The sequence below is a fragment of the Amycolatopsis sp. NPDC043885 genome (assembly GCF_056435685.1).
Map to the genome: position 1 here is coordinate 150574 of NZ_JBWKEA010000005.1, position 230686 is coordinate 381259.

209 protein-coding genes, 19 tRNA genes and 1 pseudogene (1 of these 229 cut by a window edge) are annotated in these 230686 nt (G+C 66.2%); 100 read left to right on the forward strand and 129 right to left on the reverse strand.

Annotated elements, in window-relative coordinates:
* Positions 1-235, reverse strand: partial view of a GIY-YIG nuclease family protein gene (locus tag AC069I_RS18100; protein WP_478265894.1) — the start only. The gene continues 392 nt to the left of window position 1, outside the view; only the first 235 of its 627 coding nucleotides appear in the window; the start codon lies at positions 233-235; its stop codon lies beyond the left edge, outside the window.
* Between the two features lie 166 nt (positions 236-401).
* Here AC069I_RS18100 and AC069I_RS18105 point away from each other — a divergent pair, with 166 nt between their 5' ends.
* The gene (locus AC069I_RS18105) at positions 402-725 is read left to right on the forward strand and encodes a hypothetical protein (RefSeq protein WP_478266126.1); all 324 of its coding nucleotides are present in this window, start codon (positions 402-404) and stop codon (positions 723-725) included.
* Entirely contained in the window at positions 722-994 is a 273-nt protein-coding gene (gene ligD, locus AC069I_RS18110; protein ID WP_478265895.1) for a non-homologous end-joining DNA ligase LigD, read from the forward strand. The genes AC069I_RS18105 and ligD overlap by 4 nt, the downstream gene beginning before the upstream one ends.
* Before the next feature lie 230 nt (positions 995-1224).
* Here ligD and AC069I_RS18115 read toward each other — a convergent pair whose 3' ends face one another.
* Positions 1225-4494, reverse strand: coding sequence for an AfsR/SARP family transcriptional regulator (locus tag AC069I_RS18115; protein WP_478265896.1), 3270 nt, complete (start codon positions 4492-4494; stop codon positions 1225-1227).
* Between the two features lie 529 nt (positions 4495-5023).
* Here AC069I_RS18115 and AC069I_RS18120 point away from each other — a divergent pair.
* A complete protein-coding gene (locus AC069I_RS18120; protein ID WP_478265897.1) occupies positions 5024-6085 on the forward strand; it encodes a ThiF family adenylyltransferase in 1062 nt (353 codons plus the stop codon).
* Here AC069I_RS18120 and AC069I_RS18125 read toward each other — a convergent pair.
* Positions 6053-8080, reverse strand: coding sequence for a tetratricopeptide repeat protein (locus AC069I_RS18125; protein WP_478265898.1), 2028 nt, complete (start codon positions 8078-8080; stop codon positions 6053-6055). The two genes, AC069I_RS18120 and AC069I_RS18125, sit on opposite strands and share 33 nt — an antisense overlap.
* Before the next feature lie 474 nt (positions 8081-8554).
* On the opposite strand from AC069I_RS18125, the gene AC069I_RS18130 reads away from it, so the two are divergent.
* From AC069I_RS18130 to AC069I_RS18160, 7 genes are all read left to right on the forward strand, one after another.
* On the forward strand, positions 8555-9100 hold the full coding sequence (locus tag AC069I_RS18130) for a hypothetical protein (protein ID WP_478265899.1): 546 nt from the start codon (positions 8555-8557) through the stop codon (positions 9098-9100).
* 101 nt (positions 9101-9201) lie between these two features.
* Entirely contained in the window at positions 9202-10428 is a 1227-nt protein-coding gene (locus AC069I_RS18135; RefSeq protein WP_478265900.1) for a recombinase family protein, read from the forward strand.
* Between the two features lie 98 nt (positions 10429-10526).
* Entirely contained in the window at positions 10527-10805 is a 279-nt protein-coding gene (locus AC069I_RS18140) for a hypothetical protein (protein ID WP_478265901.1), read from the forward strand.
* A 231-nt stretch (positions 10806-11036) separates the two neighbouring features.
* A complete protein-coding gene (locus AC069I_RS18145) occupies positions 11037-11387 on the forward strand; it encodes a hypothetical protein (RefSeq protein ID WP_478265902.1) in 351 nt (116 codons plus the stop codon).
* 68 nt (positions 11388-11455) lie between these two features.
* The gene (locus tag AC069I_RS18150) at positions 11456-12382 is read left to right on the forward strand and encodes an NUDIX hydrolase (RefSeq protein WP_478265903.1); all 927 of its coding nucleotides are present in this window, start codon (positions 11456-11458) and stop codon (positions 12380-12382) included.
* Between the two features lie 138 nt (positions 12383-12520).
* On the forward strand, positions 12521-12910 hold the full coding sequence (locus tag AC069I_RS18155; protein WP_465498679.1) for a hypothetical protein: 390 nt from the start codon (positions 12521-12523) through the stop codon (positions 12908-12910).
* Positions 12910-13242 carry a hypothetical protein gene (locus AC069I_RS18160; RefSeq protein ID WP_478265904.1) on the forward strand — a complete coding sequence of 111 codons (333 nt, stop codon included), beginning with the start codon at positions 12910-12912 and terminating at the stop codon, positions 13240-13242. The genes AC069I_RS18155 and AC069I_RS18160 overlap by 1 nt, the downstream gene beginning before the upstream one ends.
* Before the next feature lie 345 nt (positions 13243-13587).
* Here the strand turns inward: AC069I_RS18160 and AC069I_RS18165 are convergent, their stop codons facing one another.
* From AC069I_RS18165 to AC069I_RS18180, 4 genes are all read right to left on the reverse strand, one after another.
* A complete protein-coding gene (locus AC069I_RS18165; RefSeq protein ID WP_478265905.1) occupies positions 13588-13923 on the reverse strand; it encodes a hypothetical protein in 336 nt (111 codons plus the stop codon).
* 75 nt (positions 13924-13998) lie between these two features.
* On the reverse strand, positions 13999-14262 hold the full coding sequence (locus AC069I_RS18170; RefSeq protein ID WP_478265906.1) for a hypothetical protein: 264 nt from the start codon (positions 14260-14262) through the stop codon (positions 13999-14001).
* Positions 14263-14314: 52 nt separating this feature from the next.
* The gene (locus tag AC069I_RS18175; protein ID WP_478265907.1) at positions 14315-14743 is read right to left on the reverse strand and encodes a hypothetical protein; all 429 of its coding nucleotides are present in this window, start codon (positions 14741-14743) and stop codon (positions 14315-14317) included.
* Between the two features lie 103 nt (positions 14744-14846).
* Entirely contained in the window at positions 14847-15368 is a 522-nt protein-coding gene (locus AC069I_RS18180) for a hypothetical protein (RefSeq protein ID WP_478265908.1), read from the reverse strand.
* Positions 15369-15648: 280 nt separating this feature from the next.
* On the opposite strand from AC069I_RS18180, the gene AC069I_RS18185 reads away from it, so the two are divergent.
* Both AC069I_RS18185 and AC069I_RS18190 read left to right on the forward strand, forming a co-directional pair.
* Complete coding sequence (locus AC069I_RS18185) at positions 15649-15930, forward strand: hypothetical protein (protein WP_478265909.1); 282 nt, start codon at positions 15649-15651, stop codon at positions 15928-15930.
* An 874-nt stretch (positions 15931-16804) separates the two neighbouring features.
* Positions 16805-17995, forward strand: coding sequence for a site-specific integrase (locus tag AC069I_RS18190; protein ID WP_478265910.1), 1191 nt, complete (start codon positions 16805-16807; stop codon positions 17993-17995).
* Here the strand turns inward: AC069I_RS18190 and AC069I_RS18195 are convergent.
* The gene (locus AC069I_RS18195; protein WP_478265911.1) at positions 17976-18449 is read right to left on the reverse strand and encodes a helix-turn-helix domain-containing protein; all 474 of its coding nucleotides are present in this window, start codon (positions 18447-18449) and stop codon (positions 17976-17978) included. The two genes, AC069I_RS18190 and AC069I_RS18195, sit on opposite strands and share 20 nt — an antisense overlap.
* 324 nt (positions 18450-18773) lie before the next feature.
* On the opposite strand from AC069I_RS18195, the gene AC069I_RS18200 reads away from it, so the two are divergent.
* From AC069I_RS18200 to AC069I_RS18270, 15 genes are all read left to right on the forward strand, one after another.
* Entirely contained in the window at positions 18774-19160 is a 387-nt protein-coding gene (locus tag AC069I_RS18200) for a hypothetical protein (protein ID WP_478265912.1), read from the forward strand.
* A 129-nt stretch (positions 19161-19289) separates the two neighbouring features.
* Positions 19290-20597 (forward strand): hypothetical protein, encoded by a 1308-nt coding sequence (locus tag AC069I_RS18205; protein WP_478265913.1) that lies wholly within the window; start codon positions 19290-19292, stop codon positions 20595-20597.
* A gap of 51 nt (positions 20598-20648) precedes the next feature.
* Positions 20649-22670 carry a phage tail tip lysozyme gene (locus tag AC069I_RS18210; RefSeq protein WP_478265914.1) on the forward strand — a complete coding sequence of 674 codons (2022 nt, stop codon included), beginning with the start codon at positions 20649-20651 and terminating at the stop codon, positions 22668-22670.
* A gap of 25 nt (positions 22671-22695) precedes the next feature.
* A complete protein-coding gene (locus AC069I_RS18215) occupies positions 22696-23706 on the forward strand; it encodes a hypothetical protein (protein ID WP_478265915.1) in 1011 nt (336 codons plus the stop codon).
* A gap of 98 nt (positions 23707-23804) precedes the next feature.
* Positions 23805-24434 (forward strand): hypothetical protein, encoded by a 630-nt coding sequence (locus AC069I_RS18220; protein WP_478265916.1) that lies wholly within the window; start codon positions 23805-23807, stop codon positions 24432-24434.
* A 700-nt stretch (positions 24435-25134) separates the two neighbouring features.
* On the forward strand, positions 25135-26250 hold the full coding sequence (locus AC069I_RS18225) for a hypothetical protein (RefSeq protein WP_478265917.1): 1116 nt from the start codon (positions 25135-25137) through the stop codon (positions 26248-26250).
* Positions 26251-26298: 48 nt separating this feature from the next.
* Complete coding sequence (gene mobL, locus AC069I_RS18230; RefSeq protein ID WP_478265918.1) at positions 26299-28557, forward strand: relaxase MobL; 2259 nt, start codon at positions 26299-26301, stop codon at positions 28555-28557.
* Positions 28558-28678: 121 nt separating this feature from the next.
* The gene (locus AC069I_RS18235) at positions 28679-29242 is read left to right on the forward strand and encodes a hypothetical protein (RefSeq protein WP_478265919.1); all 564 of its coding nucleotides are present in this window, start codon (positions 28679-28681) and stop codon (positions 29240-29242) included.
* Between the two features lie 211 nt (positions 29243-29453).
* Positions 29454-30233, forward strand: coding sequence for a YczE/YyaS/YitT family protein (locus AC069I_RS18240; RefSeq protein WP_478265920.1), 780 nt, complete (start codon positions 29454-29456; stop codon positions 30231-30233).
* 51 nt (positions 30234-30284) lie between these two features.
* Positions 30285-33047: an AAA family ATPase gene (locus AC069I_RS18245; RefSeq protein WP_478265921.1), complete on the forward strand. Its 2763-nt coding sequence runs from the start codon at positions 30285-30287 to the stop codon at positions 33045-33047.
* Between the two features lie 220 nt (positions 33048-33267).
* Complete coding sequence (locus tag AC069I_RS18250) at positions 33268-35181, forward strand: hypothetical protein (RefSeq protein WP_478265922.1); 1914 nt, start codon at positions 33268-33270, stop codon at positions 35179-35181.
* Between the two features lie 117 nt (positions 35182-35298).
* Positions 35299-39327, forward strand: coding sequence for a type IV secretory system conjugative DNA transfer family protein (locus AC069I_RS18255; protein WP_478265923.1), 4029 nt, complete (start codon positions 35299-35301; stop codon positions 39325-39327).
* 174 nt (positions 39328-39501) lie between these two features.
* On the forward strand, positions 39502-45039 hold the full coding sequence (locus AC069I_RS18260; RefSeq protein WP_478265924.1) for a hypothetical protein: 5538 nt from the start codon (positions 39502-39504) through the stop codon (positions 45037-45039).
* Position 45040: 1 nt separating this feature from the next.
* Positions 45041-46837, forward strand: a complete 1797-nt coding sequence (locus tag AC069I_RS18265; RefSeq protein ID WP_478265925.1) for a hypothetical protein — start codon at positions 45041-45043, stop codon at positions 46835-46837.
* A 33-nt stretch (positions 46838-46870) separates the two neighbouring features.
* Positions 46871-47239 carry a hypothetical protein gene (locus AC069I_RS18270; RefSeq protein WP_478265926.1) on the forward strand — a complete coding sequence of 123 codons (369 nt, stop codon included), beginning with the start codon at positions 46871-46873 and terminating at the stop codon, positions 47237-47239.
* Between the two features lie 281 nt (positions 47240-47520).
* On the opposite strand, the gene AC069I_RS18275 is transcribed toward AC069I_RS18270, so the two are convergent.
* The 52 genes from AC069I_RS18275 to AC069I_RS18530 form a co-directional block, all read right to left on the reverse strand.
* The gene (locus AC069I_RS18275) at positions 47521-48036 is read right to left on the reverse strand and encodes a hypothetical protein (protein ID WP_478265927.1); all 516 of its coding nucleotides are present in this window, start codon (positions 48034-48036) and stop codon (positions 47521-47523) included.
* Positions 48029-48418: a hypothetical protein gene (locus AC069I_RS18280; RefSeq protein ID WP_478265928.1), complete on the reverse strand. Its 390-nt coding sequence runs from the start codon at positions 48416-48418 to the stop codon at positions 48029-48031. The genes AC069I_RS18275 and AC069I_RS18280 overlap by 8 nt, the downstream gene beginning before the upstream one ends.
* Before the next feature lie 1085 nt (positions 48419-49503).
* Positions 49504-50157 carry an N-6 DNA methylase gene (locus AC069I_RS18285; RefSeq protein WP_478265929.1) on the reverse strand — a complete coding sequence of 218 codons (654 nt, stop codon included), beginning with the start codon at positions 50155-50157 and terminating at the stop codon, positions 49504-49506.
* Positions 50158-50174: 17 nt separating this feature from the next.
* Entirely contained in the window at positions 50175-51101 is a 927-nt protein-coding gene (locus AC069I_RS18290) for a hypothetical protein (RefSeq protein ID WP_478265930.1), read from the reverse strand.
* A gap of 208 nt (positions 51102-51309) precedes the next feature.
* A complete protein-coding gene (locus AC069I_RS18295) occupies positions 51310-51711 on the reverse strand; it encodes an HNH endonuclease (RefSeq protein WP_478265931.1) in 402 nt (133 codons plus the stop codon).
* A gap of 815 nt (positions 51712-52526) precedes the next feature.
* On the reverse strand, positions 52527-54710 hold the full coding sequence (locus AC069I_RS18300; protein WP_478265932.1) for a hypothetical protein: 2184 nt from the start codon (positions 54708-54710) through the stop codon (positions 52527-52529).
* 439 nt (positions 54711-55149) lie between these two features.
* Positions 55150-55226, reverse strand: a tRNA-His gene (locus AC069I_RS18305).
* Between the two features lie 2 nt (positions 55227-55228).
* A tRNA-Val gene (locus AC069I_RS18310) sits at positions 55229-55300 on the reverse strand.
* Between the two features lie 156 nt (positions 55301-55456).
* Positions 55457-55529 (reverse strand) — tRNA-Asn (locus tag AC069I_RS18315).
* An 87-nt stretch (positions 55530-55616) separates the two neighbouring features.
* A tRNA-Lys gene (locus AC069I_RS18320) sits at positions 55617-55690 on the reverse strand.
* Positions 55691-55717: 27 nt separating this feature from the next.
* A tRNA-Ser gene (locus tag AC069I_RS18325) sits at positions 55718-55810 on the reverse strand.
* Positions 55811-55818: 8 nt separating this feature from the next.
* Positions 55819-55905: transfer RNA gene (locus tag AC069I_RS18330), tRNA-Leu, on the reverse strand.
* Positions 55906-55909: 4 nt separating this feature from the next.
* Positions 55910-55982, reverse strand: a tRNA-Gln gene (locus AC069I_RS18335).
* A 15-nt stretch (positions 55983-55997) separates the two neighbouring features.
* Positions 55998-56069: transfer RNA gene (locus AC069I_RS18340), tRNA-Gln, on the reverse strand.
* A 7-nt stretch (positions 56070-56076) separates the two neighbouring features.
* A tRNA-Leu gene (locus tag AC069I_RS18345) sits at positions 56077-56150 on the reverse strand.
* Positions 56151-56184: 34 nt separating this feature from the next.
* Positions 56185-56260, reverse strand: a tRNA-Thr gene (locus AC069I_RS18350).
* A 13-nt stretch (positions 56261-56273) separates the two neighbouring features.
* Positions 56274-56347 (reverse strand) — tRNA-Leu (locus AC069I_RS18355).
* Positions 56348-56389: 42 nt separating this feature from the next.
* A tRNA-Phe gene (locus AC069I_RS18360) sits at positions 56390-56465 on the reverse strand.
* 103 nt (positions 56466-56568) lie between these two features.
* A tRNA-Glu gene (locus tag AC069I_RS18365) sits at positions 56569-56641 on the reverse strand.
* Positions 56642-56716: 75 nt separating this feature from the next.
* Positions 56717-56790 (reverse strand) — tRNA-Pro (locus tag AC069I_RS18370).
* Between the two features lie 31 nt (positions 56791-56821).
* Positions 56822-56894 (reverse strand) — tRNA-Asp (locus tag AC069I_RS18375).
* Positions 56895-56926: 32 nt separating this feature from the next.
* Positions 56927-57000, reverse strand: a tRNA-Arg gene (locus tag AC069I_RS18380).
* Positions 57001-57119: 119 nt separating this feature from the next.
* A tRNA-Gly gene (locus AC069I_RS18385) sits at positions 57120-57192 on the reverse strand.
* A 34-nt stretch (positions 57193-57226) separates the two neighbouring features.
* A tRNA-Arg gene (locus tag AC069I_RS18390) sits at positions 57227-57302 on the reverse strand.
* 6 nt (positions 57303-57308) lie between these two features.
* Positions 57309-57392 (reverse strand) — tRNA-Tyr (locus AC069I_RS18395).
* Positions 57393-57702: 310 nt separating this feature from the next.
* A complete protein-coding gene (locus tag AC069I_RS18400; RefSeq protein WP_478265933.1) occupies positions 57703-57846 on the reverse strand; it encodes a hypothetical protein in 144 nt (47 codons plus the stop codon).
* 459 nt (positions 57847-58305) lie between these two features.
* The gene (locus AC069I_RS18405) at positions 58306-59085 is read right to left on the reverse strand and encodes a hypothetical protein (RefSeq protein WP_478265934.1); all 780 of its coding nucleotides are present in this window, start codon (positions 59083-59085) and stop codon (positions 58306-58308) included.
* 1065 nt (positions 59086-60150) lie between these two features.
* Positions 60151-60783, reverse strand: coding sequence for a hypothetical protein (locus AC069I_RS18410; RefSeq protein ID WP_478265935.1), 633 nt, complete (start codon positions 60781-60783; stop codon positions 60151-60153).
* Positions 60758-61174 (reverse strand): hypothetical protein, encoded by a 417-nt coding sequence (locus AC069I_RS18415; protein WP_478265936.1) that lies wholly within the window; start codon positions 61172-61174, stop codon positions 60758-60760. Before AC069I_RS18415 ends, AC069I_RS18410 begins: the two co-directional genes overlap by 26 nt.
* A gap of 136 nt (positions 61175-61310) precedes the next feature.
* Positions 61311-61838: a hypothetical protein gene (locus AC069I_RS18420; protein ID WP_478265937.1), complete on the reverse strand. Its 528-nt coding sequence runs from the start codon at positions 61836-61838 to the stop codon at positions 61311-61313.
* Between the two features lie 222 nt (positions 61839-62060).
* On the reverse strand, positions 62061-62417 hold the full coding sequence (locus tag AC069I_RS18425; RefSeq protein ID WP_478265938.1) for a hypothetical protein: 357 nt from the start codon (positions 62415-62417) through the stop codon (positions 62061-62063).
* Positions 62418-62475: 58 nt separating this feature from the next.
* On the reverse strand, positions 62476-62889 hold the full coding sequence (locus tag AC069I_RS18430; protein ID WP_478265939.1) for a hypothetical protein: 414 nt from the start codon (positions 62887-62889) through the stop codon (positions 62476-62478).
* Positions 62890-63155: 266 nt separating this feature from the next.
* The gene (locus AC069I_RS18435; protein WP_478265940.1) at positions 63156-66131 is read right to left on the reverse strand and encodes a UvrD-helicase domain-containing protein; all 2976 of its coding nucleotides are present in this window, start codon (positions 66129-66131) and stop codon (positions 63156-63158) included.
* Positions 66132-66229: 98 nt separating this feature from the next.
* Complete coding sequence (locus tag AC069I_RS18440) at positions 66230-66457, reverse strand: hypothetical protein (protein ID WP_478265941.1); 228 nt, start codon at positions 66455-66457, stop codon at positions 66230-66232.
* The gene (locus AC069I_RS18445) at positions 66454-68631 is read right to left on the reverse strand and encodes an AAA family ATPase (RefSeq protein ID WP_478265942.1); all 2178 of its coding nucleotides are present in this window, start codon (positions 68629-68631) and stop codon (positions 66454-66456) included. The genes AC069I_RS18440 and AC069I_RS18445 overlap by 4 nt, the downstream gene beginning before the upstream one ends.
* The gene (locus AC069I_RS18450) at positions 68520-70205 is read right to left on the reverse strand and encodes a vWA domain-containing protein (protein ID WP_478265943.1); all 1686 of its coding nucleotides are present in this window, start codon (positions 70203-70205) and stop codon (positions 68520-68522) included. Before AC069I_RS18450 ends, AC069I_RS18445 begins: the two co-directional genes overlap by 112 nt.
* Before the next feature lie 102 nt (positions 70206-70307).
* The gene (locus AC069I_RS18455) at positions 70308-71546 is read right to left on the reverse strand and encodes an AAA family ATPase (RefSeq protein ID WP_478265944.1); all 1239 of its coding nucleotides are present in this window, start codon (positions 71544-71546) and stop codon (positions 70308-70310) included.
* Between the two features lie 214 nt (positions 71547-71760).
* Positions 71761-72759 carry a hypothetical protein gene (locus tag AC069I_RS18460; protein WP_478265945.1) on the reverse strand — a complete coding sequence of 333 codons (999 nt, stop codon included), beginning with the start codon at positions 72757-72759 and terminating at the stop codon, positions 71761-71763.
* 140 nt (positions 72760-72899) lie between these two features.
* Complete coding sequence (locus tag AC069I_RS18465) at positions 72900-73805, reverse strand: hypothetical protein (RefSeq protein WP_219152268.1); 906 nt, start codon at positions 73803-73805, stop codon at positions 72900-72902.
* 660 nt (positions 73806-74465) lie between these two features.
* Positions 74466-75293, reverse strand: coding sequence for a hypothetical protein (locus tag AC069I_RS18470; protein WP_478265946.1), 828 nt, complete (start codon positions 75291-75293; stop codon positions 74466-74468).
* 134 nt (positions 75294-75427) lie between these two features.
* The gene (locus AC069I_RS18475; protein WP_478265947.1) at positions 75428-75730 is read right to left on the reverse strand and encodes a hypothetical protein; all 303 of its coding nucleotides are present in this window, start codon (positions 75728-75730) and stop codon (positions 75428-75430) included.
* A gap of 112 nt (positions 75731-75842) precedes the next feature.
* Positions 75843-76337 (reverse strand): WhiB family transcriptional regulator, encoded by a 495-nt coding sequence (locus tag AC069I_RS18480; RefSeq protein ID WP_478265948.1) that lies wholly within the window; start codon positions 76335-76337, stop codon positions 75843-75845.
* A 285-nt stretch (positions 76338-76622) separates the two neighbouring features.
* Positions 76623-77282: a hypothetical protein gene (locus tag AC069I_RS18485; RefSeq protein WP_478265949.1), complete on the reverse strand. Its 660-nt coding sequence runs from the start codon at positions 77280-77282 to the stop codon at positions 76623-76625.
* Between the two features lie 112 nt (positions 77283-77394).
* Entirely contained in the window at positions 77395-79278 is a 1884-nt protein-coding gene (locus AC069I_RS18490) for an SNF2-related protein (RefSeq protein ID WP_478265950.1), read from the reverse strand.
* Positions 79279-79320: 42 nt separating this feature from the next.
* The gene (locus AC069I_RS18495) at positions 79321-80064 is read right to left on the reverse strand and encodes a hypothetical protein (RefSeq protein ID WP_478265951.1); all 744 of its coding nucleotides are present in this window, start codon (positions 80062-80064) and stop codon (positions 79321-79323) included.
* 106 nt (positions 80065-80170) lie between these two features.
* Complete coding sequence (locus AC069I_RS18500) at positions 80171-80497, reverse strand: PDDEXK family nuclease (protein WP_478265952.1); 327 nt, start codon at positions 80495-80497, stop codon at positions 80171-80173.
* Positions 80498-80574: 77 nt separating this feature from the next.
* Complete coding sequence (locus AC069I_RS18505; protein WP_478265953.1) at positions 80575-81075, reverse strand: hypothetical protein; 501 nt, start codon at positions 81073-81075, stop codon at positions 80575-80577.
* 136 nt (positions 81076-81211) lie between these two features.
* On the reverse strand, positions 81212-84379 hold the full coding sequence (locus tag AC069I_RS18510) for a hypothetical protein (RefSeq protein ID WP_478265954.1): 3168 nt from the start codon (positions 84377-84379) through the stop codon (positions 81212-81214).
* 214 nt (positions 84380-84593) lie between these two features.
* Positions 84594-86453: a DNA primase family protein gene (locus AC069I_RS18515; RefSeq protein ID WP_478265955.1), complete on the reverse strand. Its 1860-nt coding sequence runs from the start codon at positions 86451-86453 to the stop codon at positions 84594-84596.
* 1199 nt (positions 86454-87652) lie between these two features.
* A complete protein-coding gene (locus AC069I_RS18520; RefSeq protein WP_478265956.1) occupies positions 87653-88042 on the reverse strand; it encodes a hypothetical protein in 390 nt (129 codons plus the stop codon).
* Between the two features lie 121 nt (positions 88043-88163).
* Positions 88164-88889 (reverse strand): lysostaphin resistance A-like protein, encoded by a 726-nt coding sequence (locus AC069I_RS18525; protein WP_478265957.1) that lies wholly within the window; start codon positions 88887-88889, stop codon positions 88164-88166.
* A 72-nt stretch (positions 88890-88961) separates the two neighbouring features.
* Positions 88962-90806, reverse strand: a complete 1845-nt coding sequence (locus tag AC069I_RS18530; RefSeq protein ID WP_478265958.1) for a DHH family phosphoesterase — start codon at positions 90804-90806, stop codon at positions 88962-88964.
* Between the two features lie 209 nt (positions 90807-91015).
* On the opposite strand from AC069I_RS18530, the gene AC069I_RS18535 reads away from it, so the two are divergent.
* Entirely contained in the window at positions 91016-91957 is a 942-nt protein-coding gene (locus AC069I_RS18535) for an Lsr2 dimerization domain-containing protein (RefSeq protein ID WP_478265959.1), read from the forward strand.
* Between the two features lie 107 nt (positions 91958-92064).
* Here the strand turns inward: AC069I_RS18535 and AC069I_RS18540 are convergent, their stop codons facing one another.
* From AC069I_RS18540 to AC069I_RS18550, 3 genes are all read right to left on the reverse strand, one after another.
* Entirely contained in the window at positions 92065-92826 is a 762-nt protein-coding gene (locus AC069I_RS18540) for a DUF4326 domain-containing protein (protein ID WP_478265960.1), read from the reverse strand.
* A gap of 191 nt (positions 92827-93017) precedes the next feature.
* Positions 93018-93338, reverse strand: a complete 321-nt coding sequence (locus tag AC069I_RS18545) for a hypothetical protein (RefSeq protein ID WP_478265961.1) — start codon at positions 93336-93338, stop codon at positions 93018-93020.
* Complete coding sequence (locus tag AC069I_RS18550; protein WP_478265962.1) at positions 93335-93583, reverse strand: hypothetical protein; 249 nt, start codon at positions 93581-93583, stop codon at positions 93335-93337. Before AC069I_RS18550 ends, AC069I_RS18545 begins: the two co-directional genes overlap by 4 nt.
* Positions 93584-95052: 1469 nt before the next feature.
* Between AC069I_RS18550 and AC069I_RS18555 the strand changes: the two genes are divergently transcribed.
* Positions 95053-96333, forward strand: coding sequence for a hypothetical protein (locus AC069I_RS18555; RefSeq protein WP_478265963.1), 1281 nt, complete (start codon positions 95053-95055; stop codon positions 96331-96333).
* Positions 96334-96508: 175 nt separating this feature from the next.
* Here the strand turns inward: AC069I_RS18555 and AC069I_RS18560 are convergent, their stop codons facing one another.
* From AC069I_RS18560 to AC069I_RS18665, 22 genes are all read right to left on the reverse strand, one after another.
* Positions 96509-98023 carry a hypothetical protein gene (locus tag AC069I_RS18560; RefSeq protein WP_478265964.1) on the reverse strand — a complete coding sequence of 505 codons (1515 nt, stop codon included), beginning with the start codon at positions 98021-98023 and terminating at the stop codon, positions 96509-96511.
* A gap of 244 nt (positions 98024-98267) precedes the next feature.
* Positions 98268-98756, reverse strand: a complete 489-nt coding sequence (locus AC069I_RS18565; protein WP_478265965.1) for a hypothetical protein — start codon at positions 98754-98756, stop codon at positions 98268-98270.
* A 75-nt stretch (positions 98757-98831) separates the two neighbouring features.
* Positions 98832-99008 (reverse strand): hypothetical protein, encoded by a 177-nt coding sequence (locus tag AC069I_RS18570; RefSeq protein ID WP_478265966.1) that lies wholly within the window; start codon positions 99006-99008, stop codon positions 98832-98834.
* Between the two features lie 343 nt (positions 99009-99351).
* Entirely contained in the window at positions 99352-99693 is a 342-nt protein-coding gene (locus AC069I_RS18575) for a hypothetical protein (protein WP_478265967.1), read from the reverse strand.
* A 72-nt stretch (positions 99694-99765) separates the two neighbouring features.
* The gene (locus AC069I_RS18580; RefSeq protein ID WP_478265968.1) at positions 99766-100488 is read right to left on the reverse strand and encodes a hypothetical protein; all 723 of its coding nucleotides are present in this window, start codon (positions 100486-100488) and stop codon (positions 99766-99768) included.
* Positions 100489-100630: 142 nt separating this feature from the next.
* On the reverse strand, positions 100631-100927 hold the full coding sequence (locus AC069I_RS18585) for a hypothetical protein (protein WP_478265969.1): 297 nt from the start codon (positions 100925-100927) through the stop codon (positions 100631-100633).
* A 32-nt stretch (positions 100928-100959) separates the two neighbouring features.
* Positions 100960-101400 carry a hypothetical protein gene (locus AC069I_RS18590; protein ID WP_478265970.1) on the reverse strand — a complete coding sequence of 147 codons (441 nt, stop codon included), beginning with the start codon at positions 101398-101400 and terminating at the stop codon, positions 100960-100962.
* A gap of 174 nt (positions 101401-101574) precedes the next feature.
* Positions 101575-101754, reverse strand: coding sequence for a hypothetical protein (locus AC069I_RS18595; protein ID WP_478265971.1), 180 nt, complete (start codon positions 101752-101754; stop codon positions 101575-101577).
* A 60-nt stretch (positions 101755-101814) separates the two neighbouring features.
* The gene (locus AC069I_RS18600; RefSeq protein WP_478265972.1) at positions 101815-102186 is read right to left on the reverse strand and encodes a hypothetical protein; all 372 of its coding nucleotides are present in this window, start codon (positions 102184-102186) and stop codon (positions 101815-101817) included.
* Between the two features lie 440 nt (positions 102187-102626).
* Positions 102627-103319: a hypothetical protein gene (locus AC069I_RS18605; RefSeq protein ID WP_478265973.1), complete on the reverse strand. Its 693-nt coding sequence runs from the start codon at positions 103317-103319 to the stop codon at positions 102627-102629.
* 692 nt (positions 103320-104011) lie between these two features.
* Positions 104012-104500, reverse strand: coding sequence for a hypothetical protein (locus AC069I_RS18610; protein ID WP_478265974.1), 489 nt, complete (start codon positions 104498-104500; stop codon positions 104012-104014).
* Positions 104501-104604: 104 nt separating this feature from the next.
* Positions 104605-104952 carry a hypothetical protein gene (locus AC069I_RS18615; protein ID WP_478265975.1) on the reverse strand — a complete coding sequence of 116 codons (348 nt, stop codon included), beginning with the start codon at positions 104950-104952 and terminating at the stop codon, positions 104605-104607.
* A 26-nt stretch (positions 104953-104978) separates the two neighbouring features.
* On the reverse strand, positions 104979-105248 hold the full coding sequence (locus tag AC069I_RS18620) for a hypothetical protein (RefSeq protein WP_478265976.1): 270 nt from the start codon (positions 105246-105248) through the stop codon (positions 104979-104981).
* Positions 105249-105377: 129 nt separating this feature from the next.
* Complete coding sequence (locus AC069I_RS18625; RefSeq protein ID WP_478265977.1) at positions 105378-106127, reverse strand: hypothetical protein; 750 nt, start codon at positions 106125-106127, stop codon at positions 105378-105380.
* A gap of 89 nt (positions 106128-106216) precedes the next feature.
* Positions 106217-106360, reverse strand: a complete 144-nt coding sequence (locus AC069I_RS18630; RefSeq protein ID WP_478265978.1) for a hypothetical protein — start codon at positions 106358-106360, stop codon at positions 106217-106219.
* 58 nt (positions 106361-106418) lie between these two features.
* Entirely contained in the window at positions 106419-107792 is a 1374-nt protein-coding gene (locus AC069I_RS18635; protein WP_478265979.1) for an IS701 family transposase, read from the reverse strand.
* A 46-nt stretch (positions 107793-107838) separates the two neighbouring features.
* The gene (locus AC069I_RS18640) at positions 107839-108402 is read right to left on the reverse strand and encodes a hypothetical protein (protein ID WP_478265980.1); all 564 of its coding nucleotides are present in this window, start codon (positions 108400-108402) and stop codon (positions 107839-107841) included.
* A 307-nt stretch (positions 108403-108709) separates the two neighbouring features.
* Positions 108710-109189, reverse strand: a complete 480-nt coding sequence (locus AC069I_RS18645) for a hypothetical protein (protein WP_478265981.1) — start codon at positions 109187-109189, stop codon at positions 108710-108712.
* Positions 109190-110207: 1018 nt separating this feature from the next.
* On the reverse strand, positions 110208-110705 hold the full coding sequence (locus AC069I_RS18650; RefSeq protein ID WP_219152305.1) for a single-stranded DNA-binding protein: 498 nt from the start codon (positions 110703-110705) through the stop codon (positions 110208-110210).
* 399 nt (positions 110706-111104) lie between these two features.
* The gene (locus AC069I_RS18655; protein WP_478265982.1) at positions 111105-111536 is read right to left on the reverse strand and encodes a hypothetical protein; all 432 of its coding nucleotides are present in this window, start codon (positions 111534-111536) and stop codon (positions 111105-111107) included.
* A gap of 127 nt (positions 111537-111663) precedes the next feature.
* Positions 111664-111975 carry a hypothetical protein gene (locus AC069I_RS18660; RefSeq protein ID WP_478265983.1) on the reverse strand — a complete coding sequence of 104 codons (312 nt, stop codon included), beginning with the start codon at positions 111973-111975 and terminating at the stop codon, positions 111664-111666.
* A gap of 287 nt (positions 111976-112262) precedes the next feature.
* Complete coding sequence (locus AC069I_RS18665; protein WP_478265984.1) at positions 112263-112529, reverse strand: hypothetical protein; 267 nt, start codon at positions 112527-112529, stop codon at positions 112263-112265.
* Between the two features lie 547 nt (positions 112530-113076).
* Here AC069I_RS18665 and AC069I_RS18670 point away from each other — a divergent pair.
* The 3 genes from AC069I_RS18670 to AC069I_RS18680 all read left to right on the forward strand — a co-directional run bounded on the left by AC069I_RS18670 (position 113077) and on the right by AC069I_RS18680 (position 115757).
* Positions 113077-113484, forward strand: coding sequence for a hypothetical protein (locus AC069I_RS18670; protein WP_478265985.1), 408 nt, complete (start codon positions 113077-113079; stop codon positions 113482-113484).
* 56 nt (positions 113485-113540) lie between these two features.
* Positions 113541-114602 (forward strand): hypothetical protein, encoded by a 1062-nt coding sequence (locus AC069I_RS18675; protein WP_478265986.1) that lies wholly within the window; start codon positions 113541-113543, stop codon positions 114600-114602.
* A gap of 588 nt (positions 114603-115190) precedes the next feature.
* Positions 115191-115757, forward strand: a complete 567-nt coding sequence (locus AC069I_RS18680; protein WP_478265987.1) for a DUF6283 family protein — start codon at positions 115191-115193, stop codon at positions 115755-115757.
* A 193-nt stretch (positions 115758-115950) separates the two neighbouring features.
* Here AC069I_RS18680 and AC069I_RS18685 read toward each other — a convergent pair whose 3' ends face one another.
* On the reverse strand, positions 115951-116637 hold the full coding sequence (locus AC069I_RS18685) for a GNAT family N-acetyltransferase (RefSeq protein WP_478265988.1): 687 nt from the start codon (positions 116635-116637) through the stop codon (positions 115951-115953).
* Between the two features lie 165 nt (positions 116638-116802).
* Here AC069I_RS18685 and AC069I_RS18690 point away from each other — a divergent pair, with 165 nt between their 5' ends.
* From AC069I_RS18690 to AC069I_RS18700, 3 genes are all read left to right on the forward strand, one after another.
* On the forward strand, positions 116803-117162 hold the full coding sequence (locus AC069I_RS18690; protein ID WP_478265989.1) for a hypothetical protein: 360 nt from the start codon (positions 116803-116805) through the stop codon (positions 117160-117162).
* Between the two features lie 143 nt (positions 117163-117305).
* Entirely contained in the window at positions 117306-117935 is a 630-nt protein-coding gene (locus tag AC069I_RS18695) for a hypothetical protein (RefSeq protein WP_478265990.1), read from the forward strand.
* Positions 117936-118104: 169 nt separating this feature from the next.
* Entirely contained in the window at positions 118105-118599 is a 495-nt protein-coding gene (locus AC069I_RS18700; protein ID WP_478265991.1) for a hypothetical protein, read from the forward strand.
* Positions 118600-119252: 653 nt separating this feature from the next.
* Here AC069I_RS18700 and AC069I_RS18705 read toward each other — a convergent pair.
* The 6 genes from AC069I_RS18705 to AC069I_RS18730 all read right to left on the reverse strand — a co-directional run bounded on the left by AC069I_RS18705 (position 119253) and on the right by AC069I_RS18730 (position 129303).
* The gene (locus AC069I_RS18705; RefSeq protein WP_478265992.1) at positions 119253-120647 is read right to left on the reverse strand and encodes a phospholipase D-like domain-containing protein; all 1395 of its coding nucleotides are present in this window, start codon (positions 120645-120647) and stop codon (positions 119253-119255) included.
* Positions 120644-124057: an AAA domain-containing protein gene (locus AC069I_RS18710; RefSeq protein ID WP_478265993.1), complete on the reverse strand. Its 3414-nt coding sequence runs from the start codon at positions 124055-124057 to the stop codon at positions 120644-120646. Before AC069I_RS18710 ends, AC069I_RS18705 begins: the two co-directional genes overlap by 4 nt.
* Positions 124058-124271: 214 nt before the next feature.
* A complete protein-coding gene (locus tag AC069I_RS18715) occupies positions 124272-124922 on the reverse strand; it encodes a hypothetical protein (RefSeq protein ID WP_478265994.1) in 651 nt (216 codons plus the stop codon).
* 73 nt (positions 124923-124995) lie between these two features.
* Positions 124996-125880 (reverse strand): hypothetical protein, encoded by an 885-nt coding sequence (locus AC069I_RS18720; protein ID WP_478265995.1) that lies wholly within the window; start codon positions 125878-125880, stop codon positions 124996-124998.
* A gap of 308 nt (positions 125881-126188) precedes the next feature.
* Positions 126189-127892, reverse strand: coding sequence for a hypothetical protein (locus AC069I_RS18725; protein WP_478265996.1), 1704 nt, complete (start codon positions 127890-127892; stop codon positions 126189-126191).
* Positions 127893-128670: 778 nt separating this feature from the next.
* Entirely contained in the window at positions 128671-129303 is a 633-nt protein-coding gene (locus AC069I_RS18730; RefSeq protein ID WP_478265997.1) for a hypothetical protein, read from the reverse strand.
* Positions 129304-130048: 745 nt separating this feature from the next.
* Here AC069I_RS18730 and AC069I_RS18735 point away from each other — a divergent pair.
* From AC069I_RS18735 to AC069I_RS18750, 4 genes are all read left to right on the forward strand, one after another.
* A complete protein-coding gene (locus tag AC069I_RS18735) occupies positions 130049-130582 on the forward strand; it encodes a hypothetical protein (RefSeq protein WP_478265998.1) in 534 nt (177 codons plus the stop codon).
* 193 nt (positions 130583-130775) lie between these two features.
* Complete coding sequence (locus tag AC069I_RS18740) at positions 130776-132095, forward strand: hypothetical protein (protein ID WP_478265999.1); 1320 nt, start codon at positions 130776-130778, stop codon at positions 132093-132095.
* A 130-nt stretch (positions 132096-132225) separates the two neighbouring features.
* Positions 132226-132759 carry a hypothetical protein gene (locus AC069I_RS18745; protein ID WP_478266000.1) on the forward strand — a complete coding sequence of 178 codons (534 nt, stop codon included), beginning with the start codon at positions 132226-132228 and terminating at the stop codon, positions 132757-132759.
* A gap of 19 nt (positions 132760-132778) precedes the next feature.
* A complete protein-coding gene (locus AC069I_RS18750; protein WP_478266001.1) occupies positions 132779-133699 on the forward strand; it encodes a hypothetical protein in 921 nt (306 codons plus the stop codon).
* A 19-nt stretch (positions 133700-133718) separates the two neighbouring features.
* Here the strand turns inward: AC069I_RS18750 and AC069I_RS18755 are convergent, their stop codons facing one another.
* A complete protein-coding gene (locus tag AC069I_RS18755; protein ID WP_478266002.1) occupies positions 133719-133880 on the reverse strand; it encodes a hypothetical protein in 162 nt (53 codons plus the stop codon).
* Positions 133881-133903: 23 nt separating this feature from the next.
* The gene (locus AC069I_RS18760) at positions 133904-134839 is read right to left on the reverse strand and encodes an ATP-dependent DNA ligase (protein WP_478266003.1); all 936 of its coding nucleotides are present in this window, start codon (positions 134837-134839) and stop codon (positions 133904-133906) included.
* A gap of 238 nt (positions 134840-135077) precedes the next feature.
* Between AC069I_RS18760 and AC069I_RS18765 the strand changes: the two genes are divergently transcribed.
* Positions 135078-135317, forward strand: a complete 240-nt coding sequence (locus tag AC069I_RS18765; RefSeq protein ID WP_478266004.1) for a hypothetical protein — start codon at positions 135078-135080, stop codon at positions 135315-135317.
* Between the two features lie 173 nt (positions 135318-135490).
* A complete protein-coding gene (locus AC069I_RS18770; protein ID WP_478266005.1) occupies positions 135491-135895 on the forward strand; it encodes a hypothetical protein in 405 nt (134 codons plus the stop codon).
* A gap of 248 nt (positions 135896-136143) precedes the next feature.
* Here AC069I_RS18770 and AC069I_RS18775 read toward each other — a convergent pair whose 3' ends face one another.
* Positions 136144-136557 carry a hypothetical protein gene (locus AC069I_RS18775; RefSeq protein ID WP_478266006.1) on the reverse strand — a complete coding sequence of 138 codons (414 nt, stop codon included), beginning with the start codon at positions 136555-136557 and terminating at the stop codon, positions 136144-136146.
* Positions 136558-136938: 381 nt separating this feature from the next.
* On the opposite strand from AC069I_RS18775, the gene AC069I_RS18780 reads away from it, so the two are divergent.
* Positions 136939-137655 (forward strand): hypothetical protein, encoded by a 717-nt coding sequence (locus tag AC069I_RS18780; RefSeq protein ID WP_478266007.1) that lies wholly within the window; start codon positions 136939-136941, stop codon positions 137653-137655.
* A 97-nt stretch (positions 137656-137752) separates the two neighbouring features.
* Here AC069I_RS18780 and AC069I_RS18785 read toward each other — a convergent pair whose 3' ends face one another.
* On the reverse strand, positions 137753-138625 hold the full coding sequence (locus AC069I_RS18785; RefSeq protein WP_478266008.1) for a sialidase family protein: 873 nt from the start codon (positions 138623-138625) through the stop codon (positions 137753-137755).
* A gap of 495 nt (positions 138626-139120) precedes the next feature.
* On the opposite strand from AC069I_RS18785, the gene AC069I_RS18790 reads away from it, so the two are divergent.
* Entirely contained in the window at positions 139121-139795 is a 675-nt protein-coding gene (locus AC069I_RS18790) for a class I SAM-dependent methyltransferase (protein ID WP_478266009.1), read from the forward strand.
* Positions 139788-140405 carry a DUF6624 domain-containing protein gene (locus AC069I_RS18795; RefSeq protein ID WP_478266010.1) on the forward strand — a complete coding sequence of 206 codons (618 nt, stop codon included), beginning with the start codon at positions 139788-139790 and terminating at the stop codon, positions 140403-140405. Before AC069I_RS18790 ends, AC069I_RS18795 begins: the two co-directional genes overlap by 8 nt.
* 20 nt (positions 140406-140425) lie before the next feature.
* Here AC069I_RS18795 and AC069I_RS18800 read toward each other — a convergent pair whose 3' ends face one another.
* From AC069I_RS18800 to AC069I_RS18810, 3 genes are all read right to left on the reverse strand, one after another.
* On the reverse strand, positions 140426-141250 hold the full coding sequence (locus AC069I_RS18800; RefSeq protein ID WP_478266011.1) for an SAM-dependent methyltransferase: 825 nt from the start codon (positions 141248-141250) through the stop codon (positions 140426-140428).
* Between the two features lie 382 nt (positions 141251-141632).
* A complete protein-coding gene (locus AC069I_RS18805; RefSeq protein WP_478266012.1) occupies positions 141633-141995 on the reverse strand; it encodes a histone-like nucleoid-structuring protein Lsr2 in 363 nt (120 codons plus the stop codon).
* A gap of 650 nt (positions 141996-142645) precedes the next feature.
* Positions 142646-143047, reverse strand: a complete 402-nt coding sequence (locus tag AC069I_RS18810; protein ID WP_478266013.1) for an NUDIX hydrolase — start codon at positions 143045-143047, stop codon at positions 142646-142648.
* A 266-nt stretch (positions 143048-143313) separates the two neighbouring features.
* Here AC069I_RS18810 and AC069I_RS18815 point away from each other — a divergent pair, with 266 nt between their 5' ends.
* Together AC069I_RS18815 and AC069I_RS18820 are read left to right on the forward strand one after the other, a co-directional pair.
* Positions 143314-144552, forward strand: coding sequence for a UDP-N-acetylglucosamine--N-acetylmuramyl-(pentapeptide) pyrophosphoryl-undecaprenol N-acetylglucosamine transferase (locus tag AC069I_RS18815; protein WP_478266014.1), 1239 nt, complete (start codon positions 143314-143316; stop codon positions 144550-144552).
* 103 nt (positions 144553-144655) lie between these two features.
* Positions 144656-144994 carry a putative quinol monooxygenase gene (locus AC069I_RS18820; RefSeq protein WP_478266015.1) on the forward strand — a complete coding sequence of 113 codons (339 nt, stop codon included), beginning with the start codon at positions 144656-144658 and terminating at the stop codon, positions 144992-144994.
* A gap of 169 nt (positions 144995-145163) precedes the next feature.
* Here AC069I_RS18820 and AC069I_RS18825 read toward each other — a convergent pair whose 3' ends face one another.
* The gene (locus AC069I_RS18825; protein ID WP_478266016.1) at positions 145164-146381 is read right to left on the reverse strand and encodes a M20 family metallopeptidase; all 1218 of its coding nucleotides are present in this window, start codon (positions 146379-146381) and stop codon (positions 145164-145166) included.
* Positions 146382-146404: 23 nt separating this feature from the next.
* The gene (locus tag AC069I_RS18830; RefSeq protein ID WP_478266017.1) at positions 146405-147223 is read right to left on the reverse strand and encodes a helix-turn-helix transcriptional regulator; all 819 of its coding nucleotides are present in this window, start codon (positions 147221-147223) and stop codon (positions 146405-146407) included.
* A gap of 338 nt (positions 147224-147561) precedes the next feature.
* Between AC069I_RS18830 and AC069I_RS18835 the strand changes: the two genes are divergently transcribed.
* The 11 genes from AC069I_RS18835 to AC069I_RS18885 all read left to right on the forward strand — a co-directional run bounded on the left by AC069I_RS18835 (position 147562) and on the right by AC069I_RS18885 (position 156136).
* Entirely contained in the window at positions 147562-148251 is a 690-nt protein-coding gene (locus tag AC069I_RS18835) for a 6-pyruvoyl trahydropterin synthase family protein (RefSeq protein WP_478266018.1), read from the forward strand.
* Positions 148245-148931 (forward strand): 7-carboxy-7-deazaguanine synthase QueE, encoded by a 687-nt coding sequence (locus tag AC069I_RS18840; RefSeq protein WP_478266019.1) that lies wholly within the window; start codon positions 148245-148247, stop codon positions 148929-148931. Before AC069I_RS18835 ends, AC069I_RS18840 begins: the two co-directional genes overlap by 7 nt.
* A gap of 5 nt (positions 148932-148936) precedes the next feature.
* Positions 148937-149443, forward strand: a complete 507-nt coding sequence (locus AC069I_RS18845; RefSeq protein ID WP_478266020.1) for a phosphoribosyltransferase — start codon at positions 148937-148939, stop codon at positions 149441-149443.
* Positions 149440-150561 carry a glycosyltransferase family 4 protein gene (locus tag AC069I_RS18850; RefSeq protein WP_478266021.1) on the forward strand — a complete coding sequence of 374 codons (1122 nt, stop codon included), beginning with the start codon at positions 149440-149442 and terminating at the stop codon, positions 150559-150561. The genes AC069I_RS18845 and AC069I_RS18850 overlap by 4 nt, the downstream gene beginning before the upstream one ends.
* 106 nt (positions 150562-150667) lie before the next feature.
* On the forward strand, positions 150668-151369 hold the full coding sequence (locus AC069I_RS18855) for a PIG-L deacetylase family protein (protein ID WP_478266022.1): 702 nt from the start codon (positions 150668-150670) through the stop codon (positions 151367-151369).
* Positions 151369-152088: a WbqC family protein gene (locus AC069I_RS18860; protein WP_478266023.1), complete on the forward strand. Its 720-nt coding sequence runs from the start codon at positions 151369-151371 to the stop codon at positions 152086-152088. The genes AC069I_RS18855 and AC069I_RS18860 overlap by 1 nt, the downstream gene beginning before the upstream one ends.
* On the forward strand, positions 152085-152690 hold the full coding sequence (gene folE, locus AC069I_RS18865; protein ID WP_478266024.1) for a GTP cyclohydrolase I: 606 nt from the start codon (positions 152085-152087) through the stop codon (positions 152688-152690). Before AC069I_RS18860 ends, folE begins: the two co-directional genes overlap by 4 nt.
* A complete protein-coding gene (locus AC069I_RS18870; RefSeq protein WP_478266025.1) occupies positions 152687-153352 on the forward strand; it encodes a hypothetical protein in 666 nt (221 codons plus the stop codon). The genes folE and AC069I_RS18870 overlap by 4 nt, the downstream gene beginning before the upstream one ends.
* Positions 153349-154395 carry a radical SAM protein gene (locus tag AC069I_RS18875; protein ID WP_478266026.1) on the forward strand — a complete coding sequence of 349 codons (1047 nt, stop codon included), beginning with the start codon at positions 153349-153351 and terminating at the stop codon, positions 154393-154395. Before AC069I_RS18870 ends, AC069I_RS18875 begins: the two co-directional genes overlap by 4 nt.
* Positions 154392-155471, forward strand: coding sequence for a DegT/DnrJ/EryC1/StrS family aminotransferase (locus tag AC069I_RS18880; protein ID WP_478266027.1), 1080 nt, complete (start codon positions 154392-154394; stop codon positions 155469-155471). Before AC069I_RS18875 ends, AC069I_RS18880 begins: the two co-directional genes overlap by 4 nt.
* On the forward strand, positions 155462-156136 hold the full coding sequence (locus AC069I_RS18885) for a 3'-5' exonuclease (RefSeq protein WP_478266028.1): 675 nt from the start codon (positions 155462-155464) through the stop codon (positions 156134-156136). The genes AC069I_RS18880 and AC069I_RS18885 overlap by 10 nt, the downstream gene beginning before the upstream one ends.
* A gap of 30 nt (positions 156137-156166) precedes the next feature.
* On the opposite strand, the gene AC069I_RS18890 is transcribed toward AC069I_RS18885, so the two are convergent.
* A complete protein-coding gene (locus AC069I_RS18890; RefSeq protein ID WP_478266029.1) occupies positions 156167-156649 on the reverse strand; it encodes an NUDIX domain-containing protein in 483 nt (160 codons plus the stop codon).
* Positions 156650-156783: 134 nt separating this feature from the next.
* On the opposite strand from AC069I_RS18890, the gene AC069I_RS18895 reads away from it, so the two are divergent.
* From AC069I_RS18895 to AC069I_RS18915, 5 genes are all read left to right on the forward strand, one after another.
* Positions 156784-157611: a hypothetical protein gene (locus tag AC069I_RS18895; protein ID WP_478266030.1), complete on the forward strand. Its 828-nt coding sequence runs from the start codon at positions 156784-156786 to the stop codon at positions 157609-157611.
* Positions 157608-159890 carry a PEP/pyruvate-binding domain-containing protein gene (locus tag AC069I_RS18900; RefSeq protein ID WP_478266031.1) on the forward strand — a complete coding sequence of 761 codons (2283 nt, stop codon included), beginning with the start codon at positions 157608-157610 and terminating at the stop codon, positions 159888-159890. Before AC069I_RS18895 ends, AC069I_RS18900 begins: the two co-directional genes overlap by 4 nt.
* Entirely contained in the window at positions 159887-160750 is an 864-nt protein-coding gene (locus tag AC069I_RS18905) for a methyltransferase domain-containing protein (RefSeq protein WP_478266032.1), read from the forward strand. Before AC069I_RS18900 ends, AC069I_RS18905 begins: the two co-directional genes overlap by 4 nt.
* Positions 160751-160810: 60 nt before the next feature.
* Positions 160811-161746, forward strand: a complete 936-nt coding sequence (locus AC069I_RS18910) for a phosphotransferase family protein (protein WP_478266033.1) — start codon at positions 160811-160813, stop codon at positions 161744-161746.
* A 239-nt stretch (positions 161747-161985) separates the two neighbouring features.
* Positions 161986-163758, forward strand: a complete 1773-nt coding sequence (locus AC069I_RS18915) for a hypothetical protein (RefSeq protein ID WP_478266034.1) — start codon at positions 161986-161988, stop codon at positions 163756-163758.
* 122 nt (positions 163759-163880) lie between these two features.
* Here the strand turns inward: AC069I_RS18915 and AC069I_RS18920 are convergent, their stop codons facing one another.
* The 9 genes from AC069I_RS18920 to AC069I_RS18960 form a co-directional block, all read right to left on the reverse strand.
* Positions 163881-164096, reverse strand: coding sequence for a hypothetical protein (locus tag AC069I_RS18920; protein WP_478266035.1), 216 nt, complete (start codon positions 164094-164096; stop codon positions 163881-163883).
* Between the two features lie 532 nt (positions 164097-164628).
* Positions 164629-164880, reverse strand: a complete 252-nt coding sequence (locus AC069I_RS18925; protein WP_478266036.1) for a CHC2 zinc finger domain-containing protein — start codon at positions 164878-164880, stop codon at positions 164629-164631.
* A 348-nt stretch (positions 164881-165228) separates the two neighbouring features.
* Positions 165229-165747, reverse strand: a complete 519-nt coding sequence (locus AC069I_RS18930; protein WP_478266037.1) for an NUDIX domain-containing protein — start codon at positions 165745-165747, stop codon at positions 165229-165231.
* 282 nt (positions 165748-166029) lie between these two features.
* A complete protein-coding gene (locus AC069I_RS18935; protein WP_478266038.1) occupies positions 166030-166980 on the reverse strand; it encodes a hypothetical protein in 951 nt (316 codons plus the stop codon).
* A gap of 126 nt (positions 166981-167106) precedes the next feature.
* Positions 167107-167634, reverse strand: coding sequence for a suppressor of fused domain protein (locus tag AC069I_RS18940; RefSeq protein WP_478266039.1), 528 nt, complete (start codon positions 167632-167634; stop codon positions 167107-167109).
* Complete coding sequence (locus tag AC069I_RS18945; RefSeq protein WP_478266040.1) at positions 167631-168038, reverse strand: ankyrin repeat domain-containing protein; 408 nt, start codon at positions 168036-168038, stop codon at positions 167631-167633. The genes AC069I_RS18940 and AC069I_RS18945 overlap by 4 nt, the downstream gene beginning before the upstream one ends.
* Before the next feature lie 49 nt (positions 168039-168087).
* A complete protein-coding gene (locus AC069I_RS18950; protein WP_478266041.1) occupies positions 168088-169395 on the reverse strand; it encodes a putative T7SS-secreted protein in 1308 nt (435 codons plus the stop codon).
* The gene (locus AC069I_RS18955) at positions 169392-169712 is read right to left on the reverse strand and encodes a hypothetical protein (RefSeq protein WP_233621531.1); all 321 of its coding nucleotides are present in this window, start codon (positions 169710-169712) and stop codon (positions 169392-169394) included. Before AC069I_RS18955 ends, AC069I_RS18950 begins: the two co-directional genes overlap by 4 nt.
* A gap of 74 nt (positions 169713-169786) precedes the next feature.
* Entirely contained in the window at positions 169787-170173 is a 387-nt protein-coding gene (locus AC069I_RS18960) for an SseB family protein (protein WP_478266042.1), read from the reverse strand.
* Positions 170174-171312: 1139 nt separating this feature from the next.
* On the opposite strand from AC069I_RS18960, the gene AC069I_RS18965 reads away from it, so the two are divergent.
* Positions 171313-171798 carry an NUDIX hydrolase gene (locus AC069I_RS18965; RefSeq protein WP_478266043.1) on the forward strand — a complete coding sequence of 162 codons (486 nt, stop codon included), beginning with the start codon at positions 171313-171315 and terminating at the stop codon, positions 171796-171798.
* A gap of 59 nt (positions 171799-171857) precedes the next feature.
* On the forward strand, positions 171858-172448 hold the full coding sequence (locus tag AC069I_RS18970; RefSeq protein WP_478266044.1) for an RICIN domain-containing protein: 591 nt from the start codon (positions 171858-171860) through the stop codon (positions 172446-172448).
* 795 nt (positions 172449-173243) lie between these two features.
* On the opposite strand, the gene AC069I_RS18975 is transcribed toward AC069I_RS18970, so the two are convergent.
* The 4 genes from AC069I_RS18975 to AC069I_RS18990 are packed head-to-tail and all read right to left on the reverse strand — an operon-like array spanning position 173244 to position 176200.
* Complete coding sequence (locus AC069I_RS18975) at positions 173244-173453, reverse strand: hypothetical protein (RefSeq protein ID WP_478266045.1); 210 nt, start codon at positions 173451-173453, stop codon at positions 173244-173246.
* A 48-nt stretch (positions 173454-173501) separates the two neighbouring features.
* Positions 173502-174050 (reverse strand): hypothetical protein, encoded by a 549-nt coding sequence (locus AC069I_RS18980; protein ID WP_478266046.1) that lies wholly within the window; start codon positions 174048-174050, stop codon positions 173502-173504.
* 13 nt (positions 174051-174063) lie between these two features.
* The gene (locus AC069I_RS18985; protein WP_478266047.1) at positions 174064-174945 is read right to left on the reverse strand and encodes a phosphotransferase; all 882 of its coding nucleotides are present in this window, start codon (positions 174943-174945) and stop codon (positions 174064-174066) included.
* A complete protein-coding gene (locus tag AC069I_RS18990; RefSeq protein ID WP_478266048.1) occupies positions 174938-176200 on the reverse strand; it encodes a hypothetical protein in 1263 nt (420 codons plus the stop codon). The genes AC069I_RS18985 and AC069I_RS18990 overlap by 8 nt, the downstream gene beginning before the upstream one ends.
* Before the next feature lie 277 nt (positions 176201-176477).
* Here AC069I_RS18990 and AC069I_RS18995 point away from each other — a divergent pair, with 277 nt between their 5' ends.
* The 5 genes from AC069I_RS18995 (at position 176478) to AC069I_RS19015 (ending at position 179391) form a co-directional block, all read left to right on the forward strand.
* Positions 176478-176942: a hypothetical protein gene (locus AC069I_RS18995; RefSeq protein WP_478266049.1), complete on the forward strand. Its 465-nt coding sequence runs from the start codon at positions 176478-176480 to the stop codon at positions 176940-176942.
* Positions 176943-177156: 214 nt separating this feature from the next.
* Complete coding sequence (locus AC069I_RS19000) at positions 177157-177357, forward strand: hypothetical protein (protein ID WP_478266050.1); 201 nt, start codon at positions 177157-177159, stop codon at positions 177355-177357.
* A gap of 124 nt (positions 177358-177481) precedes the next feature.
* On the forward strand, positions 177482-177985 hold the full coding sequence (locus tag AC069I_RS19005; RefSeq protein WP_478266051.1) for a hypothetical protein: 504 nt from the start codon (positions 177482-177484) through the stop codon (positions 177983-177985).
* 398 nt (positions 177986-178383) lie between these two features.
* On the forward strand, positions 178384-178698 hold the full coding sequence (locus AC069I_RS19010; protein WP_478266052.1) for a hypothetical protein: 315 nt from the start codon (positions 178384-178386) through the stop codon (positions 178696-178698).
* A gap of 246 nt (positions 178699-178944) precedes the next feature.
* Positions 178945-179391 carry an SUKH-3 domain-containing protein gene (locus AC069I_RS19015; RefSeq protein WP_478266053.1) on the forward strand — a complete coding sequence of 149 codons (447 nt, stop codon included), beginning with the start codon at positions 178945-178947 and terminating at the stop codon, positions 179389-179391.
* A gap of 126 nt (positions 179392-179517) precedes the next feature.
* On the opposite strand, the gene AC069I_RS19020 is transcribed toward AC069I_RS19015, so the two are convergent.
* The 5 genes from AC069I_RS19020 to AC069I_RS19040 form a co-directional block, all read right to left on the reverse strand.
* Entirely contained in the window at positions 179518-180243 is a 726-nt protein-coding gene (locus AC069I_RS19020) for a Scr1 family TA system antitoxin-like transcriptional regulator (protein WP_478266127.1), read from the reverse strand.
* Between the two features lie 83 nt (positions 180244-180326).
* On the reverse strand, positions 180327-181178 hold the full coding sequence (locus AC069I_RS19025; RefSeq protein ID WP_478266054.1) for a DNA glycosylase family protein: 852 nt from the start codon (positions 181176-181178) through the stop codon (positions 180327-180329).
* A gap of 8 nt (positions 181179-181186) precedes the next feature.
* A complete protein-coding gene (locus tag AC069I_RS19030) occupies positions 181187-181813 on the reverse strand; it encodes a DUF3558 family protein (protein ID WP_478266055.1) in 627 nt (208 codons plus the stop codon).
* Positions 181810-183099: a hypothetical protein gene (locus tag AC069I_RS19035; protein ID WP_478266056.1), complete on the reverse strand. Its 1290-nt coding sequence runs from the start codon at positions 183097-183099 to the stop codon at positions 181810-181812. Before AC069I_RS19035 ends, AC069I_RS19030 begins: the two co-directional genes overlap by 4 nt.
* A 39-nt stretch (positions 183100-183138) precedes the next feature.
* Positions 183139-184185 carry a hypothetical protein gene (locus AC069I_RS19040; RefSeq protein WP_478266057.1) on the reverse strand — a complete coding sequence of 349 codons (1047 nt, stop codon included), beginning with the start codon at positions 184183-184185 and terminating at the stop codon, positions 183139-183141.
* Positions 184186-185073: 888 nt separating this feature from the next.
* On the opposite strand from AC069I_RS19040, the pseudogene AC069I_RS19045 reads away from it, so the two are divergent.
* The 24 genes and pseudogenes from AC069I_RS19045 to AC069I_RS19160 form a co-directional block, all read left to right on the forward strand.
* Positions 185074-185256 (forward strand): annotated as a pseudogene (locus tag AC069I_RS19045) (helix-turn-helix transcriptional regulator); the annotation flags it as partial.
* 90 nt (positions 185257-185346) lie between these two features.
* Positions 185347-186366 carry an XRE family transcriptional regulator gene (locus AC069I_RS19050; RefSeq protein ID WP_478266130.1) on the forward strand — a complete coding sequence of 340 codons (1020 nt, stop codon included), beginning with the start codon at positions 185347-185349 and terminating at the stop codon, positions 186364-186366.
* Entirely contained in the window at positions 186363-187256 is an 894-nt protein-coding gene (locus tag AC069I_RS19055; protein ID WP_478266058.1) for a phosphotransferase, read from the forward strand. Before AC069I_RS19050 ends, AC069I_RS19055 begins: the two co-directional genes overlap by 4 nt.
* A 208-nt stretch (positions 187257-187464) precedes the next feature.
* Positions 187465-188694: a helix-turn-helix transcriptional regulator gene (locus AC069I_RS19060; RefSeq protein ID WP_478266059.1), complete on the forward strand. Its 1230-nt coding sequence runs from the start codon at positions 187465-187467 to the stop codon at positions 188692-188694.
* Between the two features lie 72 nt (positions 188695-188766).
* Positions 188767-189594, forward strand: a complete 828-nt coding sequence (locus AC069I_RS19065; RefSeq protein ID WP_478266060.1) for a phosphotransferase family protein — start codon at positions 188767-188769, stop codon at positions 189592-189594.
* A gap of 258 nt (positions 189595-189852) precedes the next feature.
* Positions 189853-190734 (forward strand): SAM-dependent methyltransferase, encoded by an 882-nt coding sequence (locus AC069I_RS19070; RefSeq protein WP_478266128.1) that lies wholly within the window; start codon positions 189853-189855, stop codon positions 190732-190734.
* Between the two features lie 90 nt (positions 190735-190824).
* On the forward strand, positions 190825-191436 hold the full coding sequence (locus AC069I_RS19075; RefSeq protein WP_478266061.1) for a hypothetical protein: 612 nt from the start codon (positions 190825-190827) through the stop codon (positions 191434-191436).
* 82 nt (positions 191437-191518) lie between these two features.
* Positions 191519-192523 carry an ABC transporter substrate-binding protein gene (locus AC069I_RS19080; protein ID WP_478266062.1) on the forward strand — a complete coding sequence of 335 codons (1005 nt, stop codon included), beginning with the start codon at positions 191519-191521 and terminating at the stop codon, positions 192521-192523.
* Positions 192524-192621: 98 nt separating this feature from the next.
* A complete protein-coding gene (locus AC069I_RS19085; protein WP_478266063.1) occupies positions 192622-193512 on the forward strand; it encodes an SAM-dependent methyltransferase in 891 nt (296 codons plus the stop codon).
* Positions 193509-194432 carry an SAM-dependent methyltransferase gene (locus tag AC069I_RS19090; protein WP_478266064.1) on the forward strand — a complete coding sequence of 308 codons (924 nt, stop codon included), beginning with the start codon at positions 193509-193511 and terminating at the stop codon, positions 194430-194432. Before AC069I_RS19085 ends, AC069I_RS19090 begins: the two co-directional genes overlap by 4 nt.
* Positions 194429-194818, forward strand: a complete 390-nt coding sequence (locus AC069I_RS19095) for a hypothetical protein (protein WP_478266065.1) — start codon at positions 194429-194431, stop codon at positions 194816-194818. Before AC069I_RS19090 ends, AC069I_RS19095 begins: the two co-directional genes overlap by 4 nt.
* A 338-nt stretch (positions 194819-195156) precedes the next feature.
* Positions 195157-196350 (forward strand): IS110 family RNA-guided transposase, encoded by a 1194-nt coding sequence (locus AC069I_RS19100; protein WP_478266066.1) that lies wholly within the window; start codon positions 195157-195159, stop codon positions 196348-196350.
* A gap of 125 nt (positions 196351-196475) precedes the next feature.
* On the forward strand, positions 196476-197579 hold the full coding sequence (locus tag AC069I_RS19105) for a S1 family peptidase (protein WP_478266067.1): 1104 nt from the start codon (positions 196476-196478) through the stop codon (positions 197577-197579).
* Positions 197580-197845: 266 nt separating this feature from the next.
* Positions 197846-198859, forward strand: coding sequence for an SAM-dependent methyltransferase (locus AC069I_RS19110; protein WP_478266068.1), 1014 nt, complete (start codon positions 197846-197848; stop codon positions 198857-198859).
* Positions 198856-200445 (forward strand): SAM-dependent methyltransferase, encoded by a 1590-nt coding sequence (locus AC069I_RS19115; protein WP_478266069.1) that lies wholly within the window; start codon positions 198856-198858, stop codon positions 200443-200445. Before AC069I_RS19110 ends, AC069I_RS19115 begins: the two co-directional genes overlap by 4 nt.
* A gap of 159 nt (positions 200446-200604) precedes the next feature.
* On the forward strand, positions 200605-201330 hold the full coding sequence (locus AC069I_RS19120; RefSeq protein ID WP_478266070.1) for a hypothetical protein: 726 nt from the start codon (positions 200605-200607) through the stop codon (positions 201328-201330).
* Positions 201299-203383 (forward strand): S9 family peptidase, encoded by a 2085-nt coding sequence (locus AC069I_RS19125; RefSeq protein WP_478266071.1) that lies wholly within the window; start codon positions 201299-201301, stop codon positions 203381-203383. Before AC069I_RS19120 ends, AC069I_RS19125 begins: the two co-directional genes overlap by 32 nt.
* A 222-nt stretch (positions 203384-203605) precedes the next feature.
* Positions 203606-204154, forward strand: a complete 549-nt coding sequence (locus AC069I_RS19130; RefSeq protein WP_478266072.1) for a hypothetical protein — start codon at positions 203606-203608, stop codon at positions 204152-204154.
* Positions 204155-204487, forward strand: a complete 333-nt coding sequence (locus tag AC069I_RS19135) for a hypothetical protein (protein ID WP_478266073.1) — start codon at positions 204155-204157, stop codon at positions 204485-204487.
* 316 nt (positions 204488-204803) lie between these two features.
* Complete coding sequence (locus tag AC069I_RS19140) at positions 204804-205796, forward strand: hypothetical protein (protein ID WP_478266074.1); 993 nt, start codon at positions 204804-204806, stop codon at positions 205794-205796.
* A 193-nt stretch (positions 205797-205989) separates the two neighbouring features.
* The gene (locus AC069I_RS19145) at positions 205990-206289 is read left to right on the forward strand and encodes a hypothetical protein (RefSeq protein WP_478266075.1); all 300 of its coding nucleotides are present in this window, start codon (positions 205990-205992) and stop codon (positions 206287-206289) included.
* A gap of 2 nt (positions 206290-206291) precedes the next feature.
* Positions 206292-206468, forward strand: a complete 177-nt coding sequence (locus AC069I_RS19150; protein WP_478266076.1) for a hypothetical protein — start codon at positions 206292-206294, stop codon at positions 206466-206468.
* 871 nt (positions 206469-207339) lie between these two features.
* Complete coding sequence (cmk, locus tag AC069I_RS19155; RefSeq protein ID WP_478266077.1) at positions 207340-208083, forward strand: (d)CMP kinase; 744 nt, start codon at positions 207340-207342, stop codon at positions 208081-208083.
* Positions 208080-208613, forward strand: coding sequence for an HIT family protein (locus AC069I_RS19160; RefSeq protein WP_478266078.1), 534 nt, complete (start codon positions 208080-208082; stop codon positions 208611-208613). The genes cmk and AC069I_RS19160 overlap by 4 nt, the downstream gene beginning before the upstream one ends.
* A 701-nt stretch (positions 208614-209314) precedes the next feature.
* Here AC069I_RS19160 and AC069I_RS19165 read toward each other — a convergent pair.
* Complete coding sequence (locus AC069I_RS19165; RefSeq protein WP_478266079.1) at positions 209315-210268, reverse strand: hypothetical protein; 954 nt, start codon at positions 210266-210268, stop codon at positions 209315-209317.
* 228 nt (positions 210269-210496) lie between these two features.
* Between AC069I_RS19165 and AC069I_RS19170 the strand changes: the two genes are divergently transcribed.
* Positions 210497-210805, forward strand: coding sequence for a hypothetical protein (locus AC069I_RS19170; protein WP_478266080.1), 309 nt, complete (start codon positions 210497-210499; stop codon positions 210803-210805).
* 1286 nt (positions 210806-212091) lie between these two features.
* On the opposite strand, the gene AC069I_RS19175 is transcribed toward AC069I_RS19170, so the two are convergent.
* Positions 212092-212709, reverse strand: coding sequence for a histone deacetylase (locus AC069I_RS19175; RefSeq protein ID WP_478266081.1), 618 nt, complete (start codon positions 212707-212709; stop codon positions 212092-212094).
* 177 nt (positions 212710-212886) lie between these two features.
* A complete protein-coding gene (locus AC069I_RS19180) occupies positions 212887-213480 on the reverse strand; it encodes a hypothetical protein (RefSeq protein ID WP_478266082.1) in 594 nt (197 codons plus the stop codon).
* Positions 213481-214171: 691 nt separating this feature from the next.
* Here AC069I_RS19180 and AC069I_RS19185 point away from each other — a divergent pair.
* From AC069I_RS19185 to AC069I_RS19195, 3 genes are all read left to right on the forward strand, one after another.
* Positions 214172-215305: a hypothetical protein gene (locus AC069I_RS19185; RefSeq protein WP_478266083.1), complete on the forward strand. Its 1134-nt coding sequence runs from the start codon at positions 214172-214174 to the stop codon at positions 215303-215305.
* Between the two features lie 404 nt (positions 215306-215709).
* Entirely contained in the window at positions 215710-215985 is a 276-nt protein-coding gene (locus AC069I_RS19190; protein ID WP_478266084.1) for a hypothetical protein, read from the forward strand.
* Positions 215986-216126: 141 nt separating this feature from the next.
* Complete coding sequence (locus AC069I_RS19195; RefSeq protein ID WP_478266085.1) at positions 216127-217455, forward strand: AlbA family DNA-binding domain-containing protein; 1329 nt, start codon at positions 216127-216129, stop codon at positions 217453-217455.
* Between the two features lie 413 nt (positions 217456-217868).
* Here the strand turns inward: AC069I_RS19195 and AC069I_RS19200 are convergent, their stop codons facing one another.
* A complete protein-coding gene (locus AC069I_RS19200) occupies positions 217869-218738 on the reverse strand; it encodes an RNA polymerase sigma factor (protein WP_478266086.1) in 870 nt (289 codons plus the stop codon).
* 155 nt (positions 218739-218893) lie between these two features.
* Here AC069I_RS19200 and AC069I_RS19205 point away from each other — a divergent pair, with 155 nt between their 5' ends.
* Complete coding sequence (locus AC069I_RS19205; RefSeq protein ID WP_478266087.1) at positions 218894-219664, forward strand: GntR family transcriptional regulator; 771 nt, start codon at positions 218894-218896, stop codon at positions 219662-219664.
* A 564-nt stretch (positions 219665-220228) separates the two neighbouring features.
* Here AC069I_RS19205 and AC069I_RS19210 read toward each other — a convergent pair.
* The 3 genes from AC069I_RS19210 to AC069I_RS19220 form a co-directional block, all read right to left on the reverse strand.
* Positions 220229-220402 (reverse strand): hypothetical protein, encoded by a 174-nt coding sequence (locus AC069I_RS19210; protein WP_478266088.1) that lies wholly within the window; start codon positions 220400-220402, stop codon positions 220229-220231.
* Positions 220403-220569: 167 nt separating this feature from the next.
* Positions 220570-220863 (reverse strand): recombinase family protein, encoded by a 294-nt coding sequence (locus AC069I_RS19215; RefSeq protein WP_478266089.1) that lies wholly within the window; start codon positions 220861-220863, stop codon positions 220570-220572.
* 505 nt (positions 220864-221368) lie between these two features.
* Positions 221369-224689, reverse strand: coding sequence for an error-prone DNA polymerase (locus tag AC069I_RS19220; protein ID WP_478266090.1), 3321 nt, complete (start codon positions 224687-224689; stop codon positions 221369-221371).
* Between the two features lie 224 nt (positions 224690-224913).
* Here AC069I_RS19220 and AC069I_RS19225 point away from each other — a divergent pair, with 224 nt between their 5' ends.
* Positions 224914-226197: a hypothetical protein gene (locus tag AC069I_RS19225; RefSeq protein WP_478266091.1), complete on the forward strand. Its 1284-nt coding sequence runs from the start codon at positions 224914-224916 to the stop codon at positions 226195-226197.
* A gap of 212 nt (positions 226198-226409) precedes the next feature.
* Here the strand turns inward: AC069I_RS19225 and AC069I_RS19230 are convergent, their stop codons facing one another.
* On the reverse strand, positions 226410-228398 hold the full coding sequence (locus AC069I_RS19230; protein WP_478266092.1) for a helix-turn-helix domain-containing protein: 1989 nt from the start codon (positions 228396-228398) through the stop codon (positions 226410-226412).
* A 380-nt stretch (positions 228399-228778) separates the two neighbouring features.
* Between AC069I_RS19230 and AC069I_RS19235 the strand changes: the two genes are divergently transcribed.
* Positions 228779-229384 carry a hypothetical protein gene (locus AC069I_RS19235; RefSeq protein ID WP_478266093.1) on the forward strand — a complete coding sequence of 202 codons (606 nt, stop codon included), beginning with the start codon at positions 228779-228781 and terminating at the stop codon, positions 229382-229384.
* Positions 229385-229490: 106 nt separating this feature from the next.
* Here the strand turns inward: AC069I_RS19235 and AC069I_RS19240 are convergent, their stop codons facing one another.
* The gene (locus tag AC069I_RS19240; RefSeq protein ID WP_478266094.1) at positions 229491-230621 is read right to left on the reverse strand and encodes a hypothetical protein; all 1131 of its coding nucleotides are present in this window, start codon (positions 230619-230621) and stop codon (positions 229491-229493) included.
* Between the last annotated feature and the right edge of the window lie 65 nt (positions 230622-230686).

Sequence of the window (230686 nt, forward strand, 5' to 3'; positions counted from 1 at the left end):
TGAGCAGGTTCCGCTCGCGAACCCGGACACCCTCCACGAGCAGCGAACACCATTCGTGCACGATAGTGACGTCATACCGGGCAGCGTCTCGCCGGTGCTCCTCGCTGCGCCGTCGAAGATCGCCGCACCTGCCGACCTTGATCACGTTGTTGCTGAACTGAATCACGTAGAGGTGCCCCGTGGAAGACGGCGTGGTCGCCGATCGTAGGTTCGGCGCGGTTGTCGTGTGAGTCACGGAGGCACCGTACGGCTGCCCTCCGACAAAATCCGTGTCCGGCAGCCGCCGACACGAACGACCGGTGACCGTCTGGTGGCGACCTCCCGGCAGGACAGATCCTAGCCGTCACGGCGCACGCGGCAAGCCGATCGAATTTCCGCTGTTCGAGGAGCTGGCCGCGCTGGTGTGGGCGGCAGACATGGCCGCCCTGGAGATCCACGTCCCGCGATACACTGTCGACCCCGGCCCCGCCACCGTCGCGCCGTCCGCCGGACCGGCTGGTGTTCGACCTCGACCCCCGACCCGCGACATCCCTTGTGGACTGCTGCCGGGTCGCCAACGCCTCCAGCACGAACTCGTTGACGACGGCCTCACCGCCTTCGCCACGACGTCCGGGTCGAAAGGCATGCAGCTGTACTGCGCGATCGACATGAGGACCCGGCCGCGCCGTCGGCCTACGCGCAGCACCTGGCTCAGCACCTGGCGCGCGAGACACCGGATCAGGTGACCTCGGTGATGGCGAAGGCGCAGCGTACGGGGCGGGTATTCATCGACTGGTCGCAGAACAATCCAGCCAAGACCACCATCACGCCGTACTCCCTGCGCGGCCGCGACCAGCCGACCGTCGCCACGCCTGTCACCTGGGCTGAAGTACGCGCCTGCTGTCGCCCGGACCAGCTCGTGTTTACCGCCGACGACGTCCTGGAACGCGTCGCCGAGCACGGCGACCTGTTCGCGGGCCTCGACCGGACCCGGGCGCCGCTCCCCCGCGACTGAGGCTCCCAGCGGCCGAAGGCTGGAATGTTGATGTTCCTGCAGTCGTGATGGCGAGTGCCCATGCGATGAGGCGGCAAGCCGCCGGACGAAAGAGCACCACGTGAAAGGCGACGCGCGACCTCCTACCAGGAGGCGGGCTACCGCCGTTGATAGTGGCGGGTCGACGCGGACCTGAGCTCGACATCTCGAGGCACACATATTTGACGGGTCGTCCCAAGTCGACACGTTTGTCAGGGCTGGTTGTTGGGGTCGAGTGTGCGGAGCAGGGCTGCGGTATCGGCTGCCTCGGGCGCGTGGATCTCTTGGTGCATGGCGAGGGCTTGTCGTAGCAGGGTGACCGCCTGGGGCGTGTCCCCGGCGCGGTGGAGACACCGCGCTTGCCCGACGAGGGCGTTGGCCTCGTGGAGTTTGATGCCGCAGTCGCGGGCGAGTGCGAATGCGGTGGTGAAGTGGGTGTTTGGGTCGCCTGCGTCGGGGTGGTCGAGGGTGAGGTCGCCGAGTGCGTTGTGGGTTTCGGCTCGGCCGTCAGTGTCTTCAACTCGGGTGAACAAGCGCAGCGCGTCGGCGAGATGTGTGGTGGCGAGGTCATACTCGCCTTTCAGGTGGTAGGCGATGCCGAGCTGCAGCTGTGCGCTGGACTGCCCCAGCAGGTTGCCGCCGTCGGTGTACAGCTGCAGAGCGCGGGTCTGCGCGTTCACCGCGGCCACCACATCACCCTGCAACCGATATACGTAGCCGAGGCCGTTTAGCGCGTTGCCCTGCCCCAGCAGGCTGCCGCTGTCGATGTACAGCTGCAGAGCGCGGGTGTGCGCGTCCGCCGCGGCCGCCACATCACCCCGCAGCCGATACACGCGGCCGAGGTCGTTGAGGGCGTCGCCTTGCCCCAGCAGGCTGCCAATGTCGGTGAACAGCTGCAGAGCGCGGGTCTGCGCGTCCACCGCGGCCGCCACATCACCCCGCAGCCGATACACGCGGCCGAGTTCGGTGAGGACGGTGCCCTGCCCCCGCAAGTCACCGCTGTCGGTAAATAGCTGCAGCGCGCGGGTCTGCGCGTCCGCCGCCGCCGCCACATCACCCCGCAGCCGATACACGCGGCCGAGTTCGGAGAGGGCGGTGCCCTGCCCTAGCAGGTCACCGCTGTCGGCGAACAGCTGCAGCGCGCGGGTGTGCGCGTCCGCCGCCGCCGCAACATCACCCCGCCGTCGATACACGATGCCGAGTTCGGTGAGGGCGGTGCCCTGCCCCCGCAAGTCACCGCTGTCGGTGAACAGCTGCAGCGCGCGGGTCTGCGCGTCCGCCGCCGCCGCCACATCACCCCGCAGCCGATACACGGTGCCGAGGTCGATAAGGGCGGTTGCCTGGGCGTGGGAGTTGTTGGTTCGGGTGGCGACGGTGAGTGCGGTCTGGTGGATGGTGTTGGCGTGGTGCCACTGTCCGGCCGCGCGGAAGTAGGGATGCAGGGTGGCGGACAGCTGCAGGGTGTGGCTGGGGTGGCTGTGGTGGGTGTGGTCGATAGCGGTGGCCAGGATAGGAAGTTCTACGGCCAGCCAGGCCGTAGCGTCACGAATGCTGGCTATGGGCCGCGGATGGCGAGGCGGGACTGGGGTGACGGGGCTGGCCAAGGTGCGGTAGGCCGGGAGGTGGCTGGTGGCAGTGTGGGTCGTGTGCAGGTAGTAGTCCAGGGCTCTGGTCGTGGCGTGCTGGCGGTCGCCGGGGTCAAGGTCTGCGGCCTGGGTGTGGGCGTAGACGCGGAGCAGGTCGTGGAGGCGGTAGCGGTCGGGGGTGGTTTCCTGGACGAGGTTTCGCGTGTAAAGGGCACGCAGCAGCTGGCGCGCCCGGGTGGGGGAGGTATCGGCCAGGGCAGCCGTGGCGTACGAGTCGATGTCAGGGCCGTGGTGCACGCCAAGCAGGACGAACAGGTCACGTTGCTCGGTGGGCAGGTCGTGCACGGAGGTGTCGAACACCGCGCGGACGGAGCGTTCCCCGGCCTGCAGTTCGTCGAGGCGGTCGTAGGCGTCGGCCAACTGATCGGCGAGGTAGCGCACACTCCACGCGGGATGAGTGCGCAACTGGGATGCGGCGACCGCGATGGCGATCGGCAGGAAGCCGCACAGGTCGACGATGCGGGCGACCTGCTCGGCGTTGGTCGTGTCCAGGGTGCGGCGGGCCCGGCGCAGCAGCATCACCGCGCCCTCCTCAGGGCTGACGATGTCGAGGGAGAGCGGGTGGACGTCGTCGAGTTCGGGGAGCCGGTTGCGGCTGGTGATGATCACCAGGCTGCCCGGCGTGCCGGGCAGCAGGGGCTCGACCTGGTCGTGGGTCGCGGCGTCATCGAGAATCACGAGGATCCTGCGGTCGGACATCAGGCTGCGCCAGAGCCGCGACCGCTGATCCACACTCTTATGCGCGCCGAGGGCCTGGGCGTGCACGCCCAGGGCGGTCAGCAGGGAATGCAAGGCGTCAAACGGGGCGACGGATTTCTGGCCGGGAGTATGGCCGTGCAATGGGAGCAGTAGCTGGCCATCGGGGAAGCGAAGCGCGAGCCGGTGTGCGGCGTGGGTGGCCAGGGTGGTTTTGCCGACGCCGGGCATGCCGTCGATGGCGTGGATGGCGATCGTGGTGGCGCCCGTGTCTGCGGCGTTCTCGACCGCGCCGAACAATGCGGCGAGTTCTGGTTCACGGCCGGTGAAGTCGGCGATGTCGCGGGGAAGAGCCAGGGCCTCTGAAGCAACAGAGTGAGTGGCTGGACCGGGTGGATCAGCGATGAGTTTCTGCAGGCCGGCGTGCGTGGTGGCGGAGCGGCCCGCGCCTGGTTCGTCGCGGGCGCGGTCATTAAGGCGGGCGGCCCAGGCATCGACCTCGGCGTGGCGTCCTGCCGCGGCCAGTGCCTCTGCGCCCAGCAGCAGCAGGTTTTCGTCGTAGACAATGTCGTCCTCGCACGGCCCGAGCAAGGCGATCAGGTCGTCGTGGCGGTGTGCATTCAGCAGGTGAGTGAAAAGGGAATTCGTCGCTGTCTGGCGGTGCTGGCGAAGTTCGCGGCGGGCATCGTCGGCCCACCCGTTGTTCACGTTGGCCAGTGCTGTGCCGTGCCGGATGGCCAGGGCGTGCCGCAGCCTGTCCCAGTCGGCGTCGTCGCAGGCAAGGGTGATCTCGTCGAGGAAGCGGTGGTAGTCCACCGCACCGGGTTTCACTGTCAGGGTCCAGGTCCGGGCCGCTTGGTCCCATGTCAGCCAGTCGCGGCTGCCGCCCGCTGCGACGAGTTCGTCGCGGAGGTAGTCGATGTTGCGCCGCAACGTGCCCCGACCTGGTTCAGCTCGTCCGTCGTCGCGCCAGACCAGGTCGACGAGGGCGCTCGCACGGACCGGTTTACCGGCCTCGAGGGCGAGCGCGGCCAGCAGGCGCACCACGGCCGATTTGGACGGCAACACAACTTCGCCGTCGCCGGTGCGGATTCCGACCGGTCCCAGAAGCTGGATCTCGACCCTCCCTGTCGGATACATGACCGCCAGTGTGCCGACTTTCTGTCCTGATCGGACCGAGTCCACCGCCTATCACCCTGCGGTGGGCAGCCGCTACGCCTTTGTGGTCGAGCGTCCAGCGACTGGTCGTGAGCTCATGTGCCGACCTGAGGCCACTCAGGTGACAGCGCGGTTCGGTCGGAGCAGCGGATTCCAGTTCACCTGATCGGCCGACAGGAATTCCGTGTCGTGTCAGCACCTCTGTCCTACTTGCCGTCCGCAGGACCCCTCGATGCTCGGTTGCAGCTCCTCGACCAGCAAGGGGCCGGAGACGGAGAACGACACCATGAGCGCTCACAGCCACCACCCGCCGCACCCAGACAGTCGGGACCTGCCGCGCTGTCTGTGGCCCGCGGCCTCGGCCGGCAGGCGCACCGGTGCCGGCTCCTCGATGTGGGAAGGGAGGTGGTGGCGGTGATCGAGTTCCGTGAGGTTCGGCGCATGACGTTCTGCAGCAACCCGAAGAACGGCACCAACTAGCAGTGAGTGGAGGGGCTCCATGTTGCACCCGATGATCAAGTTCGAGCACCGGCCCGTCCGCTACGGCGAGGACCTCATCGTGATCGGTGGCACCGTGCCCGGCATCGGCACCGAGATCGATGATCCGGACGGGTGTGTGTGGGCGTTGCTGGAGTCTCTCGACGGAACCCGAACGGTGGGCCAGGTGGTCGCCGACCTGGTCCACCGCTTCCCCGCCCATCCGGCGGCCGAGGTACGCGAAGCCATCGGCAAACTCGAGGCCGCCGGATACCTGCACGAGGCCGGCCCCCCTATCCCCCGTGGGCGTCATCGGAGCGCTCTGGCGCTGTGGCGGTGGATGGACCGGACACCGGGGCGGTCCGCGCAGGACGTGCAGATGCTGCTGGCCCAGGCACGGGTCACCGTGATCGGGGTCGGCGGGGCCGGCGCCACCGCCGCACTCGCCCTGACCGTGGCGGGGGTCGGGCAGATCCACTGTGTGGACGATGACGTGGTCGAGCTGTCCAACCTCAACCGGCAGATCCTCTACACCGAGCACGACCTCGGCCGCCCCAAAGTCGAGGCCGCGGTGCAGCGGCTGCGGGAACACAACAGCGAGGTCACGGTCACCGGCGCACAACGGCGCGTCGACGGCACCGCGGCACTGCGCGCGCTGGCCATCGGGTGCGATGTGCTGGTGCTGGCCGCGGACACACCGTCGGAGATCCGGTACTGGACGGCCGCGGCGTGCCAGGACACCGGCACGGCGTGGGTGCACGGCGGCTACGAGGGGCCGCGGGTCAGCGTCGGGCTCTACCAGCCCGGCACCGGCCCATGCCATGACTGCGGGCAGACCGCGCGGCGCCACGAACAAGCCGCGGGGCCGCCGGTGACGTTCTGGTCCCCCGGCACCGGGGTCGCCGTGACGCACGCGGCGAACGTGATCACGGCGTGCACGACCGGGCTGCTGGCCGCTCACGCGACGATGAGCCTGATCACCGGCGCACCGCCGGTCCCGGCCAATGGTGAGTTCGGCTGGAATCTGGTCAGGCTGGACGACAGCCAGCGACTAGGGCTGGACTCACCCCACCCCGAATGCCCCACCTGCGGCTGAGTCCGGTGGTGCCGCGGCGTCGAGCTCACGAAGCCGCGGCGCCACCTCGTCCGCGCGCGGGTCCCCGAACTCGACCATGACCGCGTGCGCGGCCCGCAGCGCTTGTGCTGCCTGGTCGTGCTGGCCCAGTTTGGTGTGGACCGCGGCCAGCATCTCCAGCGCGCCGAGAGCGAACCGGCTGGTCGTGCCCGAGGCGGAGAACAGTTCCACCGCCTGTTCAGTGATGTCGATCGCGGCCTGGTGCTCGCCCAGCTTCCAGCGCGCAGTCGCGATCCCGTACAGCGCGTACGCCTCGCCCAGCTTGTCGCCGGCCTGACGCCGCAGCACCAGTTCCCGCTCGGCGTGCTCGAGCGCCTCCTCGTACTGGCCGAGCGCTATCCGGATTTCGCTGAGGTTGCACTCGATCACGGCCTCCAGCCGCGGCTGGCCCGTGGCGCGGCTGATCGGCAATGCGTCCAGGTAGTGCTCCAGGGCTCTGGTGTAGCACTGCTGCGACAACCGGACGAGCCCGAGCCCGCTGACCGCGTTGCAGATCGTCACCATGTCGTCGAGTTCACGCCCGAGCCGCAGCGCCTCTTCGCAGCGTTCATAGGCCTCATCCCACGACTCCGCCAGCCGAAGACTGTCCGACAACCGCATCAGCAGCAACGCCTCGGCCTGCCGGAAACCACCCGCCCGCGCCGCCGCCACCCCTGCGGTCTCCGCTGCCACTGCCGACGGCCACACCGCCCGCGGACGCGAGACCACCACATGATGGACACCCGCCAGCACCACCGCCGCCGCCCACACCCCCTCACGCTCCGCCAGACACGCCGCCGCCGTCAGCGTCGGCAGCTCGATATCCAGCCAAACCAGCGCCTCTGCCCGGTCGAACACCGGGACCGGCAGCACCCGCGGCAGCTCTATCTGCGGGCGCGGGTTGCTCGGGAACGCCACCCGGTCAGCGAGATCGGCGGCCTGCGCATACCAGGTCAGCACCGCTGTCACTGCTCGTTCCTGGCTTTCCCCCGGTTCGTCGGACTCGGCCCGGGTGACGGCATAGGTATGCAGCAAGTCGTGCAGCCGGTACCGCCGGAAACCGGCTGGCTCCACCAGATGCAGATCCGCCAGGTCCTCCAGCATCCGGTAGGCCGGCTTCTCGTCGAGCCCGGTCAGCGCCGCGACCGCAGGCACCCCGAACTCCGGACCGGGATGCAACCCCAGCAGGCGAAACACGCGCGCCTGCTGGGCCGACAAGCGCTGATAGGACACGTCGAACACCGACTGCACCGCGCTCTTCTCGTCGCCGGACACGCTCAACCCCGCCAATCGGTCACGCTCGTTCCCGAGTTCGGCCACCACTCCGGCCACCCCGCCGTGCCGGGCCGCAGCGGCCCGGCAGGCCGCGACCCGCACCGCCAGCGGCAGACCACCACACAACGCCACCAGCTCCGCCACCATGGCAACCTCGGCATCCGCCGTGGCCTCGCCCACCACACCGCGCACCAACGACACCGCCTCCCGCGCCGGCATCGGCGCCAGCGCGACCGCCACCGCGCCGTCGGTCACCCGCAACCCCGGCAGAGCCGCCCTGCTGGTGACCACGACCGCACAACCCGAGGCGCCCGGCAGCAACGGGCGCACCTGCGCGGCGGACGCGGCATTGTCCAGCACCACCAACACCCGCCGGTCAGCCAGCAAGGACCGATACAACCCGGCCACGGCGTCCTCATCGGCGGAAACCTGCTCCGCTGAAGCACCCAGTGCCTGGGCAAATCCGGCGAGCACCAGCCCCGGCGCCAACGGTGCGCTCGGACCGAACCCGCGCAGATTCGCGAACAACGTGCCGTCCGGGAACCGCTCTGCCGCTTGGCGGGCCCAGTGGACCACCAGCGACGTCTTCCCGACCCCGCCCATCCCCTCGACCACAGCCAAGGGCCCCGAACCAGCCTCCGAGACGGTCAGCGCCTCGTCGAGCTCGGCCAACTCCCGTGTCCTGCCCGTGAAATCCCGCATGCTTGCAGGCAACTGGCGAGGTATCGGAACCAGCGACCTTGGAGACACTGTCAGCTGGCCGATCGACCCAGCCTGGACAAGCACACCTGCGACGTCGCCAGAAGCCGAATTCGTGGTCGCTCCAGTGTTCATGGGCTATGCCTCCCACGCCCGCCCATTGGCCCACCAGACGATCGCGTCGACTCCACCCGGTCAGACCAGCTGAAGAAGAAGCAGATCGACCTGATCCGCGATGCGCTCGAAGCATCCGTCTTCGTAGCTCGCCACGCTGCCGGCGGGCGCACCGCACGCCGCTGGGGATCTGACGGGAACGCAGCTTGCACGACCACGCGCAGAGGAACATGCCAGCTGGGTGGACAAGGCCGACGACACCACCCGACCAAACCTGTAATCGCAACTACAGTAACCTGTAGTTGCGATTACAGGTTTGGGTCGCAGTGAGCGCCAAAGCTGGCAGTAAAGGCGGTGTTGTCAGTGACTGCGTGGCAGGACCCGTTGCGTCGCGCCCTGGACGAGATCGAGCATGAGCGGACCGAGCATTTGCCCCTGCGGCGGGCCGAAGCTGTGGAGCGGGCGGTCGCGATGGCCGGGCGAGGCGGGCGGGCAGCGGTCGCGGAGTTTCTGGGTGTCGGCGTGAACGCGATCGACAAAATGTTGCACCTGGCCCGCAGTAGCCCCGCAGTCATGGTGCGCTCCCTGCCCCCGGGCACGTTCCGCCGTCTCCTGGCCGTCGAAGCGCGCGAGGTCACACCTCTGACCCGGCAGCAGTGGGAGGCCTTGGCGTGGCTGGTCCGCGGGATCGCGTTCGACGAGATGTGGATCGACGCCCCAGGTGTGCTGCTGGCTGACGAGCTCCAGGACGCGGACCTGGATACCGGGTTCGACCCGCCGCTCATCGCGGCGGCCTGCCGGAGCTGGAGCCGGGTGCAGGCCCTCGCCGTGATCGACTGCTGCCTGCGTTCCGACCTTGACCCGCTCCCCACCTCTGCCGACTCCAGCACGGCCGACGACAACGACTGATCGCCTCGACGAGCGTTGGGCCATATCTGGTTCAGCCACACCGGTTCCCGTGTCTCGGCGGCCCGACGCAACGCACGTCGGTCCCAGAATCGAAGGACAGCATGACCGCTCAGTTCACACCGTTCAGGCCACCTATCGACCTGTCCGACCTGCCGAACTTCACGCAAGCTCCTCATCGCGCCCGGCGCGCGGTGTTCGTCGGACGAGTGTCCACTAAGGACAACCAGAACCCTGCCACGTCGATCCCTCGGCAAGTCCTGTACTCCTCCGCGCGGTTGGAGGCGAATGAGGAGTTCGCCGCCTACTTCTGGGACGTGGAGTCCGGGATGCTCCCTCCCCGGTTGCGCGGCCTGGGTTCCCAGGACATGTACAAGGCGCTCGACGTGCCGGTCCCCCGCGACGGGGGCCTGCAGGACCTGGTCGAGCGCGCCGAGGAGATGGGCGTGACCCACGTCCTGGCCGAGCGTTCCGACCGGCTGGCCCGCGCCATGCTGACCAGCCTGGTCGTCGAGCACGAACTCGAGCAACTCGGCGTGGAAGTGGTGTACGCCAACGAACCGTCGGGCGGAACCGAGTCCGGCAGGCTCCGCACCCGCCGGTACGGGCAGGTGGAGGCTGAGATCTACCGGACGACCATGATGGAGATGTCGATGGGCGGCCAGGTCCAGCACGCGGTCAACGGCTGGAATCACGGCTACCCGCCCTACCCCTACATCGCGGTGGTCGACGAGACCGCCCCGCGGCAGCAAAGTGGCCGGTTCGGCGAGGCACGCCCGAAAAAGAAGCTCGCGCCGCATCCCGACCCGCGCAGGTTCGATGCCGTCCGGGAGCTGCATCGCCTGCGGCGTGAGGAGTACCTCAAGGCGGCGGATATCATCGAAGTCCTGGCGGCGGATCCCGACCGATACCCGATCCAGCGCCGGTGGACCCACAACCTGGTGGAAGGGTTGATCGCGAACCCGAAACTGACCGGCTACCAGGTCTACAACCGGAAAGCGACCCGGACCGGCAAGCCCGGTATGTCCCGGCGGAATCCGCTCTCCGAGTGGATCTGGTCGCCCCGCATCACACACGAGCCTGTCATCAGCCTCGACGAATGGAAGGCCGCCCAGGAAGTCACAGCAGGGCTGAAGGCTGGAGCGGCGGAGTACATCTCGCTCCAACAGCTGCGAACAGCGGTCGGCAGGCTGGGGCACACGGTGACGGTCGTCCGCGGCAGCGGCACGCACCGGCTTTACCAGATCGGAGACCGGCAGGTCGTCTTGCCGGCCCCCATCCCGGACCCGCTCATCCAGCAGGTTGTCGATGACTTGCGGACGGCGCCGTGAGCACGAACCTCGAGTGCCGTGCCCACCAGTACGACGGGATATGGGTAGCCAGCGTCCCCCAGCACAGCGTGTACGGGTCGGGGCGGACACTGAGGGCGTTGCACGACGACCTCACCCAAGGGCTCCGTTTGATGGGCGTGACCGCCCAGGTCGCGATCACCCCGGCCAGCCCGGAGCTGGATCGGCTGCGGCGCGCCGAGGCCGCCTACGAAACGGCGCTGGCGGAGGCCGTGAGCGCCTTGACCACGCAGGGCAGCACAGTCCGCGACACCGCCGCGGCGACCGGAGTGCCCGTCGCCCGAGTAACAGCCCTCCAGGCCACGCCGCCCGCTCCGGGCACCCGCACCGCCAGGAAACGCACACAGCGAGACGGATAGACACCCCCGCATCGCCCTTCGTCGTAGCTTCAACCTTGTCGACAGCGATTCGCCAGCAACGTCGTGAAGGGGATCCGGCGCAAGCTCCGGACAACGCCGCGGTCGCCGACGCCGCCAGCACGGTCGCTGACAGGCCCCACACCTGCCGACATCGGCCGGAGCATCAAGACGTGACTGATTCCCTCGCACAGCCTCTGGCACTGACCGGCCACGAATGCGATCGTGGAGATCATGGCCATGTCCGACGAGCCACCGGCGCTGTTCACGCTCCCGGTCACCCGTGACACCGCGCGCGAACCGCTGGCACCGTTCCGGCGCCGGCTGACCCACCACCGCGGCGGAACCACGCTCGACGAGCCGGAGACGCCGCAGTCCTGGGCGGCGGCGCACACTGGCACCCGCGGCCGGGCGCCGTCGGGCACCATCCACCTGGTCACCGGCGACTGGCTCCCCGCGTGCGGCGCCGGATTGAACGGCTGGGACCCCCGCGGCTTGCAGCCCACCGACGACAACGTGACGTGTGTCCGCTGCGGCGGCATCGAGCAACGCCGCCAGCCCGACGCGCAGCTTGTACTCTTCTGACCCTGCACGGAATCTGTCCTGGATCTGGCCAGTCGCTGTCCTGGAATGCCACCGGCGACGATCCGATGATGTCGATCATGACCGTTTTCTCAATCCTGGACCGCGACGCCCACCTCGTGCCCGACGCCGACTGCTGGGGACACGGCTTCGGGGACCGCGGGTATCCGGCTGAGACGCTCGCCGAGATCGCGGGCTACGTGGGCAGTACCGTTCAGCCTGGTTACGGCCCTCGACTGTTCGACACCAATCCGGGGTACCGGCCCGCTGTCGGTGACGAGTGCGCGATTCTTCCCTCCGGTTTCGACGCGTCGCGGCATCCCAACCGTGTAAGCGTCGAGCCGACGGTGGCCGATCCGGAGTTCGCGACGGCGTCCGATTCGCCGATCCAGCTCGATGACCGCCTGCGCCGGCACTTCACCGCACAGGGCTGGGTGCTGGATCAGCACGGTCGTCCCCTGCACCCCCACCATGAGCGGCTCCTCGCCGATCCCCGCATCGGCCTGCCGACCGGGATCGGGTTTTTCCACTACTACGGCGACAACCCCGTCGTCGACGTCATCGTGACGTCCCCAACCGGACGCGTTCTGCTCACCACCCGCACCACCGCCAAGGGGACGATCCCTTCCCTGCCGGGCGGCTATGCGATTCCCTCGGACTTCGGGCGCACCGCGTCACGATGGCGTGCCGGCGACCGGCTGCCCACACTTGACGGCCTCATCGCTGCCGGTGCGCGAAAACTAGCAGCGGAAACAGGACTGGTGCTTCCCGGCGGCGCGACCGTCCGGATCGTGCGCGCGATCCGGCCGATCTCCTCACCACACACCATCAACGCGTGGACCACGACCTACACACTTCGCGTCGATCTCCCCACGTCACCATCTCCGCTGAACGCACGCCCCGCGGTGGCGTGGCATGACGGCGATCAACTGGTCGAGCATGGGGTCCCGGGCCTGTGGCCCGATCACCGCGCCGCAATTCTCTCGGCGGTTGCCTAAATGCTGACTAAACGTCGTGACGGGAAGTCTATCGCCGACGACGAGCTGTCCTGATCACGGCTCCGACGTCATCTGCATAGCGGGCTCTATGCAGACGACGTTCGATATTAGATAGTGGGCTCTATGCAGACTGGGTTCATGGCCGAGCGGGTGGACGCTCTCGCCGAGCATGCCACCGGCATCTTCAACGCACCTCACGATGTCGTCGACCGCGGCAAACTCGCGGCGCTGATGCGCGACATGGCCGAACGTGGATGGCAGGGGCCGCCGTTGCTGGTCGACGGCGAGAACGCGTTCACCGGGTCCCATCGCATCGGCGCGGTGTCCGGCTTGTGGAACACCGAGGGCATCAAGATCGCGATTCCCTACGTGGAGGCCGCCGACCTGTGCGCTGAGTTCGACGTCGACTGGGCCACCCTGGTCGAGGACAACGCCGCCGACTTCGGCGACATAACGGACCTGTCGAAGCGCCTGGCCGAACTGCTGCCCGCCGAAGTCGTGGACTACCTGGGAATGGACCTGCACTGATGAACACCGACACGGCCCACCTCAGTCCCGATGACGGCTACGGCGTTGAGGAACACGAAGTTCAGGCCGTCCTGGCCGAACTGGTCGGCGACCGCGAGGGCGAAGATCCTGCCTGGTGGCTCACCCACCTGAACAGCAGGCACGCCCTGCTCCTGGCTGTCGCGAGCCGGGTGGCCGACCTGAAGGCACTGGCCGCGGACGAGATCTACCGAAACATGGGCGAGGACCGGTCCTACGCCAAGCTCGGCGCCACGCTGAACCTCTCCCGTTCCCGCGCCCAGCAGCTGGTCGAACGCGCCGCCCGAGTCAACGTCGACACCAAACCGGGATGATCCGCAGCGCGACCGGAGGAACAGTGCAGGTCTCGAATACTGACTAGTTCCCAGTCGAGCCGCGCTCGGCTGACCACACGCCCCACCGTCGGCCAGGAAACGAACGGCAGGGTGCCAGCCCGGACGTGTACGGGCGGGCACCTGACACCCACCCGCCGACGAGGTGCCGGACGACTAACGATTCTGCTGTGCTGGACACCGCGCACAGGCGGCGCCGCCCGGCGGACGGGGCGATACTGCTGGGTCGCTGCCCGGGGTGCGTTCCGAAGTCGACGCACGCCCTGGAGCCACTGCCTTGCCGAGCCCAAGAAGGTTATGGGGTGCCATTCACAGCCCGGTACGGGTTCAGGGCCGTCCGACCTGCTCGAGTGCGGCATCGACACGGCTGACGCGCTCGACGTCGGCCTGAGTCTCCTGATACCGATAGCACGCCAGGCGGACCCGACCGGGTGCGTCGAGGTGGGGACGCAGTCGCCAGTTCGCCACACCGGGGTCGTCGACGATGCACTCGATCCCGGCGGCCGGGTTTGCGGCATGCCGGGCGACGGCGTTCCGGACCAGCTCAGCGATCGACGGTGTGGCCAGGTCGGTGAACTCACCGACCTGCTTGAGAACCTCGACCACGCTCGAGGCGTAGGCGAGGTCGACCGTCCGGATTCCCTGGTGACTACGCGCTTTCATGAGCTTCCTCGTTGAGAGATGATCCGAGGGCAGGCCGCTGCCTGCCCTCGACGGCTGTCGCGCTGCACGGGGACGTCATGCGGATGTCCCGGCATTGGCCACCACGTCGGCGAGGGCGGTGAAGTCGAACTCGACCGCATATTCCGGCGTGCCAGGCGCAACTTCCGCCAGCGTTCGCAGCACGGCGACAACCGTCGCCCTGGCATCGCCAGCGAGGCCTTCGCCAGTCCACCCGGGAAGGTCCTCCACCGTCTTCCTGAAGCCGCTGTCGGACACAAGAGCGCTAGTGACCGCGTTCAGCAGACGTTCGGACAGCACGGCGTCAACGTGGTCGATCATGAGCACTCCCTTGTGAATCCGGACTCGGGCGAACCTGGGCCATACAGCAGGCTCACGACGATAGCTGTTCGTACTCGGCCAGCAGCGTCTCAACGCGAGCGATCTCGGCGTCGAGGGGAGCAAGAGCTTGGCGCACCCAAGGGTAGGAGTCGTGTGCTGCTTGCTCGGCGATCGGCCCGCGCTTGATCGTGAGCCCTGTCAGGTAGGAGCGCAGGTCGAGCACGATCAACTCACGCTCACTCAGCCCCATCCGACCGGCCCTCACGACGTCGCCAGCCACCTCCCAGCGATCCGAGTCCAGGGGACGGCGCACGAGCACACTGTCCGTGTAATACGCCTGGGCATCGGCGACCTGCTGGACACTGGTTCGGTCATCGGCGTCGAGCGGGAATGTGGGGACTGGCACCAGGCGCCCTCTCCCAAGAAGAAACTTGTTGGCCAGGCCATATTTGTAACCCGAGGGCAGGAGTTCTGCGGTCATCAAAACATCTTCCTTCGTGTCCTTCGGAAACGACCGTTTGTCACTGGACGCACTGATGTCCGTCGTGGGCCGAAGCACTGCGGCCGAACATCAGTGCACGTGGTCAAGGAACGACCACCTCGCGGTAGTCGATAAAGGATCGAACAGAAGCGCGCCGGACACGACCGTACTGCCGGACCACAACGTCATCTCCGTCGTAGCGCAGTACCTCGACGAGGCTCTGGCCCGTCATGACGGGGTCGGGCTCCCAGCGGCAGACGGCGATGGCGGGCTGATCTGGGGCACCGCCGCACCACCGGCACCGCGCCGGATCATGTCCTCCGCCACGGTGCCGGTCGAGCATGGGCGTCATCCGCGCACGCAGGTAAGCCGCGCGCAAGTCTTCGGTCTCCAGGACGGCCGGGTCGTCGTCAGGTCGCCGCCGGTGACCATTGGGCACCGAGAAGAGCGCGCGCATGTAGGCGTCGTCGATGTGGGGATCGGGCGGGTCTTGGGCCAGGCCGTGGCTCCACTGTTCGGAACAGAGCCACGCGATGTTCTGGCCGAGGCGGTACACGTCGGTCCACAGGTCCGCGTCCTCGGTCATGAAGGCAGAAATGTTGCGGATGTGGGCGGGGTAGTCCACGTGGGTTGACCTTTCTGGTTGGTGGTCGTGGTTCACGGCCGGACGCTCACTGCACAGCATCCCGCGCCGATCCCGACCTCCACCCGCGGCCGGCTCTGCGGCCGATGCTCGGTCCATGTCGTGTCGTTGTCAGCGCCACTTCTCCACGCCGACCATGCGTTGGCCACGCCGTACCCGGGTGCCACGCCGGGCACTTCAGCGTCATTAAATGGGAACTGGCACAGCTTGACTGGAGGGGCGCGGGTTCCACCGCAAATGGCGCCAGGGGAAGTTAGATCTCATGACGCAGCCTCACCCCGACAGCTTCGTCCTCACGGGCCTGATCGACGATTACGACGAGGCGAGCGGCAACAAGCCTGATCACGACGGGAAGATCGCAGGCTACGACAACTTGGCCCTCCTCGGAGCGGCCGGCGCTCGTGCTCGGCAGATGATCGAAGGGCACGGAACTCTGAGGAAGACGCTAAGGGCGGAGCAGATCGACGAGCTGACGCAGCTTCTCGCAGCCATGTGGAGGGACGGATTCGCAGTCGGCGCCCGGTCCCGAAGGCCCTCTGCCTGAGTCGATCATCTCGACCGGACCGGTGCAGCAGCGCGGGCGGCGGCGAAGCGAGACAAGCTCAGAGCGGGACTCACTTCGCGGAGCGAGCGGCCGGCGACCCAGACCGTCTCGGGCCCGTGACCACTCGGTCTCCCAGCCGGCTTCCGCTTCCGCGCACGCGCGCTCGGTCGCGGCGAACGCCGCCGCGTCGCGCGGCGTGATCCGCTCGGCCGGGGCGGCAGTCGATGGCCACTCCGGTGTCGGACATGGTGCGGGCGACGAAGTCCGGAGCGTGCGAGCGGGCCCGGTCGGCGTCGGATCAGCCCAGTCAGAACGGCTGGGGCGCGAACGTGACCACCACGGGGTCGACGTCCAACGCCATCGTGGTGTCCGCCTCCAGCCACGACTCGACCCGACGTGCGCGTCCAGGCAGGCGGCGCAGTAGAAGCCGGGGTAGTTGCGCTGCCCCGTGCCGGGCGAAAACGACCTCACCGGCCGGGCACGCTCGAACGGCACCGCCGCGGCGTCGGCCAGCGACATCCGGGTCTCACCGCCGTCGATGCCGGTGATGCCGACCTCGAACCCGCTCGATCCTCTCGCGCTGCGGCCACTATCCACCGCGTGCAGACTGCCACCGGCCACCAGCTTCTCCGCGCGTCCTCGACCCCCGTGAAGGCCGCTGATGTCGGCGGACCGGATACAGGTTCAGTACGCCGGGAGTCAGGCAGCTGAGCCGCGGTGTCACCGAGAGCGAGCCCACGTCACCTTCGCAGAGCCAGGACATCCACGCTCCGGGTCAGGCGACGGATCGGGGTGTCCATGCCCCGATAAGAGCGGTTACCAGGAACGCGTGCCTGCCTCGGACCACGCGCCGGCGGTAGGCGACACTCGGACGATGGCGGTGGTACACGACATCGGGGCCCGACAGCGCCTGGCTGCTGCGAGGGCGCCACTGGAGATCGCCGACTCGGACATCGGAGAAGAGCTCAGGGAACTCGAAGAGGTCTCCCGCGAGCTCGAGATGTTCACCCTGTCGGCCAACACCCGGCTCGCCTACGACAAGGCCTGGCGTTCCTTCCAGGGTTTCTGCGACGCGTATTCGCTCGACGCCTTGCCCGCTCATCCCGAGGTCGTGCGATGGTATGTCGCGTGGATGTCGACACAGGTGGATGACTGGGGACTTCCCCGCTTCGCGGTCTCGACCATCCGTCAGCATCTCGCGGGGATCGCGGACCGGCACCTCCGTGAATGGTTCCTGGATCCGACCAGGCACCGAGGCGTCAGCGACCTCGTCCGCGGACTCGAAAAGCGCCGGGCCGCCCGGCCCGCCCGCAAAAGGCCGCTCGTTCTCGCCGCGGTCGTGCGCATCATCGAGACGATGTCGCACGCCGTATACCCCGCGGGCATCTCGGCGGCCCGCGACACGCTGGCACTCTGGCTAGGCTTCGCCGGAGCGCTGCGGCGTAGCGAGGCCGCAGCGCTACAGCTAGACAGCCTCGAATTGCATCTCATCGACGGTATCCACGTGCGGATCGGCCAGTCGAAGGCGGACCAGGCCAACGTCCTGCCCGACGTCGTCGTGCTTCCTTTCGGCACGGCGCCCCGCACCTGCGCGCCGTGTGCGGTGCATCGCTGGGTCGTTCTGGTGCGGGCTTCAGGCATCGCCGATGCCCGCGCCCGACGGCGACAGTGCATGCGCTCGTTGTACGACTACCAGCTCGACGAGCATGTCTGCGGTGCTGGTGGGAGCACGGGACTGATCAGCGGCGCAGACCTCGCCTCATCCGGGCCGTTGCTGCGGGCGACCTACCGCAACCGGCGCGAGGCGCGTGTTCACGAGTCCGGCGTCAGCGGCGACGCACTGCACACGATGCTGCTCACGCGCATGGCCGAAGCAGGGATGGACCCGACGGACTACGGCTTTCACAGCCTGCGGGCGGGCCACGTCACACAGGCGCGGCGCAACGGCGCCTCCACGGAGGAGATCATGCGCGCCGGCCGCTGGCAGAAAGCAGACACGGTCGATGTCTACGACAGGGAGTACAACCCCATCGCACGCAACAGCGTCACGCGCCTGGGCCTGTAGTGCCGCTGTCGGCCGGGTCGTCGTTCCTATCTTCGGCCACTCGGGCATCGATCGCGTCCCTGAGCCGTGGCTCGAGCATGGCTTGTGTATCGCCGCCACCTGTGATCGTCTGGATGGCCAGCATGATGCGCTGGACGTCGAGGCGGTCTTTCTCCCAGTTACTCAGTGCCTGAGCCAGCTCGACGCGGTACCGCGCTAGAAGTGCCGCCGTGTCGAGGGCTCCCGCCTCACTGTAGAGAAGCGGGAGCGGAACATCGAGCGCCTGGGCGATCGCGACGGCTTCGTCGAGCCTCACCGTGCGCGTCCCCTGTTCGACGCGGGTGACGGCGGTCGGGTCAAGGTTCGAACGGAGAATCTCGGAGCTTCGCCTGGCCACCTCCGCCTGGCTGATCCCTAAGCGTTCGCGTTCCCGCCGCAGGTTGCGCGCGAAGAGATCTCCGGGCAATGGGTTCATGGTGGACTGCAAGCTCCTGATCAGCTGTACCGGCCAACGGCGTAACCCAGCCCTTCGCAGGCCGAGGGACAATGTCGCGCTCAGACGATACACAGGTCTCCTGGCGACCACCACACATCGTACGCGTGGCCGACTCCCTGTTGACCCCAGCCTGTCCGCCCCCGCTGTGTCCACCAGCGCTATCGAGTGCGTATCTAACCTTTCTATCAGTCGGCACTGGAATACGATACATTGGTCAATGGGGAGCACGCGCACCCGAGAGCCACTGAGTCGGGAAGACCGCACCCCTCGCGCGTGAGGTCGGAGGTCAGAGAGAAAGTGCGCATGACGAAGATTCACGAGACGGCGGACATCACCCTGTCGGATCTGCCCACGGCGGCATGGGACCTGACGAGCTTCCTGGAGAACGCCAAGTCTCAGGTACAGACCTGGGGAGGGCTTGGGCTCATGCTGCTGGGCGTAGTCGGCCTTGTGTGGGGTGGCGTACTACTGATCAGGAAGCTGATGGGCAATCCGCAGACTAGTGGCCATCAAACGAGTTGGGTCACCATCGCCTTGCTCATCGTCGTCGGGGGCGCGATCGCCGGCGGTGGCTGGGAGCTGATCTCCACCGTCGGGTCTGGCGGGCAGAAGACGATCGAGGAGCTCGGCGGTGGCACCGTGATCATTCAGGCGACAGGCCCTGATGCAACTCCCCAAGTCTTTCAGTGAGCGGCAGCAGCACCTTGTACACGACCACGCCCCGACAGATCGCATCGGGTTGTCACGGCCGGGGCGCGCTAGCCGCTCGGGAGCACCAGGCATCAATCGGAGTTGACCACGCACTGACCAGGAACTGACATGCGGCTCAGGAACGCGACACTGACTATCAGCCAGAGGCTGAGACTCGACTCGCACCACGCGATCGAACGTTTCGGCGTGTTCGTCACCCTCTTCGCCCTGGCCGGAGTCCTCGTGATTGGCGGCGCGGGGATCTCTGCCCTGCAAGCGGGCAACGACTCCATGGCACGCACTGCGCTCTACACCTCGCAGTACACAACGTCGAAAACCTCGCTGAAGGGCGACGTCGACGGGATTTACGGCAACCTGCATCGCGACAAGGTGTTCGTGATGATGCACTTCCCCACCACGGCTCGAATCTCCTACAACGCCGCCGACTACCGTGCGTTCCTCTTGGGATCGGACGACGACCTCCGGAACGAGGCCGTCAGCACCGCGGGCATCAAAGGTTCCTTCCATGTGTACGGCTCCACCGGATACATCGGTGTCATGCTCGAGGCTGCGACACCCTTCGAATCGCAAGTGCTTAACCTGACGATCCGAGCGAACACGGAACTGACGCACGACGAGCGTCAGCGTGCCCCTGCGACGGTGGACGAGCTGGCCGACGACACGAGCTTCCGCCGGTATGACCAATGGCGGATCTTCATCAACCCAGGGGCAAGCGGGATGACCACGATCCCGGCCCTGGACGCCACAAGAATCGACCCCGCGCGGGCGTTCTACGACATCATCCTCAAGGCAGAGGAGCAGCGAGTCCGCGGCACGCTCGATCAGAAGCTTCTCGAGATGCGCTCGACCCTGGCCCAGGTCCAGGCCTACACCGCAGATCTCAAGACCACCACAGTGGATGGTCTGTTCCTGCAACCGCCGACCATGCCTGCCGCAATCGCTGGGGATCGAGTCACCGGGGTGACGGCGGCCGAGGCGAAGAACGGAGCTTCCACGCTGACGCTCGCAACTGGTCACACGGTGCCCGGCGGGTTCGACTTCGACTGGCGACCAGGCAACGTCCTCGATGGCTACCTGAATCGCGTGGTGCCCGAAAGACAAAGCTACGTCGAGTTCTTGGCCAAGAAGCGCTCCGAAGTCACCGACGGCACAACCCGCCAGATCTCGGACATGCGATGGACGCTCTCGGATGGCTCGGATCTCAAGCGCGACCACCGCGGCACCGACGTGACATTGCGCCCCCTCACGACCGTGATGAACAACCTGTCCCAGGCATATCTGGACTACGCGAAGAGCAAAACGACCTATCAGTCGCAACTGCTGCTCGACCTGCTTCGTCTCGAGGTGAAGCTTCGTGACGTGCGGTCCAACACATCCACCCGCGACGACGCCGGTTTCCTGGCGAGCCTCTACTGAGGCCGTCGTACAGGTCTGCTGACTGCGTGCGCCGGAGAACGGAAGGACATCATGACCACCGACCGACCGGACGCGGCAAACACCTCCGGCGCATCGGCGTCCCGGTCACCAGCGCACTCCGCTAACCGTCACGTGCTGAACGGACCATCCACGCCAGAGCCCTTCGGCAGCACGGGCACGGGAGGTCCGACCGCGACCCTGACACAAGCCGGGCTAGATGGTGCGGGGCAGGCAGTTGGCCAGGCCATCGAAGGCACCGGCGACAGCAGGGCCCGTCGGTATGCGGGCCGGGCTGTCGCCGGTGCCGCCAGTGGTGCGGCGTTGGGTGATCCGCACGCCGCGGCGATCGGCGCCGCTAAGGAAGCAGGCCTGGCGATCGCTCACGACGCCGCAGGCCACACCGGCGCTGAGCGCGAGACTCCTCACCTGGGGGCAGGAGGCACGAGCCGCGAACGCGGTCACTCGAGCGACCAGAATGACGCGAAACCGACGACGGCGAAGGCTATCGTCGCCGGCGGGTCCGTGGCGGCAGCACCCCAGGCAATGGCGATCGTCATGCTCACGGCCCTGCTCAACTGGTTGAAGTCCATGTTCTTCGCGTTTGTGGCGATGGTGCTCAACATGGCAGCCTGGCTGTACGGGCTCGTAGCCACGGCCCTCAAGGCACTGGTACACATCATCATCGCCCCTTTCCTCGCTATCGGCGGGTTCCTGGCCAACGCGGTTGGTGCTGCCCTCGGTGTCAGCGTCGCGGCGGTTGTCGCCCCAGTGGCAGCGGTGATCTCCGGATTAGCCGCCACAGTGGCGGTCGTCGCCGTGGCGGGAACAATGGCTGGCGTCCTTTCCAACACCGCGCTCACCGATGACGGACAACAGGACACTCGCGACGCACGCTGTGCGGTCGAGACGTTGGGTGGCGGCGACGGTGCGATCGTTCCCGCAACCACGGAAGCGAACGCGAAGACCGTCTACTCGGTGCTGAGCACCTGGGGAATGCCGAAAGAGAACATCGCGGGAATCCTGGGCAACTGGTCACAAGAGTCCGGTGTGGACCCGACCAGTGTGGAATCCATCTTCACTGAGCCGTACAGGATCGGCCCGCGTAAGCAGGCGGCCTGGGACGGAGGATTCACCCACATTCCAGGGCAGGCACACGGTGGCATCGGCCTCGGCCAATGGTCCAACGGCCGCACGACGATGCTGCTCGACTACGCCGGCGCCAGGAAGAAAGACTGGTACACCATTGAGACCCAGCTGGCGTTCATGGTCGAAGGCGACAATCCCGGTGACGTACAGGTCTTCAAAGACATGGTCACGACCTCACAGGGGTCTCCGAGCGCAGCGGCGTACCACTTCCACAACAGATGGGAGCGCTCGGCGGACAACGCCTCGAAGATGGCCGAACGAGCCCGCGACGCTGAGCGGTGGTTCGCGAGCATGAGCGGCTGGACGGTCGACAAGTCCGTTGTCGGTGACACCAAGACCATCGTCGGCGACCTTGTCGACACTGCCCGCGGCGGCGCCCGCAGCCTGTCCCACAGCTGTTCGCACAATGGGGACGGCGAAGGCGGGGGCGGATCAGGCACGCCACCCGCGGGCGGCATGACCGAGCAGGAGGCCCACGCGCTGATCGATTTGTTCAATCAGGAGGGCGACAAGTTTCTCGACGCCCGCTACGGAGAAAACGGCGGGCCCGGGTCGTGCGGAAGCAATCACGCCATGAACTGCGTCTCCTTCTCGACCTACTTCGTGAACAAGTACACGACGCTGCAGACTTATCCCTCAGGTGACGGCATTCGGACCGCCCACACGATCGCCGAGCGCATGGGCAAGGCCACGTCCTCAGCCCCCGCGCCCTACTCCGTGGGGTCCGGTCCGGGCACCGGCCCTGCGGGCCACACCCTGGTGGTCCTCGGTGTCCGGGGTGACCAGCTCGTCATCGGTGAGGCCGGGTATTGCGCGTTCATGGGCAGGGTCCGAGTCGCCAGCGCGGCGGACATGGCCGCACAAGGCTGGAAGTTCGTGGACATGTCCGACGCAATGTTGCCTCCCGACCAGATCAAGACAGCGTGACGGACGTACACGAGGAGTGTTCGACGTGAAGAGATTCACCCAGCACGTTGAGGACGACCCTGATCGGCAAGACCGTGGTCGTGAAGGGTCGCCCGGCTCCGCGCTGCGAGAGGCGAGACAACCCGCCGCGCACCGGCGGCACGGCAAGGTCACCGGAGCCCAGCTCGAGGCACGATTCACCACCTGGCGCAACCGCCGGCGTGACCGCCGGGAAACCCGTCTATCAGCGAGCGCGGGAACGCCGAAGCGCAGGTTCACTGTCCTGGTGAGCCTGGGGATCCTCGCAGTAGTCCTGGCCGCCTCCATCGCAAGCCATCGTCTCGACGCTGCGCGAGCGGCGAACGACTCGACGATCGCAGCACAAGAGGGACAGCTGTCCGACCTGCTGGCCGGGTCGAGGGACGCGGACTCCCGGAGAATGATCTCAGCCGCCGTCTCCGCAGCCGCAATCGACGCCGAGAAGGTCAGGGCTGCCCAGCAGGCTTACGCCACGCTGTACCACCGGGCGAGCACAGAGCCGCCGACCAACAATGGCGTACCGACCGAAGCCTCCGAGGCTACCGCCGAACACCGCAAGATCCTGGCCCCCTTGTTCAGCAGGAAAACCTATCTGGTCGAGGACGAGAACGCCTACCGCTGGCAGAACGTGCTGCCCTTCGACCCGGACACGGAGATCGATCCTCGCTTCCCGTGGTACGTCCGCTACGTCGGGTCGACGGCGGCCAAACCGGACACGTACGCCTGGGCAGTAGAGGCCGTGACGCCGGATCGTCCGCCGGGGCATTCTCAGGACCCGACAGCTACAGCGAAAGTCGTGTGGCTCTGCAAGGACACCCAGACCGGGGCCGTCCTTGCCTGGGCGCGTGCGACCTACGACTATCGAGGCACAAGCGGGGTATTCGACCACCTGGAGATCGGGTTGTCGGCCGCGGGCGCGGCACAGCAGTACCCATCGGGCCAGACTCCGCACGCATCCTCTACTCCGGAGCTGGAAGGCCCGCGCAGTCTGCCGGGCGTCGAGCGAGGTGGCCGGTGAAGTCTCGCGTGACACGACCGTCGTCGAACGCCACGGAGCGACGGTGGTTGGGCAGACGACGATGCGTGCGGCGCCATGCCGGCGTCATCATGATGACGATGCTTCTCACGTTGTTCGCAGGCGGGACGACGTTGACGTGGGCTGGACACCAGACCGTCCTGGACCGGCAGAACGCGAAGATCGCTGAGCTCGGGAGCCGCCTCGGAGCCACGCGCCAGGAGCATGCCGGAAGAGCCGAGCGGAACCTTCTGCAGTCCCTCGGGATCAGCGCCCACAGGACAGACAGTGATACACGAAGGCTCACCGCCCTCGTCACAACGGCGATGACCTGGGACTCAGGTCCCGGCTACGAGCACGCCCGCGCCTCGCTCATGATGAGGTTCGGCCTCAGGGACGACTCTCCCTTCCTGCGGGAGTTCATGCCCCCTGCTCGATACAACCACGATGCATCCGGCAAGAGGTACTACTACATCGACGCTCAGGGCCTCAACTCATCGGTCCGGGAGGCACCGGACATCAACGTGGTCAGCGCCCTCGGCGGTGTGTACACCTACGTTGTACTGGCCGACGTAGATATCACCTCGGATGCGATCCAGCAGAACAACACCAGTCCCGCTCAAGTCACTGCCACGCGCCGGGTACCGATCTTCGCGACGATCGACGCGCAGGGTGAGGTCACGAACCTCTCGGCGGTCTCCGCTCAGGGAGCGACTCGTCGTTCACGGTAATACAAGCACTCTATCGAGTCATTCTATTGATAGAGTGGAGTGACCGAGCAGAGACCCGGCGGACGGCTGGGCACCGAGGTCGACATTACGCAGTTGCCCGAGGGCGTCGGATGGAGAGCGTGCGATAGGCCGTTCTACGGGTGGTTCGCCCACCGTGGTGCCCGATCGATGGCGACACGACATGCGCCTCGACGTGCGAGCTGAGGAGCATCGCGATGTGCCGATGCGTCTCGTACGGGTTGGCGGATCGAATGCTGTGACGGGCGACGTGACACAACGACGAGACGAAGGATCACATCATGATGGCGTCCCGCACTCCGAAGACCACCAACGTTGTCGACGCGGACGCGACGGATCCAGACTCGTCGAGACAGGGGGCCCGCTCGACCGCGCGCACTCGGTTCGCATCGCCCCGCGGAGCTCGCGGCCGCAGGATTCCAAGGGCGCACGGTGGCCCGGTCCTAGTCTCGGCCCTCATTTTGTTCTATCGCGGCATCACCCTGGTCGCCGACTTCCTACTTGCGTGCATCACTGCGACCGTCGTCATCCCGACGCTCGCCGCATGGTTGCATCAACAGTCCGGCGCACCACGCGGTTCGCTGACGATGACCGGTGCGATCGCTCTGTGGATCATGCCATTGTTCTTTCTAGTCGTCATCCTGGCCGCCGGTGAGATCGCCGCCATGCGTGCCTTGTGGCATTGGGGGACGCGGAAGATTCACAAGGTTCGCGTCGGTCGCGCCGCAGCGTTGCGGTCCATTGCGGGCCCGCCGTCAGCTTCCCGGGCTCACCACACGACCGCGACGGTCGCCAACCGCCGGGGCAAGTGATGCGGACTGCTGGTCTGCCGATGGCCGACGCGTGGGCCGACCGCGCACGACGCGACCACGGCACGAAGACCTATCACCACGAGAAGCTCACCGCTGAGATCGGAGTACTCGTCGAGTCCGTTGAGCTGCAGCACCGAGCACTGGAGGAGAACTACCGACCCTACCTTCATGTAAGCGGAGAGTTGCGCTCAGTCGCCTTCGTCGACGTATTGCCGTTCGGCATCACGGAGGTCGTCTACTCCCCTGGCCGAGGTGAGAAGGTCGACGCCTTCTACGAGTTCGATGATCAGCAATTGATCGTCCTGGCTCGCAAAGGCTACTTCGGCCGTGCTTTCCGGGTACCGGAGCAGATCATCGGCATCGAGTGGGAACTCCCCGCCACCGTGAACACACTCATTGTGGCGCCGCCGCACGGCGATGCCGGTGCTCCGGTGATCTTCACCCAGGTCCACCACATCGCCCAGCTGGAGATCGACGCAGACACATCGGGCTACGACCTCACCGACTACTTCGCCGATCACTCCACATCGGTGAAAGCCCAGGCCGATTCCGTTGCCGCCGAACCGTCGCCGGGGCCGGAAGCGTCGAGTTCCCTGTTCACCGACAACGAACTCGGCATGCCTCACCAAGGTGAACGGCCTCGCTCCGGCACTCAGCACGATATGCCGACCGGCACCGTGGCAAGCCATCTCCGGCGGGTCGAGTCGGAGGTCTCGGCCGAGCGTGCGAAGTACCGCGCAGAGCGGGCGCGGACCGCGGGTACACCGGAGTTCCTCTATCACGAGCACGTGGCCCGCGCCTTGCAGACCACCACCGTCCCACCCACAGCACTCGACCAGGAACGCGATCGTGACTCCCAAGCACACGCCAAGACCGCACAGGGGGGAACGAAACCACCAGAAGCCGGCGACGAGGGCGGACCCGCCAGTGAGCGTTTCGACGACCTCGACACCGCTGAGCACGACGATTTCATTCCGGGATCCTGAAACCACCGCCAGATAGCGACGGTGGAGTCCGAGAGCGGGTGACCTCTGATGACCTTGCGGGCATCGATCGTGATCGTGAACGAGTTCAGTGTGCCGCTGCCGGAGGGAAAGGGGACACGCGGCGCCACCCCCGGGCACTACATCACCCGGTACATGGCCCGCGAGCAGGCCACCGAGCCCCTAGCCCCCATTCACCGCCAGCGCACCGATGACTTTCTGGAACGCTACGCGGCCCGTGACGAACTCGTCCGGCGGGCCATGTCCTCCCACGTCGAGCTCGGGCCACGACTGCGCCGGACACACGGTGACGGTGGTCTCGCTTTTGGCTACGGGTCAGTCTCACTGTCGCACGACGATCTGCACGCCGCGTCCAGAGACATCCAGAAGCGATTCAACAGTGGGAAGACCGTTCTCAAAACGGTGATCTCCTTTGACGAGGCATACCTGAAGAGTCGGCGCATCCTCAGCACCGACTTCCACTGCACCACGCGCGGCGCCTACCGCGGACATGTCGATCAGATGAAACTACGGATGTCGATCATGCATGGCCTGGACCGCATGGCCAGCGGAACGAACGGCTTTGACGACCTGCGCTATGTCGGCGTCATCCAGGTCGACACCAGCCATGTGCACTGCCATCTGGCCATGATCGACGCCGGGAATGGCTCGCGCGCAAGGGACGGCACGCAGCGCGGCAAGCTACTAGCCTGTCACAAGTCGCGCTTGCGCCGCGGAATCGACGTCTGGCTTGAGGAAAAGCAGGCCGCGCACCACCTGTCCAGTGCCGTAGGCTACGACCACCGCAATGTCACCACCTACCTCAAACGCTTGGCCCACGAGCGCATCAGCGCCGAGTCACTTCCCCAGTTTCTTGTGGCATGCCTACCCGCCGAGCGACACCTTTGGCGAACCGGCACGCACGACCCGCGTATGCGCAAGCCCGACCGGCTCCTCACAACGATGGTGTCCCAGCACCTGGCACGCCCCGGATCCCCCATGCCCGCGGCGATGCAACGGATCATCGAGCACGCCAACCTGCGGCGGGAGCGGGAGAATCTCGCCGACCACGACTGGCAGCGGCGTGTTGAGCAAAGCCGGGCCCGGATAGTGACACAGGCCGTCGACGCCGTGTACCAGATGCTGCGCACCCTTCCTGAGGCCGAACTCCGGGTTCGTACCCCAGTTCTGGATGTCATGGGTCTGGACTACTCCCAGATGGCCGCGCTCGCGGTGGGCACGCGGCCGGAACACGCCACCTCACGCACCGGGGTCGATCTGCTGACATTCGGTCTCCGGCTACGCGGTTGCGCGGCACGACTGGGCCATCATCTGGACCAGGCCCGTGTCTATGAGGACGTGGCCCGCCAGTGGGAGCAAGCGGAAAAGTCTTTCGCAGCCATGGAGGATTCACGGCCACTCTACGATTTCTACCGCTTCGAGGAGAATTACCACCGCCAGTTGGTGCGCAAGTATCGCCACATCCTGCCGTTCACCGTGGACACCACACCATGGCGTGAGCAGCAGCACCGGATCGCTCTCTACGATCGACGGCTGCGTTCCCTCATGACGTTGCGGGACGACTCCTCGCTGTCGCAGTTGGACGACCCCGTCCTGGCCGAACAGCTCGGCCGCGAGATCCATGGCCAGCCGGGCGGACGACTCCTCCTCGATGGCTCGGCCGGACGAGCCGTCCTCGACGCCCGTATCGCGACAATCAGGAAACTTCGCGACGAGAGTGTGGATTCTCTGCGCTCGGAGCTGTCCTCAGCGGGCCTGGACCTCCGTACCGGATCCGGAGCCGACGAGCTCACCACCCATATCGAGACCTCGGCCAACCCCATATACGAGTTTGACCAGGTCAAGGCTTTGGACCTGCACCACCTCGGACACGACTTCATCAGCGACGTCCCGATCGGCCCACTAGCGCATCGGACATTCACCAGGGCCGCGGCCGAACGCCGCCGTCTACTTCTCGCGGCGATCGCCTACCTCGATGATTCCGGCCAGCCCGAGGCGATCAGCGACCTCCCCGTGACCGATGTCGCCGCCATGACGCGGTTATCGCGTGAGCTGCACGCTGCAGCCGGGACCTCAGGGACACTGCTGCTGCGATCGAAGCCAACCCGGGCGAGCGCCCAGTCCGGTCCTACATCGCCCAAGCCCCGATCAAACACCGTGTCCTTGGATACAGGGTTGGCGACCCTGGTCCACGAACAGATCGCCACGACCGTGATCAACGCCAAACCAGAGCACCTCCACCAAACCGACACTGCGGCCCTATCAGACGTATCCAATCCCATTCGATAGCGCTATCGATAGCTTGCCGATAGAGCGATACATCACTAATGTGGGTGGAGTTCGGCGGAAAACACAGGTCCACTCCGGACATTGCCGACACCGAGGACCGGCCTGCCGCAAGGATGCCGGGATGACGAAAGGCGCGATCATGGCACAGCTGAAGGGCAAGGGCGCAATGACCGGAGTCAACCTCATCGCGAAGGTCTACGACAGTGCCAAGACGAAGGACGGCACGACTCACTTCATCGACGTTCAGGTCGACGGACGAGATCATCGAGGTCCGGGCCAGACGAATCTGCATCTGAAATCGGAACGAACGACCACCGAGGACGGCACAGTTCGTTACGAGCACCAAGCACCGTACTCTGCCAGCCAGCTTCAGGAGATCAAGAACGCCGCGGGCCCCAAGCAATGGCCGCTGCTCAGCAGGAAAGACGGACAGCGGATCGGAACCATGTACAGCTTCAAAGGAGACGTGATGCCCGCGGCGCGCGGCTCCGGGCTCGTGGTCAACACCAAGTCGGTCGGCTCTTCCGAATTCAAGGTCGACGCCACCACCCTGGATCACCAGCACGACTGCATGCGCGCTGCCCGCCGAACACCTACCGGGACTACCTTGGTCGCTCCCCCAGGCTCCCAGCACGGTGCCGCCCTCGAGCCAATGGCCGACGTAGGTGAGCCCACCGTCGGCTAGGGCGCCCGGAGTTCCACCGCCAAGGGCCCCGGAGGATCACTCCGGGGCCCTTGGCACATCGTGACCACGACGTTCCAAGCGCCCGAGGGGCCGCCGCCCGCCGGCAAACCCCAGTCACGGGTGCACATCAGCTCACGGTGTGCGGTGTTCCGCCACCGACAGCTACCGCCCTTCAGCTTTCCCGCACCGCGGGCCGCGATTGGAGACCCAAATGAGCTCTCACAGCACCAGCGTTCAGCGCCTCCACCGATACCGCCCCATCACCTCGCCTCTCTGGCGCCGCGCGAGCGCACTTCTCGTCGGTACCGTCGCGATGGGAATCGGCGTCTCGCTCCTGCTGGCAAGCAGGATCGGCATGCTCCCCATCGACGTACTGCACCTGGGAGCAGCCCACGCTCTCGGATCGACAATCGGTGGCGGAGTCATCGCCGTACAGTCTGTCCTGCTGATGGGCTGTCTCGTCCTCAGGATCCGACCTGGCCTGGGCACCGTCGTGGCGTTCGTCGTGCCTGCGCTGATCATCGACATTCTCCGGCCGCACGTCTGGCACGTTGACGCATTCGCGCTGCAGATAGCTCTCTTCGTTGCCGGCGGGGTGCTCTTCTGTGTCGGGGCGGCCAGCTACCTCGCCGCAGACCTCGGCCGCATCCCGCGCGACGCACTGATGCTGGCATGGCTGCGCGGCGCTCCGCCCACCGGGCGCGGACGGCAGATCGCCTGCGTCCGCGTCGGCATCGACATCGCCTGCGCCACCGCCGGGACGATCCTGCTCGGGGCGGACCTCGCAATCGGCTCCGGCGTCCTGGGTCCGGGCACCGCAGTCCTGGCTTTGGGCTGCGGACCGCTCATCGCCGTGTTCTGGCCCCGCATCGCCCGGCTCGTGGGATCGCCTCACACGACGGGCCAGGCAAGCACCTCCGGCCATACTAAAACCACCGGCCACCGCGCCTCCGGTGAAGCTGCGCGGACCCTCACACCGGACGGCGACTGAGGCGCACATCGTGTTCGTTTCAGCTTGCCTTGGCCGGAGGTGCCCTGCAGCATGTTCCCCGACGCACATCTCAACGAGCTCTATCCGCGTCTGGCCGAGCTTTCGACGCCACTGGCCAGGACCCGGCGGCCCATCGTGGGTCGCGAGCGCGAGACGCTGCAGCTGAAGGCCGCTCTGAGCCGCCCCGAGTTATGTAATGCCCTCCTGTTGGCCGAGGCCGGCACGGGCAAGACAGCACTCGTCCACGCGACCATGCTCGCTGACACCAGCCGCCTCTATCTTGAGATCGACTTGGCACGTATGAGTTCGGCGGCCGGTGACGGCGAGCTGATGGCGGCGGTGCTTAAGAGTTTCTTCGACGAGGCCGAGGCCTTCGTCGCTTCCGAGAACCAGGAGCTGGTCATCTTCATCGACGAGTTCCATCAGCTCATCCAGCTCTCCGCCGCAGCCGCCGAAGCCATCAAGCCTGTGCTGGCGGCCTCGGGTACACGAGGCATTCGCATCGTCGCGGCAACGACGTATGAAGAGTTCCACAGGCATATCGCGGCCAACCAACCCCTCGTCGAACGCCTGCAGCGGATCAATCTCAGTCCCCCCGATCAGGACACGACGTTCCGGATCCTTCAGGGCATGGCCGAGCAATATGGGGTCGCCGCCCAGTTTCAAGACACCCACCTCTACCGGCAGATTTACGACTACACGCAGCGCTACATTCCCGCGAGCGCGCAGCCGCGCAAGGCGATCCTCGTGCTTGACTCGATGATTGGCTGGCATCGGCTGACACGCCGCCCACTCGACCACGCATTGCTCGCGGATGTTCTGATGGAGTCGCTGAACGTCAACGTAGCGGTCAAAGTAGACGCCTCCCAGATCAAGGAACAGCTCGACGCGACGGTGCTCAGCCAGGACTGGGCGACACGTGCGGTCGCGCGGCGGCTGCAGCTATCGGTGGCCGGCCTCAATGACAAAGGGCGACCAGAGGCGAGCTTCCTTTTCACAGGCTCCACCGGAGTCGGCAAGGCAACCACATCCTCGACCCCAGTACCGGTGTACACGCCGGACGGTTCCGTTGCGTGGAAGGTAGCGGGTGCTCTGCGTCCCGGTGACTTCACGTTCAGCCGCCGGGGTACCCCTCAGGAAGTCCTCGCCGTCTTTCCGCAGGGGATACGCGACACGTTTCGTGTCACCCTCGACGACGGCCGCACGCTCGACGTGTCGGACGACCACCTATGGACGGCAGCCTCCGGCGCCGAAAAGGAAACAGGGACCTGGTCCTGCTACCGCACAGCAGACTTGATTGACAAGGACCTGGTGACCCACGACCGAGACGGTCACGAGACACCGACCTACTTCATCCCTATGAACGAGGCCGTGCAGTGGCCCGTAGCGGCGCTCCCGGCCGAGCCATACGTCGTGGGCTCCCTGCTGAGTACGGAGGCCGGGCACCACAGCACACCACATTCCCACCGCGTTCCCCTCCCCTGCCGCGGTCGCGGCCGGCTGCCCGGCCTATCCACGATCGCCGGGACGGCGTGGGACCGCAAGCGTATCCCGGCGACGTTCATGACAGCGTCAATCGACCAGCGCTGGCGGCTGGTCCGAGGCTTGTTCGACCTCGGCGGCAGCGGCGGTCACGCTGCCGAGCACGATCGAGTCCAACTCTCCTACGCCGCCCCGTCTGCGGGCTTGGCCGCCGACATCCTGAGTCTGCTGCGCTCGCTCGGTGTGCCCAGCAGGGTCCGCCGAGCGGCGCCGGCGGACCGACACTCCACCCACGAGATGTACATCGTCGACGCGACGGCGGAGAAGGTCGACCTGCACCGATTCTTCTCTCGTGCCGAAGATCTGAGCCTCACCGCGAGCCCACGACCGGCCGACGCCCACCGTGGGTTGTCCGGCCAGCACGTCGGCATTCGCAGCATCACGAAGCTGGACCGCCGCGAACAGATGGTATGCATCTACGTCGACGACGACGAACACCTCTACCTCGCCGGCGACTTCGTGGTCACACACAACACCGAGCTCACCAAACAGTTGGCGGGCTTGCTATTCGGCGACGACGAACGCCATCTCATCCGATTCGACATGACCGAGTTCGCGACGGACGAATCGTTCACCGCCTTCCGATCCGAGCTCACGAGAAAGGTGTGGGATCGCTCGCACGCGGTGTTGCTCTTCGACGAGATCGAGAAAGCGTCCCCCATGGTCACGCGTGTGCTGATGCAGGTACTCGACGACGGCAGGCTGACCGACGATCACCATCGGGAGGTGAGTTTCTTGAACACCTACATCGTGCTCACGACCAACTCGGGCGCTGAGATCTATTCGACGATTGCCCACTACGCGGAAGACGACACCGGATCTGGGAAACAACTCGCGGAGTACGCGAAGCTCATCCGACGTTCGATCTCCGAGACTTCCGCGGACAACAGGTTCCCACCCGAACTACTCGGACGTATCGACACCATCGTGCCGTTCCAGCCTTTGTCGAGGGCGACGCAGCAGAAGATCGTGCGCGGCAAACTGCGCACGCTGGTCCAGGACGTCCTGGCCAAACACAACATGCGTGTAACGATGGACCCGAAGGTGCTCCAGTACCTCGTCGACGACAAGGGCGACACCCACGCCGACGCCGGCGGGGCGCGGGCGGCCGTCGCGAGGATGACCGACGAGGTCACCACAGCCGTGGCAACGTTCATCAACGAGAACCCCACAGCCCGCGGGCTTCGAGTCGACGTCGTCGGTGACCTGGTCAGCGACGACAAGAACCTGCTCAGCTCCGACGCGCACGTTGAGGTCAGCGCGATGCGCTGAGCCACGCCCACCCGGCGATCGCCGCGACGAGATCCATCCCATTCATCATTCGTTGTATGTGCCAGCTATCAATAGATAGACTACTGATAGATAAGACGAGAGTTCTCGATCGAAGGGGGCAGCTGTGATGGGGATTCGGGGATCTGACGCGGCCTCCCACAGGAAGGACCGGAAGAAGCGGCCGGACGAGCTCCTCTCGTCGGTGGTCCGGGAAACTGCCGTGCCGGCGGCGGTCGAGTTGCTGCGCCGGAACAAGCCTTTCGTCTTTCCCAGCGGCACGGCGTGGGTCGTGCTCATCCTCGCCGCTGCGGACATCGGAGGCTTGAGCAAACGCCACGGTCGGAACGAGGCCAAAGGTTCGATCATCGAACTCATCGGCTCGGATCAGATCAAGACTGTCGCAACGGCAGCGATGTTGAGGGACGAGATCTTCGGCATCATCCCCACCGACGACACACTGGAGCGGATCTCCGAGTACGCACTCCTGACCAGCGCCGCGTACACCTGGGCTGTTGTGTGGCAGGATTCAAGCGACGGCTTGCTGATCGATCTCGCCGAGAGCGCCACCTTCGACCAAGCCAAGGCAGTATGCGCTGGTTCGCTCGAGCTGAAAGACGCAGTGGGCGCCCAGGCGTGGCGCGACCACAGTGGCGTGGCGGACGCCCCTGCCACCACGACGCCGGCCCACGACGCCGGCGACGACTCCCACCACGATCCCGCCGATGATCCCGAGACGAGTCCAGTCCCCGAGTCGGGGCTCCATGATGAGGACGCTGAGAATCCCGACGGTCTGATCGAAGTGGAGCCCGACGAGGTAGCTTTCGGGGACACCGCCGGTCTCGCCGAGTTCGACGACGAGGACGGATCCGTCGGCAGCGACGAGGCTGTCACCGGGCACGACATGCATGGTGCGGTCTCGCTGGCAGATCAGGACGAGGCACGTGACACCATCGCCCGACGGTTTCTCTCCGAGGACCTCGACCTGACCGTACGGCTCGATGAATTCAACACGACGTTCGCGATCGGCGCGCCGGTTGTGCAGATCGACATGCCGCACGGCACCACCGACTGGCTGAGTGACCAGGTGGCTTACCTCAGCCAGCAGGCAAACGCCGATCTCGCCCAACTGCGCGCGGCACACCAGGACGAACTGCGTCTCCTGTTCGTCACCCTGACGTCGGCGCACTTGGAACAGGTAATCCGGGATGTGGCCACGGACCGCGACGGCTCGCGCTACAAGGTGCTCAAAGACGATATCGACCAGGCTCACCTCGATCGATTGTCGGAGAAGGCCACCAGGGTCCAGGAGGCCAAGAGCCGGATCGTCAACGACTACGAGAAGCAGGCGGCCGCTCGCGGCCAAGAGGCCTCCTTACACGCACAGACGCAGTTCATGGCACGCAACCGGGCGAAGATGGAACGAGAGCTCAGCGACGCTGTCAGCGAGGTCGACCGTGACCTGGAGAACGCCTACACCCATGACCTGCAGGAGCTCCTGCGTGTGCGCCGCTCAGACGCCAGCCTGAGAATGCAGATCGGCACCACCCGGATCTTCGAGGCGCTCACAGAGCGCCTCGAAGATTTCCGCGCAGTCGAGGAGAAGCGCCTCGCCCAGTGGCGGACCGACATCTTGCAGGTCGTCGACGACAACCGCAAGGCTGACATCGCGCACGCCGCTGCCCTGACAGAGCATCAGCGCAACGCCGACGAGATCGCACAGGTGCGCCGCGAGCAGGATGCGCTTCTCCAAGCACAGCGAAGCGCGCACGACGAGCGCGTCCGCCTGCTGGAGGGCCAGCAGGAGCGCGATCGCAGGGAGGCAGTGGCCAGCCTGCAGGTCCGCGACGCTGAGTGGCAACACAGTCTCGGACTCGAACGGGAGCGCACGAGGGCTCAGATTGCACGGGTCGCGGACCTGCTGCGCCAGCTGGAAACCGTCGAGAGCTCACAGAAACAACGCTTGGCCGAGCGAGTCACGCAGCTGAAGGACGACCACGCGGCTCACGTCCAGCAGCTGACACAAGCCTCAGCGATTCAGGGACGCACCACACGAATCCTCATCATCGTGATGGTGGCGATCTCGGTGCTGCTCGCGGTGGCGGGGTTCATAGCGGGCGCCGTCCTGGGCGGTTGACCGGAGCGTGACGTGCGTAGCGCCGTCGCCACGGTCGCCTCCTGGCACCTCGCCGAGGAACACGACGAACGACAACTCGACACCGCCCGAGGTGCGGCGAGAAGCGGGGAGTGAGACATGGCTATCAGCGACCGGCGGGCATCACACCCGAAAGCGAGCAACTGGGACAAGGTGTCGCGCCGGCCGTCCAGCGCCACCTTGACGAACAGGGACGTCTACGACGACCAGCAGCTCGACCGCGGCAAACTCCAGACCCGACGTTCCAGGAGACCTGGTCTGATCGCCGCCGCCGTCGCTGCTGTCCTCGCAGCTGCCGCGGTCTGGATAGTGTATTCGGTCGTCGCCTCCGCTGTCCTCTCCGCAGGCGCGACGATCACCGCCGGTTCGCGTGACCACAGCGGCACACCGAAGACCTACTACGTGGAAGAGAAGACGACCGGCGCCAACGGCACGGTGAGGCCGTGCTACCGGCCTCTGACAGAACGCACTCTCCCCGACACCCGTTCGAAGTGCTATTCCACGCCTGGCGAGGTACCTGTTCCCGCTTGGTGGTCCCAGCAACGGAACAACGACGGCGGGAGCAACCCAGAGATCCCTGAGCGCGGTGCCCTGAGCGTGGGCGAGCAAATGGCCAGCGTCTCCCTGGTCAAGCTTGTCGTCGCCCTCGGCTCTGGCTCCCTGGCCCTGATCATCCTCGCGACCTGGTTCTGGCGCCGTGTCGCCGCGGCGAACCTGATGAACACCACGGACGACATCAACCAATATCAAAACGACCAGCACATAGCGCTTCCCCAGGAGATCCAGCGCAAGTACGACTGGTTCCCGGACGCCGGCGCACACTCCGCCGTGCAGGTCAGCTCGATGATCAGTCACATGATGCTCCGGAACAAGGGACTGGGCACGGTGACGGTGTACCGGCGCGCGGAGACCGACATCCTCGATGAGGACGGAAGTGTCCTCTACTACGCCGGTGAGATCATGGAGGACTCCGCGGGAAATCCGATCACCACGTCAGAACCAATCATCGACGAGCGGTTCGGAGACGACCTGTTCGAGACGTCGGGCCTGCCCCGGGACAAGAACCTGCGCGAGAAGTACGACACGACGCTGATCCCGTACAACCCCGGCGGGAAGCTCCACGACAAGCTCGGCACCCACGAGACCGTCGCCGATCTCATCAGGGCCGACTGGACCCTGCCGAAGTTTGAAGTCCAGCGACCGGCGGGTGCCTACATCGTGGACACCGCCCCGGTTAACACGATGGTTCTGGCCATCACCCGCGCAGGCAAGGGACAGACCTATATAGAGCCGTTGCTGGATATGTGGAGCAGGGAGATCAAGCCGTCGAACATGGTGGTCAACGATCCCAAAGGCGAACTGCTGGTGAAGAACTACGTCCCCCTGGTCACGCGCGGCTTCGAGCCCGTTCAGTTCAACCTCATCAACGCCATGAAGACCGACATCTACAACGTGCTCGGCCTGGCAGCCGAGGCTGCCCGCGAGGGTGATTCGACCAAGTGCGCACTGTACGTGGAGAACATCGCCGACGTGTTCTTCCCGCTCGACGGCGGCGAGGACCCGGTGTGGCCCAACGCTGCGAACAACGCCTTCAAACGCGCAGCCTACGGCCTCATCGACTTCTACCTGGAAGAAGAACGCGAACTGCGCGAGGTCGCCTCGTTGACCGGCATGGATCTGGAGACACTGGAGCAGCGTCTCGATGACATGTGGGGAAAGGTCTCTCTCTACAACTGTTATCAGCTCTTCGTTCAATTGACGTCGAAGAAACTCAAGAATCCCGCAGCGGAACTTGAGAAGCGAATCAAAGCCGGGGAGTTCGAGGACGACCTGCCACTACTGGAGGCCGAACAGGCAAAGGTCGCGGAGCAGGAGTTCTTGTGGGAAGGCCGTGCTGAGCAAGACATGCTGACACTGTTCTTCAACGCGACCGAGGCACTGCCGACGAACACGATGCGAACGCTGATCGGCAACGCCAACAACGCGCTACGTGCCATGGCAGGTGCCGAGAAGATGCTCGCCTCAGTTTATGGCATCGCGATCACGGCGATGTCATTCTTCACCGATCCCACGATCTCGACCCTGACATCCGGAAAACCGTCACAGAATACCGATCTGGGCGGGTTGAGCTTCCCCCGGCGCTTCGGCGTTCGCTTCGCGCCGAACTACCTCAAACGGGATCATCTCAAGGGCCTGCAGTCGGTGTGGTCGGCATACCAGGACCCGATGTTCTCCGCGTCCCTCGGCGCGGAGTTCGAGCACACCGACATCGTCACGACCGAGGGGTGGACACGCTACTACTTCAAGGGAAAGTTTCCAGCCGACGAAGCATGGATCAAACTCGAACTCGTCAACCCGCAGTCAAAGATGCTAGTGCGCGTATTCTTCTTCCACTTCAAGAAGAACTATCAGGTATCGCTCAACGGCCGGCACTACGTGATCGAGCCTGTCACGGGCAAGAAGGTCATCAAGAACGGCGTTCTACGCGAGGTACGCCCAGTACGTGACGGCCGGACCGCAGACGAGAAAATCGTGTCGTTCGAGCCCGGGGACACGATGTACCCGCACACGCGGCTGGACTTCTCCGGCGGAGGGAACCCAGAGAAGGTCTCCGGTGAGGCCAGGGCAATCACCCGCACGACCGTGCGGTATTCCGAGTCGCCCAAAGCTGTGTTTCTGGTGACCCCACCGCATCTGATGAAGTACGCGAAGCTGATCCTCATCTTGATCAAGCAGCTTGTCGACTTGAACTTCGACAAGAGCTACATGACCAAAAGTAGTCAGAAACCGCTGTACAAGACACGATTCATGCTCGACGAACTAGGCAATCTGCAGTCGGAAGGGCACGGCATCGCCGGCTTCGCGACGATGCTCTCCATCGGACTGGGACAGGATCAGCAGTTCACGCTCGTTCTCCAGACCCTGCAGCAACTGCGCGATGTCTACGGCGAGAGTGTGGACAAAATCGTCCAGGGAAACACCTCCAACATCGTCTTTCTCAAGTCGACCGACGACTCCATGATCGAGCAGCTGGAAAAGATGAGCGGCCGAACACACCGGTCATACGTTGACTCCAAGCAGATCAGCAAGGACCTGGACAGGATCGTCGGCGGAAAGACCGAAGGGCGTGTCTCGTACACCATGAACACCAAGGATGAGCCGCTCATCTCCTACAACGACTTGGCGTTCCTCCCGCCGCGCAACTCGATCGTCTTTCGCGCCGGTGACGCTCCCGTGTGGAATCGCAACCAGACGATCCTGCCGATGTCATGGCGGCTGTTTCGGGACACGATCACCCACCCCGGACACGAGTACTCCCTGCAGACGATCCCCACGTTGTCGTCCGCCGTCGATTTCGACGTGCGCATGAACCAGCCTGACTTCGTGAAGATGCTGGACAAGCGGATGCGGCAGGCCGTCCGCGCTGCGGATGCCAAGACCCTCTACCAGCAGACCTACGGGTACAAGGACGTCGACATCGAGCGTCTCGATCCTGACGTCTACGCCGACGAGGTCATGGAAGTCATCACGATGATGACCGCGGTCGTCGACGATCGGGCACCGGACACCCCGGTGGTCGTCGATCCCGAGGAGTACGGGGCGACCATGATGTTCAGCGAAGACGACTTCGTCGACAACGTCCTGGTCGCCACGGAGCTCGCTGAACGCGCGGCGGCCAACACCGTGCGGCAGCGCCGGATCTACGCCGAGGGAACCATCAGCAGGGAAATGCTGGTCAACCCGGACGGATCCGCGAAGATCAAGAGCCTCGACATCCAGTTCAGTGAGGCATACAAGTCTTGTCAGGTCGACCTCGAGCGGGACGAGGAGCACTTCACGGTCGGCCGGGACGGCGAGTTGCTCAGCGCTGATGGCACAAGGACTTACATCAGCCACGTGCGATCCGCTCAATTCCGCGACGCGGTCCGCAAGATCAACGGCAAGATCCGGGATCCAGCAGCCCGGATCTACGCCGACGAGGACATCACCGCCGAAGATCTGCAGTCGCTGAGCACCGTGAGGATCCACACGGCCTTCTACCAGTATCTGGCATCCCTTCCGAGTTGGGAGTTGCTGGCCGACGGGGCATTCGACCGGGCGATGGCAGTGGAGATGAGAGCAAACTAGTCGCCGACGAACCGAGACACCCGCCAGCTTCGGTTGTCGCGGCCCCCTTGACGCCGCAGCCGGCCACCAGAATGGCGACTTCAGTCATTCAATCACGTATCACTCTCCTATCGATAGACACGATATGCTGCGTAGAGGGCTATCGGATCCAAGATTCACAGGAGGCTGGCACAGATGAAGAAGGCACACGGGCTGCGCAGGTACTTCTACGAGTACATCGTATTCAAGGCGGTCGAACAGGCCCGGCACCAGACAGGGCAGATCATCCCGATCTCGCAGGCCAAAGCCATCCGCCACCGCGTCGACGGGATCCTGCGCGATCAGGGCACGACGATGGCCGATCCCCGCCTGACCGTGACTGACTGCCTCACCGCCATCGACCAGGCCTTCGCAGAGCGCGTTCCCGGCTACGCACCCCAGTTCGGCGATCATAGCCCCGGCGATCAACGCTACCAGCGCTTGCAGGAGGAGTTCACACAGATCACCGGTGTCGGGGCCCGCGCGGATCCGACCTCCTCCCGGTTGCCGATCAGCCCCTACGACCCCGCCTGGTCAGAACGCGCCACGGTGAAGCGCGCGGGCACCGGTCTTGTCTACCTCACCGACGAGACGATCGCGCGGGTATCGGACGGCGAGGTGGACACGCTCGCCGACCCGAGGCGAGGGAACATGAAGCTGTGGCGTCTCGACGACGAGGGCGTTCCGCGCGAGGCCGGCCGGGCGATGACCGACGACGACGCGGCAGGGCTCACCGCACTCATGGACAAGATGAGCCGCCAGGAGTACGAGCAGATCCGAGAATGGGTCATCGACGGCGGGCGTGATCCGCAGACCGCCAGGGTCGACCGCAATCGGTTCATGTCGGCACGCGCGGTGCAGCGGTGTGCCGCGCTGCTCGATGAGCTCAAGTCCCAGGGTGTGGCCTATACGGTGGTACGGGATCGCGACCCAGGCCAGATCAAAGCCAAGATCGCCGGCACCGGCATGGAGATCCGGCTCATCGACACCCGGCAGGAGGAGTACGCCGGGGCACGAATCTACGACAACGGCACGGTCCTGCGTTACTCCACCAACTATCGGGTCCCCGGGGGTATGGCGGTCCCGTCCCCGACGGCGGCGGAGGCCGTCAGGTTGCTGCGCTTTGCCCAGGGCCGTCGTGTCGACCGTGACGACAGTCCCGGCGTCGCGGTCGGCGAGATCGGCACAACACACCCCGAGCACGGTCGTGGCCGCACAATTCTCGACGTCCCCGATAGCTACCATCTCGACCGGGAGTCGATGTTCGTCGTCGGCGACTACGTGGTTCCAGGCGAGTCGCGCCCTCGTCCCGGATCGAAGATTCTCCTCCGGCGTGACGCCAAGAACCGCACACTTCCGGCCTTCTTCGTCGACCCCGACGCCGCCGAGGCCTACACGCGCGAGGCCGTGGAAAGCGCGCGGGAGAACCTGCGTTCCGCACTCGACGTCGAGACACTCATCGCGCACGCCGAGGCCGAGTGGACACGCACGGGAGGGGTCGCCGAGGATCTGGAGCCACCCCGGTATGCCGCCGATGACGAGATCGCGGCGATTCAGGGTTCGTACTGGGAGGTGCTCACCGGGACCCGCGACGAGCTGCTCCGCCCGGGCGCGACCGAAGCGATGTATCGGGAACGCCTGGATCAGATCGGCGAACTGCGGGCGGACGAAGTCCCTGACCTGGGGAACCTCGCCTATGCGGGTTCGGCTGCCGACAAGGTCCGCGACCACGCCGACGATGTCGCCTTCGAACTCATCGGGACCTGGGAGCCGCAACCTCACGCCGTCGACGACGAGTGGATCGACCAGCGTTTCGATCCGGCACGCGTGGCGAAGTACATGACCAGCCCGGCCGGCCAGTGGTCGAACCTCGACAATCTCGCAGCTGCCCTGCGCCGCTGCTCCATCGCCCCTGACGAGCTGCTGGGGTCGGGCTTCCAGGCGAGGCGGTTCAAGGACCGGATCGTCACCTTCGACGCGGACGCCGCCATTCCGATCGCCCAGCACGCGTCCTCTTTCGTGCGGCGGATCGGCGAGACGGTGCACGACACTCTGGCCCGCCACGCCACGACACCCAAGGACATCCTCGTCGACCCCCAGGGCATCATCCGCTGGAGCGGCGAGAAACTGCGGCGGGACGGAACAGCGGTCCCCATCACCGGTGAACTCGGCCAGGTATTCGAACCAGGCGAGTACGGCGAGATCATCACCCGGTTCGCCAGCGGCGAGAACGCGCTCATCGTTCCGGGCTACGAAGCCAGGATCACCGCACAGACGCCAGGCGAAGCCCCGACATCGGTCGAGGAACGGACGATCCTGCGCGGCTACGAGCAGCTCATGCACGAACGAATCCAGTATCAGCTCGCCGGCGATCTCGTGTCCGGCCGAAGCCAGGTCGGCGAACCCGCCTCACTCAACACGGTCTACTCACAGCTTTACAGCACGAAGCACCCGGTGGATTTCATCGAGCGTGCCACCTCCTCCCAACGCGATGATCTCACCGGCGAGGTCCGCACCTCGGTCGATGCCTGGACGGCCACGATCCTGCGCACCGAGGGGAGGCGAGTGCGCTACGCGAACGAGATCAAGCAGGGCGCGACGATCTACGCCGAGTACCGAGCCGAGCGAGATCACACTGACCCCGCCAACGACAACTACTTCGACCCCTGGCGTCTTGCCGGTGGCCGTAACATGGCCGTCCTGACCGCGACGGACATGAACCAGGTCCCCGCGCCCGGCGGATACTTCGACCCCGTCATGACCGGTGGTGCGACTAACCAGGGCATCGTCCGGTATCTGACCGAGGACGCCGTGGTGAACGCCGACGGCACGATTCTTCCCGGCGACCCGGCCACGGTGACCGGGAGCCGGGCCCCGCTCATGAGCAGGCCCGAACTCGCGACATTGCGGTACGACCCTTTCGACCGGCAGCAAATGACAGCGTCGACGATCATGCAGTCGTCGGCGGTCACCCCGCCGACAGGTACGGCGCTGATGACCTTCGGCGGGTGGACAGCGGACGATCCGATCGTCATCAGCCGTGAGTTCGCGGAGACGCACCGGATCCGCGGAGCCGGCGGCCAGCTGCGCGACCTCGTCGTCGGCGACAAGCTGTCCGACCTTCATGGCAACAAAGGCGTGGTCTCCCTTGTCGTCGATCGGCACATGAAACCGTCCCACGCCCGCGAGCACGGTATCGAACACGAGGTGGCCTGGTTCGCGGCCAATCCGGATCTCGATGTCGTCATGAGCCCGTTCTCTCTCATCTCCCGACGCAACGCCGGGTCCGCGCGGGAACTCATGAACGGACCGGTGGCAGATTTGTCCTCCCCCGGTGGCGACCACACCACCGGTGCTCTTGGGCAGATGCGGTTCGTCATCACGCACATGGCGGTCGACGACAAGACCAAGGTCTACGACGACGAACAGGTCCGTTCCGGGAAGGGACGGAAAGCCTCCTCTCAGCTGGCCTGGGCCTTGCAGTCGCAGCAGTGCCCCGAGATCATGCGCGAATTCTACGGACACAACGGCGGGGCAGAGTCGAACCTCCGGGAATTTCTCCTGGTGACAGGCTTGGACATGGAAGCCGATGGGACATTACGCATCGTCGGACAAGCCGATGGCATCGACGAGCGACCCGAACGCCGGCTGATCCCGATGCCGGAGCTGCTGCGCACGCAACCGCGCAAGGAAGGACAGCCCCCGGGACTCAACACCACGGCGATGCGGAGGTCGTTCGGCAACCTCATCGGCGACCGGGGAGGAGACCTGGAGATCCCGTTCGCCCTGGTCTATCCCACAGGTGAGCAGACCGAAACGCTCAGCGCGACGTCGTGGAAACTACCTGTCCTGTCATCACATTTGCGCAGTGGTCAGGAGTTCGACGACGGGACCTCGGTCACGCATGACTACACACGTAGCTATCAGGATGTCTTCGTCGAGGCATGCCGATATCGGTACATGGCCGAATACCTAGACGGTGCGGGTTTGCCGCCGCAGAAGCGTGCGGAGGTCCGCCAGAGCATGAGCGAGTCGGTGTCGCGCGCCCAGCGTGCGTTCGAGGCCATCACGACCGACGTTCGGAGCCGCATGCTCACCGGGAAGAACAACATCTTCAAGACCGGACTGATGTCCTCCCGGCTCTCGGACTCGGCGACCATGGTGTGGACAGCGGATCCGCGGCTCGACATCGATCAGATCGCTCTCAGCTCGGTCAAGGCTCACCAACTGGGCCTGGCCGAAGGCGACCACGCGTTGGTCTGGCGCGACCCCGTTCTGCGCGACGCGGGCGTCCGCTACATGCGGATCGCGATCGACGACCGTCTCACCGGAGCCGCGATCAACCCGGTGATGGATCAGTGCTTCGACGGCGACTTCGACGGCGACGCAGTCGCCGTCGTCAGACTGCACGGCGAGACGGCCAGGGCCGAAGCGCGCCAGAAGCTCACGGTGCCGGCGAATCTCCTGGACTGCGGCGTGACGGGCCCGGACGGGGCCCACCCTCTGGCCATGCAGGTGTCACTCGACACCCAGGTCGCACTATCGAAGAACCCGGAGCTGGCCGACGACCTGGACAGCGCACGCAACGAGGCCAACAGGATCAGGACCCATGCGATGACCGGGACCGAGACACCGGCAGAGGTACGGCTTGCTCAGCAGGTCGTCACTGAAGAGTTGAGCGACCTGTATCGGAACGCACAGCGCAACGAGTTCGGCACCGCGTTGAGGTTCTCTTCCCGTGAAGAGCATCTGCTCAGCGTGCGGCAGGTCTGTGTCGACACAGGCGCGAAGGGCAACGAGAAGAAGCTCCAGGACTACGCCCGCAACCTCGGCGACGAGCGAGGCACACCCGGCATCACTCAAGCCGACCAGGAGGCCTCGATGTTCGCCACGGCGATCAAGGCCCACGGCACCGGCCTCGGTGGCTCGTTCAGCCAGCGGGCGGTGCGCGCCCTACGCAACGAGGATCTCAAGGCCGTCCTCGAGGTCACCTACCCGGTGACCCAGTCGATCCTCCAGGCCAAACACGACGCCGCGGAAGCCCGGCACAAATATGCCATGCTCCAAGGCCCGGGGCGGGACCTGTGGCGCGGTCGGAAGCTCGAGCACATCGGCCCAAATCAGTGGCGCGCAGCTGTCATTGACGGCGAACCAGTGCAGGCCACTGTCACTGAGTGGGAAACACAATTCAGGACCTTCTACGAGTCCAACGAGGGATTCGGGGTCACGGTCAACCCGCTCTACGTCTCCCGGGTGGCCCGCGCCTTGCAGGACCCGGCTACTGGACTCATCCGCAACCTCGAGAACGATGCTGCGCTGGCGGGCACCGTCATGGACCGCATGGCCTACGGCGGAACTTTCGACGACCTTCTCCAGGCCGCCGCGAACCGCGAGAACCTCTACGACGGCGACAGGAACGAGCAGTTCGCACCAGCCGCGACACGCAAGGTCCGGGCCGCCCTGGAGCACGCGGTCAGCATTATTGACCAGCGTGGCCGAGAGTCACTCACAGCGGACATCACGCTGGACGCCTCGGTCGTCAAGCCCGACGTCCTCGGGGACGAGGCCGGCACACGAGCGACGGTCCGGCGCTCACCTCACGCGATCAGTGTCAATTCCACCCGCCCGCGCCGCATGTCGCAGGCCGGGCCCAGTGAGCAACTACCTGGCGACGAACTCTCGATGGAGGTCTGACATGGCCGAGAACAAAGATCTCGTGATCGCTCCGGCGCACCGTCGGCGGGTGACGAAGAACCTCCCTGCAGCGGAAGCAGCGGGTTCGGGCCGGCAAGCACCACGGCCAGGCCGAGGGCAGCAGAACGCCTACGCCGGATGGCGGCCCGGTGATGAGTACGACGTGGCGGATGCCGAGATCGTCGACGAGAGAGAGCAATCAGCGGCGCCGAACTCAACCCGGGAGCGCCTTCGTCAACGGGCACGCGAATTCTTCCGCGCGGCAGCGCAGGAGCGCACCGCGGCTGCCAAGCCGTTCCGCGATTCGGCCGTGGAGGGGCTCGATGACCCCGACGCCTCGCACAGTGGCGAACCGCTGCGCGAACTATGGGTGGCGACTCGTGCCGCAGGTGAGAAGTATATGAGCTCTCTGCGGGACTCGAAACTACTGGTACCGGGCTTCAACGACGAGGAACGCGACCGGGAAATCGACGCCATGCACGAGGTCTACACACAGATGATGATGCAGGCATGTCTCAAACCGCTGAAACACGGTGTCAGTCCCAGTGCCATCATCCAAGCCGTCGGGATGATGACCGCGATGCGGATGCTGTCACCCGACTTCGCAACCGAGATGGACCAGTATCTCCAACCCTTGCGCGACAGGATCCGAGACCATCTCGACGCGCGGGCCGCGTCGGTACGCGCGTCCGCGGAATTGCAGGCCGAGAAGCACAACGAACTGGTGGACGCGGGCACCGAGGCGGCCATTCGGAAAAGGCCAGCACTCGCCGATGATCCGGTCTTCATCTCGGGCCGCGAAGCGAAGAAGACCGACCGCGACGCCTATCTATCGGCGAAATGGCGACGTCGGCTCCAGGACCTGGAGCACCGGGAGCGCGGCAACCGTGAGCTGTTCACAGCCGAAACGGCCGCGATGACCGAAGTCTCCCTCATGGAGAACGCGTTCTGGAAGATGCGGGAGCAACACCGCGACAGCGAGCAGATCTACGCAAGCTACCGGGCATTGCGCCAGCGCCTGCGAACTCAGATGTCCGACGACGGTCTGGACCGCCAGGAGGTCGTCACCCGGGCCCGGATGATCATCGGCCAGCGCCTGGAGACCGAACCCGAGCTGCGGCTGATGTTCAACGGAATCGCCCACGGCCGGATCACCAAGGCCCCCTCGCACCGCGAGGGGATCGCAGGCACTGACCGGTATTACGAAACGTGGACAGGAGAGTTCGACGATCAGCTTGGACGCCGGATTCCCGACGACGCCATGTTCACCCTGCGGCGCCCCATGGACGCCGACACCCACCAGGTCCAGCTCGCGGACACGATGGCAGTTTCCATGCTCGACGGGCTGCGGCGAGATGACCAAGAAGCGTACTGCGGTAGCGTCATGGGCTATCTGGTCGGGTTTGCCGCGCGGAAGTCCGGCCAGGACACCCACGGCCTACCAGACTTCCTCCGGCACCGACTCGACCAATCGATGTCCATGCTCGCGAGCATGGACATCGACGGATTGCCCCCGGACGCACAACAAGAGGTCTACTCCAACGCCTTCACCGACGCGATGGAGACCGTCGCCGCGAGCCATCCAGGTGTCGACAGGGTCCTGCGAGTCAACTTCGGCGCACGCTGGCAGGCGACACTGCAGGCCGCGGTCGACGATCCACCCGGCTTCATCCACGGGATGTGCACACGCCCCAGGGTCTACCACGCGGGACCCGAACAACCCGCAGAGCAGAGCGCCCGATTTGACTGGGGATGGTCGGACAGACGACCCGACACCGACCAACAGCAGCCGACGTAAAACTTCCGGCGACAGAACGAGAGATGGCGAACAATGACCAACGACCAGCTGGCCGATCCGCAGCACTCTTCCTATGGATCGAGTTTCGCCCGGATGTTCGGCTACGTCACGCCCGAGGACCGCAACCGCTGGGAACAGCAGCGCGAGCAGAACAGGCCTCGCGTGAACGCGGCCAAACTAGCCATGAAGGCGTCGGTCGCATCGACGCTGGAGTTCGGCGAGAGGACTGTCCATGCCAGGCTCGACGCCGCGCACCGTGTAGCGGCACAGCGGGAGTTCGACACTGCACACAACAAGGTCGTGCGTAAACGATGCGATCCAGGCAGCCAATCGATCATCGAGACAGTGGACTACGAGCCAAAGGACCAACGAGCAACACTTGAGGCGGACCTGGAACTGTAGCCGAACGACGTCCTGTCTGTGAGGCGAGCTCACATACCTCGGCAAAAAAGGTACTCCCAGTGATGCGAGAGCATCACTGGGAGTACCGGCGTATAGGGGAAGGTAGCGAGTCACTGTCGATGATCCTGGTGCAGGTCGCCGAATACCAACCACTGGCGAGTATCGCCTCCAGCTGCTCCAGCTCTGTCGCGCTAGGACGGTCAGCTGGTCGCGCGTGCGTGAGAACTTTGCTACACGGCGGGCATCCGACATCCGGCTGGAAAGGACTTGACGACCTTCGCTCACGGCCCAGCGCGCCAGATCGTGGGTTCATCGGAAGGCTCCACGCCGCCAGCCATCAATCCACGCTGCGCCGGTGAACGGCCCGCTACGGGTTCGTCCAGGGCCGACAGCTCCGCAAGGGTGTATCCGACAGGCCGGCCAAGACGCTGCCCAGCGAGATGGTAGACGCGCCCGTTCGCCCGCTCCCCCACGGCGATTATCTCGCGGCGGAAGACTCCATCGGGTTCTCTTGGGGGGACATCACGCCAGACGATGCGGTGTGACGGCTTCGCGGTCGGGTCTGCGTGGATGTAGGAGGTTCGACAGTCAGACAGGTCCGGGTAGCTGCTGAGGTACTCGAGGCTCTTCGTTCCCGGATCCCCGTTTCTGAGGCCCACCAGAGTGTTGATGGTCGCCCGCAGGAGATTCCTGGCCCGCACGTCATGGGGATTCCGTCGTACACGATCGTTGAGCACGGTCAGATCCTGCTGCACGCCCGGTGACACCTCGAAGTCGAGATCCCGACGGTCACTCATCACCCAGCTGCCTCAACATCATGCTCCGGGCAGGCTCGTCGAGGCCCTCGGCAAGCTGTTCCAGTGTCATACCGTTCGCCGAGGCGGCCGTGTCGCGAACCAGATCAGATTCCTGAACACGGCGTGTGACCTCGCCTTGGAACTCGGCTTCCTTGCCGACGTAGGTTGCGTGGTCGCTCCTCATGAGACGCACGAACGCCTCGAACGGGATGACAGCTGCCTCGGGCACATTGTCATCCCCGAAGATCAAGGGCTTAATCTCACCGCTCCGGTAGCGCTGCAGCAAGGCGCCGAGATACTCGCCGGAGATGCGGCTCGTCGGAACGACATTGACGGTGAACCTGGGAAGGGAGCCGCCCGGCACCCTATCGTTGTGAGTCATATCGCAAGTCTATTCGCTATCGATTGGATTGTCATGGTCTGTTCAGAGACGAAGCGCGCCATTGACGACGATTCCGGTGCCGCGTTGCCAGGACTGCGTAGATTCTGACGCATCGTTCTCGCAGTTCTGGCACCAGCGCGGACAGATTTCCAGGCGGCTTCCACTGGCGAGAGCGCCACAGTGGCATGGTGCTGACGGTCCGTCCATCCAGGTGCGGGACGAGCTTCGTGGATACGTGCCTCAGCGCGGCAGCCGCGCGCTACCCGGCGATCTGTCTCTAAGCCACTACCAGTAGCGTTGGCCCTGGCGAACACCGGTTGCACCGGTAGGTCAGCGTCACGCTGGCATGCAGGGGCGGTAGTCGGCGTGCATGGTCACATCCCCACGCAACGCCGTACTCGCCGACGAGCATCGGGCCTCCGTTACCGCACCAGGGGCAGTTACCGTGGCCCACGGGATTAAGGATCGCTCCGATGTCGTTGCGGGACATACGGAGATGTTCAATGGTTCTCGTGGAACTGATAGGCACGGGAGGCTTCTTCCTGTTGCTACGGCACACCCTCACCGCCGTCACGGCCGTGCCGCAATACGGCGAGAGGTTGCCCTATTCCGGTTTCGAATCGCGTTGTCGCCGGATTCCGCATGCCACTGACGACATCCGGGGCCAGGGAACAGCGCTGTCACTTACACAGTGCAAGACTTTCTCGTCGTGAAGTCGCGGTCGTTACAGCCCAACCTCACGCTGGCGATAAAACCTAGCCGTCAGGTCGACGCAATAGCATGCGAATACGAAAGTCTCGTCGCGGGTCGTCAGGTGCCAGTCCCAGCATGCGCCTGGTCCGAAAATGTCACGTTGCTCGGATTGCCGCAGCCACTCGCGTGCATCTGACTCTGACGTGTGCTCCAGGCTTCGAGACCCGAAGGTGCCGAGACGCCGTCGCCGCGAAGCACACGTGGCCTATGGTCGACGGTATGGCGCCGAAACTTGGCATAGACCTCGACATGGGGGTTGGTCGGCTTCATCATCCTGGTCGCCACTCCTTCTCACGGATTTCCTATATCGACTCACCACAAGGTCCGGCCACTTACCCTCGGCTACAGAGCCGCCTGTTCCAGCCGTCAAGCACGTGAGCCGGCGTTGGCCATACGTCGCACTGGTCGAGTGTGAGGGTGTCGCCGTGGATGACCAACGCGGGTATGTGCAGCAGGGTCAGCTGGATATAGGTCATGTGCACGGCAGTGAGTTCCAGGTCGCGTGCTGTGACGTGAATTGCCTTCTGGTAGTTCACGTCAGATCGGCCGAGAAGGTCGGCTGCGGCGATAATCATTCCCCCGGCTCCGCAGGTAGGCTCGTACACCGTCACGAAGTCCAGCTCGTCGAGCCTGCGAGTCATGTCTGCGACGATCACTGACGCACTGAGAAGGCTCGCGTCATAGGGGGTGAAGTACTGCCCGACACGTTGATTACCTAGCTCAAGTGTCATGTATAGCTCCCCAAGCACATCGCTGAGCTTTCTGTCAAGCTCCTGCACAAGGTGCGCCAGAGCCTGTCCGAAGTGCTCGATCTCAGCGGCCGTGTAGCCGTCGGCGATCGTCAGGTAGTGGTCCCGGCATCGATCGGCATTGGCACGATCGACCGCGGCTCTGATCTCGAAGGCGGCCAAGGCACAGAAGTCCTGGAACACCTGCGTAGTCCGGCGTTCACCGCCGGCCGTGTTCGCTTCGATGATCGACCTCATGGCGGCTACATGTCCGCTCATGACAGTTCAGTGCCGCTCTCGGTCGTCATTTCTGTCACTTCTTCACCGAGGTTCTGCGCGAGGAATTCACTCGTCCTCGGATCGAACCCATACTGTCGCGAATAGCCGTCGAGGTACTCGAGCGGTGGGTCATAGCCGGGCTTAGGACGAACCTTGCTGAGGATGTTCACAATCCACTCGTAGTCATCGCCCGACCATTCTGTGCGGGTTCCGAGGCCGAGGGCCAGGGCGTCGACGATGTCGGTATCCGTTATACAGTCCTGACTTCCGGAATTCCGCAAGGAAGGCTCACTGCAGTCCGGAACGAATCCCATTTCCTGGAGCACAGGAATCGGCAACTGACTAGTGTTCCAGATTTTTTCGGCCGCATCTGTCGGGGAGTCACCGGAAGACAGTCCTCCGGACACGTAGAGGCGGTAGCCGGCGACCACGGTCGAGGCAGTTTCGCGTGAGGCCAAAGCTTCTTCGAGGCCGTCGATGATGGAGAGGCAGGCACGTCGAGCAAGTTCAAGTAATGGCTGCCCGTTCGGGTCCAGTACGTCGCTGGCCGGGTCGAGATCAGGCAGCAGATTTCTGATTCTGCTCTCGACGTCGTCGGTGTTGTCAAATGTGAACTGTGTGACGTCGTCGATCGATCCGATCAGCAATCGTCCCTTATGGAAGTCCGGAGGCTCGGTGCGCTGGACCGAAACGGCGATTGCGGCGAGGTACATGTCGGCGCCCATGGGTGTCCTTCGTGTAGTGCTTTGTCGAGGAGGTGGGGTGATGAAGACCGAGGCGGCATCCGCAAGATCAGCGGTGAATGCCAGGAACATCAATGGATCGGCATCAAGGCAAAGCTCGACGGCAGAGCTAAGGCGTCGTCTGCCCTGATGTTTCGAGAAAGGAAAATGCGCCTTTGCCCTGGGGATGGTCCGGATCACTCCGCTCGTCCGCCAGGATGCCTGCCCTGCTGTCATTCCACGGCCTGGGCCAGCGCAGTGCAGTTGTGTCAACGGGCGACGTACGGCCGCTCCGGCGATAGCGTGGTCCGCTAGAACAGTCGTTGGTCACAGGCACAGCAGCTCGAGTCAGCCCACCCGGCGCCGCGCAACGCCGTGATGAGTATCATTCTGCCTCAGCGATCGTCGGTCAGTATCTTCTCCGCCGGCGCTGGAGCCGCCAGCGGTAGAGCGGTCCGGGAACGACGTTGGACTTACGACGGTTGTGGTAACGACACAGCAACTGACCGTTCCACAAAGCGGTTGGACCGCCACGACTCCACGGAACGATGTGGTCGGCCTCGGTTCCCTTCTCCGGGCACCGAGGCCAGAGCAGCGGCTTATGCTCGCAGCGTCCTCCAGCGCGCGTGATCATCACGCGCTTATCTGTCCAAGAAAAGAAGCGATGTGGGTCGAGACGGCGTCGCTTATGGCATACAAGGATCCCGAGCAGCACTAGCCAGGAAACAGCAAACCCTGAGATAAGGAGCATCGATAGGGAGTTAACGTTCATCCGATACCCGCCGTGGTATTGCAATGTCGAAGCGCGCATAGTTGCCGATACGCGCAGATTCTAGAATGCTGACGGCGGTTTTCAACCGGCGCGCGAACCGCGTGGCTTTGACCGGCGAGGCGCAGAGTTAGGCATCGACCGAAACCGATGGTTGTGCTGCGTTTGCGAAGTCCGCTCTACGGAAGGTCGTAAACTGTGGTTGAGATCCCTCGAATAGTGAGAGTTCGTTCGATCAGTGGAGCGATGTGCTCCCACGTTCCACCAGCGAGACCACACCCGATGCGGGGCAAGTGCACGGAGGCGCCGAGCTCGCCCGCGTGTTTGGCGACAGTGGACAGAGCCTTTTCCAGTGCGTCGTACCGTAACGGGACGGGGTTGCTGGCACTGCGGTAGCCGTGCTGAGCCACCATGTTAGCGATCCAGGTTTCGGATTCGACACGGACAAGGTCGACTGCGCCCAGGCAGAAGTCGGAACGCCGTGCCCAAGCGCGGTAGGCGTTTTCGAGCTCTGGCCAGCGGCGCGACAGTGCGACAACGAATCCTTTGCCCCACCCACCGCGATCGTTGCAAACATGCGCAATCACCCGGGCTCCGGTGGTTACAGGCTGGGTCGCGTCACCCGTGACGTACTGCAGAGTCATCGACCCGTCCTCTCATCTATTGCGTTGCGGCCAATGTGTGGGCACTTCAAAATGACCTGTTTGCTCAACTGTGGAGATGACGATGGCCTGCCGGGATCCCGGCAGGCCATCGTTGTGGTCAGTTGCGAGGAGAGGGAGGGCACTAGAGACCATTTACAGTGGGAGTAGAAGGAAGTCCCCTCATTGCCTCGCATGATCAGGATATCGGATTACTCAGGCCGGGATCAACTGGTTTAGCCGATCGAGCGTGATCACCTCCGTGCCCTCCGGCAGGTTCTCTGGAGCCTGGCTACCGAGGAAGGTCACTGGCCCGTTCAGCTCGGCGCCGAGATCCCAGATCGTCACCTCGGTACCCGCGGAACGCATCAGATCGACCAAGTAGCCGACGGTGAGGTAATCGCGCTGAAGCACCCCGCGGGCGAGTATGGCCGCGCTGACCCGGTTTCCCTCGACCTGGTTGAAGGTCGGGTTCCTTGCCAGGTACAGGTGAAGCCACGTCGCCGTCCAGCCACCGTCCGCTTCGCGAGCGAACACCGCCGGCAGGGCCACTCGTCCGGTGCCTCGCATCTCCGATCGTGTCCGCACGGTTCGGGCTTCGAACGGCGCCCCGGCGTGATCGCGCTCGCGGGTCATCCATCCGAACATCGATTCGGCGACTTCGTCGAAGGCTTCGCCGGAGTAGATGTTGACCTGCGGAACCACGTAGGCGGCGGCCACCGAGCCCAGCGGGAGGTCGATGAACTCGGTCGCACCGTCTGGTGCCGGTGCCTCGGTCAGGTCGCCCGAGTACACCGCGCCGCCGTCGTGGTAGTTCGTCCACGACACGTGCCCGGCGTAGCGGAACTCGGCGTCCAGCAGCAGCGCGGACAGGTCGAAGTCGGTGTGCTGGCTGGCCTGGCACCAATGGGTGAAGAACCGCAGGATCTCGCCCTCGATCCGGCTGTGCGAGCCGCGGGGCAGCACGGCGAACCCGTCCTCGCTTGCCTTGCCCGACAGCGGCAGCGCCACCGACAGTACGGCCGGGTCGACCACCAGGCGCTCCCGCCGCGGGAGCCGGGCGGTCAGCTCGGCGTCGATCAGCCCACAGGCGTGCGCGATGACCTCACCCGGCAGCGGAGGCCGGGTGTCGGCGGTGACCCATGCCCTGCGGGAGCGGGTGGTGAACACCCGCGCGACGTCCGGCGCGGCGCGGTTGGCCAGGTGCTCGCGCACCGAGCAGAGCACGCGCCCGGACACCTTCCCGAGAACCTGCATCATCGCCTCGAACACCGCGTCGCGCGCGGGCGCGTCGGCGTGGCGCAGCAGCCTGTCCAGCGATCGCATCAGCATTCCCGGCGCGGCGGTGAGGATGTCGGCGGCGCCGGCGTGATCGCCGCGCGCGAACGCCAGCTCCGCCCGCCCGGCTAGCGACGTGACCGCACGGCCGCGGGCGACCTCGAACGCCTCGGCCGCGTGCGGGAACTGGTCGAACTCGTGCGGGTGCAGGCCCTCGCCGAGGCGCTTGAACCGGTTCGCAAACCGGGCGACGTCGCCGAGCTTGCCCTCGCCGTCGGCCACGACGCGGTCCAGCGCCGCCATCAGCGCGCGGCGCTCGCGGCGGGTAAAGCTGCGGAACTTGGTCGGCTCGGCCAGCGTGACGTCGCCGCCGCTGGCCTGGCACGCGGCGCGCAGCACGTCAAGCACCGTGTCCACCGCCAGCAGCGGGCGGCCCGCGGCGAGGCGGGCGGCGTTGAGCACGGCACGGTTCTCCCGCACCGGCACGCCGTCCAGCTCGACCTCACCGCAGATCTCGGCGAGGTCGGCGAGCAGCTGCAGGTCGGCCTCGCCCAGCGGAGTGGTCGACTCGGCCAGCGCCCGGTACAGGGCGGTCGTCTCCTCGGCGAGAGTGCCGCCGAGCCGCACGAGCGTGATGCGGTCCTTGACCGAGGGGATCAGCTCGTCGTGCGCGGCGAGCAGCTCGGCGTAGGTGTGCTGGTAGCGGCCGTAGCGGGGCAGGTTCAGCAGCCCCACCAGGCGCTGGTCGAGTGCGGCCAGCAGCTCGGCGTCGGTCGGCGCCGCACGGGTGCCGCGGGCGTGCGGTGCGACGAGGGCGTCGCGCAGGCAGCGCACCCAGAATTCGACGGTGTCGGGCACGCCGTGCGGGAAGTCGCGGAAGTAGGCGTTGTGGGCGACGTGGTCGCCGACCAGCTCGCGGACCGCCGCGACGACGTCGACGGCCAGGTCCATCGCCGCCCCCGGCTCCAGCCCGGAGACGTGCTCCAGCAGGTCACCGGTGGCCTTGAACCCGGCTCCGGCCAGGACCGCGTCCATCTGCCGGGCCACGGCTGCGCCGTCGCCGGCGGCCGCGGGGCTGCGCGGGACGCGCAGCGTCCTGGTGATGATCATCCTCGCGTGCATACTCACGTCCTTCGCTCGTCAGGTGATCGGGCCCGCGCGGTGGCGGAGCCCGGATGTCGGTGCCGCCCGGTTCGGGCGGATGCGCGTGCCCGCGCTGGCCGGCGCCGCTGGGTGCGCGCAACCTGTTCCGCGAATCGGGGTTGCGGGGCGGGGCGGGCGGTCAGCGAGGCTGCGCGCGGCCGCCGTCGACCGGTGGAACGTCGGGATCTCCCACAGCGGAGCAGGACATCGGCGGAGACCCACCCGGGAGTCGAACCCGGTGATCAACCACGGCTTTGCAGGCCGCGCCACGACCGTCGTGAAGTGGGTCGGACAGCTCCGGCGTGAACTCCGGGCCTGGGGCCGCGCGCCGTGGTGTCGATTCACCTGGGCGGGGCTTATGGGGCCCCGCTAGTTGCGGAACCGCGCGCGCTGCCGCCAGGTGCTTCCCGCGGGGAAGTGGGGTGGCCGGCCGGACTCGCACCGGCTTCGCCCGGGGTCACAACCCGGGGCCTCGTCTCCTTCGGCGTCGGCCACAGTCGTCCCACCAGGAGTCGAACCCGGGACCGGCCCGGTGTGAACGGGCTGCTCTTCCGCTGAGCTACAGGACGTCGCCCCCGCGCCGAACGTCGCGGGGTCTTGCTACTGGTGGAAGACGTGGGTGTCGAACCCACCACGACGATCGTGCAAGGATCGTCTGCGCTCCGGCGCGTCCCCCGATCGCGCGTCGTCCCTGGCTCCACACGGGGACGCTGGGCGCGACGCAGCTCCCCCGCCAGGACTCGAACCTGGTGTCGCCCGATTAACAGTCGGGTGCGCAGCCTGTTGCGCCTCGAGGGAATAAACGTGGTTCCCCCAGCAGGAGTCGAACCTGCACTCTCCGCCGTCGGAAGGCGGCGCCGTATCCGTTGGGCCACAGGGGCGAAGTGGGCCGCCAGGGATTCGAACCCCGAACCCGCCGGGTAAAAGCCGGCTGCGCTGCGCGGTTGAGCTAGCGACCCAGGTCACCGCCATCTTCATGGGCGGTGTGGCGGAGGATGCAGGATTTGAACCTGCGCGGCGCTCGTCACGCCGACCACCGTTTTCGAGACGGCTGCCTTTCCGGGCTCGGCCAGCCCTCCAAGGTGCGTGCCCCCGGCAGGAGTCGAACCTGCATGCCCGCCACCGCGGGCGCGCGGGTTTGAGCCGCGTGCGTCAGCCGTTTCGCCACGGGGGCGTTGCTGCCCGTCGAGGATTCGAACCTCGGATCTCCGCGATCAGAGCGCGGTGTCGTGCCAGCTGGACCAACGGGCATCGGGGTGCGGCCGGCTCCCGGTCCAGGGCTCGAACCTGGGCTCACGGATCCAAAGTCCGGCGTGCTGCCAGCTACACCAACCGGGAATGTGCGTGCCCCCACCAGGATTTGAACCTGGACTGGCCGCGGCCTGAACGCGGTGCCTCTTCCAGTTGGGCTACAGGGGCGTCGCCGTCGTCCCAGACGAGCCGGGCGAGGCGGTGGAGCCGCACCTGGGAATCGAACCCAGTGCCTCCCGTTTACGAGACGGGTGCTCGGCCAGGTGAGCTTGTGCGGCAAGTCGGCTCGCGTGCGGCTCCGGGGACTCGAACCCCGACTGGACTGGACCTCGGCCAGCTGCCTCTGCCGGTTGGGCTAGAGCCGCGCGACGGCGCTCGCGCCGCGCGGAAGCCGTCGAGGTCATGCGTGGTGGCTCCCCAGGGACTCGAACCCTGAACCTCCGGGGCTTCACTCCGGTGCTCTGCCTGCTGAGCTAAAGAGCCGTGCGGGAACGTGTCGTTGGGGCTGGAGCACCGCGCCCGAAGGCGAAGCCCTCCACCCCGAGGGGGCCACCCTCGGGGTGGAGGCGAGCCGGGACCCCTCGCGTAGCGCGTACGGGACTCGAACCCGTGTCTCCCGGGCGAGAACCGGGGATCCGTGCCAACTGGACCAACGCGCCCTTCGGGATCGCAGCTGCGAGCCCTGGGGAAGGCCGGACGTCGAGCGGCGCGTGCCGCTCGAGAACTGGCCGTCGTCGGATACCTGGGAGTCGAACCCAGTGTCTCCTGATCCCAAATCAGGTGGGGTCGCCAGTGCCCCTCGCATCCGGTGCGATCGGCGCGGCCGCGCCGTTCTTGAGCGCTCACGACGGGACTCGAACCCGCGATCGCCGCATCGACAGTGCGGCGCCCTCGCCGCTGGGCCACGTGAGCACCGGCACGCCGGCGCGTCGCGCGCCGGCCAGCACCCCTACCAGGACTCGAACCTGGCACCTCCGCGTTCGTAGCGCGACGCTCTGTCCAGCTGAGCTACAGGGGCATGTCGTTGGTGCGTAGCCGATCCGGGTATCGATCCCGGTCCCCGCCTCGAAAGGGCGGTGACCTAGCCAGCAGTCCCATCGGCCTTGACCGGCATTCCGCAGCTGCGGGTGTGTTGCGAGCGGCCGGCGGGCATCGAACCCGCTGCTTCGGTTTGGAAGACCGACGTGTCCGCCGGGTTCACCACGGCCGCGCGATCGCGCCGAGTCGGCCGCGGCCGTCGACCCTGGTGCCCCCAGCAGGACTCGAACCTGCGACCGTCGGCTTAGGAGGCCGCTGCTCTGTCCGCTGAGCTACGGGGGCTTGAGGTGGTGAAGGAGGGAGTCGAACCCCCTGTGCCACGAGGACGCCCGGTTTACAGCCGGGTGGGGCTCCGACAGCCCCATCTTCACCGGTGGGTCCGGCCGCACGGTGGCGGCCGGACCCGGTGCTCGCCCAGGCCGCCGGTGCGGCGACGGGGACGAGCCTGGGAAATGTCTTGCTCCGCTGTGTAGATGTCAAAGAACCGCGCCAGACCCATCGCGAAATAGGCGACATAAAGCACCGGCGGATGGAGTCGAACCCCCGGCAAACGGTTTTGGAGACCGCCGCGCTACCGCTAGCTCGCCGATAGGAATTAATTGTTTTCAGGGTGCGCAACATAGAGAAAGCCGCCCGGATCGGTTTCCCGATGGGCGGCTCCCTCGACATGACGAGACCTACGTCATGGTGGGGAGCCCGCGCCGCCCAGAAGGCTCTCTTCCTGCCAGCAGAAAGGCTTCTGGTGGTCGTCGTTCGACGAGCACACGACAGCGAACGCGGCGGCCAGATACTGGCGTCGCGCCCCTCGCTCCCGCATGGTCGTCATGACTGCTCCTTCGTTCGCTGATGTGCATTCATCATCGCCCATAAGCCTGCGCGGGTCAATCGTATTTTGCAGAAACGTCGAACACATGGTTGCTCGCCGCGATCGGTCCCGCAATTCCTGGACGGCGAGGACGGTCAGGGCATCGGTCTGGGAGTGCTGTTGCGCCCGTGCCGGGCGGCGATGGTGGGCGTTGTCACCGCCCGGCAGGTGCTCGTCAGTACCCGGCGTCGGACACGTAGTTGGGGTCGTCCCCAGTTCCTACCGCGACAAGGCCCCAGAACGCCACACGCGTCAAGCGCGCACAGCACGGTATGCAGCACCGGGATCGTGCGGGACACAGTCCGAGCGCGGGGCGGTTCAAGGATAGAAAGGCTTGAGCGGTACAAATGCCGTTGAAGCCGGTTATGTGCCGCCGCGAGATTGGTGGCATCGCCATGTCAGCGCCTGTGGCTGACCGACTCAGTCGTCACGTGCTTCTGCGATGACAGCGCGCACAGTGGCCAGATCGTAGCTGCGATCGGCGACGTCATGGTCGCGGATGCCGCCGGCCGCGGTGTGGTCGTGGCGATGGATGTCCTCAAGCTCGGACGCGGGGATGTCGAACGCTGCGGCGTTCTTGTGTTCCGAAGCGAGATGACACCGAAGGTCCCGTTCGCTGCGTGCGCTCTGGACTGTCGCGTGCCATTCGTCGGAGGAAGGAAGGCCGCGGATCTCGACGTAGACATTATGGGCTGCGTCCGGGATGGTCCACGAGACACCAAGAGACTCGGTGAGGACCATGGTCGGGTGTCCGCTCATCGGACGGGTATACCTGAGCAGCGCGATATCACGAGGGACGGTGTCGCCAGGGAAGAACACTCGTCCCAGGGCGGCTCCGGTAGGTGACGCGAGGAGACCGCGGGCGTGGAGATCGTGAGCGGCGTCTGTTGCCAGGCTGTTGATGTGGTGGCCGAGGTAGCCCGCCAGATAGTTGGCTGTGCACCCCAGCTGGGCTCCGTCGTCCGTGGTGGCCGCCGCCGGTACGTCCACAGCACGGCCGGGCGGTCTCCCACATCCGGCGTGGTCGCGAACCGTCTCGAGATCAGCGAGAAGGGCGTAGCCGATGCCTATGGCGGCATTGGCGACCGCGACCGGTGCGAGAACATCCGAGTCGGGAAGACGCCGAGGTAGGGAGCCGATGAGGTCCTCGGCGCGTGAGAGCGCATCCCGGGCCCGGCTGTGATCGGAAGGATGGTTCATGGAAACTCCAGGTAGTGGCGCGACTACGTCAGTGAGATGCCGAGCTTGAGCAAGTGGTGATCGACGAGACGACACGGCTCACGACGCGCGTAATCTTGTGGACCGATCGCGCGGTTGCGCTGGCGCGAGTGGGCAATCCGCGCCGCCCGGGACTGTGCAAGTGTTGCCTCGGCTGTTCGACAACCCCAGCAGGAATACCGTGGCCTCCTCTGTCGTGTCGAACCCTGACCACCATTTCCGGTGTTTGGCCGGGAGACGGGTGTCCTCGGTGGCGTGCCAGTGCTCCTTCCAGGACTGAGGCGGGTTCTTCGCCCTCGGGCTCCGGTAAGCGATGTGCCCGATCAGGGTCTGCGACGCCGACGAATCCCCGGCCCACACCTCGTAGGTTGCGCCGTCCCACACCGCCACGGTGTGCCGCAACGACGTGACCGTCGTCCGGGTACGTCCTTGCCTGATTCTCATCGAGTCGGGTTCCTTTCCTCGTTTGTGGTGTCAGCGAATGTGGCCGGGCCGAGTTCCTCGTCGTGCGTTTCACCGACTTCCTATGAGTCATGCGCTGCGCATGGGCTACTGGCGGTTCTCTGCGATCCGGCGGGCGGCGACACTGAAGCAGCGGACTCGGTCGTGCTCCGGCAGTGCTGCGTTCGGCCAGCAGCGACGGCACATCCGGCAGGGAGCGATACCGGCTCCTCGCAGCAGCCGCACCACCCGCTCAGCGTCTGGCGAATCGGTCGCAGCGAGAACCTGGGTGATCAAATGGAGTCTGCCTTGGCTGGCTGTTCCGCAGTTGGTCATGCCGGGAACGCTGAGTCCACCTTGATGGATGCCAGCGTGATGCTGGAACGGCGCCGTGACGCCGATGATCGTGGCACCGGTGCCGAACCGTTCCGCGATCAGTTCTCGGACGTCGGAATCAGTGGCATGGCTGGGAAGCAGGAGTGGCTCAGGATGCGTGCTCAACGCCGGACCTCCGTACAGATTCGGAAGTGGTCGCGTCCGGTGCGCTGCGTGCAGCCCGGGCAAGGGGCGGCTGGGCCGGACGGCAGAATGGAGCCCGGCTTGTGCTCAGCGATCCTGCTGGTCGACATCATGTGAGCCGAGAATGGGCTTGTAGACGCCGTCGGTCGCATCGAGAACAGACTCGGTGAGGCTGATCCTGGCGGGCGCCAGCAACGCTTCCAGTAGCACCGCGAGACATTCCTCCTCGGGGAGCGCGGACTCCGTGGGGGCACCAGCGCCCGCGTGAAGGTGGCTAACGCGTTCGAGCAAGCTCTCGTGCCGGGCTGTCCTGCTGGTGAAGTGTTCTGCCGTCACGTGATTCGGGCGGTACTCGGTGACGACCGAGTAGAGCCTCGTGGGCGCCGTGGGTGTTCTGGTCTTCGTTCGGGTGTAGATCCGGACGTCCGACTGCCGGCACACATCGGCAATGTCGCAGACGATCGCATCAGGTGACGAGTCGGCCCGGGTCAACCTTGCGTCATGCATGCACCGGATTGCGGCCTCGCCGGATGGGCCGAGTATGCCGGAGACGAGGTGGGTGCCGGTGAGTATTCCGAGGCAGACGCTCAGCCGCGCCTCGCGGCACTCGTAGTGGTCGTGGAAGAGAATCTGGTCGTCGTGGCAGATTATCAGGTCGAAAGTCACTGCACGGCCGGATGCGTCGTCGGCGGACTCAGTGTTCGCTGGCCCGACCGTCATGATCTGCGTCCTCCCCTCGACGTGCAGGGGTTGCTCCGGACGTGGGTTGATGACTCAGGCGAGCGAGTTCCGCAGCGCAAGGCGCCTGTTCACGGGTCCCGCGATGGCCGGAGCCGATGCACCAGTGCAATCCCGCGAACGTGATGCCTCCCGGTTGGAATGCCAGGATCGCCAGCGCCCGGCTGACCGCCACGAACGCCTGCTGCGTGTGCTTGCCGTGGAACATCAGGTCGTCGGCATGGGCCGCGATCACCGACGCGGCCTGTGACGCTTGGTGCTGGCGTTGAGCTTCTGTCAGGTGCTCGATGTCGCCGAGAGCCACCAGGACGCCGAGAGGGAGTGCCGCCTCCAGCGCCGAGTGATCGTCCAGGGGGTTGTGGGAGGTTGACACGATCTTTACTTCCTCGCGAGGTCGACGACGTGCCGCAACGCTGGGACGGGGGTGTGCGGCACCTGGGAGAGGCAGCGCCGCCATGAGGGAGAATTGCCAGCGGCTCGGAGCCGTGACAGATCCCGCGGCGGATGGTTCAGATAATCGCCGGCAGCCGCCATGTCACCGGTCTAATGCGGCGGGCGCCGGACTTGGCGTACGAGGCGGCAAGGGTTCCGTGATAGGAGATGACGTCGTAGGCATTGATCCATACGGCGAACCACGGTTCTGCCGCTTTGCCCCGCCGGAGTTCGGTGTCTGCGGCCTCCAGCATGTTGGGGTCCAGCCGTGGCGACGACGTCCGGTAGCGGTCCAGTCGGCCACGGATCATGGGGCACGCCTCGCCGGTGTACTTGGCACACCAAGGATGCAGCGCGGGCTCGACGGTGCATTGATGAGGCAAGTCCGACAACCGCATCATGAGGACAGCTGGAGTTTGCAGCGGATTACCGCACACGCCGCACGATCGTTTCGCCACGGCGCGTTGCATGCGTTCGCGATCGATTCTGCCAAACAGAAACCGACCGTCCTCTGTCCGGGGCGTGATATACGGGACGACCAGTCCGCCTACAGTCGGGCAGTGCGACAGTGACTCCGGGATCGGTGGAGCGACGGGGTCCGTCATCGTTTGGCTCCTTGCTATCGCAGGTAGGCGGCGTTGGCGCGACTGCTCGTCTGGATCCCTTGGCGGGCACGGCATCCACACGTCGTCCGTCGCTGGGGCGTGGTCGCTGGCGAGCCGGTTGCTATGCGACGCTCACCTGGCGCGCTGGCGGCCGTTGATCACGGACGTCGGCCGCGCTGGAAGGGCTGGCTCTGGGCTCTGTAACTCTGCTATGGCCAGGTTTCAGCCCGCGGGGTGCTGGCCAGCGAGCCAGCTGACTACGGTGCGCCGACGGACGAGCACCGGTCGTTCGTCGCGGACGACGAATTCGGCGCCGAAGCCACCGTCATTCTCGTCGAGGATTTGTACGTCATAGGTGCGTGCACAGGCGGCGCACAGCACCAGGTGGGCGTCGTGCATCCAGTCGCCGTCCAGCCTGGCCATCCGGCCACAGCACGGTGCGATCACATCCAGCCTGCCACCGGGGATCGTCTCGGTGTACCGGCGGACAGTGACGCCAGGGATGAGCCGCTTGGGGTCGACGCTGTCGGTGGGACCGTAGAAACCTCGCGGGCCGCGATTGTGTTCGGGTACCGGCATGGCGGTGCTCCTTATGGATGGCTCTTGAGGTGTCCAGCCGGAGTCGCACAGAACGGGGCTATGCCAGCAGCCACCGGCGGAACGTGGGCGATTCTCGATAGGGATCGAGGTGCCGCGGGTCGTCGCCCTCGCGGGTACGACGCGCTACCACATGCCACCAGCGCAACAGCGCGCGTACGGCTCGGACTCGGCTGGGCACGTTCGGCAGGAAGTAGACGAGTCCCGCGTCCTCCAGCAGATGTGCGCGGTCGCGGTAAGCGGTGGGTGCCCATCTGCCGCTCATCCGGACGATCCCGCCGATCGTGGTGACGGGCTGAGGAATACCGAAGAACTCGGCCGCCTGCGCGTCGATGCTGACAATCAGTACGGTATGGCCGTCCGTCGCGTCGATGGCCGGTATCAGCTGGGCGGTGCCGCTGAAGGCATCGCGCTCATTGACCAGCAGTGTGGTGACCTTGCTGGGTCCACTCATCGTGGTACCTCCATGGCTGGACGACCTGGCTGACAGGCGACGCGGGGACATGTACGTGGTGGGCCCGTCGGCACGGATGCCACGACAGGGCCGGCCCCCACGAGGCTGGGCAGGCCCGACCACTTCCTGTTCGGTGGTGACGGGACTTGCGTGGTACATGCCGCCCACCGGCAACGTGACGGCATCACCGTCAGTGAAGGACCGCCGGTGCGGATGTATCACCATGACGGAGACGTATCCCGCACCGGCGGTCCAGTTCGCGCAGGTCAGACAACCTGCGCGAACTGCTCGGAATCACTCGTGGCACCCGGTCCGGTGCTCACGTCCTCGTCGTCCCGGTCATCCGGGGCGATGCCTTGAGCTCGCAGGGCGTTCTTCTTGTCGCGCTCCATCAGGGCAGCGACGATCCGTTCGTGGCTGCTCTCGATCGGAGGGTTCTTCACGGTTCCGTACGACAGCACATACTGGCTGTGCATCGCCCGCGTGAACGCGACGTAGAACATGCGCCTGGTGTCCTGACTCATCGTCGTGTCCTCTTTGTAGAGAACAACGACGTTGTCGAACTCGAGGCCCTTCGCTCCATGGATCGTCGAGACGACGAGATCGGCCTTGGCCTCGATGTTCTTCCGCTTGCGCTCCTGATTCTTCCTCTTGTTCACGTTGAGCTTCTGCTGGTTGCGCCGGATCTCGAAACTCAACAGATTCTCGCGGAGCCTGTCGAAGAACACCGCGTGGGGCAGGGTGCCCCGGTCGCACAGGTCGACCCAGCCGCTGATAACGGCGCTGTTTTCCACCCACCAATCGGATGTCGCATCGAGGATCGCCTTCGCGACACTGGGTTTGCTGGCGTTCTTCGCCAGCTTGACCATGTTGTCCGCGATTCCCTGGGTCACCACGAACGAGGCATGGCCAGGCTGAACCTGCAGGACGTCATTCCAGTAGCAGCTGATGTATTTGGAGAAGATATCCGTGGCGTACACCCTGTCGCTGACGAGGGACGCGATACGCCTGGCCGGATACCTCTTCTCCAGCTCCGCCTGGATCAGGGCCACCTCTTTCCGTGAGTAGGCCAGGAATGCGACCTGCTCACCCCGATCGAGGCAGGCGTCCACGTAGTCGGGGAACACTGTGTTGCGCATGATCGGCTGCAGGTCCTGAGTGATGAACGTCTGAAGCTTGGAAACCTCGTAGTAGGCCAAGGTGACCTTCTCCTGGAAGGAGCTGGCGGTCGGAACCTGAAGTGAGTTCGCCCGCAACTGAATGTTCGCGAACTGGTTGGTCTCCAGCCCGCCGAGGACGACGTTCGCGAAATCCAGGATTTCCTGATTGCTGCGATAGTTCGTCGTGAGCTTGAACGTCGCGAAGACCCCGGATCCTTCGAGCGTGTTCAAGGCTCTCGGGTTAGCCGAACGGAACTCGTACAGCGTCTGGGACGCGTCACCGACGATGAACAGGCTCTGTGCGTGTTTGGTGACGTATTTCAGCACATAGATGAATTCGAACACCGAGTTGTCTTGCACCTCGTCGATGATGAGGTATCTCGATCGCACGTGGCCAGGCTCGGACATCACATCGATCTTCTGATAGCAGATGATGATCTGCAGTTCCAGCGATGTCTGCTGGATGCGGTCGAGGAGCGCGATCACCTTGTCGAAGTGATTCTCGACGAAGGTGTTCAGGGCAGTGAACGCCCCGGTCTTGTTCTGGTCCACCCACAGTAGCCTCGCCCTGAAGTCCGCGGCGAACTGATCGTGGGGGTAGAAGATGTCGATGGAGTTGATGATGGTATCGATTGCGGAGATGTTGTGGGTCGGATGGTTCAGCGTATAGATGTCAATCAGCATCCGAGCGATCGTCATCGATCCGACGTCAGGGTTCTTCGCCGTGATGTTGTCCGCCGCGGCGTTGGTGAACGACAGGACAGTGATGTCGCTGGCGGGCACACCGCACGCCTCGAGGTACTTGATGCGCTCGAGGATGACTGTCGACTTTCCCGTACCCGCGCCAGCCTGGGTCATCACGAGCGGTTCGTGCGTGGTGAGCGCGTTCAATTGCTGTGTGGACAGATGCGGCAGCAGCGCCGGTGGCGTGGCTGGCTGTGCCGGGACGACCAACTGGTGCTTCATCCGGTCTAACTGGTCGAGCGTGTGGTTCATCAGCAGACTGAGGTTCTGCTTGGACAGCGTCGTCGCCTTCGTGCCGGAGAAGGTGCTCTCGAGTGTCCGATGGATCTGCCGGTAGGCCTCCAGCGGGACGTTGTAGTTCTCGAGATACCGCAGCTGGAGCGCGAGCATGTTCAGCTGCTCGTCGGTCGGCTGCGCAGGCATTTCGCTGATGTACTGGCACACCTCATCACCGATCGCCTCCGAGTCCCAGATCTGTGCCAGTCGCACGATCCGCTCGTGAATCGGGTAGTCCTGCAGCCAGGCATCGAGCTCGTCCGGGTTCGCACAGGAGAGGTTCCACCTGCCGAGCTCACGATCGATGAAGGCACGCGCGTTCTCGATCGGGCTGGTGTCCCACGACAGGTACACCGCGGTGTCGGGTCGGCGGTAGGCGGCCCTGAACTGCTCGATCGACGCACGTGCGGGTTCGACCACGCCCTTCTTGATGAAGTACAGCTCCATCCGGTAGAGGATGACCAGCTCACGCTTCGTCCTGTCCCCTGACTTGTCTTCGTAGAGGGTCAGGCCCTGCGGGGTCATGTCGAAACAGATATGCCAGTCGTGGGGCTGGTGCGACGGCGTGTCGACAGCGAATCGGTCGTCTACGGGCGGTGTTCCCACCGTGAAGGCACCGCCGGCCAGCAGGGCCCGTCGGATCATCGGTGCCAGCGGGACGGCGGTCGTGGTGATGTCATGCTGTGTCGAGCTCTGTTTCGTCTCGATATCCTGTGCGACGGCGTAGGCGGTGTTGGTGGCGGTGTTGATCGGCCGGAGGCTTTCGTTGAGCAGGCCAGTCTTGTGGCCGGACCCCGTCAGCTTGGCGGAGAAGAACTTCGCGTCAACGGATTTCACGGCCACGGTGGACGCCGAGAGGTCGAGGTCATCGAGCAAGATGGGCATGATGTCGTCTTTCGTCGAGCGGGCCGAGAGCCGCGGTGAGAGGTCTGAAAGCGCAGCGCGTGCCTGTTCCGTGCTATGAGATCCGGTGACTGCGAACCAGGCGATGAGTGCGATCGAGCACATGAGCGCGGGCAGGGCTCGCGTCTGACGACGAGCCCTGCCCGCGCTTCTCTCCACTCGCCCGTCAGGGGCCGTCAGGCCCCTGAAAGCCGGGACCGTGGTGCGTGCTGTGCTCAGCGGGTACCCGGTGCCGCCGACGACATGGCAGCTCCTGGCTACCGGGTCGCCCTTGGGGTGCGGGCAAGGCGGGACAGCCGGACGTCCTCGTCCAGTGGGTTCGCCGGGCTGATGGCGCCATGCTGGTCGGTGGTGAACAGGCCGAGCATGAGGCCGAGCTCGCGGAGCTCGTCGACGTCGCGGGCCTTGGCTGCGAGTGTCGTCCGGGCACCGTCGGCGACGACACCGGTACCCCAGGCGCGCTGCTGCGCGTCGGTAACGGTCATTCTGTCTCCTCGGGCGGCGGCATCGCTGCGGCGACGGTGACACCGGCCCGCTGGGCAAGCAGGCGATTCTCGATCCAGGTGCGTACGGCTTTCCCGGCTGGGCGAGCGCCCTGGGAGTCCACGTAGGTGCGATCGGCGAGGGCACGCAGCTCGTCGTCGGGGATCTCCGTGGGAAGGCACGACGCCAGCCGGGGCTTAACCGCCATGATGTGCTCACGCTGCCGGGCGTAGGCCGTTGCCATGATCAGGCGATAGGTGTCCGCGTCGATGGGGTTGAACCCCACGATCAGTGAGAAGCGGCCCAGCAATTCGGGATCGAAGAACCCGGTCAAGGCCCTGGCAAGGCTCGGGGGCGGCACCGGTGCCCGTACAGGACTGAAGCCGATCGGATTTCCGCTAAGCGAGTCTCGTGCGGCGTTGGTGGTGCAGATGATCAGCGCCTTCGAGAAGTCCAGAAGCTTACCGTGCGCGTTCCGGATGTAGCCTTCATCGAAGGCGGACAGGAACAGCCTCTGCACCGCCTTGTCGGCCTTCTCGAACTCATCGAGCAGGATGACCCGGTGAGGGTTGGATTCGAGGGTGTCGAACGGAAGCTCCTGGTTGGAGTCGGATCCGAGGTAGCCTGGCGGGGAGCCAATGATCTTGGACGTCGACCATGACCCGTGGTACTCGGTCATGTTCAGGATGATCGGATCGGAGCCGGTCCTCTGCCGAGCGATGATCTTGGCCGTGTCGGTCTTTCCCACTCCCGAGGCTCCGGCCAGCAGCCACGTCGTCGGGGTCGTCGCGGGGAACAATTCGAGATCTTCGCGCGCCAGGTGGTCGGTCAACTGGTCCAGCACGTCGTCCTGCCCCTGCAACCGGCTCCGGAGGGTCGTGCGTAACGTCTCCAGATCGAAGTCCGGTCGCTGGGCGTTGCCCGTCATCAGCCTCTTGGCCACGTCGAGCACGCGCGCCTTCGTCAGTTGCACCTGCCCCGCGTTCTGAAGGATCTGCGCAAGGGCCGTGTCGCCGTCGTTCTGGGCCTGGACCACGAGCTTCTTCTGCTCCAGGACACGGTCGGCCATCGCCCGGTCGAGCAGGGTAATGGCGTTGTCGGGACGGTGCTGTCCGGCCCGCGAGTTCGCTTCCGCGATTGTGACAGTGTCCGCCAGGACGTCGTCCGTAACGGCGATCTGATGGTGATAGTGGGCCACGAGGCCGGGCCGGACGGTGGCCAGCACCGTCCGGGTCTGTTCGACCGTCAGTTCGTCGACGATGAGCGGTGTGAAGCGGCGGGCGAAGGCCGGATCCTCGTCGACGGCGCGGACTTCGGTGGAGGTGGTGGCGCCGATGACCGACATGTCGCCGCGGGCCAGCGCAGGTTTGAGCATCTGCGAGATCTTCCGGCCGATCGGATCGCTGTGACTGCTGGTGCCGCCGGTGATCTGGTGGATCTCGTCGATGAACAGAATGACCTTGTTCTTGGGATCAACCGCGAAGTCCACGACCGCCTTGACCTTCGCCTCCAGCGACCCGACGAAACTCGAGCCGGCGATCAGGTTGGCGATCGGCAGTTCGTAGATCGTATGGGACGTGAGGTGATCGGGAATCAGGGCGTCCCCGAGTTCGATCCGGCGGGCGATGTCCTCGACGATCCTCGTCTTGCCGACGCCGGCCGAGCCTTTCAGGAGCACGTTCGGTTTGTTCTTGCTGATCAGGACCGAGAGGACTTGCTCGATCAGCGTTTCGCGGAACATCGTCGGGTCGGCCTTGGCGAACTTCTCGTTGTAGTTGACGAGCAGCTCGCCGAGGATGTCGACGTCCGTGTCGCCGGGCGGCGAGCCGGGTGTGGGCTGCCCTGGCGGGAGGCCGCCGGGGGGATTGCTGTCGTCGTCGGAGCCACCCGACGTGAAGTTGCTGAGAGCCATGCGCGTCTCCAGTGCTGGGTATGGCCAATCGGGGCGCGCCGCGCGGACGCGCTGGACGCTCGGACGGCGAGGGGTAGGTCGGGAGACCGGGCGATCAGCAGTGCCGACCGGCGCCAGGGGGCGGCACTGCTGATCCGGCTGGCCAGCTGGGATCAGACGACCATGCCGAGGAGCTTCTGACGGATGCTCGGATCGATGTGCTGCATCGCGTCGGCGTATTTGCTGGCGAGATCGACCATCGTGGGCCAGTCCATGGCAGAGCACGGGGCGTAGTACAGATTCGGCGGGTGCTCCTCGCGCGTGGCGGGAGGGGCCCAGTCAAAGTCTGTGATCATCAGGCTCAGCTGGCGCTTGCGCGTGGCCGAGGCGTTGATGTACTTCCATACTTGCTGGAAGTTCGTCCCACCGGTCACCTTGGGCACCTTGCTGAAGGTGTGCCAGATCTGCTTCTCCGACTTGTTCTCCACCCGGAGCAAAGACTCCTGGGACAGGATATGGCTGAACGAGTTGAAGTACAGGTTGACATTGAGCCTTTTGGCGATCCTGATCAACATCATGACCGCTTCCTGGTAGTTCGCCTCGCTGATCGATCCCGACGTGTCGACGTAGATGTGCAGATCCGGCAGGTAGCTGGTGGAGGTGATCCGGCCAGGCTTGTTGTAGTCGTCGGGTGTCCTGCGATTGGCCTTGAGAAAGGTCGTCCTCGAAGTGCGGAACACGTTCTGCGAACGGGCGACCGCCCGCATGCGCCGCAGCACGCGCTTGATGTCCTTGAACAGGTCGATCTTGCTCGGCGGCTGCTTGCGGAATGCCACCCGCGCCGAACGGCCGGTTGGCTGCCCGGCGTGCGGGAGCGCCGCGATGGCCGCGGCCCTCGCGGCAGCCCTCGGCAAAGAGGTGAGCTTGGAGAGGTTCCGGTGGGAGACGATCTTCAACGGCGATGCCAAGGACTGATTGATCATCCCCCACTCGGCCGTGATCTTGGCCGCGCTGGTTCGGGCGTGAGCTTCGACGTTGACCAGGACGACGGACTGGGGGCAGAAGAGCTCACCGACCGTGAACGGCAGGACGCCGACCTCGATGGCGGTACTGGTCGCCGCCGACTGAGCCCGGTGCTGATCGACATACTGCATCAACATGTGAAGGAGCACCCGGGGGAACGAATGTTCTTCGTTACCGTCACCGTCGTCCTTCCGCAGCAGGAGCGACTCCGTCAGATCGTTGAGCCTCAGCGCCGCGAAGTCGGTCAGCAGTCGCGACGTAGTGGACGGGACTACACGCGTCATCGCTGCGATTTGCACAGACAACCAGGTCTTGAACGTGTCGAAAGAGGCCGCGGACTGGAACCAGAATCCGAGGGTGTTGGGGTGGAAGGAGTAGGCGAGTGACGTGAAGAACAGGCTGTCATCGGCGGCACCGGCGAGCAGGCTTTTCGCGGCGGGTACGACGTCGTTCTGCGCCGTGTAGAGGACTCGTGCCGAGGGGGCCGGAAGCTTGTTGCGGTGACCTGCCTGGGTCGCGAAGAGTTCTCCCACGGGAAGCGGGGTCGCCGGGTCGAAGTTGACCATGGTCTGGCCGAGCAGTTCCTTGGCGCTCTGCTCGGCACCGGCGTTCATGATGTCGCCGAAGCAGCTCATGAGCATGCTCAGGACGTCATTGCTGATGTCACGCCCCGAGGCATCGGTGATCGTGACCGGGCTCCTCGGGTTCAAGGGCGTCAGCAACGGATCCGCGAGGGTCTGCTGGATCGCCGGGACCGGGTCGTAGTTGCCGGTGAGCGAGATCGTGTGCACCGGGTCGAGCACGGCCGGTTTCTGGTTGGTGACAGTTATCGTCATGGCAGCGTCTCTTTCAGCGTTCCGAGGTCAGGAAACCGGTCACTCGCGGCTGCGGGGCCGTTCTGGATGGGCGCCACGGACCCGTCTCTTATGGGCGGCCGATCAGAGGTAGACCTCCAGCGTCGGCTTGAGTTTGTTGGCGATCGGGGTATCCGAAGCCAGGAAGGCCTGGAGATTCGAACGATCGAATTGCTGTGTGGTCACCATCGCCATGAGGGTGCGCAGGTGCTCCTTCTCGAACTGGGTCGCGGCACGGGCCAGGTGTTCGATCAGGAGGGCGTTGTCGTCGTTCTCCTGGAGAGCGAACAGCACGGCGCCGGACAGTTCGTTCCCAGTCAGCAGCGCAATCTCCGTTTCGAGATCGTTCACCGTGCGCGCGGACTTCAGCTGCGCGTAGCAGTTGGGCTTCGGCACGTTGACGCTGTTCTGCTGGCCCGCGGGGTTGGATGCCAGGTCGTCGGCGATCACGTTGACCAGCTGAGCCGTGAAGGTGGTGTTGCCGGTGTATGCCTCGATGGCCTCGTTCAGGAGCGTGGTGTCACGCTCACCGATCTGGACCTGGGTCTGGATGTACTGCGCCAGCTCCCGGGGGTCGGCCGCGTTCAGCCACTTCGACAAGTTGTCGATGGTCCGGGGCGTGGTGAGCTGGTTCATCTCCTCGCCACCGTCGAACAGTTCGGCCATGGTGACCTTGTCCTCGTCGCCATCGCTCTGACCGTCGGCCACGAACGCGGTGGGAATGGACTTCTGGAAGATCATTCCCGGGAACTGCGTGAGCACCTTCTTCACCCAGGGGTTCATCCCGTTGCCCAGAATCGAGAGCAGAGTCGGGGTGTCCGGCTCGACGTGGAAAATGGCGAAGCGAGAGAGACTCGCCTCGTCCAGCGACGTGACGTTTCCCTTGTCGTTGCCCGCGACGACGATGCGGACATTATCCGGTAGTGCGACATGCCCCATGCGGCGCAGAGTCACCAGCGTGAGCGCACCGGATGTCACGTCCGAGGTCGTACGGTTGATCTCATCGAGAAACAGCACAGGCCATTCCCGCGGATTGCTCCGTGCATAGTCGATGCACTCCTGGATCACCTGGTGGGGGTAAAAAACCTGCTTGTAGCTCTGACTGCCGTCGTCGGTGGTGTAGGGAACCAAACGCGCGCCGGTGAGGTCAGCCTTGTCCGCGAGCTGGTTGCACGGCAGGGTGAATGCCTTCGTGCCCATCCCGTAGGCCAGCGCCTCGACGAACGAGGACTTGCCGATGCCTGGCTCGCCCATCAGTGCGGGTGTGGCACCGACTTCCAGGGCCTGCTTGATCAGCGTCGTGAGAGTGTCGTTGAACTTCATGATGAGGTCCTTCTGGTCGGGAGAGGGCAGGGCGTACGAGAACGTGCCTGTATCCGGTGTCGATTCCCGGGGACGTGTCCGCGGTTGGACCTGAGGTGACAGCACCGCCTGTCCGGGTGGCGGTGGAGCCCCGCTGCACACCGCCACCCGATCGCGCTCCGCGCGATCCAGTCCTTTCATCACCACCTGACGCCGGCGTCCCTATCCGTGTGCGTCAGCACGATGACGGGGTGTCGCGCTCCGCTTTCTGAGCCGCAGCTTCACGTTCTGCCACGAGCGCGGCGGCCCGCTCGAGAAGGAACGGTCTCTGGTTGCGCAATTGCGTGTGCTTCGGACGAGCGGGTAGTACCTCGAGCGCGGCTCGATAGAGCAGCCACGCCCGGTCCCCCGGCGTGTAGTGGTTGCCGAGCGTGCCGAGCGTCCGCAACGGCACCTGCATCCAGTGGTAGAGCGTGCCGAGAACTGAGAACTCCCAGCGGGACAGATCGTTGTGGAAGTCGTCCGGCCTGCGCAGACGGCTGCGAGCGCCGAGCACGGTCTGCTCGACGATCGTCTCCGCGTGGGGGATGACCGGCATCGAGCTGCCCGTGCTGACCGTGGCGGACGTGACGCTCGCGCTCTCCCTGGCGTGCACAGCCAGATCCGCGTAGACCTCCTCCACTGTCGCGCCGAGCCGGGGACGGATCGTGGCGGCGGCATCGTCCTCAACCGCGCCTGGTATCGGGGACCGTGTGAAGGTCACCCAATGGTCGAGAAGGAGCTCGTACCATCCCTGCTCGTGCCTCAGCGCACGCTTGTCCGCGGCCACAGGGAAGTCGTGCAGGTTCTCGGGCGCGGGAACGATCAGGTGAAACCCCGCTCCCGACATCGACAGTTCCGCATAGAGAATTCCGGGCATCCGGCACAGGTTCTCCGCGATCTCCGGCGGGCAACCTGGCTCGATATCGATCACCAGGAGGCCGTCCGTATGCACCTGGATGTAGAACGCGGCGTTGCTGGCGCCGGGAAGGGCCTCGGTGAGCTCGTCGAGATCGGTCAAGCACACCGGCCCGATGTTCCAGGCGCCGCGGACACGACCGTGGTCGATCAGTTCACGCAGGTCGATCGGGGCTTTACGTTCGTCGACGTCCTCACCGATCTGCCCTGAGACAGTCCATCGGCGGGCGGGTGCCAACGCACGTATCGCGGGATTCTCATAGAACTGGGGGAACATCGCCCGCGGGTCGGTAGGCAACATCGTGACACGCACGCTTTCGCTGGATGGGAAACCCTGGCGAGGGGTGTGTCAAAAAACGTGCCCTCGCGTTGCTCTGCTCGGAGGCAACGCGAGGGCACATTCGGCTACACCAGCGCTCAGCCCTGATAAGTGATGCCGGCCTGCTGGTCACCGGCGCTCGCCGGCGGGTCACCGGCTCCGCGGGTACCAGCCGTACCAGCCCCGACGCCGACCGGCGAGCCCACTGCCGATCCGGCATTCTTCAAGGCCGCGTTCTCACGTTCGAGGCGCTCGAGTTTCTGCTCGGGTGTTTCCTCGGCCTGCTCCGGTACGACAGTGGCGGTATCGGGAACACCAGCCTGGGGTCGTGTGGCCGCCGTGGGACGCGGCGCAGGCATAGGCCGTCCGTCCTTGATCTCCGTGCCAACGGTTTCGGAGACGCCGCTGGTGGACGCGTCGGCGGGCGGCTGGAGCGCACGGGGTGGGGTGTTGAACACGATGCCACGGGCGGCGAGCTCGCTGGTGGCCACGCCGCCGGCGTTGTAGTAGCGAGGCTTCTCGTGCACGATCACCTGACTGAGTGACAGGCCGCGGTTGGCGAATTTCTCGGGCTTGTAGACGCGCAGGACCAGCTCGACGTCCAGCCCCTGGGCGAGCTCCTGGCCACTGGTGTCCTGGTCGAAGGTGCCGTCTCCCGCCGCGGCCGGGATCGCGATGATAGGGAGATTGCTCCCCTTCGAGTCGATCGAGTAGTTGGCGCCGGTTCCCGGATTCTTGGTCGAGGTGTACCGGCGTTCGTCGACGTACCGTTCCTCGATCGTCGGGTTCGCCGGGTCGGCGAACTGAACCTCGGCCTCGGTGATCGTCACTGTGGTGTGCGGCCTTCCCACGGGGCTCATGCCGCTCTGGATCTTGCGCTGGTCGCTGCGGGCGAGCTCGTCGCCGTCGATCGGACGGGTGAGACGGCCAAAAGCGAGCTTTCCCCGGATGAAGACAGTGGTGTTCTCGGTCAGCTGGCTGGCCGAGATGGAGTGGTTGCTCATTCTGTTCCTTCTGTTCACTTTTGTTCAACGGCATATCGGAGCAGTGAGAGAATCGGTGGATTCTTCTTGTCGCCTGACGAGAGCGCTACGGTGCCGTCACCATGACCACTCGCTATAGCCGACTGTCGTGAGTGACAGCCGTACCAACGTAGAGAGGCACTCATGCGAGGCTCCCGGAATCTCCGAGCGTGTGACGTCGGAACTGCGTGAACGACAATTGCACCGCGCGCACAGGCCGGGATTGTGGAGCCGAATCAGGCCCCGCGATGCCGGACGGTGAGACGCATGAGCAAGGCCCGGTCCGTCGTGGCCGATGGACCGGGCCTTGCTCACCTGTCGTGGGCGCCTCGTCGTAGCACCGCGGGCGGGCCCGAGACAGGAGTGGGGTGCACCCCTCGTAGCACTCCGTTCGCCGCGTCTGTCTTGCAGGCCTCGGGAACGGACTCTCAGCGGCATCTTGCGTGGTTCCTCGGACTATCGGCCCCGCCCGGGCGGCCGTTGTCGCGTTTCTGGCCACAGATCTCGCGCCACCATGCCCGGGGCCGGCGTCAGCCGGGCCATGGCCGACGGCGTTTCCGGATGTATCGTCGGTGGCTTCACGCGCACGGACTGCTCACATCGCCGAAATAGACGCATCCGGCAGTGGAAGCCGTCCGGCGCTCAGTCAGTCGCTGTTGCCGCCGGTCCCTCGGCGTCTCGCGTTCCGTGCTCCCGTTCGGACAGGAAGCTGCGGACCTGACCACTGTTCATCATGTCACCCAGATGGGCAAGGAACACCGCACGTTGAGTACGCCGTCGATCGTGGCGAGGCCCGTAGACGCGCAGGGCCCGCATATCGATCACCCAGCCGTTCTCACGAGCGATGGCCTCGCCCAGCGCTGAGCCTTCGGGAACGTTCATCCCGGTGAAGTCGTGGTCGAACTCGGGCGCGATGTCGAGGCGCTGCTGCGGTTCCACGAGGTGGACGACATCGCCGCCGACTCTCGCGCCGTCGTGATCGAAGGCGGTGAGGACGGCACGATCCGGGTGAGCGGTGGTGTCGACGTGGACAGCCGCGACGGCACCATCGTCCATGAACGACGTGCTGGCCACGTGCTGATAGACACGGGCCCGCACCTCGTAACGCCACATGATCTCGCGCGCCTCCTCGAAACCATGGAATCCCTCCGCGTCCGCGCTGTGCTCGCCCGACTGCTCACTGGCCGGCGGATCCCGCTGCGCATCCGGGATGGGCGTATGGTGCCGCGGGTGCCTCGCCGAGACCCTGACGCTGTTACGTGACTTTCCGATCATGTGGGTGACCATCCCTCCTCGCCGGCGATGCCACTGCAGGACTGCGGCCGCGACGCTGTTGATATTCCTCACCGGAGCTCTATGCGTGCTGGCAGCACGGCAGCCGTGCATTGTCCCACGAGCACCGGCAGTACGCCCGGACAATCGCTTGCGCATGGCGAGGGTCCCGATGGGCACCGTCGTCGACGTCCACATGTCACACCTCTTTCCCCTCATAGGACCAGTACAAAATCAACTCTGCCATCACCGCCGGTGTTGCGCAGGAATTCGAAACAGATGCGCAGCGTGACCGCGGTGCCGGTGGTCGCCCTGGGGGTGGACTCTCCCGGCTACGTCCTGGTGGTGGCGGGGACGGTGCCCCAGAGAGGCTCTGTCGCCACCTTCACCAAGGTCAGCCCTGGTCGTTCGTCGTCCCGGCTGACTTTCCACCTCCGACGCAGAACGGCGGCTTTATTCCTCGCGAGGCGGCGTTCAGAAAACGGGCCGAACGCGCGGGCGTACGTCGTCGTCTTTCCGGTCTTCAGGTGGCGATGCTGAAGAATAGCCACCGTGATAAAGCCGTGAGCCTCCGCGCTCACCAAAGCGTCCCAGGATGGATAGATCGTGTCGGTGTTTGGGCTGTAGGCTTCCATGGCGGGTCCCTTTCGTCCGCGCCACCAGCGACGACGCGTGGTTCTCGGTATTCGGCCGGCTGGTGGTCTCCGTGACCGCCGACCGCGGAACGGCCGTGCGCACGTTCAGAGTTCACGACGCCGCCGTGCTTCCCGTCCTGGCACGATCCGGGGAACCTTCATCGCGGCTTACTTGAGCACGGTGCCGCTTCAGCACCCTGTAGACCGTCCGGTCGGTGACGCCGATCCGCGCGGCGATGGTCGGCGCCCGCATACCTCGGCCGGTCATGGTCACGATGGTCGCGTCACGTTCATGCTTGCGCGCCCGCGCCGGTGTCAGCTGAAGATCCGACCGACTATCGATGATGCGATTGCGTTCGCCGGCGGAGACGCCACCCCACACTCCTGTGCGCTCATCGGCTTCCAAGGCGTACATCAGGCACTGAGCCCGGACCTCACACCGGGCACAGATACGTTTCGCGTCCACGGCATCGTCATCGTCATCGGGGAAAAACAACTCTGGGTCAGTCTCCGCGCAAAGGGCATCATCATGCCAGCGTGGCTTCTGACGTTCAGCGCCGGATGACACCAGTAGTTCGGTCGAGGTGTTCGACACGTAATAGCGCATAAGTTCCGCCCATGTTCCGCAGTCCTCAAACACGACCTCGGAGTGCGTTTGATGACTGCTTGATACTCTCGTCGCCCAATTCAGATCTCGTAGCCCAGCCGCGATCGCGATCAGCCTCGGCGACTGCAGACGCCGTGGCTGCCGAGACCACGTCGGCGGGCTCACGCACAGATACAGCCACAACATCGATGGGGCATCGTCATCGACTATCCGCACCAGCGCGCTGTCGAGGCCGGCAGCGGGCCTCGACAGCGTGACTCGTCCCGCCCGGCAGCTGGGTGACCGTCAGTCGAGGTACTGACGAGGAGCGCTGTCAGCCGATGTGGCGGCCGTTTGGGATCCGAGGGCTTCTCCAGCCATGTTGGCCAACTGGTCCAGAAGCCCCGATAGCAGGATCCGGACCTCGGCATCATTGCCGTGATCACGGAGCCACTCCGCCACACCGTGCGACATGCCATCGTCACGTTCCCGCAGCGCGGCGGCAAGCTCACCGGCAATCGGACTGGCCGAATTCCCGGGATGCTCGGCTGTGATGTCGACGACCACCGCCACGACTTTCCGATCGCTGGTCGTGGCGGATGCCAGGAGTTTCCTCAGCGTCTCCCGTTCGGCTCGACCTTGCTCGTCGTGATAGACGAGTGTGATCTTGTCGGGACTGGTCAAGACGTCAGCGGTCGTTGCGGGCACCGCGCTGTCGACGACCTCGATCAGTGCACGAACCTGTCTCAAACGGGCCAGCAAGCAGTCTCGCTCCGCTTTCCGTTCCCGGAACCTGGCCATGTGTCTATCGCAGCACGTATCGAGTGGCCCAGGCGCGGCGTTGACGTCCTGATAGCCGGAGATGTAGTGCTGGGTCTCGGCGGCCTTGTCGAAGAGCGCGTTCCTGATGATGCGGCGCTGATCGTCCGTCGTCGTGAAGGTGAATTCCGATGGCGCTTCTGTCACTGCCTACTCCCCTATGATCGCGTGTGCGGTGTCGGTTCGCCGTCCGCGTCCGGACGCGGCCAGCACCACCGGATGGGCGCGGTGTGGGCTACCTCCCCGAAGGATGCGAGTTCTAGACCCGCTCAGAGAGCCAGAGGTCATTGAGGTCTTCCCGAATTTCGGCTTCCAGAGCGGCGGCGCAAATCGCATCGCCAGACACAGCGTCGAGGAGGTTGTCCTGGACCAACTGCTTCTCTGCCAGCAGACGAGGCATACGCTCGTCCTGGGTGCCCTTCGCGATGAGACGATGAATCACTACTGGCCGGGTCTGCCCCGGACGGGGAAGTCTGCCGTTGGTCTGCAGGTAGTGTTCCAGCGAGAACGGCAACGTGTACCAGATCAGCGACGAGCCGCCGTACTGCAGATTCAGACCGTGCCCGGCGCTGGCGGGGTGAAGCAGCATCACGGGAATCTGCTGGGCGTTCCACCGGTGGACCATGTGGCGAGAACCATCGAAGGCCTCCGCGCCGACGCCTGTCTTTACGAAGTGCGCGAGCAGGCGTTCACGATCCGAACGGAACTGGTAGGCGATGAGCATCGGCTGCCCGCCGTTGTTCCTCACCAGATACTCCGCCATTTCCAGCTTCTTGTCGTGGATGACGGTGTAGTCGCCCTTGGACGATGGCTGGTCCGGATCGGCGGTGTACAGCGTCCCGGAGGCGAACTGCATGAGCTTGCTCGTCAGCACCGCCTGGTTGTCGGCGACGATCGATTCAAGGCTGTGGGTGAGCGCACCGTCCGCATCGCGGTATGTCTTGACCACATCCATGACGAGGTCGCGCCTGAATTCCTTGTAAGTCTGAAGCAGGTCCGCAGGAAGCGTGACGTTGACGTCCTGGATGCTTACCGGTGGCAGCACCAAGGACGTGTTCTCCGCACTCATAACCAGGTGAGAGATCGCCTGGTGGATCTCTTCTTCGGCATCGTCTTTCGGAATCCACTTCGCCGGCGTGGTGGTGCCAGGCACCATCTTCGGGATGAACCAGCGGCGGCGGAAGTCCGTGATGGTTCTGCCGAGCGAGGCGCCCTCGTCGAGCAGGTAGACCTGGCTCCACAGGTCGTGTAGGCCGTTCGGGCTGGGTGTTCCCGTCAGCTCGATGAGCCGGTTGATCGCGGGTCGGACCTGCGCGAGTGCCGTGAATCGATCGCTCGCATGAGATTTGAAGCCCTGCGACTCGTCGATGATGACCGTGGGAAACGGCCAGGTAATGGTCCGTTGCCCGTTGAGCTCATGAACCGGCATCTGGTCGACCAGGCCGAAGCGACATTCGGAGCAGCCCTGACCCGAGCAGGTCGGGCAGGGACGCCGCTCTCTTGCCACGGTCTTGGCCGCGAGCAGTTCGCGGATCGCCGTTGTGATCGCCGCTTTGCTGGGGACGGGCCGGCCGGACCGAGCCGCTTCCTCGCGGCAGTTGACGACCACGTCGTCCTGGGGCGCCGGTCCCCTGGTTCGCAGGAAGTCCAGGACATCCAAGGCCTCCGGTGACAGCGTGCCCAGAACGTCCGGTGGAAGCACTGGGCCGGATGTGCGGTCGGGCACCGCTTTTAGCACGCTCGTTCGCTGGGATGGCTGAGTGAGAATCTCCTGGTTGACAAAGTACATCGTCGGCGGGTCGGTGAAGATCTCCCGAAACCGCTCGAGACGTTGCTGCCGGGAGATCTTCCGGTCAAGGTCGTCGACGATCAAGGATTTCGTCCTTATCGGAAATCCCCACTTCTCGATCTCGTCGAGCCATGTCGATCGAGCGATCGCGACAGGCGCGATGAGAAGAATGTGCCCGATCGGCCGTACAGTTTGCAGGACACGCAGTGTCGCGAGGGTTTTGCCGCCGCCTATGTTGACCCAGGCCCCAGCGAAGGGCCGGTCGACGATGAAATCGTGGATCTGTTGCTGGTGGGGCTGCAGGGCGGGGGCCTGGGGCACCGAGGTCCGAGTGCTGGTGTTGGCGGTGTTCACGACCTGTGCCGTCCTTTCTGGCTTGTCGTTCGGCGGTCGTGCTCAGACATCAAGGACCTCTCGAACGAGGTCCAGCCGGGCTTGAGCTTCATCGGCACGTCTCTTCTCGCGCGCCAGTTCGGCTCCGAGTGCTGTGACACGGGCGGTGAGCCAGGCGAGCTCCGCGTCATCCGGCAGTGCCCCGGCCACGATCGACGTGGGGGGTTCCGCTCCGGCAGGAAGTCCCTGGCCGGGGCCGATCACCGCGGAGGTGTCCGCATCGTGGCGGCCCGTCGCCGCAGGTTCGAATCGCGGGGCGCGAGTGTCGGCTCCCCCGTTCCCCTCACGAACGCTGAACCTCACCACGCCGTCCTCGTCGAACGTGACTTCCAGCTGCTGCGTCGCGGGCAGACTTTCGGGTTGCCGGTCAAACCATCGGCTGAATGCTGCTCCATGTACGACAAAAGCCTCGGCGACGGTCATCAACTCTGGGGTACGTGACGTTTGCCGCGTGATCGCAGGGCCGTCGTCGTGGCTATGATTGGACATCAGATGACGCAGGTCTCTACGTACGTTGTGAATTTTCCGGTTGGACGCTCCTTTGTTGCGCGACACGGAGACTGAACCTCCGGCATTATTGCGAATGATGCAGTTGCCATTCGCCGAGATATCCCCAAGACATCCATACTCGATGGCCTCAAGGATCAATTTCCGCGCCTGATCGTCGAAACCTCCGAGTTCCTGTCGGGTGAGACGCCGAAACTTGTCGGCGCCGCTGTTTCCGCTCCGCGATTGGCTTTTCGTCATCTGCTTCCTTCGGGTCCGCACGGACGCGCGCCAGCAACTGGCCCACGGGGTGAAGACCTGGACACGGCGCGGCGTCACTGGGGGTGTGGGTGGACATGCCCTACGGTTATGCCTCGACCGCAAGCCGCGAATGGCACTGGCCGCGGAGGTGTTCGACCAAGGTGTCGACTCCGGCCTCGTCGTCGACGACATGGACCGCAGCGCCGAAGTGCCGGAGTTTCGCGTGCATCCGGCTCTGCCGTGCCCCGAGTCGTCCGGCCGTGCGCTTGACCTCGACGAAGACCACACCGGTGATCGGCGACACCACGATCCGGTCCGGCACTCCCGCCCGGCCAGGGGAGACGAACTTCATGCACAGGAGCCCGTTCTCGCGGCACATCCGCAGGAGGTAGCGTTCGATGGCATTCTCACGCTGACCGACGGCCTTTCCCATCACGTTCTCCTGTTGTCCTCTCCGATCGCACGAACGTGCCCGTCGGGGCACGCCGTCCCGATCGCCGACGGTTCCGGTCACAGGTGACCGGCGATCCAGCCGTCGACATACGCCCGGAGCCGCTGGTGCCCGTCTTGCCCGGCGTCGCCGTCGGTGGTGCCGTAAGGGATGGACATGGTCAACGTCGCTCGCTCGAGCGCCGTTACGCTCACCGGGGTCGCCCCGCGGCCATCGGCGATTTCGATCATGAATGTGGGCATGCACTGGTTCTGACTGCCAGGGCTGCACTGAGACCAGTCGCGGCCGCAATCGGTGCCGGCGATGCTGTAGTCGCACGCGCCGGCGCAGACGCTCAGTGAGGATTCACCCACGCCGATCTTGAGCATTCCGTCGACCGACAGAACGCGTTCACTGTCGCCAGTCTCGAATACCGCCGCAAGAGGACCGCGGGTGACGCTGATGCCATTTCGGCGGCGAAGGTCGTCTGCGATTTGGTCGAGGTTGTCGAACGCAACAGTACCGGCGGCCTCGGCCTCTCGAATCAATGCAGCGATTTTCTCATCGTCTTCATAGGTCATAGGACGCTCCATGGGGATATTTTCCTGGGTTCAGGACGTCGATGAATAGCGACGAGTACCGATCAGTGGCGACAAGGACTCTCAGTGGTTCGACACAACTCCGCGCCAACGTTGCACGGACCGCGCCGGCGGATTGTCACACGGCTGTGTTCATCCAGTTCTTGGTGAAGGTATCCGCGAGCATCTGGTTGTATATATCGAGGTCGAGCGACGCGATCAGCGTCCCGACGGTCGCGGACGGCAAGGAGTACAAGTCGTCGTTGACGATGGCCATCGGCCACGTCGGGTCCAGGCCGTTGATCCGTCGGATGACCACGTCCTGGTCGTCGGGCAGCACCATCAGCCCCTTGGAGACGGACGCCTCAGCGCGGTTCCTGGCCCAGCCATGGTGCCGGAGGACCCTGAGAGCGAGTGGATCCCGCCGGACGCCCGAAGAGCCGCTGTCGCGCCTCTTCGTCTGGCTCGCGCTCGTTACTTTCCACGCACCCGCATTGTGCAGGCTGACGGCGCCGGGGGTGCCTGCCTGTACCACGAAGACCCGGTTGACCATCTGCAGGGCGCGCGGTTCGGCCAATGTGGCGTCGGTGTCCTGGTCGTCGCCGGGTGTGTGGCCGATCGGCTCGGCTGCGAACGGGTACGTGATGGAACCGCGGGAGGCGGCGATCACGTTCTGGAACAGAAGTAGGGTCCTGACTGGAGCATCCGGCCGCACCGCTTCCTGGATCATTTTCAGGCCCAGGGCATGGTCGAAAGGTTCGGCGAACGCTGCTTCCCCGCCGCTGGCGACCGTCTGCAGGTACCGGGCCAGAGCGAAGTCGACTACGGCCGGGTGTGCCAGCGATTTCGTTGGGGTCGGACCGCTGTGGCATGCCAGTGTGCCACCGGAGGCTGTGACGATCGCGCTCTCGGCGACTGTCTTGCCACGGGCGGGCGCGGCCAGCTCGAGGCGGTTGTTCGAGTCCTTGCTGATGAGGAACATCAGTTCGGGTTCGATGTCAACGCCGATAGCGTGCTGCTGTTCGGCGAGCACTCGGTTGTTCGCCACCTCGTCGAACCCTGTCGCGTGGTCGACAACGGAATAGAGGCCATCGGTGTTGGTGGAAATGATGCGGGCACCAGCAAGGGTCTGAGCCTGCCCGATGCGCCAGCTGAAGAGCTGGCCGATGATCCGCATCGAGATGATGCGGTTGTTCATCCGGATCGGCGTGCGGTGGCGAGCGTCACCTGCACCAGAGGCCGAGTTGAGGATGAGTTTAGTACCGTTCCGCAGAGTCTCGAGGCGTGTCCTCTCTTCAGGGGACAAACCCGGACGCTTCATCTCACGCCCATAGCGTTCCTTATCGAAGAAGATCTTCGCATAGCGATCCTCGCCGAGCTCGGAGTTGTAGAACGCCCGCATGTTGCGTAGCAGGTTCGGGTAGTAGCTGGTGAAGTCCTCGTGGACGGCGAGTCCTGCACTGGTACGGGCGAACTTCGGGTGGAGCTTGGTGGCCTCGTTGTCGCCCCCCGTGAACAGCGCCGGAGCTGTCTTGGCCGGGCCGGCCCGGTAGGCGGCACCGGATACGGACGTATTGGCCAGGACGACCTTCCCTTCCAGCACTGTGCCATCGGGCAGGAGGACATTCAGGGATTCGCTGGCGGACCGTTGAGTCGCCAGGAGCATGGCAGCGTCAGGAACCGCTGCCTGAGCTCGGGCCACCTGTGCTGCCTGGATCGGGTCGTCCTTCTTGGGTTTGCGGAACTTCACCTTCTCGGGGCTGGAGCCGAGGAGTACCAGGCGTTTGTCGACGGTGGATCCGTCGGGAAGAGTCAGCCTGTTGTGCTGATGCCTGGCCTCCGCGAGGAAATCCTTCGCATCGGGGAAGCACAGTTTGGCGCGACGGAGCATCACCTCGTGTTCGAGGTGCTCGATCCGCTCGGCTGTGTATACGGACAAGTCCGCCTCTGCGCCGTGAATGCCTCCAGTGGAGAACGTCACGAAGCACGACGACGGTGACCCGTCTGCCTGAAAGTACGGGATGTTGTTCGGGCCTTTGGGAATGTCACGCAGGCTCCGCGCGGGGAGTGTGAACATCTGCCGGTACTCGTCCGAATCGTTGAAGTTCTGCCCCTCGATCGACCGGTAGTAGTCGACAACTTGCATGAACTGACGATGCGCGCGAACCTGCGCCGGGCTAACGCCCGAGACAGCTCCGGGGTCAGGCGCGACATTCTGCTCGAAGAAGCGCACGCATTCGTCGAGCACGTTCACTGTCTGGACACCGCGCTCACGTGCGATCACAGGATCCGGATACATGAACGACACCGCCTCGATATCTGTCAGAGGGGTAAACGGCGCGAGGATCCGGCCGACGAACTTCGCCGACGATGAGTCGATGGTCAGACGATCGCGCCGGACCGTACCGTTCTGGTGGAGCACTGTCTCGGAGTACTGCGCGAGGAGGCCTGCTTTGAGATCGAAACTGCCCGCGTACGCTGGATGCCGGAACAACTGGGCTAACCCCAGGCAGTCCGACACGTTGTAGGCCAGCAGATCGTAAAGGTCGTCAGGGCTGGTGATTGCACCGTCCTGGCCGAGCCGATCGGACTCTTTGATCTGCCGGCCGAGTATCCCGAGCAGTCGTTTCAGGCTGACCTTGAACTGCACCTCGTTGAGACGTGCGACGTCGAGATGGCGGCCGGAGCCCAGCATGGAGCGCCGGATCCTGGCGGCCGGACTGTCCCACCCGAGGTAACCAGGCATGTACCCGATGTGCTGTTCCCCGAATAGTAGGTCGTTGTACTGCCGCATGCGGCTCGCCGCTGCAGGCTGAAACATGTTCGCACGGTGCGGGGCCGGAAAGACCTCCGTGAAATACAGTGCGAGCATGACCGAGTCGTAATTCAGCGAGTTGTAACCCGCGAGGAAAGGATGCCGGACCGGGTCATAGCCCGGATCGGTATCACACACCGGACGAAGCTCGCTCGGATAGTCGGACAGCTCGCCGCGGTCGCAGACGTTCTCGGCGTTCGAGAGACCGATCAGCGTGGCGAGCCGGTAATTGGCTGGTTCAGAGTTTAGATTCCAGAGCTTAACGTTCACGGCCGGTAGCCCAGGGTTCGCCGTCATGATCCTGTCGTACAGCGCTCGCGGTGCGACACTGGCGGCCAGCACCGGGTCATCCACGAGAAAGAAGACCTCCAGCGTGTCGACGGACTGCTCAGATTCCGGCGTGTAGGCGCAGAGTGTAAAAGCGTCCGACAGTGACTCGAGGTCGTAGAAGGTGAATCGCGCTGTCGCCGCCGTGACCGGTGTTCGTTCCATGGATATCTCTTTCGTCGTCCCAGCCCGGCCGGCCACGTGCTACCGCTGATGCCCGCGTCGTGGTCGCGGCTAGGCTGGGTCTGTAAACCTTCGGCCATCGGCGAATCTCAATGCTGGCCGGTTCGCGCCGGCCGCGGAGGGCTGGGCTCTACCTCGCCCCGCCCTAACTCGTCTCGGCAGGGCAGCATCCGCAGGCACTGACGGTTCTCAGGGATCAGTCGCCCTCCCCCGCGGGGTCGGTGCCGTCACCGAGCTGGGCTGACGAGCCCTGGCGCCGGATGAGGCCCCTGTAGTTGGCCCGCAGCCGAGGCAGCGAGATCCTCAAAGGGTCGGAGCCCTTGTAGTCCGGGTTTGTCCACTTGACCAGCTCGTACTCGGCTATGGTCGGCTCAGGGTCATCCATCATCTGGCCGGGTCTGATCTTCCGGTTCTTGTCAGGGCAATGCCACAGCGTGTCCGCCCGGACGATGGCCACCAGGTCGGCGATGAACTGCTTGTTGCTGACAGGTGAGCCACTGGGCGACATGTCGGCGAACCAGGCTTTGTACAGGTCATAGAGAAAGGTAAAGGGCAGGAGCGACCAGGTCAGCCGCTCTCGGAACTCAGTCCAGAAGGCACGTACAGGGTCGTTGGCTTCCTTGTACTCGGCCAGGACCTCTCTGGTGGCCACTGGCTCGGACAGCTGGTAGTAGTTTCCCGGGGCGGCCGCTCCCGCTTTGTTGAGTACGTACCAGAGCACGTACTCCAGAACCTCTGTCCGCTGCAGATAGTCGTCTTTGATGTACTTGCGTTCGATGCCGGTGAAACTCTTGACGAACGGGACGAATAGCTGCCTGCGATAGAAGGATTCCGACTTGTCTTTAACGCGGGGAAATTCGTTCAAGCACTGCACCATGAAGCCATAGAACTGATAGGCGATCGGCATGCGGTACTTGCGGTTGATCTGGATGACGTCGTTGGTGACGATGGCCTTCAGGTTGGCTGCTTTGTCGATGAAGGTGCCGACATCGTTCTCGTCGACGATGATCGCACTGGTACGCACCAACGGCTCCAGCGCGAACTCTTTGCCGAAGTCCGCCAGGGGGATCGACGTGTGGGATCGCGGGCCACACAGGTTCCGCATCAGCGCACAGAGACTACCCTTCCCGTTGTTACCCTGCTCGGAGTAGAACCATGCCGTTTTTCCCCACGACACGTGCGGACGGATAACGGCCCCGACGATCTCCCAGAGCAACTCAGGGATTCCCTCGTCATCGGAGAGTTCGCGAACCCATGACTCGATATCCCAGTCCGTCCCGTCGACCGGGTGGGTGATGACCGGGTTGCCGGGCGCATCGACGTAGTCGACATGGCATTTTGCCAGGAAGACCAGAGCGGGATCGAACGGCATCAGTGCTTTGGGCTCCAGGTGGAAGGTCGTGTCACCAACGATGATGTCCCGCGCCTCGACGCCATAGTGGAAGATGCCGTTGTTGACGGCGATCAGATCGCGATGTGTGCATTGATGAAGCCTTGGCGAGTCCTCACGCAGGACGGCGAGGACTTCGGCGAACTCCTTGAGCGTGAGCTGCGTGTTGTATTTGCGGGCCAGCGTACGGATGTCATCCTCGCTGGTCGTGTAGGTTCCACGAGCCCGTCCGGACGGTTGGTACATCGCGAGGAGGTCGTATTCCCGATCCGTGTCCTTCGCACTGGGCGCGATGCGGATGACATGATGCAGGCGCAGCAAAATCTGTGCGATCTGCCAGCACGTGAGGAAGCGGAGCAGAGGAAGCTTCTCCTGAGCAGTGGAGGCCTTGTGGTTCTCGGACTTGCACACTCCGTTGACGATCGCCAGGAGTTCCTTCTCGAGGGTGCCGGGCGCCGGGGCGTCGGCGGGGTCGATGACGTCGAGATAGACCGTCGTGGTTCGTGTGACAACCTCGTTCAGCGGGGCCACGGCGGCCTGCGACGGGAAGTGATCCATGACGCGCTGATAGACAGTGGCGACAGGGTCGACTTCCGTGCGGTCGTTGTGTTCGTCAGGAGATGACGTTGGAGCGTCAGAGGTGGTCATGCCGCTGTTCTTCTCCATCGCTTCAGAGACCAGCCGGCGATGTGGGAGGCCGAGTGGTCTCATAGTCGAGCAGGAACGTGTCGACGACTCTATGCCATTTCAACCCTCTTTCGCAACGAGTCGATACGTCAATGACTGGGCACTGACTGGTGTTGAAGTCGGCATCTGTCACCGCTCCCGTGTCCCCACCTCGCTCAGGCCTACTCACCTGGGGCGCCGCAGGAGGCGCTGGGTTCGCGGCGATTGCCGAACCTCCTTTCCTCGCTCAGGTTCGCTGTGCCCGAGTTCGGCGTGGCCCCCGCGGGCGGCGTGAGCCGCCCGACTGTGGTCAGGGTCCGAAGGAGTTCTGCTGCGACGTCTACGCCTTGAACGGTGCAGGCTCGTCCCGCTGCAGCCAGAGGATCATCCGGTCTGAGGTGTACCACGAATCGTGGTACACCTCCTTCCCCTGGTCGACATATCTTTTGTAGTCAGGTTGCCAGGCACGTGTACCACGTGCGGTTGCTTAAGTGGTACACGGATTTCCGCATGTCATCCCATTATTTTCCTGTTGTGTACCACCTGGACCACGGAAAATCGAGAAGTTGCAGTGTTCGAGAGCATGCGCAACGCACGGGCCCAGCACTGCGCACTCGTGCGTTCTGTAGACGCTGCCCTGTTGCTGGTACTCGTGGTACATCGCCGCGGTGCGTGCGCTGAGCAGGAATTGCGCTGTACCACTCGCGACCGACGACGTGGTACGAGCCTCGTGCCGCGGAGACAGCGAGCGCCGACCTCGCTGGTCAGCACGTGATCCGTCGCGTACCACGTCAGGTGGTACGCCCACATCGTCAGCCGATCACACCGTTCTCGAGCGACCTGCTGCGTCGGGTTACCTGCAGCGCGCGGACTAGCTGTACCTCTCGTCGATCACAGCGCTCTGACGAGCTCTGCGGGAGACGCGAGAGAACGAGTTCCCGACGCGTCCAAGGTGCGTGTTGTGGCCAAGACCATGGCACACTCTTCGCAAGGTCGCATTGCGGCGGAAATTTCCTGCTGCTATTCTCAATTTCGGTGGAATGCTGGCCGTCCTGGCCAGACTCTGTCGCAGCGGAACGTGCAAAAGTACGAAGCCGGAGAGCCTCCCTGTGGGAGGGGAACTCTCCGGCTTCGTACTTTTCTGCTGTAGACGAACGCGGGTTCCGATGCGGTGTGATTCACAGGCAGGTGTCACGCCCCTACGTCTCGCGTCGCCATCGAAGGGGCGGGGTTCTGCGACCCCGAGCCCATGCGGGTAGTTCGACGGCATAGAGGATCTCATGCGTGATAGTGATATTGCGATTGCACAGGGTTCTCCCCTGTGTCCTCCTCGTCGCGATACGACGGTAGCCCGTGATCTCGTCAGTGCGTGCGGCGAAGCGTTCCATGTGGGCTTGGGCTCGTTGCCGCGCCTGCTTGACCGTGATGCCGCTGGCCGTCACGACGAAGACGTGGACGTGGTCCCGATCGAAGGTGGGTGTCGCGCCGCCGATGAGATCGAGACTGATCCTCGCGCGGCACATCGCGGCCTGGCTCGGCCGGATGAGCTGATTCTTCCTGTCATACACGCAGGAACCAACAATGGCCACAGGGGATCACCTCCTGTCTCGGTAGCGGCTTCATGGACGTCATTCGTTCTTTCCCCGGTGATCTGAGTCCTGCTGTCACCACCCGAGTACCCGTCCTGGGAAACTCTGGTGTACGTGAACGTCATCTCAGGTTCATGCGCTTGTCCTCCGGCAGCGCAACGTTCTTTCTGTGAACAAGCAGCACGCAGGCTGTGAACGCCAGCGTCAGCAGCAGCGCGGGAACAGGATTCGCGAGGATCGCAAGCACTTGCGCAGGGATCAAGGTCGCCGCGAGGTTGAAGGTGATGTGAAGGACGACACACGGCCAGACGGCGCCTGTGTGTTCACGGACAAGTGCAGCCAATACCGACAGCGGCACCGTGAAGAGGAACTGAACGAGGTTGCCATGGACAAGCCCGAAGATCATAGCGGAGGCCGCGGCTGCTGCGGTGACACCGACCTTCATGCGGAGAAGCGGGTAGAGCAGACCGCGGAAGACCATCTCCTCGGCGATGGGCGCAACGACCAGTGTTAGTAGCGTTGCCGCCTCGCCGGCATTTCTCTTGAATTGGACGGACTCGTCGAAGGTCGCCGACCCGCCCAGTTCGTAGAGCCACAGTGCCATCGACTGCCCCGCGGCGAACGCGAACACCGCACCACACACTATGGCGCTACTGTTCCATAATGACCAGTGCCACGGCTGGATCGGGCGGCCTGCGGCAAACCAGCGTGGCCGGGCGACTCGTGCCACACCGATGACGGCGACGGCGATTCCGTCGCCCACCACGGTGCCGAGAATCGGACTGCCCACCACCATTGCCGCTCCAGCCGCGACTCCGACATAGGCGGTGACGACAGCCAGGGACATAAGCACACACCAGCAAGCCTCGAAGACCAGTCGGTTCTTCCATCCAGGGGCGATGACGGCCTCCCCACTGAGTCAGGCAGGCGACAGAACCTGCTGCACGATCACGGCTTGGACCCGGGTATCCCCGCGGTACGTATTGAGTTGCAGTGTCGCGATGAACCGCAATGTTCCGATCGCGGTGCGGCTGGCAGTGTCCACGAGCCGGCGCAACTCGTCGAACTTTTCCCCTGCGGCGTTCCACCACAGACATGACAGCCCGGCTTTCGTCACCAGGCGAAGATGCTGTTTGTCAGCCCCGATGCGGTCGATCCGCAGGCCGAGTGGTTCCACGGCGATTTGCACTATCGGTGCGGTGAAACCCTGCCCGAACGGCTTGAGCGCCTCTGTCCGGCGAACAAGCTCGACCAGCGGCTGCAGGTCGTCCAGGCCCGCATCGCAGTCGACATCGGGTCCGAGTACCAGGTCTGCGCGGCCAGCGTCCTGGTCTGCCGTCAACATCGCCGCACGGGTGGCGTCGGCCAGCACCGCCGCCAGGGCGTCGAGTCGCTCTGCCCGCGCGACTTTCACGCCACATGCTTGCTGATGGCCGATGGCCTCGAGACCTGCGTGCGGTTCCAGGCTGCTGATAATGTCGAACCATTCTGGCGCGCGGCCGGAACCGCTGACGTACTGTCCAGGCCCGGTAGGACGGTTCACGACGACGACGGGATGCCCGTTGTGCTCCATCAGCTGGTTGGCCAGCAGCCCATACATGCCGGCGGGGGCGTCGGAGAAGTAGACCCACGGCGCCAGGGGCTGGTCAGTCTCGGCCAGGGCGGCGAGGTGGTCAGCGGTCAGCTGCTTGCGTCGCTCGTTGACGCGGATGACCTGATGAGCGCTATCGAGCATCGTGTCGGGATCCGGGGCGGTGAATACCGTGAAGCATGGTTCGAGTGCGTCCTCTGTGCGACGAGGACTGTTCATGGATGGCGCCAGATAGAAGCCATAGAAGCCCTCGTCGACATCGTCGAGGTCACGGAGCTTGCCGGCCTGAGTGAACGCCTTGAGCAGGAGGGCGAATCCCTGGAACGCTCGCAGGTATACCGGGTGGTGGGGATCAACACGGAGAAGTCGCATCAAGGTTGACTTCTCGATGTCGATGAGCTCTGGCCGGGAGTCTCCGTAGGCACCGTGAGGCATCGGGGGTGCCACCCAGAGCAGCCTCGCGATCGAGACCGAATCGCGGACCAGCTGCCGATTCTCATAGAGGAGCGGCATCACGTCGGAGACGGTGCCGAGCCCCGCGAACAGGCGCAACAGACGTACTTCCCACAGCTTGCCGGGACGGTGGACGCGGGCATAGGCCTCGATCACCTGGTAGAGCACATGTGCCCCACAGATTGCCCGGTTGGCATAGGTTTCGTCGAGGCGGCAAGGATCGACGGTGACGTCGGCTGTGGAGCCGGGCGGTAGTTCCTCGTGGTGGTCCGTCACGAGGGTGGTCCATCCCAGTGCCCGGGCGGCGGCGATCCCGCGGTGGGAGTTCACTCCGCCGTCGCAGGTGAGCAGCACTCGTGTTGTTGGCCACCGGCGAGCGATCTCGGCGACGTCGTCGGGGGTGACGTCGTGGCCGCGACGGTAGTCGGGCACGTGCAGCTCGACATCGAAACCGAGCTCGGACAGCCCGGCATATCCGAGGACTCCCGAGGCGATCCCGTCCATGTCGAAGTCCGGCGCGATAGTGACCTTCCGGCCGGCGGCACGCGCGTCCTCGAGCGCATCGACCATCTCGGCCAGGCTCAGCAATTCATCGTGCCCGGCGGACTCGATCTCACGGAGGTACGCGTCCGACCAGCCACGCCGCCGGCGGATCAGTTCAAAGAGATCGACGTCGAGATAGGGCCTGGGGCGATCCTCGACGGGTTGAAGCGTGGTCACGGCGTGCCTCTCGATAGGGCGAAGGGTCGTACTACCTGAACCCCCCGACAGCGAAGCGTCACGTTCGCTGTGATTCTAGCAGCGCTACTGCAAACGCTATGCACTGATCGCAGCATGGCATGGAGTCGTCTCTATGTACGACAGATGTATCGATAGAATGATGCAGGAACGCAACTTGATAGGCGCTCGGATACGCTAGTCTCCGCGACATGGTCAAGCGGCAGGTTCAGGTGGTCGAGTCAGACATCAGCGGCGAGCCGGACGCTGCAACCGTCACGTTCGGCCTCGATGACGAGTGGTACGACATCGACTTGACAGAGGAGGAGACAGCCCGACTCAAAGAGGCATTCAAGCGAGCACTCAAGCCTTTTGTGACCAAGGGACGCAAGTCTGAGAGCCGGCCAGAGACGAAGCGTGTCGTCGCCGATACGACGGCCGAAGAACGTGACGCGATTCGTGCTTGGGCCGCGGCGAACGGCCACGAGGTCGCCCCTGTCGGCAGGATCCCCCGCGACGTCATCGCCGCCTACGACGCGGCGCACGGCATCGATCGGCCGTACATGCCTGCAAGAAGTCAGGCTTCGAAGAAGTCCGAAGGGCCGCGACTCGTGCCGGTCACGAGCCCGGAGGAGCGCCGGGAGATCCGCGAGTGGGCAGCGGCGGAAGGCTATCAATTCGCTACATCCGGCCAGATCCCCACTGATGTCATTGTTGCCTATGACAGACACCATGCTATTGAGGATCGACCGTATGTGCCTGCGGGTACCAAGACTCCTCCGAAGAAGTTCGAAGGGCCGCGACTCGTGCCGGTCACGAGCCCGGAGGAGCGCCGGGAGATCCGCGAGTGGGCAGTGGCGGAAGGCTATCAATTCGCCCAATCCGGACGGATCCCTCACGAGATCGTTACGGCCTACGACGAGAAACACGGGATCAACAGAACCTACCGTCCGGAAGGCGAGCCCGGAGCCGCAAAGGCTGAATCGCAGAGGCTCACACGACAGCGTGTTTCGCCTGCTGTAGATGCCGCCGAACGAGTCAAGATCCGCGCCTGGGCGATCAAGAAGCAACTCGAGGTCGCACCGTTTGGTCCGATTTCCCAGCACATTGTGAACGCCTATGACAAGGCCCATCGCATCACGCGAAGGTCATAGCGCACATCCTGGCCACCGTTGAGGCCGCAGGCGTCCAGGCGACGTGCGCGAAGATCCACCTGATACACAAGACTCCCTGAGTTCGCGAGCTCAGGGAGTCTTCTGTATCAGTCTGTCATCGAAGTTGGGAAGGCGTCCACGATGTCCAATCCGGTTGCCACGGCGCGCCTACGGCAATCGATGGTGCCATGCGAGAAATGCCCGGCACGTCCTGGAGTGAGCTGGTGTTGGTCGCGCTGCGGGCAGTCGGGTTTGCCGCACACATCCAGAAAAGCGACGCAGGCCACTCGGGAGCGTGCGCTGCGGAGCCCGTCGGCGACATCGACCATCTCCTGGTTACGCTGGAGCCCTGCCCCACGGCCGCCGACCCGCCAATCGGCGGGAAAAGGCATCGTCGCGAAGCCTGCCCCACGCCACAGCCTATGGGCCATGGAATCCGCCCCATCCGGACAGTCGCCGAAGATCAGCAGAGGCCGGATAACCCGGCCAGGTCCCCACCGCCTCCACATCTCGTTGAACGTCCGGCGCATCACGGTCTCGTCGTTCCAGCTACGTGAGCCGGTGATCAGGACCACATGGGAGTACACCGCGGCCCCCTGGTCCCATGCCTCCGCGTATCTCTTGAGGACGTCACCATGACACGGTTTCGGGGCGCAGTAGCATCCCAGCGTCTTCCCACAGAGTTCCGGCAGGCGAGCCATGAGGTCGGGACTAGCCAGAAGATGGCGTTCATATTGAGCGATGACCCGTGCTCGATCGGCGTCACAGTGACGCGGCGGCAACCTGAAGGGGTTACCCCATATTGAGCCCCTGCCGATGAATTCGTCGTAGTGTGACCTGTTCTTGTTGACCACCTGAATAGACGCCATAACGTCCTTCCGACATCGAAGTCACTGACCATCACCGAGGCCGTGGCCAGGACCCGGCCCCAGAAATCTCACGCTCGGAGGCAGACGCGTCTCAACGCGCCGGCAAGAGTGGGTCATCGAGGGGTACCGGACTCCGGAGTGCTCAGCGGTGCCACCTCACGCCTCACTCGACCCGCCCCTTCGCGCGTCGATCACGGCCGACAGCAGGTGTCGTCGGCCGGATACACGGCGCCATCCGGGTCGAACAAGGACTCCGCGTGCTGGCGTTCCTCGGGGGACAACTCGTCGGATTCGTAGGTCACCAGTTCGCACCAACGCGCATCCACGACCGACACCTGGTCGACGGAGCCGTCATCGTCGTAGTGAATCTCCAGATGATGGGCGTTTTCACGGGCGAGCAGTTCGTTCAACGGATCGCCGGGATGAGCCACCTTGATGGATCGCGAGGTCACTGACCTTGAGTCCTGTTCCTTGCCTGATTCGTACAGCCCCGCTCCACCCGGCTGAGTCATTTCGGGTCCTTGGCAGTGGCCCGCCATTGATCGATCGCCTGGCACGCGAGTTCGATCCGCCGTACACCGAAGTTCTCCACGGTCGACAGTTCGGATCCGCCCGGGTTGTCGCGGTGTCCGTCTACTAGATCCGCCAGCTGTTCCACAGTCTCCACACCGTGGCGGCGCAGTGGCACGAGCTGGTGGTGTGTCAGGCTGCCAACGCCCTTGAGGACGTCGAGTGGGGCACCGATCGGGTCACTCATGACAGCTGTTCCCTTCCCTCATTCGGATGTTGCGACTATGGCACGAGCACGGTTGCCGGTTACTGCCAACGCCACCGGACAGGCGAGAGCCACCCACCCCTGTTGAACGGATCTTGGCGCCTCCCGGGCCAGCTTCGCTGGCTATCGGCGGCCGCACCCGGCGACGTCAGACGGTGGAGCTCACCGACGTCGGGAGTGTGAGTTTTCCCGCGACATCGTCTGCCGGCCGTGCGACCTGACCACTCCGCGAGACTACCCCGGGGAGCAGGCGGGCAGGCGGCGGAATGAGCCTGGGGCCGAATGCAGCTGGCGACAGGATGTTGCCACATTTTCTTATGCCCTTTTCTCCTCGTTCTGCGTCGTCAATCACCTATGCACCGTGCAAGCACCTATTGAGCGTCGCGACCAGGTGAAACTTGCCGTACACCCGTGACCTGTACACTCCGGCCCGACCTGCCTTCCAGCGGTCCGCATCGCCTTGTCGTGCCTGGTGGTCGCCCATCGCACCCGTACAGCTGTGCGGTTGAGGCTGGTCACGCTGTACGCCACGGAAGTCCTCTCCACAGTCGTGCTGTCATACCCCTTGCCGGGCACCTTGGACACAGTCAGACCTCAATCGCGTCACGTCGCTGAGCATGTGAGGCGCAGGCCGCATCGTGGTCTGCAAGAGACCCCTGCGAGGTCGGACAGGCTCTCATCCTGGCCAGCACACGCTGCCTCCCCCTGTTCGCTGGCGGAGTCGTGGTCCCGCTGGAGACGTCTTCGGAACCACGCACGGTCCACGATCCGCCACGGACCCACGCACTGGTCGTATCGAGACGTCTATCAGTCATTGCATAGACCACAGACACGCCATAGGATAGGCGATAGAGGTCGTTCACTGTTCCAGAGCGAGGACTACGAGCCCAGAAAGAGAGATGACGCGTCATGCTCAAGGCAAATCCGGATCGATCCGTGGAGCGACGCGGACCGCGTGATGACGCCCGCTGATCTACGTCGGCTGCGGTGGAGTGTTCCCCTCGCGGATGTGTCGACCAACCGGTGGCTCGACGCGCAGGACAGCATCTCGCGCTCGTTGCAGGCGCTCATCCGCGACTCCATTCGGCGCGACGGATATATCGACTACGCCAATCGCCCCGTCGATCAACTTCCCCCCTCGGATCCACCTCCCATCGCCGGACACACATCTCGCGAAGATGCCAGCCAGGCGGCCCCGGGAGAGTCGGCGTCTCCATCCCCCGCCAGCACCCATGCCGTCGCGAAAGAAGCTGCCCGTGGTGATGGGGCCCAGCCATCCCGGGTCGCCGCAACCGATGCGTCGACTCCGGCAGCGCGGACAGCGCACAAGCCACAGACCGCAGCAGAAGTGTCACGAACGCAACCTGGCCCAGACCACGGCCCCTTGGACATGGAGTCCATTTTCGGCACACGCCGGTGACCGCTGACACCACGAACGAGAGAAGCCACCTATGAGCACGAGCACCATCAACCTGACCGGCGGCGTCGACGTCGGCAACGGCTACGTCAAGGGTGTCATTCGCAACGAGGGCAACGAGGTCGTCGACGAGGTCGACCTGCCTAGCGCGGTGATCGCGACGCCGCGGCAGAGCCCGAAGGTCCCGCTGAAGGACGAAACGGCCAGCCAGGTCATGGAAGACGGTGACCTGGACTTTTACAACCGTCTGGACTGCGCGCTGACCACGCCGCTGATCGCTGACAGCGATCGGCGCATCTACGGCCGCTCGGCTCTGCATGTCCGCGGATCCAAGTTCACCGAGTTCGAGGTTCACGACGGCCATGGCAGCAAGGTCGACCAGAACCTCAGCAGGATTCTGGTACTCGGCGTCTTCGCGGCCAAGGCGCTGCGCGACCACGTCCGTGAGCACGGCACGCTGCCCGATCACGAGTTGCGGGTTCGGATCCGCGCCGGTCTGGCTCTGCCGATCAGCGAGTACGTGGCTCGCCGCCACACTTACGCGGCGGAGTTCATCGGGGGCCGGGGAGTGTCAGACCCGGCTGTCCACCTGGTGACGATCAAGAATTTCTCGACCCCTGTCTCGGTCCGGCTGGAGTTCGTCGACGTTCAAGTCATCGCCGAGGGGGCCAGCGCGCAGTACGCCATCGCGGACAAGGGGGAACCCCTGGCGCGGGCTTTGCTCGCCGATCTCCGCTCGCGCGAGCCTGGTCTTCTTCCGGATATCACCGCAGCGGACCTGGTGGCCGTGAAGAACACCATCGGCATCGATGTCGGCGAGGGAACGGTGAACCTCCCAGTTTTCACCGACGGCCGCTTCAACGCTGAGGCCGCCACGACGCTCGACATGGGCTATGGCACCGTGCTGGCCAACGCCCTGGACCGGCTCGATGAAGTGGATCTGCGGTTCACCAGCCGCAAGCAGCTGGCGGACTTCCTGCAGAGTACGCCGTCGGCCTTCCAGCGTGGCCGTCATCAGCGCGCGGAGGCGCTCGTAGCCCCAGACGTCAAGTACCTGGTGGAGGCGATCGGCTCGATCTTCGATGAGGTCCTCGCGGCGTCCGGCGAGTCCACGGAGGCGGTGTACGTGTACGGCGGCGGGTCGGGCCCGATCAAGGACCTGCTGTATCCGGCGTTGCTTGGCATCGCCGGCGACGTGCCCGTGCTCTATCTGGACGCGAGCTACTCCCGTCATTTGAACCGTGAGGGCCTCTATATCGCCGCACGCGCGGTGGCCCAGGCGGCCGTCAAGTCCGGCGCGAACATGCCGGTGTGATGCCCGATCGGTTCACGCCGGCGATCACATAGGGCCGCGGTTTGCCGGGCCACGACACCTCTGCAGGCCTGGTCACGCGACTCGCACGCGTGAAAGGAAGCGGATCTCCCCGGCGCGGGCCCGCGCCGGGGAGATCCCGGGACGTGACGATGGCGGCCACTTGCCCCAGCCCGGATCAGCTGTGCTGGTCGTCCTCATGTTCTGGTCGCGACGGAGTGCCATCGGAAGGCAAGGAACTCATTCGTGGCGAAGAGCCCTGCGACGCGCATTCACTCTCGTCCAGTTGCCGACGGGCACGAATGGCTGCGGCGCGGAGGGCGTTGTTGAGCACGCGGGTGTCGCGACGTTCGGGCCATTCTGGGTCCTCGCAGCTGTTGTTCCAGGGGCCGCCCGCGGCCTCCAGCGCTGTGTTCAGCGCGGCTTCACAGGACATCGGACCTGTAATCTCACCTGTGTAAGGGTTCCACGCGCATCCATCGGGTAGCAGTGCCGCAAACTCTGCTTGTTCAGCGTCCAGGGCCTTCTGAACCAGCGTGTCGATCTGCTCGGTGGTGTGACCTTCGTGGCCGATCGTGTGGTACCAGTGCCCGGCCCGGTCAGCGCGTTCCAGCACGGGTGCCCAAATCAGCACCTCTGTGGCAGGGGCTTCGTCGCAGTCCGCGGCTGTAGCCCCTGGCGCTATCCGCGGTTCCCCACTTGCGGGGGCGGCTGTCGTGGTGAGCTGCCGCAGCCCCTTCTCGAGGTGGCCGATCTTCTCGTGCAGCCTGGCCACTCCGTCGGCAAGACTCGATCTCACCGCGACGATCTCGGCTTCGAGGCGCGCGAGCGTTTCACGGTCCATCTCGGGCTCAGTTCCCCGCCACGCCCGCCACAGGTCTGGATGTGCGATAGCGACGTGGCCCAGCCGTGCGTCGGCCAGCTGGTGCAGGAACACACCCGCGGCGTCCACCGGGGCCTGCGCGAACCACTCGCAGCGCGGGCAGGTCGACCGTGCGTCGCCGTTCTCGTTGGCCAACGCAGCGAGGTGCGCTGGAATCGGCACTGAGGTGGCGCTGCCATGGGCGTGAGCCCGGAGGAAAAGGCCGACCGCTTCTTCTGATCGAACGCGTCCGCTGTCCAGCCGGGGTTGGTGCTCAAAGCACCACAGTGTGAACTCGCCGGGAGCGCCTTCAAACGTCATGACATGGTCAGGCACAGCCTGACCGAGCAGAGTGCGGGATGCCTGACCCCTCGGAAGCGATGAGCCGGTCGACGTCGCGTCGGGTTCATCGGGATGCTCGAGGTAGCACCCGACGTCGGCACAGCCGGCGTCCGGGTGGGCGATTAGGTGCCCCACCGAACAGCACGCCTCACAATGCCCGGGTTTCCCCGTGCTCTCACGTTCGGCGTCGCTACCGCAGTACCGGTGGGGATCCTGCCGGTAGGGGAAGTCGCTGGTCACCGGAAGCTCGCCATCAGGGCGCGCGGTGGCCACGTCCGGACGTGACAGTCCGTACCTGCGGATCACGGCCATGGCTGCTTCGATCGCGCAGTGTTTGGTCTCTGGATGCTGTAGCGCGCGAGGTGTTCGACGGTCTACTTCGGTGATGATGGCGTCATACAGCGTGTCATCGCCGGCGGGTGACCCTCCGAGCCGACTCGCGGCGGGCTTCGCAGAGGCTGCAGCGGCGTCCCCGTCGAGTCCGGACATCACGCGAACTCAGGGGCGTCAGGGGCCTGGCGAACGTCGCATGCGAATCCGGCGACGTCACCGAGCCGGACGGAGTCTTCGGGCCGGTCTGAGTCGCTGTCCGAGCCTGTATCGAGACGGAACCGAAGCGACTCGCAGCTGTCACGGGATACCCACCAAGCAGGTTCGGCATGACGCTTCAGCAGGTCGTGGGTCGGACTCCACCAGAGATCGGGCGGACAGGTCTTCTTGTTGGTGCTCGGGCTCATTCCGTAGCTCCGATCTGCTCGGCGATGTTGGTGATCCAGCGGCGTTGGTGGACGGTGAGTCGGAGAAAATGCGCCAAGGCCGGCTCAGTCAGTGCCGCGGCGAGCGCTTGGGCGATGGCGGTGTCAGGCCTTCCGGCCGACTCGTCGCCGACAACGTGTCTGGCTGTCCGGAGCAGCTGCGCTGACACCGTGGCAATACCTCCCGTGGTCTCCGGGTGAATGCCCGAACGTGACGTGGACGCCGGCCGGACGATGGTGATGGGTCTTGATGGGTCGAGGAACACGCGGCGTCCCTCTTCTCCGTGTACTTCCGGCCACCCTGTGAGGCCGAGGTCATCGCCGAACGCGCCGCTGAACACTCCGTCGAACGTCTCCTGGTCCCGCTGTGCGCGGTAGGTCGGGTGTCCGCGGAGTAGGTCCCCGACGCGGAAGTCGGCTCCTGCCCCAGCTGCGGCATTGTCCGTGTCGTCTTCGGTTGTGCACATGCGGTACTCCGGGTTCTCAGTGTCGGTGGGTTGTCGCAGGGGCGAGCCACCGCCTAGATGAGCTCCGTGCGCGCATCACTCCTCGTAAACGGTGATCAGCTGTGCGCCTGGCGTGTCCTCGGTGGCGGGGTCGCATCCGGACTCGCCCGTCTGCCAGGTGATCGTTTCGGTGCCGTCGGCATGGCGCTCGACGAGGCCCATGAGCGGATGCCGCCGGTGGCCTGGCGGGCGGTGGTCTCGCCGTCGTGCCACGCGGGGTAGCTAGCGGCTTGTACCGCGTGCAATCAGGTTCACCTCTTGAGTAAGTTTGTGTGGTCTAGCTGCGCGCCCGGGACACCGAACCTGCGTCCGCGTGAATCGGCGACGAAGTCCCGATTGGCCGTGAACTTCCCGGCTGTTAGCCCTCGTAGGTTTCGCCTGTCTCGTTGTGTTCCCCGTACAGGGAGTCGGTCGTGTCCGCGTCCACGTGAGCCTTCATGGTTGTGTAGTCCACATCAGACAGGACCGGCTCAGCGCCGTCGCCCCAAACGAACCAAGGGCCATCGGGTGTTGCGCCTTCCATTCTTCACCTCTGGCTGTCGACGGAGCGTCGTGTCTAAAGAGTCTGCCTTGATCGCGCGTCCTGCAACGCGTTATCGATAGCGGAAAGTGCGGTGTGATGACAGGTTTCCCACCCGCCGGTCAGCAACTCGTGAAGCTCGGGGTCGTCGCCAGCTTGGATCGCAGGCGGTGCGAGCTCACGCACGGCGGCGATGGCGGCCTGCAGGGGGGCGATCGCTGTGGTCACGACGTCGAAGGTCGCACGAGAGCCGAGCACTCCCCCTCGGTCGAGGTCCGCGTCCGCGAAGGCCTGGAACGTCGTAAACCCGTAGCGCTGGGCGACAGCGTCGAGCGCTACGGTGCGAAACTGATCTTCCAGCGGACTGTCGGCGATCACGGTAAAGACTCCCATTCGAGGTATAGGTTCTTCATCAGACTTGCGAATTGCCAAGGCATATAGCGAAAAATGTCATCGGTTCGGAGCACCCGTTTCAGGTCCATCGACCTCATCACCGCTATGGTCTGGAGCCCTAAGGGCCAGGACGTGGTCGCTCCACCATTCCATGCAGCGCCGCTGACTGGTCGGTGTCAGGCCATCCGCGCGGGTGCCGCACTCACATGACATGGCGATCGAGGTATCGCCTGGTTTCCACTCGAAATGCCGAGGGCGGTGGCCGGTGTCGTGGTGCGTCGGGCACAGCAGTGTCCGGATTGAACGGATCAGTATCCACGGCTCGCCGTCGACCTTCGGGTTCGGGCCAGTGCGCACGTCGTAGGCACGGAGACATCCGGGCCAGTCGCAGTGACGGAAGTAGTTCGGATCGGTCGCGATCGCCGCGGGCGTCTGTGTGGCCGCGGCGAGACGTTCCGATAGTTGCCGACGTGCTTCGGCGTGCCCTTGCCACCGGTAGTAGTCCCCATTGCGCTCGAGGCAGTTCTTCAGCGCGATGGTGAAGTCGTGGCGCTCGGCGACGAAGTCGCGGACCACGTCCGGTCGCCTCGCGGTGTCGGCTAATGCTTGCAGATCGCGGGCGAACAGCGGCGGCTGCCGATCGTCGAGATATATCCGCCCGTCGCCGTGCCAGGCCAAGAACTCCTTCACCCGATCCGCTGCTAGAGCTGGATTCGGCAGGTCTCGCGAATCGTCTTCGATCCCGTCCGGTTGCTCAGCGTTGTCGATGTGCCCCGTCATGTGTTTCCTTCCTATGGATTTCTGTGGCGCCGACAGGGACCAGAGGCAGTCCGCTGGTGTTGCCCCAGGTGGACGGAGACCGCCACGGCAGCCGCCCGCGAACCGGACTTTGTTGTATGGCGAACCGTCGCGACATCGGGGTTCACAGGTGCTTGTTCGTGTACGTCTCGATTTCGGCCAGCCCAGTCGGAGTAGACCAATACGCGGGCGTGTGCCGGGAGCACTCGCCCTCGCGCCACTCCCCATCGCGGAAGTCGATCTCGCCGGCGTAAATCCGGTCGCCGTACTCGGCGTACATGTTGTAACCGGGGCAATGAGTAGTGGTGGCTCCTTCGAACGAACCACAGACCGGGCAGGAGAAGAGTCCGCCGGCGCAGAACATGCATGACCAGCCGCCGTCGTCATGCCGGCCGGGACAGACGTAGTCAATGTGCTTCATCGTGCGATTCGCTTTCGCTCGGATCTCCGTCATCAGGAAGGCGACGCGTCCGTGGCTGCTGTGCGGTGCTGTGGTCGTGGGCTTTGAATGGAGACTTTCGTGCCACGGGCGATCTCGTCGGCACCAACGACGATCCGGTGCCCACCGACGGGGTAACGTGGATGGTCGGAGGCGACCACAGCGCATCCCCAGGAACCGGGGTTCAGCTTGCGTGGCAACGGTTCCTCGTCGAGGTCCACAGGAACGGGGTCGGGCTGGAAGGTCAAGGGCACCACGACGACCGTATAGCTCCTCGGCGTACGTGGTGGGTCCCAGGGCAGCTGCACAATCAGGTCTTGCGGCCATTCGGTGATCGTGATCGGCAAGGTGGATAGGTAGTGACTGGTCGAGCCCACGGGAGCCTGCGCGAGCCGCGCCTGTTCCTGCTTTTCGGTCTCGACGAATCCGGTTCGAGTCATGATAGACATGCCCATCGGTCCTCCTTCATGGCAGTGATCTGGGCCGGCAACTTCCGGTCACCGCGGCGCCCGGATCAGCTGTGCTGATCCCCATCCAGGAGCCAAGGCCCGAGGCAAAAAAACGAAACCCCGGCAGAGAGTTCGTCTCTCTGCCGGGGTTGTGCGCTGCTCGTGTTCACGAGCGCGGCATCAGCTGAGCTGATGCGGGTCAGTATCGTCGTCGAGTTCCGCGTTGCGGTCGCGGACATGTTCCCGTGCCCGTTGCTCCGCATCACCGCCGCGGAGTATTTCCTCGGCCGCTCCATGTGGCGTGGCAACTGCCCAGAACTCGTGACCGATGCGGGCAACATGGTATCGGGGTTTCGACATGAAGTGCTCCTCGGTCCTAGGGCACAGACATGGGACCTGGCGTCCAACGCACAGGTTCGCTCAGATCGAGACCTTCGTACCGCGCGCGAGCTCCGCGGCCGGGATACTGAGGCGGTGTCCGCCCACGGGGTAGCTCGGGTGGTCCGACGAGACCACAGCGCACTCCCAGGCGCCCGAATGACGCTTGCGCGGCAGAGGCTCCTCCTCCTCTCCATGAGGTCGGGAGTCGGGCGAGAACCTGATGGGTACGACGACAACGCGGTACGCACAGCGTTCGGTGGTCGCCCACGGCAATTCGATGATGAGGTCTTGCGGCCACTCCTTGATCGTGACCGGCAGCGTGGACAGGCTGTGGTAGGTCGAGCCCTCTGGCGCCTGCGCGAGCCGGGCTCGTTCCTGTTCCTCGGTTTCGAAGAAGCTCCGGAAAGCCATGGTTATCACTGCTCCTTGAACGCCTGAGGTCCAGCCAGGCACACGCGTGGCCAGTGGGCATCCTCTTCACAGTCCGATCCGGATCAGCTGCGCTGATCCACGGCCGAGCACTCACCGGGCTTCGCTTTCCGCCAGGACATGTCCCACCGTGTAGCCGTTCACCGTGATGTGCGGCGCTGACTCGATTGCGAGGGTCAACGCGGTAGCGAGGCCGAACTCGTGCGTCGCCAGCCAGTCATCACTACGCTCCGAGGGGATGGGCTCCCGTTGCCAGGAGCCGTCTTTGCCGAGGGATCGCGATCCGCGTTTCAGGACGGCCCACCGGTCTCGACCTCGCCATTCCACAGTTAATGCGAAGTGGTAGGCGTCCTCGTGATCAGGTGGCAGGCACGACACCTCATAACGGGTGGGCCTCACGGTAGGGCGGGGGGTCTGGTCGGTCACCAGGCACCACCCCGAAGCTGGTTCGCGCGGTCGCGCAGCATCACGCCACAGCAGAGCTTGATGGCAAGTTCGTCGAGCTCACCGATAACGGCCTGCGCGGTGGAACACGGCCAGTCCTCCTCGCATTCCTTGCACGAGAGAACATCCGGGTGCCCGCCGTAGCAGCCGTCGCCGCACGACGGACAATCCACGCTGTACCAGCGCGGCTTGTGCTCCCCGACGCCAGCAACCCGATCAAGGTGTTCGTTCTGGGGAGATCTGGTGGTCACCTCGGTGTCGGTCAGTGGTGTTCCTAATGCGAGGCGGGCGTCTCGGCTCGCGAGTGCATCATCAAGTCGCGCAAGCTCAGCGACGATCAACCGAGCGATCAGCACGACGCCGTCGACATCACTCCCGTCAATGGGGCGTCCATACGAGCCGAACTGGACGCGGAGCTCCTTGTGTGAGGCCCGCGGGCCCACCTCGGAGTCAGGTCGATCGAAGTAGGTAATCCGGGCGCCGGACAAGCCGTAGATGACTGTCGTCCTGGTGGTGGTGTGGCGAAGCTCGCGCAGACCGGCCGCATCGGTGCGCGGGTAGCTGACAAACCCGAAGTCGACGAACCGGTCAACGACTGAGTCAAGATACGCGTCCCTGCATGAAACGGTGCAGTCATCATCCGTTGGCAGACACGGTCGATGATGTGTCATCGCTTCTCCGTCTCTGAGGTGTTGATCGTGATCGTGGACACCAGTCGACGCCCCAGGAGCTGTGCATCGGTCAAAAAGCGACGGCAACATGCATTACTCTCGGGTTCGCCGGTTTCCAGGAAGCTCCAGAGACTCATGATGATTCAGCACTCCTGATCAGCTGAGGATTGTTATGGCGGAGACCAGGCGGGTGAGCATGCTGCCCGCTGGCACGTGGTTAGAACGGTGGCCTCCACGGGTCATCTGCGGTCGAGCGGCGTCGGCGGAATCGGTCGCGAAGGCTCGAACGCCACCGATCGAACCGGGTCGGCCAGCAGTCGGGGCACCGGCGGCGGTGACCTCGGCGCCACGCGAGTCGCGTGTCGTGGCATGTGAAGCAATTCGGCTCGCGAGCCTGGCCGTCGCGGTCGTCGTCCCAGACACCGGGGTCGTCGTCGATTTCAGTCACACTCAGCCTCCGGGCGGCAGTTGAGTCAGGATCAGCACGGCGTGGCCTGCTTGGCGGCCTGCCGACCTTGTGACGGTTTGATGTGTCAGCGCTGTATCCTTGTCTCGGTCGGTCGTAGCGGATCTGACGCGCCGATCGGTGTGTCTCCAGCGCCATTCCCGGTGCTCCCGTGTGCAGTCGGTGGCGGACGTAAGCTCAAGGCGACGCGGCGGGAGAACCGAGCGCGGTCCAAGGTTTCCTTGGCCTACACCTCCCAGGTGCGCGGCTCGTTGCCCTTCAGGAAATCGACGGTGTGACGCAATTCGCGGTGCGCCGGATGCAACGAGTAAAGCCACAACACCAACTCCACCAAAGTTGCGACACCGACAGTGACGACCGCGAAGGTCAGGGAGATCTCTGCCAGAGCAGGTACGCACAGGGCGTTCATCGGAAGTGACGCGATCTTCAGCAGTACCTTGGAGAATCGGCTTGGTGTCTTCGGCCGGCGCCGGTGGTTGATGACGATTCGGATCACTCGCGCAGCCACGATGGCGAACAGCACGGCCAGGGCTAACCACTGATACGGCGTCGGCAACGCTAGTGCGCCGATGACCGCGACTACAGTCACGACGAACTCGAGGGTCAGCAGCAAGAAGGCAAGCAGGCAGAACGTCAACGACCGCCGAGCAAGGTAGCCGACCATGGTGTCGGTGACCGCGTCTTCCAAGCCTTCGAGTTCTTCTTCACTGGTCATGGGGTCCAATCAGGTTGCGTGATGGTCAAGACGAGAACCCGTACGAGCGCTGGTTGGCGGTGATCACCCTGTTCGCAAGTCAGGAGAGCCGGTTCACCGCTGTCTCAGCGGGGAGGCATAAGCACCGACGATCCGGCCTCGTCCCTCTCAGCCTCACGGCGGACGAGATTGGCCAGGGCTCGGGCATACACGCGCAGGGCTTCCTCGACGGCGGTTTGCTCGTTCATGCTGTGGAGATTCTCGCCGGCCGCGATCCTGTCGTCCGTGGCGTCCATTGCGATGATCGCCGCGGCCAGGTCGATTCGGGCCGTTGCTTCGGCGCGGCGCAGCTCCGGGTGTGTCTGTCGTGCAAAGGCCAACGCCGCGCCAGCGCTCACGCGGGCCGCCTCGAGACGAGTCGCGTCCGTGCTGACCCGTGCGGCGCTGACCGTGACGTCTGAGTCGGTCGTCATGCGGTTGCTCCTTTCGCGGGGCGTGATCAGCAGGTGTAGATCAGCTCGGCGAGTGCGCGGGATCCGATGTCCACGAGGGGGTGCCAGGTGTGCTCGTGGTCTTGCCAGGCGACGACCCTGCTGGATCCCATGGGTCCGCCACGTTCGGCGATCTGGATCAGCCGCGTCCAGTGGGCTGTCGTGATGTCGCGTTGTCGCCAGACCTTGTGGGTGGTGCTGCCGAAGGCGCTGATCTTGATGATGAACGCCTGAAGGAGGGCTTTGTCCAGTTCGCTCCAGGTATCCGCGCTGATCATGGCTGGCCCTCTCGTGAAGTCCTGTATCTGCCATTCCGCCACTCGGATCAGCTGCGCTGATCGACCGCTCCCGGACCAAGCCGGGAGAAGAGGATCCAGGTCGGCCACCGGGATCCACGGTGGTCACAGTCAGAGAACCCAGTCCTCGATGTCGTTGTCGAAGTAGGCGACCTCGGCGTGCCACGGTGGGGCCTTGTGCACCGTGGCGAGCGCGCTTTCCACAGGTAGTCGGTCGAGGCCGATCGCGGAGTAGATCCAGTCGCCACCGATACTCGCCCGGCTCATGAGCACGTCGACCGACACGGCCGTACCGCCGTCGCGATGTCCGGGGTGACCCTCGACGTTGTAGAAGTGATTCAGCGCCGAGAACCGGTAGCTCACCCCCATCGGGACGGCGATTCGGTGCCTAGAGTGCGCTGCCTCGGTTTGCAAGCCGCGGCGCAGCGAGCGTTCCGCCGTCCATCCCCGTTGCCAGGATCCGATCATGAGCTCCGCATCTTTTTGGAATGCCGCCCGCTCGGCGTCAGTGGCTGTGTCAATTCCTGAGCGGGGGTGCTGGATCCACTCGGCGACGTTCCCGGTGTCCCAGTACGGTTCACCCAGACCGCGGAAGGCCTCCACGGTGGCGCCGATCCGGGCTGTCACTCGCAAGCGATTCGGCACGTTCGTGTGCGCCTCCGTACCGGCGAGCCCCTGTGTCTCGAGCACGGCGAGGTGGATGTCGTCGAGTCGGGTCAAACACAGCATCCAGCCGATCGGTGCGGGAAATTCCGCGCCTAGACCCTCAAACCCCAGGTGGACTTCATCGAGTCCGGTCACCAGTGCGAGCCGGGCCAGATCCAGAATTTCCGGCGGAGCAGCACGGTCGGGGATTGTCATGCTTGCCTCATTTCTCTGACGATCCCGATCTACCCGATCACCATGGTGAGTGGATCTCGTCGGCATCTGCACATCGATGGGGACGCGGACTATCCGGGTACGTCTGCTGGAGTCTCGCGGCCGAACTGGATCGCGATGGATTCCCGGCCGGTGAACTTCTCGCGGTAGCCATCGCCGATCTGGACGGCGCCTTCGGCTTCGATGCCAGCTTCGTTGAGTGCACGGGCCCGCACATCGGCCCACTGTTCGCTGGTTTCCCGTACTAGTACGGCAGCCGCACTTGCGGGTTGGTCATGTTTGCTGGTCACGGCGTAGTCGGGTGCGGTGGTGGTACCAGCGGGCGCGGGCTTGGTGGCGTCGGCGCCACCAGGTCCAGTGCAGGTGGTGGGTTTCGGGCAGGAGTCGGCGGGTGACCAGGATGAATAGCCGTTTGATCTCGGCGACGGTGAGCGAGATCAGGCCGGGATCGTCAGGTGGCGGGTCGTCGGGTGTGGTGGGCAGGATCGGTGCTGGTGTACGGGTTTTGGCTTGGGCGGCGGTGACCGCGCAGACCGCGAGCGCGGCCAGGGCCAGCACGATGTGCCGCATCAGCGCGGTGTAGAGGCGGACCTGGGAATGGTCGAGTCCGAAGTGGTCCTTGCCGAACTCGAAACCTTCCTCGACCGGCCAGCGTAAGCATGCGACACGCACGAGGGTCATCAGCGTGACCGGCCGTCCGGCGGGAACGTGACAGTAGTGGTAGGCCAGCTCGCCGGTGTGCAAGTGCTTGCGTATCAACAGAAAGTGGCGTGGGCTCGTGGTCGCGATCCAGGCCCAGGCATAGGCGCGTTCACCTTTCGAGCCGGTCACCGAGCAGATCTGCCACCGCCGCTCGTGCTTGCGCCTGGCCAGATGCGTGTTCACGGCGGCGTCGGCACGCATCCGCTGGCCGGGCCTGATCTCGACGGTGAAGGCGCACCCGACGCGCATCACGTACCCGATCTCGTTGTCCTCCAAGAACGTGCGGAGTTTCGGGGAGCGGCCGTAGACCTCGTCACCGGCGATCCACGGCGGGATCGTCGCATCGGCGATCATGTCGGCGAGAATGTCCTGCGCCAGCTGCGGCTTGGTCGTGAACTCCACGCCGTCGGGAATGCCCAACGCCTCGCGGCGGTCGGCGTCGGCGAGTTGATCTTCCGGCACATAGATGCGGGCACCGACCAGCGCGTGCCCACCCGCAGTCGCGTACGAGCAGTAGACCGTGTTCACTCCATTGGCGACCCGTCCGGCGCAGCCCATGTACTGCCGTTTGGCGCCAGCGGTGTGCTCGCCCTGCTTCTCCTGACCGGACTCATCCAGCGCCCCCACCCGCAACGGCTGGTCCCCCAGCGCCTCGACCACGAACCGCCGCACCACCCCCTGAGCCTGATCGTGATCCCACACCGCATGATTGAGCAGCCTCTGCATCCGATCCGGCGTGCGGTCACCCGCGTGCTCGGCGATGGTCCACGCGTTCTTCCGCGGCAGATCGCTCATCAACCCGGTCATGTACTTGCGGGCCTGCCCGAACGGCTGCACCCGCGCGAAGCACGGCCGCAACCTGTCGTGCAGCACGCCCAGGTTCGCCACCGCACGTCCACCCTCTACCATGGCAGCCGCAGCCGCCTCACGGATTCCTTGCGTCACAACAAGATGATCTTGAGGCGGCTGCCCTCATGAACACCAGGGTCAATCAAACCCCTGACCAGCCAAGATCACCCAAGTGCGGCTGCCGTACTAGGACCATGAAAAGACGTTCTGGAATCGCAGCCGCGTCCCTGACACAGTGGCATGTGTCCGTGTCGGAGCCGTGCGGGCCGGTCGGGTCGATCTGCACCAGGCCCTCACCACGGCACTCGGGGCAGCCCGTGCGCGCGTAGAACTGGCCGTCGAAGTCATACAGCCGGGTCCACTCGGGACGAACCAGGATGGACTGGCTGTGGCTCACCGGAATCTGGGTTGTCTGCCAGCCGAGCTCGGGTTGAGTGTCGGCGTACACCGACACCGAGCCGAGGCCGACCGCGGCGCAAGTATGCCATGAGGTGCCTTGATCCAGGGAAAAGACGTCGCCGTCGACAAGGTCCCCGACCATCCCGGATACCACAAAGTTTCCCGTCGCCTCGGTGGTCTCAGCGCCGTCGTGCGTGGGTCCGGCGGTCGCCTTGTCCAGGGCGGTGATGATCGACTGAGCGGCGGGCCTCCCGAGTCGGGCGGTCAGCACACGGGTGAGCAGGTCGGCATCAACGACCGTGTTCATGCTGCACGCACCTTTCGATGGACAGGCTCGGATTTGTTGGTGCGATGCCTGATTGGATAGCTGCCGATGGCGTGCCGTCGGGGCACGTCGTCCGCTGTCCTGCGTCGTGCTGAAGGGAAACGGGCGCCACGGTCTGGCCCGTTCCGGGAGCCACTGTCTGGCGCTTGTCGCATCCCGTCAGCACAGCGACGCAGCTCAGCACGGCCACCACGGTCGCGATCACACGGTGTGAAGCATGGTGTTTCACGGCAGTGCTCCTTCTCACTAATCGACGGCCGCGGCCCGGCCACTTGTACTGAACCGGCTCTCACTGCTTGTCAGGGCTCGCGGCGGCTTCGTTCGGCGGGGTGAACGTCGGCATCCCGCCCAGCGTGGTGACGATCTCCGTCACGGCGGCGGGTACATCCATCACCGCGAACACGGCGTAGCCGTCGAGTTCGGCGTTGGCCGCGGATCCGACCCGGCCGGAGAAGTTCGCGTCACATCGGCCGCGGTCCCACTCGTCGAAGGAGACGCCGGCATCGGTGAGTAGCCGCCACGCGATCGGGCAGTACAGACGCATCGCCGTTGGCCACGCGTGTTCGGGAACGTCGGAAGACGCGCAATGCAGCGCTGCGACGACGGCCGTCACCGAGGCTTGTCCACTGAGGACATATTCCCAGTCGGGGGCAAACTGCTCGATCGGTCGGTGCGACTTCAGACGTCCGGTCAGTGCGGGAAGGATCTCGCCCGCTGCGGGCTCGGCACGGTGGTACAGGTCGGGTGGAATGTCCAGGAACCGGGTCACGCCATACTCCTCTGGCACGAAGGAAGTGGTAGTTATTGGATTACTACGTGGGCGGGATAGGGATTTGGTGTTCCCTGGCCCGAGGTGACGCGCGGCGATGTGGCGCACGCGGGAGTCGAACCCGCCGCCTCTCGTACGTCGTCCAGTGACGGACCTGTCGCCTGACTCTGCCCCGCCGAAGTACGCCTTCGCCCGCATACAGCGCGGGCGAACACGACGCGGAGTCGAACCGCAGGGTGGTCAGAACGTCGAGTGCTCTGCCGCTGAGCTAGTGCGCCGGGACGTATGGCGTTGCCGTCCTGGTGGTTGGGCTTCGATTCTTTGCAGCATCATGGGAAGCGTGCCTGCGAGGTCGCGGGCCGATACCGTCAGCGATGCTCGCAGTACCCGCACACGGTGCATCGGTAGGTGAGGCTTTTCCTGGAGTAGACGCCATAAGCGTCGGACTCCATCGGTTCCCCGTCGTTGGGGCAGACGATGGTGGACATGCGCAACCTCCAGAGAGTGACGAGGTGAGGTGACGCCTATTGCCGACCCGCCGTGACAGGCCGCATACCCCGACTCAGGGGCAGGCGGCGCTGCACCCCGCCGCAACGCTGCCGGGGCAGTACGGGGCGAGGTGCCGCGGGGACGCCGGGCCACGAAGATCGCCAGGGACACGTCGCGAGGATCAGTCGTGACGCTCAGGAATTGAACCTGTTCCGTGGTCGGTCCGTACAGCGTGCCGAGGACGCGCACCGGGATCAGCCGGCGCGCTTCGGGGTCGAACCGCTCTGCACGGAAGCCTCAGGATCGAGCAGTCAGTGGGTTGGAGCGGTGTCTTGTGCGAGAAGGCAGTGATCGCACCGGAATAGTGACACCCCGGCCGAGGCGCGTGTGGGCTTCTCGGCCGGGGTGTCAGGGCGGTGTGCTATTCAGTTGTCGCTATTCAGTTGTGTTACACGGCCTGGGCTGTTTGCCGTGGGGCGCTTCCATCCCTGCGGCCCGCGCCGCTCGTGGTGGGCCACCCCTGCGGATATCAGCCGACCGTGGTCGGGGTGCCGCCGAACGGCAGCTGCTCGTCGGCGACCGGGCTGGCCTGCATCGCCGGAACCTGGGCCTGCGCCGGAACCTGGGCCTGCAGGGACCGGTTCTGTGCCTCCGCGGCCTGCACGCGCTCGTGCAGACGTGCCTGGGTGGTCGACCGGGACTCGAGGAAGCCGACGTCCTGGGACTCCACCTTCAGGGTGAAGACGTCCTTGCCGTCCTTCTGGTACTTGTCCATACGCAGCGTGTAGCCGACGGACACCAGGTCACCCTTGTGGATGTGGCTGTAGATACCCAGACCCTGGACCTGCGCACGGATGAAGGCTTCCATGGGGATCCCGTCGGAACCGCGCTCGTTCTGACCGTTGGTGTAGTTGCGATCGGCGTAGACGGTGAACAGGACCTTCCTGGATCCGTCCGGATTGGTGAAGACCTTCGGGTCGGCTCCGAGTCGGCCGATGATGGTTCCGTGGTTACGGGGGTTCGACATGGTGTTGTCTCCTCTGCGCGGATGACGCGCGAACACACTGGTCCGCACGCGAATGTGTGGTGAACACGTGATGAGTGGCTGCTGGCCGACGTACGGACCGTCCTCGAACGGCCAACGTCCGTCGTTCCGGCTCCCGAATCAGCTCCGCTGATCGAGTGCCTGTCAGAGTGCCGTCCGGATCAACTTCGTTGATCCATGTTCTTCTGGCATGTCCATACCTGGATCAGCTGTGCTGATCAGGCTCTGCACCCACCTCAGCCGGGCCGGCCTGACGAAGACGTCGCCGGAGATGCCGGCAGGTTGAGTCGTGGCGTCGGAAGCCGCCTCGTTCCCACCGAGGAGGCCGCCTGTCGACGGTGCACGTGGCCCTGGTTTCTGTGCGGTCGAACACGCCATTCGTCATGACGCGTCATGGACTTCCAGGTTATACGCCTGTTCGAAGAGGGCCCCCGCGCCAGTGAGCGGCGTCGACGCTGCGAGGTCGATGATCGCCCGGTGGACAGCGCCGCTCCAGGTGGCCGGATCGGCGGGTGTGAGCTCGCCGTTGCGATGAGCGCCGATGACGGAAATGATCCATGCCCACCACCTGTTCGCGGATCGACCTTGCGGGTGCTGCGCGAGCAGCACAGCGAGATCGAGGATGCGGAGGTGCGTGACTCGGCGCGGCTCGCTGGCCCGTCGCTTGCAATCGTCGCAACCGTCCACCGCTCGCGTGGTGGGCCTCCAGGTGGTCTGCTGGCTCACGTCATCGTGTGACAAGCAGCCAGGATATTCATCGTCGACGCCCGGAGTGTGGACGGTGCCGTCCGCCCCCTCGAGATTTCGTCGCACGCGATTCACGGTCACTGAGGTCTGGTCCTTTCTCACATGTGCCGATCGCGGGCAGTCATGCAGTGGTGGTGTCGTTGGGGCACGGGCGGGCCGGTCGCAGCGACTGGGTATTACGCAGCGTTTGCTGTCAGAGTGTCACCTTGGCCTCGTAGGCTGTCGAGCGGAACTGCCCGACCCTCAGCGTGAGCACGCGCGTCACCAGGCCTTGGGCTTCGAGGCTCGCGGTCAAACCTGCGTGTTCTGACCAGTCCTTGATGAACACGTTTCCCGGCTCGGGCACGAGACCGTACTGCTCCAGACTCATCGAGATGCGCTCATCGCCGTCCTGTGTCTCAAGAACCAGGTATCTGCGATCGTCGTCGTGCCTGAGTTCTCCGGTGCGTTCCAGCGTGCCGAACCTGACGGTGACCCCGCTCTTGGCGGTTCCGGGCTGAGTCATGACTTTCTCGCTCTCGTGTGAGGCCAGAAGGGCCTGGATGGGGCCGCCGGCCCGCCGTGGCATTGTGCGGACTGCGACATCACACGCACGAAGGACGTGCGTCTGATGCGCTCCGGCTGCATCGCGCGGCGGGCCGGGGCTGTCTGAAGCGCGCCTCTGGTCCCTGAGGTGTCTTCTCTTGGTCGCTCCAGGGACAGGGGCAAGTACCGTGTCACGGCTGTGGTCCCGTTGCGACGTCTCTCCATGGGCCGTGCCGGGCGCCGTAGGTGTGTTCGTGCCTCGGTCCGTCAGCGAATCACGTGCCCGCACGCGAGCCAGACGACGAGGCGAGGCCAGTGTGGTTCGTGCGCTCCCCGCGGATCGCGTTCTTCAGGAGTACGACCGAGGACGTCTCGGGGCATGCCGATTTCGCCTGTGTCGTCGGAGAGGCAGTTCTCGCACCAATCCTGTTCCGGCAGGTGACGAACGATGGCGTCGAGCTCATCGGGTGCGGGAAGCTCGGCCAGCACCGGCCCACTTCTCATGACGTCCGGGGCGTGATCGAGAATGGTCATGACGGAGACCCCTCTGGTTGGGTGGGCACCGCCGCCGACGCGACCAGTCGTGGTCGACTGGCCGCCGCCAGACTGTCGCGCACGCGACAGTGATCCTGTCGTGATTTCCTCCGGATCAACTCCGTTGATCCACCCGCCAGCCCACGGACATCCCCAGCCCGTGCGCCCACCGAGCACGGCGCCCCGCAGCGGTTTCCGCCCAGGACTGCGCAGAGGCCGTGCTGTCGTCATCTACGGCACCATCAGAGGTTGCTGAGATGAACGCCCTGTCCCTTGTGGATAGTCGTGCTACACGCAAGGCCCGGTGTGATGACACCGGGCCTTCTTGGTTCTGGCTCGCGTAACGTCGCGCGGGCGGGTGGCCCCGGCGAGGGGGTAGGGCCGGGGCCACCGTCGCACTGGCCGTGAGACCACGCACCACAAACCCTACACGTTCATTGCCTGCAATCGCAATGCTATCAAGTCGCTGTGATAGATAGATACAGCGACGACACGATAGCGATAGACTGTGCTTAGTTGCCACGCGATGACGCTTCGGAGGTGCGTAGTGACAGCGACGCAGATACCGCCGAACTCTGCTGGACGGTCCGCGAGCCGCGCACCCGCCGTGCCGGACACATCCGCCCAGGGAGGCCGGGACCGCCGTGTTCGGGTTGTCGCCCGGCTACCGCCGGAGGTCAAACGGCGGGCGGAGTACTGGGCATCTAAACGCGGCTTCTCCTCGGTCAACGAGTATGTTGCCGAGGCGGTGTCGGAGCAGATCCGGCGCGAGAACTTTGACTACGATCTGCCGACCCTGGAGATCGCGCGACTCAACGAGTTGACCGATCACATCACAGCTCTTTCTACCAACTGCGCGAACCTCGAGCGCGTGGTGTTGTCCGGGTTCGACACTCTCATCCAGCTCACACGCGGTGACAACTATCTGCTCGATGACGAGAGCGGGGAGTCGTGACCCGCGACTCGAGCGGCCCCCTGGGGCGTACGCCGTCGACCGACGAACTTCTGGACGTGGACACGTCGTTCCTCGACGCGTATCGGCGCGGCGGCACCGAGGAGCTCGAGCGGATGCGCGCCCAACCTCAGAGGCCTGGCACTCTCATGGTTGTCGGCACGGGCTCAGACGGCAGTAGCCGAGACCTGGGCACCGGCGGCGGCTCGGATCGCGCGGCAGGGCTAGGAGCGTCCGACCTGCTCCACAAGTCACAACGCCATGGTGATGGCGGCAACGCTGACGTTGTAGGCACGGGGACACTTGGTAGCACGGATAAGGGCACGGCGCCGGACTTCACCGCGTTCGGCGCTTCGCTCTCGCTTCGTCCGGATGACACAGCTCTCGCTCCCCCTCCGCGTTCCGACGAGGCCTTGCCGCCGCCCGAACCTCGTCGGGTACCGGATTCGACCAAGGCGGCGTCTCTCCAGTACACCGACCACCAAGATGCCGTGCAGAACGGTACGACGTCGACGAAGGGAGGCACAACAGGTTCGGATGAGAACGCGACGCTCCCTCAGTCCGGTTTCAGACTGTCCGGGGTCAAGAGCCAGCCGTCTGTCCGGGCTTTGCCCAGCGTCGTCGTGAGCACACTCCGGGAGCACTTGCGATCAGCCGCGGTCCGGGAGCTCGGGGCCACCGACCGAGTGGCCCGCGCCTTCACCGAGCGGCTCAGTCAAGCGAGCCTGGTGACGGCGTTTCTGCTGGCTCAGCTGGATCTCCGGCTTGACGTGGACGCCGCCACTCGGGCAGCGGCGGAGCTGTTCCGCTCGCACGATCCACTGTTGGGTGCGGTCGCGGCCCGCCTCGGCACGCTTGAAGAGCTCGAAGTCGAGCGGGCCACACGGTGGGGCGACATACGGGCCGAACTCGGCGAGCTACGCCAGATCATCTCGGTGGTGGAGCAGACATCGGCGTACCTGATCGCTGATCGCACGGAGAACTTCCTGCGAGGATCCCACGACCTCCGCGACGCACCGATAACCCACGGTTCCGCGATCTTCGTTCGCGACAAAGCACGCGAGGCAGTGAAGGAGCAGACCCGTCTCGAGCGAGAGCGGAAAGGACGACCGATCCGTTGAATTCGAGCTTCGCAACGAGCAATCACGGTCCCCTCCTATGTGTCCACAAGGACGCAGGCATCTCCACTACTTGCGGAACGTTCCCTCTGCGTCACGCAGCTAAATAGGTCGCTATCGCTCACCGCACGAGACCGTGAGCGCGCTCCCGACACGATTCCGGCTGTTCCCGCGGTCGTTCTCGTGGACGAGCCTGCGGTAACCAATCCGTCCGCTGCTCAGGGCATCGTGCTGTGGCGTCCGGCAGTGTACGACCGCGTCCAAGTCATGCTCGCTCATCCGCTGGATCTACCTACGACCGGACCCGAGTTCAATGGTGCTTCACCGTTACTCCGTCTCAGAGCGCCACACATAACCATCGGAAGCCGCGCCGGCAGACTGTGGCCCAATATCGAAATCTGATTCCTCGGTCCATCGCATCCTTGGACAGCCAGCGATGGCGCCCCGTGCGGAATCGCGCCTCGGGGTGAGACGAGCTCCATCTCGCAGGCGCCGTGTCAAGGCAGTGTCCGGTACACAAGTACGCTGGTCTCCCGTCGTACTCGATCGACGAGGGTCGGCAGGGCGTTGCTCCGGGAGGTGCTTGCGCGGATGTCCTCCGCAGCTGACGACGTTCCTGTTGTTGCCGCACGCAAGGGTGAGCTCGGGCCGCCTGCAGCGGCGCCGTGCCGGACGTGCCCGTATCGGCGTGATGTGCCCTCCGGGGTCTGGGACATCACCGAGTACGAGAAACTGCCCCGCTACGACCAGGACACCGGACTTCAGCCGACCGCCGTGTTCCAATGTCACCTCACCGACGAGGACAAACACCCGACGAGGCGTCGTCGCGCCGGCGGGACGGAGGGCGGGATCGCCCGGATCTGTGCCGGCTGGGCCGGCTGTCACGACGGCGACACCCTGCTCAGCCTCCGCGTAGCAGTACAGAGTGGCGTCATCAGCCTCGAGACCGCCGAACGCACGCGCGCCTACGACTCGCCCGTCCCGTTGTGGGAATCCGGGGCCGCGGCGGCCGCGCATGGTGTCGGCGCGATCCTGGACCCGCCCGAAGACGCCCGCCGCGCCATCGACAAACTCGTCCGCGTGTACGGCAAGACCAGCCCTCAGGACACCGCGGCCGACGCCGCCGCACCCACACCGGACCGCCAGCCCCCGTTGTAGCGCTGAAACGCGACAAGCCCTGGTGCACCAACGCATCCAGCGGGGCAGGGCTGGGTCTCCTAGTAGGCCGTCGCCCTCGCATGCCCGGTTCTTGGGGCACGGCGATCGGGAGCAGCTCCGGCAGAAACGCCGGTCTCCCGACGAACTCCAGCCGTTGCCGCTGCACCGCCAGGATTGCGGCGTCGGTGGCCGATTACGGCAGCGTGGTCGGGTCCAGGCGGAGTCCTCGCAGGCCTCGGACTACTGCGTGTCCGGGCGCTTTGATCGCGAGCCGCCACCGGTTTTCGTGCGCGGGTCCGGCGTTGATGCTCGTCGCTCCGGCCGGGGTATCGATGAGGCAGCTCTCTCCGGTGTCGGCGACGCGATAGCCGCGGTGGCGGTACCACCGCAGGACCGGCATGTCCCCCGCGTCGACCTTCGCGACGAAGACCCGCACACCCTGATCCCCGAGGTATCGCTGGGCATGATCCAGCAACGCGGTTCCCGCTCCGCTGCCACGGAAGCCCGCGTCGACAGCCAAGATCTCGATCTCGGCAACGGACCTGGCAAGCCATGCCCTCTGTTCGCTGTGGTGCGACAGGACGAAATCCACCGGCGTGCACGCATACAACACGCCCACCAGGCGATCGTCCGCCAGCGCGCCGAAACACCAGCCCCCGCACCCAGGCAGTCCGGGGAACTCGATCCGCCCGCCAGTCTGGTCGAGAGCCGCTTGCAGCGCCCCGCCTTCCGCGGGCGCGGGCACTGCCGTCCCGGCCGCGATCGCCAGCGCGGCTGCTCCCTCACCGGCGCGAAGCAACCGCACTCGCACGTCCGGCCTCTGTGCGCGGACGTCGAGCGACGAACGCTGGTGAGGATCACGGTGAGGGATGGGGGACATAGCGGGCTCCGATCGTTCCTGGCGAGGCTAACGTGTCCCCCGTCGAACCGGATCGACGTCTCCCTCCGCAACTCGCCTTGCGTGCGACGTGCACGAACGCAGCCCATCCGGGCGTGGCCGCCGCGGCGCGAAGTCTGGTCCGCCCGTCGCAGTACCCTTGCCCGCATGGTGGCAGCTGACCAGCCGGACGATCCCGCAGGCGAACTGAAACACCTGCTGGCGGTCCGAACGGAACGTTTCGCGACAGAACAGGCGGTCGAACGCCTGCGCCAGGGGATCAAACTCGGGCACAGCGACCAGATCGCCGCCGGCGTGAACGCCGCGATCGAGTCGGTGCATCACCTCGCCGCCTTGGCCGCCCCGCGCGACGACACGACGTCCGCGCGACTGCGCGCCCAGCTGCGCGAGTGCCAGAACTCCTTCCAACGCGCACACCTGCAGGGCGACACCGACGGCGTCATCGGTCGGGGCGAGCAGGTCGGCGACGCGATCATGACCTACGCGATCCACCTGACCAACCTCTAACCGCGGAACCCGCGCACGCACACACACCGCGCCAAACACCACAGCCGGACTCGACACACGCATCGACACCCCCGGAAGCCGGTTCGCCACAACGATGCGCGGCCCGTGCCCCTGGCACTCGCCAATCCAGCAGGAGGCCACCGATGCCTGACCCACAGCTTCAGCCCCACCACTGCGCGGAACCGTCGAACGAACCGCCCGACGACCTCGGCATCCCCGTCATTCTCGAGGTCGTCGCCCTGGCCACGCACCTGATCGACCGCGGCGTCACGCTGACCACGGAGCAACTCGCAGTGGCGCTGTACCGGGTGCCCGGCGATGACATGCCGGTCCTGCTCGACGCCCTGCACCGGCACCAGCTCGTCCTCGACCACGCGCTGAGTGGCTTCGTCGGGCTCGCCTGGTCGCACGCCGAGCGCCCCGACCAGGCACTCCCCCGCGACCGCTGGCGGGCGCTGTTCACCGTCGCCGGCTATACAGAGGACGGGCACCGGGTCCCGCGCCCAACCCTGCCGTTGCGGTTGTACCGGGGATCGGTCGCCGACCGCCGCGATGGCTGGTCCTGGACCGAATCCCGCCACGTGGCCCGCACCTACGCCGCCGGGGGCTTCGGCGGCCGCCTCCCCGGCGCCATCTGGACACCCCTCGTCGACCCCGAACGCCTGCAGGCCTGCAACACTGACCGCGACGAAGCCGAGTACGTCATTGACACAGCGGAGCTCGCCATCAGCCCGCTCTCCGGCGGCACCGTCCTCCTGGGCTCCACCGCCTGAGAACCCGCACGTCCCGCCCCTTGAAATGACGCGTGCCGAGCCGGCGCGAACAGCAGTGCTCAACCGGCACCTCGGGCACGGGTCGGAGAGCACGTCGAGGCCGTGGTGGCGAATCGTCTGGCAGCGAGGTGCCCATGGGGTTGCCGCGACCATACGAGAAGATGGCGGCGTGCCCATCGCAGAACCCAAAAAGGAACTGCTGACCTGGCTGCGCCGTGTCAGCGACCTCCTGCCCCCGCCGGACCATTTCAAGTATCCGAACACCGAAGCCCTGCTGATGTCACTCGGTCGGTGGTTCACCCCAGCACCACTTCCCGCCGGGCGTACCCGGGGCCCGCTGCGTGCGTGTTTCACCAACGCCACCGACCACAGCAAACGCCACGACCTGGCGTATGTGGAAGGGTTCGCGCTCGCCGACACGGGACTCGTGACACCCCACGCCTGGTGCGCACACCCCGACGGCACCGTCGAGGACCCGACCTGGAACGACGCTGGACGCGCCTACCTCGGCATCGCGTTCACACCGGACTACCTCGCCGAATTCGAAGCCCGCCGCGGGACCGTCACCGTGCTCTTCGACCAGCACCTCGACGACATGCGGCTTCTGCGCGAAGGCCTGCCGGAGATCGCGTTCGCCAACACCGGCGTCCCACAGCGCACGTGAGAGCGGTGCTGGGCTGGCCCCGGCCACCGTCGCGTAGTCCAGCAACGGCGGACAGACGAGACGAACCTGGGAGGGACGCAACGTCACGGGCGTCGCCAGCGCGGCGGGAATCGGTGGTGATCGACACGATCACGCAGCATGAACTCACGCCGGCGCCAAGGCCAACGCCGTAGGACATGGCTAAGGAGCTCCTGAATTGAGCCCCGCGCAACGAACCCAGCAAGGGAAAACATCCTCGAAACCGGGCCGCGGAACCGATTGTCGTGTAGCACGCCCGCAGAATCACCCGATCGAGCGTTGGTTTGCGCTCCTGCGCGGCATCTGGATGGTCAGCCGACGCCAGCGTCACCGTCCTGACAACCAGAGCCACGCATGGAAGCTGGATCTGCACACGGGTCGAACGCCACCGCCAACCAGCCCGGCTGTTCGCGCGGTGCGCCACCCGTTTTCATGGTCTGCACCAGTCCCCCAGCATGGTGCCGGTCATCGGCACCATGCTCGACCAGGACCATCGTGTGCTGACTGGTCTCGGCAGGCGCACCGACGCGCCCTCCGGATGATGTACGGGTAGTTGTGGACCTCCATCCTTGACCCGGCAACGGTGCCCAGCGGGTATGTCTCGCGCTGTCCAGGCAGGAGAGGGAGCGTATCCGCTAGTCAGCGACGGCCCGGTAGTGCGCATAGCGATCATTGACGATCTGGGCGGAGCGGATCAGGGTTCCTTCTTCGCGGTGAAGGGTGGTACTACCGCGGTGGGACAGCCAGTCGAAGCTGGTGTTGATCCAGGTGTCGTCGAAGATCAGCACGTGGTGCTGGGGCTCGGCGAGCTGGGTGAGGGTCAGGTTGCCGAACCTGCCGGCCAGCCGGGTGAGGCGGTCTTTCGCGGTGGTGTCGGTCTTGCCTGGTCCGTAGGCGATGGTCGCGGCGAGGCCTCTGCGGCGCAGCATGTTCTCGACATTGGCGATGAGGTCGTCGGTGACGACGGCGTCGTGCAGGCGTGGTGCGACGAGCAGAAAACGTCGCCGGGCTTGATCAAGCGCATGATCGAGCAGTTCGGGGTGTTCGAACGAGGGCACCGCTCGGACCGTGAGTGCGGCCAGTTCCGCGCGTGCAGTCACACTGTCGTCGTTCGCCGTCGTGTCGGCCTCGCCGTTGATGAGCGGTATGTCGGCGCGGCGTTGCATGCCTCGGACGGTGTCGTAGGGGACGCGTTGGGCAAGCAGGTCCGGCGGGAGCTCCGGTTCTCCGATCGAGAGAACGATGGTGAGGCGGAGCGCGCCTGTCCCGCCGGCTTTCAGCAGGGCCTGGGAATGTGGCGTGCTGTTGAGGTCGTCGACAACGACAGTGAGGCGGGTGTCGTCGAAGTCGGTGGCACGGAACACCAGCAGCACCACCGGGAGCCAGCGGCGCGGCTGGCGGGTGATGGTCTCGACCGAGAGGACTTCCAGTACATCCGGGCCGGCGCCGCGGCGGCGATCGCCGCCGGCGTCGCCCATCAGCCGGTTGAGCGCCCGGGGCGTCACGTCGAAGGTCGCGACATCCGAGGTACGGCTGGAGGGCAGCAGCACCATGCCCCGAGTTTTCGCTTCGTTCAGGCTCACCAGATCGGAATTCGGGTGTGTACTGGGAGCCCAGGCGAGTCGGTCGAAGCCCCACCCGAGGTCGGCCCGGGTCGGGGCTGTGGTCTCCAAGGTGGTCACGGTGCGGACACCGTCTTGAGTCAGTGCGATCATCTGCTCGGGCAGATGACCGGGTCGCTGGATCGGCCGGTAGTCGATGTTCTCCTGCGACAGCTGCCCGGCGACCGAGACTTGAACCACTTCCTCGTCGACTCCGAGGACGGCGGCGATCTCGCGAATGGTGTTCACTTTCTGCTGGCACAGGCGCAGCACGAACTCGTCCACCACCGGCAAGGTCCGACGTTCCTGGACCAGCAGGTCCAGACCGAGCCAAGAGAACGGGATCGCCGCGTCGACAGCGTCGACGAGGTCGTAGCCGGGGTGCATTTCGCTGTAGCGGCGAGCGGCGATAATCGTGGGGTCGGTCATGCTCGGGCCGTTTCGATCCGGCAAACACCGCGGTGTTTGCGCATATGCGTGAGAACTTTCTGCAGTGGGCCGGTCGTTTTCTCGCAGAACGGGGCGTCACCGACGATCACCAGCCCGAACCGGGACCGCGACAGTGCCACGTTGATCCGCCGCCAGTACGGGCCGCCGAGGAACCCGAGCGCTCCGGAGTCGTTGCTGCGCACCACGGAGTAGAAGGTGGTGTCGGCTTCCCGCCCCTGCACGGCGTCGACGGTGTTGACCTCGATCTCCATCCGCGTCGACCCGTGCCCGGCCAGCGCGGTGGTGAGCTCGTCCATCTGCTTGCGGTACCCGGTCAGCACGAGCACCCGCAGGGGCCCGCCGCCCGCCGGTCGGATCGTTCCGTCGTCCAGGGCGCGGCCCAGCTCGGTGAGAGCGCGGGAGATCACCCGGACCTCGTACTGGTTCGACACTGTCGTCCCGGTCCGTCGTTCCCGGCGGCCCGGACCCGCTCGCCCGGTGTCGAGCCAGGTGACCGGCGCGTACAGGCGGTCCCAGCCCTCCAGTTTCGGGGACACGGCCGAGGTGAGGGTGCCGCCGTAGAAACACGCGGACACCAGGTCACCGATCGCGGGGTGCATCCGGTATTGCTGGGTCAGCTGGAGGCGGGTGGTGGCCGGTGCCTGGTCGAGCAGGTCCTGGAAGAGGCTGCGTTCCACATCGGAGCGCTCCAGGTCGAACCGCGTCATCAGTTCGGGGCGGTCGAGGACCTCTTCCTGCATCGGTGGTAGCTGGTTCGGGTCACCCACGAGTACCCACCGCTTCGACCTCGACAGCGGGACCAAGGTTTCGGTGGCGGTCGCCTTCGACGCCTCGTCCACAATGCACAGATCGAACTCAAGGTCCCGCACCGCCGGATGGGACAGGAACCCGAGACAGGTGCCGGCCACGACACGGGCCTTGCGCAGTAGGACCGCCTCCAGGTCCTTACTGGACTCGATGCGCTGGAACCACTCTGCCTGCAAGGTCAGGATGCCTACCAGCTTCCGCAGATTTGCGTCAGCGCCACTGACAGAATCGACCACAGAACGCACGGCCACCGCAGTCAGATCCTCGTACCCGGCGGGTAGAGCGTCGAGTACGTCACCGAGCTGGTCGCGCGCGCGCTCGCGCAGCTCGGTGATCCGCGTCGCCAGCCACCGCATGCGGTCGTTCAGCGCCGCCGTCCTCGAGGTCCCGTCCGCGTCCAGCTCCCCCGTGCCCGAGCCACCCGCCAGGCCTTGCGCTGCCGCGTGCGCGGCGGCGCGGTCGTCCAAGGCCGCTGCCAGCTCCATCAGGGCGACCACACCGTGGCAGCGGGCGAGGTCCACGCCCTCCGCCTTGGCGCGGTGCGCGAGGTGCGCTTCGCCGCGTTCACGGATTTCTCGCACCCAGGTCGGCATGCGGTGATCGAGCAGGTGCGGGCGGGCCTGCTCGGCGATGCGCTCGTCGTCGATCTTTCCCAGCCGCACCAGGTCGCCGACACTGGCGTCGGCGAGGCGGACGAGGGCGTTGTCCACCGCGACGTGAGTCTGGCTGACCAGCAGTATCCGGGCCTCGGGGTCGCGGTGCAGCAGCTGGCGCACGAGCTCGGTGATGAAGCCGGTCTTCCCCGTCCCGGGCGGGCCTTCGAGCAGGAAGAAGTCGGGGCTGCCCAGCGCCCGTGTCACGGCGGTGCGCTTGTCGCCGTCCAGCTGCTTGTTGAACCACTCCATCGCCGGTATCGGCGCTGGAATGCCGATCTGGGTCGGGTCGACCAGCAGCTGCCGCAACCCGGGACGCACGGCGAGCTCGGCGCGGACGTTGACCACCGCGTCGCGCTGCCGGTCCAGGGCCGCCTTGCTCGCCCCGATGTCCAGGACCAGTTCGCCGGTGTGCGGAAGGTTGCCCGGCTGGTGCCGATAGGTGAGGGTCACGGTCCGGCCTTGCTGCGCGACCACCATTCCCGCGCCGCCGAACACTTCGCGCCGCCCGGAACCACCCGGCGAGTCCAGTCGGCACACCCGCTCCTCCCCCACGACGTCGGTGTCGGGTTCGTCGGTGAGGGTGAACCGCACCCGGCGATTCCGGACCTCCGCCGAGCGGTAATGCAGGATGCCGGACCGGGTACGTTCCAGGGTTTCCTTCGCCCGGATCAGGTCCGCCCACTTGTCGAACAGCCGATTCTCGTGTTGGATCTGCTGCTCCGCGGCTTGCCGAAGGTAATGCTCGTCCAGCGCGGCCAGGATCATTTCCTGGGTCTTCGCCGCCGGCCTTACCGGCTGCGGCAGTGTGGTCCACCGGACCTGCTCGACGACCTCCCACCCGCCGCGCCGGATTCCCTCCAGCACACCACCAGCCTGCGCGAAGATGCCCGTGACGACGAACGCGGGCCGCCCCGGGAGCACGACCAGCCGAAACCGGCGCCGCTGCCCGACCAGATCCAGCGTGTCGGGCATCTGCTCCCCGGAACCGGGATCGACCACCCGCGCCAGATGCGCGCCGCGTGACAGGTCCTCGACCAGGGCTCGTTCGACGACTTCGGCGTCACGGTCCAACGGCGCGGTGACCAGACCACGGGCCGCGGTGCCCCGCAGTTCCAGCTGCGCGGCGCGCGCGGTCACCCACTTGCGGCGCCGCTGCTGCTGGATTTCCGCGAGGTCCCGCCGCAACGCGATGGCGTTGACCGGGCGCAGTGCACGGTCCGCCGCGGTGCAGCGCCGCAGCACCTTCATCACCTCGGGGTGCACGTCGATCTCGCCGAACGCGTTCTCGATGTGCTCCCATTCGGTGAACGGCCCGCCGTAGAGGCACTTCAACGCCGTCGCGGCGAAACCCCACGCGTCGCGGCTGGCCCTGCCCATCCCGTCCGCTTCCGGTGGCGCGTAAGGCTTCGACACGAACTCCGCCACCGTCGCCTCGGCCCGGATCTGGCTGCGGATCTTGCTGATCCCGAAATCAGCCAGCAGCGGCGCACCGTCCTCGCCGACCAGGATGTTGCCCGGCTTCACATCCCGGTGCACCACGTCGCGCTCATGCGCGTACGCCAGGGCGTCCAGCAACGGAAGACCCCACTGATCCGCGAAATCGTCCCACCCAAGCTCATCCGCGGGCGGAAGCACACCCTGAAGGTCTCGCTCCACCCACGGGAACACCAGGAAGAACGCGTCCTCGCCCTGGTCCTCCCCGTGATCGAGCAACGACACGATGTTCGGATGCTCCAGCCGACCGAGCGCGTCGACCTCACGACGGAAGAACACCCGATGCGTGTCGTCGGCATCGCCCCGCGCCAGCAGCTTCAACGCCACCTGGCGGCCATCGGCTGCCACGTCCGTGGCCTTCACAACCCGCGCCGCACCACCCGAACGTTCTTCCTGCGGAAGAAAAACGTACCGGCCAGCCACCGTTCGCATCACGCGGTCCTCCCCGTAACTCCGGTCCGCGAGCCTACCCGCGACCCCCGACGGCAACGGGCATCCGCACAGGCCACGGCGAGCCGCGCCGGGAATCCCACGACCACCGGAAGTACTCCAACCCTGCCCACCGGCCCGGGTGCTGGATTACCCGGCGGGTGCAGGGCGGAGCCGACGCCGGGCTGGAGACTGGCGGCGCTCACAACGAGCCCTATTAGCTGTGGCTCGTCGCCGGTTTCCCGATCACCAGCGTGGCGGTCTTGCCCGGCCAGCCACCCGGCCACTCCTCCTCCGAGCGCGGGCGCCAGAGCTCCCACCAGCGCATGCGGAGCTTCCTCGCGAAGCCGAGATCGCGCCGCGCGGCCAGGACGAAGTCCTTCTGGGCTTCGCCGAGCCTGAGCATCCACCGGCTCGTGTAGGCGATCTGCGTGTCACGCTCGGCGGCCTTCCTCGCGGTAGGCAGCGCATCGAACAGTTCCCCCAGGACCGCGGTGATCTCCTCTGCCGCGGCACGCGGCTCCGGGTTGCCGACCAGCCGGACCTCCGACAGCGCCGCCAGGTACGCCGACATCGCCGCGCGCGCGTCCGCGACCTGGTGGATCGCCGTCGTGGTGTGCCGCCACGGGAACGGCTCCCAGCGCTGCATCGTCATGGCGATCACGCCGAGATGGGAGTGCCACGTGATCAGGTCGCCGGTCGCGACCATCAGGCCCAGGTAGGCGTCACGTCGCTTGTCCTTGCTCTTCACCCCTTTGCCCTGCCCGGGCGGCATGATGGAGAAAATGGCCCGCGCGGTCTTCAACCCGGTGGCGATCCCGCCGCCGACCTTCGAAACCTCGTCCAGGGGCAAGCCGAACACGTTCATCGGCATATCCAAGCTCACTGCGACGGTTGAGATCGCTAGGGGCGCGTCGTGTGGCGCCCCGTGCAGCTCGCCGCTACCCGGCCATCCGGCTTGTCCGGCGAAGAACGAACGCGATCAGCGACACGAGCCGGACGAAAAGATAGTCCCTTAAGTGGTCGTCAGGTAGTTGCTGGACGTCACTCTCGTGGTGTCGAATGGCGAATTGATTACCTACCTGCGTCAGCGCAAGGAACTCCGCCTCCACCACGGCACGAAGTTGCGGCGATGACGGCACCGCCTCGTCGAGCAGCCTCGTGACCGACTGCTTCTTCGTGCCCTGCCCCGCCAGTTCGAGCGTTTTGAGCCGCTCGAACGCATCCCACAGCTTCTCCAGGGCGTCCTGCCGGTCGGCCGGACGCCGAGAGAGGAACCGTGACACTGCGTCGATCAGCTTGTCGTTGAGAACCGCGTCACCGGTATCCGGCTGAAACTCGGCCACCAAGGGCCGCGCCTCGACCGGCGCCAGCCGGGTGACGACCTGGTCGTCTCCGATCGTGAACGCGATCCCGTTCCGGGCGAAGAGAAGATCCACATCCGTGGCGAACTGTTCCTGACCGAGGTTTAGTGCGGGGCTGCCCGCGTCGAAACCCACGGGCTCGTCAAAGAAATAGTGCGAGTGGCGGAAGAATTCATGTGACGTTCGGCGGGTCGGTTGATCGATGTGGCGCATCACGAAGTCGACGATGTCCAGCGCCATAGTCGTGTCGACCGCGGTCACCGTGTCGAGAGGCTGTTCCGGCAAGTCCGGTATGTGCGCGTCCAGCGAGTCGAAGAACGCCACCTCGTCAGTGCCCGTGATCGAATCGCCGTCCGGGCAGTCGCGCACAGGGAAGTCCCGCGCAAGCGAACCATCCCCCAGCCGCCGACGGACCAGCACAATCAGCCCCTTCCACGCCTTCGGGGAGATGTCCTCGAGCACACGCGGAACCGCCGGTCCAGCGCGGTCGGAGTAGAAAGGGCTGTGAGTCACCGCAGCAGTCTCGCACTCGGCAGGTTGATGCGGCACTGGACTTTGCCGACCGGGGTGACTCCGTGGAGCGGTGTCCCCGCTCGGCTACCGTGCTGCGCCGACCACGCCCGGCTGCTCCGAAACAGGCCACGAGACCCGCACACCTGGGAACGGCCGCCACCTCATTCCAGATCCTGGCCACGCTGTTCACGTCCGCACATGGCGGACGTGAACAGCGTCGACATCGCGGACCGAGCCGGTAGACCAGTGCGAACTCTCTACGCGGCCGGGCGTCCCTCGATGCTCCTGTGCAAGGCGCTCGGCACGTGTACCAACCGCAGTACGGCGGTCCCGTAATGCAGTTCGGTGTGGTCGACGGACCGCTTCACCTGGCATCCGGCGATCCCGTGTACCGGATCTGTCAGAGCCTGGATCAGGTCTTCTTCGTAGGGGTAGGCGTTCCATTCCAGTGTCCAGTGATCGTGGGATCCCCAGAGTTTGCGGTTCATGTCACCGGGCCTTCCGAGCCGTGGTGTCCGGCCGAGCGGGTCGTGCCACCACGATCCGACCGCCCACGTGCCTGCGGGGTCCCGGGCCTCCAGCCGCACGAGCAGGCCGGCGAGCAACTTCGTCATGTCCGGTGTGCGCGGAGGGAGGCTCGCCAGGGCGACCAACTCGTCCTGCTGGAGCGGAGCTGTGGTGGCGGGCCAGTGATCAGTGCGCCAGCCGTGGTCGTGCCGCGGCGCAGCGCATGGAGGCGTCTCGAAGTCGCTGGTGATGGTCATTCGTCCGCCCGTCGGCGCATGAATCAGGTGGAAGGCGCTCCCGGTGGGCCGGCATTCCAGCCGCAACCCAGGGAGCCCGACGTCTTCGCTGGTGCGGAGGAGCCAGTTGGTGAGGTTGTCGGACGCGTTCGTGTGGATCACGAGTTCGTCGGCGCGGGGTGACACGGTCATGGAGTAGGCGGTGACGGTGTGCACGTCGCGCCATCCGGGCGGCGCGGCGTGGGGGCCCTTGTTGAAGATGTGGAGCGCCAGCAGCGCCCTGAGTTCCCGTTGCGGACCGGTACACCCGTCGATGCCGGGGTCCTTGGGTGTGATGCCGCGCTCGGCGACGTCGACGTCCTCACCGAGGTAGGCGGCCCGGTCCGCGGCCCTGCGCTGGTGGTCCCGCTTGCCGGCGGCTGCGGCGCTCCGTGCGAACACGACCCTGTTCGCGCCAACCAACTGCTGCGGGATCGTTTCCACACCGGAAATCCGGCACGCGGGGTGCGTGAGCACCGTGGCGACGTCCGCGCTGCTGGGGCCGCCGCTCCACCGAACCTGGAGGTCGTCCGTGCTCGTCCGGACGTCGCTCCAGTCCGCGTCCTTCCACAGGGCATACCGCCGCAGGATCGCGCTCATCACGCCAGCGCGCTGGTCCGGCCTCGCTCGGAGCGCCTCGATCTCGGCCGGGTGCCCTCGGCGACGGACATCGCGCCAGATCCGCACCTCCGGGTCCTGGTGGTCACTCAGGTACTCCTGAACCTCGTTCCAGCGCTTGCGCGTGACGCCCCGCAAGCGAGCGGACGCCACCGGCCACGTCCCCAGCACACGGAGATCGAGGTGATTCCCGCCGGGCTCGGGCCTCAGGCCGGGCACGCCGGACAGGTCTTGGAGCCACAGATTCGGCAGCGCGGCGGAGAGGAACCCTTCCAGGGCACCGTCGGCGATCCTCAGAACGATCCGGTCCGGGAAGGGGCGCACCATCTCGATCACGACAGCGGGATCGTCCGCGTGGTCCCGAAAGAAAGGGAACCAATTCTCGGCTTCTCCGATCGCGAGCAGCAGGCTTGCTTCCAGCCTCGTTTGCTGTGGTGTGGCCGCGGCGGGGAAGCGTCCCCAACCCCGGCGGAAATCGCTGCTGATTTCACGAAGCCATTCACCAGTACAGCGACGGCGTTCGTGCATCCATTCCGGATACGACGGCACGTTCTGCGGCATGGGACATCCTCCGTCGACGTTTCCCGGTCAACGTCGATGTGAGGGGCTACCCAACGACACCGAACTCTGGATCTCATGAAACCGCGGTGACACCCTGTGCGGTGACTCGGGGAGGCACGCACTCCACACCGGGACCGGGAGGCACCTCGCTGGCTGCCGCGACAGCCACGCGCACAGTAGCAAGCACCTTCGTGATACCGAAAATTACCCTCCTCAGCCGATCGGAGGGGAGCATCCGCCGCCCAAGGGCGTCAGGCACGATGACGGCATGACCTCAACGACGCTGGACCGGGTGATCGGCTCGGCGCCCTGGTTGACCAGATGGCGCCGCTGGGTGAGCCGGCAGACGCCGTCGTCGTAGCGGAGGGTCGCATCGTCGTGGTCGACTACCAAACTGCCTCCCCTGACCGCGGGTCCGGAAGCTGCGGGGCCGGCGGCCAGGTTTGGCCGTCCGGTTGGCGTCGTAGTCGCGCCAGGCCGCGATCAGCGCGCCGCCGGAGCACAGCGCCTTCTCCGCGTGCACGGCGAACTGCTCGGAGGGGTTCTCCGAACCGGAGAGCACCTTCGACACGTATGAGCGGTCGTAGCCCATATTCTTGGTCAGCGCGGCGCGGGAGAAGCCGCGGACGTCGCGTCAGCGTTCGGGCTCGAGGGCGAACCCGACCGGCCCAGTGCCGCGCTTCCATGACCGATCACCGCTGTGCGCCACGCGGTGGAGACGACAGCGGAGCCCGACAAGGCCGTTACGGGCTGGAGGCCTGCAGCGCAGCACGTTGATCTATCGGTCACCGACCGGTTTCCTGAGATCGTCGTCAAACTTCCGGTACTCCGCGTTGGTGAAGTCACGGTGCTTCTCGCCAACCTCCGCTACGCGGTAATCGCGGAATTTCTCCGCGCAGCTGGATCCTCGCCGTAGGTTCAGGCGCGCCGGAGGGCCGCAGAGTTCGAGACTGATCGACAGAAGAGCATCGACTTCGCGCAAGGCTTTGCGCAGTGAGGACCAATCGGGATCGCCGACAAGATCTTCGACCGGGCGCTTGAGCGCGTAGTGCGCACCTGTGACCGAACTGTTCAGTGCCCGGCCAGCAGAACTTCGGTACTCCAGGGCGAACAGTTCTTCAGCACAGTGCTCGGCCGTGGCCAGCTTGTTGCAGAGCTCCTCGAGACGCGCCTTCACTCGGTCGGCCTCCCGATCGGCCGGATCCTGGTCATGTTCGAGCAGGCGGAAACTCGCATCGTTCAGCATCATGAAGATCTGCACCTCTAGCCCGCGCCGGGACTTCGCGGTACTGACGATCCGATCCTTCCGCGCTTCCAACCGGGGCTTCGCCGCGTACTCGATCACGAGAGTCACACACGCCGCAGTTGCCGCGCTGATCAAAGCTGTCTGAAGGCCCAGTGGTAACGACATCCGCCTTCCCTACCACTCGTCAGGCGAACAAGCATGGCTCCCCCATCTATCGTGAGTGCCACGAGGCCACCCCACACGAGACGGCCTGCGGCGAGACGGAACAAGGGACTCGTCAGCGTGCACGGGCAGCGTCGCAGATCGACCAGCTCTCATCCGGCCAGCCGTATTTGTCGGTCGGTGGCCGATGTCATGATCGACCCACCCCGAGACGTCCTCGGGGTGGGTGGGTACCCCAACTGGGCGGCGTCACCGATGTCGACGTCGCCCAGTCCCCTACTGCATGCCGTAGCCGAGGACACCCCCGCCGAAGCGGACCCGCAGATACACACCTCCACGACCGGCCGCGGTCAATCGGCGTCTGATCGGCAAGATCGCAACGTGACGAGAAAGCCGCCTGTGTCGGGCTGGCACAGGCGGTACCACACCTGCTCTTGGTGGCACCAAGCCGCAGCGAGGGCCTCGTTCCGCCGGCACGCTGGCCGCCGGTGCGAACCCGCCGCCGTGACCGCGTTCCTGATGGGGACGGCTGCCCGCGGTCGACGCCGCGACGAGTCGAGGTGAAACACGACCGCTGCATCCACCTGCTCTTCTGACATCACCGTCACAGCCAGTATCGGGTGTCCGCCGCGGTGCGGCAGGCATGCCGACGAAGACGCCAGGGGCGCCGACCGTGGCGACACAGGTGCGGACGTGAGCGGGAGATATGGCCGGATCGGCGATACTGGCACAGGACACAATCACGACCATGCCCGACGATCACCCCGCCACCCCGCTCGCCACGCACCGGCTGACCACCGTTCCCGCCTACCGGCTGGTCACCCTCAGCGATCAAGACGCCGACGCGGATCCCGGATCCGTCAGCCTTCTCGAGGAGGCCGCCCGGAACATCGTCGCCTCCGACGGCTCCACCCTCACCATCAGCATCGTCCAAGACCTACTTCCCGTCGGCCTCACCGTCACCGTCGTGAACGCCGCCCCGCACGCGGCAGCCGCGAGCGTTACCCCGCTACGCCTGGAATGCCCCAGCGGGCAACTCACGCTCGGCTCCCCCACCGGCAGCGTCATCGGCATCGACGTCGAACCAGGAACCTACTCCGTCACCGTCGAACACCAAGGCCGCGACGCCGCCGCCGCGCGCCATCAGGAAATCCTGCACCAGACCACATCAGTCGACGACATCGAAGCAGCGGTCGACAGCACTCCCCTGACCGAGCAATACACGATCACGATGTGGCGCACAGGCGACATCGACGACCGCCGCCGCGCCGAACGCTCCTAAAGTCATGTCGCGGTGTCGCCGGACAATGTCCGGGTTCTTCAACCGACGCACCAGGCACTGACTAGGCCCGCCTCCTCCTGCGCGCTATGGTCCGATGGTGGGAACGGGTCGCAGCTCCGAAGGCACGGCCGGTACCACGACGTGGTTGGTCGGTGTGCAGGGCTCTGCAGCGGCTCGCGAGCCGCTCAGGTTGATGCGGCACGCGGCTCGGCCTGGCCTGCCCGCTCTTCCCTACGCGCATATCGCCGCTGACGAACAACAGGCATCGTTGCGCGAGGTCGAAGGCGCGACGATTCTCTACGTTCCAGGTGGTGTCGTGTCCTGGAATCGCGGGCCGCGACTGCCGTTGTGTGAGCGGGTCCCTCTGCTCTTCCGGCACCGCCCCGATATCTCCATCATCGCCGCCGCCCTCGATGACCGGCGGTGCTGGGCACAGCTGCGCGGCACCGCCCCGGTGGTGTTCGCGCTCCCGCCGGACTCGACCGTCGACCCGCTGCTTCTGGCGTCGATCCTGTACTTCCACAGCATCTCGTCAGGTCGGACATGGATGCCACACCGGCTTCTCGGGACCACTCTAGATGTCCTGGTGGACGGAGGAACCGTCCCCGTCACGGTGGAAAGCCCGGCCCCCGCAGATGAACAACCACCTGATCTGCTCGCACCACGCCCGACCGTTCCCCAGCGCCGACGGGACACACCCCGACCATCGTGGTCCGACGCCGTCGACCAGGCAGCCGCCCAGACACGCGGCCATCCGCTGGCCAAGCCCGTCAAGGTCGGCTCTTTCCCGCTGTGGCCCCTGGCCGTGTACGCGACCGGGATCGAAATCGGTCAGTACGCCAGCACGGTCACTCTCGAACAACTTCGCTACCGTCTCGGCGAAGCCTGGCATGCCGAGGACTGGCTCCTGGCGGTGTCCCGGTGTCTGCGCTGGCTCGTCGTGCAACTCCGCCACGCCGGCCACAGCGCCGTCCTACCGTCCCCGGAGAGCAGGCCCCTGGGCGGTCCCCTCGACGCCCTGAAGATCGCCGCGGACATAGCGTTGAACCGTCTCCACCGAGTCACCTCACCGCAGCACGATGACCCTGTCCTGGCCGCATGGACCGAACTGACCCGCCCCGTCGTCGATATCAACCCCGCTGACGAGGGCAGCGACGGCCTTGTCTGGCCCACGACCTACCGGTGGAGCGACCACGCGCACACCGCCTGGACCGCCATGGTCGAACGGGTCGATTCCTTGCTGATCGCGCACCACGGCGGGCTTCTCCCTGGAACACGAGTGCGAATACGGGCCCCGCACGAACCCACCACGAGTGGCACCGGTGCGGACACGGCGATGGGCGCGTCCGCCCTAGCGGTGATTCGTGCACCGCTGTGGACCTTCGACCACGACGACCGTCGTGTTGTCGCAGGCCGTCCGCAGCGCTACTTCCTCACACACGCCTCGCGGTTCGAGAAGTCGGCCCCCGTCGACGTTAGTCGCCTGGTTGTTGCCTCCTCTGGCACTGCCTGACGCAGCGAACACCCGTCGCACGATGTTGGAGTTGTCTCTGGTGGCCACCACGATGCCGGACTACGTCGGCTCCGACCTCACCCGTGCCCTTGGCCGTAGGTACTCCCGAGTTCGGCCTCGATCTGTCACAGTGATCGGCATGATCGCATCGGCACCCGACCTGTCCGATGCCGAGCTGAAAACCCTGGCCGACAGGCTCGGCAAGGCCGTCAGCTGCGGCGAGCTCGCCCGCGAGACCGCGATCGGTGAGTTGCTCGACCAGGCCGATGGCGGGCTAACCCCTGTCGGCGCGGCCGAGATGATCGACCACTGGAATCTCGACCTGCCCGACTATCGAGAGGCGTTCGAGGACCTCGTTGGTCCAGTCGATGCTTTCGTGGCGTTGTCTCCCGACGAGCGGTTCGAACATGCACGGCGGCTACTGCTGATCAGCCTGATCTCCGGTGACATCGAGGACCTGGGCCAGGATGTGGCCGCCGGACGTCGAACCCGAGACGACGCGATCATCGTCCTGCTGAACAACGGGGACACCGCGCTCGGTGCCGAGGACGCTGGACAGCTTGTCGACGACTGGGCCGCTGTCGGGATCCGCCACTCCCGGGCGCTGCGGTTCCTGGTCCGCCTCCTGCCCGCCTCCGCCTCTGGCACCGGTCCAGCCGCCTAGCCCGCCCTAGACTCGGCTCATGACCACCAGCACTGTGCCGTCGTGGGCTGACGCCGTGGCCGCCGCCGACGCGATGACGGCCTGGCACCGGCGCGACACCAGGAAACGGGAGGTCGACGTGCCCGTCGAGACTGGCGTGCTGCTCGCCCTCGCGTTATGGCGTGTCGCCGCCGATACCGGTGTGGCCATCGCTGACACGGTGCTGGGCAGGCCGGTCGTGAGTTACCTCCGGGACCCGCAGGCGCTGTTGGCTGGGTCTTTCCCGCCGGACGCGCCCGCACTTGGGGAGCTCGACCCCACCGATCCCGCGCTGGAGACCGCGGAGTGGGTCATGACTTGCAATTTCAGGGAGCACGACCCCGGCCAGGGGCTCGGAGTCACCGATGACGGTCTCCCGGACGTCGGCCTCACAGTCGGGGAACGGCTCGCCGAAATCGACCAGGACCCTGACGGCCAGCCGCCGCTGCCCGCCACCACGAAATTGGACGACCAGGCCCAGGCGGTCCTGGCGGAGCTCGCCCATCAGCGATGGATCCCCACCGACACCGAACGCCGGATCGCGGACACCGCGGTGCTCGCGCTGAAGACAGGCCCCGCGGAACCGACCGCCTTCGACCGGTCGTGGCTGGCCCGCCTACGGCGGCTGGCGCAGGGCCGCGACCTGGTGCGCGACCTGGCCGAGCGGTATCGATCAAAGGTCTCGCCGCAGCTGAGCGACCTGCTGGCCGCGACCGCCGACCTGCTCGACGTCGTCACCGACCCCCTGCCGGAACTGGACTCCGCGTGGTCCGCCCGGCCCGCGCGGCAACGCCTTCCTTCCTGGGAACGGCTCCATGTGTCGCTGGAGACACGGGCCCGGATCACCGAGGCCGAGCGCACCGCCGGTTTCACCGGCGTCACGCTAGTGGCCGTCTGCACCGGCGAGATCGGCCAATGGTGATGTCCCGGGACGTCAGGAATCAGGCGGGCTTCCTCCAGTAGAAGTTGTGGCGAACCAAACCTCGGTCGACGACCGCGTTGGCACTCACCAGCTCCCAGCCCGCGGCAGCCAGCTCGTTCATGTGCTGGTCGATGTCGGTAGCGCTTGATTTGCTGTGGTGGTAGATCCAGCGTTGGGTCACGACTCCCTTATAGCGGATGACGTCTAGCCGTCCAGGTCCTCAACGGTGAGGTCGGTTCGCACCCGGTGCACCGTCGGCCGCAGACGGCTGCTGAACGACTCGACGGAGGCCTCGGCTTCGATCTCGACCACCAGCTCGGGTCGCACCGGCCGGAACTCGGTCTGGCCACGGCCGAACACGCCCGACGACACCTTCTGCGGTGGCTCCCCGGTCAGCGTGATGTGCTCACCGACCTGTGCCGCCACCGCGGGGGTGATCGGCAGGGACAACCCGATCTTGCGTAGCCGACCGGTCTCGTCGGGACGGGCCAGGACGAGTTCGTCGGGCCCGCCCGCCGTACCGGTCACGCCCACCACGACGGCGTCGACGACGGTCATCGTGCGAACCTTCACCCAGGCGCCGGTCCGCCCCGGACGGTAGGGCGACCTGGCCAGCTTCCCAACAACCCCTTCGATGCCGACCCGGCTGGCCTCCGGGTTCATCCACCTCAGCGCGGCATCCCGGTCGGCTGTGCTCGGGGTCAGCTGCAGCGGCGGCATGATGCCGGCGAAGAGCCGCTCCAAACGGTCCCACCGCTCGGCATACGGGGCCGCCCGGTAGTCGGTGCGCTGATCGGCGAGCAGGTCGAAGGCCACGTAGTACACCGTGATGCCGGCGGCCGCGCGTGTGCGCGCAGTGGAGGTCAGTGCGCCGAAGTCCAGGCGACCCTCGCGCAGGGCGACGAGCTCACCGTCCAGAACGACATCGCCCAGCTGTGTCGCCGCGTCGACGATTTCCGGGAAGCGGCTGGCCAGGTCGTTGTCCTGGCGAGATTGCAGCACGCCGTCGGCGGCGAAGAGCAGGGCACGCCAGCCGTCCCATTTTGGCTGGTAGACCCACGTGCGCTGACGACAAGAGACCGGTACCACCCGCGTCGACTGTGCCTGCGGCAGTGGCACCGGCGGCCGGAGCACGGCCATCACCTGACTGTCCCTCGAGCGCGCATCCTTGATGCCTCCCACGAGCCGATCTGCTGCCCGTTCCACGGGCCCCCGCTCGTCCAGCCAACGTAACCCGGACAGCCCAATCACGCCGGATTTCGTAGCCCAGCCGGGGCAGTCACTGCAGGTTCCGCACAGGACGCCTGGAGGCGGCTTGTTACATGCGCGGGCCGAAATACGACATCACCGGGACGACAAGCACAGGAGGTGTGGCTGGATGGGGCCTGACCGAAGAGTTCAGCTGCGCTGGGCGAACGCGACGCTGACAATCGACGGCGTCGACGGACGGCCGGAGACGCTCTCCTATTCCGGCATCGCGCTCGTCCGCCACCACGGTGACCGCGTTGTTGGGGAGACGTGGCTGCCCGTGCGGAACGGTGAGCCGACCTTCGCCGACGACGAAGCATTGATCGCCGCGCTGCGCACGGCCTGGTCGTGGAGCGTCGCGGCGGCGTGAGCCCGGCGATCCGGTGAGGGTCGTCCCTCACACGAGACCGTGGAACCGTCGCCGGAGTCCGAGGTCGTGGAGCCGGATCGTGGTCGCGGCAAGGCTTTCCTCTGCCTGTTCGCCGGATCGCTCGATCGTGTCCTGAGTAGACAGTGTTGCCCAAGCGGCGGACGCTGGTGTGCGTGGACAAGGCCACCTGGTCCGCGGTCCCGGCCGCGCGCGGTATCGACCTCGGCGACGAGGTCTGGCTCAGCCCGTCTCAGCTCCGGCACGACGGCGAGACGGCCACCTTCCATGCCCACTGGATCTACCGCGGCGGGGTCGAGATCGGCACGATCGACTACCAGGTCTGCCACGCCTGCCGGACCGCCCTGGTCGGCGAGCTCGAACTCGTCGACGACGCGCAGCGGCACGGGATCGGCAGCCGCGTCCTGGACCGGCTCCGCCGCGACCTGCCCGGCTACCGCTGGGCGATCACACCGGAGAAAGCCACCGCCCGACCGTTCTGGGACGCGATCCGCGCGGCCAATCCCGGCGAGTACGACCTCGGCGTCCGCCCGCTGGGCTGCACCCACCTGCTCTTCTGAGCATCGCCATCACCCGCAGGCGTCGAGGTCCGCCGCGTTGTGGACGGTCTTCCGACGACGATGCTGCGGACGCCGCCCCGCCCGCCGAGCACAACCACCCTCGGCACGGGCAGTCGCTGTTCGGAGGCGAAAGGCTACGTGCGCGGACGACTGCCGCGTTCATCAGCGAACAACTCACCGGCCACGCGTCATGGTGGCGGCGGCCCGGCGACGCTGTCCTCCTGGCCGCCGGGCACACCTGCCTCCGTTCAGCAGCGGTACTTCACCTGCCACTCCGAGCCAAGCGGCACGTTGCTGACCTTCACCCACCGTGGCCCCTTGTATTCGTACCACCCCTGCTCGGCGATGCAGCCTCGGGCTACCCAGTACCCGTCGGCGTCCCTGACGTGGGAATCACGTGAGCTCTTGCCGGGCGCCAACGTTGTCCAGCTGCTGGAGTCGTGCCGATCACCCCACGCCTTGGTGATCCGCAGTCCACGATTGGAGCTCGGCAAATTGCGGATCACGCCGCAAAGCCAGGGATACGGATTGCATTCCTTCCTGATCCCCACGTCCGGTTGGCGTGGCGCCGGGTCCGCCGCCGCGGCATTCGCGGACGTCGGCACGGCGAACAGGGCGGCCGAAGCCACCAGCCCGACCGCGAGTTTTCGCGTCACCCTCATGGTGGTCTCCCCTCGATCTCACTGTGTGCCCGAACAGGCCCATCCCCAGTCTGTGCATCGACTTCCGCGAGCGAAAGCGGCTGGGGAAACGTTGAGACGGCGGGACATAAACCTGCGCATTACCTGCGGAAATATCTGTCCGGTGGGACATCCCATGCGGAATAGCACACCGCGAACGGCACCCCAGGGACGATCAACGCCGGGAACGTGCCATCCCCCGTGCAGCGCTGGAACGGGCGCCCCCAGTTCGGGGACCTCCGCCCATCACCACGACCGCGCGCCCTTGTCTCTTCAGTCCGACCGAGAGCCAATCGGGTGATCTCTCCTCGCAGTGCGCCGGCACAGCAGGCGTAGGAAGGCGTGCTCGCTAACGTGAGAATCGTGAGCGCTGACCGTCACGAGACAGATACCGACCCGGCCCCGCACCGGGCGGGGGCGGCCTGGTCGCCTCACGACACCGCGATCCTGCTCGACGGGCTCCGCAACGGCGTCCCGCTCGACGACCTGGCTCAGACGCTGCAGCGCCGGACCAGCGCGCTCCAGGCTCGTTGCAAGAAGATGCTCCCGCCCGAACTGCAGCGCACGGTGTTGCGGGCCGAGGCGGATCTCGTTCTTCGCAACCTACTCGCCGACGATCCGGAGTACGACGCCGCGGCCAACCTCGATGCCAACCTCCGCCGTAAGTGGACAATCGATCGAGACGAGATCCTGGCCCAGGGATGGACGAACCGGCGCCCCATGGCCGAACTGGTCATCGCCGTGGACGCGACAGAGATCGACATAGCTGGGCGCTGCATCCGGCTGGGTCTGGCGACTGACAGCCTCGCGGTCGCCGAGCGACTCGGCTGTATCCCCGACGGCGCGCTGGATCTGCGGTGCCGCATGATGCGCGACCGGGCCGCCGCCAGCGTCTGGGTCCTCGTCGTCGACGGCCTGCCCGACGGACGTCACGTCTCCCTGCACGCCACCAGCGACGACGCGCGCGTCCACCTCGCCAAAATCACGCCAGCAAGCGCACCCGCCGGCACCATCACCGCCACCGTCGCGCAACGGACGCTCGGCTCGCCCAGCGGCCCCGTCGACACATGGACCGTGTGAACGAGCCACCGCGAGTGACAGGTCAGGTGAGCACCTCCAGCGTCCACACGGCGTACGGCGCAGCACTCGGGGCTTTCGTCGCGCCGCAGGCGTCCGATCACACACCTCCTCCGCGCGGTGTGCTGATCCGGACCTGCCGAAACCTCGGCCGGTAGATCGATCTGTCCGCCATCACCGCCGCAAAGGTCGAGTTCACGTTATATACCAGCAAGAAGCTGTCACCTGCGAGCGGCACCAACGTCGGGTTGTAGGCGTAGCTGGCTCCGGTGTTCTCCGCTGGCTCGAGGATCACCTGCGGTCCGGACCAGGGACCACCGGGATCGTCCGCCCAGTACGCCACGATCGGCCACGACCCGAGCTCCTTGCGGGTGTCGGAGGTGACCAGCAGCCACCCGGCGCCGGGCTCAGGCAACGGGACCACACTGATCTCGTTGCTGACACCGGTGAGCAGGCGGGTGGCATCGTCCGGCTGCACGGACCAGCCGTCGGTGCTCCGATAGCGCCACTGCCCACCAGGCTGCGACGTGGAGGTCGAGGCCAGCAGCAAGTCCTTGCGCTCACCTTCATCGGCGACGCCGTAGACCAGCACCTGGTCGCCGTCGCGATGAACCGCGGCACCCCACTGCACGCCGGTGCCGTCGTCCATCGGGGTCCGGCTGAGTACCCGAAGGTCAGGCAACGACAACTCGACGAGGATGGTCCGCACCCACGCGAAGTCCCACTCCCCTTTCACTCCGTCCGGGGCCGTAGCGCGGTATTCCTGGAAGAACACCCATCCTTTGTGCTGAGCGGCAGGAAGGTCGGGGTTGTCGATCGCGATGCCGTGGCCGGCCCACAACCACCGCGACAGCCCATCCGGACCAACCGAGGTCAGTGGGGGCACCAGGGCGTCCGGTTCGGACGGCGTCCCGCCGAGGACAGTCCGCAGCTCCCCGCACGTCGGGTCTTCCACGACGGCGGAGTTGTGCACCCACCTTCCGCCAGCGAGCATCGTGTCCGAGAACAGCCAGAGACGTCGATGCCCCGCCAGCGCGACCGCGATGGCTGAATCGCCACCCGTCCACCCGGTTCCGGCTGCCGCGAGCGCCGCAAACCGGCGCTCGAGTGGGTGAGGCGTGGGGTCAACATCGATGGTGAATGCGCCGGCGTCACCTGACTCGGGGGAATTCACAGCTCATCATGGCAGTCGTGCGCTGATCGCCGACAGCAGCAGCGACCACCTCCGTCGCCTCGTCGGCAGAGACCGTGGATCACCCGGGAATCACGAGTGAGCCCCCAGAAACCGTCGGTCCGAGTCGGTAGCGTGACCGTTCATGACGGTACGCGCCGCGACTATCCCAGCTTGCTTGATCGTCTGTTCTGGCATCCCATGGACTGGCCGTCAGCTCCGTTCACGGCTGCTGACCGGACAGGTCGCCACCAGCTACGCCGTCGACGGAATCGCAGAGCCCGGCGGCCCCGGCCGATGACCAGCGGGTACTGGAATCGCTACGCCTCGCTCACGGCCAATACCGGGGTCGATCTGGCATCGGCTGAAGCGTTCGGATGGACACAGTATCCGTCCCACGGCCCGGGACCGGAGTTGCTCGGCCAGCCGCGTACGGCTCTCGAACTCGGGTGCGGCCACGGTGACGCGGTCGCGGCACTGGCCATGCGCGGCATCGACGCGACCGGGGTCGACCTGTCCGGCGTGCAGTACGAGCAGGCGTGCCGACGGTGGGGTCACATCGCGGGCGCCCGTTTCGTACACGCTGACGTGCTGGAGTTCCTGTCCGGGTCGAACCAGACGTGGGACGCGGTCTACTCGATCTGGGGAGCGATCTGGTTTCTCGACCCCGCCATAGCGTTGCCTCTCGTACGGGAACGCCTGGCGCCCGGCGGGAAACTGGTGTTCTCCCACGCGCCCCCGGTGCCTGGAGCGTACGGAACCCAGGGAACGTACGGTGCACCGTTCAGGGCCGAGCCGCAGTGGCTGTACCGGTGGTCCTACGAGCCCGAGACGTGGACGGAGATGTTGCACGGCAACGGCTTCAGGAGTATTCACGCACGCGTCGAGTCCGCGCCGGATACCGGGAAACTGGGAACCCTGATAGTCGAAGCACAACGGCCGACCGTGGGCTGGAGCGTACGGGATGCGTGACGGTGGCGAGGGCGATGCACTGGAGATTCTGCGTCGGGAACTGCTGCACCGGGCCGAGACCGACCAGGCGGCACGCAAGGAGCTCGACTCCAGCCATCCGACGCGGCTGCAGTGGCAGCGGGTGCGTGAGGTCGATGTGCGCAACACGGCGTTCCTGGCCTCGGTGATCGAGCGTGTCGGCTGGCCTGGCGCGGGGTTGGTGGGCTCCGCGGCCGCGCACGCGGCGTGGCTGATCGCCCAGCACGCGCCCGCGGAGCAGCGGGCGCGCTGGCTCCCGCTGCTCGCCGCGGCCGTCGACCCGGACGATGATGTCGCGGTACGCGACCATGCCTACCTCGCCGACCGAGTCGCCACGGACACACGGCGACCGCAGCGCTGGGGCACCCAGTCCCTGTGCTTCCCTGGCAGAGGATGTCGCCTGTACCCGCTCGAGGACCCGGCCAGGTTGAACACACGGCGCCAGCTGATCGGGCTTGCGCGCCTCACCGAAGCCGACATCGCCGCGGCGTATCCCAGCTACGCCAGCATCGACGCGGCGCGAGGTGTAGCAAGCGCGTCGTCACCGGCTCCCACGTCGCGCGAGGGCCGCACCGACGATCCTGCTGGGTAGGGGCAGGTAGGCCAGACGGGTCAGTGTGTGCGTGCCACGCCGGCCAGGCCGCGCGACCGGGCGGCGTCCTTGCCAGTGCTCCTGACGTCGGGATGCCATTGCGGCAGCCACACCAGACCGGGCTCGACCAGCTCCAAGTCTCCGAAGAACTCCGCGATCTGCTCACGCGACCTCATGATCGCCGTGTGGTTGGTCCGGCGCCCATACTCCTGCGCCACCTTCTTGCCCGCGTTCTGCGTCTCGACATCCTCCGGCGCGACATGAATATGCGACACCGCCAGAAAACTGCCCGGCGGCAGCATCGCGCGGTGGAATCCGAGCGCGGCGTGCGGATTCTGCTCGTCGGGCATGAAATGCAGCAGGGCGACCAGCAGCAGCCCGATCGGCTGCGTCCGGTCGATCAGCCCCGTGTCGAGCACGCGATCCCACAGCAGGCGCCGGTCGAAGAAATCGGCATCCAGCGCGGCATGCCGGTTCGGGTCCGCCGTCTGCTCCAGCAGGATCTGCGCGTGCGCCTGCGCGATCGGTTCGTTGTCGATGTAGACCACCCGGCACTCACCCGGTGCCACCTCATCGGCGACCTCATGCACGTTCCCTTGGGTCGGCAGTCCGGAGCCGATGTCCACGAACTGCCGAACGCCTTGCCCGACCATGAACCGCACAGCCCGGCCCAGGAAGGCCCGGTTCGCGCGGGCGAAGTCCCGGATCTCCGGCAGCACCGCGAGCTGCTGCTCCGCGAAGGCCTGATCGACGGCATAGTTGTGCGTCCCGCCGAGCAGATAGTCATACACCCGCCCCACCGAGACCTTGTCCACCGACGCGGCCACACGGGCGGCATCATCCATGCTCATCTCGTACCCCAAGAATCTTCAGGTGGCTCAGCGAGTACCGGAACACTACCGGGACCGGGATGAGGTTCGACGCCCGAACCGTCACCACAAGTCTGTGCGGCCGGGTGGCACGCACCGTTACACATCGTAGGGATCCTGGATGTTGCCGATGCAGATCTTGCGATTTCCGAGCGTGCGTCGACCTTCGACGATTGGCGGGCGTGTGGCCATCTCACCGGCCACTCTGCGGTGAGTTCACCTGGTCGAGCGTTCGCCACTCGACATACGCGCGGCAGCAGACGTCCTGCCCGGTCAGGGAACCGTCCAACCCCGGACGGCGACATCGTCACCGGCAGCGTCGGAGGGGCACCTATGAATGCCCTCCGACGCTCCACTTCTAGTTCTTCTTGTTGTACGCCTCGACGACCTCGGATGGGATCCGTCCACGATCGGACACGTCGAACCCGTTCTTGCGAGCCCAGGCGCGAATGGCCTGGTTCTGCTCGCGGTCGGCCGCCGTTGGCGCCTTGGATACCACAGACAACACAGCCGCGGCCGGGGCCGTTACGGCCTTGCGTTTGCGGCCCCCAGCCCGGCGACCGTGTTCGACGTACTGTTCGAACGTGTCACGAAGTTCTTCCGCGTTCTCCGCAGACAGATCAATGTGGTACGTCACGCCATCGAGACCGAACTCCACAGTCTCGTCCGCGTCCGTACCATCAAGGTCATCGACAAGACTTACCGAAACCTGCTGAGCCACGCCACGTCCCTCCAGAAAGAGATATCGAACCACAGAATAGTACCCATGTACCAGGTCCGGCTATCCCACAGCTCCAATCGACGCGGCGACAGAAACAAACTCGTCAAACGCGAGCCCGCAGTCCACGCCGCTGAGAAGCTGGCTCCTAGGCGGTCCGCCCCGAGCGTGATCCACTCAGGACCGTTCATTCCGGTCGTCGTCTATTGCGAAACCATGCTTTCGTAGAGCTCAGTCCGTGATCTGCTCCGCCTGGCGCTGCAGGATCGCGAGGATCTCCATACCCTGGATCCGCGAGCCTTCCGAAACGCCATCTGCGTGCGCGAACTCCTCCGCGTTGAACGAGTGCATTGCAGACTTAGCATCGTCGGAAATATTTGACGTCCAGGTCGGCAACGTCCACGTGATCACGCTGGATATGGGTTCACAGTTGCGACCCTCGGGTCCGGCTGCGACCTCGGCGATCCACCACGAGGCAGCGATCGCGCGATGTGGAAACCGGGACGGCAAGAAGCAGCGGCGGGAGCCCGCACCGCATTTCTGCCTCTTCGAGCACCTCGCGTGCTGCCGTCTCGGCGATCGTCTCCCCCGGTTCCTGATGACCACCGCCGAGTCAGCGTCCCCAGCGTTCGCACCGCCGGTCCACAACAGACCTATCCGGCCGCGCCGAGCCGGGTGAACCAGGCCGCGATCGAGCGCTTGTAGCCGTCGGGCATGACCAGTTCCGGGACCTCATCGGCGGTAAATTCGCCGTGGCGCTTGTGTTCATGGCTCAGGACAGGCGCAGCATCGGTGGTGGCGCGGCAGCCGTAGGTCACGATGAAAACGTTCTTCTTCACCACCGTGATGTGGTACATCCACGAATCGAGGATCTCCACGACATCGACACTGATCCGCGTCTCCTCGTAGATCTCGCGGGCAACGCATTGTTCCGGGGTCTCGCCCAGTTCGAGGCGACCGCCGGGAAGTTCCCATTCGCCGCGTTCGTTGTGCAGGAGCAGCACGCGGCCCGCGCGCACGACGACGCCTTTGACGGAGACCGGGTAGTCAGGCACTGTCTCCAGAGCTCCCTGCACAGGGTGGATGAGGTAAGCCGCACCGTAGCAGCCGCCAGGGATCGAAGGCCGACGACCTGTCGGCGGACACCTCGCCAGGTTCGTGCGGTGTCCATAATGGACGCCCAGCGCAAGACCACACGGCCTATGGAGCTGGCACCGACACGAGTTCCTGCCTCTGGAACAATCAGTGTCGAAAAGCTAGCTCCGAAGGCCGGGTCACAGTCGAGTCCTCCCCGACAGGTAGAGAACAGCGGGTTTTCACGATGAACAAGCATGCCGCGGCTCACACGGACGCCCAGCACCCCACGATGTCAGGCCAACGGCCGTTTCGGTTGATGGTCACGGGCGGCGGGACGGGCGGGCATACGTATCCCGCGCTGACCGCCATTCGTGCGCTGCAGGCGCGGCTGGCCGGTCAGGGCAGGACCATCGAGGTCCTCTGGGTCGGTACCGCGGCCGGTTTGGAAGCTCGCGTCACCACAGCGGAAGAGATTCCGTTCCAGGCGGTCGCCACGGGCAAGATCCGGCGTGCCCGCAACCCGCTGAAGATGCTGTCGCGGGCCAATCTGGCTGACATGGCCCGTGTTCCGCTCGGCGTGATCCAGGCGCGGGCGGTAGTCGCGCGGTTCCAGCCTGATGTGGTGCTGGCGACCGGTGGGTACGTCGCCGTGCCGGTGGGGGTGGCCGCTCGGGCATGTGGCCGTCCGTTGGTCATCCACGAGCAGACACTGCGGCTGGGCCTGGCGAACCGGGTGCTTGCCCGGTTCGCGACCAGGGTGGCGGTGTCGTCGAACTCAACGCTGGCGCTGCTGCCCCGGTCGACACGCAGGCGCGCAGTTGCCACGGGAAATCCGGTACGGTCCGCGGTCCTGGAAGGCCAGGCCGACCGCGCGGTGGACGCACTTGGCGTGGAGGGTTTCGATCGTGCTCTGCCGACGGTGTATGTCACCGGCGGTGCTCAGGGGGCCACCCAGATCAACGAGCTGGTCACCGCGATACTGCCGTGGCTGCTCGAGCATGCCAACGTTGTGCACCAGTGCGGACCTGCCTCCGTGGAGACGCAGCAGAAACGCGCGGCTTCGCTACCCCCCGAACTCTCAGCACGCTACCTTCCTCTCGGATTCGTCGGTCCTGAATTGCCTGATGTGTTCGCGCTAGCCGATGTGGTGATTTCCCGCAGCGGAGCGGGAACGATCGCCGAGTTGACCGCGCTGGGGACCGCGTCCGTGCTGATTCCCCTGGCATCCTCCGCCGGTGGCGAGCAGGCCCACAACGCACTGCACCTCGCCGACCAGGGAGCCGCGGCCGCACTGCTCGCCACTGGGGTCACCGCGGCGGACTTGCAGGACGCGGTGACGCCGCTGCTGGCGGATCCGCTGCTGCGTTACGGCATGGCTGATAGTGCACGCGAGCTGGGGCACCCGGACGCCGCCAACAGGCTCGTGGACGTCGTCCTGGACGCGGTTGACGCGCGCCGGTCATCTCACGCAAACCGAGTGTGACCCGGGTTGGGGGGCTCAGCGGTGAACCGCGAGGGCGCCTTCGCCGCTGATTGTGGAGTTCTCCGTACACTTCGGCGGAAACCGTTGACCTCGAAGGGGACTGATGATTGCGCTCTATGTGCGGTTCGTGCTCAAGGACGAGGCATCTGCGGTGGGATTCGACGAGCTGGTCGCGAGGACCACGCCGCTGATCGAGGCTCGTGAGCCCGGGACGCTTCAGTATGTCGCGCACCTGATCGCGGATGCTCCGTTGTCTCGCGCATTTTATGAGGTTTACGCTGATCAGGCGGCGTTCTCATCGCACGAACAGCAGCCGCACGTCAAGCAGTTCATGTTCGAGCGTCAGCAGTATCTGGCGAGCTATCAGGTCGATTTTCTTGCTCCGGCCGGTGGTAAGGGCCTGCCCGAGATAGCCGATGGTGCGCCAAGGCCATCGCAATGACGCCCTGATTGGGGCGAGCGAAACGACCGGTGTGATCCAGTCCTGATTTTGCTGCGCCGAAGGTTTCAGAGCTCTCCTGGGAGCCGCTGCGGCGACCGTCCATCGCTGTCGCTCAGAGGTGTTCTCAGATCTGCTCAGGCCGCGGTTGGACACTGCCGCTGCGGGTGACTTATCGGGCTCCGTGGAGCAGTGTGAGTAACGCGTGTTGGTAGACCGCCTGCACGGTGGGGATCGTGTCGATGCGGCAGCGCTCGTCGGTGGCGTGCAGGCCGACGTAGTCGACCCCGAACCCGGCGGTCGCGGGTATCCGGAGCCCGGCGAGGTAATTCCCGATGTTGGAGGGGCCCGCGATCTTCGGCTGCACGTCGAGCCCAGCCAACCGTGCGGCCCCGAGGAGTGCCGACCGCAGCGGCGAGGTTTCCTCAAGCGCGTAGGGCGGCCACTGGGTGTCCAGCTCGACTCGTGTCGGCCGGGTGTCTGGCCAGGAGCGATCGACCTCCGCGACGATGCGCCGGATCAGGTCTTCGGCCGCGGCGCTGTCGAAGCCGGGGGTGGTGCGGACGTCGACATTGACGATGCAGAGGTCTGGCGTGACGGAGAAACCCTCGCCCCCGTCGATCGCGGTGGTCGTGATCTTTCCGTGGAGCGGGAAGTCCGGGCTTGCGCCGTGGGGAAGCTGCGTAGCGGACAGTGCTGTGATGAGTTGTGCGGCCTTGACGATGGCGTTCGCTGTCGCGGCTCGGCCCCCGGAGTGGGAGGCCACGCCGTGCACGTGGAGCTTGACCCGGTGCACGCCTCGCCCGCCCATGACGACGTGCCCGATCCCGGGGTAGCCGATCAGAACGCCGGCGACGTCGGCCGGCGCGCGGAGGCCTTCGAAATACTGTTTGGCACCGCCGAAGCCGCCGGTGTGTTCGTCGACGTCGAACAACAGCACCAGCCGGCCGTGCAGCTGCTCGGTGACCATGGCCAGGCGTGCCGCGATGTGGCAGAAGATCGCCGCCGCGACCTTGGAGTCCGCTGATCCTCGGCCCCAGAGCCATCCGTCGACGACGGCGGCGGAGATGGGCGGGTAGGTCCAGGCGGTCTCGTCACCGAAGACCGCAGTGTCCGCGCAGGCGTCGAGCACCCACCGCGGTCCGGGATGCTTGCCAACGACTTCGCAGGTGAGACCCACGATCGCACCTGCCGGGTCGCGGAGCGTGGTGGTGATGAGGTTGTGGTCCGCCAGCCAGGTGCGCAGTGCGTCCAGGATCGGGTCGTAGCTGTCGATACCGCCTCGGCTGGGGATGCGGATCAGGGTGCGGGTGAGTTCCACGACGGAGTCCTGGTCCTCCTTGGCCGCGGTCAGCACGTCGTCGAGGTCCGGCTGGTGGGAAGCGGTCATGACCATCACCTCCGTCTTCTGGCTCAGTTCGCCGCCGATTGTGTGTCGGGTTCCCAGCTTCGCACGGTCGGGAGGGCCGCAACCTCGTGCCGGGTTTCGACGCGCCGGGATCCGGCGTACACCTGGCGGGCGTGGTCGATGTACCGGCCGGCGATAAACGATCCGAACACGACGCCGGAGTCGAACGCCTCGGCCGAGCTCAGTGAGGGAATCGGGACAACAGCGGTGGTCTCGGAGGCGCAGAAGAACCGTTCCGGGGTGCCGGGATCGTCGTCGACGATCCCGATGTGGAGAGTTTTCAACCCGAGACTGCGGTCGTGCGGGTCACGCAGTTGCAGTAACCGCATCAGGTGGTCTTTGAGCACCTGATGCCGTGGCGGGCCGAACAGCACACGGATGTGGACCAGCTCAGGGCGCTGCGCGAGAGCGTCTTCGATCGCGGTCAGGTATTCGGCGTGGCGCGAGCGTGAGCCAAGAACGACCAGGTGACGATGAGCGTTGCGGACAACGTCGATCATGGCGGCGGACATGTCGCGATGGTCGACCAGTACCTGCAGCACGTCGGCAGGGGTGGTGGCGCGGCGGTCCTGGTCCGCGAACAGATCTTTGACCGGCTTTTTGTAGTAGGCGGCCAGCAGTCGCCGGTATTTCGGGCTGGTGTCGTGAACGCCGCGTTCCCAGTTCGACAGCATGCTGGGTGTCACACCCGATCGGCCGTCCTGCGCCCGCTGATCCAGTTCCGCGCACACGGTCTCGAGTGTGGCGGCACGGTCCACGCGGGCCTGTTTCAGCGGCGAGACCGGGTCCTGATCGCGCGCCACACTGCGTTTGCGTTCGGCCACGTCGCCCCCTCACCGCCGGTAGCACCCAGAATACGGACCACATTCTGGTGGACAACCCATCCCCCGCCCTGCGGCAGCCGGGTCCACGCGAAATTCCGGATCACCCGATCGCGCCAACGGCGCCGAACGCCACTGCGGCAACCTGCGATTTTGCAACTCGCCCTGAAAAACGGATGCACAACAGATCGCAAGTTGTGCGCACGCGATGGCATGGCCTGATTCGGGCGCTCCCATGACCCTGGCACCTGTCCCCCGGCCGGCCTTCGCCCCAACGGTGATCGGCAGGCCCAGTCATTCAGGTCCGGGCTCCTCCCGGTGCAGCGACGGAGGTGAAGCACATGCCGCCATCCACCGCGATTCTGGAACACGCCGGTGTTGTTCTCACGGAGTCCTTCGACTTCTCTGCAAGCCATGAGTTGCGGAAGCTTCCCGAAGGCCACCAGTGTCGGCGAAACCACGGCCATAACTACACCGTCACGATTACCGCGGTTGCCCACGACGCGTGCGGCTACACCGGAGTGGCGGCCTTCAGCCGCCACGTGAACGCCATATTCGACCATGGCCTGATCAACGAGAAAGTCGATTTCCACCCCACGAGCGAGCTTCTCGCGCTGCATCTCGCGGACTTGTTCCGACAACACGTCGAGGAGCGGCACAGGATGGACCTGATCAGCCTGGAACTGTCCGAGACCGCGAGGTCGACGGTACGGTTCACCGCCGCGTCCGGGGCGCTGACGATCAGAAAAACGTTCCGCGGCACCGGATTCGGCGACATCGCGGTGGTCCTCGGAGCGGACGAACTGGACGACTTCGGCTTCGTGACCGACTTCGGTGATCTCGCGCCGTTCGCCACGCACCTGCGTGCCGCGACGACGGTTGCTCGGGCCGGGTGCCGACCGACGCTGGTGCAGCACCTGGCTTCCTGGTTCCTAGAGCGTCTCGAACCAACTATCCATGGACGCCTGTTGTCGGTTCAGGCCACGGACGGCCCCACGACCGCCACCTGGAAACGGACACTCTCGTGCTGAAAGCCACGAACACGAGAGCGATCCTCGCGGAGACCTTCACCTCGTTCCAGGGCGAAGGCCCCTGGGCGGGACAGCGCTGCGCGTTCGTCCGCTTCTCCCGCTGCAACCTGCGCTGCACCTGGTGCGACACCAAGGAAACCTGGGATTGGTCGCAGTTCAACCCGGCCGAAGTGAGCACCAAAGTGCCGGTCCCGGACGTGGTGGCCTGGGTCGGCGAGCAGCAGGTCGATCTGGTCGTCATCACCGGCGGCGAACCGATGCTCCAGCAGCCGGCGATGACCGAACTCGCCACCGGCCTGCCCAGGGTGCGGGTGCAGGTGGAAACCAACGGCACCCAAGCACCCTGCGAGGAACTCGCGGAACGCGTCGACTTGTGGGTGGTGAGCCCGAAACTGGCCAACTCCGGCATGCCCTACGGCACCAGGATCGTCCCGGAGGCGCTGACCGCGTTACGGGACACAGGCCGTGCGGTGTTCAAGTTCGTGGTGACCGACCCTGGCCATGATCTCGAGGAGATCAGCGATCTGGTGTCCGCGCACGATCTCCGGCCGGTGTGGGTCATGCCGCAAGGCCACACCCGGGACGACGTGCTCGCCGGGATGGACGCGCTGCACCGACCTGCCGCCGACCGCGGCTGGAATGTCACCACCCGGCTGCATCTTCTCCACGGGGCCAGGTGAGAACGATGACCAGTACACCCACCACCGTTCTGAATCTGTCCTGGAGGGACCTCGCGCACACCGCGGAGGCCATGGCCACGCGAATCCGATCAGGCGGGATCCCGGACGTCGTCATCGGCGTTCTGCGCGGCGGGGCGATCCCAGCCGTCATGCTCGCTCATCACCTGCGGACCCGCGACGTGCGGATGGTGACCATCACCCGCACTCTCGGCGAAGGCCCCGCCGCGGCGAAAACAGGGCAGCCGGTGATCACGCTCCCGGCCACGCTCGGCGACCTCGCCGGACGTGACGTGCTGATCGTCGAGGACGTCATCGGCAGCGGCGACACCCTCGACGCAGCCTCGGGCCTGGTGACCGCACTGCGACCGTCGCGGGTCCGCACCGCCGCACTCGTCGCCAACACCACCAACTGGGCCGCCGCCCACCCCGACGGCACCGGCCCAGCCTCACACCACGACGTGATCGGTCACCTCAGCGAAGGCTGGGTGCAATTTCCCTGGGAGGTTTCATGAGCACCATCGCGTTCTGCCTGCTGACCTACCGGCCAGACCATCCCTCCGGCATCGAGCGCAGCATCGCCGCGATCGTCGACGGCGTCCGCGCGCTCGGTCACACCGCCCTCATGATCGCCGCCGGACCCGACTGCGCCGAGGACAGCGCCGAACCCGGTCTCGTGCGCCTGGGCTCCGTGCAACTGCCACGGCCCCTGACCAACGACGACGTCCTCGCCGCCCTCACCGACCCCGGCCCCGTCGTGGTGGAGGTGGACAAGATCCTGCGGGAGCACGAGGTCGACCTCGTGTGCTGGTGCGACACCCTGTGGGGCCTGGGGTACCTCTCCCCCGCCCCGGACGGGGTGACCACCGCGCTCATGGCCCACAAGATCCGCCCCAGCGGGGAACGCCGATGGCAGGACGCCTTGGAAGCGGCCGATCTCGTGTTCCCCGCCAGCGACTACATCCTGGAGGACGGCCGCGCCAGCGGCCTGGACGTAAACCGCTGGACCACGGTCCCGAACTGCCTGCTCGTCCACGCCACACCACCGGACCCAGCCGCCCGGGAGCAGCAGCGGCGTACCGCACCGATCCGGATCGTCAGTCGGGTCGAACCCGCCAAAGGCCTGGTGGAACTCCTCGAAGCGCTGCCCCCGTGGTGGACCCGGCCCGTCGAGCTCGTTTTGGCCAGCGCGGACTTCGAGTTCTGGGCCGGCATGCAGGCCGACGTCCTCGACGGATGCGCCGAGCAGGCCGCCCGCCGCGCGGACGTGGTCACCATCCTGCCGCAGATGCCGTGGCGCGACGTCCCGCCCTACCTGGCCGGGGCGGCGGCGACGATCATCAGCTCGACCGAGCCCGAGACCTTCTGCCACACCGCCGCCGAAGCACTCTCCGGCGGAACACCGGTCGCCACCTTCGACCTCGGGAACGTGCCCCGGCTCATCGATCGCGACGTCGCCGGACGGACCGTGCCACTGGAGAACGGGGCCGGGACGCTGTGGCAGGCCGTCGCCGACCTGCTCGACGACCGGACGGCCTACCACCAGGCGAGCCAGGCCGCACCCGGCCGTGTCGCCGCCCTGACCCCGCTCCACGCCGCAGAACGCCTGCTCGGCGCCGCCGGACTTCACTGACCAATCTCTCGCGGCCGCCGGCATCGGTGAGCCGTCCCGTTCCGTCGTGCGGACGTTCCCCAGCACGGCCCCGTTTCGCCCTGTCACGGCCAAGGAGGGCTCACTCATGCTCGGCCTCACGCCCGGCGACCACGCATTGGTCGTCGCACCACACCCCGATGACGAAACACTCGGCCCCGGCGGCACCATCGCCGCGCTCACCGGCGCCGGGATCATCGTCGACGTCCTCGCCATCACCTGCCTCACCATGCCCCAATACGGCGGCACGTCCGATCCCGGCACACGCGCCGCCGAGTTCGACGCCGCCTGCACGGTGCTGGGTGTCCGACACCGCGCCATCGCCTGGACCGACACGCCCGCCGCCCGCCAGCCCCAGACCCATATGGCGGATCTGGTCGCATTGATCGAGCGCGGCGACGGCCCGAGCCTGGCCACGACGCGTCCGGCGCTGCTGCTGGTGCCCGGCGCCCGGTCGCACCACCAGGATCACGACACCGTGCACCATGCGGCGCTCGCCGCGGTCCGCCCTGGACATCGCCACGAACGACCTCAGCCGCGGATCGTGGCCGGATACGCCGGCCCCGAGGACCAAACATGGCGGGCCGCGGGTGTCGACCGGCCGCTGATCATCGACACGACCGCCTACGCCGATCTCAAAGCCAAAGCCGTCCACTGCTACGGCTCGCAGCTGCGCCCGGCACCGCACCCGCGTAACGCCGACGCGATCGCCGCCCTGGACGCCGCAACCGGCATCGCCGCCGGGACCGGCAGCGCCGAGCGGTTCGAGCTATACCGGATGGTGGCCTGATGCCGCACACCGGCGACGTCCTCGTCGCACACCAACCCGCATATCTGCCCTGGCCCGGCTTCTTCACCCGGCTGCACGGCGCCGACCGGCTCGTGCTGCTCGACCACGTCCAGTTCAGCGAACGCGGCTGGCAGAACCGCAACACCGTCGCCGACCGCCGCGGCACCCCGACCCGGCTCACCGTCCCGGTCCACCGCCGCCACGGCCAGCGCATCGCCGACACACGGATCTGCGACCCCGCGTGGGCGGCACGGCATTGGCGCACCCTGACCCAGAACTACGGCAAAGCCCCGCACTGGCCTGCGTGGCGGGACCGGCTCGCCGACATCTATCACCAGCCGTGGGACCTGCTCACCGACCTGGCCGAGGCGCTGATCCGGCTGCTGCTCGACGGGCTCGGCACCGAGGTCGACATCGTGCGCTCCAGCCAGATGACGCTCACCGGAGCGAAAACGGACATGCTGATCGACCTGTGTTCGGTCACCGGCTGCTGGGTCCTGCGGGTCGGGACCGGCGCGATCGGCTACCTCGACCACACTGCCCTCGCCGACGCGGGGATCAGCGTGCAGGTCAGCACCTACACCCCGACAGGGCCGCTCGTCGGTCGCGGCACCGCCAGCCTGCTGGACACCCTGCTGCGCCACGGCCCCGACACCGCAACCCTCATCCAGGCCGGCGCGCGCACCACGACCTGGCACCCGGAAGGAGCCCACCTGTGACCGCTCTCAGCGAACCAGCCACCACCGTCGGCCCGGTCGACGTCGCCCGGCTCGAGGATCTCTATCGCCAGGTGCTCACCGCCCTCGGCGAGGATCCCGGACGCGAGGGGCTCCGGGACACGCCACGACGCGCGGCCGCGGCCTGGGCGGAATTCCTCGCCCCGGACCCGGCACGCCGCGATACCGCCTTCACCCTGGACGCTCCCGCCGGCGACGGCTTCGTGATGGTCCGCGACATCACCGCGACATCGGTCTGCGAGCACCACCTGCTGCCCTTCCAGTTACGTCTGGCCGTGGCCTACCTGCCCGGCACCACCGTGCTGGGACTGTCCAAAGTGGTCCGGATCGTCACCAGCCACGCGCAGCGCCTGCAGCTGCAGGAACGGATCTGCGACGGCATCGCCACCGAAATCGCCGCCCACACCAGCACCGGTGATGTCGCGGTGTGGGCGACCGGCGATCACCTGTGCATGCGGATGCGCGGCGTCCGCGCCGAAACCGCCGCCACCGTCACCGAGCGGCGCCTCGGGCGCCTCTCGACCGACGACGCCCTGGCAACCCGGCTGATGCTGGCCGCTGGAATCGGCCAGGTGACCCGATGACGCGTCCGACGTGGATCACGATCGAAGGCCGCAACGGGGTCGGCAAAACCCGCTACGCCGCCGCGGCCGCGGCCCAGCTCGGGACCCGCTGCCGACGCATCCCCGAGCTAACCGACCTACCCGGCGAAAGCCTGCCCGGTCAGGTCCTGTGCGCGCTGACCGCCCACGGAGACGCTTTCCTCCGCACCGGAGCGCCCCACACCGAAACCCAGCTGCTCCTGGCCCTGCACACCCATCGCTACGAAACCCAGCAGACGGCGGACGAGCACGACATCGTGCTCGAAGACCGCGGTCCGCTGTCGGTCGCGATCTACCAAGCCGCCGTGCTGTATCCCGGCGACCCGGCCGCCGCCCGCGAGACCGCCCGCCGCATCCTCGCCACCAGCGTGCAGTGGCGCCCTCCGGCGGCCGCGACGATCCTGCTGCGCGACGACCCCGCCCAATGCGAACACCGCTACACCCGGCGGCTCGGCCGCGCCCTCACCGGCGACGAACGAGCCGTGATGCTGCTCGCCGGAACGCTCTATGACGACCTCGCCGACGAGATCCCCGGCGTGCGCGTCGTCGACCGCGGCACCGTCCCCGACACAGACCTGGCCGGGACCATCGCGGCGATCTGCCGCGATGCCGCCGACCGTGTCCCCACGGGGAGGCGGGCATGACAGTTCCCCGGACACGAACCCTGCTGTGGGCGTTGCGGTCGCCGTGCCGGCTGCGGTGCAAGTACTGCTACTTCGGCACCATCGAACAGAATCTGCTCGCGCCGCCGACCGAACCCGGCGAGCTCTCGCACCTGGCGCTGAACGACATCTCCGGTGCCGAAGCGGAACGGTTCGCGGGCACGCTCGGTGCGTCGGCGGTGAAGCGGGTGTTCCTCGCCGGTGGTGAGCCCTTGGACTGGCCGCCCGCGCTTGCGGTCGCGTCCGTGATCGCCGCGGCCGGGATCGAGGTGGTGGTGTGCACCAACGGGATTCCGCTCAACCGGCCCGACATCGTCACCGCGCTGCTCGACGCGGGCGTCACCGCGGTGTCTGTCTCGCTGGATTCCGCCGACCCGGTCTACAACGACACCTGGCGTCCCTCCGGCAACGGCCGGGACGGGCACTCCCAGGTCCTCACCGGCATCCGCGCGCTGATCGAGGCACGCGGAACCGCACCGGGGCCACGGGTCGGGATCTACAGCGTCATCACCCGGGCGAACCTGCCCGATGTCGCCGCCGTCCCGCGGCTGGCCGCCCAGCTGGGATGCGACTACGCCGTACCTCAGCCGATCAGCCTCCCCACCGGGCACGAGCTGGAGCACGAGCTCGGGCTCACCCCGGACCACGTCGCCGCGTTGGCCCGTGCCTACGGCGACCTCTACGACACACCGCCGCCGGGCCTTCGGCTGCCGCGCCCGCCCTACCCGCGGCAGGTCGCCGCGGCGGTCACCACGCCGACGTCGATGGTGCGCGGATGTTTCGGCGGGCACACGCTCAACTTCGTCGAGCCCGACGGCTCGGTCTGGGACTGCCCGTCGGCGCTGCGGATCGCCGCCACCCCGGCCGACGACCATCGCACGATCATCGGCGCGGACGCGGCGGCTCTGTTCCCGGCGCCGACCGGCCGGGCGGGCGACTGCGGTCACTTCAGCGTCGACTGCGTCAACATGTGGCCGTTGATGCGGGACTTCGACCCGGCGCCGGACATGGAGGAGGCGAGGTGACGGCCGCCGCGCTGCGGGCGCTCGCGCCTGTGCTGGCAGGCATGCCCGATCCGTCCGGCACTGCCGCCAGCGACGCGCTGGAACACGCGCTCGCGCGACGGTTCGGCACTCGCCACGCGGTCACCGTGTCATCCGGGACCGCTGCCCTGCAGACCGCGCTCGCTGCCGCCGGCATCGGCTACGGCGACGAGGTGCTCGTGCCCGCCGCGACCGTCCCGATGACCGTCGCCGCGGTGGTCGCCGTCGGTGCCCGGCCGGTGTTCGTCGACACCCCACCCGGACGGTTCGGCATGGACCCGGGCGACCTCCGTGCCAAGGCAGGCCCGAGGACCCGGGCGATCCTGCCGGTCCACCTGTTCGGCCGCACCGACGGACTCGACGATCTGCTGGAGCTGGCCGAACAGCGCGGCGTGCTCGTCATCGAGGACGCCTGTCAGGCCCAAGGCAGCCGAACCCACGGCCGCCACGCCGGAACCGCTGGTGCGATCGGCTGTTTCTCCCTCAAGGACGGCAAGATCCTGTCCTGCGGCGAAGGTGGCTACCTGCTCACGGACGACGCGGAACTCGCCGCGCGCGCCGCCGCGTACCGGGCTCACTATCTCGCCCCGGCACCGGGAGTCGCGCCCAGGAGCCGTCTGGGCCACAACTTCCGGCTGGCCCAGCCGCTGGCCGCACTCGCCCATCACAACCTGGCCAGCTTCGCCGCCGCGCTCGACCGGCGACGGCAGCACCATGACCGGTTGCTCGCCCGGCTCGCCGCGACACCGGGCCTCGCCGCGATCCCACCGCCGACGGGAACCAATGGCTATAGTCCGTTATGGCGCGTGACGCTGCGTAATCCACGGGGGTTCGCCGAACACCTGGCACGCCAGGGGGTGCACAACAGTGTCGGCACTTTCAGTCTGGCAGCGGCACCGGAGCAGCCATGGAGCGCCGGGCTCGCACCACACCGTTGCCCGAACGCGGCCGCCCTGCTCGACCGGCTGCTCGCCGTGGTCCTGTCCGCGACGCACAGCGACGACGACCTCGACCTCATCGCGAACACCATCGACCGGGAGGCCCGCGCATGGCACTGACAACCCTCGCCGCCGAGTCCAGGATGCTGCGCACCCGCCTGGTGGTGATCGACTTCGAGTCGCTCACCCCGGCCGGCCGGTCCCCCGTGCCGGTCGAAGTCGCCGCCGTCACCGTCAAGCTGCGCCCCGACGGGACGCTCGCCGAACTGGACCGGTTCGAATCCCTGATGGCGCCACCGCCCGACGTTCCGATCACGCCCTTCGACGAGGCGTCCGGAATCACCCGGGCGCTGCTGTCCGGAGCACCCGCGACGGCGCAGGTCATGTCCGAACTCGACCGGCGCGTCCACGCCGCGGCGACGGAGGCAGGGCACTCGGTCCGGCTCGTCGCGCACAACGCGGCCACCGAACGGACCTTGCTGCACGGCCAGCGGGAACACTGCCCGTCCCTGGCCGAAACAGACCTGCTGGACACCGTGCGGCTCGCGCGCGCCGCCGTCCCGGAACTGACCGCCCACGGCCTCAGCGAGCTGGCCCTCTACTTCCAGCTTCCGATCCCACCCGATCGCCACCGCGCACTGGCCGACGTGCGGCTGACCGTCGCGGTGCTCGAGCAGGTGCTGGCCCGTGGCGACTGGAGCGCGCTGATGGACCTCGAACGGATCGCGCTGCTGCCGGCCCGCAAACCCGACACGGCCGCCGCCGAGCAAACCGGCCTCTTCTGACCGGTACGCCGATGCCCACGACGAGACACCTCAGGCCGGTGCGAGTTCCCGCTCCCGCTGCAGGATCGCGAGTATCTCCAGGCCCTGGATCCGCGAGTCCTCCGACACCCCGTCCGCGACCGCGAGCTCATCCCGGCTGAACCACCGCACCTCGCACTCCGCCTCGCTCACCACGTCACTCACAGGTTCGGCGACGAACACGTGATCGCGATGAACATGCCGTACCGGAGTGTGGTTGTCCGGCCCCGCCGGGATATCGGAGATCCACCACGGACCCGCCACCGGCTCGTGCGGGAACCGCTCCGGCAGCGGCAACGGCATCAACCGGCACGTGGCACCAGCCTCCTCGAGCGCTTCCCGGACCGCGGTCTCGGCCAACGTCTCACCCGACTCCTGATGTCCACCCGTGGGCAGGAAGATCTCCAGCCGGTTGTGCCAGGCAAGTCCGATCAGCCACCGCGATCCGTTACGCCGCACCAAAAAAGTCGAGGCCGTCTGCTCGATGATCTCCACGGACCACGTCTCCCCTCTACCGGATTCGTCGCAGCAGCCTGCCACACACACCACCCCCGCACACGGCCGCATCGCCGACAGCACCACACGCGTTCACCTGACCGAGCACTCTCGACGCAGAAAGGGCACACGCCATGGAACCGGTGTGGCACAACATGCTCACCGTCGACTACGAGGACACCCGACCACAGGCCAGCTTCCTGGAATGGGACCTCTACACCCGGTCGCTGCCCGCGTGGCCCGCGATCCTGATGGACGATCCGCGTCCCTACGGACGGGTCCGCCGCCCCGGCATCGTCGACATCGACCTTCCGGACCACACCGACCTGGTCGGACGGTGGCACCAGTTGCTAACCCAGCCCGGCTACGTGCACGACCTCATCACGCGAACCACCCGCTGGCACGGTGACACCGCCCGACACCTCGACGACGCCGATGCCGCCCTCGACCGCGCCGACACTGCCGCAGGCCGGCACCACCTCGCGGCCGCCACCCGCGCGTTCCTCAAGGTCATGTCGACACACATCGTGAACTGGCTACTCCCCGAAGACACCTGGACCGCCCTGCTGCACCGGCTCCTCGGCAAGGCCGCCGACGCCTGCTGGCTGGCGTTGATGACCCCGCCCAGCACCGGGCACCTCCTCGGCGGGCACCTGGACACCCTCAACCACGACACCACCACAGGCACCGACCGCACCGCGATCCTGACCACCCGCGCCGCGGCGAGCACCACACACCAGACCTGGATCACCGCCGCGCTCCTGGCCGCCGCCGGCGACGCCGACGCGGTCGACCAGGTCACGCTGGTCACCGACATGCTCACCTGGGCCGCCGAAAGCGAAGAGAACCGCGCCATCCTGCGAGCCCGCTACCTCGCCGCGGGGACGCGCTGGAGCGACCTCACGCGACCTAGCGCCCCAGTGACCACGGCCGACTTCGTCCCGGAAGGAACCGCCCTGTGAACCCCTCCACGCCGGTGACCATCGCCTTGGCCGACACCACCAGCCAAGTCCAGACCGGCGGCAAGGCCGCGACGCTCGCCCGGCTGGACGCGGCCGGAATTCCCGTGCCCCCGTCACGTGTTCTCCCCGCCACCACACCCGAGGACCACCTGGCAGCCGCCGCCGAGCAGCTGTGCCGATGGGCGGCTGAACTCGGTGAGCACACCCTGATCGTCAGGTCCTCGGCACTCGGTGAGGACGGCCCGACCGCGTCGTTCGCCGGAATCTACACCTCACGATTCACACCAGCGGTCCCGCCCGCCGTGCTCGCCGCCCTCGCCGACGTCCGCGCCAGCGCCCGGACCAGCCATGCCACCACCTACGCGACGGCCCGTACAGGCACGACCGCACCGCCTGCCATGGCCGTGCTCACGCAGCCGGCGATCCGGCCCGTCGCGGCCGGTGTCGTCGCCGCGGAACTGCGCGACGGGCGCCTGCTGGACTGGCGCATCGAAGTGGTGCGCGGACTGGCTGAACCCTTGGTGTCCGGTCGGGTCACCGGCGAAATTCACGCTGGACACGGCACCGCCGGTGCACCACGACGCGTCCCCGTCGAACAGCGCATCGTCGCGCTGCCCGCCACCACCCACGAGCTCACCGTCCCACCCGGAGACTGGCTCCATCTGCCCACTTTGACCCGCTCAATCCGGGCCAAAGTGGACACCTCCGGCCACGGCATGGTGTATCTGCGCACTCCCGCGGACTGGATCACCACACCCATCCTCGAGCCCACCAACCGAGGCCGTCTGCTGGCGCTGACCCGCCGCGTCGCCGCGGCCCTCGCGCTCGATCGCATCGACATCGAATGGGCCCAACGCCCCGACGGTACCTTCGTCGTGCTGCAGGCACGCCCGTTGACCACGGCGATGCCACCCGTGGCGCCGACCGGCGGAGACCGCGCGGGAATCCCGGCCTCCGCCGGCAGCGCAGCGGGACCGATCCGTCACCTGAGCACGCACCTCGATCCCTGCGCGGTCACCGGAAGTGTGCTCGTCTGCGGCGCGCTGGACGTCGACGCCGTCGAACTCCTGCTCCACCGCCCCGCCGCCCTGATCTCCACCACGGGCGGGCCCTTATCGCACACCGCGATCATCGCCCGCGAACTCTCGATCCCCTGCGTCACCAACGTCCACGACGCCGCCACCACATACGCGGCCGGACTGGACGTCCACGTCGACGGATCGACCGGCGTCATCACCACGGACTCCCGCGCCAACACACCGACATCGGCGTCCGCGCAGTCACCGGCCGACAGCACCGGCACGGCCGTGCTCGTGCATCCCGACGTGCTCACTGCCGGTGGCTCCACCTACCCCCGCGGTCAACTGGTCCTGGTACTCCACACGCCATCGAGCCCGCTCGACGCCGCCGACGACGTGGGCTACTTCCATATCTCGCCGACGCAGAGCTGGGGAACACACCGTCCGGCCGGGACACGTGACCTGACCATTCCCGGACTCGGACGACTCCTCCTGCCCGCCGGGACAGCCATTCCGGAGCGCATCGTCGCACCGTCCCTGGACGGCACGCCCGCGCACCAGCGCATGCTCAGGTCACGACCGGTCCCCCGCCACATCGTGTGGGACTGGAACGGAACCCTCCTTGCCGACAACGACGCGACCCTGGCCGGGCTCCGCGCCCTGTGCGCGGACTACGGCCGCGCGCCCGTCACCCTCGAGGACTGGCGCGACATGTTCCGCCTGCCCATCAAGGCCGCCTACGAACAACTCCTCGGCCGGACACTGACCGACGGCGACTGGACCGCCGCACGTGAGCAATTCCGCGTCCACGCGGCCGCCGTGCGACAACGATGTTCCCTCGCCGAGGACGGACACGCCGTCCTCGCGGCCTGGGTGTCGACCGGCCGGACCCAATCCGTTGTCTCCCTCACCACCCACGACGACCTGACCGCCGAACTCGCGGCCCTCGACGTCCAGCGCTACTTCACCGCCGCCTCCGGACGCCCGGACGGCAGCGACCACGCCAAGGCCGCCCTGCTGCAGCGCCACCTGGACGCGCAGGGCCTCGACCCTGCTCTCGTGGTCGTGATCGGCGACAGCGAGGACGACGTGACCGCAGCGCACGCCGTGGGAGCCGACGCGGTCCTCGTCTCGACCGGCACCACCAGCCGGGCCCGGCTGGACAGCACCGGCGCCCCGGTCTGCGACACCCTCAGCGATGCGGTGTCCCTGCTCGGCCCCGCGGCACGCGACGGCAGCCACGACGACTGGCCGCGATGAACGACCATCTGTCCACACAGGAACTCGACCACTACCTCCAGCGACACCTGAACACACAGCACGAACAGGCCGCGCGGACACACCTGGCATCCTGCGACCACTGCTGGACGCGCTGGAACAGGCACCGCTGGGACCGCGCCCGTGGCCATCCCCTGCACGACGCACTACGCCGGTACCTCGGCGACGACTTCCGCCCCTACCTCGATTCGTCCCGGCTCCTCGCCGCCGAATGGGACAAGCTCAATCCCACCACACCGGAGGAGGTCGCCCAGTTCTTCGAGACCTCCACCAGCTACCTCTACAACCTCGTCATCTGGGAAGCGAGCGGGCACAGGCCACGCTACGTCGAGGACGCCCTGCCCATCCTGCGCCGACACAACATCCGCACCGTCCTGGACTTCGGATGCGGGATCGGCAACGACACCGTCCCGCTACGCGACCACGGATTCGACGTGACCGGGTGCGACTATCCCTCACCCTCCACAACGTTCCTGACATGGCGGACACACGACGCCGTGCCCATCGCCGATCCGCGCACCGTCAACAGCTGTCCCCAACCCGACGCACTGTGGATCATCGACACCCTCGACCACCTTCCCGACATCGAGACAGCGATCGGTCCCCTGCTCGACAACGTCGACATCGTTATCACTGAAACCCCCAGGAATCACCAAGGTCTCAGCCACAGCAAGAAACGCTTCCATATCAGGCGCCCACCTGAAGAAATCGAGGCTATCTTCCACTCACATGGCCTCGAACTCGCAGCAAAACATCCACCGGCGACATCGGTAGAGTCCTGGACGCGCTCGACCCTCCAGAACACCCAGACCGACGGTCGCGACCCCAGCCCCATCCCGTAGGACACCACCGACCCCCGACCCCTGTTCCGCCGGCCTTGCCGCTCTCACACCGGAGCCCGAATGCTGACCGCATCGGCGAACCGCCGCCGCGACGTCGTTCCCACCGAACTTCTTGCCCACCTGCGCACGGCACGTGCGGCCGGACACGCCGCCCTGGACGCCGCGCTCGACGACCACGGACTGCAGGTTCTCGACGGGGGCCGCAACAACGACGTCTTCGCCTGGACCGCAGCGACCACGCCGATCTGCATCAAGCTCTACACGAAGACCGGCCGGCACCGCGTCGAACGCGAGTGGCACGGCCTCACCCACGCAGCCAGCCTGGGCAGCGCACCGACACCGCTATGGCTCGACGAGGACCCCGATCAGCCAGCAATGGGCATGACGCTGCTGCCCAGCGCCCCCATCCTCGACGTCCTCGACCCGACATCAGCCATCCAGGCGCTCGCAGACTCGACCCGCGCCCTGCAGAGCCTTCCGCTGCACGAGCCGCTGGCGAGCCTGGAACGCGTCGACTCCATCAGCCACTACATCGCCCGGCTCACCGACGTCTGGCCCGGCCAGCTCGCTGACGCCACCGACGACCCTTGGACCCCGGCCATGCTCAAGCTCCTGGCCAACTGGGAGACCAGCGGTGACGCCGAACTGCTCGCGCAGCCCGCCACCCGCGTCTACTCACGAGGCGACGCGAACCTGCTTAACTGGCTCCACGACGGCCACACCACCTACGTCGTGGACTTCGAGTTCAGCGGTTACTCCGACGTCGCGGTCGACGCCGCGGATCAGGTCGAGCACATCAGCGCCCGCGCCATTCCCGACGACGTATGGGTGAGTGCCGAAGCCGACCTCGGAGTCACACCGGACAACCGCGCCCGGTTCGCCGCCGCACGACGTACCATCGCGCTGCGGTGGCTCGCCGTGCTGTGGAAGCAGCGCGCCAAGCGAGTCGAGGAGTTCACCGCACAATACGAGCGCGTCCGGGCGCTCCACGAGTGACTGACTACAAATGTGGCACTGTGCTGCGATTCTGACCAGAGCGTTGGGCCGCCTCGACTCGTGTCCGGTTCGCACATGGCGGAGGCACAACGGCATCGGCGCTCCGATCGCGTGGGTCCGCAACGGACGGTCCGCCACGGTGGGTCTGTTCAGCTCGACGGTTCGGCCTCCATGCAGGTCGAGCACGTAGCATTTGCTGAATCCGAAGGTCTGGTGGCTCGGCGAACAGGTGGACGAGGATGACAGGGCGTGTGGCGTGGTCGACGTACGGCGGCGACGACATCGAGGCCGTTGTAGCGATCATGTTGCTGCGCCAGCATCCTCACGGCCGGAGGATCCGTCCTTCGCAGGGCGATGGCGGCCTCGACGTCGTCGTTCCTCACAGCGCACGGAAGTGGGAGGTCTACCAGGTCAAAAGCTTCGCGACAGCGCTGAGCGCGTCCCACAAGAGGCAGATCAGAAAGTCATGGGAACGGATGCTCGCGTACACCGAGAAGCAGCGCGTAGAGGTGACGAAGTGGCATGTGGTCAGGCCGATCGACCCCACCCGGGAAGACATCGCCTGGCTCAACGAGCTGACCACCGGCTCTGGCATCCCATCGGCCTGGACCGGACTCGCCACACTGGATGGGTGGGCGGCCCAGTTTCAAGACGTCATCGACTACTACCTGATGGATGGGAAGCAGCGTGTCCTGGACACCGTCCGAGACTTCGTCCGGGCCGCCGGGCTCGATCGGGCAGCCGAGACCGGCCAGATCATCTCGACGGAGACCGCGCTCGAGGGCCTGATGGCGCTTGCGAAAGCCCTCAATGCGATCGACCCGCACTACCGCTACCGCCTGACCGCCGATACGGCTCCAGCTGACGGCACGTTCCAAATGCCACCAGACCTTCAGGACCTGGTTTACTCGAGTGCCATCGTTCGGGACGGGATCCTCGCCCAAGTTGACGTCTTCCAACGCTACAACGAGGTTCCGCTTGACCGACCACTACCCGACAAGCTCTCCGTTACCTTCAAACCGACATCGCCGACGGAGCATGAAGCGGTGACGCAGTTTCTCGCCTATGGCGTCCCCCTGCATGGCGTTCCAGCTGAGGTTGCCGTCACTGGTTCGCCTGACAGTTTCGAGCTGCCGGACCTAAGCACAGGAACGCTCAGCATTCTCCCGGGAGGCGATACCCAACCACGGCCGTTCGACCTCGTGGTCGCCGTCGAGAACGACCAGGAGCGTGTCGAGCACCGAGCCAGCCTACTCATGAACCCGCCAACCACAGGCGTCAACGACCAGACCCGTCAGGCTTGGACCGGCGAAGACCCCAGCGGTGTCCTGGGAGTGACCATCCTGGTCTCACACCAGGACCGTCAAGCCAGCCTGTCGCTCAGCATGCGAGACATCTCCGGCGTAGATCCCCAGACGGCGTTGGAGACTCTCGCCGCTGTTTCCGCCATGCGCGACGGTGCGTCGGTGAGTCTCAACATCCCAGGCGGCCCAGCCGTGCTGTCACTCGGCACCCTTCCCGACACGTTGTTCGCAGAGCCCGAAGTCCTCGATCACCGCACGGCGGTATGCGCGGCCCTCACGCTGCTGCAGACCAAAATCCCGATCAAGCTATCAGCGCCGGACATGGCCGCCACCGACGCAGGTCAGCTGCTCGCGTGGTTCAATGCGGCGGTGCTTCTTGACGGCGGCGAGGTGAGGCGTGCCTGGACGGCGCTCCCCTTGACTCTCCAAGACGCCGACACCGACCTCCGCCTACCGAGACTCTTCCGTGTTACTCACGAACTTACGGTGACTATCGAGGATCGGGACTGGAAAGTCGGTTACATCGACCAGTTCGCCGAAGCAGCCGCCTGGACACCGACGAGCGACGATGGCCGGAAAGGCGTCCTGACTCCGGGCGAGAACACCATTGTCCGGGTTGCCTTAGCCACCGATCCCGAAGCCGCAGAACGCGCTGTCAGCGGGCGCGTCGAACTGGCGCTCCCGGACGCCCCATCCGAGAACCCCTGACTAGCTTCCCAAGCTGCAGGGGCCACGGACTGTCTGGCCGAAGGTGCGTGGTGGCACCGACTTCCACGTGCCAGCACACCGACGTCGTGGTCTAACCGCAGTCGTGGGCTGGAACCTGCAGGCTATACCGGCTCGTAGATGACGGTAAGTGCATAGTCGTTCTCGTCAGTGCGTGCATAGAAGTCGTAGGTCACTGCACGGATGATCACGTTCTCGTGCTCGGCGAGCCATTCGGCTGCCCCAGCGAACAATGCTTGGTCGGTAGGCCCGATGAACTCGATCGCTTTGAAGTCGCTGTCGTATAGGTCGGTGGTCACTGCCACCTCGGATGTCGTCACCGGAAAAGCATTTCAGGCCAGGCGCGGCCACGATCGAGCGACGGCCAGCGCTGGCAGCGTGATTTTCGAGCGAGCTGGTTCTCAGTCAATACGGGTCGTGGCGAGAAACAGGCGCTGTGTCCGCTCTAATAGCACCGGACGCACAAGAAATGCCCCTTTCCGGGGCGCGCGGGTCTACCCGATCGAGTGGTTCTGGGCAGTGCGCGATACGGTGCCGTGATCTGTGCAGCTTCCGGGGCGCGCCAGATCACGGCCGTGGCTCGAACTCGCCGAGTACCCGATTGGCGCTGGTCGACAGCGCAGTTCGTCCCCGGCATGCTGCGTCGCATGTTCGTTGGACCTGGGCAGCAGGACTGTGTCTATGTCGCGCACGTGTTCCGCCGGGACCTGGTCGCTGGCGAGGACGAAGCCGCTCTCGTCTACAACACCTTCACCGCGTGCGCTGATGGACTGCCTGAACGGCTTGAGCCTCCGGGACGGCCTCGTGGGTCACCGCGGAAATGGCGAACAGGCTCCCCGGCAACGCGGAGCGCTACTCGTTCGGGCTCTCCCGCACGTGACTGATCGCGACCTCGAACATCGGTGTGTCGCCCCCGGCGCCGCAGCCAAAGCAGTGGAACGTGTCGAACGCGGGGCGGACTCTGAACGCCCGTGACCCACAAAACGGGCAGGTTCCCAGCAGCTGGGCGGGCCCGAAGGGGCTCAACTCCACGTGCGGCGAGACGGCCTTGACGATGCCGTTCGGGCAGGGTGGCTCCTTCGCGGAGATCGCGGTGACGACCATGGCCGTGCACTGTAGCGTCGGGCACCGCCACCGACCTGAGGTCGGTACCGCACACTGCAGGGACCGTCACCCGATCGAGTGGATTCCAGAGCCAAGTCCCCAGCACCAAATCTTGGCGTGGGTACAAGGGATGCCAGACAATCCTTCGATCACGCCGAGCGGCACACACGAGGCAATCCAGAACCACATGAGCTGGCGAAAACACTGCGGCCGCTACATCAGGGTAGTTGAGCTGGAAGTCGATCGCGGCTCGACACCGGCGATGATCAAACATTCCGGCGAGCCGGGCCGAGGCGGGCCAAATCCTGGTGAGGCTGTCTGTGTGCGGCGGTTCGCTGGCATCGGAACCTACGAGGTGACGTCGGCTGTCAACGGATCGAATCCGTTCTCCAGGTAGAACGACGTACCGGTATCCACGGCCTCGATGCAATGCAGAATACGGCGGGCGAGCTGCGGACGAAGCAGTTCCGTGGCTTCATCAGGGGTACAGAATCTCCAGCTCTTCACCTCGCGGTCGGCGGGCCGCAGAGTGGCGATCTGCTCGTCGGTGAGGACGCCGCCGTCGAAAACGTGGTTCGCCAGAGCCGGGCGGCCGTCCGGCAGGGAGGGCACCCAGTCTTCGACGAGCAACCGGCCAACCCGGACTGTGATGCCAAGTTCTTCTTCGGCTTCGCGGCCGGCACAGGCTCTGGGCGATTCGCCATGGTTGAGAGCCCCACCGGGGATTTCGTAGATGTCGTCGGTCCGGTAGTTGGTTTCCACGAGCAGAACGCGGCCGTGGGCGTCACGGCAGAGGACGCCGCCGCTGCCGATCAGTGTCGGGAGTGTGGCGTAATACTCGGCTGATGGTAGCCATCCCTGGGTCACGCGCACTGACGCTACCGAGCGCGCCCGTGCCCGCCGTCGTCTAGCGTCGACTGGCGGACACTGCCGGGCGGCCGACCGCGCCCTTGCATGCAGGGCAGGAACTGTGGAGCGCCATGCTCGGTTGTTGCCGGATTCTGCGTACGCTGGTGCCTGGCCGCACTCGGAAACACCGGCATCGCAGGCGATGAAGACACGGACCGACGATTGCGCAGGATCACGGGCTGCGGAACAGCGAGAAAAGTACACATCGCAGACCGCGGACGACAGGGTCAATCAGCGTCCCTAGTTGCCGAGGTCCCCGCACAGGGCATCCGTGACCTTTCGCGAGTAGGTGGCGACTAGGTCCGTGAGTTGATCAGCCTGCTCGTACAGGGTCTCGATCTCGGCCATCACGTCCGGGCCGTCCTCGGAGTCGTCGTCCTCCAGTTCGAGAGCCCGCAGGTGGGCCATGGTGGCGACGGCAACCTCGCGGGCTGCCCCGAGTATCTCCGTGCTCGCAGGTTCTGCGATCTTGCATTGGGCGAGCCAGTCGGTCAGCTGCTCGGGTTCTGGCAGGAGTGGCGCGCGGGCCTCAGTCCACGGTGTGCCCCAGAGGCGGCGTCGTCGTGCCTCGGCGTTTCCGTCCTCGGACAGCGTGGGTTCTCCGTTGCCGTAGCGGATCTGCAAACCGAGCCGTCCCGCACGTTCGATCGCCACGGTCGCCATGTCCCGCCCGTGCTCACCCGGGGGCGCAGGGGTCATCGCCAGTCTGGCTGCCAGGAGTGTGAGGTCCCGGTCGGTGGCGGAGATGTCGGGCAGGACGCGAAGGTCTTCGTCGCCCAGCAGGATGGTGGGGTCTGCTGCCACTACTCGGGCTGACGGCACGGTCTGGCGGGTTCCCGCCGCGGCGAGGGCGAGCGAGGCCACGTCCGACCACCACGCGACGAATTCCCGTGCCGCCTTACGGCGTTCCCGGGCCACGTTGTTCGCGATGTTGCTCCGCATCGACAACTGCGCCCCCACCGGATCGGGCTGGTCGTGGGTCATGCGGTTCGCGATTCGGTGTGCGAGCCGGGTCTCGCAGGCTTCGGACAGGCTCATCATCGTCGCGTCGGCTTCGTTCGCGTCGGCGATCATGTCCTCGCACACCAGGGCCAGCTCGCCGAGAACACCGCGTAGGGCCGCCGCGTCGAACGCAGGAGCGCAGGTCTGTGTCGGGCCGGGGTTGTCGGTCGGGTTGATGCCACCGCTCATGTGATGTTCCTGTCTGGGCTTCATGGACGGGTATTCAGGTCGGGTGTCTGGTTCTCATGCGCAGTCGCCGCCCGAGGATCCGCGTGCCATCGGCCCGGGATGTCCGAGCCGAGTCCCCAGGGCGTCTCAGGCGGTCGAGGTCCGCTGGATGTTCAGCAGGGGCGGGTCTGTGTCCTCGAGGTGATCGAGCAGCGCGTCGACGCCGGCACTGGTGGATCGAGCGACTTCGCCGCTGGTGAGCGGAATCAACGTCATCAGCTCGACCAGCACCTTCCGGTCGGCACCGAAGATCACGTCGAAGTCGTCGAGGTAGGGGTGCCCGCCGACGAGGACGCCGGTGATCTCCGTGTCGACGAGCAGCGGCTGGTCGTTGCGGATCACCTGGTTGTTCACGACGCCGCGCCGATTCTCCTGAACGATCTTGAGCGTGGCTTGCACGAGGAAGAGCGCGGCGCCGTCCTGGCCGTGCTCGACGGAGCACACGAGTTCCTGCGGGTACACCGCGGTGATGGGCTGGCTGGACAGGCCGTGGGTGGCGAAGGTGACGTACTCGGGGCGTTCATGCCGCCAGATCTCGACACCGTCGACCTCGGTCTCCCGCCTGCCGGGGCCGAGGTAGCGGGTGAGGTGGTCGTCGAGGGCCTGCTCGGTCATGGTTGCAGCAGCTCCGTGAGGTCGGCGGGGAATCCGTACTGGCCCTTGGTGATCTCGGCCGGGGTGTGGCCGTTGGTCTCGGTCGCGGTCTTGTCCGCGCCTCGGGCGAGCAGGAGCTTGATCATGGCGCCGTCGGGCGCTTTGCGCCATCGGATGACCGCGAGGTGCAGCGGTGTCGCACCCGGGGTATAGACGGCCTGGACGTCCGCTCCGGCGTCGAGCAACGCGCGGGCGGCGTCGACCTTGCCCTCTTGTACCGCGAAATGCAGCGGCGTGTACTGGCTACGTTTCTCGGTGATGTTCACGTCGACACCGTCGGCCAAGCGACGCTGAATCGCGGCGACGTCGCCTTTCTGTGCCGCGTAATGAAGTTCGTCGCGTCCCTCGCGGTCCGAGTTGGTCATCACACCTCGTTTCCGTTGCTCCACATGCTACCTGGCCGTTTCACGCGGTTTACGGTGGTAGTTCGTATTTGTGGCCGTGGTTGGCCTCGGGTGTTTCCAGCCGGTAGCGGCCGGGATCGTTCTGGTCTTCGATGACCTTCTCACGTGGGTAGCCGCCCGCTTCGGCTTCCTCTTTGTACCGCCACCATTCCGAGCCGGGTTGGTGCCCGAATTCGTATTTCCCCGGCTCCGGGACTGTCATGCCTGCGGGGTCCGGTTTGCCGGTGTCCGGGTCGATCTTGACGAGGCTGCCGTCGGGATTGTGCGCGGCGGGGATCCGTTCCCGGGACGCCTGGCACACGAAGTCGCCGGAGCCGTCCGGCTGCCGCTCGGCGTCCCGGTAGATGGCTCGTTTGGTTCCCTGCCGGAGTTTCACCCGGTTCCGGGTCGGTTCGTACACCGGACGCGGCCCCGGCGCCGCCGGGCCGTCGTGACCTGGCGGATGGGGGTTGTCGCTGTCGTGGTGGCGGCCGAGACCGTCCTTGATGAGTTTCCCGGCGCCGAAGGTGGCGGCGGCGATGACCATGTCGCCGGTGATCTTCCCCAGCGCCCGGTCGCCGCGGCCGGCGGCCCAGTCGTCCCAGGCGATCATCGACTTGAGGGTGTCGACGGGGTGGGTGAGGTTGTGGGCCATCGCGGCGACCGTGCCGCCCGGGTCGCTGACCGCGCCCCACAGTCCTTCGAGAACGCCTAGGGCGCTGTCGACCATGCCGCCGTAGAAGTTCGCGTCGGCCTGTTTCCGGGAGTCCTGGGGCGCTAACGCGGCTTCGGCCTTCAGCGCCTCGGCGCACCGGCCCCCTTCACTGGCCAGCTGCTGGCGGGCCCGGTTCAGGATGTCGCGGGCAGCTTGGCGTTTCGCCGCACCGGGATCGGTGAAGGGCGGTGGCTGCACGACGGTCGGGTCGCCCCGCTCGATGTTCGCCCGGTTCTGCGCCTCGGCCTGGGCGCAGGCCTGGCCGTGGGCATCGACCGCGCGCTGGGTGTCGGCCTCGCCTTGCTCCCACTGGGCGATCGCCTCCGTGGCCTGGCCTTGGGCCCAGGCCAGGCAGTTGGCGAGGTCGGTCAGCGCGAGCGCGGCGTTGTCCAGCGAGTCACCGGCCGTGCCCCAGCGCGGCACCTCGGTCTGGTGATCATCGTGGAACTGATTCGACGCCGGCCCCTGCCACGCTCCGGTGTCGATGCGCTTGAGCGCCTCCCCCGCATCGAGTGCGTCCCGAGCCCGTTCGTGCAGCACCCGCGCGTTCTCGAACACCGCGTCGGGATTGCCCGGTACCAGCGCTTTCGGGTCGTCGGTCTGTCCCAGCTCCGCGGCCTTCACCGGCCGCTCCCGACGCGGGGCGGTGCGCTGACCGAGCCGAGCCCGGGATCGGTCTTCAGCGCGGCGAGGTTGGTGTGCTCGACCTCGCGGTAGGCCTTCGCCGCCGCACCCAGCAGACCCCCGAGATCGCGAGCGCGATCCGCCAGCGCGTCCAGCCCGACACTCCACCGCCCGCAGAACTCCGCCAACGCGGCATGAACCCCGTCATGCCCGTACAACGCGGGTTCGCCACACAAGCCGCGCAGCTCGAACCCCTCCTGGTCGTGCACGATCTCACCCATGCTTTTCGACGCGCTTTCCAGCACCTCGAGCTCCACATGAAAACCCGGGCCGTCCACCCCTCGTGATCCCTCCCCCGTCGTCCACCGGCCCGCACAAGCCGGACGCTCACTTAGTCCCGTGATTTCCCAGCCCGCACCCGGGCTACGAAATCCGCAGGAGCCACCTGCGATAGCACCGGAAAACGATGGTCGTCATCGGGGTCGACCATCACCGCGACCCCTTCCGGAACTAATTCCATAAAATCCGCGCCCGTCGCGGACAAGTAGTCACATTCGCCGGCGTGCAGGGCGAGCCGGTCCAGCGAGGAAAACACCACAGTCCATCGTCCCCGCTCTCCTAATTCGGTCACCAGCAACGCAGTCCGTCGTGGCCGTCGGGCGTACACCGTCGCGGTCGCGAACACGTCCATGAAGTCGGATAGGCCTCGCAGACCGGTCTTGACTTGACGGGCGACGGTCACGAGACGCGGCTCACCACTCCCCCGCTCACCATGCACGCACGAGACCGTACTAGGAGTGACCCTCCTTGATCAATCCACCCCCGCGACAGCAAACGTGCCCGGGCAGACCAGAAACCGGCTCCGAGCTTCACCTGAGAGCCGTGCCGTTCCGGAACGAGGATGCCTGACGCCCATTGGGTTAGCGCAGCCGAATGGATGAAGTCAACCGACCCGAGAAGTCCACGGAAACAAAGTGCAGTATGGGCGAATGTGGCATCGCCACAGACGTCGGGAAATCTTCCCGTGAGCCTTGACGTGAGAACGGCACTCCAGCCAGCTCCGACCAGCAACCCTGGCGAGACTTGCGGACCTCCGCAGGGCCACAACGCGGAACCGATCGGCTGCGGCTGTTAACCCGTGGCCACACCGCAGTATGGGGGTGCTGACTCCGAAGTACGATGTAGTACGCCGCACACTGGTGAACAGGCTGGGCGCGCGTGCATGGCGCCGCTCCGCTGCGGGCGACCCGCAAATTGCGGGCACGCAAACCGAAAGGGTTCTCTCATGATCAAGTCCGGTTAACGTTTACGTCGCAGGCGCGTTGGGGTTGGGCTCCCTCGCAGCCATAGTGCGACTAACTACGATGGCCCTAGCGATTTGGTTCCTCCGCTGGTTGATCAAGACTGGCGCCGAGAACGAGCGGGTTCTGACGCTCGCTGTCCCGATCCTCAAGGCGCTGCCCGGCCTGCTCCGTGAAGACCGACGCTGGGCCGCCTCCTTCCGAGCACTACTTCCCCATCCTCCGAAGGCCAGCGGGAAGAATGGCGCGGACGGGGGTGATGTACCCCGTTGAGCTTCGCCTGGTGCAGCGTCGCATCGAGCGCTGCACCAGGCAACACAACCCGTCCCGATTTCTGTTTTGGGAATCGCGCTGCGCAGATGATTCACTCCGCACTCGTAGACGTTCGCGCTCCGCTCGAGGGATCGAACTTGCTCCCCAAGTAGGCGGTTCGCCTGGGGTCGACGGCGCAGGTTGCAGTCTGCCCCGTCGCCCTTCTCCGAGTTCGCGTTGTCTGACGGGCCGGGTCTAATCCGCGTGCCTGCTAGCGTTGCCCCGCTGGGTAAACTGTATCTCCGTACGACACTTAACTCCTGCGCACTCCCGTGCCTGACCGAAGAACCCGAGGAACCGTGCCATGCCCACCAAGCAACCACGAGTCGGCGCCCGGGTCCTGCTGCTTGACGCTCACGACCGTCTTCTACTCATTCACGCGTGCGATCCCGATGATCCCGGGCACCGGTGGTGGGAGCTCCCCGGTGGCGGCGTCGAGGCCGGTGAAACGCTCCCGGATGCCGCCCGCCGCGAGATCAGGGAGGAGTCCGGCATCGCGCTGTCCACAGTGGATCGCGAGTTGTGGACCCGCGAGAGCCGCTTCACTTACCGCGGCTGCGACCATCACCGTCTCGATCACGTCTTCCTCGCCAGGATCGGCGACGTCCAGCCCACGGCGGCCCTTACGCCGACCGTGAACGAACGAGAGAGCGTCCTCGAACGCCGTTGGTGGACGGTGGCTGAACTCGAGGTCACAGCCGACAAGCTGCTTCCCGCAAGTCTTGCCGCTCTCGTGGCGTGCTTGCTGGCAGGCCGCTTCCCGGAAGAGCCGGTACAGGTAGCCGACTGACTGCCCGCACTGTCGTCACGACCGTGCAAGCCTTCGTCGCAGTTCACCCACACACATCCTTGCGCGCCGTCCTGGTCGCGACCGTTTCGGCGTTGTCGCTGTTGTCGGTAGCGGAGCCCAGCCACGCGGCGGTACCGCAGGTCGGTGCGGCCGCGGACTCGCAGTCCACCATCGGGGTGCAGGATCGCATCGCTCGCCGAGCCGGCCCGTGGCGGTACCGCAACTCGTACACCGACCGTTGTCTGGCAGTGCACGGCCGGAGCGACATCAACGGCGGACCGGCCTACCAGTACGACTGCAACAACAACTACGTGGACCAGTTGTGGAATGTGGTGCACTACTCGGGTGAAGGCCCGGAAGCCCGCTACTGGCTCCGCAACGCGAACACGGGTCGTTGTCTCGTCGTGCAGGGCACCAACAACGTCAACGGCGCGGCCGCCTACCAATACGACTGCACCGTTTACGAAAACCAGGCCTGGATCATTGAAGACAGGGGCCGCGACGCCGAAGGTCACTTTCTGGAACGCTTCCGCAATTCCTACACGGACCGGTGCCTCGCGGTGTCCGGGGCGAACAACGTCAACGGCGCGCGTGCGTTCCAGTACGACTGCCTCGACCAGGCCGAAGACCAGCTCTGGTTCCTCGACTAGCGTTGAACACGGCCTTCACGGTGTCGCGAGTGATCGGCTCCTGCGTGGTGACCGAGGCCTCGGTTCCAGCTGGCAAAACCCAAGGCGGCGCAGCGTTGCCGATGGCTCAGTAACGTTACTTCGTAACGTTACTGAGCCATGCGGTACTCTCTGGCCGGTGTCACCTCTAGGGGTGACACCGCGTCGCCCAGGGCGGCGCGACCTGACAGGGTCGAGCGGCCATTGAGTGGCCACCCGACCCTGCGCCTAGGACCTCACACCTTCAGGAGCACGAGGGTCAGGGCCGCCAGCTGGTTTGCCAGCTGGAGCAGGATGAAGAAACGGTTCCAGCCAGGGCCGCTCCAACGGCCCTGGCCAGGGTTTCCCGCAGGCGGATTACCGCCTGCGGGAACCGTGCTCTTCATTCTTCTGGAGGTGAACAAAACTTCTCCTGTCGTGATGACTGGACCTGCGCTCACGCGCGGGTTCACCGGTGTCTCCGGCTACCCCGACTGGAGACACCGCGGAGAAGTCTGGAACCTCGTGTGCTGTAAACGGTGACCCCGTTCACAGCACGGCTAAGGCTAGCCGATCTAAGGCGAACCTCCGTTGGGGTATCCGGTTGCGGGACTGGAAGCGCCTTCTGCGCCGCGATTACTCCCTCGTGAACCCTGTGTGAGCCGGACCTCCGGGGACGGATCTACGCCCCGTGGCGAGATCACCCACTCCCGCTGAGTGGCTCCCCGCCAGGACAAGGATGTCCAGTCTGTAACGATGCCGTGCTACCACCTATTGGTGCTGGACAGGGCTCGCTAGCTATCGCAGCCGGATACGCACTGCTGTAAGGGTTTTGTCGTCGTGGCGTTTCGCGCGCGGTATTGTCCGCGCGTCGGGATCGGCGTCGTGTTCCCAGGTGTGGCAGCGGGTCAGGATGTCGTGCAGATCGGCCGTAGTTATCGCGCTGATGGCGGGCCAGTCGGTGATTCCCAGGTGTTCCATGGGTGTGTAGGCGCCGTCGGTCGCCACGATCGCCCATGGGATCTGGTTGACGGGGATGGTGGCGCGGATGGCGTGCTAGGCCGCGGCGGGGTCGGTTTCGGCGATCCAGTAGCCGCCGGGCCGGTTGCGGCTTGCCGCTTGCCGGCGTTGAAGTGTGACCAGCAGTCCGCGGTGGGTGTCGTCGAATCCCGTGCCGGCGGCCAGGCGCTGCTTGTACTGGCGGCGTTCTGGGATGTCGAGGTGGCCGAGCCGGGGATCGGTGATGGTACGGCCGGGCGCGACGAGGAGGTTGTCGCCGAGCATGAGCACGTCGACGTGCTCGTCGCGGCGGCGCAGGATGGTCACCGTGCTGGACGGGGATCTACCGGCGGTCAGGCCCAGCTGGATCGTGGTGGCGGTGATCGCGTCGGCGAGGGCGTCGGCCAGGTCGATGTCGGAATCGTCATCGAGTCGGTCGCGGAGGTGCCTGCCGAGAGTGTCGGCGTAGGTGGACGGATTGACCGGGACAGGCGCGTGGGCGCTGGCGCCATCGAGCACGATGACGGCGTCGCGGGTGGTGAAGACCTTGTCATCGCTGTCGTGGAATGGCGGGTTTTGGGCGACGCTGACGTGGATGGCGTTCATCGTTGCTGGCGGGTCATGCGGCGCGCCAGGAAGAGTTGTCTCGTCGACGCAGGGACGCGACCCGGATGTCGAGTTCCTTCACAGCGGTGGCGTCGCCGTGTTGGGCGCGGCGGATGAAGGAGCCGAGGGTGTGCAGATCCCGGAGACCGGTGAGCGTGGCCATGCCGGGCCAGTCGCGAGGGTCGTAGCCGTAGGCGGTGGTGAAGGCGTCGAGTTCAGCGGTGCTGCGTCCGAAGCGGATGCCGCCTTGCAGGGTGGGTGCGAGGTCGAGTTCGCGGGGGCCGAAGGCGGGTTCGTCCCAGTCGCCGAGCAGGGCGGTGTTTCCGTCCCAGAGGGTGTTGCCGGGGTAGGCGTCGCCGTGCAGCATGCCGGTGCCGAGGGGGAAGTCGAGGTCGGCGTACTCGGCGAGCAGGCGGCCGCGTTCGGCGACCAGCCACGCTTTGTCGTCGCTGGACAAGGCGGCCGAGGAGGTCACGAGGTCCGCGAAGTGCCGCAGCGGCGCGGCCGTGGGCAGGTCGATGGGCGGCCCGGGCAGAGCATGCAGCGTGCGGAGTAGCGCTCCGAGGTGCGCAGCGCCGGGCAGGTCCCGCTGCTGGGTTTGGTCGTAGTGCTTCCAGAAGGTGACGACGAAGTCGCCGGGGTCGATCGGCTGGCTGACGTCGGCTGGTTCGGTGCATGGGAAGTCGTGGGCGCGGAGCCAGCGGGTGAGGTGGATGGCGCGCTCCGCGCTGGCCCAGGCGGTGTGCGGGGCGATCTTGGCGATCAGGCCCTGGCCGGGGCCGGGGATGCGGTAGACGGTGGTGGCGTGCCGCCGCAGGAGGACCGCGCCACGGGGGTCGAGGCCCGCTTCGTGGCACGCGTGGACTAGGGCGGCGGTGTCCGGGTGATCAGGCACGAGCTGATGGTAGTGCTCGGGGAGTCTGCGGGGCCGCGGCCAGGTAGCCGGTGAGGCGGTCGGTGAGCTCGGCGGCGTCACCGTGACGACGCGCGGCGAGGGCGTGTGCGTCCGCGCGCAGGCCTCCGATGGCGGTGTCGATCTGCCGGATCCGGAGCTGGGTGTCGAGGGTGAGGACGGGTTCGGCGGCGGCGAGTGCGCCGGTGACGTTGCCCTGACCGAGGCGGGCGCGGGTCACGTCCAGCCGGGCGAGTGCCTCGTCGCCGTAGGAGCGCTCCTCCACGGGGCCGGTTTCGTAGCCGTTGATCGCGGTCACCGAGTGGTGTTCGGCCCGCTCGTAGTCGCCGAGCAGGGTCATGGCCCCTCCTTGGTAGTAGGTCAGCTTCGTTGCCGGGAAGCTGAGCAGCCCGCCGAAGTCGACGACGTCGTCCCGGGTGGCGGGTGCAGGGTCGAGGTCGCCGAGCCGGGCGAGCGCGTCGCGTGCGACCGGGACGTCCCCGGCTCGGGCGGCTGACCTGGCGGCGATCGCCAGCAGTCGCTGGTGCGATTGCGCGCTGACCGGGTACTGGAGGCCTTCGCGCGCTCGTGCGGCGGCTTCGCCGGGGCGCGAGGACCACTCGAGCATGAGTGCCGCGGAGCCCAGTGTCCAGGCCCGCAGCGCGTCACTGTCCGCGACGTTCGCGAAGGTGCTCGCCGACCGCAGCTGCTGCAGGGCCGCTTTCTGGTCGCCCGCGTTCTGGCTGGCGTGCGCGAGCAGCAGGCACAGCACTCCGGACAGGACGGTCGCTTCGTGTGCGCTGTGTGGGCGGTGCGCGGTCTGGGTGATGGCCGCCAGGGTTTTCTGCGCGTCGCGGAGGTCGTCGACCACGATGGACAGTGGCGTGTGGACGTAGGCGACGGCGATCCTGCAGAGCTCGTCGCGTAGGTAGCTCAGCTGTTCGTCGCTGGAGGCCAGCTGGGCTGCCTCGTCGGCCATCGTCATCGACAGTTTCGCGCCGTCCCGGATCTGCCCGCCAAGATCGAGCCGCTCAGGGGCACCGGCCGGGTCGCCGGTTTCGGTGGCCACGGTGGCCCAGAACCGGTTCTTCGCCTCGCCGGTGGCCTGGTTCAGGGCCACGGTCAGCAACTCTTGTGCTTCCCTGCCCGGTGTGACCGACGATCCTGGTGCGCTCCAGTGGTTGACGGTGCTGGGGCTCAGCCCGAGATGCTCGGCAAATGTAGCCAGGTTCAGGTTCAGCGCCGCTTTGAGAGCCATCGCCGATTGCGCCGTCCACCGGAAATTCATTGTCCACGCCCTCCCTATTCTGCTCCACTGTGCCGCCCGGCATCGTGAACTGCAATAGGGCTGCAACGCGCATTGCAGTGTGCTGCAAGTGGCTGCAACGCCACGGGGTTCCGCGGCAGGCGCATGCGAGGCACGCTCAGAACACTGCCGAGACACCAGGAACGCACTGGTTATCCGGCCGGCACCAACGGATTCCGGTCAATTTTCGGCGCTGGATCCGGGAAGAGACGACAACGCGAGGAACAGCGTGACCTCCGACAGCGCAAACACCTGCCTCCTGGTGGCCATTATTCACCAGGACGACGTCCTGCAATGCACCCTGACACCGCCATTCCAGGAACCGGAATGGCAATTGCCCTCGGTCGCCCACGTACCGGAGGGTTCGCTCGAGCACGCCGCCACGTGGCTTCTGTCGGATTGGGGTTTCTCCCGAACCCCGGTACGCCGGCTCGGGGCCACCAGTCAGACAGCGCACGGCGTGGCACAGGCCGGAACACTGGTGATGGCCAGGGTCGCCCACCGCACGGATCTGCGCATGCGGGCCCCGGAAGTCCGAGGAGTGCGGTGGCGTCATCTGCGCGACAGTTCCCCCGGCTCGCGAAGCGCCGTCGACCGCGTCCTGGAAACCCTCCCCCTCACATCCGAGGAAGCACCGGCCGCACCAGCCGCCGCGCACCCCTCCCTCTGCGCCTCGCCAGAGAGCACCGGGTGAGGGCCGGCTCGCCCGCGGCAGGCCAGCGACCCTCTCGAACTCGAATGTCACCACGACCAGGTGCTCCGCGCCGTGCGCGCCGTGACCAGCTCGCTGCCCGGGCGACCCCCGACGCCCGCAGCGCAGGCGGCCGCCACTGTCCGGCGCCTTCCCGCTCCGGCGCGGAGCACCAACCCCCATGCCACGTTCACGGCCCTTCGAGGAGCTGATCCCCGTGACACACCCAACCGCAGTCCCACCCACCACCGCCGTGCTCGTCGTCGATCGTGGTGTGTCCTTCGCCGTCGGAGGCCACTGCTGCGACACCTGGGCCTGGAACCAGGCCGGCTACCAATGCGACCACGGGTTCGTCATGTGGCAGTCACAGGTCGCCGAGGCCCGCCGCGCCGCATCCGACCAGGACGATCCCCGATGATCACGACACGACCGTCCCGGGGGGCGCGGCTCACGCAACTGGCCGCGGACCGTCTGGCTCACCGCGACGTCCTCACCCTGGACGTTTCGCGCCTTCTCCTGCCCGGCCGCTAGGCCAAAGCGCCGTGCACCCGGATCCCGTCCGCTGCGGCGCCTGCGTCCGCGACCACCACACCTGGGGACTGGCGGACACCGAGCCGGAGTGCGACGTCACGGCCTGGACCGTGCGCCTGACCCGACGACAGTGCGTCTGCCGCTGTCGCTGCGGGAAAAGCGAAACCACCGTCGCCGCCCGCGCCCGCCGCGCTGACCCGCCGACCGTCTACCTGCCGTTGGCCGGATCTCTGGATCTCGGTCGAGAGCGCGCGGTGATGCTGGCCCCCACGGTGCCCCGGCACAGGCTGCCCGCCGTCGCCGTGCTCGCCGCCGATCTGCTCCCTTACCGCCCGCAGCCCTTGCGGCTGGCACGGCCCGTGGTCCCGTTCGCCGCCGCACCACCGGTGCACCGGCCACTGCCGAGCCCTGACCTCGCCGTGATGGAACGCGTGCTCGCGAAGCTTCGCCAGCTGCCCACGAAAGGCCCCAAACACGTGCCCCCGACCAATCCAGAACTCGGACCGCCCTCGTGAGCCCGCTCGGAGCGGTTCCGGCACTGCCGTGGATCGGCACGCTCGTCACGGCCGTCATCGACGGGCACACCATCACCGGCAAAGTCATGCCCTACCAACACTCCCGGCTCTCCCAGACGACCTTTCCCGTCGCCTTCGGGGCACGGTGGCGCACCATGACCGCTGCCTCGGTCACCGAGCTTCCCCACCAGCCACCAGGCCGGCGGGAACCTGACCGGATCGGAGAATGCGCCCCCACCGCCGCGACGAGATTCGGCCCTCTGGTCCTCATAGCAGCCGACCCGGACACCTGCGAGCCGGTCATTCCCGCGCAACGCTCCACCACCGCGGATACGCAACCGGTGATGCCGTTGCGTTCGCGGTCAGCGACGACATCGTCTTTCACATAAGGAGAAGCCGTGACATACGTCCTCGCGCAGACGTTCACCGACGAGGTGATGACGCGTCTCGACAGCTACGACCATGCCGCGCACCGCGCCGATACCGCGTCCCCGCAACAACTGGCGCAGGCAGTGCTGCTGCTGACCGGCGCGCTGCGGGCCTTGCTGGATCAGCACCAGATCGACACCAACGGCGACTGCGAAGCATGTCCTCGCCCGCGATGGCGCCACCGGACCCGGTGTCAGCTCCCGCTCAAGCTCAATGTCCTGCTCACCGACCTGAGCAACATCGCTGAAGCCACCGGCCGACACGCACTGCGCCCCACCAGCTGAGCCGGACACAACCGGACAGGCGGAGCACCTCGACGGCCATTAAGCACGCCTCGGTTTCCTCTTTGCCTGTGTCCAATGGCGCACAGTCGGGCAAGGGCCTGAACGAGCGCACGGTGGCCGTTGACGTTCTGCTCTTAATGCGGTGGTCGGCGTTACCCTCGACGGTGAGAGACCTACCTCGCCGAAGGAAGTCCGCCTACGGGATAGGTGAACGGGCCGATCGGGGTGTGATGTGGGGGCGGGCGAATGACCAGGTTCTCGGCAGAGGTCGAACACGTGCTTCGGTCTTCTGGCTGGGAACCAGGGAGGCGTGTTGATACCACTGCCTGGCGGCGCACGCTGGAAGCTGACGGACTGGTGCACATGCATGAGGCCGCTGAACGATTCCTTACCGAGTTCGGCGGCTTGCGGGTGAACCTTGGCGGCGGCGTCTCGCGAGCCCGAGAGCCCTTCGAGCTCAACCCTGGTGACGTCGAGTCGGAGACGGACAGGTTCGCCGACTGGGGCACCCATCTCGGCATGAACCTCTTCCCGATCGGCGAACTCGATCGCGGTCGCTACTTCCTGGGAATCTCGGAGCACGCTGAGATCGTCCTCGTGGAAACCTGGGTAGCGAGCTTCGGTACCGGTGATGCCGCCCTGGAGAACCTGATTCTCGGTGTCGCACCTGAGGTGATTCCAGAACCTTCATGAGCGTGCCGGGCTATCGCGTGCTGGAGGCGGTGGGTGGATACGCACTCCTGCGCGGGTTTTGTCCGGGAGGAGACCTCTGGCCAGCCCGAGCCCGGTACGCGCTCGTCACTGCTGTGAGCGACCACGTCACCGAGACCGTCTCATGCCGCCGGTACCTACGGCGCCGGTCGAATTGTCACCATCCGATGGGGCCAAGGCGGCCAGTTCCTCACGTCGTCGGATCGCGTCGCGGATCCGCTCCCGGCTGCCGTTGCGGTCGAGACTGGCGTCGCTCAGCTCGGCGAACCGCCGCGTGTAGTAGCCGACTCCGCGGACATCAGGTATCTCGTCGCGGACGATCTGGATCCGGCTGGGAGTAGGCGCGTCCGCGAACACCGTCTCCCGGCCGTCGGCGTCGGTCACGATTGTGAACGCGGGTCCCGGCGTGCCCCCTAGGACTGGCCCGAATGCGGGGTCCGGCGTCAGCGCCAGCCGCGCTCCGAAGTGCAGGACCCGCACGGTGCAGGCCCGCTCGTCGATGCGGTCTGCCAGCCAGCGCAGTTGAGCGGTCGCGACACGAGGATCGCCTCGCCCGTACTCCAGCACCGTCAGCGCGCTCTCGTTGACCACAAAGAACGCCTCGGCCGGAGGATCACGGCGCAGCACGGCCATCCGCCGCGGTTGCAGCAGCGCACCCGCGATCGCGGGCAACGGCTGGAACGCTGTCCGCATCGACCACATCTGCTCGGCGTAGGCGCCGTCCATCAACAGATCGGGGAACTCCAGCCCGCCGTAGGAGCGGATCGACACCGCGGTCTCTTCAGCCCGGCATAACGCGACCGCGTCAGCACGAATGCGGTCGAGCGTGTCCATCGTGGTCACGTCGTCTCCGTTCTCGGGCGGATTCTGGCGCTCACCGGTTCGTCTCGCCGGTGGGCGCACACGAGGAGGTGGGGTCACGGCACCCGCATAGTGTGTCGAGCGTCGGCGGCGAGGACCAGCACGGTCCAGGCCGATCGTTCGATCCCGGTCATCGCCTGCCACCGGATGCCGAACTCCCGCGGATCGTCGGGCCAGGACGCCGCACGAACCAGCGCACGGACCCGGCGGCGGACCAGGACGTCACCGGGCTCGATGCAGCGGAAGTCGCCGCTGAGGTCCGCGACCGCAGCACCGGCGATCAGCGATCCGAGCCGCGGCACCGCCGCGAGCACCGTGGCGAGCTGATCCGACGGCACGGTCCGCCACCGGCACTCCAGCTCGCGGGCGACCCACGCCGCGGTGCGCAGGCGATCGCGGACATGGCTGAGCCCGTACACCTCGAACACGTCCGCCGACAACTGGAGAACCAGTTGGGGTGAGGGAAAAAGACTCGCCCGGCCCACTGGTGTGTCATAGCTCGTCCCGAATCCCGTCGCCGTGTCCCGGTACACCGCGCGGGCGCGTTCGGCCGGTGTGGTGTACCGCAGGATCGCGCCGACCAGCGCGTCCCACAGGTCACCGGACCGGACCCGAGCCACCGGTCCCGCCTCGAGCAACACCGCGCGCAGATCTGTCTCGGTGTCGGCGAGCGCGGCCGGGTCCACGATGTCGACCGGTGGGTCGGTGCCTGGCCGCCCGTCGACACGTTCGAGGTCGATCCGATGGCCACCGTCCCGGGACGGGGTGGCGATGACCAGCCACACCGCGTCCGACGACCGCAGCAGCCGCCGCAGGCGCCCCTGGTCATCCAGCCACCACCCGGGATTGTCAGCCATCACCGACGGCCGCCGCCCAGGCTGGTCCCGCCACGCGGCTTCTGGCGGCATCGGCGCCGTCACCGTCCGACCTGCTTCCTCAACGTCGCGACGACCAGATCGGCGGCCTGCCCGGTCGCCGCGCACACATCGCGGGTGTCGCCGACACGGCCGATCAGCGCGACCCCGACCGCGGCATCGTCGGCCAGGCCGACCATGACCGTGCAGTACCACTCCGGATCCTCAGCTGTGGCCACCGCCGGGAACCCGCCCACCATCAACTTCCGCCACACCCGGCCCTCGTCTGGGCTCGGGGCCGGATAGATCGCGCTGAGGCCCTGCCGATGGGTCGTCGCGTAGCCCACTCTGACCATCCGCGCGGTCACCGGGTTCTCCCACAGGCAGGTCGGCCCAGCAGGTTCGTTCCGGTCGGGCTTGCCGGTGGCCTCGATCCCCAGGATCTGCTTGACCTGGGCCGGGGTGAGGGCGGTCGCGCACGGATGACCGGACAGCACGGTGAACGGGAGCGGGTCACGCACCGCGGGCGCCCCCGCGTAGGGCGGGACCTGGGTCGTCAGCCCGATCGTCCGGGTTGTCGTCGGTGCCGGCGGCACCGGGCTCACCTGGGCGGGGCTACATCCGGCCACGACCGTCGCGATCAGCAGCACCGTGCTCGGCCCAGCCGCCGACCTAGCCAGCCTGGTCATGCCGCCGCCTCGACGATGACATCCGCGCTGACCATCAGGTGATCGTTCGGTGTCGCGCCTTTGCCGAGGAGCGGATGCTTGTGGACGGCGTAGGTGTCGGGGTCGAAACGGGCCGGTGACCGCTTCGACAGCACGATGCGATCGATCCGCAGCGCGGTCTCCGGGTCGGTCGTGGTCGGGGTGAAGTCACCGGCGACCTGGCCCGCGTCCCACCACCCATGCTCCAGGAACCGGTCCATCCCGGTGTGCGTGCCCCACGTCCCGTCCGGACGCCGGATGCCTTTCTGGCTGCGCATCCACGGACGGCCCACCCGGTCGCAGAGCGCACCCCAGTTCTCATAGACCGTCTCGCCTTGAGCGGAGCTGGTTGTGTTGAAGTCGCCGGCGTACAGCGCGTTCTCCGATGCGACCTGACCGTCCTGATCCGCCTGCTCGGTCAGGCCGCTCGGGCCGCGGGATCCGTTCCAGTGCACGCACTTCAATCGGAACGGGTGGCCGTTGATGGTGGCGGTGAGGGTGTTGGCCAGCTGGGTCCGCCTGCCGGCGAGCCGATAAGGGGTGCCTGGTTGGACGGTGCGGGGGTCGACGAACAGGCCGGGGACGTTCACCGATCCCGGCACCGTGGAAATCCAGGCACGGTAGGGGACTTCGCCGAACTTCCGGCCATCCGGCCCCAGGGTCGTCCACAGCGAGCTGAGCAGCTTGAGGACCTCCTCGAGCGGATCCGGATCGTGGGGCGTGTCGGTGTAATGAGTACACTCGGAAAGGAAGAGCGCGTGCGGCGCTTCCTTCAGCGAACACAAGGTCGCCGCCAGCTTGTCGTGATCGTGAAACCTCGTCCGGCGGTTGTATCCCGCGCGTTTCACGTTCGCTGTCGCGGTCCGTAGCCGTAGCTCGGTGCCCGTCATGTCGTCTCTCCCCTCGTCGACCGCGGTTCTCATCGCGGCCGTCTCCCGTTCTTTCCGTGCCTCACGCACGTTCCGGGTCAACCACGACCGCACGCGGGCCTCCGGCACACCGACCAGGACCGCGATATCGACCACCGGCAACCCGTGCGCCTGCCACTCCAAGACCGTCCACAAGCGATCCGACGACCGCTCATAACGCGGAATCCACCGCACAAATACGCGGCCGCCATCCCCCGGCCCGAACCAATCGGCGTCCGGGACGTCGTCCCCGTGCGCCTCGATGACGACATCGCCGATCGTCGGCCACCACACCGACCGGGCACTTAAACTGCTGCGCCGCAACGACATCCGCGCCGCGACCACACCGAGGCTCGGCATCACGCCACTCCCCCGACACCATGTCCGTCCACGCGACCCCTACCCACCGGCAGATGCGGTGATCGCCGCCGGCGCATACCGCGCGACGACCGGCAGATGATCCGACGCCTGCTTCGCCAACGTACTCGCGATCACCTCGCACGACACCAACCCGGGCACGACATGAGGAGTGACGATCACGCTGTCAAACCGACGCAGCCCACACGCCTGGTCCCCCTGCCAATGCCCCACGGTCGCTGCCCACGGGACCTCGAGCGCTGCGGCCGCGTCGACCAGGCCGCCATCACACAGCACCCGTCCCGCCGTCCGGTCCGCCTCCCAACCCCGCGTCCCGTCGGCGTTGATCCACGTCCGGCACTGGTCCACGAACTCGCGATGCCAATCAACCGTGCGGCACGGTTTGCCGTGCCGCACGCGGTACGGGTCGTGGTCGTACTCCGGCCACGGCGCCTCACCTGAGGCCTGTGGAGGCCAGCCCGGCAGATCAGCCGCGACTCCGTTCCGATCCAGCCCGACGAGCGTCGCCCGCGAGTGAGGCGGCCGGTACACCCGCTTCACCACCACCTCGCTCTCGTCAGCACGCTGACGCAGCCCATGCGGCCTCGCATGAAACGACCCGTGCGCCACCGGCTCCCGTACCCCGACATCGAGGTCCAGCTGCAGATACGCATGCCACAACGCCTGACCTGCCACCTCAGCGAAACCACCAGCCGGGCTCAGCTCGTCCGACCACAACAAACCAAGGTGATAACGCAGATTGCCCACCCCGACGGCCGGCCGGTTCCGCTGATACTCACACCGCAAACCGGTCGCCTCAGCCAGCGCCCGCAGCCGCCATCCCGCGCGCCCCGCCTTACTCCGCGAACCCGGCCCTGGCCACCAGCGACGGCACCACCGCCACCGCAATCCACCTACCGCCGGGTCTTCGGCGATCAGCTCCTGCACAGCGACCACCAACGCATCACCCGCCTCGGCCGCCTCCGCGCGCTGCTGCCGGATCACCTTGTGGGCAAGCTCAGCCCGCTCAAGGTCGTCGCCATAGTTGAACAGGTTGTAACTCAGGAACCGGACCGGACCTGACCGCACAACACCTCCGCACACACCGAATCCCCTCTACAGGCGCCAATTCCTGCCATCACACGGCGGACAAGCACCGTGACGTCCTTCCCGGAACCGGGCTCGATCAGATTTCCGCTGTGCGACAGCACATCGCCCCTTGCGCTGATCACCTCAGTAACCGGCGCCCGCGCCATCAAGTCCGCCAAGTGTTTGGCCGCGGTCCGGTGGGAAAGGGCAAGCTCGTAGCTCTCTGGATCCCGTAGCCAGTCCAGCAGCGGACGATCGCCTCGCACCGAAGACCACCAGATCCGGGAATCCGGAGACGTTGAGTCTGCCGTTGGGATGACCGGTAACCAGGTTGTGCTGGTACGGCTTGCTTCGCTCAGGCATGCCTGACAGTCCACAGCGGACGAGGTCGGGTGAAAGAATGGCCTAGATATTCTGCCTCGGTAAACGTAGTCGGCACGAGCGGAAGCGCCCATGCACAGCGGAAGAAGGAGCCGATGATCTACGTAGCCCGCTGAGTCCATGAGGTGCACAGCTGCCGATGCCGGTGAGCTCAAGCCCGTGCTTGACCGGTGCGTCTCGGCGAGCTCCTCATTCTCCGTCGGCGGTGCTCGCGTCAAAAGATTGCCGATCTCGATCAGTTCCCCCCGGACCGTTGCCGCTCGCGGTCGCCAAGCACATCAATTCACCGCTTTGCACAGGACATACGAGCAATGATCTGCCATTCTCATGGGTCGGCGATCACGGTGGATCGATTGCCGCCAGTCACAGCTCGCTCGAAGGTGATCTTCGCGTGGACGTCCGCAACACACCAGGAAATCTAACCGGTAATCTGGTGGAAATGACTGGAAATCGACGGCGGCGACCAGCGGGCAGCGGCCTACAGAGCGGCGAGAAACGAGGAGCCTGATGGCCGGTCGACGGGACGGTCTGGCTGTTGTACGCGAAGCGGCCGGGCATACCCAGGAGAGCCTTGCGCGACTGCTGGAGGTTACGGAGAAGACGGTCAGCAACTGGGAGCGTGGCTGCTCCAGGCCTACTCGCGCAAACCAACGTCAGCTAGTCCGCGTACTCGGACTGACCCAAGCTCAAGTCGCTGAACTCGTTGACGGGACGGCAGGGGCCGCCATTATCGGAACGAGCCCCGTCGAGGGATCCCGAACAGCGGAACAGGTGGTGGACGTGGACCGCAAGCAGTTCCTGCGCGGCGTCGGTATCGGCGTCGGCGCGCTGACACTGGCTCCAGTCGCAGCCCGGCTGAATGGCAGCGAGCCAACCCCTGTCCCTTCGCGTGTGGGTACTGCCGAAATCGGCCAGATCACCGCCGCAGCGAAGGTGTTCGCCGGATGGGACCACACCTACGGCGGAGGGCTCGCCCGCGAGGCCGTCCAGGCACAGCTGAACTGGTCAGCCCGGCTGCTCCACGCAACCTGCGACCAGCATCTGCGAGGCCCGTTACGCAGCGCGATCGCCTATCTGGCCCATACCTGCGGTTTTATGGCCTTCGATGCCTACGCCCACGACGACGCCACCCGCGCGTTCGAGTTCGGTCTCACCTGCGCCGTCCAAGCAGAAGACTGGCACCTACACGCGAAAATCCTGTCTTCGATGGCCCGGCAGGCGATCTGGATCGGCGAACCGGATCAGGGCCTGACATGGATCGAACAGGCCTTGGTGCGCGCCGACCGGCTCACAGCGACCGAGCGAGCGATGGTGCACACCGCGCATGCTCGTGCCCTCGCCAAAATGGGCCGCACCCGCGACGCGCTCGCCGCTGTCGGCCGTGCAGACGATGAATTCGCCCAGGCAACGCCAGCGAACGACCCACCGTGGATGGCCTACTACGACCACGCTCAGCACGCCGGCGACACCGGCCACGCCCTGTTCGACCTCGCCATCCACGGACACCGGTATACAGAGGCCGCCGCGCGGCTGTCGGCTGCAGTCGCCGGGCACCAGGACACCTACGCGCGCTCCCGCGCGATCTCCCAGATCAAGCTTGCCACTCTCACCATGGTCACCGGTGACCCTGCCGAAGCCGCTGCTCAAGGACAAGCCGCGCTGAATGCCGCGGGTACCGTCCGCTCCCGCCGAGCCGCCGATGACCTGCGTGAGCTGTTCCACTACGCCCACCGCTACGACCGGCTCCCCGAGGTCGGCGCGCTGCGCACACGCATCCATACTGTAGTCGCCGCGTCGTGACCCCTACCGAAAACCGTCGAATCGAAGAGTTGCTGCGCGAAGGATGCCGCAAGGCCGGCCTGAACGCCGACGACGCCGAGCCAATCCGGCTCGGCGAGAATGGCATCTTCCGGCTTCCCCGCGGCATCGTCGCCCGCGTGGGACGACCTGGGCAGCAAGTCGCCGCGCGCCGGGAAGTCCGCATCTCCCGGTGGCTCGGCGAGCATGAGATCCCCGTAGTCCGCGCACTCGACGACTTCGAACAGCCCATCGAGATCGACGGCCGCGCGATCACCTTCTGGCACGAGCTACCCGCCCATCACAACGGCACCCCCGCCCAGGTCGCGCAGCTCCTGCGCCGCCTACACGACCTGCCCCTCACCGAAGTGCATCCATTCGCCGATCTCGACCCATTCGTCCGGCTCGCGGAACGCATCAACGGAGCCACCAGCCTCGCCTCCGACGACCGCACCTGGTTACACCAGCAGCTCGCAACGCTGCGTGAGAGCTACTCCCACTTGCCCGCCGGTCTACCTCGCACCGTCCTGCACGGCGACGCCTGGGTCGGCAACGTCGTAGCCACCGACAACGGGGAAGTCGTGTTCCTGGACCTTGAACGCGCCTCGATCGGCCCACCGGAATGGGACCTGGTATCAACCGCCATCAAACACACCAGCTTCGCCTGGATCAGTGCAGACGACTACGCCGACTTCTGCCTCCGCTACGGCCACGACGTCACCACCTGGGACGGCTTTACACTTCTGCGCGACATCCGCGAACTCCGTATGACCTGCTACATCGCCCAGCACGCCGCCGACAATCCCGCCGCCCGCGACGAAGCCGCCCTCCGCGTCGCCTGCCTGCAAAACCGGCACGGACCCCGCCCCTGGCCCTGGACACCCGCCCAGTGAGCACCCTTCGACTGGATCGAGAGACATCGAACGGCCTTAACGGCTGCGGGAGCCCCTTGGCGCAGCCAAGCGGACCACTACTCTGCGAATCCTCGAAGCTGATCCCCGAACGCAATTGGGCGAGTAGCAGGGGCGACCAGTTAGAGTTTGAACAAGACAGTCTTGACCTGCGACAATCCGATCACTACGGACGCCTTGGAGGGTTGCTGTGACTCGACGTGACGGGCTGGCCGAGGCCCGCGACGCGCTCGGTCACAGCCAGGAGAGCCTCGCGGAGGAGCTTGGGGTTACGGGGAAGACGGTCAGCAACTGGGAACGTGGCATATCCAGGCCAACCCGCCGTAATGAACTGCACCTCGCTCGGATCCTCAATCTGTCCCACCGACAGATCGTCGGGCTCCTGGATGCGACGATGGCCGACGTGGTGGAGCATGACTTCGACCTGCTCGCCATGTTCCCGACCTTGGATGCTCCGCCGGCCGAGTTCCTGGCCCGCACAGAGGTGAACACGCCGATTCCCAAGCAGGTCGGGGCGAGCGACGTCGAGCGGGTTCGTGCGATCACCTGGGCTGTCGCTATGTCGGAGAACAAATTCGGCGGCGGGCCGACGTGCGAGGCGGCGGCCGCCCAGCTGCGTTGGGCGCAGCGGCTGCTGATCGCCAGCGGAACCACCGAGGTCAAACACAACCTGCACGAAGCGGTAGCCAATCTGAGCGCTGTGGTCGCTCATACGGCCTTCGACACCGCCAACCATGCCGCGGCTGACCGCTTCTTCCGGTTCGGTTTGTGGGCGGCCCACGAGGGCAAGGCGTGGCCGCTGCGGGCGAACATCATGGCCGAAGTGGCCCGCAAACAGATCTACCTGGGCGAGTACGATGCCGCGCTGACCTCGATCGAACATGCGCAAGTTCGATCAGACCGTCTCTCGAACACAGGTCGCGCAATGCTATGGGCGGTACGCGCGAGGTTGCTCGCACTCGTGGGACGGGGCGAGGAAACCGCCGACGACGTGGCCCGTGCCGACGAATGCTTCGCCGCACGCGTTCCCGCGGAGGATCCGCCCTGGCTCTGCTACTACGACGAAGCCGAACATCTCGGATCCACCGGCAAGGCGTTGCTGGTTCAGGCGCTCCAGACCAACCGTCCAGACGTCGCGGCGCCACGGCTGGAAGCGGCTATCCACCTGCACGGTGACGCCTATCCGAGGTCGCGGACGTTTTCCCGTATCCGGCTGGCGAGCCTTTTGATGGCGACAGGAGAGCCTGCCGAAGCCGCCGCCATCGGCGCTGTCGCTGTGGCAGACGCACGTAACCTCAGTTCGAAACGCATCCTTGAAGAGCTGGCGCACCTCGACCAAGCCGCGGCCGAGCACGTCCGTTTGCCCGAGGTCGCCGGCTTACGTGCCGACATTTCCTCGCTGTCGTCCACACTTGCCTGAGACCATGGCGACGTGACCGCCAATCATGACCGGGTTCGCCGAACCCTGCTCCGAGCCGCCGAGATCGCCCACGTGAACGCGGACGACGCTGAACTGCTCCGTGACGGCAACAACGTCATGTACTCCCTTCGTGGCGGGATCGTCGCCCGCATCGGCGCCCCGGGCAGCCGGGACACCGCCCTCCGCGAAGTGGCGGTGTCGCGCTGGCTTGAGACAGCAGGCATACACACCACCCAGGCGATCGCGGATCTGCCGCAGAACGTACTGGTTGATGATCGGCCGATCACATGGTGGAGACTCCTGCCCCCGCATCGCCCCGCCACACCGAAAGACCTCGGCCGCACCCTGCGCCAGCTGCATCGACTCGACGCGCCACAAGATCTCCGCCTTCCCGAACACGACCCTTTCGCCGGTATTCGCGATCGGATCCAGCGCGCGACCTGGCTCGCGTCCGACGACCGAGCCTGGCTTATCGAGCACCAGAACACCCTCATTGACGCCTACGAATCATCGTCCATACCGATCGATCGAGGGGTCATTCACGGTGACGCCTGGCAGGGCAACCTCGCCCTTCTCGACGACGGCAGCACCGTGCTGCTCGACCTCGAAGCCGTCAGCCACGGCTGTCGAGCATGGGACCTCGTCCAGATCGCCGTCGACGTCACCGACTTCCAACGCCTCTCACGAAAGACCTATCAGGAGTTCGTCGATTCCTACGGCGGCTACGACCTCACCACCAGCCGGGACTTCCGCACGTTCGCCGACATCCAGGTGCTTCGCTGGCTGGCCTTCTCGCTGAGCAAGGCCAGTGACAATTCTGCCGCCATGCGCGAATGCCGTCATCGCATGTCGTGCGTGCGCGGCGACATTCCACGCCCCTGGACCTGGACCGCGTTGTAAAACAGGTGACGTCCACTCGTATCGACGCTCACCGCCTCGATCAGAGCACCGAAAACCGACGACGCCATGTCACCCGTTTGCACCATCATTGTCGTTACGGAACGTTATTTCCGCAGTTCACGCCATAAGATTTCTAGGGATTTCCAGCAGATTTCGAGCTAGATTTCCTGGTGCGGAACCGAGGTAGTCACCAAGATCACCCCATCACGTTTCGAGGGGTTGATGCACGTGGCATCCGATGTCGCCACATCCAAGTTGATGCCGTCAGAGCAGCTGGCGGGTCAGCAGCGGCGTAGTCGTGTGCGGGTGATCGACGCACTGGTTGGCGGCAAGGACAACTACGTCGAGGACCGGAAAGTCGCCGAGAAGATCGCTCAGGTGCTACCGGGTGGTTTCGAGGGTGCGAAGCGTCTGTTCACCGAGGATTTCTGGTTCCGGGTTCGGGTGTGCCGCATGCTGATCAGCCGCACTGCGGTGTCTCACTTTGTGCTGCTCGGCGTTGATCAGTGTGAGACAAGTGCGGCGCCGCTGCACGCGCTCATTCACCGTGATGCCCCTGATGCGGTCGTCGTGTATGTGGAGCCGGAACTGGACAGCGCAACGCTTGCACTCGAGTTCGACACGAGGACCAACGAGCGTGGGCCTGTCGTTCGAGTGATCCACGACGACATCTACGACCCGGCCCTGCTCACCCGGCTGTTCGAAAGCTCGAGTGTTCCACTGGACGCCTCCGAACCAGTCGCGTTGCTGCACTGCGCCACACTGCCGTTTCTCCCGTCCGGCAGCGGCGTCACCCCGGCGGAGGTCACTGCGGGCCAGATCGACACGCTTCCCAAGGGATCGTTCATCGCTGTGAGCCACCTGTGCATCCCCGACGCCGCGGCCGACAGCGCGGCGGCCGTCAGGGCGGCACATGCCCTCGAAGAGAAATTCGATACGCGGCTTTGCCGCCCGGAAGCGGAGATCGCCACGTTCTTCGGGGGCCTCCCGCTTGTCGTTCCCAGCCCGCTGACAACTGCGCCGGCGCTGGTTCCGTGCTCGAAGTGGTACCCGCCCGGCCCGATTCTGGAGCCCTTCGCCGTCGATCAGTACAACGTGGGAGCCCTGGCGCACAAGGGAAAACCCTGGCCGTACTGCTAGGCGCCCGCATTTCTGAGAAGGCCGCCCCGACCGGCCGTCTCGTCCCCAGGGGAGGACACATTGCTTGAACCACCACATTCCACGACACGTGTGGACGACGAGAGACCGACGTTCCTTCCGGCGCTGGTGCTGTCCGCGACCGAGGAAGACCACCGCGATCACGTGGTCCCGCGTCAGTCCCATCGAGACAGATCAGCGGTAGCGCGCGGCCTTGTCGCCGAGTTCGTCCTGGCCGGCGCTGTCAGCGTCTGTGGCGGACGCGTCAAGATTATCGACCGTACGGCAGTCGAGTGGCTCGGCGCGCCGTGTGGCCGCGCGATCCTCGCGACCCTGTCACGAAATCTCGATCTCGAGGACATGCTCGCTGAAATCGAAGGGCCCGCGTACACGGTCGCGTGGACGGCGGTGCAGCGGGGGCGTGCCGCACGCAAGGGGCTGTTCCGTGGCTGGGTCCTGACGGATCCAAATTTCACCTTCTTGTGGCATCGCGTTCTCACCCTCGCTCACCAGAACCGTGTCCCGGAGGACGGCCGGGCCGCGGCGCTCTGGACGATCCTGGCCGACGCGGGTCTGCACCGCGACCAGCTGGACAAGCCAGAAATGCAACCGGGCAGCGCCTGCCCGGACTCCCTGGCCGGCCTGCTCCTGAGCGGCAACGCGCCCCACCGCCGGACGTCGTCCCGACGACGCGCGCGCCGCTGACACGGCCCCTCAGTCGCCCTCCCCTGTTCCCGCCTGGTCGTGTCCGGCCTGGCGCTCCTTCGTCGCCCCTGGAGAACTCCCGATGAGATCCTCTCTCTCGCGCCACAGGCTCGTCCGCACCGGCATTCACGTGGCAGCCGGTGCCGCTCTTCTCGCCGTCACGGCCGGTTGCGGGCTCCTAGGCGGTGATCAGCCCGCTCCCGGCCCGGGTATTCCGGTCAAGGTCGCCGCGATGACGCTGGCGGACGTGGCGCCGCTGCACATCGCGATCGACCACGGGCTTTTCGTCCAGCGGGGCATCGCGGTCACGCTGGTCCCGGCCTCGAGCGGCCAGGACGCGCTCACGAAACTCCAGAGCGGCGACGCTGATATCGCCTACGCGGGCGACATCGCCTACGTCAACGCAGTCAACGGCGGTCTCCCGCTGAAGATCGTCGCCGAGGCCGCCGTCGCCGGCGAGAAGACCATGAGAGTCCTCGCCCGCCCGGAGGGACCGGTGCAGACAGTCCCGGACCTGGCTGGGAAGAAGCTCGGCCGCAACGCCGAAGGCGGCGTGAGTGACACCCTGACCAAGTCGCTGATGGCCGACCACGGCGCCGACCCAAATTCGGTGACCTGGGCAAACCTAGAATTCGGGCGCATGGCAGCCGCGGTGATGGCTGGCGATATCGAGGCGGCGTTGTTCCCCGAGCCATTCGCAATAGCTACGGAGAAACAACATGGTCTACGCCCGATCGCGGATCCGGCGACCGGTTCGGCGAAAAACTTCCCGATTGGGCTGTACGGCGCCTTAGACAAGTTCGCCGCCGCCAATCCGGGGGCGATCGCCGGTTTCCAGCGAGCTATGCGCGACGCGGCGGCAGCGGCGATGGCGAGCCGGAAGCTGGTTGAGGAGACCGTGGTCAAGCGCCTGAAAGGGATCGACGCCGACACCGCCGCCCTGATGGCCCTGCCGGTGTACCGGAGCGACCCGATCATGACCGAGCTGCAACGTGTCCCGGGCCTGATGAGCCGCTACGGCGCAAAATTCCACCGGCCCATCCAGATGTCCGAACTGATCATCCCTCCCCCACCACCCGGCACGTAGCCACGCCCTTCCACGCCAAGCCATCCAGCGCGTACGTACGTACGTACGTACGTACGTCACCAACGCCGGAATCCTGCGAGACGAAAGCCCCTGCACCGATGCCTGACCACTCCAGCCACGCCGACACCCCGGCGGCGCCCGTCCTCGGCCGCCCCACGCTGATCGTGTCGTTGGCCGAGGCACGGGTGGCACTAGCCGGGGTCCGTGGGCACGCCGAGTCCGACGCCGTGGCGTCCATTCTCTGCAACTGCCGACCCGGGTTGGCGGCGACGATCGCGGCCGAGTACCGCGTCCGGAACCAGGTGATCGTCAGCGCCCTCCGTGCGGGCATTCGCCAGTTCGTCGCCCTCAGCCCCGATCTCCCGCCGCTGCGGTTGGCTCACGAGCTTCTGCAGGCAGGCACGGGGTGCCGCGTGCTCTACCTGCTCGACGACAACGAACCCGCCGTCCGGACCCGGCTCGTCACGGCCCACAGCCTCACCCGCGACGTCACGTGGCTGTCCTCCACACCCGGGATCGAGCAGTGCCTGCGCATGGGCCACGGCATCGGTGCGATCAACCTGAACAGGCCACTCTGCGTGCTGAGTTCGACGGCCCTGCAGCACAGCCGCGACCCGATCGCACTGCTCGCCAGCTTGTGGAACATCCTGCCTTCCGGTAGCTGGGTCGCGGTCAACCAGGTACTTCCGCTCGCCTCGGACACGCCGACAGAAACGGGTCATCCGTCGGCCTGCGCTGTATTCCTGCGTCACACGCGGACACCGCTGATCCTGCGCACCGCACCCGAACTCGACGCCCTGTTCATGTCCCCCTATCCGTGGGACCTCACCGCAGCTGTGCCCACTCAGATCCGCGACACCCAGGACCGCGGATCGTCACTGTCCACACTGGACTCCTCCTCGGCGTTGATCACGCGGGTAGCGGTCCGTCCGCCTCGCACCCGGCCTCACGGACTCGTTCCGGCATACAGGAGCACACCGACCTCATGACCACATCGCCTGACCCGTATTTCCTGACACCACGCGGAACCGTGCCCGACCAGGCAGCCGAACTCAATCAGGCGACCGTCGGCCGCCTCAACGGTGTCCTCCTCAGCACGGCCCTCAAGGCGGACACGACGATGGGGATTTACCCCGTCGACCGGACACTGGCCGCGAGGGTCGAGGACAACGTGCCCGGCTATGGCGCGAGCCTGGCCGCACAGCGCATGTTCCTCGACAAGGCCCTCGAGTTCATGGCCAACGACAGAGGTATCGACCAGTTCGTCATCCTGCGCGCGGGGTTGCCGCTCGGCCCGAGGAAGACAGAGAAAGAAGAGGAAGACGAAGAGGAAACAGAACACAGCCTGGTCCAGGCCCACCTCCCGGCCGCCACCACGCTGCTGGTGGCCCGAGAAACTGTCCCCTGCGCACATCAGACCCTTGTGCTGGAGCGCCAGGAGCAGGCACGGGCCGCGACAGTGCTGGCCCCGGTCCACGACGTCCACGGCCCGCTGCACGCCCTGCACGGTCCCGAGAACTGGTCCCTGGACCTCGGGAAACCGGTGGGCCTGACGATGGTCGGCGATCCGGCGTATTGGCCTGGTGATGTCACCGCCCTGATGCGCGCTTACCACGAGGAGCTCCCTCCCGGCAGCGTGATCGGGTTGAACACCCTCGGCACCGCTCCCCCGGGGAGCGCGGCCGCCGCCGCGCTCGATGACCTGGCCAGGTACCTGGCCTTCACGCCCGAGCCACAGCTGACCCCGCGATCCCAGGCCGAGGTCGAAAGCTGGTTCGACGGCACCGGCTGGACGCTCGAACCCCCCGGGGTCGCGCCGGGGTCGCAGTGGGCCGGACCGCAACCCGCCGACATCCCGGGCCCGGAACTTCCGACGTGGGGCGCGATCGCAACGAGGGACGCGTCGTGACGACATCGACCGTGACCGTTCATGACACCGCTCACCCCGACCTCGCGCACGCCGCGTGGATCGCGGATCTCGTCGATCACGCGGCGATCGACGTGGCCACGCGCGGGCTGATCAAGGTCACCGACGCCGGCCCGCTGGATCGCGAGGACGCCGGCGAGTGGCTGTCCGGCCTGCTCGGCCGCTGGATCGAGCACCGCCACTCTGCGTCGGAGCATCTGTTCGTCGACGTGACCTCCCACCGCGCGGTCCGGCTCGTCCTGTTCCGGTGTGATAGCGGCGTGCCGATGTTCTACATGGCGCAATCCCCCGGCACCGGCTGCGAGACGGACTTCTACCGGCAGCTCGTCGACGCCGCCCGATCCGCCCCAGACCCCGGCGACAGCTGAGTTCACCGCACGGCACGACCGGCCGCCCCGTGCAGAGCGTCGCGTCGTCCGGACAGGACTGTCCACCGTGGCCGCGCCACGTGCTGCGAGCACCGCGCCCGGTGCCCCCCGTTACCTTCTTCGTAGCTCCTGATCAAGGAGTTCGTGGTCGCCAGGCCCGGCATGACTTATGCCCCCAGTCGTACCCATGATCCGGGGGGTGGTGTCACCGGGTTTGGTGGCATCGAGGGACCGCTGATAGGGACACGGCCGCCTGCTGGGTAGGTCTCGTCGTAACGTGGCTGCCGGCCTTTGATGCTCGACTGGTGACCGTGCACGACGGACGGAAGATACCTTCGATGACCAGCGAATACGCGGTGTTCCTCGGGTTGGATGTCGGTAAGGGTGAGCATCACGCGGTCGGTCTGGACCCGGCCGGGAAGCGGCTGCATGACGCGCCGCTGCCCAACAGTGAGCCCAAACTGCGGGCGATGTTCGACAAACTCGCCGTTAACGGCCCGGTTTTGGTCGTGGTGGATCAGCCCGCCACGATCGGCGCGCTACCGGTCGCGGTCGCCCGCGCCTGCGGCCACGAGGTGGCCTACCTGCCCGGACTGGCGATGCGCCGCATCGCCGACCTCTACCCCGGCAACGCCAAAACCGACGCCCGCGACGCCTATGTCATCGCCGACGCCGCCCGCACCCTGCCCCACACCCTGCGCCAGCTCAACGTCGACGATGAAGCCCTGGCCGAGCTGGACGTGCTCGTCGGGTTCGACGACGACCTCGCCGCCGAAGCCACCCGGATCAGCAACCGCATCCGCGGCCTGCTCACCGGCATCCACCCCGCCCTCGAACGCGTCCTCGGCCCCAAAATCAGTCACCTCGCGGTGCTGGAAATCCTGTCCCGCTGCGGCGGACCCATCGGAATCCGCAAGGCCGGGCGCCGCAAACTCGCGTCGATCGCGACCAAGCACGCCCCGCGCATGGGCACGAAACTGGTCGAGGACATCCTCGCCGCGCTGGACGAACAGACCGTCACCGTCGCGGGCACCGGCGCCGCGGACAAGATCCTGCCCAGACTCGCCGACAGCCTGAAAACCGTTCTCCAGCAACGGAAAACCGTCGCAGGCGAGGTTGAGGAGATCCTTGATGCGCACCCTCTTGCCCAGGTCCTGACATCGATGCCCGGCATCGGCGTCAGGACCGCCGCCCGCATCCTCCTCGAAATCGGTGACGCCTCCGGATTCAAGACCTCCGGCCACCTCGCCGCCTACGCCGGGATCGCACCGGTCACCCGACGTTCCGGCAGCAGCATCCACGGCGAACACCCAGCCAGAACCGGCAACCGCAAACTCAAACGCGCGTTCTTCCTCGCCGCCTTCGCAGCCCTGTCCGACCCCACCAGCCGGACCTACTACGACCGGAAGAGAGCCGAGGGCAAGAAGCACAACGCCGCGCTGATCTGCCTCGCCCGACGACGCTGCGACGTGCTGTTCGCCATGCTCAAACACGGAACCCACTACCAGCACCCCACCGCCCAAGCGGCTTGACAACTTCCATAGGGACACCCCCCCCCCGTCGCCGCACACCGCCACCGCGGACATCCGGTGGCCCACAGTCGCGCTCCCACATGCCTGTGGAGAGCGTCAGGAAGCACTATCAGAGAAGGGAAACAGTGAAAGTAAGCACGAGAGCCCGCCGCCGTGGCGGGTTGCGCGTCGCCGTGGCCGCCCTGGCGGCGTTGTTCGCCACCGGCCTCGGCGCCGCGCCGGTCGCTGCCGCCGACGGCGGGAACCACGGTGCGGCCACGGCCGTACCCGCCAGCACCACCAGCCCGGCCGCCACCGGCACCGGCACCGGCACCGGCACCGGCACCGGCACCGGCACCGGAGGCGACGATGTGTCGCCGATGATCGTCGGCGGCGAACTGGCCCCGCAGGCCTACGCAGGTGCCGGGTCGATCCAGCTGCTGAAGAACGGCGTGAAGGACTGGCACACCTGCAACGGTGCGCTGATCCACCCGTCGTTCGTGCTGACGGCATCGCATTGCCTGTCCATCATGGATCCGGCGCCGCAACGCGCGGACCGGGCTGGCGAACTGGCGTGGCGTGCATTCAAGCAGGCACCGCCCCCGCGGCAGGCCGGAATGGGTACGCAGGCGGAACCGCAGGACCCGTCCCAGTACACGTTGCGGATCGGGTCGACCAACCGGCACTCCGGCGGAGCCGTCCGCCGGGTCACGTCGATCTCGCTCCCGAAGCACTGGGAGTGGGGCGTGCCGGATGGCGACGGCTTCATCTGGGACCTGGCACTGATCCAGCTGGACCACCCGGTCCCGGGATGGCAGGTCAAGCCCGCGAAACTCGCCTATCCCCAGGCGGGCAGGCAAACCCGGATCATCGGGTGGGGCGTGACCGACCCGGATCCGGCTCACTGGGGTGCGCCGGCACCGACGTGGCTGAGGCAGCTCGACGTGCCGATCGCCCCGAAGGACGACTGCGCCCCAGCGGGAATCGGGCGCGGCGAGATCTGCCTCGGGACCGCCCCGGGCGGAGGCACCGCCTGCGCCGGGGACTCCGGCGGCGGAGCGTTGCAGCGGCACGGGCGGACCTGGGTCCTCACCGGACTCGGATCACGGTCGCACACGCAGGCCTGCGTCTCCTCCACGATCTACACGCAGGTCGCGGAACCGCGATTCCTGCTGTGGATCATCCGCACCATGCACGAGCGTGATGCGCAGACACAGGTCACGCAGGCAGATCTGACGCTCGCGGGCTGACAGAGGGGCGGGTCGGTGACTGTCCGGTTCGGACGGTCACCGACCCGCTTCCCACGCCCATCCACCACGAACCGCCCACGGCGATGCGCGACGCACCGTCATTCCCTCTCATTCTTGAAACCACGATTCACCATTCCACGTATCAAAGGATCAGTGTTGTACTCGCTTTTCCGGAAGCCGGCAGCTGACAGTGCCGCCGCCCGCCTCAGCCTGGTGCCGATGTCGGCGTCCGCACAGATGATCTCGGGGCTCGTGGGCGAGGCAGCGTGACCGCCGAGACCGTCCCGTTCATCGAGGGCCGCGGGCCCTACTGGCCGGACGCTTGCGCCGCCTCCGGCCGGGACTGCCCGGCGCCCTTCTCCGGCGAGGACCTGGTCCGCATGCAACGCCGATGGGCGGATACCCCGGTCGTGTGCCGGTGCCATCCGCACCCTGCCCGTGTCGGCGCCGTGCTCCGCGACCCGGACACGTACCTGGCGACCGAATGCGACCGGCGGCTCGCGGACGAACTCGCCCGGATCGCTCCCCGCTCCCGGCAAGCCCTGGACGACAGCGACACGTTCACCACCCGCGTCATCCGGCACGCGCTGGCCGACGGCATCACCCAGTTCCTGGACCTGGGATCCGGGCACATCGCCACCAGCGCGGCACCCGCCGCCGTCGTCGAGCATCCCGAGGCGACGATCGTGCACGTCGATCACGATCCGCACGTCGACAGCCACAATCTGTGCGAGCTCACCGCCGACCCGGTTCTGATGACCCGGCCGCGGACCCTCATCCACGCCAACGCGTTCGCCATCGGCCACATGCTCACGTCCCTGCACCGCAGCGGCGCACTGGACCGGTCCCGGCGGCTCTGCGTGCTGCTGGTCGACCTCCTGTACTACCTCGAACCCGCGCATGACCCGCGCTCGGTGATCCGCCGCCTGGTGAAACGCCTCCCGCCCGGCAGCTGGGTCGCGGTCAACCACCTCACCAACCAGGCACCGTCCACACTGGACAATCCCAGTGTCCGGGCCGCCTTCCGCCGCGACACAGACCGCTGGTGCAAAGCCATGACACGGTGCGTCCCGCCACACCCACACGCCAGCAGACGCAACGAATTCGCCCGCCGGATCGCCGACCTGGACCTCCTCGCACCCGGCATCACCACCACCGGCCGCTGGCCCGCCACGGACACCACCCGCCTCCCCCAGGCCCCCTACACCCTCGCCGCCGTCGGCCGTGTTCCTGATCGCAGCGAGCGCGAACCGCGTGTGACCACGGGACACCGGTCATGATCCCGGCCATCCCGCAGAGGCGAGACGAACAGGTGCCCCACTGGGGCGGCCCCTGCCCTCGGCCGGTCACATGCTGCAAAGGGCTCCACACGCCTGTTCAGCGCGCCAACAACCAGAAGCAGTGGGGTTCTCTGCCCGCCCCGTGCGGGCAACGACCGCACCCCGCCCGGGTCGACGACGCGCTCCGCGGCGGCACGCTCGCCTCCCCGCGAGACCGGCTGCTGGCCGCTGAGCTGCTGCGGATCTCCCCGGCCGCGGCCGTGGCGGTCAAGGAACGCGACAGCTTCACCGCGCGTGTCGTCGAGGACGCGCTCGCCGAGGGCATCACGCAGTTCCTGGACCTGGGATGCGGATTCGCCGACGGCAGCGCCACCTACCGGGCGCTCGCCGCCACGCGGTCCGCAAGCAGCACGCCGAGGCTGGTGCTCGTCGACCACGACACCGACGTCCACGACCACAACCACACTTGGCTCGGCCGATCCCCCCGCCGCGGACACCTGTCAGCGCACGCGGTGCGCGGGAACTGCTTCGCGGTCGACACGATGCTCAACGACCTCAGCAAGGCCCAGATCCTCGACCTCGACCGGCCGGTCTGTGTCCTGCTGGTCGACCTCCTGCACTACCTCGAACATCGCCGCTCCCCGCGGCCGATCATCCACCGGCTCACGACACGGCTATCGCCTGGCAGCTGGATCGCGATCACCCACCTCACCAACCAGCCGCTGCAGCCCGCACACCCACCCTCCGCACGCGCCGAGCTGCACGAGGACACCCACCGCTGGTGCCGCGCGTATCAACGCTGCGTTCCCCCGCACCCCCGCGCGTGCAGCCCGGCCACGTTCGCCGACTGGCTGACCGACTTGGAACTCGTCCCGCACGACGAGATCACTAGCCAGGCCTGCTGGCCCGGCCCGGACACCACCCGGCATCCGTGCCCGCCCTTCACCCTCGCCGCGGCCGGACGGGTCCCCTCCACGACCACCCCACCATCCGGCACACCACGCAGTGCGCGTGCGTCCGTTCGCGACATGCTGGCCGGCGTCCTCGCCGACAGCGGCGAGACCCGCGAGAGCTTCGCGGAATCGATCGGCTACCCCAGCTCGCAACTTGACCAGGTCCTGAACGGCCGAGCACGCGTCACCCCGGAACTCGCCCACGCCGTCGCACGACGCTACGACTGCGACGCGCTCGCCCTGCTGACCTTGCAGGACCACGCCGAGCTGGCCGCCGCCACAGCCCGGCGGGAACAGACCGCGAGCCCCGCCGGATCCGCACCGGCGGCACACCGGCGTCCGCTCCGCGTCGACATCGACGAATCGGCCTCGGCGGTCGAGGTGCTCCGCGCCGTCCACACCGCCACCGGACTCAACCGCGGCGCGTTCGCCGACACACTCGGCTACAACCGCACCACGATCGCCAAGATCCTCGCCGGCCACCGAGTCCTCACCGCTGCCGTGGCCGACAGCATCGCCTGGCACTACGGCCTCGACGCCGCCGATCTCCTCGCCCGCCAGGCCCGTGCCCAGCTCGCCGCTCTCGAGGACCGCGACCGGCGCACCCGCGCCGCCGACACCCCACCCGCATGACCACAGCACCCGCGTTTCCGCCACAGAGAAGGAGAAAAACCATGCAGCCCCCAGATCCAGACCCGCACGCCAGTCCTGCCGTCACCACGCACACGGATACGCGGGCGCACCGAACACTCCGGCGTCAGTGATGGGCACACACCCCGAAGGAGCTACGGAATGAACGAATCCGATCAGCTCGGCACCGCGCCACCCGGAGTCCGGCGACACCGCGGGACCCGGCTTCGGCCGCTCACGGCAGGTCGCGTCCGTACCCGGGCTGCTCGCCAGGTACGTCGCTCCAGCCGCGCCGTCCGCCGCCGGCGGACAGTCGTGCCCCGCACCGATCCCCTCGTGCACCGAGGCTTCTGCAACCACCAGCCCGGCCCGAGCCTTCTCGTGGACACGGCGTGGTGGGGCGGCGCGATCGCCCTCGGCGCCGGCCTCGCGATCTGGAGCGGCGCGCTCTACCAGCGGATGCCGCTGTGGTTCGGTTCGGTCGCGGTCGCGGGAGTCGCCGGGGCTGTCCTGGGCCGCATGGTGGGGTCGACGTTCCGCCGCCAGCCCTGGATCCGTGGAGGCGCAGCCGTGATCCCGTTCTTGGTGGCGGTCGTGCTGATCGATCTCGGCGCACCCGCGGACACCGGTTTCGTCCCGGACAACTGGGCCGGGATCCGCGACTACCGCGGCGGATGTCTGTCCGAAACCGAGTACACCGGCCCTGACGCCGCCCTCGCCATCACCTCCGACACCGTGACCATCACCGGGTCCCAGGGCAGGCAGTTGCGGTTCACCAGAACAGGCCAGCACTGGCCGTCCCTGGCCCGTGCGGAGATCTGGGGGCTCGGCGTCGTCCCGCGCGACCGTGCGACGCGTGAAGCCCTGGCAGACGTCGGCTGTGACTAGCCGCCACGCCGATTCGACCGGGCCCGGCGTGCCCGGTCCGAGCCGATCACCACCCGACACGCTCGCCGAGCCGGATTCGGCCAGATCCCCTCCCGATATGGCCTTGGCAGCCAAAAACTACAACCGCGACCTGTATCACCCACCGCCACAGACCCACGTTTCCAACCAAGATGGAGGAACTCATAGCGTGACCAGTACAGCCCAGCACCCGAAGATGGGTGCAGGAAGCGTCATTCCGCGCGCCGAGCTGTTCGGCAACCCTGAACACACCACGCCGTCGATCTCGCCAGATGGGCGGTGGCTGGCATGGGTCGCCCCACACGAGGGCGTGCTCAACCTGTGGGTGAGGCCAGTAGACACCAACGAAGACGCCCGGCCAGTCACGGCCGACCGCGACCGGGGCATCCGCGAGTACGCGTGGGCACCGGACAGCGAGCACATCCTCTACCTGCGGGATCAAGGCGGCGACGAAAACTCGCACCTCTACGCCGTGTCGGTGCGCAGCGGCGACGTCCGGGACCTGACACCGTTCGACGGCGTCAAAGCAGTACTGCTTGCCTGGGACCTCCAGATCACCGACCGAGTGCTGGTCGGACTGAACAAGACCAATCCCCGCCTGCACGATGTCTACGACCTGCACGTGGCAACCGGCGAACTGGTCAAAGTCCTCGACAACCCGGGCTTGCTCGGCTTCGTGGCCGACAGCCAGCTGGACGTGCGGGCCGGCATCCGGTCCAATCAGGATGGCGGCCGGACGATCATGGTGCGCGAGGCCGACAGCGAGTGGCGCCCCTTGCTGACGGTCGACCCGATCGACGCTCTGAACACCATGCCGCTCGGGTTCGACCGAGACGGTCGCCTGCTGCTCGCGAAGACGTCAGCGGACGCCAACGCCACGCGGTTGGTCTGGATCGACGTCGACTCCGGCGAGCACGAGGTCGTCGCCGAAGACCCCACCTACGACGTGGAATCGGTCCTCACCGACGCCGCGACGAAACTGCCGGTCATGGTGTCCGTCCAGCGTGAACGCTTGCACACGCAGGCCCTGGTCCCCGAAATCCAGCGCGACCTGGACACGCTGGCCGATGTCGATGACGGAGACCTTCGCGTCGTCTCCACCGACCGCGCGAACGCCACCTGGGTCGTGTCCTACGTCCATGCCGACGGACCGACCGCCAGCTACGTGTACGACCGGGCCACCAGCCGAGCACGGTTTCTGTTCCATGACCGCTCCCGTCTCGCCACCAGGCTGAAGAACGTCAAGCCGTTCTCCTTCACTGCTCGCGATGGCCTGGAGATCCACGGGTACCTGACTTTCCCGGCCGGGAACGCCGAGAAGTTGCCGGCCGTGCTCCTGGTGCACGGTGGGCCGTGGTCGCGGGACACATGGCGGCTGAACCTGGAAGCCCAGTGGCTGGCCGACCGGGGCTACCTCTGCATTCAGGCGAACTTCCGCGGCTCGACCGGCTACGGCAAGGCGTTCACCGCCGCCGGGGACCGCCAATGGGGCGCCAAGATGCACGACGACCTTTTGGACGCCATCACCTTCGTCGTTGAAGCCGGGTATGCGGACCCGAACAAGATCGGGATCTACGGCGCCTCCTACGGCGGTTACGCGGCCCTGGCCGGCGCGGCGTTCACCCCCGACGTGTTTCGGTGCGCCATCTCCCTGTGCGGGCCGAGCAACCTCGAGACGCTCCTGCGTGCGTTACCCGCGTACTTGACCCCGATGATCCCCGAGATTTACAGGCAGGTGGGCAACCCGGACACCGAGCCCGACTTCCTGAGGAAGCGATCGCCTCACTCGTATGCCTCCCGCATGACGATCCCGATGTTGATCGTGCAGGGAGCCAACGACCCCCGGGTCCCGCAATCCGAGAGCGACCAGATCGTCGCCGCGCTGCGAGACAACGGCGTACCTCCCGAGTACCTGCTGTTCGACGACGAAGGCCACGGACTGCAGAAACCCGAGAACAGGCTGAAGTTCTACGCCACGGCGGAGCGGTTCCTGGCCCAGCACCTCGACGGCCGGTACGAACCCGAACCCGCTTAGCCCCAGCAGAAACTCGAGCATTGAGGGCGGTCCCACGAACTGTCTGCGGCACCACGGCAGGTCCGGACCTGCCGTGGTGCCGCGTGGTCATCGAGACCAGCGGACTGACAGCTGCGGCTGACGTCGCGGAGTCCGCGCCACAGCCTGGAAATCTGTCCGGCCAGCACCGAACCACAGCCGGCTCCCCACTCCATCACGAAGGCCACACCCATGTTCCACACTATGCACACCCGGATCCGGGCCATCGTCGACACCGGCCTCAACACCCGCCGCCGGCAGCCGCCCCCTGACGTCGGAACCGTCGACCCGCTGGTCGCCTACCTCGGCCGACGCGGCTGGCGGATCATCGACCGAGATTCCTGCACCACCGCGATTCTCGACTATCCCGCAAGCTTCCACAGTGGACTCGACTGCGACGATCGTCGCGTCCCGGCGCTGGACAACGACCTGCAGGAACTCGAAGTGGAACTCGTCCGCCGCGACGGGTACTGGTTCGCCTACTTCACCTCCTGCGGGACGGTGATCGGCTGCGACCGCCACCGCAGCGTCCCACTCCACATCGGCGTGCACGCTCCGATCTTCACCACGGTGCTGCGCGACCTGGAAGACCAGGCCCGCTTGGTCTCCCCGCACGAGGTCTCCCACTGCCTGCTCTTCGGCGCGTGCGGCCACGAGAACACACCGAACCAGCCCTGCCGGCTTGCCCCGCTGGTCCCGGACGAACCGGCCAGTCTGCACGTGGTCCCCCGTCTCAGTGAGGGAGCGGAATAGATGCCCCACCCGTATCTACCGCGTGTAACGGCGGTGATCGCGGGCTGTTTGCTGCCTACCGCGGCGGCACTCGTCACGGCCTGCTCCTCACCGCACGTCGTCCCCGGGACTACGCGGGACACAGCCACTGTCGAGGAACAGGAACTGGCGATCCCGCGCCAGCGCCCGAACATCGGCAGCGCCGTCGCCCGCTACGAACACGTCCTCAACGCCCTGCGGGACGCGCTCCGCACGGCTGCACTGGAGCCGTGCGACGGCGGCGCCGGGATGCGTGAGAACTCCCCGCCCACAAGCTGTGCCCGGAATTCACCGCCATCGGCGGCGAGCACGTGACCTCTGCCGCCGTGGTATACCGCGTCAGACAACCTCACGCATCAACAATGGACCGTCGTGGGCGACCTGGTCCCAGCGATGGCCTCCGCGCAGGGTTTCCACCGCGGTGGTGTGACGTCGGACCAGCCGGTGCAACTACCTGATCACCCTGGTCGACGACGACGGCGGCGCGATCCTGAGGTTCGACGCCTTCCGCAACGCGGTGCTCACCATGACCACCGGCTGCCATCACAGGCCGCAGCACACGAGCCGCTCACCCTGACCGTTCACGCCGCGGTGACCGCATCCCCCTACCTGACAAGGGAAAAACCGAACCATGCTGATGCTGGATCTCACGTACGTCAACTTCGACCTCGGCGGCGCGGAGCATGATCAATCCGCGGTCTACGTCATGGACGCCCTGGTGGAACTGCTGGGCGCCGATGGCCGCACACCCGACGCGGGAATCATCGGTGAGGCGAACTTCTGGCGTTTCTTCGGCGGTAAGGGAACCGGCCAGGCCGAGATGGCGCTGAACACCACCTTCCGTGACCGCAGCTACGTGATCCGCCCCGGCAGCCTCCCGAACGACTGGGGTGAGATCCCGCCCGCGCTGCTGTACGACGCGGCGAAAGTCCACAAGCACGAATGGCACAGCGGGCGGGAACCCGGCTTCCTCGCACGCAACCGCAACCGGGCCCTGCTGTCCCCGCGCGACAGTCCTGACCAGATGTTCAACCTTTTCGGCTTCCACGGGCACCCCGACGGCGATCAGCGCCGGCACGACGTGACACCGTTCCGTCCCTACGGCGCCCAGGCGGCGACACCGACCGTCGTCCTCGGTGATTGGTTCGGCCACCCGTCCGGACCACGATTCGAACCTGACACCTACCCCGAGCATTTCGACGAGCTCTGCCACTATGCGCCGCGCATGCTGTTCCCCGACGGCATTCCGGTGCCCGGCGACCATCCTTTTGACACGCGCGCGCTGGACTACCTCTGCGGCCGCTGGCGACCGGGTCGCCGCGACTGGCGGTACGCGTGGCGACGGAGAAAGCCCGGCCGCCGTGTCGGCGGCGTCGGGTTCAGCCACGTCGGCGAACTCGCGAACGACTACACGCCCACCAACTTTCCCGCCCCGAACGGGCGGCCGCCCACCCAGATCGACGCCGCCGTGCTCAATCCGCGCGCTGCAGCGATGCTCGTGCCGGACAGTGTGCTCATCCACGAGCCCGAGGAACCCATCAACAGCCACAAACGCTTCTCATTCAGGCTTCAGTTCCCTGAGTTGTCCTTTGTGGATAGTGATCAGGCAGGCGTCGCCGCATGAACGACGAGGAGCCCCAGGTACGCGGCGACGCGATCGCGGAGACGGTGCGCGCAGGACGACCGGGTGATCACACCGGGTCTGTTTGTGCTGCCGCCGTCGGCCCGGAATCTCGTTCGGGAAGGCATCGTGCCCGGCCTCACACCTGGTCGGCCCACATCGCCTCCGCGTTCGTCATCGGTGAGGGCCAGGACGGATGACTCTGCTCGATTTGGTGTTCACGATCGTCGTCGTGCTAGTGGCCGTCTGCGTCGTCCTGGTCGTGATCGCCGGCGGGATTCTGACCTGGTACATCGTCGACGCCGAGCGCCGTTCACGGACCAAGTTCGAGCGTATCTATCCACCGGTGCCGGAGCCGGAGCAACAGGGCGACACCGACCGGCCTGGTCGATCGTTCAACACCGACCCCGACCAGGCCGGTCGGCCGTTCGGACCGCTCTACCGCAACACGCCCACCACGACACCAGGCACCGAGACCCGCCCAGGAAAGGACTGATCATGCTCTCCCCGCTTCGCGGGATCGCGCTCGGCGTGCGCGTCGTGCTCGTCACCGCCCGCACGCGACTCTCGTGGCCGGTCGACAAGGTGGTCTGGGTCAACCTCAGACCCACACGCCTCTTCGAAGGACCGCTCCTACCAGGACACACCACCCTCGACAGTGAGCAGCACCCATGAGACCACCCAGCCGGATCGTCACGTCGACGCCGGGCGCGTCGAGCCGGACACCTCGCGGCGGCCTACCTCGATGAAGCCAGACCTCGTCACCGGCACCACATCGCCGGACACGGTTCGGCTGATTGGGCGCTGCACGAACACGAACCCGACGGAGGCACGACCCGATGACCGACACCGAGCTGCTCGAGTTCCTGCAGCGCTGCAGAGCCGACGGCACCGATCTGCCGACCGAGCCGAACGTGAACGTTCCGCCGCGCTACCAGTCCGCGGACGACCGCCCCGAAGACTGCCGTGCCGCCTCCGTGGGGAGCCCGCCCGGACCGCGCACTCCATCGACACCGCGGCCCGGGAACGGTGGCTCAACCTTTGCCCGACACATTCGGCCGCCGTCTCCCGTATCAGCCGGCGCCGAACCGTCCCACCTGCGGAAAGTTACCACCCGCCACCGACCGGAGAGTCAACCCGCGTTGACACGCCCGGTGGCGTCTGCACCGTCTGCGCGCAGCCGATGAACCGGCCCGTCGCAGCCTTCACCGCCGACTGGCCCACCGGCCGTGACGAGCAACGACCCTGCTCGCCATCGCGCCACAACCCTGTTCGCACGGTGGGAACGCCACATCGACGACGCCGGACCACAGCGAGAGTGCCTGCCCGCCACGCCACCTGCACGCGACTACCGGTAGAGCCAACCGGCGCACCGCCGTCATGGAGCCCGGTTCGCCCAGGGACTGCGCCCAACGCCCGGCTCCCAGGCACCGCACGCGACGACTTCACCTCACTCCGGCGACACCAACGAAGCGCACCCACGTGCGCATCACCACGCCGCCCGGCATCGGCGACCGCCGGGTTCGGCACACCCCGAAGGAGAACCATGCACGACACCGCACCAGGCACGGTCATCGCGGTCGACGGTCCGGCCGCCGCCGGCAAGACCACCACCAGTCGCGCCCTGGCACGCGCGTTCGGCCTCGACTATCTCGAGAGCGGCAGCGCCTTCCGCGTCATCGCCTTCGAGGCGTTGCACCGGGACGTGCCCGTCGACGACCCGGGCGCGATCGAGAACCTATGCGACGAACTATGCACGGCCGGTGGCACCGGCTCAGTCCTGGCCTCGCCCCGATACACCACCCGGGCGCTCCGCTCCCCGGGCGTCACAACGCTCGTCCCCGTGGTGGCCCGGATACCGGGCGTACGGCGGCACGTCGCCGCGCTCATCCACCACTGGGCCGCCCGGCATCCCCGCTGCATCATCGAAGGACGCGACATCGGCACAGCACTGTTCCCGGCGGCCCGCGTCAAGGTCTACCTGACCGCCATACCCGCCGTCCGCGCTCACCGGCGCGTCCGGCAAGAACCCGGCCAAACCTACGAGAAGGTCCTGCAGGACATCCAGCGCCGGGACCACGCCGACATGACCCGCACGGTCGCGCCGCTCACCCCAGCCAGGGACGCGGTCGTGATCGACACCAGCGACCTCACCGCCCAGCAGGTCATCGACCGCGTGACGATGTTCTGCCGCAGCCAGGGGGTCGAGCAGGCCACAACGGCCACCCATCCTCCGATCCAGACCCCGACCATCCACACTGGACACAAGACAGGTGAATCGGCGACATGACACGACGTTCAGACCGGACGATCCGAGCAAGCCTCAGCGGCACATCGCGTCCGGACATCTCGGGTGAGGAAGCCGAGGCGACGCAGCCGGAGTCGGTGAAGGACAGTCCGGCCGCCGGCTGCCTCTTCTGCCAGTTCCATGATTCCTCGATCAACGAACTCCTGATAGAAGGGCAGGAGGCCTACGTGCGCCTGGACAACTACCCCTCTGCCCGAGGACATGTCGAAATCGTCCCGAAGAGACACGTCGAGTCCTACTTCGCTCTTACCGCAAGCGAACACGTGGAAATGTATGACCTGATCAGGCAAGCACGGCAGATGATCGACCACCAGTACCACCCAGACGGCTACACCATCGGCGTGAACGAGGGGAAGGCGGCGGGCAGGACGATCGACCACCTGCACATCCATCTCATCCCCCGCCATGAAGGAGATGTAGCCGATCCTCGTGGCGGCATCCGACATGTCCTGCCAGGAACGAATCCCGACGCATGGCTCGGTGCCTTGCGCGAAGATGGGGACGCGACGTGACGTCCTCTGCGAGCTCGGCACGCATCTGCTCGCTGGTGCGGAGACAACGGCGACAAAGCCCGGCCGTACGCCCGAACCCCGGCCGAACTGGCCATGGTTGAGTCGGCGGGACACGCCGCACGGCTCGTCCGCGTCGCCGACGATGCGGAACCGCAACCCGCCAGTGCCCTCATTCCCACGGCCCGGCTGCGCGAGCGCGAAAGCGCCTCCCCTCGCAGGCAGGGTCTGCCGCCCGTGGGTAGGGGTGCTCCATTGGAGGGCCCCCCACGACGGCGCGACGAGTCGCCGGGAAGACTGAGACGGCCAGGCGGGGCGAACCTAGGTGCGGCGATCGCGGTCATGGCGTCGCGCCCCACCTCCTTCGAGGAGAAGGGGCGAAGCGCGGACGGGCTCAGGTTGTCCGACCACGACCTTCCCCCGCCTGGCGCCCGCCGCGAACACGGGCAGCTCGCGGTTGACAGCTACGTCGCGGCCGCGTCGACGACAGGAGCTTCCCGATCGGCGACGTACCGGACAACGTCAGCCGGGAGACACCATGCACGACATCGTGGAGACGCTTCCCGAGAACGTCACCTCGCTGGGCGCCGCCATCCCGACGACCGTCGACGCCGCGCGAAGCATCTCGAACCGGAAGGACGTCGACAACGACGGGTAACGTCAGCCGCCGAAGACCCACGACTTCGTGCCGTCACCGGCAAGGGCTATGCCATATCGGCCAGGAGCAGCGCCAGGCTTCCCAGCGGGATCGCGCTTCCGTCGCGCCGGGTGATGGTCTGGGCCAGCTGCCTGATCTCCGCGGCCCTGCCCGCGCCGACGTCCTGCCCGGGCTGGGCGGCGGCGTCGAGGCGGGCGAGCCGGACCGCACGGCGAAGTCGCGCGATCTGCGCACGGTCGCCCGTACGTGCCACGATCACCACCGCGTCGTAGACACCGGGGTCGAGCAGCAGCGCGGTGTCTGCGGTGATGGCCGGATCGTTCTCATACCGTTCGCGTTCGCCACGCTCCCACAACGCGCCCAGCGCGCGCTGCCGTCGCCGCACTGCCTCCCGCCGCCGCTCCAGCGGAGTCGCCTGCCCACCGCGGCCGTGCCGCCGATCCGGCCCGGAACCGACTGCCGCAGGTGCGACGGGTGACCGGCGTTCCGCGTCCCCGTAGACGAGGTGCATCCGCTCGGCCCACGATCGGAACGTGGTTCCCGCGACGGGCGGATCAGGCAGATCAGCGGGGAGGCGGGTGATGTCGCGTGTGTCGTCCTGCTCGCCGGGATCGGCCGGGATCCAGGCGTGCAGCCGCCGGGCGAGGTAGATCTTCAGTGGTCCGATCGTCGGTGTGTCGCGATCGACCAGCCACGGCGGCTGCCGGGTTCCGTCCGGGTCGGTGTCCAGCATCCGCACGATCGCCTCGTTACACCAGCCCGCCCGATACAGCGGCGTGAACAACGCGGTCAGCTCCCGGGCCTGGTCCCGCGGCCAGCGAGCGTTCCCGATCAGCGTCAGGATCGCCGCGGTGATCTGCTGGTCGTTGCCCGGGACGACCTTGCCCGGCCACGAGCGGATCTGACCCGACCATCCCCCACCACGGCCCCGCGCAGTGCTCTGCAACTCGGCGGCGATGATGCCCGGTACCGGGCTGGGTTCGGCAACTGGCTGACTCATCGGACTGACGTGACTTCCTGTGCGCGGGACCCGTAGCGTCCCTGATCGTGCCATCGCCGTCCGTTAGGAGCGGGTAGCGCCAGCGACGTGTCGCACACGGCTTCACCAGCCGCTGCGACGGTCGACCGCCGCACACAGCTACGGCACAAGGAGGGCCGATCACGCCTGCACCGGCGTGAGGTTCCACATCTTTGTTGCGTTTCGTGACAGTTCAGCGATACCTCCAGTATGACCAGGCCAGCAGCACCGGAGCCCGCACCCGATGTGGTGCAGCCGCTGCTGCATGCCTGGGCAGCGGAGATCGTCAGTGCGGCGTACTCCGACGCTGTGTCCCTTGAGACGCTCGTCGAGGTGTGGCAGCACCGCCGACGCGCGCTGGACGCGGCGATCGCGGACGAGGACACCACCGTCAGCGCGCCCACTACACCGGCGTGGCTGCCGGACGAGATCTGGCCTCAGCCCTATCAGCGGCACATCCAGTGTCATCAGCACGATCTCGCCGAGTTCTCCACCTCGCCCCCGCCTAACGCCGCTTGAGTCCCGCGTGCGCGGATCCGTCTGCCCGCGGAGCTCGCCGTTGGCGCTCCGCTTCCACAGCCCTCGAATGGCGGCACTGGCCAGGTCTCGCCCTGTACCGCACGTACTCGTCCACGTGGGTCCAGCGCCCGCGCCGGTCTCTGCGGCCGACGTCGCGACGACGGCGGATGTCCGCGCGGCGGCCAAACCCGACTGGGGAGACCGTCCCAACACTTCGGGGTCCCGGAACCTACCAGGCGGTAACAACTGGCCTTTCTGTGACATTTGCGCAGGCTAGAACAGGAAAAAGGCCGATCAGTATGGACATTTACCAGTGCCGCTTATCTATCGGAAGAATGGTCCGCTCGTCGAGTTTTGCGGTATTCTTCCCGCAGGCACTCTCTGCTTGACCATCTCTGCCGACCCGCTCCGGGCGACTCCCGTGCGCGGCGCCGGTGCGGGGTGACCAGCTCCGCAGCCGGCGGGGCGGCCCTGTCCGGTCGGGAACCGGGAGTGATGGATGGGTAGTCGAGGTGCCGACGACGAGGACCGTCGGGTCCAGAAGCGGTATGCGCGGAGTTGTGAGGCTCTGGCGACGTTTTTGGAGGCAGGAGCCACGTCGGTGGAGCTCCTGCACGACGGCGCGAGCCTGACAGCCAAGGCTGCCAGGCTCGCGGCAATCGGACTCCGGGTAGTCGCCAGGTGGGCGCGCAGGTAGACGGTAGCCCTCGTCGGTGCGACTGGGCGGCCGTACGAGTGTCTGTAGCACTCGGCGGCCGTTCAGTTGCGCAGACGCAATCATACCGAATTTGCCATCTTGATGAAAGCGCGTTGCGTCCGCGCAATTCAATGCATCCGCATGCAATTGCCGCTTCCAGCAGACTGTCCCATTCCGCAGTATCACCGTTTGCGTGTCCCGACGATCCGCCGCAGCGTTTCCGAATCGGGTATCCGAGGTGTCCGATTCTGCGCTAACGCGCTTCGGCGGATTCCGCGAGTGACTCGACTCACGTCACCGCCGGTCAGGCCGGCACACGGACCGGAGCGCAGGTTCGGGGTCCGCCACCGGGAGGCCTCAATGGATATGGCTCCGACACAGGGACGCAACCGCCGGTTTTGCGAATGCGTTCGCGATCCGCGAGGCGGGCCCCGCGCGACCACGTGGTCTACCCCGTCGACGGTGCTGCCGCTACGTGCGACCACGGTCATGCAGGTGAATGCGATCCGGGAAACCCGGTTGGCGATGCTCGCGTGCGGTCGCTCTCTGCGCCGGGTCCGTGACGAAACTGCGAGCGCGTGCCCGGCGCTCAGCTCGGCAGGGCGGTCGGCGTGGTCGCCGGGGTGTCGTGCTGGCCGAGCGCAGCCCGAAGGGCCTGCGGGGTCCAGGTACCGTGCGCGCCGGAGAGCTCGGTGAGGTATTCGACTGCCCTGGCCAGGGTCCAGCCGTGGGCGTCGCACAGTCCGGTGGCGAGCATCCGCAGGTATGCCGCGGACGGCGCGACAGGGGCGACCTCGGCGGCGGACCACGGGGCGGTGAAGGTCAGAACGGGATACCCGTCGAGGCTGCCGGCGCGTAGCAGGGTCTCGTAGCGGCCGGGGCCGAGGGCGGCCACACCGTTCGCCAGGACCGAGGAGAGATCGAGGTCGTCACCGGGCTCGCGGTACATCTCCTGAGCCACGACGTCGGCGAACTGCCCCGAGGTGATCAGGTAGGCGCGTGCGAACGCCGCGCCGGGCAGCCTGGGATCGTAGAACGCGCGGCCGCCGCCCCACACCGGCGACATGGTCGCGAAGTAGATCCCGCCGGGCAGTTCACAGCCGCGTGTGTCCACCGGCGGCCGCGTATCGCGGCACCCCGGATAGAGCCGGGTGCCGCCGTCCGGAATTCCGCCGGCGAGATAGCAGCCGAACCGGGCGGCGTTCATGTTCGAGCCATAGCTGGCATACCAGACCAAGTCGGATGACTTCGCGCCCAATCCGCCCGGAGTTCCCACGATGACATCTCCTCTCCCTGTCATCTGCTCGTCACACACCTTCATGCCCGCGGCGGCCCCGACTCGTGCATCGCTGAGCGGAAGGCCCAGCCGGAGGACGAGGCCCGGTCAGTCATCCTCGCTGCGGTGCGGCCGCGCGTCGAGGAGTACCACGAGGTCGACGTCAGTGCCTGGCCCGAACCGCTCGGCCTCCTCGACCGATACCGGTGTCGCGCCGTGCCGCACTCGCGGGCAGACCGGGCAGGAGCCTTCCAGCCCGGCCTGCCACGGGCGCCCACACGAGTGGCACAGGCCCAAACCGAGCAGCGCCACCTGTGTTCCGGGGGTGATGGTGGGGATGCGGTGCTGCCAGCGGATACGGGCGGCTTCGATCGCGTAGCGCTGCCCGGCCATGCGCGCGGCGTTCTTCCAGGTCGGATCGTCGGTATGCCTGGCCAGCTCGTCATACAAGCGGGAGGCGAGGGCATAAGCCTCGGCCCGGCGGTAAGGGTCGGTCGAGCGGAAGTCCTTCTCAGCCATGCCCAGGCCACGCTCGAGGTCTTTCCGCGCCAGGCCCGTCCGGAACCCGCCGACGTGCCCGGCGCTGTCCGCATCGTTCTCGCGCCACGGGCCGCGGCGCTGATTGCGGACGTGACTGTAGGAATCGTCGCCTCCACGGGCCTTCACGCGATGGCGGCGCTTGCTGCCGGCGTTCTTGGTCATGATCGCCTCTCCACGGCCGGAGCCCACGCCATCCGACCGGCACGATCGACCGCTGTCCGGAGGATGTCGAGCTGCACGTGAGTCCCCAACCTCGCCCCTGGGCGGGTATCGACCCTTGTCCTCGTCGACGTCCGCGCCCTTGCGTGGGAAGGGGACATCTCGGAAGCCGGCAGCGACGTGCGGCAGCCTTGCCGACCGTACCGCACCCTCGTGACCGGACCCAGACGTTCATGCCGAGTCGCGTGTACGGGCCGGTGTGTGAAGCTCTCGTAGCCCCGTGTCGCGGCCGAGACAACGCCAATCCCGATACCGACGAACGACGCCGGCAGCACGGCGCCGTCCTCCGGAGACTCGGTCGGAAGCAGCGTCGCCGGCGGCAGTGCGGCGCGAACTCATCGACCAGCACCGAGCCCGGTCGTCCACGAGCTGACTGTCACCAGAGCGAACGCAATTACTGATTGGAGACGTCGGCCGCCCGGCTTGCACCCGTCGGCCAGGAACGCCGCGATGTTCGTGTTCCCCCGAATGTCGGACCGGCGTGATAAACGGTGGGCATGAACGTTGTTTCGGGCATGGCACACGTGGAGGGCTGTCGTAACGTCCGCAGCGGGCGGACTGGCCGCGGCGCGCTCCGTGCCGTGGCCGTCGCGTCCGTGCCGTGCCCTGCGACCCGACGTGCGGTGGTCACGTCGTGTCCCTGACCAGTGAACTCGCCAGCCCCCGAAGCCCGCTCGCCGCGTGGTGCGTGCGAACGTTCGCCGGGACGGCGTCGGTGGTCGAGCAGATCGCGACCGCGGTGCGGGAGATCCGCCCTATCCGGCCATCCGCGCAGGTTCCGGCTCGGTGGTGGGCGGAAGTCGGCGGAGCGTTCGGGCAACGTGTCGCGGACCTCGTGCAGCCCGCACCGCCGTACTATGCGCTGCTCGGGCTGATCCAGGCCAAGTGGGCGTCCCCGGCGTGGGCGCACGATCAGGCAGCGCGCTATCCCAGCCACCGCGGCCTCACCGGCGACCACCGCGCCCGAGCGCTGCACCTGCGCCCCGCCGCCGCGTCCTGGCTGGACCTCGGCGGGCCTGTCGAACCGCGCCTGCCTGGCAACCCGGCCGCCGAGGCGGCATGGGCGGACTTCCTCGAACGCGGCCGCACCTACCTGGCACGCCACGCCCCGACCGGGACACTCGGCTCCCCCGGCGCCGAAGCCGGACTGGCCCGCCTGTGCTGGCTGCTGACCGTCTGCGAAGACGTCTACCGCAGCGGGTTCATCGACGACCGGCTGGCCAGGCTTTTCGACGCCGGGCGCCCGACCGTCGACCAACTGCGCGGTCTGGTCGAGCAGCGCCAGGTCGACGAACTCGTCGCCCTCGCGCGGCTGCTGCATGACCGCGGAACCCTGTGGGAGCTCCGGAAGCTCGCCGGCAACCCCGCACCCGGCACACCGCTCGGGATCGCCGGCCCGACCATCGTGCCGCACTGGGCCGACGCCGACCTCCTCCTCGGCGCGATCGACCCCGTCCACGGCATCGACGCCCGCGGCGGGACACTGCTCGACGTCAAGACCGTCGTCAGCGTCCGCGACACCAGCAAAGTCGGACGCTGGCTCTGGCAAGTACTGCTGTACGCGTGGCTGGACACCGCCGACCTGTACCGGATCCGGCGGGTCGGTTTACTGCTCGGCCGACACGGCCAGCTGGTCACCTGGCCGGTCGACGAACTCGCCGAACGCCTCCTCGGCCGCCGCGTCACCGGCGACCACGCCCGCGACGCCTTCCACGACCTTGCCGGACAGATCATCACCGGCCACGGCCTCCCCTGGCCGGTCGCCTGACCGCCCTCCGGCTAGAACCTGACGTCCGTCGATCGTCGGCCAGAGCTATCCGCGATGGGCGCCCTCACCTTGGGCCGAATCCTGCCAGCTGCGGCGCAGCGTAATCGTAAGGTCGCGACGTCCAGCTGTCCCGATCTGTGGCCCCTAGGTCGCCGTCGTGGCCGGTTGTCCCGCTGGAAGGACTTCCCGATTCGGCCCTGCTGGTCAGGGCTACCTCAACTCACCTCGCCGATCCGACCGACTGTCGCCTGCCAGTGGTCCTGGCACAGCCGGTCCTTCTAACGTCTTTGACGAGCGCCACCGATCGCGAACCGGGGCGGCCTCTCTGGCACGAGAGGCCGCCCCTTACAGGTTCCGTCGAGGGTGTCTTGCCTCCGCAGCAGGAACACGAGAACGGAACACACATGACGATAGGTGGTGCGCGAGACGAGTTGCCATCGCGCAACGACAGAACGTCGCCTGTGCGCGACGACGAACAGGGGGCGGAATCATCCGCGCCGAACGCCACGACCGTTGACCGCAGCGACGAACGGCGATCCCTGGTCCGGCTCGCCGGACGGATCCTCGGCTCCTGGGGAGCTACGGTCCGGCTGGTGATCATCCTGACCGTCATCATCGGCGGGATGTGGCTGCTCAACGCTGCTGTCGACCTCGGCCCGATCCGCCTCGGAAAACCCTAAACAGCAACCGGAGACGCCCGGCGCCACACGACGCCGGGCCCCCTCCCACCACGTTCGGCATGGACGGAGATCAGCGACACCCGTCCCGCAACGACAGCCCACCACCCATGCCACCTCGCCCGGATATGACAGAGCCTGGGCGTGAGCCACCTGGCACTGATCCGAGTGGCAGCCCGGCCAGTTACCGAACCCGAGGACGATGAAGCGATGAGCCAGCCACCACACCTCTACCTCGGACCAGCCATCCAACGATGGCGGCCGAGCACCCCCGCCGATATCCAGCACGCCATCGACAACGGCGCGCTGGAGGAACGGCACTGGCTCGACATCAAGCGCCAGCTCAACCACGACAAACACGACAAGATCGAACTCGCCCGGGACGCGGCCTCGTTCGCCAACGACGGCGGAGTGCTCCTGATCGGCGTGGACGAAGACAGGCCGACCGGGAAGCTCACCCTGGCGCCGACACGACTGTCAGGGCTGGCGGAAACCGTCGAGCAGATCCTGCACCAGCGCTGTGACCCGCCCCTGTTCGTGCAATGCCATCCGATCCCCGTGTCTCCGGAAGACATGGAGAACGGCTATTTGGTGATCGAGATACCGCCGAGTCCGCTGGCACCGCACATGGTCGACGGCCAGTATCACGGCCGAGGCGACAAGACCAAGCACCGGCTGAACGATGCAGCCGTGGAGCGCCTGTTCGCGATCCGGGCTGCCCGCCAGGTCACCGCCGAGCAGCTGATCGCCGCCGAGATCGCCCGCGACCCCATCGAGGACGACCGCGACCAGGACGTCCGCCTGTACGCGGTCGCCCACCCCATCGCCAGCCCTCCGGAACTACTCACCCCGCACCTGATGAGCAAGGAACTTCAAAGCCTCGTCACCCGCGCCGCGATGACCCCCCATACAGAAAGTTGGCTGCAACCCCTTCACCAGTACAACCAACCACGGGCGGCCGGGCGCGGTTGGCACACATACGACCTGCACTCCCGCATCCTCTCCCCGGACGCCGTCGGCAAAAACCGCGCCCAGGCCGACCTGGAAATCTCCGACAGCGGCTCCATCGCGCTGTTCGCCTCGGCACTGGTCGGTACCACCGCTATCGGTTTCGCACGGGATGTCAGACAGCGCTTCGTCTACACCGCAGAAGCCGTCGGACTGGTCCGCGCCCTGGTCGACCTCGCCGGCGGGGTCGGAACCACGTTCGGATACCGGGGTCAGTGGGAGATCGCTGTCGGATTGACCAACCTCAACGGGCTCGTCCACAACAGCACACCGTCTTTGGGTGAGCCCGACCAGCTTCTGCGATACAGCGCAAGCCGATACGTGCAAGGAACGTCAGCCGGGACAGGTGAGCTGCAGGAAGCCCCAGGGCCTGTGGTGAGCAGGCTGATGTACAAGTTCGTGCGAGCGTTGGGAGCAGAGCAATTCTTCGCCGACGTCTTCACACGCCACGGGAAGTCCGCCTGATCCGGCGGCCTCCCGACCGTCAAGCTGATGCTTTCCAAGTCGTTCACGCAGTGCCACGGCCAAGCGAGCTGGGGTGGCTCCTGCTCGCGAGCGCCTCCGAAGCGGGTTATCGATAGCCGTCGCCCTCGCCCGTGCAACCCGATACCTGCCGATCCGCTGCGCGGCGCCCGGCCTGGACGACGCCGTTCACCGCCAGCCGGGTGTGCCCGCCCCAAACCCACGCCCTTAGCGAACAGGACCATCACCTGGCCACCCGAGTCAGCTGCGTGCCCGGCTACGCCCTCGTCCCCGCCCGGCGCGAGCGATACAGCGCCGACGCTGATCTGCCGCTCACCATGCCAAACACCCTCCCTACACTGGCAAGGACGCCGAGGGCACCGTGGTTCAGCCTGGCTCAGGCCGGAATCTCTGGCTCAGGCTGGAATTTCCTGGCGCAGCTCGGCGACAACGGCGCCGCAAGCCACGCACTCCGTCACGTGATGACCGACGCGCATGTCCTCCCGCCTCCCCAGCCCGTCCCGGACCCATGCGCCCAGCTTTCCCGCCGTCGCGAGACAGCCTCGCGAACGCTCGTCAGGCTCGGGCACGTGCATCTGAAGGTATGCCTGTCGCAGGCGCTCACGCGCCCGGCAGGCCAGGGCGGACACCCCGTTCGGGGTCAGTCCCATCACTGGGGCGATCTGGAGGGGTGTCAGCTGCTCGACTTCGAGGTGCCACAGCACTTCCTGGTGCCGCTGCGTGAGGCGGACGAACGCGCGCGCGGCGAGCAAGCGCTCCAAATCGGCCAGAGCGGTGTCCCGGAACGGCTGGGCGATCGTGCCCGGGTGGCCCGAGTCGATCGCGGTGGTCTCGACATCCTCGGTGAAGGTGACCCTGCGGTCCCGGCGTGTCTTGTCGTAGGCGATATGCCGCAAGGTCGTGAGCAGGTACGCGCGAAACTTGGCGTCCTCGGGACCGCGATCCCCACCCTGCAGGATGTCGAACACCCTGAGGAAGGCCTCGGAGACCAGGTCGTGGGCATCGTGTTCCGAGAAGGCCAGCTGCCCGGCCAGATGGTGCGCCGAGGCCCGATGCCGCGCATACAGGACGCCGAAGGCGGCCGCGCTCGTGGCGGTCTTTCCGTGGCGCACGGAATGCAGCAGTTCGTGGTCGGTCCACTCCGCGGCGGGTGCCCCGGCCGCGGTGGCTCGCGGCCGATTCCGGGAGCTGCTGCGCCGGTCACCGGTTCGGTGGAACAGGACGACTGTGGACGACCGCTTGCTGGGCAACACGATGGTGGACACGACTGGCTCCCCTGCTGGACGTGGTACACGACGTGGTGCGAGGTACCGACCGGATACCAGCGCAGATTCAAAGTCCTAGGACTTTGAGAATTGCATGCGAAGCTTGGATGCGCAATAGTCCTAGGACTTTGTTCCGGCGGTGTTGAGGGGCTGGTGTGGTGGTCAAGAAGCCGGCGTACGAGGCGATCGCGGCGGAGCTGCGGGACTCGATTGTCGACGGCATGTACCAGCCGGGTGACATGCTGCCTCCGCTCAGCCAGCTCACCCGCCAGTTCGACGCGTCGAAAGAGACAGTCCAGCGTGCGGTGCGGGAGTTGATCGCGGACGGCCTGGTCGAGACGAGGCGCGGGGTGGGTGGCGGCACAGTGGTGACGACCGCGCCCGTGCGCGAGGTGATCGTGCGGGAGCGCAAAATCTTCCGCGACGAGCGGGGATACTTCTTCGACCTGGCGGCACAGTCCTGGGTCGCTGTTCGTGAGCCGCAGGTCCGGACAGCGCCACCCCCAGCCGATCTCGCCGTGCTACTGGGGACCACACCGGGTCAACCGGTGGTCATCCGCGATCGCGTGATGGGCGACCCCGACACCCGTCAGGTGCACCACGTCTCCCTCAGCTACCTGCCACCGTGGCTGGTCGAGGAACTCCCTGTCATCGCGGAAGCCGAGACTGGGCCGGGCGGGATCCTCGACCGGATGGAGGAGCACCTGCAGGCGGAGCTGGACATGGAGGAGCGAGTCGGCGCCCGCCCGCCGTCCGCGCGCGAGCGCGAACTGTGGGCCCTCCCACCCAGTGCACCGATGCTGCGACTGCAGCGGATCGCCCGCAGCCCGGATGGACGGATCTGCGAGGTCAACGAGACTGCGTTGCCAGGCCGCCTGTACGAGATCGGGTACGCGCTCGAGCGCACGGACACACCGGACCGGTGAACTCGTCCAGACCAGCAGAACACGACGACGTGCGTGGACCGATACATGCCCTGCCAATCAGGTACGCGACGATGGGAGCGGTGACAATGGCTGCCGCACGGCGACAGAAGGGCTCCCCGCATGACTGAGGCTGAACTTGCCGAACTGTTCGCGGGGGCGTCCGCGCGGATCGAACCCGGGCAGCCACTCGCGACCCAGGTCACGGCCGTGCAGTTACTGCTCGGAGTGGTCCGGGAGGATCCGCGGTACACTAGGTCAGGGACTTCCTGACCGCGCAGGTGGCGCTGGGGGTGCACCCAGAGCACCTCGTCACCGAAATCACCAGAGCGCTCGCGCAGCTGCCTGCGCCCCGCTGATCGCGGCAGCATCCACATCTCGACTCTCTGTCCACGTCGACAACCGATCTGGATGTCGGCCGCGAGCGTTGGCGCAGGGACCGCGCGTAGGCCGGTGTCGCCGGTTCCATGGTGTTGGCTGCCCACGTCCGCTGCGGCTCCGCGGCGCGCAATTCCCTCAGCGTTGTCGGCTCCGCCTGTCGTTAGCGCGGGCTGGAACAGTGCTCGATCACGCGAATTCTGATGCTTCGAGCATGTGAGTGCACCGTTCTGGAGCGCCGAGTGTCATGCCGTCCGGCAGTTGCTGTGCTGCCCAAAACGCTCCCGCCGCCGCAGTGTCGGTGATCGCCGTGGTCGACCATCGGTAGCCCTGGCCGCGCTCCAGCGCGGCGGTCGCCAGCACGGTCCCGAACCCTTGTCGCAGGTACCGGTCGTCGACTCGGACTAGCCCGCGCAGGCCCCCGAAGGCACTCCCCCGGCGGCTCTCGCTAACTCCTGGCTCACCGACTGATACAAAGTAAGCCCTCGCCCGACAGATAGCCGGGCGGGGCTTTTTGGCGTTTCTGGGATTTAGCCAACTAATGCCTCGACCTCAACCCCAAGATCTTGCAGCGAACCGACGATGAACCGAAGGTGCTCCGGGTCTCGGGTGAGCCTGTCAAGACTCGGGGTCAACACCGTGTCCCCGCGCTCCACCCGCTCGACAAGGCGTTTGAACGCGGGCCCTGGCATCTCGCGCGGGGTCACTCCGATTTCCTCGAACACACCGACACAACCTCGACGATCCATCTCGGTCGTGTATTGGTCGTTATACGCATGCGCACGGGGCGACCCTGTGTGCCGGACGTACCCGTAGACCGTCATGCGGGCGATTGTAGCCTCTCTACTGAGATACGTTCATGCGGGTGAAACCAGTGCAACTCAACTTCGCCCTCCTGGAGCGATACTGAACCGGCTCACCACAACACCAATTGTGATCGATGTCCCGAGAAAGATCGCCGTCCCTTACCGCAGGTTGCCCGACAGGGGGGCAACCTACGAACGCCTCGCCTTACCGACCATCGAAGAACTCGGCAAAGAACGAGTGGTGGCTTTTTGTGTTATAGCGGAGGTCGGCGACGCGAAGACGATCGAATCCTGCCTTCTGTTTGCTCGTTCGGCAGCCTCGGCCCCAAGACTGCGATTTCAAAATCAACGACTTGCCCGCGTTCTGGCGTCAGGTCGCAGTGAACGAGGGGGAGGCCAGATATGGCGATGAAAATTCCACTCTATAGGGAATAGTGAGGACTGCGGACTTGCGCTCACGCTGACTGGTCGTTTTCGGCAGACTCGCGACAAGAGGGTCGCAATCGCGAGACCCTGCAAGCCACTAGCGGAAATCGCGCGATTTTCCGGCAAGTTCATTCAGGTCAAGTGATTCGAAATGGTCGGCCGACAGACTGGTGACACCATGGTGGGACTGCACGACTCCGTGAACCAGCAGGGCGGGTGAGCTGCGCACGATCTTTTGTTCCCTGTCCCAAAGCCGTTGTGTCACCACAATGTTCAGCATGCCGGTTTCGTCTTCGAGGTTGAGGAAGGTGATGCCGCCGGCGGTGGCGGGACGTTGGCGGTGGGTGACGGCTCCGGCGACCCAGATCGTGGCGCCGTTCCCAGCCCAGGTGACGGCGGCGGTGGTGAGTGCGCCGCGGCCGTCGAGGTATTCGCGCAGGTACTGCATGGGGTGTTCGTCCGGGGAGATGCCTGTGGCCCAGAGGTCGGCGGCGGTGATCTCGAAGGCGGTCATGCCGGGAAGGGCTGGGGCGTCGAGGCCGGAGGCGATGCCGGGCAGGTGGGTGTCGCGGCTGGCGGCGGCGGGTCCGGCTGCCCAGAGGGCCTGGCGGCGGTCCGGGCCGAGGGATTCCAGCGCGCCGGCGGTGGCGAGTGCCTGCATCGCGGGGGTGGTGAGGTCGGTGCGGTAGCCGAGATCGCTGAGGTCGGTGAAGGGGCCGTGCTGGTCGCGTTCGGTGATCAGGCGCGTGACAGGGTCGTCGCCGAGGTGGCGGATCCCGCCGAGGCCCAGCCGGATCGCGACCCCGCCAGTGCTGTCGGGGTCGGGTTCCAGGGTCGGGTGAGCCAGGGAGCGGTTGATGTCGGCCCGCCGGATCTTCACGCCGTGGTGGCGGGCGTCGGCGACCAGGGACTGCGGGGAGTAGAAGCCCATGGGCTGGGCGCGCAGCAGCCCGGCGGTGAACGCGGCCGGGTAGTAGCACTTGATGAAGGCGGAGGCGTACACGAGCAGCGCGAAACTCATGCTGTGCGCTTCGGGGAAGCCGTACCCGGAGAATGCCGCGATCTGTTCGTAGATCGTGTCGGCCAGCTTGCCGGTGATCCCGTTGGCCGCGGCGCCGGCGTAGAAGCGGTCCCGGAGCCGTTCCATTTTCGCCGCCGACCTCTTGGCGCCCATTGCGCGGCGCAGCTGGTCGGCCTCGGCCGCGGTGAACGACCCGATGCTGGTGGCCATCTGCATCACCTGTTCCTGGAACAGCGGCACACCCAAGGTGCGGTCCAACGGCCCGGCGAGCAGCGGGTGGGCGTGCGACCATGCCTCCTCGCCGCGGCGGCGCCGCAGATACGGATGCACCGAACCGCCCTGGATCGGGCCCGGCCGGATCAACGCGACCTCCACGACCAGGTCATAGAAGGTGCGGGGCCGTAGCCGGGGCAGCGTGCCCAGCTGCGCGCGACTCTCCACCTGGAACACCCCGATCGCGTCCGCGGCGCACAGCATGTCGTAGACGGCCGGGTCGGCGAGGTCGATCTGCCCGAGGTCGATGACGGTGTCGTGGTGCTCGGCGATCAGGTCGAGCATGTAGTGCAGCGCCGAGAGCATCCCCAGCCCGAGCAGATCGATCTTCACCAAACCGGCGGACGCGCAGTCGTCCTTGTCCCACTGCAGGATCGACCGGCCCTCCATGCGGGCCCACTCGACCGGCACCACCTCCGACACCGGCGTCTTCGACAGCACCATGCCGCCGGAGTGGATCCCGAGATGCCGCGGGAACCCCTCCAGCCGGGCCGCGAGCCCCAGCACATCACGCGGGATCCCGTGCCCGTCCTGTCCGGCGGTCGCCGCGACGTTGTTCCAGCGGTCGGCGGCCTTGGCGAACGCGTCCTGCTGGCCCGGGCTATAGCCCAGGGCGCGGGCAGAGTCCCGGATCGCCGACGGCGCCCGATAGGTGATCACGTTCGCCACCTGCGCCGCGTTCCGCCGCCCGTGCGTGTCGAAGACGTACTGGATCACCTCCTCGCGCCGATCGGACTCGATGTCAACGTCGATGTCCGGGTAGCCGTCGCGCTCGGGCGCGAGGAACCGCTCGAACAGCAGCCCGTAGCGCACGGCGTCGACGCTGGTAATCCGCAACGCGAAACACACCGCACTGTTCGCCGCCGACCCGCGGCCCTGGCAGAGGATCCCGGCTTCCCGGGCGAACCGCACGATGTCCCACACGATCAGGAAATACCCCGGAAACCCCAGCTCGGTGATCACCTCGAGTTCGTAGTCCAGCTGCGCGTACGCGCGCGGCGCGTCGTCCCGGGTCCCGTAGCGCTCCCGCGCACCGGCGTAGGTCAGCTCGCGCAGGTAGGACGCCTCGTCGTGCCCGTCCGGGACCGGGAACGGCGGCAACTCCGGTGCGACCAGCGTGAGGTCGACCGCGCACTCCACCCCCAGCAGCGCCGCCCGCTGCACCGCCCCCGGATAGCGGGCGAAGATCTCCGCCATCTCCTCCCCCGACCGCAGGAACTGCATCCCCGCCGCCGGCAGCCAGCCCTGCATGTCCTCCATGCTCCGCCGCGCCCGGATCGCCGCGACCGCGTCCGCGTACACCGCGTCCTGCGGGGCTGCGTAGTGCGCGTTCGTCGTCGCCACCGTCGCCAGGCCCAGCTCGGCGGCCATCCCCGCCAGCAGATCGTTATGCGTCGAATCCAGCGGCAGACTGTGATCGATCAGCTCGACCGCGACCGAGTCCCGCCCGAACCGGTCCACCAACACCCGCAACTCCTCGGCGGCCGCCGACGGCCCGGACTCGACCAGCGCCCGCCGGACCGCACCCTTCCGGCATCCGGTGAGGACTTGCACATGCCCGCGCAGGTCCTCCACCACCTGATCCAGCTCGTACCGCGGGGCGCCCTTCTCCCCCGCCAGCTGCCCGGTCGAGATCGTCCGGCACAACCGCTGATACCCCTCCAGGCCGCGGGCGATCACCAGCAGATGAGTGCCCGCCGGATCCGGGACGCCGTTCTGCGGCTCGGTCAGCCCGAGCGACAGCTCCGCGCCGAATCCTGTGCGGACGCCGAGTTCTTTCGCGGCCTCGGCGAACCGCACCGCCCCGTACAGGCCGTCGTGATCGGTCAGCGTGATCGCGTCCAGCCCCAGCCGCGCGGCCTCCTCCACCAGCTCCTCCGGGTGGCTGACCCCGTCGAGGAAGCTGAAGTTCGAATGACAGTGCAGTTCGGCGTACGGTGTCCGCGCCAGCGCGCCACCACCGTCATCCGACCGCGGCGTCATCAAGTCCGCCGGCGGCCCCGCATACCCTTCACGCTTCCGCGACCACGCCGGCGCGTCGTTCCCATCCCCCTGAGACGGCCGCCGCCCGGACGCGATCCGCTCCAGCTCCGACCAGCTCGCCGGACCACCACTCCACGCCATCGACCACTCCACGACACACCAGAGGAGCCGTGGGGAAGACAGCACCAACATCGAACGTCTGTGCGATCGTCCGTTCTACCTGCAACTTTGTCAAATCTGGAACGAGCAGAGTTGCAGCAGTCACAACAGGCGGAAGGCTTGCGGATCCCACCGGTCGCCTCGATGCTCCGCGTTCCCATAGTCTGTCGCTGTGTTACGTCCGCAGACGTTGTGTCTTACGTTCGATGTGTGCTGAGGCGTTCTGGTCTTCAGCTGAAGGCCAGGCGATCACCTGGCGATACCGACACCTGCGCACTCGGCGGCTGTACCTGCAGGGCGAGCCACTCAAGCACGGCAACAGAGCGGACAAGAGCCGGCGGGCCGACGATTTCGCTCAGGGCGTCGCTCAGCTCACAAAGGTCCGACAGGGGGCTCTGACCGGACCGGTCGCGCTGGATCTCGACTTCCACACATCGGCGGACCAGCCACCTCACCTTTATCACCTGGCGAAGCGGTATCTGGACCTACTGGGCGCTGCACCGCCGCAGGCACCGGCAGGCGGGCGCCGTCACATGCTCTACCGCGATGACCGTCAGGTTCGTTTGCTGCATGTGCGCACCTGGCAGCCCCTCGGGCAGGCACCACCAGACGGTGTACAACCGAACACCGCCGTTCTGGCGAGACCACTGCGAGATGTTGTTGCCGACCTGGAGCTCGCCAACGCCCTACGCGATCTCGTTGACGACCACGAAGAGGAGTCGCCCTTTCACGTACCCGAGGTGCCGGACGTCGACCTTACTCCTACGTTCGACCTCAGGATGGCCTCCGGACCGGCAGAGCGGCAGATGTGGTCCGACTTGAACATGTGGTTGCAGCTGCATGACCGATCCCGGGTCCAGGAAGCTCTCCTCTCGGCGAATGACGCGTTGGTCGCTTCTGTGTTGAGCCGCAGCACCACATTGATCAACCCCAACCGCAGACCAGGCAACTCGAGCGACCTATTCGACAGCATTGCCGAGTCAGACCGGCACGTGTTGCTGTCCAACGTGTTGCATATTCCATTGCCTTCATTGCCAACTGCGAAGGGCGAGCGGCAAGGGTTCCGCGATGGCTTGCGTGAGCAGTTGAACCAGTGGACCCGTCAGTGGCCGGTGTTTAACCCTCTTCTCGTGCCCGTGAAAGCCATTCTGCTGGTTGTAGCACCACCAAACGGCAAGGACCTTGATAACCTGGTACGCGACGATGTTCTTCCCGCCGTGCACGAGGTACTCGCTCCACAGCTGACCCCTTGGATAACGCGTTTTCCTCAGCTCACGCACGCCCAACAAGCAGAATGGCGACCACAGGAGCGTCAGCTGAGGCAGCTTCAGCAGAGCAGTGTGAACGCCTATGAGGTCGTCCAGCTCACCAGAATTCCCACTGACCCGCCGAACGGGTTTCTTCGGCTCGTGCTCGGGAGCGGAAATACCTTCGGTAGCACCTGGTCGCGGCTCGCAGGCTTTGTTGAGACTCACGTAGAACGCGCGTGAGCACGCCAGCCAACGAGGGAAGCGAACGCGTCGACGTCCGCCCGCGCCACCTTTGTGCCCATGAGATGGACCACCCCTGGCCGCAGCAACCACCGCGGTATCTCACACCGCCTCCTACGCTGTGTACCCGTGCGCAGGCGAGCCGGGTGCGCTGATGTCGACCGTGCTCGACCGCGTTCGGCCGGGAACGCACCGCGAGCGCGAGGCGAGCGTCATAGGCAAATAGGAAAAGGTGTGCGTCCTGGCATGTACTCGGACCATATGTCTGCGTCGAGGTTATGAATATGTTCCCGGCAGATTTTCGATAGGACTGTCTTCGCTTCATCCGATCTGACCCGCCGACCATCCACCGAAGCCGCGCCTTCGAGTGCGGCGTACGTGATTATAAGCGCTTCTTCCGTTTGCGGCGATTTGTAAAGTCGATACGCCACAGCTGCGAGCTTCACTGCACGCTTTGGGTCTTTCTTCGCGAGTTCGACAGCGACGGGCGCCAGCCGAAGAGCATGCTGTGTATCTTGTTCATTGGCCTCGGCCTGCCAATGCGCCAAGTCGACATTTTCCCGTTGACTCTGAACGTCCTCATACGCAAAGGCGAGAAGCGCGACCAGCAGGGCAAGAAAGGCAATTAGAACGCGCTGGCGGCGGATCTGCCGACGTGTCCGCTTCCGCTCTGCCTCGTGGGCACCGACGGATGCGTGCAGGAAGTCCTGTTCGCGCTGTGTGAGCCCTCGGTCAGCAGAAGCCCAATCGGCGATACGGGAGAGCCGGTTGCCACGGAGCAAGGTCGCGGGGTCGCAGTCATGGTTGTGCCATGTAGTGGCGGCCTCAGTGAGTTCGCGGTGTAACCGCTGACCTTCGCGGTCGTTGTTGAGCCAACGCTGCAGTCGTGGCCACGCCCTGATTAGTGCTTCGTGGGTGAGCTCTATCGTGTCGCGATCGACCACGATGAGCCGGGCGGTGGCGAGAGTGTCCAGGACACTGCTGGTGTCAGGGTCGTGGTCCAGCTCCGCGCGGCTAATGCGGCGCTTGGTGTCTTCGGTGTGGTCGCCGAGTGCGGTAAGCCGTCGGAGGAGTTCCCGCGTGAGATCCTGTTGGGACTCGGACATGCCGGCGTAGACGGTTTCGGCAGAGCGCGCTACCGCGCCATCGAGCCCACCGGTGGCGTGGAATCCTGCCAACGTGAGGACATTCCCTTTGCGCCGCCGCCATGTCTCCAAGAGCGCGTGGGAGAGCAGGGGCAGCATGCCGGTCTGCCCGTGTGCGTGCGCTATCAGGGTGGCGACCAGGCTGGTTTCCACCGTGCAATTGGCGTCCATCGCTGGCTGCGATATCGCGCGGCGCAACTCCTCGGCTGTCATCGCCCCCACGGTGACCTGGGCATCCTGCAGTGCGGCAGCAAGCTCGGCGATCTCGACACAGTGCCTATAGAAATCCGCGCGCACACCGATGATCACCCGGCACTGCGCGTCCTGGTCAGCCGCGGCCAGCATGGCCTCGAGAAAATGACTGCGTTCCTCGGAGGCTTCGCATAACGTGAAAATTTCTTCGAACTGGTCGACAACAATGACCACCTCTGCTCCGGGTGGCTCGTCGGCGAGGATCTGTCGGGCGAGCAAGGCGATCGCCTTGGGCGAGGAGCGCAGCTCGGCGAGGACGGGGGACGCTGTCGTATGGAGATGACGTGCGAGGTGGATGGCTAGTTCGCGAAGGGGATGAGGGCCGGGGCTGATGATCACCAACGGCCCGGCTCCGCGCGCCTTCAGCTTCGGAATGAGACCCGCGCGGAGCAGCGACGACTTTCCTGCCCCGGATGGTCCGAACACGGCTAGGAACCGCCTTCGGGTGACCCGACTGGCGAGGTCGTCGACGAGACGCTCCCTTCCGAAGAATCGCTCGGTGTCGTCCAGTCCGTAAGCCGCCAGTCCCACATATGGCGCATCTCGATCATTGACCAGTGGATCTGTTTCAGCAGCGGGGCTGAGCTCGGCGGTGACCGCGTGCCAACGCCGCTCCCACTCGCCAGAGTCGCCATCACACGCCTTCACATACGCCAGCGTCACTTCGAGACTGGGCAACCGGCGTCCACCTGCCGCGTCTGACAGTGTCGTGGACGAGTAATGCGCTCGCCGAGACAGCTCTCGATACGGCGGGCTACCTGCTTTCTTGCGAAGTTTTCGCAGGTCAGCGGCGAACTCCGCCACCGGAGATCCATCCAGCTCCAACGGTCGCTCAGCACGCGGCATCTCTCGCCAACCCTCCCCGATTCGGCCATTCATTGTCCGCACGTTGATGTCCGGCGTCCAGTCCCCCGGCGCCGGACAACGCTTTTCGGGGAATCTCAGGGGGTCGGCCGGATCCGCCGAGCCCGAAGGAAGGGACACGACAATACGCAAGACAATTGCTTCAACCAATGGACGGAATTGCTCGACGTAACACAAGCAAAGACCACACCTCAAGGCTAATCAAAAAAGGGCAAACAAACTCATTAGATTCGAATTGCTCACACATTCTTGAAGCTGCATCTGTGAATGTCAAAACTGAGTGCACGCAAGTAATCCGATTAACCAGCCAAGGAGAACCAATGCTTCAGAACAGCAAGAGGCGCCGTACCGTCATCGCCGGTGTAATCGCGCTCGTTTCAACGCTCGGCCTGGCGTCGGCGACCAGCATGGCCACCGCGTCCCCGTACCAGGACCGGACGGCCGCGAGTTCCAGCGACAACCCGGTGACGGGGCAGCCCTTCACCGACCCCGTCGCGGGCGTCGAGGCACGTAAGCCCGCGGAGCTGCAGGCCGCAGTCGTGACCCTGGAGCCCTACGTCACTATCACCGACACCGGCATCTCCCTGAACGCGCCCCGGCACGTAGCGATGAACCTCGACGCTGAAGTCGTGACGGCACTTCATCTCGCCGTCAAGATGACCAACGAGCTCGAGTCCGTCGACAGTGGCATGGCGCCGGCTTCCGTCTGGTCGGAGATCGTGAAGTTCGTCAAGAAGAACTGGAAGGCCATCGTCAACGCCGCGAAGAAGGCCGGCGTCTGGTCCTGGCGCAAGGCGCACCTCTGCGCCCACGGAGCCGCGGAAGCGGTCTTGAAGTGGTCCCACGGCAGCCTCGAGTACATCGCCGCCTACCCGAGCGAGGCAGTCGCCGTGGCGATTGCCGGCTGCATCAACAGGATTCGCTGACCGCGAATCACGAACACCCGCAAGGGACGCCGGTCGGCCGTGGCACCAAGCGCGGTCGGCCGCGCGGCGTCGGTACAGGATGAGATCGGTCCACGCCTGGCGCGGCTCAGTGCAACCGGATCGTGTCGAACGGCCAGGCGTGGTGGGGAATGACAGGCGGACCCCCCTCGGTGCGCTTGGCGTCCGGTTCGATCGTCTCGGGCCAGGTGTGCTGGTCGAGACTGTAGGAGATCTCCGGCTGCGGGCCGGTAGTGACCGGTGCCCCGTTGAGGTCCAGGCGGGGCGTGGACAGGGTCACCGAGTAGGCCGGGAGCAACGTGACCGGGTCAAGGAGGTATCGCTTCTTGAATCCCTGGTAGACGCCGATGTTGATGCTATACGGCTGGTCGAAAGGGCTCTTTCCCGTTTGGGCGAACGCAGCATTGAGGAACGCCGCTCCCTTCCGGTCGTCCATGCCATCTGACTGGGGCACCAAGGTCACGTCGAGCTGGATGTATCTCTTGCCGTCTTTGCCTGTGACGGGTTCGGGGCGGTCGACCTGGATAAGATCCGTTACCTGGTCGAGGTACGAGATGAACTTGTCGGTCCCGTCGGGCGAAAGCCCGTAGGGCGCCAGGCCATCGGTGACGTGGTTGTTGGCCACGAGTTTGCCCGGCTTCATCCGAAGCGGACAGTTACTCGTCGGAGGGTTCTCCACGACCTTCCACGTGGCTTCACGATCGCCGGATCGGTTCTGCTGAAAAGTGCCCTCGCGCGCCGCCCCGGTCGGGGAGCCGACGCAGCGGAAAATGACGTAGGTGTCGATCGTGTTGTCGCCATTGATCTTGACGTCATCCCGGGTGAACTCCCTGGTGCGCCAGTCGATCGCCGAGCGGATCGCGGTATGCGCCGCGGGGTAGGACTGCTCGTACTCGTTGATCGAGCCGTACCAGCGGCTGATCGAGTCGGTCACCGGGCGCTGGGCCTGCCGCTTGAGCGTCACCCACAGCAGCGTCCGGGGATCCACTCCGCCGAGCTGCTGATTGGTCAGTGCCGTACCGGGCTGCACGCCGGGCAGGTCCATCGGGTACTGACGGGATTCACGAGCGGGCACGTTGACGGCGTACCTGATGGGATCGGTCACCGAACCCGAGCCAAGATCTGCCTCCGCCGGCGTCAGATCACTTGCCGACGGTGACATCCAGGAGCGCACGATGGCTGTACCGACGAATCCGAGAACGGCGACCAGAACGAGCACCAGCGTGACTTTCAGGCCACGCCGTGGTTTCCTCGGCGGCATCGGCGTTTGCGCCCCAGGAAAAT

What these genes read in the sequence shown, in the direction of transcription:
- AC069I_RS18935 (WP_478266038.1), bottom strand. Translation starts at nt 166,980, where the DNA reads ATGAGCGGTGGCATCAACCCGACCGACAACCCCGGCCCGACACAGACC.
- AC069I_RS18265 (WP_478265925.1), top strand. Translation starts at nt 45,041, where the DNA reads ATGGCCGAGAACAAAGATCTCGTGATCGCTCCGGCGCACCGTCGGCGG.
- AC069I_RS19145 (WP_478266075.1), top strand. Translation starts at nt 205,990, where the DNA reads ATGACTCTGCTCGATTTGGTGTTCACGATCGTCGTCGTGCTAGTGGCC.
- AC069I_RS18300 (WP_478265932.1), bottom strand. Translation starts at nt 54,710, where the DNA reads ATGCACGCGAGGATGATCATCACCAGGACGCTGCGCGTCCCGCGCAGC.
- AC069I_RS18235 (WP_478265919.1), top strand. Translation starts at nt 28,679, where the DNA reads ATGACGAAAGGCGCGATCATGGCACAGCTGAAGGGCAAGGGCGCAATG.
- AC069I_RS18980 (WP_478266046.1), bottom strand. Translation starts at nt 174,050, where the DNA reads ATGAACGCCATCCACGTCAGCGTCGCCCAAAACCCGCCATTCCACGAC.
- AC069I_RS18625 (WP_478265977.1), bottom strand. Translation starts at nt 106,127, where the DNA reads ATGACAATCCCCGACCGTGCTGCTCCGCCGGAAATTCTGGATCTGGCC.
- AC069I_RS18245 (WP_478265921.1), top strand. Translation starts at nt 30,285, where the DNA reads ATGTTCCCCGACGCACATCTCAACGAGCTCTATCCGCGTCTGGCCGAG.
- AC069I_RS18195 (WP_478265911.1), bottom strand. Translation starts at nt 18,449, where the DNA reads ATGAACCCATTGCCCGGAGATCTCTTCGCGCGCAACCTGCGGCGGGAA.
- mobL (WP_478265918.1), top strand. Translation starts at nt 26,299, where the DNA reads ATGACCTTGCGGGCATCGATCGTGATCGTGAACGAGTTCAGTGTGCCG.
- AC069I_RS18595 (WP_478265971.1), bottom strand. Translation starts at nt 101,754, where the DNA reads ATGTCGAAACCCCGATACCATGTTGCCCGCATCGGTCACGAGTTCTGG.
- AC069I_RS18940 (WP_478266039.1), bottom strand. Translation starts at nt 167,634, where the DNA reads ATGACCGAGCAGGCCCTCGACGACCACCTCACCCGCTACCTCGGCCCC.
- AC069I_RS19025 (WP_478266054.1), bottom strand. Translation starts at nt 181,178, where the DNA reads ATGCCGCCAGAAGCCGCGTGGCGGGACCAGCCTGGGCGGCGGCCGTCG.
- AC069I_RS18450 (WP_478265943.1), bottom strand. Translation starts at nt 70,205, where the DNA reads ATGACGATAACTGTCACCAACCAGAAACCGGCCGTGCTCGACCCGGTG.
- AC069I_RS18705 (WP_478265992.1), bottom strand. Translation starts at nt 120,647, where the DNA reads ATGACCGACCCCACGATTATCGCCGCTCGCCGCTACAGCGAAATGCAC.
- AC069I_RS18660 (WP_478265983.1), bottom strand. Translation starts at nt 111,975, where the DNA reads ATGACTCAGCCCGGAACCGCCAAGAGCGGGGTCACCGTCAGGTTCGGC.
- AC069I_RS18580 (WP_478265968.1), bottom strand. Translation starts at nt 100,488, where the DNA reads ATGACGGGGCACATCGACAACGCTGAGCAACCGGACGGGATCGAAGAC.
- AC069I_RS18905 (WP_478266032.1), top strand. Translation starts at nt 159,887, where the DNA reads ATGAACGACCATCTGTCCACACAGGAACTCGACCACTACCTCCAGCGA.
- AC069I_RS18965 (WP_478266043.1), top strand. Translation starts at nt 171,313, where the DNA reads ATGCCCACCAAGCAACCACGAGTCGGCGCCCGGGTCCTGCTGCTTGAC.
- AC069I_RS18150 (WP_478265903.1), top strand. Translation starts at nt 11,456, where the DNA reads ATGTCGATCATGACCGTTTTCTCAATCCTGGACCGCGACGCCCACCTC.
- AC069I_RS18765 (WP_478266004.1), top strand. Translation starts at nt 135,078, where the DNA reads ATGGGGCCTGACCGAAGAGTTCAGCTGCGCTGGGCGAACGCGACGCTG.
- AC069I_RS18465 (WP_219152268.1), bottom strand. Translation starts at nt 73,805, where the DNA reads ATGAGCAACCACTCCATCTCGGCCAGCCAGCTGACCGAGAACACCACT.
- AC069I_RS19015 (WP_478266053.1), top strand. Translation starts at nt 178,945, where the DNA reads ATGACCAGGTTCTCGGCAGAGGTCGAACACGTGCTTCGGTCTTCTGGC.
- AC069I_RS19235 (WP_478266093.1), top strand. Translation starts at nt 228,779, where the DNA reads ATGCTTCAGAACAGCAAGAGGCGCCGTACCGTCATCGCCGGTGTAATC.
- AC069I_RS19140 (WP_478266074.1), top strand. Translation starts at nt 204,804, where the DNA reads ATGCTGATGCTGGATCTCACGTACGTCAACTTCGACCTCGGCGGCGCG.
- AC069I_RS19190 (WP_478266084.1), top strand. Translation starts at nt 215,710, where the DNA reads ATGACGATAGGTGGTGCGCGAGACGAGTTGCCATCGCGCAACGACAGA.
- AC069I_RS18540 (WP_478265960.1), bottom strand. Translation starts at nt 92,826, where the DNA reads ATGGCGTCTATTCAGGTGGTCAACAAGAACAGGTCACACTACGACGAA.
- AC069I_RS18680 (WP_478265987.1), top strand. Translation starts at nt 115,191, where the DNA reads ATGTCCTCCGCAGCTGACGACGTTCCTGTTGTTGCCGCACGCAAGGGT.
- AC069I_RS18885 (WP_478266028.1), top strand. Translation starts at nt 155,462, where the DNA reads ATGGCACTGACAACCCTCGCCGCCGAGTCCAGGATGCTGCGCACCCGC.
- AC069I_RS18420 (WP_478265937.1), bottom strand. Translation starts at nt 61,838, where the DNA reads ATGACGGACCCCGTCGCTCCACCGATCCCGGAGTCACTGTCGCACTGC.
- AC069I_RS19085 (WP_478266063.1), top strand. Translation starts at nt 192,622, where the DNA reads ATGCCTGACCACTCCAGCCACGCCGACACCCCGGCGGCGCCCGTCCTC.
- AC069I_RS18115 (WP_478265896.1), bottom strand. Translation starts at nt 4,494, where the DNA reads ATGTATCCGACAGGGAGGGTCGAGATCCAGCTTCTGGGACCGGTCGGA.
- AC069I_RS18605 (WP_478265973.1), bottom strand. Translation starts at nt 103,319, where the DNA reads ATGACACATCATCGACCGTGTCTGCCAACGGATGATGACTGCACCGTT.
- AC069I_RS18155 (WP_465498679.1), top strand. Translation starts at nt 12,521, where the DNA reads ATGGCCGAGCGGGTGGACGCTCTCGCCGAGCATGCCACCGGCATCTTC.
- AC069I_RS18280 (WP_478265928.1), bottom strand. Translation starts at nt 48,418, where the DNA reads ATGACTCACAACGATAGGGTGCCGGGCGGCTCCCTTCCCAGGTTCACC.
- AC069I_RS19170 (WP_478266080.1), top strand. Translation starts at nt 210,497, where the DNA reads ATGACCAGGCCAGCAGCACCGGAGCCCGCACCCGATGTGGTGCAGCCG.
- AC069I_RS18185 (WP_478265909.1), top strand. Translation starts at nt 15,649, where the DNA reads ATGACGCAGCCTCACCCCGACAGCTTCGTCCTCACGGGCCTGATCGAC.
- AC069I_RS18665 (WP_478265984.1), bottom strand. Translation starts at nt 112,529, where the DNA reads ATGACCATTCTCGATCACGCCCCGGACGTCATGAGAAGTGGGCCGGTG.
- AC069I_RS18855 (WP_478266022.1), top strand. Translation starts at nt 150,668, where the DNA reads ATGCTCGGCCTCACGCCCGGCGACCACGCATTGGTCGTCGCACCACAC.
- AC069I_RS18260 (WP_478265924.1), top strand. Translation starts at nt 39,502, where the DNA reads ATGAAGAAGGCACACGGGCTGCGCAGGTACTTCTACGAGTACATCGTA.
- AC069I_RS18870 (WP_478266025.1), top strand. Translation starts at nt 152,687, where the DNA reads ATGACGCGTCCGACGTGGATCACGATCGAAGGCCGCAACGGGGTCGGC.
- AC069I_RS18825 (WP_478266016.1), bottom strand. Translation starts at nt 146,381, where the DNA reads ATGACCGCTTCCCACCAGCCGGACCTCGACGACGTGCTGACCGCGGCC.
- AC069I_RS18725 (WP_478265996.1), bottom strand. Translation starts at nt 127,892, where the DNA reads ATGCCGCAGAACGTGCCGTCGTATCCGGAATGGATGCACGAACGCCGT.
- AC069I_RS18565 (WP_478265965.1), bottom strand. Translation starts at nt 98,756, where the DNA reads ATGTGCACAACCGAAGACGACACGGACAATGCCGCAGCTGGGGCAGGA.
- AC069I_RS18470 (WP_478265946.1), bottom strand. Translation starts at nt 75,293, where the DNA reads ATGTGGACGTCGACGACGGTGCCCATCGGGACCCTCGCCATGCGCAAG.
- AC069I_RS18815 (WP_478266014.1), top strand. Translation starts at nt 143,314, where the DNA reads ATGAACAAGCATGCCGCGGCTCACACGGACGCCCAGCACCCCACGATG.
- AC069I_RS18820 (WP_478266015.1), top strand. Translation starts at nt 144,656, where the DNA reads ATGATTGCGCTCTATGTGCGGTTCGTGCTCAAGGACGAGGCATCTGCG.
- AC069I_RS18800 (WP_478266011.1), bottom strand. Translation starts at nt 141,250, where the DNA reads ATGGATGATGCCGCCCGTGTGGCCGCGTCGGTGGACAAGGTCTCGGTG.
- AC069I_RS19030 (WP_478266055.1), bottom strand. Translation starts at nt 181,813, where the DNA reads ATGACCAGGCTGGCTAGGTCGGCGGCTGGGCCGAGCACGGTGCTGCTG.
- AC069I_RS18715 (WP_478265994.1), bottom strand. Translation starts at nt 124,922, where the DNA reads ATGAACGTGTTCGGCTTGCCCCTGGACGAGGTTTCGAAGGTCGGCGGC.
- AC069I_RS18220 (WP_478265916.1), top strand. Translation starts at nt 23,805, where the DNA reads ATGCTTCTCACGTTGTTCGCAGGCGGGACGACGTTGACGTGGGCTGGA.
- AC069I_RS18295 (WP_478265931.1), bottom strand. Translation starts at nt 51,711, where the DNA reads ATGCGCGCTTCGACATTGCAATACCACGGCGGGTATCGGATGAACGTT.
- AC069I_RS18690 (WP_478265989.1), top strand. Translation starts at nt 116,803, where the DNA reads ATGGTGGCAGCTGACCAGCCGGACGATCCCGCAGGCGAACTGAAACAC.
- AC069I_RS18400 (WP_478265933.1), bottom strand. Translation starts at nt 57,846, where the DNA reads ATGACGACCATGCGGGAGCGAGGGGCGCGACGCCAGTATCTGGCCGCC.
- AC069I_RS18910 (WP_478266033.1), top strand. Translation starts at nt 160,811, where the DNA reads ATGCTGACCGCATCGGCGAACCGCCGCCGCGACGTCGTTCCCACCGAA.
- AC069I_RS18555 (WP_478265963.1), top strand. Translation starts at nt 95,053, where the DNA reads ATGAGCACGAGCACCATCAACCTGACCGGCGGCGTCGACGTCGGCAAC.
- AC069I_RS18585 (WP_478265969.1), bottom strand. Translation starts at nt 100,927, where the DNA reads ATGAAGCACATTGACTACGTCTGTCCCGGCCGGCATGACGACGGCGGC.
- AC069I_RS19035 (WP_478266056.1), bottom strand. Translation starts at nt 183,099, where the DNA reads ATGCCGAGCCTCGGTGTGGTCGCGGCGCGGATGTCGTTGCGGCGCAGC.
- AC069I_RS18135 (WP_478265900.1), top strand. Translation starts at nt 9,202, where the DNA reads ATGACCGCTCAGTTCACACCGTTCAGGCCACCTATCGACCTGTCCGAC.
- AC069I_RS18615 (WP_478265975.1), bottom strand. Translation starts at nt 104,952, where the DNA reads ATGACGACCGACTCAGACGTCACGGTCAGCGCCGCACGGGTCAGCACG.
- AC069I_RS18545 (WP_478265961.1), bottom strand. Translation starts at nt 93,338, where the DNA reads ATGACTCAGCCGGGTGGAGCGGGGCTGTACGAATCAGGCAAGGAACAG.
- AC069I_RS19100 (WP_478266066.1), top strand. Translation starts at nt 195,157, where the DNA reads ATGACCAGCGAATACGCGGTGTTCCTCGGGTTGGATGTCGGTAAGGGT.
- AC069I_RS18410 (WP_478265935.1), bottom strand. Translation starts at nt 60,783, where the DNA reads ATGACGGTCGGGCCAGCGAACACTGAGTCCGCCGACGACGCATCCGGC.
- AC069I_RS19215 (WP_478266089.1), bottom strand. Translation starts at nt 220,863, where the DNA reads ATGACGGTCTACGGGTACGTCCGGCACACAGGGTCGCCCCGTGCGCAT.
- AC069I_RS18460 (WP_478265945.1), bottom strand. Translation starts at nt 72,759, where the DNA reads ATGTTCCCCCAGTTCTATGAGAATCCCGCGATACGTGCGTTGGCACCC.
- AC069I_RS18650 (WP_219152305.1), bottom strand. Translation starts at nt 110,705, where the DNA reads ATGTCGAACCCCCGTAACCACGGAACCATCATCGGCCGACTCGGAGCC.
- AC069I_RS19225 (WP_478266091.1), top strand. Translation starts at nt 224,914, where the DNA reads ATGTGTGCTGAGGCGTTCTGGTCTTCAGCTGAAGGCCAGGCGATCACC.
- AC069I_RS18990 (WP_478266048.1), bottom strand. Translation starts at nt 176,200, where the DNA reads ATGGCTCTCAAAGCGGCGCTGAACCTGAACCTGGCTACATTTGCCGAG.
- AC069I_RS18425 (WP_478265938.1), bottom strand. Translation starts at nt 62,417, where the DNA reads ATGCCGGTACCCGAACACAATCGCGGCCCGCGAGGTTTCTACGGTCCC.
- AC069I_RS18430 (WP_478265939.1), bottom strand. Translation starts at nt 62,889, where the DNA reads ATGAGTGGACCCAGCAAGGTCACCACACTGCTGGTCAATGAGCGCGAT.
- AC069I_RS18270 (WP_478265926.1), top strand. Translation starts at nt 46,871, where the DNA reads ATGACCAACGACCAGCTGGCCGATCCGCAGCACTCTTCCTATGGATCG.
- AC069I_RS19090 (WP_478266064.1), top strand. Translation starts at nt 193,509, where the DNA reads ATGACCACATCGCCTGACCCGTATTTCCTGACACCACGCGGAACCGTG.
- AC069I_RS18480 (WP_478265948.1), bottom strand. Translation starts at nt 76,337, where the DNA reads ATGCGCTATTACGTGTCGAACACCTCGACCGAACTACTGGTGTCATCC.
- AC069I_RS18845 (WP_478266020.1), top strand. Translation starts at nt 148,937, where the DNA reads ATGACCAGTACACCCACCACCGTTCTGAATCTGTCCTGGAGGGACCTC.
- AC069I_RS19135 (WP_478266073.1), top strand. Translation starts at nt 204,155, where the DNA reads ATGCCCCACCCGTATCTACCGCGTGTAACGGCGGTGATCGCGGGCTGT.
- AC069I_RS18475 (WP_478265947.1), bottom strand. Translation starts at nt 75,730, where the DNA reads ATGGAAGCCTACAGCCCAAACACCGACACGATCTATCCATCCTGGGAC.
- AC069I_RS18175 (WP_478265907.1), bottom strand. Translation starts at nt 14,743, where the DNA reads ATGACCGCAGAACTCCTGCCCTCGGGTTACAAATATGGCCTGGCCAAC.
- AC069I_RS18835 (WP_478266018.1), top strand. Translation starts at nt 147,562, where the DNA reads ATGCCGCCATCCACCGCGATTCTGGAACACGCCGGTGTTGTTCTCACG.
- AC069I_RS18895 (WP_478266030.1), top strand. Translation starts at nt 156,784, where the DNA reads ATGGAACCGGTGTGGCACAACATGCTCACCGTCGACTACGAGGACACC.
- AC069I_RS19150 (WP_478266076.1), top strand. Translation starts at nt 206,292, where the DNA reads ATGCTCTCCCCGCTTCGCGGGATCGCGCTCGGCGTGCGCGTCGTGCTC.
- AC069I_RS18200 (WP_478265912.1), top strand. Translation starts at nt 18,774, where the DNA reads ATGACGAAGATTCACGAGACGGCGGACATCACCCTGTCGGATCTGCCC.
- AC069I_RS18695 (WP_478265990.1), top strand. Translation starts at nt 117,306, where the DNA reads ATGCCTGACCCACAGCTTCAGCCCCACCACTGCGCGGAACCGTCGAAC.
- AC069I_RS19120 (WP_478266070.1), top strand. Translation starts at nt 200,605, where the DNA reads ATGAACGAATCCGATCAGCTCGGCACCGCGCCACCCGGAGTCCGGCGA.
- AC069I_RS18535 (WP_478265959.1), top strand. Translation starts at nt 91,016, where the DNA reads ATGGTCAAGCGGCAGGTTCAGGTGGTCGAGTCAGACATCAGCGGCGAG.
- AC069I_RS18795 (WP_478266010.1), top strand. Translation starts at nt 139,788, where the DNA reads ATGCGTGACGGTGGCGAGGGCGATGCACTGGAGATTCTGCGTCGGGAA.
- AC069I_RS18775 (WP_478266006.1), bottom strand. Translation starts at nt 136,557, where the DNA reads ATGAGGGTGACGCGAAAACTCGCGGTCGGGCTGGTGGCTTCGGCCGCC.
- AC069I_RS19080 (WP_478266062.1), top strand. Translation starts at nt 191,519, where the DNA reads ATGAGATCCTCTCTCTCGCGCCACAGGCTCGTCCGCACCGGCATTCAC.
- AC069I_RS18495 (WP_478265951.1), bottom strand. Translation starts at nt 80,064, where the DNA reads ATGACGAAAAGCCAATCGCGGAGCGGAAACAGCGGCGCCGACAAGTTT.
- AC069I_RS18560 (WP_478265964.1), bottom strand. Translation starts at nt 98,023, where the DNA reads ATGTCCGGACTCGACGGGGACGCCGCTGCAGCCTCTGCGAAGCCCGCC.
- AC069I_RS18190 (WP_478265910.1), top strand. Translation starts at nt 16,805, where the DNA reads ATGGCGGTGGTACACGACATCGGGGCCCGACAGCGCCTGGCTGCTGCG.
- AC069I_RS18515 (WP_478265955.1), bottom strand. Translation starts at nt 86,453, where the DNA reads ATGGAGAAGAACAGCGGCATGACCACCTCTGACGCTCCAACGTCATCT.
- AC069I_RS19180 (WP_478266082.1), bottom strand. Translation starts at nt 213,480, where the DNA reads ATGACCAAGAACGCCGGCAGCAAGCGCCGCCATCGCGTGAAGGCCCGT.
- AC069I_RS18210 (WP_478265914.1), top strand. Translation starts at nt 20,649, where the DNA reads ATGACCACCGACCGACCGGACGCGGCAAACACCTCCGGCGCATCGGCG.
- AC069I_RS18505 (WP_478265953.1), bottom strand. Translation starts at nt 81,075, where the DNA reads ATGACCTATGAAGACGATGAGAAAATCGCTGCATTGATTCGAGAGGCC.
- AC069I_RS19160 (WP_478266078.1), top strand. Translation starts at nt 208,080, where the DNA reads ATGACACGACGTTCAGACCGGACGATCCGAGCAAGCCTCAGCGGCACA.
- AC069I_RS18850 (WP_478266021.1), top strand. Translation starts at nt 149,440, where the DNA reads ATGAGCACCATCGCGTTCTGCCTGCTGACCTACCGGCCAGACCATCCC.
- AC069I_RS18760 (WP_478266003.1), bottom strand. Translation starts at nt 134,839, where the DNA reads ATGGCCGTGCTCCGGCCGCCGGTGCCACTGCCGCAGGCACAGTCGACG.
- AC069I_RS18205 (WP_478265913.1), top strand. Translation starts at nt 19,290, where the DNA reads ATGCGGCTCAGGAACGCGACACTGACTATCAGCCAGAGGCTGAGACTC.
- AC069I_RS19115 (WP_478266069.1), top strand. Translation starts at nt 198,856, where the DNA reads ATGATCCCGGCCATCCCGCAGAGGCGAGACGAACAGGTGCCCCACTGG.
- AC069I_RS18160 (WP_478265904.1), top strand. Translation starts at nt 12,910, where the DNA reads ATGAACACCGACACGGCCCACCTCAGTCCCGATGACGGCTACGGCGTT.
- AC069I_RS19220 (WP_478266090.1), bottom strand. Translation starts at nt 224,689, where the DNA reads ATGGCGTGGAGTGGTGGTCCGGCGAGCTGGTCGGAGCTGGAGCGGATC.
- AC069I_RS18455 (WP_478265944.1), bottom strand. Translation starts at nt 71,546, where the DNA reads ATGAAGTTCAACGACACTCTCACGACGCTGATCAAGCAGGCCCTGGAA.
- AC069I_RS18240 (WP_478265920.1), top strand. Translation starts at nt 29,454, where the DNA reads ATGAGCTCTCACAGCACCAGCGTTCAGCGCCTCCACCGATACCGCCCC.
- AC069I_RS19175 (WP_478266081.1), bottom strand. Translation starts at nt 212,709, where the DNA reads ATGAACGCCGCCCGGTTCGGCTGCTATCTCGCCGGCGGAATTCCGGAC.
- AC069I_RS18590 (WP_478265970.1), bottom strand. Translation starts at nt 101,400, where the DNA reads ATGGGCATGTCTATCATGACTCGAACCGGATTCGTCGAGACCGAAAAG.
- AC069I_RS18510 (WP_478265954.1), bottom strand. Translation starts at nt 84,379, where the DNA reads ATGGAACGAACACCGGTCACGGCGGCGACAGCGCGATTCACCTTCTAC.
- AC069I_RS18860 (WP_478266023.1), top strand. Translation starts at nt 151,369, where the DNA reads ATGCCGCACACCGGCGACGTCCTCGTCGCACACCAACCCGCATATCTG.
- AC069I_RS18145 (WP_478265902.1), top strand. Translation starts at nt 11,037, where the DNA reads ATGGCCATGTCCGACGAGCCACCGGCGCTGTTCACGCTCCCGGTCACC.
- AC069I_RS18730 (WP_478265997.1), bottom strand. Translation starts at nt 129,303, where the DNA reads ATGTCGTTACCACTGGGCCTTCAGACAGCTTTGATCAGCGCGGCAACT.
- AC069I_RS18170 (WP_478265906.1), bottom strand. Translation starts at nt 14,262, where the DNA reads ATGATCGACCACGTTGACGCCGTGCTGTCCGAACGTCTGCTGAACGCG.
- AC069I_RS18525 (WP_478265957.1), bottom strand. Translation starts at nt 88,889, where the DNA reads ATGTCCCTGGCTGTCGTCACCGCCTATGTCGGAGTCGCGGCTGGAGCG.
- AC069I_RS18640 (WP_478265980.1), bottom strand. Translation starts at nt 108,402, where the DNA reads ATGAACACGGTCGTTGATGCCGACCTGCTCACCCGTGTGCTGACCGCC.
- cmk (WP_478266077.1), top strand. Translation starts at nt 207,340, where the DNA reads ATGCACGACACCGCACCAGGCACGGTCATCGCGGTCGACGGTCCGGCC.
- AC069I_RS18610 (WP_478265974.1), bottom strand. Translation starts at nt 104,500, where the DNA reads ATGACCAGTGAAGAAGAACTCGAAGGCTTGGAAGACGCGGTCACCGAC.
- AC069I_RS19070 (WP_478266128.1), top strand. Translation starts at nt 189,853, where the DNA reads ATGCCGTCAGAGCAGCTGGCGGGTCAGCAGCGGCGTAGTCGTGTGCGG.
- AC069I_RS18125 (WP_478265898.1), bottom strand. Translation starts at nt 8,080, where the DNA reads ATGCGGGATTTCACGGGCAGGACACGGGAGTTGGCCGAGCTCGACGAG.
- AC069I_RS19165 (WP_478266079.1), bottom strand. Translation starts at nt 210,268, where the DNA reads ATGAGTCAGCCAGTTGCCGAACCCAGCCCGGTACCGGGCATCATCGCC.
- AC069I_RS18275 (WP_478265927.1), bottom strand. Translation starts at nt 48,036, where the DNA reads ATGAGTGACCGTCGGGATCTCGACTTCGAGGTGTCACCGGGCGTGCAG.
- AC069I_RS18500 (WP_478265952.1), bottom strand. Translation starts at nt 80,497, where the DNA reads ATGGGAAAGGCCGTCGGTCAGCGTGAGAATGCCATCGAACGCTACCTC.
- AC069I_RS19130 (WP_478266072.1), top strand. Translation starts at nt 203,606, where the DNA reads ATGCACACCCGGATCCGGGCCATCGTCGACACCGGCCTCAACACCCGC.
- AC069I_RS18735 (WP_478265998.1), top strand. Translation starts at nt 130,049, where the DNA reads ATGCCCGACGATCACCCCGCCACCCCGCTCGCCACGCACCGGCTGACC.
- AC069I_RS18790 (WP_478266009.1), top strand. Translation starts at nt 139,121, where the DNA reads ATGACCAGCGGGTACTGGAATCGCTACGCCTCGCTCACGGCCAATACC.
- AC069I_RS18255 (WP_478265923.1), top strand. Translation starts at nt 35,299, where the DNA reads ATGGCTATCAGCGACCGGCGGGCATCACACCCGAAAGCGAGCAACTGG.
- AC069I_RS18750 (WP_478266001.1), top strand. Translation starts at nt 132,779, where the DNA reads ATGACCACCAGCACTGTGCCGTCGTGGGCTGACGCCGTGGCCGCCGCC.
- AC069I_RS18550 (WP_478265962.1), bottom strand. Translation starts at nt 93,583, where the DNA reads ATGAGTGACCCGATCGGTGCCCCACTCGACGTCCTCAAGGGCGTTGGC.
- AC069I_RS18440 (WP_478265941.1), bottom strand. Translation starts at nt 66,457, where the DNA reads ATGACCGTTACCGACGCGCAGCAGCGCGCCTGGGGTACCGGTGTCGTC.
- AC069I_RS18165 (WP_478265905.1), bottom strand. Translation starts at nt 13,923, where the DNA reads ATGAAAGCGCGTAGTCACCAGGGAATCCGGACGGTCGACCTCGCCTAC.
- AC069I_RS18925 (WP_478266036.1), bottom strand. Translation starts at nt 164,880, where the DNA reads ATGGTCGTCACCGCGATCTCCGCGAAGGAGCCACCCTGCCCGAACGGC.
- AC069I_RS18710 (WP_478265993.1), bottom strand. Translation starts at nt 124,057, where the DNA reads ATGCGAACGGTGGCTGGCCGGTACGTTTTTCTTCCGCAGGAAGAACGT.
- AC069I_RS18120 (WP_478265897.1), top strand. Translation starts at nt 5,024, where the DNA reads ATGATCAAGTTCGAGCACCGGCCCGTCCGCTACGGCGAGGACCTCATC.
- AC069I_RS18285 (WP_478265929.1), bottom strand. Translation starts at nt 50,157, where the DNA reads ATGAGGTCGATCATCGAAGCGAACACGGCCGGCGGTGAACGCCGGACT.
- AC069I_RS18685 (WP_478265988.1), bottom strand. Translation starts at nt 116,637, where the DNA reads ATGTCCCCCATCCCTCACCGTGATCCTCACCAGCGTTCGTCGCTCGAC.
- AC069I_RS18405 (WP_478265934.1), bottom strand. Translation starts at nt 59,085, where the DNA reads ATGAACCATCCTTCCGATCACAGCCGGGCCCGGGATGCGCTCTCACGC.
- AC069I_RS18740 (WP_478265999.1), top strand. Translation starts at nt 130,776, where the DNA reads ATGCGGCACGCGGCTCGGCCTGGCCTGCCCGCTCTTCCCTACGCGCAT.
- AC069I_RS18620 (WP_478265976.1), bottom strand. Translation starts at nt 105,248, where the DNA reads ATGATCAGCGCGGATACCTGGAGCGAACTGGACAAAGCCCTCCTTCAG.
- AC069I_RS19020 (WP_478266127.1), bottom strand. Translation starts at nt 180,243, where the DNA reads ATGGACACGCTCGACCGCATTCGTGCTGACGCGGTCGCGTTATGCCGG.
- AC069I_RS18875 (WP_478266026.1), top strand. Translation starts at nt 153,349, where the DNA reads ATGACAGTTCCCCGGACACGAACCCTGCTGTGGGCGTTGCGGTCGCCG.
- AC069I_RS18600 (WP_478265972.1), bottom strand. Translation starts at nt 102,186, where the DNA reads ATGGCTTTCCGGAGCTTCTTCGAAACCGAGGAACAGGAACGAGCCCGG.
- AC069I_RS18945 (WP_478266040.1), bottom strand. Translation starts at nt 168,038, where the DNA reads ATGACCAACTCGGACCGCGAGGGACGCGACGAACTTCATTACGCGGCA.
- AC069I_RS18915 (WP_478266034.1), top strand. Translation starts at nt 161,986, where the DNA reads ATGACAGGGCGTGTGGCGTGGTCGACGTACGGCGGCGACGACATCGAG.